General features: G+C 60.9%; 190 protein-coding genes and 10 pseudogenes (2 of these 200 running past the window's edge). 101 read left to right on the forward strand and 99 right to left on the reverse strand.

All coding sequences use genetic code 11. From position 1 onward, the window contains the following. Positions 1-756 carry the 5' portion of a carbon-nitrogen hydrolase family protein gene (locus IB238_RS21020; protein ID WP_192251693.1) on the reverse strand. 24 nt of this gene lie to the left of the window's left edge, so 756 of the gene's 780 nt are visible here — the first part of the coding sequence; its start codon is at positions 754-756; its stop codon lies beyond the left edge, outside the window. A 226-nt stretch (positions 757-982) separates the two neighbouring features. Here IB238_RS21020 and IB238_RS21025 point away from each other — a divergent pair, with 226 nt between their 5' ends. After that, positions 983-2,713: an adenylate/guanylate cyclase domain-containing protein gene (locus IB238_RS21025; RefSeq protein ID WP_192251696.1), complete on the forward strand. Its 1,731-nt coding sequence runs from the start codon at positions 983-985 to the stop codon at positions 2,711-2,713. Positions 2,714-2,768: 55 nt separating this feature from the next. Here IB238_RS21025 and IB238_RS21030 read toward each other — a convergent pair whose 3' ends face one another. The 5 genes from IB238_RS21030 to speB form a co-directional block, all read right to left on the reverse strand. After that, positions 2,769-3,569 carry an ABC transporter permease gene (locus IB238_RS21030; protein WP_192251699.1) on the reverse strand — a complete coding sequence of 267 codons (801 nt, stop codon included), beginning with the start codon at positions 3,567-3,569 and terminating at the stop codon, positions 2,769-2,771. Next, a complete protein-coding gene (locus IB238_RS21035) occupies positions 3,566-4,420 on the reverse strand; it encodes an ABC transporter permease (protein ID WP_192251702.1) in 855 nt (284 codons plus the stop codon). The genes IB238_RS21030 and IB238_RS21035 overlap by 4 nt, the downstream gene beginning before the upstream one ends. Beyond that, positions 4,417-5,454 (reverse strand): ABC transporter ATP-binding protein, encoded by a 1,038-nt coding sequence (locus tag IB238_RS21040; RefSeq protein ID WP_192251705.1) that lies wholly within the window; start codon positions 5,452-5,454, stop codon positions 4,417-4,419. The genes IB238_RS21035 and IB238_RS21040 overlap by 4 nt, the downstream gene beginning before the upstream one ends. A 277-nt stretch (positions 5,455-5,731) precedes the next feature. Beyond that, complete coding sequence (locus IB238_RS21045; protein ID WP_192252456.1) at positions 5,732-6,811, reverse strand: ABC transporter substrate-binding protein; 1,080 nt, start codon at positions 6,809-6,811, stop codon at positions 5,732-5,734. A gap of 77 nt (positions 6,812-6,888) precedes the next feature. Beyond that, entirely contained in the window at positions 6,889-7,947 is a 1,059-nt protein-coding gene (gene speB / locus IB238_RS21050) for an agmatinase (RefSeq protein ID WP_192251709.1), read from the reverse strand. Positions 7,948-8,135: 188 nt separating this feature from the next. On the opposite strand from speB, the gene IB238_RS21055 reads away from it, so the two are divergent. The 7 genes from IB238_RS21055 (at position 8,136) to IB238_RS21085 (ending at position 15,233) form a co-directional block, all read left to right on the forward strand. Then, complete coding sequence (locus IB238_RS21055) at positions 8,136-9,140, forward strand: LysR substrate-binding domain-containing protein (RefSeq protein WP_192251712.1); 1,005 nt, start codon at positions 8,136-8,138, stop codon at positions 9,138-9,140. Positions 9,141-9,184: 44 nt separating this feature from the next. After that, positions 9,185-10,360, forward strand: a complete 1,176-nt coding sequence (locus IB238_RS21060; protein WP_192251714.1) for an aminotransferase — start codon at positions 9,185-9,187, stop codon at positions 10,358-10,360. Between the two features lie 177 nt (positions 10,361-10,537). Continuing rightward, on the forward strand, positions 10,538-11,038 hold the full coding sequence (locus IB238_RS21065) for a MarR family winged helix-turn-helix transcriptional regulator (RefSeq protein ID WP_246723777.1): 501 nt from the start codon (positions 10,538-10,540) through the stop codon (positions 11,036-11,038). Positions 11,039-11,316: 278 nt separating this feature from the next. Further along, positions 11,317-12,558, forward strand: a complete 1,242-nt coding sequence (gene repA, locus IB238_RS21070) for a plasmid partitioning protein RepA (RefSeq protein ID WP_246723778.1) — start codon at positions 11,317-11,319, stop codon at positions 12,556-12,558. 335 nt (positions 12,559-12,893) lie between these two features. After that, entirely contained in the window at positions 12,894-14,093 is a 1,200-nt protein-coding gene (gene repC, locus IB238_RS21075) for a plasmid replication protein RepC (RefSeq protein WP_192251719.1), read from the forward strand. 192 nt (positions 14,094-14,285) lie between these two features. Next, positions 14,286-14,954, forward strand: coding sequence for a TetR/AcrR family transcriptional regulator (locus IB238_RS21080; protein WP_192251722.1), 669 nt, complete (start codon positions 14,286-14,288; stop codon positions 14,952-14,954). Between the two features lie 54 nt (positions 14,955-15,008). Then, positions 15,009-15,233 (forward strand): heavy-metal-associated domain-containing protein, encoded by a 225-nt coding sequence (locus IB238_RS21085; RefSeq protein ID WP_192251725.1) that lies wholly within the window; start codon positions 15,009-15,011, stop codon positions 15,231-15,233. Positions 15,234-15,394: 161 nt separating this feature from the next. Here IB238_RS21085 and IB238_RS21090 read toward each other — a convergent pair whose 3' ends face one another. From IB238_RS21090 to IB238_RS21100, 3 genes are all read right to left on the reverse strand, one after another. Further along, the gene (locus IB238_RS21090; RefSeq protein WP_192251728.1) at positions 15,395-16,144 is read right to left on the reverse strand and encodes an isoprenylcysteine carboxylmethyltransferase family protein; all 750 of its coding nucleotides are present in this window, start codon (positions 16,142-16,144) and stop codon (positions 15,395-15,397) included. An 11-nt stretch (positions 16,145-16,155) separates the two neighbouring features. After that, the gene (cmoA, locus tag IB238_RS21095; RefSeq protein ID WP_246723756.1) at positions 16,156-16,956 is read right to left on the reverse strand and encodes a carboxy-S-adenosyl-L-methionine synthase CmoA; all 801 of its coding nucleotides are present in this window, start codon (positions 16,954-16,956) and stop codon (positions 16,156-16,158) included. 124 nt (positions 16,957-17,080) lie between these two features. Continuing rightward, a complete protein-coding gene (locus IB238_RS21100; protein WP_192251731.1) occupies positions 17,081-17,515 on the reverse strand; it encodes a helix-turn-helix domain-containing protein in 435 nt (144 codons plus the stop codon). 67 nt (positions 17,516-17,582) lie between these two features. On the opposite strand from IB238_RS21100, the gene IB238_RS21105 reads away from it, so the two are divergent. Continuing rightward, on the forward strand, positions 17,583-19,976 hold the full coding sequence (locus IB238_RS21105; protein WP_192251733.1) for a heavy metal translocating P-type ATPase: 2,394 nt from the start codon (positions 17,583-17,585) through the stop codon (positions 19,974-19,976). Between the two features lie 33 nt (positions 19,977-20,009). Here the strand turns inward: IB238_RS21105 and IB238_RS21110 are convergent, their stop codons facing one another. Both IB238_RS21110 and IB238_RS21115 read right to left on the reverse strand, forming a co-directional pair. Then, the gene (locus IB238_RS21110) at positions 20,010-21,968 is read right to left on the reverse strand and encodes an FUSC family protein (RefSeq protein ID WP_192251736.1); all 1,959 of its coding nucleotides are present in this window, start codon (positions 21,966-21,968) and stop codon (positions 20,010-20,012) included. Next, a complete protein-coding gene (locus IB238_RS21115) occupies positions 21,965-22,432 on the reverse strand; it encodes a MarR family transcriptional regulator (protein WP_192251739.1) in 468 nt (155 codons plus the stop codon). Before IB238_RS21115 ends, IB238_RS21110 begins: the two co-directional genes overlap by 4 nt. Before the next feature lie 237 nt (positions 22,433-22,669). Between IB238_RS21115 and IB238_RS21120 the strand changes: the two genes are divergently transcribed. The 3 genes from IB238_RS21120 to IB238_RS21130 all read left to right on the forward strand — a co-directional run bounded on the left by IB238_RS21120 (position 22,670) and on the right by IB238_RS21130 (position 26,638). Further along, entirely contained in the window at positions 22,670-23,194 is a 525-nt protein-coding gene (locus IB238_RS21120) for a DUF992 domain-containing protein (RefSeq protein ID WP_192251742.1), read from the forward strand. A 172-nt stretch (positions 23,195-23,366) separates the two neighbouring features. Then, on the forward strand, positions 23,367-24,557 hold the full coding sequence (locus tag IB238_RS21125; protein WP_192251745.1) for an ABC transporter substrate-binding protein: 1,191 nt from the start codon (positions 23,367-23,369) through the stop codon (positions 24,555-24,557). 278 nt (positions 24,558-24,835) lie between these two features. Continuing rightward, a complete protein-coding gene (locus tag IB238_RS21130; protein ID WP_192251749.1) occupies positions 24,836-26,638 on the forward strand; it encodes an arylsulfatase in 1,803 nt (600 codons plus the stop codon). A gap of 95 nt (positions 26,639-26,733) precedes the next feature. Here the strand turns inward: IB238_RS21130 and IB238_RS21135 are convergent, their stop codons facing one another. Then, the gene (locus tag IB238_RS21135) at positions 26,734-27,561 is read right to left on the reverse strand and encodes a MerR family transcriptional regulator (protein WP_192251751.1); all 828 of its coding nucleotides are present in this window, start codon (positions 27,559-27,561) and stop codon (positions 26,734-26,736) included. Positions 27,562-27,769: 208 nt separating this feature from the next. Here IB238_RS21135 and IB238_RS21140 point away from each other — a divergent pair, with 208 nt between their 5' ends. After that, positions 27,770-29,047: a 4-aminobutyrate--2-oxoglutarate transaminase gene (locus IB238_RS21140; RefSeq protein ID WP_192251754.1), complete on the forward strand. Its 1,278-nt coding sequence runs from the start codon at positions 27,770-27,772 to the stop codon at positions 29,045-29,047. A 107-nt stretch (positions 29,048-29,154) separates the two neighbouring features. Continuing rightward, the gene (locus IB238_RS21145; protein WP_192251756.1) at positions 29,155-30,636 is read left to right on the forward strand and encodes an NAD-dependent succinate-semialdehyde dehydrogenase; all 1,482 of its coding nucleotides are present in this window, start codon (positions 29,155-29,157) and stop codon (positions 30,634-30,636) included. Positions 30,637-30,718: 82 nt separating this feature from the next. On the opposite strand, the gene hpaR (IB238_RS21150) is transcribed toward IB238_RS21145, so the two are convergent. The 6 genes from hpaR (IB238_RS21150) to IB238_RS21175 form a co-directional block, all read right to left on the reverse strand. Beyond that, positions 30,719-31,231 (reverse strand): homoprotocatechuate degradation operon regulator HpaR, encoded by a 513-nt coding sequence (gene hpaR, locus IB238_RS21150; protein WP_192251759.1) that lies wholly within the window; start codon positions 31,229-31,231, stop codon positions 30,719-30,721. Positions 31,232-31,493: 262 nt separating this feature from the next. Further along, positions 31,494-32,138, reverse strand: a complete 645-nt coding sequence (gene maiA / locus IB238_RS21155) for a maleylacetoacetate isomerase (protein WP_192251762.1) — start codon at positions 32,136-32,138, stop codon at positions 31,494-31,496. Then, the gene (locus IB238_RS21160) at positions 32,135-32,338 is read right to left on the reverse strand and encodes a DUF2783 domain-containing protein (RefSeq protein WP_192251765.1); all 204 of its coding nucleotides are present in this window, start codon (positions 32,336-32,338) and stop codon (positions 32,135-32,137) included. Before IB238_RS21160 ends, maiA begins: the two co-directional genes overlap by 4 nt. After that, on the reverse strand, positions 32,335-33,963 hold the full coding sequence (locus IB238_RS21165; RefSeq protein ID WP_192251768.1) for an FAD-dependent oxidoreductase: 1,629 nt from the start codon (positions 33,961-33,963) through the stop codon (positions 32,335-32,337). Before IB238_RS21165 ends, IB238_RS21160 begins: the two co-directional genes overlap by 4 nt. Before the next feature lie 47 nt (positions 33,964-34,010). Beyond that, positions 34,011-34,961 carry an MBL fold metallo-hydrolase gene (locus IB238_RS21170; protein WP_192251770.1) on the reverse strand — a complete coding sequence of 317 codons (951 nt, stop codon included), beginning with the start codon at positions 34,959-34,961 and terminating at the stop codon, positions 34,011-34,013. A 19-nt stretch (positions 34,962-34,980) separates the two neighbouring features. Further along, entirely contained in the window at positions 34,981-35,997 is a 1,017-nt protein-coding gene (locus IB238_RS21175; RefSeq protein WP_192251773.1) for a fumarylacetoacetate hydrolase family protein, read from the reverse strand. Here IB238_RS21175 and IB238_RS21180 point away from each other — a divergent pair. Beyond that, complete coding sequence (locus tag IB238_RS21180) at positions 35,996-36,664, forward strand: DUF2585 domain-containing protein (RefSeq protein WP_192251776.1); 669 nt, start codon at positions 35,996-35,998, stop codon at positions 36,662-36,664. The genes IB238_RS21175 and IB238_RS21180 overlap by 2 nt on opposite strands. A 206-nt stretch (positions 36,665-36,870) precedes the next feature. Here IB238_RS21180 and hmgA read toward each other — a convergent pair whose 3' ends face one another. Next, positions 36,871-38,232, reverse strand: a complete 1,362-nt coding sequence (gene hmgA / locus IB238_RS21185) for a homogentisate 1,2-dioxygenase (RefSeq protein ID WP_192251779.1) — start codon at positions 38,230-38,232, stop codon at positions 36,871-36,873. 86 nt (positions 38,233-38,318) lie between these two features. On the opposite strand from hmgA, the gene IB238_RS21190 reads away from it, so the two are divergent. Beyond that, the gene (locus IB238_RS21190; RefSeq protein WP_192251782.1) at positions 38,319-38,825 is read left to right on the forward strand and encodes a MarR family winged helix-turn-helix transcriptional regulator; all 507 of its coding nucleotides are present in this window, start codon (positions 38,319-38,321) and stop codon (positions 38,823-38,825) included. A gap of 174 nt (positions 38,826-38,999) precedes the next feature. On the opposite strand, the pseudogene IB238_RS21200 reads toward IB238_RS21190, so the two are convergent. Continuing rightward, a pseudogene (locus IB238_RS21200) lies at positions 39,000-39,902 on the reverse strand (EAL domain-containing protein). A gap of 795 nt (positions 39,903-40,697) precedes the next feature. Between IB238_RS21200 and repA (IB238_RS21210) the strand changes: the two are divergent. From repA (IB238_RS21210) to fba, 3 genes are all read left to right on the forward strand, one after another. Beyond that, complete coding sequence (repA, locus tag IB238_RS21210; RefSeq protein WP_246723757.1) at positions 40,698-41,861, forward strand: plasmid partitioning protein RepA; 1,164 nt, start codon at positions 40,698-40,700, stop codon at positions 41,859-41,861. Then, positions 41,858-42,889, forward strand: coding sequence for a plasmid partitioning protein RepB (repB, locus tag IB238_RS21215; protein ID WP_246723758.1), 1,032 nt, complete (start codon positions 41,858-41,860; stop codon positions 42,887-42,889). Before repA (IB238_RS21210) ends, repB begins: the two co-directional genes overlap by 4 nt. A gap of 484 nt (positions 42,890-43,373) precedes the next feature. Next, positions 43,374-44,420, forward strand: coding sequence for a class II fructose-bisphosphate aldolase (fba, locus tag IB238_RS21220; RefSeq protein WP_192251793.1), 1,047 nt, complete (start codon positions 43,374-43,376; stop codon positions 44,418-44,420). 285 nt (positions 44,421-44,705) lie between these two features. Here the strand turns inward: fba and IB238_RS21225 are convergent, their stop codons facing one another. Then, entirely contained in the window at positions 44,706-45,800 is a 1,095-nt protein-coding gene (locus IB238_RS21225) for a tyrosine-type recombinase/integrase (protein WP_192251796.1), read from the reverse strand. A 641-nt stretch (positions 45,801-46,441) separates the two neighbouring features. Between IB238_RS21225 and IB238_RS21230 the strand changes: the two are divergent. Continuing rightward, a pseudogene (locus IB238_RS21230) lies at positions 46,442-46,947 on the forward strand (DDE-type integrase/transposase/recombinase); the annotation flags it as partial. Between the two features lie 117 nt (positions 46,948-47,064). Here IB238_RS21230 and IB238_RS21235 read toward each other — a convergent pair. Genes IB238_RS21235 through IB238_RS21245 form a run of 3 tightly spaced genes read right to left on the reverse strand, consistent with a single transcriptional unit; the run spans position 47,065 to position 50,080 of the window. Beyond that, positions 47,065-47,718, reverse strand: a complete 654-nt coding sequence (locus tag IB238_RS21235; RefSeq protein ID WP_192251799.1) for an HAD family phosphatase — start codon at positions 47,716-47,718, stop codon at positions 47,065-47,067. Next, positions 47,715-49,199 carry an FGGY-family carbohydrate kinase gene (locus IB238_RS21240; RefSeq protein WP_192251802.1) on the reverse strand — a complete coding sequence of 495 codons (1,485 nt, stop codon included), beginning with the start codon at positions 49,197-49,199 and terminating at the stop codon, positions 47,715-47,717. The genes IB238_RS21235 and IB238_RS21240 overlap by 4 nt, the downstream gene beginning before the upstream one ends. Positions 49,200-49,207: 8 nt before the next feature. Then, entirely contained in the window at positions 49,208-50,080 is an 873-nt protein-coding gene (locus IB238_RS21245; RefSeq protein ID WP_192251805.1) for a DeoR/GlpR family DNA-binding transcription regulator, read from the reverse strand. 232 nt (positions 50,081-50,312) lie between these two features. Here IB238_RS21245 and IB238_RS21250 point away from each other — a divergent pair, with 232 nt between their 5' ends. The 6 genes from IB238_RS21250 (at position 50,313) to IB238_RS21275 (ending at position 56,251) form a co-directional block, all read left to right on the forward strand. Further along, the gene (locus tag IB238_RS21250) at positions 50,313-51,113 is read left to right on the forward strand and encodes an SDR family oxidoreductase (RefSeq protein ID WP_192251808.1); all 801 of its coding nucleotides are present in this window, start codon (positions 50,313-50,315) and stop codon (positions 51,111-51,113) included. A 67-nt stretch (positions 51,114-51,180) separates the two neighbouring features. Continuing rightward, the gene (locus IB238_RS21255; RefSeq protein ID WP_192251811.1) at positions 51,181-52,281 is read left to right on the forward strand and encodes an ATP-binding cassette domain-containing protein; all 1,101 of its coding nucleotides are present in this window, start codon (positions 51,181-51,183) and stop codon (positions 52,279-52,281) included. Between the two features lie 3 nt (positions 52,282-52,284). Next, the gene (locus tag IB238_RS21260; RefSeq protein ID WP_246723759.1) at positions 52,285-53,085 is read left to right on the forward strand and encodes a carbohydrate ABC transporter permease; all 801 of its coding nucleotides are present in this window, start codon (positions 52,285-52,287) and stop codon (positions 53,083-53,085) included. A 40-nt stretch (positions 53,086-53,125) separates the two neighbouring features. Beyond that, positions 53,126-54,409 carry an extracellular solute-binding protein gene (locus IB238_RS21265; RefSeq protein WP_192251814.1) on the forward strand — a complete coding sequence of 428 codons (1,284 nt, stop codon included), beginning with the start codon at positions 53,126-53,128 and terminating at the stop codon, positions 54,407-54,409. Between the two features lie 89 nt (positions 54,410-54,498). After that, positions 54,499-55,374, forward strand: coding sequence for a sugar ABC transporter permease (locus tag IB238_RS21270; protein ID WP_192251817.1), 876 nt, complete (start codon positions 54,499-54,501; stop codon positions 55,372-55,374). 70 nt (positions 55,375-55,444) lie between these two features. Continuing rightward, complete coding sequence (locus tag IB238_RS21275; RefSeq protein ID WP_192251820.1) at positions 55,445-56,251, forward strand: BtpA/SgcQ family protein; 807 nt, start codon at positions 55,445-55,447, stop codon at positions 56,249-56,251. A 211-nt stretch (positions 56,252-56,462) separates the two neighbouring features. On the opposite strand, the pseudogene IB238_RS21280 reads toward IB238_RS21275, so the two are convergent. The 3 genes and pseudogenes from IB238_RS21280 to IB238_RS24660 form a co-directional block, all read right to left on the reverse strand. After that, a pseudogene (locus tag IB238_RS21280) lies at positions 56,463-56,815 on the reverse strand (DDE-type integrase/transposase/recombinase); the annotation flags it as partial. Positions 56,816-56,826: 11 nt separating this feature from the next. After that, positions 56,827-56,940 (reverse strand): annotated as a pseudogene (locus IB238_RS24650) (NAD(P)-binding domain-containing protein); the annotation flags it as partial. 372 nt (positions 56,941-57,312) lie between these two features. Next, complete coding sequence (locus tag IB238_RS24660) at positions 57,313-57,474, reverse strand: histidine phosphatase family protein (protein ID WP_246723761.1); 162 nt, start codon at positions 57,472-57,474, stop codon at positions 57,313-57,315. A 211-nt stretch (positions 57,475-57,685) separates the two neighbouring features. Here IB238_RS24660 and IB238_RS21295 point away from each other — a divergent pair, with 211 nt between their 5' ends. The 5 genes from IB238_RS21295 (at position 57,686) to IB238_RS21315 (ending at position 63,738) form a co-directional block, all read left to right on the forward strand. After that, positions 57,686-58,726, forward strand: coding sequence for a LacI family DNA-binding transcriptional regulator (locus tag IB238_RS21295; RefSeq protein WP_192251822.1), 1,041 nt, complete (start codon positions 57,686-57,688; stop codon positions 58,724-58,726). 226 nt (positions 58,727-58,952) lie between these two features. Further along, positions 58,953-60,077, forward strand: coding sequence for a sugar ABC transporter substrate-binding protein (locus tag IB238_RS21300; protein ID WP_192251825.1), 1,125 nt, complete (start codon positions 58,953-58,955; stop codon positions 60,075-60,077). A 159-nt stretch (positions 60,078-60,236) separates the two neighbouring features. Next, positions 60,237-61,772 (forward strand): sugar ABC transporter ATP-binding protein, encoded by a 1,536-nt coding sequence (locus IB238_RS21305; protein WP_246723762.1) that lies wholly within the window; start codon positions 60,237-60,239, stop codon positions 61,770-61,772. Further along, positions 61,769-62,749 (forward strand): ABC transporter permease, encoded by a 981-nt coding sequence (locus IB238_RS21310; protein ID WP_192251828.1) that lies wholly within the window; start codon positions 61,769-61,771, stop codon positions 62,747-62,749. Before IB238_RS21305 ends, IB238_RS21310 begins: the two co-directional genes overlap by 4 nt. Continuing rightward, positions 62,746-63,738 (forward strand): ABC transporter permease, encoded by a 993-nt coding sequence (locus tag IB238_RS21315; RefSeq protein WP_192251830.1) that lies wholly within the window; start codon positions 62,746-62,748, stop codon positions 63,736-63,738. The genes IB238_RS21310 and IB238_RS21315 overlap by 4 nt, the downstream gene beginning before the upstream one ends. 583 nt (positions 63,739-64,321) lie before the next feature. Here the strand turns inward: IB238_RS21315 and IB238_RS21320 are convergent. Both IB238_RS21320 and IB238_RS21325 read right to left on the reverse strand, forming a co-directional pair. Continuing rightward, positions 64,322-65,203: a MurR/RpiR family transcriptional regulator gene (locus tag IB238_RS21320; RefSeq protein WP_192251832.1), complete on the reverse strand. Its 882-nt coding sequence runs from the start codon at positions 65,201-65,203 to the stop codon at positions 64,322-64,324. Positions 65,204-65,244: 41 nt separating this feature from the next. Next, positions 65,245-65,982, reverse strand: coding sequence for an HAD hydrolase-like protein (locus IB238_RS21325; protein ID WP_192251834.1), 738 nt, complete (start codon positions 65,980-65,982; stop codon positions 65,245-65,247). A gap of 137 nt (positions 65,983-66,119) precedes the next feature. Between IB238_RS21325 and IB238_RS24375 the strand changes: the two genes are divergently transcribed. From IB238_RS24375 to IB238_RS21350, 6 genes are all read left to right on the forward strand, one after another. Then, complete coding sequence (locus IB238_RS24375; protein ID WP_210333669.1) at positions 66,120-66,989, forward strand: metallophosphoesterase; 870 nt, start codon at positions 66,120-66,122, stop codon at positions 66,987-66,989. Continuing rightward, positions 66,982-67,905: an ABC transporter permease gene (locus tag IB238_RS21330; RefSeq protein WP_210333670.1), complete on the forward strand. Its 924-nt coding sequence runs from the start codon at positions 66,982-66,984 to the stop codon at positions 67,903-67,905. Before IB238_RS24375 ends, IB238_RS21330 begins: the two co-directional genes overlap by 8 nt. Beyond that, positions 67,902-68,807 carry an ABC transporter permease gene (locus IB238_RS21335; protein WP_192251838.1) on the forward strand — a complete coding sequence of 302 codons (906 nt, stop codon included), beginning with the start codon at positions 67,902-67,904 and terminating at the stop codon, positions 68,805-68,807. The genes IB238_RS21330 and IB238_RS21335 overlap by 4 nt, the downstream gene beginning before the upstream one ends. A gap of 108 nt (positions 68,808-68,915) precedes the next feature. Beyond that, positions 68,916-70,469, forward strand: coding sequence for an ABC transporter substrate-binding protein (locus IB238_RS21340; RefSeq protein ID WP_192251840.1), 1,554 nt, complete (start codon positions 68,916-68,918; stop codon positions 70,467-70,469). Positions 70,470-70,538: 69 nt separating this feature from the next. Continuing rightward, positions 70,539-72,332 carry an ABC transporter ATP-binding protein gene (locus IB238_RS21345; RefSeq protein ID WP_192251843.1) on the forward strand — a complete coding sequence of 598 codons (1,794 nt, stop codon included), beginning with the start codon at positions 70,539-70,541 and terminating at the stop codon, positions 72,330-72,332. Between the two features lie 18 nt (positions 72,333-72,350). Next, complete coding sequence (locus IB238_RS21350) at positions 72,351-73,241, forward strand: CehA/McbA family metallohydrolase (protein WP_192251846.1); 891 nt, start codon at positions 72,351-72,353, stop codon at positions 73,239-73,241. Between the two features lie 588 nt (positions 73,242-73,829). Here IB238_RS21350 and IB238_RS21355 read toward each other — a convergent pair. Both IB238_RS21355 and IB238_RS21360 read right to left on the reverse strand, forming a co-directional pair. Next, on the reverse strand, positions 73,830-75,062 hold the full coding sequence (locus IB238_RS21355; RefSeq protein ID WP_192251849.1) for a biotin/lipoyl-binding protein: 1,233 nt from the start codon (positions 75,060-75,062) through the stop codon (positions 73,830-73,832). Next, positions 75,062-75,529 (reverse strand): hypothetical protein, encoded by a 468-nt coding sequence (locus IB238_RS21360; RefSeq protein WP_192251852.1) that lies wholly within the window; start codon positions 75,527-75,529, stop codon positions 75,062-75,064. Before IB238_RS21360 ends, IB238_RS21355 begins: the two co-directional genes overlap by 1 nt. Before the next feature lie 533 nt (positions 75,530-76,062). Here IB238_RS21360 and IB238_RS21365 point away from each other — a divergent pair. Continuing rightward, positions 76,063-76,533 carry a DUF892 family protein gene (locus IB238_RS21365; protein WP_192251854.1) on the forward strand — a complete coding sequence of 157 codons (471 nt, stop codon included), beginning with the start codon at positions 76,063-76,065 and terminating at the stop codon, positions 76,531-76,533. A 111-nt stretch (positions 76,534-76,644) separates the two neighbouring features. Here IB238_RS21365 and IB238_RS21370 read toward each other — a convergent pair whose 3' ends face one another. Continuing rightward, complete coding sequence (locus tag IB238_RS21370; protein WP_192251858.1) at positions 76,645-76,902, reverse strand: hypothetical protein; 258 nt, start codon at positions 76,900-76,902, stop codon at positions 76,645-76,647. Between the two features lie 189 nt (positions 76,903-77,091). On the opposite strand from IB238_RS21370, the gene IB238_RS21375 reads away from it, so the two are divergent. Further along, entirely contained in the window at positions 77,092-77,277 is a 186-nt protein-coding gene (locus IB238_RS21375; RefSeq protein ID WP_192251861.1) for a hypothetical protein, read from the forward strand. 299 nt (positions 77,278-77,576) lie between these two features. Here the strand turns inward: IB238_RS21375 and IB238_RS21380 are convergent, their stop codons facing one another. Then, positions 77,577-78,053 (reverse strand): low affinity iron permease family protein, encoded by a 477-nt coding sequence (locus IB238_RS21380; RefSeq protein ID WP_348648278.1) that lies wholly within the window; start codon positions 78,051-78,053, stop codon positions 77,577-77,579. Here IB238_RS21380 and IB238_RS24665 point away from each other — a divergent pair. Then, positions 78,052-78,306: a hypothetical protein gene (locus IB238_RS24665; RefSeq protein ID WP_246723763.1), complete on the forward strand. Its 255-nt coding sequence runs from the start codon at positions 78,052-78,054 to the stop codon at positions 78,304-78,306. The genes IB238_RS21380 and IB238_RS24665 overlap by 2 nt on opposite strands. A 419-nt stretch (positions 78,307-78,725) precedes the next feature. Here IB238_RS24665 and IB238_RS21385 read toward each other — a convergent pair whose 3' ends face one another. The 3 genes from IB238_RS21385 to IB238_RS21400 all read right to left on the reverse strand — a co-directional run bounded on the left by IB238_RS21385 (position 78,726) and on the right by IB238_RS21400 (position 81,262). Then, positions 78,726-78,977, reverse strand: coding sequence for a hypothetical protein (locus IB238_RS21385; protein WP_192251864.1), 252 nt, complete (start codon positions 78,975-78,977; stop codon positions 78,726-78,728). A 671-nt stretch (positions 78,978-79,648) separates the two neighbouring features. After that, on the reverse strand, positions 79,649-80,653 hold the full coding sequence (locus tag IB238_RS21390) for an HWE histidine kinase domain-containing protein (protein ID WP_192251867.1): 1,005 nt from the start codon (positions 80,651-80,653) through the stop codon (positions 79,649-79,651). Positions 80,654-81,010: 357 nt separating this feature from the next. Then, positions 81,011-81,262, reverse strand: coding sequence for a hypothetical protein (locus IB238_RS21400; RefSeq protein ID WP_192251873.1), 252 nt, complete (start codon positions 81,260-81,262; stop codon positions 81,011-81,013). Positions 81,263-81,458: 196 nt separating this feature from the next. On the opposite strand from IB238_RS21400, the gene IB238_RS21405 reads away from it, so the two are divergent. The 3 genes from IB238_RS21405 to IB238_RS21415 all read left to right on the forward strand — a co-directional run bounded on the left by IB238_RS21405 (position 81,459) and on the right by IB238_RS21415 (position 83,263). Then, positions 81,459-81,941: an N-acetyltransferase gene (locus IB238_RS21405; protein ID WP_192251876.1), complete on the forward strand. Its 483-nt coding sequence runs from the start codon at positions 81,459-81,461 to the stop codon at positions 81,939-81,941. 7 nt (positions 81,942-81,948) lie between these two features. Continuing rightward, positions 81,949-82,230 carry a uracil-DNA glycosylase family protein gene (locus IB238_RS21410; protein WP_192251879.1) on the forward strand — a complete coding sequence of 94 codons (282 nt, stop codon included), beginning with the start codon at positions 81,949-81,951 and terminating at the stop codon, positions 82,228-82,230. A gap of 79 nt (positions 82,231-82,309) precedes the next feature. Continuing rightward, positions 82,310-83,263, forward strand: coding sequence for an SDR family oxidoreductase (locus IB238_RS21415; RefSeq protein ID WP_192251882.1), 954 nt, complete (start codon positions 82,310-82,312; stop codon positions 83,261-83,263). 618 nt (positions 83,264-83,881) lie between these two features. Here IB238_RS21415 and IB238_RS21420 read toward each other — a convergent pair. From IB238_RS21420 to IB238_RS21430, 3 genes and pseudogenes are all read right to left on the reverse strand, one after another. Beyond that, positions 83,882-84,789, reverse strand: a pseudogene (locus IB238_RS21420) (PhnA-like protein). A 98-nt stretch (positions 84,790-84,887) separates the two neighbouring features. After that, complete coding sequence (locus IB238_RS25060) at positions 84,888-85,049, reverse strand: KGG domain-containing protein (protein WP_192251884.1); 162 nt, start codon at positions 85,047-85,049, stop codon at positions 84,888-84,890. A 783-nt stretch (positions 85,050-85,832) separates the two neighbouring features. Next, positions 85,833-86,228, reverse strand: a complete 396-nt coding sequence (locus IB238_RS21430) for a PRC-barrel domain-containing protein (RefSeq protein ID WP_192251887.1) — start codon at positions 86,226-86,228, stop codon at positions 85,833-85,835. A gap of 201 nt (positions 86,229-86,429) precedes the next feature. Between IB238_RS21430 and IB238_RS21435 the strand changes: the two genes are divergently transcribed. Next, a complete protein-coding gene (locus IB238_RS21435; protein WP_192251890.1) occupies positions 86,430-86,684 on the forward strand; it encodes a YMGG-like glycine zipper-containing protein in 255 nt (84 codons plus the stop codon). A gap of 461 nt (positions 86,685-87,145) precedes the next feature. On the opposite strand, the gene IB238_RS21440 is transcribed toward IB238_RS21435, so the two are convergent. Next, the gene (locus IB238_RS21440) at positions 87,146-87,925 is read right to left on the reverse strand and encodes a DeoR/GlpR family DNA-binding transcription regulator (protein WP_192251893.1); all 780 of its coding nucleotides are present in this window, start codon (positions 87,923-87,925) and stop codon (positions 87,146-87,148) included. 249 nt (positions 87,926-88,174) lie between these two features. Between IB238_RS21440 and IB238_RS21445 the strand changes: the two genes are divergently transcribed. From IB238_RS21445 to IB238_RS21465, 5 genes are read left to right on the forward strand one after another with little or no spacing between them, the layout of a single operon-like run. Beyond that, complete coding sequence (locus IB238_RS21445) at positions 88,175-89,584, forward strand: NAD(P)/FAD-dependent oxidoreductase (protein WP_348648279.1); 1,410 nt, start codon at positions 88,175-88,177, stop codon at positions 89,582-89,584. Then, a complete protein-coding gene (locus IB238_RS21450) occupies positions 89,581-90,807 on the forward strand; it encodes an FAD-dependent oxidoreductase (RefSeq protein ID WP_192251899.1) in 1,227 nt (408 codons plus the stop codon). The genes IB238_RS21445 and IB238_RS21450 overlap by 4 nt, the downstream gene beginning before the upstream one ends. Next, positions 90,808-92,202 carry an FGGY family carbohydrate kinase gene (locus IB238_RS21455; protein WP_192251902.1) on the forward strand — a complete coding sequence of 465 codons (1,395 nt, stop codon included), beginning with the start codon at positions 90,808-90,810 and terminating at the stop codon, positions 92,200-92,202. A gap of 36 nt (positions 92,203-92,238) precedes the next feature. Beyond that, complete coding sequence (locus IB238_RS21460; RefSeq protein ID WP_192251905.1) at positions 92,239-92,598, forward strand: DUF1937 family protein; 360 nt, start codon at positions 92,239-92,241, stop codon at positions 92,596-92,598. A 29-nt stretch (positions 92,599-92,627) separates the two neighbouring features. Further along, complete coding sequence (locus IB238_RS21465; RefSeq protein ID WP_192251908.1) at positions 92,628-94,127, forward strand: amino acid permease; 1,500 nt, start codon at positions 92,628-92,630, stop codon at positions 94,125-94,127. A gap of 296 nt (positions 94,128-94,423) precedes the next feature. Here IB238_RS21465 and IB238_RS21470 read toward each other — a convergent pair whose 3' ends face one another. The 5 genes from IB238_RS21470 to mtnK are packed head-to-tail and all read right to left on the reverse strand — an operon-like array spanning position 94,424 to position 99,848. Further along, positions 94,424-95,542 carry a RuBisCO large subunit C-terminal-like domain-containing protein gene (locus tag IB238_RS21470; protein WP_192251911.1) on the reverse strand — a complete coding sequence of 373 codons (1,119 nt, stop codon included), beginning with the start codon at positions 95,540-95,542 and terminating at the stop codon, positions 94,424-94,426. Continuing rightward, a complete protein-coding gene (locus tag IB238_RS21475) occupies positions 95,542-96,543 on the reverse strand; it encodes a transketolase C-terminal domain-containing protein (RefSeq protein ID WP_192251913.1) in 1,002 nt (333 codons plus the stop codon). The genes IB238_RS21470 and IB238_RS21475 overlap by 1 nt, the downstream gene beginning before the upstream one ends. Before the next feature lie 2 nt (positions 96,544-96,545). Continuing rightward, entirely contained in the window at positions 96,546-97,481 is a 936-nt protein-coding gene (locus IB238_RS21480) for a 1-deoxy-D-xylulose-5-phosphate synthase N-terminal domain-containing protein (RefSeq protein ID WP_192251916.1), read from the reverse strand. Between the two features lie 4 nt (positions 97,482-97,485). Then, positions 97,486-98,580 (reverse strand): S-methyl-5-thioribose-1-phosphate isomerase, encoded by a 1,095-nt coding sequence (gene mtnA / locus IB238_RS21485; protein ID WP_192251919.1) that lies wholly within the window; start codon positions 98,578-98,580, stop codon positions 97,486-97,488. Then, the gene (mtnK, locus tag IB238_RS21490) at positions 98,577-99,848 is read right to left on the reverse strand and encodes an S-methyl-5-thioribose kinase (RefSeq protein ID WP_192251922.1); all 1,272 of its coding nucleotides are present in this window, start codon (positions 99,846-99,848) and stop codon (positions 98,577-98,579) included. The genes mtnA and mtnK overlap by 4 nt, the downstream gene beginning before the upstream one ends. 146 nt (positions 99,849-99,994) lie before the next feature. On the opposite strand from mtnK, the gene IB238_RS21495 reads away from it, so the two are divergent. The 3 genes from IB238_RS21495 to IB238_RS21505 are packed head-to-tail and all read left to right on the forward strand — an operon-like array spanning position 99,995 to position 103,652. After that, positions 99,995-101,509 carry a sugar ABC transporter ATP-binding protein gene (locus IB238_RS21495; protein ID WP_192251925.1) on the forward strand — a complete coding sequence of 505 codons (1,515 nt, stop codon included), beginning with the start codon at positions 99,995-99,997 and terminating at the stop codon, positions 101,507-101,509. Beyond that, positions 101,509-102,558 carry an ABC transporter permease gene (locus IB238_RS21500; RefSeq protein ID WP_192252481.1) on the forward strand — a complete coding sequence of 350 codons (1,050 nt, stop codon included), beginning with the start codon at positions 101,509-101,511 and terminating at the stop codon, positions 102,556-102,558. The genes IB238_RS21495 and IB238_RS21500 overlap by 1 nt, the downstream gene beginning before the upstream one ends. A 50-nt stretch (positions 102,559-102,608) precedes the next feature. Beyond that, entirely contained in the window at positions 102,609-103,652 is a 1,044-nt protein-coding gene (locus IB238_RS21505; protein WP_192251928.1) for a substrate-binding domain-containing protein, read from the forward strand. A gap of 101 nt (positions 103,653-103,753) precedes the next feature. On the opposite strand, the gene IB238_RS21510 is transcribed toward IB238_RS21505, so the two are convergent. The 3 genes from IB238_RS21510 to IB238_RS21520 form a co-directional block, all read right to left on the reverse strand. Further along, entirely contained in the window at positions 103,754-105,808 is a 2,055-nt protein-coding gene (locus IB238_RS21510; RefSeq protein WP_192251930.1) for a bifunctional aldolase/short-chain dehydrogenase, read from the reverse strand. A 58-nt stretch (positions 105,809-105,866) separates the two neighbouring features. Then, positions 105,867-106,847 carry a sugar-binding transcriptional regulator gene (locus IB238_RS21515; RefSeq protein ID WP_192251933.1) on the reverse strand — a complete coding sequence of 327 codons (981 nt, stop codon included), beginning with the start codon at positions 106,845-106,847 and terminating at the stop codon, positions 105,867-105,869. Between the two features lie 292 nt (positions 106,848-107,139). Then, positions 107,140-108,633: a PLP-dependent aminotransferase family protein gene (locus IB238_RS21520; RefSeq protein ID WP_192251936.1), complete on the reverse strand. Its 1,494-nt coding sequence runs from the start codon at positions 108,631-108,633 to the stop codon at positions 107,140-107,142. A gap of 110 nt (positions 108,634-108,743) precedes the next feature. Here IB238_RS21520 and IB238_RS21525 point away from each other — a divergent pair, with 110 nt between their 5' ends. The 3 genes from IB238_RS21525 to IB238_RS21535 all read left to right on the forward strand — a co-directional run bounded on the left by IB238_RS21525 (position 108,744) and on the right by IB238_RS21535 (position 112,489). Beyond that, on the forward strand, positions 108,744-109,976 hold the full coding sequence (locus tag IB238_RS21525; RefSeq protein ID WP_192251939.1) for a benzoate/H(+) symporter BenE family transporter: 1,233 nt from the start codon (positions 108,744-108,746) through the stop codon (positions 109,974-109,976). Between the two features lie 317 nt (positions 109,977-110,293). After that, positions 110,294-111,685, forward strand: a complete 1,392-nt coding sequence (locus tag IB238_RS21530) for a nodulation protein NfeD (RefSeq protein ID WP_192251942.1) — start codon at positions 110,294-110,296, stop codon at positions 111,683-111,685. A gap of 30 nt (positions 111,686-111,715) precedes the next feature. After that, positions 111,716-112,489: a slipin family protein gene (locus IB238_RS21535; protein ID WP_192251945.1), complete on the forward strand. Its 774-nt coding sequence runs from the start codon at positions 111,716-111,718 to the stop codon at positions 112,487-112,489. 303 nt (positions 112,490-112,792) lie between these two features. On the opposite strand, the pseudogene IB238_RS21540 reads toward IB238_RS21535, so the two are convergent. From IB238_RS21540 to IB238_RS21550, 3 genes and pseudogenes are all read right to left on the reverse strand, one after another. Next, a pseudogene (locus tag IB238_RS21540) lies at positions 112,793-115,146 on the reverse strand (adenylate/guanylate cyclase domain-containing protein). Between the two features lie 79 nt (positions 115,147-115,225). After that, positions 115,226-116,320: a branched-chain amino acid ABC transporter substrate-binding protein gene (locus IB238_RS21545; protein ID WP_192251948.1), complete on the reverse strand. Its 1,095-nt coding sequence runs from the start codon at positions 116,318-116,320 to the stop codon at positions 115,226-115,228. A gap of 44 nt (positions 116,321-116,364) precedes the next feature. After that, on the reverse strand, positions 116,365-117,687 hold the full coding sequence (locus IB238_RS21550; RefSeq protein ID WP_192251951.1) for a mechanosensitive ion channel domain-containing protein: 1,323 nt from the start codon (positions 117,685-117,687) through the stop codon (positions 116,365-116,367). Between the two features lie 343 nt (positions 117,688-118,030). On the opposite strand from IB238_RS21550, the gene IB238_RS21555 reads away from it, so the two are divergent. Both IB238_RS21555 and IB238_RS21560 read left to right on the forward strand, forming a co-directional pair. Continuing rightward, positions 118,031-118,555, forward strand: a complete 525-nt coding sequence (locus IB238_RS21555) for a hypothetical protein (RefSeq protein WP_192251954.1) — start codon at positions 118,031-118,033, stop codon at positions 118,553-118,555. A gap of 16 nt (positions 118,556-118,571) precedes the next feature. Then, positions 118,572-118,800 (forward strand): annotated as a pseudogene (locus IB238_RS21560) (HU family DNA-binding protein). A 166-nt stretch (positions 118,801-118,966) separates the two neighbouring features. Here IB238_RS21560 and ocd read toward each other — a convergent pair. Both ocd and rocF read right to left on the reverse strand, forming a co-directional pair. Beyond that, on the reverse strand, positions 118,967-120,028 hold the full coding sequence (gene ocd / locus IB238_RS21565) for an ornithine cyclodeaminase (protein WP_192251957.1): 1,062 nt from the start codon (positions 120,026-120,028) through the stop codon (positions 118,967-118,969). Between the two features lie 29 nt (positions 120,029-120,057). Further along, positions 120,058-120,978 carry an arginase gene (gene rocF / locus IB238_RS21570; RefSeq protein ID WP_192251960.1) on the reverse strand — a complete coding sequence of 307 codons (921 nt, stop codon included), beginning with the start codon at positions 120,976-120,978 and terminating at the stop codon, positions 120,058-120,060. Between the two features lie 119 nt (positions 120,979-121,097). On the opposite strand from rocF, the gene IB238_RS21575 reads away from it, so the two are divergent. The 5 genes from IB238_RS21575 to IB238_RS21595 all read left to right on the forward strand — a co-directional run bounded on the left by IB238_RS21575 (position 121,098) and on the right by IB238_RS21595 (position 126,396). After that, positions 121,098-121,535: an Lrp/AsnC family transcriptional regulator gene (locus IB238_RS21575; RefSeq protein ID WP_192251962.1), complete on the forward strand. Its 438-nt coding sequence runs from the start codon at positions 121,098-121,100 to the stop codon at positions 121,533-121,535. Between the two features lie 544 nt (positions 121,536-122,079). Then, on the forward strand, positions 122,080-123,222 hold the full coding sequence (locus IB238_RS21580) for a TRAP transporter substrate-binding protein (RefSeq protein ID WP_192251965.1): 1,143 nt from the start codon (positions 122,080-122,082) through the stop codon (positions 123,220-123,222). 76 nt (positions 123,223-123,298) lie between these two features. Next, on the forward strand, positions 123,299-123,967 hold the full coding sequence (locus tag IB238_RS21585; RefSeq protein WP_192251968.1) for a TRAP transporter small permease subunit: 669 nt from the start codon (positions 123,299-123,301) through the stop codon (positions 123,965-123,967). After that, positions 123,964-125,706, forward strand: a complete 1,743-nt coding sequence (locus IB238_RS21590) for a TRAP transporter large permease subunit (RefSeq protein WP_192251970.1) — start codon at positions 123,964-123,966, stop codon at positions 125,704-125,706. Before IB238_RS21585 ends, IB238_RS21590 begins: the two co-directional genes overlap by 4 nt. 258 nt (positions 125,707-125,964) lie before the next feature. Beyond that, complete coding sequence (locus tag IB238_RS21595; protein ID WP_210333672.1) at positions 125,965-126,396, forward strand: calcium-binding protein; 432 nt, start codon at positions 125,965-125,967, stop codon at positions 126,394-126,396. Positions 126,397-126,581: 185 nt separating this feature from the next. On the opposite strand, the gene IB238_RS21600 is transcribed toward IB238_RS21595, so the two are convergent. The 3 genes from IB238_RS21600 to IB238_RS21610 are packed head-to-tail and all read right to left on the reverse strand — an operon-like array spanning position 126,582 to position 129,012. Beyond that, positions 126,582-127,349, reverse strand: coding sequence for an HpcH/HpaI aldolase/citrate lyase family protein (locus IB238_RS21600; RefSeq protein ID WP_192251976.1), 768 nt, complete (start codon positions 127,347-127,349; stop codon positions 126,582-126,584). An 8-nt stretch (positions 127,350-127,357) separates the two neighbouring features. Further along, entirely contained in the window at positions 127,358-128,155 is a 798-nt protein-coding gene (gene hpaH / locus IB238_RS21605) for a 2-oxo-hept-4-ene-1,7-dioate hydratase (protein ID WP_192251979.1), read from the reverse strand. Continuing rightward, positions 128,152-129,012, reverse strand: coding sequence for a fumarylacetoacetate hydrolase family protein (locus IB238_RS21610; RefSeq protein WP_192251994.1), 861 nt, complete (start codon positions 129,010-129,012; stop codon positions 128,152-128,154). Before IB238_RS21610 ends, hpaH begins: the two co-directional genes overlap by 4 nt. A 227-nt stretch (positions 129,013-129,239) precedes the next feature. On the opposite strand from IB238_RS21610, the gene IB238_RS21615 reads away from it, so the two are divergent. From IB238_RS21615 to IB238_RS21640, 6 genes are all read left to right on the forward strand, one after another. Next, positions 129,240-130,274, forward strand: coding sequence for an amino acid ABC transporter substrate-binding protein (locus tag IB238_RS21615; protein ID WP_192251997.1), 1,035 nt, complete (start codon positions 129,240-129,242; stop codon positions 130,272-130,274). 96 nt (positions 130,275-130,370) lie between these two features. Then, a complete protein-coding gene (locus tag IB238_RS21620; protein WP_192251999.1) occupies positions 130,371-131,555 on the forward strand; it encodes an ABC transporter permease subunit in 1,185 nt (394 codons plus the stop codon). Further along, a complete protein-coding gene (locus IB238_RS21625; protein ID WP_192252002.1) occupies positions 131,552-132,649 on the forward strand; it encodes an amino acid ABC transporter permease in 1,098 nt (365 codons plus the stop codon). Before IB238_RS21620 ends, IB238_RS21625 begins: the two co-directional genes overlap by 4 nt. After that, positions 132,646-133,401: an amino acid ABC transporter ATP-binding protein gene (locus IB238_RS21630; protein ID WP_192252005.1), complete on the forward strand. Its 756-nt coding sequence runs from the start codon at positions 132,646-132,648 to the stop codon at positions 133,399-133,401. The genes IB238_RS21625 and IB238_RS21630 overlap by 4 nt, the downstream gene beginning before the upstream one ends. A 31-nt stretch (positions 133,402-133,432) precedes the next feature. After that, positions 133,433-134,590 (forward strand): alanine--glyoxylate aminotransferase family protein, encoded by a 1,158-nt coding sequence (locus IB238_RS21635; protein ID WP_192252008.1) that lies wholly within the window; start codon positions 133,433-133,435, stop codon positions 134,588-134,590. Positions 134,591-134,609: 19 nt separating this feature from the next. Next, complete coding sequence (locus tag IB238_RS21640; protein WP_192252011.1) at positions 134,610-135,008, forward strand: 5-carboxymethyl-2-hydroxymuconate Delta-isomerase; 399 nt, start codon at positions 134,610-134,612, stop codon at positions 135,006-135,008. A gap of 119 nt (positions 135,009-135,127) precedes the next feature. Here the strand turns inward: IB238_RS21640 and hpaR (IB238_RS21645) are convergent, their stop codons facing one another. The 4 genes from hpaR (IB238_RS21645) to IB238_RS21660 form a co-directional block, all read right to left on the reverse strand. Further along, positions 135,128-135,727: a homoprotocatechuate degradation operon regulator HpaR gene (gene hpaR, locus IB238_RS21645; protein ID WP_348648280.1), complete on the reverse strand. Its 600-nt coding sequence runs from the start codon at positions 135,725-135,727 to the stop codon at positions 135,128-135,130. A gap of 365 nt (positions 135,728-136,092) precedes the next feature. After that, positions 136,093-137,019 carry a hypothetical protein gene (locus IB238_RS21650; RefSeq protein ID WP_192252014.1) on the reverse strand — a complete coding sequence of 309 codons (927 nt, stop codon included), beginning with the start codon at positions 137,017-137,019 and terminating at the stop codon, positions 136,093-136,095. A gap of 85 nt (positions 137,020-137,104) precedes the next feature. After that, positions 137,105-138,115 carry a GNAT family N-acetyltransferase gene (locus IB238_RS21655; RefSeq protein WP_192252017.1) on the reverse strand — a complete coding sequence of 337 codons (1,011 nt, stop codon included), beginning with the start codon at positions 138,113-138,115 and terminating at the stop codon, positions 137,105-137,107. Between the two features lie 59 nt (positions 138,116-138,174). Further along, on the reverse strand, positions 138,175-138,828 hold the full coding sequence (locus IB238_RS21660) for a helix-turn-helix transcriptional regulator (RefSeq protein WP_192252020.1): 654 nt from the start codon (positions 138,826-138,828) through the stop codon (positions 138,175-138,177). 1,101 nt (positions 138,829-139,929) lie between these two features. Between IB238_RS21660 and IB238_RS21665 the strand changes: the two genes are divergently transcribed. The 3 genes from IB238_RS21665 (at position 139,930) to IB238_RS21675 (ending at position 144,191) form a co-directional block, all read left to right on the forward strand. Continuing rightward, positions 139,930-141,087 carry a CapA family protein gene (locus IB238_RS21665; RefSeq protein WP_192252036.1) on the forward strand — a complete coding sequence of 386 codons (1,158 nt, stop codon included), beginning with the start codon at positions 139,930-139,932 and terminating at the stop codon, positions 141,085-141,087. A gap of 169 nt (positions 141,088-141,256) precedes the next feature. After that, the gene (locus IB238_RS21670; protein ID WP_192252039.1) at positions 141,257-142,813 is read left to right on the forward strand and encodes a lipopolysaccharide biosynthesis protein; all 1,557 of its coding nucleotides are present in this window, start codon (positions 141,257-141,259) and stop codon (positions 142,811-142,813) included. Continuing rightward, positions 142,806-144,191: a phenylacetate--CoA ligase family protein gene (locus tag IB238_RS21675; RefSeq protein ID WP_192252041.1), complete on the forward strand. Its 1,386-nt coding sequence runs from the start codon at positions 142,806-142,808 to the stop codon at positions 144,189-144,191. Before IB238_RS21670 ends, IB238_RS21675 begins: the two co-directional genes overlap by 8 nt. A gap of 623 nt (positions 144,192-144,814) precedes the next feature. Here IB238_RS21675 and IB238_RS21680 read toward each other — a convergent pair. The 6 genes from IB238_RS21680 to IB238_RS21705 form a co-directional block, all read right to left on the reverse strand. Continuing rightward, a complete protein-coding gene (locus tag IB238_RS21680; protein WP_192252043.1) occupies positions 144,815-145,636 on the reverse strand; it encodes a metallophosphoesterase family protein in 822 nt (273 codons plus the stop codon). Further along, a complete protein-coding gene (locus tag IB238_RS25065) occupies positions 145,633-146,829 on the reverse strand; it encodes an ATP-grasp domain-containing protein (RefSeq protein WP_210333673.1) in 1,197 nt (398 codons plus the stop codon). The genes IB238_RS21680 and IB238_RS25065 overlap by 4 nt, the downstream gene beginning before the upstream one ends. Before the next feature lie 217 nt (positions 146,830-147,046). Next, the gene (locus IB238_RS21690; RefSeq protein ID WP_192252045.1) at positions 147,047-148,054 is read right to left on the reverse strand and encodes an SDR family NAD(P)-dependent oxidoreductase; all 1,008 of its coding nucleotides are present in this window, start codon (positions 148,052-148,054) and stop codon (positions 147,047-147,049) included. A gap of 53 nt (positions 148,055-148,107) precedes the next feature. Beyond that, a complete protein-coding gene (locus IB238_RS21695; RefSeq protein WP_192252047.1) occupies positions 148,108-148,797 on the reverse strand; it encodes a sugar transferase in 690 nt (229 codons plus the stop codon). Further along, complete coding sequence (locus tag IB238_RS21700) at positions 148,794-149,930, reverse strand: DegT/DnrJ/EryC1/StrS aminotransferase family protein (RefSeq protein WP_192252049.1); 1,137 nt, start codon at positions 149,928-149,930, stop codon at positions 148,794-148,796. Before IB238_RS21700 ends, IB238_RS21695 begins: the two co-directional genes overlap by 4 nt. Before the next feature lie 68 nt (positions 149,931-149,998). Then, entirely contained in the window at positions 149,999-150,718 is a 720-nt protein-coding gene (locus IB238_RS21705) for a sugar phosphate nucleotidyltransferase (protein ID WP_192252051.1), read from the reverse strand. A 377-nt stretch (positions 150,719-151,095) separates the two neighbouring features. On the opposite strand from IB238_RS21705, the gene IB238_RS21710 reads away from it, so the two are divergent. After that, positions 151,096-153,231, forward strand: coding sequence for a polysaccharide biosynthesis tyrosine autokinase (locus tag IB238_RS21710; protein WP_281414487.1), 2,136 nt, complete (start codon positions 151,096-151,098; stop codon positions 153,229-153,231). A 2-nt stretch (positions 153,232-153,233) separates the two neighbouring features. Here IB238_RS21710 and IB238_RS24680 read toward each other — a convergent pair whose 3' ends face one another. After that, positions 153,234-153,416 carry a hypothetical protein gene (locus IB238_RS24680; RefSeq protein ID WP_246723794.1) on the reverse strand — a complete coding sequence of 61 codons (183 nt, stop codon included), beginning with the start codon at positions 153,414-153,416 and terminating at the stop codon, positions 153,234-153,236. Here IB238_RS24680 and IB238_RS25070 point away from each other — a divergent pair. Together IB238_RS25070 and IB238_RS21720 are read left to right on the forward strand one after the other, a co-directional pair. Beyond that, the gene (locus IB238_RS25070) at positions 153,378-154,433 is read left to right on the forward strand and encodes a glycosyltransferase family 4 protein (RefSeq protein WP_348648289.1); all 1,056 of its coding nucleotides are present in this window, start codon (positions 153,378-153,380) and stop codon (positions 154,431-154,433) included. The two genes, IB238_RS24680 and IB238_RS25070, sit on opposite strands and share 39 nt — an antisense overlap. Before the next feature lie 29 nt (positions 154,434-154,462). Continuing rightward, a complete protein-coding gene (locus tag IB238_RS21720) occupies positions 154,463-155,830 on the forward strand; it encodes an O-antigen ligase family protein (protein ID WP_192252059.1) in 1,368 nt (455 codons plus the stop codon). Between the two features lie 364 nt (positions 155,831-156,194). On the opposite strand, the gene IB238_RS21725 is transcribed toward IB238_RS21720, so the two are convergent. Together IB238_RS21725 and IB238_RS21730 are read right to left on the reverse strand one after the other, a co-directional pair. Further along, the gene (locus tag IB238_RS21725; RefSeq protein WP_192252062.1) at positions 156,195-157,172 is read right to left on the reverse strand and encodes a hypothetical protein; all 978 of its coding nucleotides are present in this window, start codon (positions 157,170-157,172) and stop codon (positions 156,195-156,197) included. A 13-nt stretch (positions 157,173-157,185) separates the two neighbouring features. Continuing rightward, positions 157,186-158,622 (reverse strand): MBOAT family protein, encoded by a 1,437-nt coding sequence (locus IB238_RS21730; protein WP_192252065.1) that lies wholly within the window; start codon positions 158,620-158,622, stop codon positions 157,186-157,188. A 215-nt stretch (positions 158,623-158,837) separates the two neighbouring features. Here IB238_RS21730 and IB238_RS24695 point away from each other — a divergent pair. Together IB238_RS24695 and IB238_RS21735 are read left to right on the forward strand one after the other, a co-directional pair. Continuing rightward, positions 158,838-159,000 (forward strand): annotated as a pseudogene (locus tag IB238_RS24695) (IS6 family transposase); the annotation flags it as partial. 1,272 nt (positions 159,001-160,272) lie between these two features. After that, positions 160,273-161,916: a right-handed parallel beta-helix repeat-containing protein gene (locus IB238_RS21735; RefSeq protein WP_192252068.1), complete on the forward strand. Its 1,644-nt coding sequence runs from the start codon at positions 160,273-160,275 to the stop codon at positions 161,914-161,916. A 130-nt stretch (positions 161,917-162,046) separates the two neighbouring features. Here the strand turns inward: IB238_RS21735 and IB238_RS21740 are convergent, their stop codons facing one another. The 5 genes from IB238_RS21740 to IB238_RS21760 all read right to left on the reverse strand — a co-directional run bounded on the left by IB238_RS21740 (position 162,047) and on the right by IB238_RS21760 (position 169,433). After that, positions 162,047-162,751: a class I SAM-dependent methyltransferase gene (locus tag IB238_RS21740; RefSeq protein WP_192252070.1), complete on the reverse strand. Its 705-nt coding sequence runs from the start codon at positions 162,749-162,751 to the stop codon at positions 162,047-162,049. After that, a complete protein-coding gene (locus tag IB238_RS21745) occupies positions 162,748-165,528 on the reverse strand; it encodes a glycosyltransferase (RefSeq protein WP_192252072.1) in 2,781 nt (926 codons plus the stop codon). Before IB238_RS21745 ends, IB238_RS21740 begins: the two co-directional genes overlap by 4 nt. Further along, on the reverse strand, positions 165,500-166,675 hold the full coding sequence (locus IB238_RS21750; protein WP_192252074.1) for a glycosyltransferase: 1,176 nt from the start codon (positions 166,673-166,675) through the stop codon (positions 165,500-165,502). Before IB238_RS21750 ends, IB238_RS21745 begins: the two co-directional genes overlap by 29 nt. Then, positions 166,653-167,774: a glycosyltransferase gene (locus IB238_RS25075; protein WP_192252077.1), complete on the reverse strand. Its 1,122-nt coding sequence runs from the start codon at positions 167,772-167,774 to the stop codon at positions 166,653-166,655. Before IB238_RS25075 ends, IB238_RS21750 begins: the two co-directional genes overlap by 23 nt. Positions 167,775-167,948: 174 nt before the next feature. Beyond that, a complete protein-coding gene (locus IB238_RS21760; RefSeq protein WP_348648281.1) occupies positions 167,949-169,433 on the reverse strand; it encodes a polysaccharide biosynthesis/export family protein in 1,485 nt (494 codons plus the stop codon). Between the two features lie 69 nt (positions 169,434-169,502). Between IB238_RS21760 and IB238_RS24705 the strand changes: the two are divergent. From IB238_RS24705 to IB238_RS21770, 3 genes and pseudogenes are all read left to right on the forward strand, one after another. Continuing rightward, a pseudogene (locus IB238_RS24705) lies at positions 169,503-169,604 on the forward strand (IS3 family transposase); the annotation flags it as partial. Positions 169,605-169,636: 32 nt separating this feature from the next. Next, positions 169,637-169,798: pseudogene (locus IB238_RS24710) on the forward strand (alpha-hydroxy-acid oxidizing protein); the annotation flags it as partial. 181 nt (positions 169,799-169,979) lie between these two features. Continuing rightward, positions 169,980-170,474, forward strand: a complete 495-nt coding sequence (locus IB238_RS21770) for a nuclear transport factor 2 family protein (RefSeq protein WP_192252081.1) — start codon at positions 169,980-169,982, stop codon at positions 170,472-170,474. Between the two features lie 78 nt (positions 170,475-170,552). Here IB238_RS21770 and IB238_RS21775 read toward each other — a convergent pair whose 3' ends face one another. Continuing rightward, a complete protein-coding gene (locus IB238_RS21775; RefSeq protein WP_192252084.1) occupies positions 170,553-171,941 on the reverse strand; it encodes a glutamine synthetase family protein in 1,389 nt (462 codons plus the stop codon). A 13-nt stretch (positions 171,942-171,954) separates the two neighbouring features. Next, the gene (locus IB238_RS21780; protein ID WP_192252087.1) at positions 171,955-173,352 is read right to left on the reverse strand and encodes an aspartate aminotransferase family protein; all 1,398 of its coding nucleotides are present in this window, start codon (positions 173,350-173,352) and stop codon (positions 171,955-171,957) included. Between the two features lie 225 nt (positions 173,353-173,577). Here IB238_RS21780 and IB238_RS21785 point away from each other — a divergent pair, with 225 nt between their 5' ends. Next, a complete protein-coding gene (locus tag IB238_RS21785) occupies positions 173,578-173,973 on the forward strand; it encodes a VOC family protein (protein ID WP_192252090.1) in 396 nt (131 codons plus the stop codon). 250 nt (positions 173,974-174,223) lie between these two features. Beyond that, on the forward strand, positions 174,224-174,643 hold the full coding sequence (locus IB238_RS21790) for a CBS domain-containing protein (protein ID WP_192252093.1): 420 nt from the start codon (positions 174,224-174,226) through the stop codon (positions 174,641-174,643). A gap of 103 nt (positions 174,644-174,746) precedes the next feature. Here IB238_RS21790 and IB238_RS21795 read toward each other — a convergent pair whose 3' ends face one another. After that, the gene (locus tag IB238_RS21795) at positions 174,747-175,661 is read right to left on the reverse strand and encodes a DMT family transporter (protein WP_192252096.1); all 915 of its coding nucleotides are present in this window, start codon (positions 175,659-175,661) and stop codon (positions 174,747-174,749) included. A gap of 248 nt (positions 175,662-175,909) precedes the next feature. On the opposite strand from IB238_RS21795, the gene IB238_RS21800 reads away from it, so the two are divergent. Then, on the forward strand, positions 175,910-177,697 hold the full coding sequence (locus IB238_RS21800) for an IlvD/Edd family dehydratase (RefSeq protein WP_192252099.1): 1,788 nt from the start codon (positions 175,910-175,912) through the stop codon (positions 177,695-177,697). A gap of 16 nt (positions 177,698-177,713) precedes the next feature. On the opposite strand, the gene IB238_RS21805 is transcribed toward IB238_RS21800, so the two are convergent. The 6 genes from IB238_RS21805 to IB238_RS21830 form a co-directional block, all read right to left on the reverse strand. Next, positions 177,714-179,552, reverse strand: coding sequence for a heavy metal translocating P-type ATPase (locus IB238_RS21805; protein ID WP_246723764.1), 1,839 nt, complete (start codon positions 179,550-179,552; stop codon positions 177,714-177,716). A gap of 193 nt (positions 179,553-179,745) precedes the next feature. Continuing rightward, the gene (locus IB238_RS21810) at positions 179,746-180,642 is read right to left on the reverse strand and encodes a DMT family transporter (RefSeq protein ID WP_192252102.1); all 897 of its coding nucleotides are present in this window, start codon (positions 180,640-180,642) and stop codon (positions 179,746-179,748) included. Between the two features lie 302 nt (positions 180,643-180,944). Beyond that, positions 180,945-182,186 (reverse strand): AGE family epimerase/isomerase, encoded by a 1,242-nt coding sequence (locus tag IB238_RS21815; RefSeq protein ID WP_192252105.1) that lies wholly within the window; start codon positions 182,184-182,186, stop codon positions 180,945-180,947. A 225-nt stretch (positions 182,187-182,411) separates the two neighbouring features. Continuing rightward, on the reverse strand, positions 182,412-183,890 hold the full coding sequence (locus IB238_RS21820) for an aldehyde dehydrogenase family protein (RefSeq protein ID WP_192252108.1): 1,479 nt from the start codon (positions 183,888-183,890) through the stop codon (positions 182,412-182,414). 83 nt (positions 183,891-183,973) lie between these two features. Further along, positions 183,974-185,272, reverse strand: coding sequence for a glycosyltransferase (locus tag IB238_RS21825; protein ID WP_192252110.1), 1,299 nt, complete (start codon positions 185,270-185,272; stop codon positions 183,974-183,976). A 5-nt stretch (positions 185,273-185,277) separates the two neighbouring features. Further along, positions 185,278-186,210, reverse strand: a complete 933-nt coding sequence (locus IB238_RS21830) for a GntR family transcriptional regulator (RefSeq protein WP_192252112.1) — start codon at positions 186,208-186,210, stop codon at positions 185,278-185,280. Between the two features lie 219 nt (positions 186,211-186,429). Between IB238_RS21830 and IB238_RS21835 the strand changes: the two genes are divergently transcribed. The 10 genes from IB238_RS21835 to IB238_RS21880 all read left to right on the forward strand — a co-directional run bounded on the left by IB238_RS21835 (position 186,430) and on the right by IB238_RS21880 (position 195,865). Continuing rightward, on the forward strand, positions 186,430-187,488 hold the full coding sequence (locus tag IB238_RS21835) for a spermidine/putrescine ABC transporter substrate-binding protein (RefSeq protein WP_348648282.1): 1,059 nt from the start codon (positions 186,430-186,432) through the stop codon (positions 187,486-187,488). Between the two features lie 289 nt (positions 187,489-187,777). Continuing rightward, a complete protein-coding gene (locus tag IB238_RS21840) occupies positions 187,778-188,575 on the forward strand; it encodes an ABC transporter permease (protein ID WP_192252496.1) in 798 nt (265 codons plus the stop codon). Then, a complete protein-coding gene (locus IB238_RS21845) occupies positions 188,572-189,420 on the forward strand; it encodes an ABC transporter permease (protein ID WP_246723765.1) in 849 nt (282 codons plus the stop codon). Before IB238_RS21840 ends, IB238_RS21845 begins: the two co-directional genes overlap by 4 nt. Further along, entirely contained in the window at positions 189,417-190,481 is a 1,065-nt protein-coding gene (locus IB238_RS21850; RefSeq protein WP_192252114.1) for an ABC transporter ATP-binding protein, read from the forward strand. The genes IB238_RS21845 and IB238_RS21850 overlap by 4 nt, the downstream gene beginning before the upstream one ends. 50 nt (positions 190,482-190,531) lie before the next feature. Next, positions 190,532-191,824, forward strand: a complete 1,293-nt coding sequence (locus IB238_RS21855) for a glycosyltransferase (protein ID WP_192252116.1) — start codon at positions 190,532-190,534, stop codon at positions 191,822-191,824. Next, complete coding sequence (locus IB238_RS21860; protein ID WP_192252118.1) at positions 191,817-192,179, forward strand: cupin domain-containing protein; 363 nt, start codon at positions 191,817-191,819, stop codon at positions 192,177-192,179. Before IB238_RS21855 ends, IB238_RS21860 begins: the two co-directional genes overlap by 8 nt. 9 nt (positions 192,180-192,188) lie before the next feature. Further along, complete coding sequence (locus IB238_RS21865) at positions 192,189-192,536, forward strand: cupin domain-containing protein (protein ID WP_192252119.1); 348 nt, start codon at positions 192,189-192,191, stop codon at positions 192,534-192,536. A 15-nt stretch (positions 192,537-192,551) separates the two neighbouring features. Beyond that, a complete protein-coding gene (locus IB238_RS21870; protein WP_246723766.1) occupies positions 192,552-192,899 on the forward strand; it encodes a cupin domain-containing protein in 348 nt (115 codons plus the stop codon). A gap of 245 nt (positions 192,900-193,144) precedes the next feature. Continuing rightward, a complete protein-coding gene (locus tag IB238_RS21875; protein ID WP_192252122.1) occupies positions 193,145-194,650 on the forward strand; it encodes an aldehyde dehydrogenase family protein in 1,506 nt (501 codons plus the stop codon). Positions 194,651-194,677: 27 nt separating this feature from the next. Continuing rightward, positions 194,678-195,865 (forward strand): saccharopine dehydrogenase NADP-binding domain-containing protein, encoded by a 1,188-nt coding sequence (locus IB238_RS21880; RefSeq protein WP_192252125.1) that lies wholly within the window; start codon positions 194,678-194,680, stop codon positions 195,863-195,865. Between the two features lie 99 nt (positions 195,866-195,964). Here IB238_RS21880 and IB238_RS21885 read toward each other — a convergent pair whose 3' ends face one another. The 3 genes from IB238_RS21885 to rnk all read right to left on the reverse strand — a co-directional run bounded on the left by IB238_RS21885 (position 195,965) and on the right by rnk (position 199,110). Next, positions 195,965-197,203, reverse strand: a complete 1,239-nt coding sequence (locus IB238_RS21885) for a saccharopine dehydrogenase family protein (protein ID WP_192252128.1) — start codon at positions 197,201-197,203, stop codon at positions 195,965-195,967. A gap of 37 nt (positions 197,204-197,240) precedes the next feature. Next, on the reverse strand, positions 197,241-198,338 hold the full coding sequence (locus IB238_RS21890; RefSeq protein WP_192252131.1) for a carboxynorspermidine decarboxylase: 1,098 nt from the start codon (positions 198,336-198,338) through the stop codon (positions 197,241-197,243). A gap of 376 nt (positions 198,339-198,714) precedes the next feature. Further along, positions 198,715-199,110 carry a nucleoside diphosphate kinase regulator gene (gene rnk, locus IB238_RS21895; RefSeq protein ID WP_192252134.1) on the reverse strand — a complete coding sequence of 132 codons (396 nt, stop codon included), beginning with the start codon at positions 199,108-199,110 and terminating at the stop codon, positions 198,715-198,717. Positions 199,111-199,500: 390 nt separating this feature from the next. Between rnk and gdhA the strand changes: the two genes are divergently transcribed. Further along, entirely contained in the window at positions 199,501-200,853 is a 1,353-nt protein-coding gene (gdhA, locus tag IB238_RS21900) for an NADP-specific glutamate dehydrogenase (RefSeq protein ID WP_192252137.1), read from the forward strand. Between the two features lie 155 nt (positions 200,854-201,008). Here the strand turns inward: gdhA and IB238_RS21905 are convergent, their stop codons facing one another. The 4 genes from IB238_RS21905 to IB238_RS21920 all read right to left on the reverse strand — a co-directional run bounded on the left by IB238_RS21905 (position 201,009) and on the right by IB238_RS21920 (position 209,083). After that, positions 201,009-202,349 carry an HlyD family type I secretion periplasmic adaptor subunit gene (locus tag IB238_RS21905; RefSeq protein ID WP_192252140.1) on the reverse strand — a complete coding sequence of 447 codons (1,341 nt, stop codon included), beginning with the start codon at positions 202,347-202,349 and terminating at the stop codon, positions 201,009-201,011. Between the two features lie 12 nt (positions 202,350-202,361). Then, positions 202,362-204,203 (reverse strand): type I secretion system permease/ATPase, encoded by a 1,842-nt coding sequence (locus IB238_RS21910; RefSeq protein WP_348648290.1) that lies wholly within the window; start codon positions 204,201-204,203, stop codon positions 202,362-202,364. A gap of 940 nt (positions 204,204-205,143) precedes the next feature. Further along, positions 205,144-207,162, reverse strand: a complete 2,019-nt coding sequence (locus IB238_RS21915; RefSeq protein WP_192252143.1) for a hypothetical protein — start codon at positions 207,160-207,162, stop codon at positions 205,144-205,146. A gap of 100 nt (positions 207,163-207,262) precedes the next feature. After that, positions 207,263-209,083, reverse strand: coding sequence for a hypothetical protein (locus tag IB238_RS21920; protein ID WP_192252146.1), 1,821 nt, complete (start codon positions 209,081-209,083; stop codon positions 207,263-207,265). Between the two features lie 642 nt (positions 209,084-209,725). Here IB238_RS21920 and IB238_RS21925 point away from each other — a divergent pair. The 8 genes from IB238_RS21925 (at position 209,726) to IB238_RS21960 (ending at position 219,538) form a co-directional block, all read left to right on the forward strand. Beyond that, positions 209,726-210,208, forward strand: coding sequence for a hypothetical protein (locus tag IB238_RS21925; RefSeq protein WP_192252149.1), 483 nt, complete (start codon positions 209,726-209,728; stop codon positions 210,206-210,208). 503 nt (positions 210,209-210,711) lie between these two features. Beyond that, positions 210,712-212,934 carry a NosR/NirI family protein gene (locus tag IB238_RS21930; RefSeq protein ID WP_246723789.1) on the forward strand — a complete coding sequence of 741 codons (2,223 nt, stop codon included), beginning with the start codon at positions 210,712-210,714 and terminating at the stop codon, positions 212,932-212,934. 23 nt (positions 212,935-212,957) lie between these two features. After that, positions 212,958-214,874, forward strand: coding sequence for a TAT-dependent nitrous-oxide reductase (gene nosZ / locus IB238_RS21935; protein WP_192252155.1), 1,917 nt, complete (start codon positions 212,958-212,960; stop codon positions 214,872-214,874). Continuing rightward, positions 214,871-216,244: a nitrous oxide reductase family maturation protein NosD gene (locus tag IB238_RS21940; RefSeq protein WP_192252158.1), complete on the forward strand. Its 1,374-nt coding sequence runs from the start codon at positions 214,871-214,873 to the stop codon at positions 216,242-216,244. The genes nosZ and IB238_RS21940 overlap by 4 nt, the downstream gene beginning before the upstream one ends. Beyond that, a complete protein-coding gene (locus tag IB238_RS21945; RefSeq protein WP_192252161.1) occupies positions 216,241-217,161 on the forward strand; it encodes an ABC transporter ATP-binding protein in 921 nt (306 codons plus the stop codon). Before IB238_RS21940 ends, IB238_RS21945 begins: the two co-directional genes overlap by 4 nt. Next, positions 217,158-217,985: an ABC transporter permease gene (locus IB238_RS21950; RefSeq protein WP_192252164.1), complete on the forward strand. Its 828-nt coding sequence runs from the start codon at positions 217,158-217,160 to the stop codon at positions 217,983-217,985. The genes IB238_RS21945 and IB238_RS21950 overlap by 4 nt, the downstream gene beginning before the upstream one ends. Further along, on the forward strand, positions 217,982-218,509 hold the full coding sequence (locus IB238_RS21955; RefSeq protein WP_192252167.1) for a nitrous oxide reductase accessory protein NosL: 528 nt from the start codon (positions 217,982-217,984) through the stop codon (positions 218,507-218,509). Before IB238_RS21950 ends, IB238_RS21955 begins: the two co-directional genes overlap by 4 nt. A gap of 69 nt (positions 218,510-218,578) precedes the next feature. Beyond that, positions 218,579-219,538 (forward strand): FAD:protein FMN transferase, encoded by a 960-nt coding sequence (locus IB238_RS21960; RefSeq protein WP_246723767.1) that lies wholly within the window; start codon positions 218,579-218,581, stop codon positions 219,536-219,538. Between the two features lie 124 nt (positions 219,539-219,662). On the opposite strand, the gene IB238_RS21965 is transcribed toward IB238_RS21960, so the two are convergent. The 9 genes from IB238_RS21965 to IB238_RS22005 all read right to left on the reverse strand — a co-directional run. Next, positions 219,663-221,987, reverse strand: coding sequence for a Wzz/FepE/Etk N-terminal domain-containing protein (locus tag IB238_RS21965; protein WP_192252173.1), 2,325 nt, complete (start codon positions 221,985-221,987; stop codon positions 219,663-219,665). A 91-nt stretch (positions 221,988-222,078) separates the two neighbouring features. After that, a complete protein-coding gene (locus IB238_RS21970) occupies positions 222,079-222,984 on the reverse strand; it encodes a UTP--glucose-1-phosphate uridylyltransferase (protein WP_192252175.1) in 906 nt (301 codons plus the stop codon). Between the two features lie 4 nt (positions 222,985-222,988). Then, positions 222,989-224,005: a glycosyltransferase family 2 protein gene (locus tag IB238_RS21975; protein ID WP_192252178.1), complete on the reverse strand. Its 1,017-nt coding sequence runs from the start codon at positions 224,003-224,005 to the stop codon at positions 222,989-222,991. Beyond that, entirely contained in the window at positions 224,002-224,943 is a 942-nt protein-coding gene (locus tag IB238_RS21980) for a glycosyltransferase family 2 protein (protein WP_192252181.1), read from the reverse strand. The genes IB238_RS21975 and IB238_RS21980 overlap by 4 nt, the downstream gene beginning before the upstream one ends. After that, complete coding sequence (locus IB238_RS21985; protein WP_192252184.1) at positions 224,940-225,965, reverse strand: glycosyltransferase family 2 protein; 1,026 nt, start codon at positions 225,963-225,965, stop codon at positions 224,940-224,942. Before IB238_RS21985 ends, IB238_RS21980 begins: the two co-directional genes overlap by 4 nt. After that, a complete protein-coding gene (locus tag IB238_RS21990; RefSeq protein WP_192252187.1) occupies positions 225,962-227,167 on the reverse strand; it encodes a glycosyl transferase family 1 in 1,206 nt (401 codons plus the stop codon). Before IB238_RS21990 ends, IB238_RS21985 begins: the two co-directional genes overlap by 4 nt. Positions 227,168-227,269: 102 nt before the next feature. Then, the gene (locus IB238_RS21995; RefSeq protein WP_192252189.1) at positions 227,270-228,049 is read right to left on the reverse strand and encodes a glycoside hydrolase family 16 protein; all 780 of its coding nucleotides are present in this window, start codon (positions 228,047-228,049) and stop codon (positions 227,270-227,272) included. A gap of 14 nt (positions 228,050-228,063) precedes the next feature. Further along, positions 228,064-229,200 (reverse strand): acyltransferase, encoded by a 1,137-nt coding sequence (locus IB238_RS22000; RefSeq protein ID WP_348648283.1) that lies wholly within the window; start codon positions 229,198-229,200, stop codon positions 228,064-228,066. A 380-nt stretch (positions 229,201-229,580) separates the two neighbouring features. Next, positions 229,581-230,686, reverse strand: the 3' portion of a protein-coding gene (locus tag IB238_RS22005; RefSeq protein WP_192252193.1) for a lipopolysaccharide biosynthesis protein. The gene runs 376 nt beyond the window's last position; 1,106 of the gene's 1,482 nt are visible here — the last part of the coding sequence; its start codon lies beyond the right edge, outside the window — the gene reads right to left on this strand; it ends in the stop codon at positions 229,581-229,583.

Here is a 230,686-nt window from a genome sequence, read left to right on the forward strand (position 1 = left end):
GAGATAGGTATTTTCCGTCCGAGAAGAGGCGAAATCACTCGGGTCGATCTCGGCTATTAGGAGCGCCTCCCCTTCAGCGGGAGCATCCGCCAGCAAACGGCCATCCGGGGCGGCGATGCGAGAGAGGCCGGCATAGGTGAAGCGGCCGTCCTCGCCGCAATGGTTGACGTAGGCGACAAAGACCTGGTTCTCGAAGGCGCGTACCTGGATCATCTTGTCGGCGATGAAGGAGCCGGATGCGCCCTTCGGCAGAGCGGTCGGTACCACCACGAGGTCGGCGCCGGCCTGCGCCAGCCGGCGGACATTTTCCGGAAACTCCACGTCGTAGCAGATCAGCATGCCGAGCTTCAGGCCGCCGAGGTTGACGAGTACCGACGACGGCGTCTCGGAGCGGAACCACTGGCGCTCATAGTCGCCGTAGAGATGGGATTTGCGGTAGACCGCGTCGGTGCCGATGCCATCGGAGAAGAGCGCGCTGTTGTAGGTAAGGTCGCCGTCCTTCTCCACGAAGCCGGCGACAATGGCAAGGCCGTTGTCGCGGGCGATGGCTGCGAGCCGCTTGGCGACTTCGCCCTCGGCCGGCGAAGCGAGGACCGGGAACTCCTCCCCTGCTCCGTACCCCGTGACAGCAAGCTCGGGTGCGATCAGAAGCTTGGCGCCGTGGTCGGCAGCTTCCCTTGCCGCCCCTGCAATGCGAGCGAGATTGGCCTCGACTTCACCTCTGGCCGCGTGCATCTGCAAGGCTGCGATCTTCATTTGATATCCTTCGGGGCAGCGGGCTGCCATCATTGTTGTCTGGTCTATTCTGTGAATGTGCGGCGGAAATGTGCAAGGTCGATCTTCGTATGCGCTGAGTTATATGCATCAAAGGATCATCAATGCGACTGCCACGCGGTTTGGGATCGTCGACGCGTCACAGCGGGCGTATTATTCTGCATCACCGTCAATGACGCATTCCAGGGTGCATCGCTGGAGATCGTTGATGCCGTCTGAGGTCGAACGACGACTGACAGCCATCATGGCCGCCGACGTGGTCGGCTACGCGCGCCTCATCGAGGCGGATGAAGCTGCAACCCTCGCAGCATTGAGAGCCCTGCGGCAGGGCATACTGGAGCCGCTGCTTTCGGAGCACCATGGCCGAATTGTCAAGCTGATGGGAGACGGCGTGCTGGTCGAATTCGCCAGTGCGGTGAACGCCGTGACCTGCGCCGTTGACGTCCAGAAGGGCATGGCGGGCGCCAATCAGGATCTTGCCGAGGACCGCCGTGTCGTCCTGCGGATCGGGATCAGCCTGGGAGATGTCGTCGTCGAAGGCGATGACATATTCGGTGACGGCGTCATCCTCGCGGTGCGGCTTCAGGCCATGGCGAACCCGGGTGACATCTGTGTCTCCGGTAGCGTCTACGAGCAGATCAAGCGCAAGCTTCCTCTCCCATTCGACGAACTCGGCCCGCGGACGGTCAAGAATGTCTCCGAGCCGGTGCTTGTCTACCGCCTTGGATCATTGACACATCGGGAGGCGCGCGGGTCGGAAAAGGCGTTCCTGCCCCTGCCCGCCCGGCCGGCTATTGCGGTCCTGCCTTTCGCGAACTTGAGCAATGACGCCGAGCAGGAGCCGTTTGTCGATGGCCTGACGCAGGACCTGATTACCGACCTTTCAAGAAGCGGCGGGCTGTTCGTCATCGCCAGTCACTCGGCCTTTGCCTACAAGGGCAGGCATGAGGACGTGCGCCGCATCGCTCGTGAACTCGGCGTGCGCTACCTGCTGGAAGGCAACGTTCGTCGGGCGGGCGGGCGGGTTCGCATAAACGCCCAACTGATCGATGCGATCCAGGGCGATCATCTCTGGGCCGAGCGGTTCGACCGGGGCCTTGAGGATATCTTTGCCGTGCAGGACGAGGTGTGCAGCAAGATCGTCGAGGCGCTGGCGGGGCGCTTGTTGCTCCCGCCGACCCGTAACCGGCCGGCAAATCTGGCAGCGTATGAACTCTGTGTTCGGGCGCGGTCCTTGACCATGCAGACTGCAATTGCCGCGAAAGAAGCGGTTTTCCTGCTGGAGCGGGCGATCGTGCTCGATCCAGACTATGCGGAGGCGCACCGATGGTTGGCGCTGAACCTGTGGTTGGGTTGGGAATTCTGGGGTGAGCCGATGGCACCCAATCGAGCACGATCCCTGGCCGAAGCGCGGCGGGCGGTAACGCTCGATCCCAACGATGCCGGGAATCGGTGGGTGTTGGGCTTCATCCTCGGTCACGAGCATCTGTGGGACGAGGCGGACATGGAATTCGATGCAGCCCTCGAATTGGATCCGAATCATGCGGACGCTTGGGCGATGCGTTCGGATCTGGCGACACTCGGCGGGCAGCCCGCTGTGGGCATCGAATTTGTCCGGAAGGCTCTCCGGCTCAATCCGCATCCGCCCGGCTGGTACTTCTGGCAACTGGGGCAAGCGCAGTATGCAAACGGTGACTACGAAGCGGCAGTTCAGACGTTGCGCCGGCCCGAAACCTACCGCACGCCCTCGCGCCGCCTGCTGGCGGCGAGCCTTGCGCAACTTGGCCGCCTGGACGAGGCGTGCTGGGAGGCGGATCTGTTCATGATGGGCAATCCCAAGTTTACGATCCGCCAGTGGGCCGACAGCCAGCCCTTCCGGGACGACGACCTGCGGCGGCATTTTCTCGAAGGGTATCGCCTGGCCGGGCTTCCGGAATGACGCGGTGCTGCAAACCCCGGCAGACAGGATCGCCAGAGCGCTCTCCGCACTGCTGCTACTTCTCGTTGTTCGACATCGCGCCGAGCAGCTTCGGCAGGTCGCCGAAGCGAGCGACGAGGCCGAAGATCAGGGCGGCGATCGAAACGAAGAGAATCGTCACCGACGCCATGGTTGGCGTGTAGCCGTAGCGCAGCGCGTTGAAGATCTTGATCGGCAGCGTTTCCATGGTGAAGCCGATCGTCATGTAGGCGACGATGTATTCGTTCAGAGAGAGTACGAAAGCGAACGCATACCCGGAGACGAGATAAGGCAGGATCAGCGGCAGGACCACGGTGCGGAATACGGTGCGATCGTCGGCCCCCATTGTCGCGGCCGCCTCGACCAGTGAACGGTCGATCGAGGAGAAGCCAAGCGACAGCGTCACCAGCGGCAGGGTAACGAAGAAGATCGCGTGGCTGATCACTGCCGTCCACGGCTGGCCGTAGAAGCCGGTTGTCGCCCAGAAAGTGAGCATGCCGAGCGCGGTAATGACCGGCGGTAGCGTGAATGGCGCGATGCCCAGCAGCTGAAAGATGTTCGCCCAGGGGGCATGGCGGCGCCATAGGAACCAGGAGAGTGGGAGCGCGATCGCTAGCGCCAGTGCTGCCGAGAGCGCTGCCAGCGTTACCGAGGCAAACAGCGCGCTACGCCATTCGGGGTTCGTGAAAACCTCGCCGTACCAGGAGAGCGAGAAGCCCTGCGGGGGAAAGGCGAGCGTCTGCTTCTGGTTAACCGAGACGCCGGCGACGACAATCAACGGCAGGGAGAGGAACAGCCCGACGAGGCCGAGGTAGAGGCGCGGGAGAAACGAGGTCATACGGCTTCTCCCTTGCGTCCGGCAAAGAGCGTCAGGCCGACGAGGCCGAGCGTGACGAGCACGAGGAACACCGCCATGGCCGCCGCGAACGGCATGTTCGACTGGTAGATCGCCTGGTCGGTGATTAGTACTGAAAGGGTCCAGTGCTGCGGCCGACCGAGGATCTGGGGCAGCAGATAGGAGCCGAGCGCGAAGATGAAGACCATGATCAGCGTGGCGACGATCGTGTTGCGCAGGGCCGGCACGACGACGGTGAAGAAGGACCTGATCGGCGAGGCACCGAGCGTGCGTGCGGCCTCGGTCAGTGTTGGATCGAGGCGAACGATGGCGGGATAGAGGACGAGAACAGTGTAGGGCAATGCCTGGTAGACCATCGCCGTCAGCACCGCGCCAAAGCTTGGGTTCAGCGCTACCGGTTCGCTCATCAACCCGATCGCGACGAAGAGGTTGGTGATGCCGGCGGTGCGCGAAAACAGCGTCGACCAGGCAAAGCCGATGATGACTTCGGAAAGGGAGAGCACGGATAGCAGTGCGACGAGCCACAGGACCTGCGTTCGACGCTTCGCGCGCGAGAGCAGATAGGTGAACGGCACTGCGATCAGCACGCAGCAGATCGCGACGGCAATCGCGAGGAAGAGCGAGAAGCCGAGCACCTTGCCGAAGAACAGGCTGAGGAAGCGGGCGTAGTTGTCGAAGACGAAGGCCGTGGAATAGAAACCGGCCGGATCGCGCTTGAAGAACGAGACGGCGATCATTGTCGCAAACGGAACCACGAAAAAGACCGTCAGCATCGCGGCGGGGAAGAAGAGCGGGCCGTAATCGGCGAGTTTTTGCGGCGCTTCGCGTCTCATGACTTCAACACCACGCAGGCGTCGGGCGAGAGCTTGATGCCGACATCCTGGCCGACATGCACGTCTGGTCGAGCGTGTGGCATGGAAACGGCGACGATCTGCTTGCCGCCGGCTTCCACGAAAGTCTCGATCGTGCCGCCGAGGTCACGCACAAAGGTGACCTTGCCGCTGATCGCGCCATGGCCTGGTGCCGTGAGGTGAACGTCCTCCGGGCGCACCGATAGTATGCCCTTCGAGAGGCCGCCGGGAACGGAGAGGCCCTCGATCAGTGTACCGAGCACATGGGCGCGGCCGGACTTGTCGGCGGAGAAGTCGATCAGATTGGTCATGCCGATAAAGTCGGCGACGAAGGTATCGGCCGGGCGGCGGTAGATTTCCACCGGCGGCGCTGCCTGGCGGATCTCGCCGCTGTTCATCACCACGACGGTGTCGGCCATGGTCATCGCCTCGCGCTGGTCGTGGGTGACGACGATGGTGGTGATGCCAAGGCGCTGCTGCAACTGGCGCAGTTCCACCTGCATGGCCTCGCGCAATTTCGCATCAAGCGCTGAGAGCGGCTCGTCGAGCAGAAAGAGCTTCGGCGAGATGGCAAGGGCACGGGCGATCGCGACACGCTGGCGCTGCCCCCCGGAAAGCTTCGATACCGGCCGGTCCGCGTAGCCGGACAGATGGATCATCGCCAGCAGTTCATTGACGCGCTTGACCTGGCCTTCCTTGGGTACGCCGCGAATGCGCAACGAATAGGCGATGTTCTCGCCGACCGTCAGGTGCGGAAAGAGCGCCAGCGACTGGAACACCATGCCGAGATCGCGTTTGTGTGTCGGAACGCGCGTAATGTCTGCGTCGTCGAGCCGGATCGCGCCATCGGTCGGCAGGTCGAGGCCGGCTATCATGCGCATGAGTGTGGTCTTGCCGCAGCCGGAGGGACCGAGCAGGCAAACAAAAGTCCCGTGCGGAACGGTCAGGTTGACATTCTTCACCGCGGTGAAGCTGCCGAATTCCTTGGTGACATTCTGAAGTGCCAGTCCGGACATTGTGTCTCCGAGCTATTGATGTGGTCGGGGTTGCCGTCCCCTCTATCTGCCCAGTCGCATTCGCTCAAGGGGCAGATCGGATTGCCGCATTGCTGCGGAAGTCGGTGTGCAATTTAAGCAGGGCCGGCGGGCAGTTTCCGCCAATCGCCTGTTGCAACACCTCCTGTCTGCCTCGCCCCCTGAAGGGGGGATGAACCGGGAGCAGGTGGGGCGTTCGTCCGGGCACCGGATGCGCCCCACCTGCAAAGCATGCCAGCCTAAAACGAGCAGCGATCCGTCAACCGACGATCAGCTCCGTCCACTTCTGGTTCAGCCAGTCGGACTTGGTCTGGTACATGTCGTAGCGCGGGATGATCGGCTCGATGTCCGAGGATACTGCGGCGAATTCCTTCTCGTTCAGGTCGAGCAGTTCGCGTTTGACCGTTGGTGCCGTGCCCACCTTGCGTGACAGCGTGGCCTGGATGGCCGGCTGGCACATGTAGTCGATGAAGATGTGTGCTTCCTCGACCTTCTGCGAGGCGCGGGACAGCGCCCAGCAACCCGAATCCTGGATGCCGCCTTCCTTCGGGAAGGTGGAGCGGACCGGATGACCGTCGGCGGCGGCAAGGCCGGTGACGTCATGGTAGTACTGACCCATCGGGATTTCGCCCGATTTCAGCGCCTGTTCGAACTGCGCCTCGTCGCGGTACCAGAGCGCCACGTTCGGCTTCACCTCGGCAAGCTTCTCGAATGCCTTGAGGATCCCCTCTTCGGTGTCGAGCGCGTTGGTGCCGCCCATGAAGGTCTTGGCCGTTACTTCAAGCAAGAACGAGTTGGAGACGAGCGCGAGCAGGCCGAGCTTGTCGGCATTCGCCGGATCCCACAGCGCTTGCCAGGAGGTCGGCGCTTCCTTGTAAACGTTGGTGTTGGTGACGAGCGTGATGTACCAGGCCACCGCCCCGATGCCGGCGATGCGGCCATCCGGATACTTGTTGACGAAGCGGTCGATCAGGTTGCCGGCGTTCTTGATCTTGGCCGTATCGAGCGGCGCCCAGAGCTCGGTCGCCTGGCCCTTCAGCATCGCCACCTGCGACATCATTGAAACGTCGGCCGGGGCCTGGCCTGCTCTTGCCGCCTGCTCGAGCTGGACGAGCCAGGCTTCGCCGGTCGGTTCAGCGATCGATTCGACCGCGATGCCGGTCGCCTTGGTGAATTCAGGGAAGATGTTCTTGTCGAACGAATCCTTGAAGTAGCCGCCATAAACGCCGACTTTCAGCGACTTTTCCTGCGCACGCAGGATCGAGGGCATCGCCAGCAGTGATGCGCCGGCCACGCCGGCGCCGAGCACGCCGCGGCGGCTCACGTTTGCGTTGAGAATGTCTTTCATTGTCTTTCTCCAGTTTCTGCCGGGCGGAAGTTTTCCCGCACCGGCGTGTTCCCACTTTTTATTGTATGTCAAGCCTTTGCCGAGACGGAAGGGCTGAATACCATCAGGCTGAGGATTTCAAACAGCACCTGTGCGCCGGCATGAGCGGTGTTCGTCGTGGCATCGTATTGCGGGGCCACTTCGACGACATCGCCGCCGACGAGATTGACGCCCTTCAGGCCGCGGAGCAGCTCCAGCACTTCGCGCGTGGTCAGGCCGCCGATCTCCGGCGTGCCGGTGCCCGGTGCAAAACTCGGGTCGAGGCTGTCGATGTCGAAGGAGAGGTAGGTCGGGCCGTCGCCGACGATCTTTCTGGCCTTCTCGATGATCGCCGGGATGCCCATGCCGGTGACTTCCTCGGCATGGATCACGGTCATGCCGGATTCATACGAGAACTCCCACAGATATTCGGAGGAGCCGCGAATACCGATCTGGATCGTGCGGGTCGGGTCAAGCACGCCATCGAGGACCGCATTGCGGAACGGGCCGCCGTGATGGAATTTGGTGCCATCGAAGGAGCCGCCGGTGTCGCAATGGGCGTCGATATGGATCATGCCGACCGGCCTGTTCTTGCCGACGGCCTTCATGATCGGGTGCGTGATCGAATGGTCGCCGCCGACGGCGAGCGGGATCACGCCCGCATCGACGATCTGGTTGAAGCGCTTCTCGATGTCCTCGTGGCTCATCTCCAGCCGGTAGCGGCTGCGGAACGGAACGTCGCCGATGTCGGCGACGCGCAGGTCCTGCACCGGTGCGCAGTCGAGTACGTGGTTGTACGGACCGATGCGTTCGATGGTGCGCATTGCACGCGGTCCGAAGCGCGAGCCGTTGCGGTTCGTCACGCCGAGATCCATCGGCACGCCCGTGATTGCCACCTGGAGGTTGCCGAAGTCCGGGTTCTCGGCATCAACCGGCATGTGCGGCGCGGAAAGGAAGGTCGGCACACCGGCGAAAGGTGCAAGGCGGGTACCGGTCTTGGAGAAAATCTTGTCGGCGACTTTCCGGAAGGCGGGATCGAAGATATCGCCGCCGTGTCCCTCTCCGAATTTCTCGCGGAGCGCCTGAAGCTTAGTGTCGTCGAATGCCATTTTCCACCTCATGTTACGTCGGAATCGGGCGCACGGGGGCTGGGCAATATCGATGTGTCAGAGATTTCTGCTCCCCCGGGCTTCGCCCTTGTTTTTATCATTACGTAACAAAACGGTTGGAAAATCAATTGACATTGTTATAGCGTTTCCTGTGAGAAAAATTCACATCAGGTTGTTCAAGATCACACATGTCGAACCGCTTGCCGCCCCTCAACCCGCTGCGTGCCTTCGAAGCGGCGGCACGTCGAGGCTCGGTTTCGGCGGCGGCGCGTGAACTCAATGTCACCCATGGTGCCATCAGCCACCAGATTCGGGCGCTGGAAGAGTCGCTGAACACGGTCCTGTTCGAACGCGGCGGCAAGCGCCTGAAGCTAACCTCGCAGGGCGCATTGCTGTTGCCGGCTGTCACCGAAGCTTTCGGCGGGATCGCGGCGGCGACTGCGTTGATGAAGCGCCCTGCGACCACCGGTGCGCTGACGATTACCTGCGTGCCGGCCCTGCTGTCGTTCTGGATCATCCCGCGGTTGAACCGCTTCACCGATCAGTATCCCGGCATCAAATTGAGCCTGGTCGCCTCGAATGATCCGGCCCAGGTGTTTTCGCGCGATGTGGATGTGTCCATCCTTTACGGCGATGGGAACCTACCGGATTGCTGGACCCGGCTTTGGCGCCATCTGCGTCTCTTTCCGATCGCCAGCCCAACCCTGCTCAACAATCGTCCTCTGCGCTCGATTCGAGACCTTACCGAACACACCCTTTTGCACGGCGACCAGGACGGGCGGGAGTGGAACACCTGGTTTGCCGCCGCTGATGCCGTTCACCTGCCGCGCGGCCCGCAGCATTTCATGAGCGATGCGCGCCTTTCGACGGAGGCGGCCCTTCATGGCCAGGGGATTGCGCTAGGCGATACGATTACGGCGGCGAGCCTGATCGCCCGTGGCGAACTCGTCGTGCCCTTCGATCTGTCGGTTCCCGCGAATGACGCGTTCTATGTCGCCTGCCGGCAAGACGTGCGCGCGGCTCCCATCGTCAAGGTTTTCATTGACTGGCTGTTCGCTTCGCTGGAAGAGGACAGCCTGCCGGAGCCGCAGATCTCGGCGCGCATGCTGCTGCGCGGTCGGGGGGCGCGGACCACCGAAAATATCCAGCCCGCGTCCGCCCGTGCAGGGCGGCGAAAGACCGCAATCGAATAACGAAATCCCGCGCGTGACGCGACCTTATTCAGAAAAGAAAGACAATGCCGAAATTCAACGCTGCCGTGGAAATTCTCGCCGCCCCGCCGATCCCCACCGTTTTCTCGTGGGGCAAAAGTTATGACGGCCGCAACGGCCCAATGATTGACCTGTCGCAGGCGGTGCCTGGTTATCCCGCCCATCCAGAGATGCTGCGACTGCTTGGCGATTGTGCCGCCTCGAGTGCCTATACCGGCTATGGCCCGATCGAGGGAGATGCCCGCCTGCGGGAGGTCTACGGTGCGCACCTGGCAGATGTCTACGGTGCCGCTCTCGGCGCAGAGAACGTGCATATCACGGCCGGATGCAATCAGGCCTTTACTTGTGCAGCGATCACTGTGGCAGGCGCGGGCGACACCGTACTGATGAGCGATCCCTACTATTTCAATCAGGAAACGACGCTTGCCATGCTAGGCGTCAAGGTGCGACTGGCGCCGTGCAACCCCGACAACGGTTTCCTGCCCGATCTTGCTACGCTTGAGGCAGCGATCAAGCCGGATGTGCGGGCGCTGGCGCTCGTCTCGCCGAACAATCCGACCGGCGCAGTCTATCCGCCGGAGCTCCTGTCCGCCATCTTCGACCTCTGCCGTGCGCGCGGCATCTGGCTGATCCTGGACGAAACCTATCGGGACTTTCTGCCGGAAGCCGGTCAGCGCCCGCATGATCTGTTCAACAAGCCGGACTGGCAGGAGACGCTGATCGGGCTCTACAGCTTTTCCAAGTCCTTCTGCATCCCCGGTCATCGTCTTGGCGCTATCACGGCGGGGGCAGCAGTGGTGGATCAGATCGCAAAAGTCATGGATAACGTGCAGATCTGCCCGCCCCGTTCGGCGCAGGCAGCCGTCGCTGATGCGCTGCCTATACTGGCCGAGTGGCGCGAACAGAACAGAATGGAGATCGCCCTCCGTGCCACGGCCCTGAAAGAGACGATGGAAGGGTTGAACGGTTGGTCGATCGGGGCACTCGGTGCCTATTTCGCCTTCATTCGCCATCCATTCGCCGAGAGGACGTCGGCCGAGGTCGCCGAGCGGCTGGCGAAAGAGACGGGCATTCTGTGCCTGCCGGGCAGCTATTTCGGTCCGGGACAGGAGCGATACCTTCGCTTTGCCTTCGCCAATGCCGACAGTGATACAATTCGGCTGCTGAGAGATCGGCTGCAGCGGATTTCAAGCACGTCCTGAAGGGGCGTTTATCCGGCCGAAGCGCCTCCCCCCGGCGCCCCCGCGCAAAGGGGTGAGGCGCTTCAACCTAACGACATATGGAATTCATACTATTTATCCCCAGGCGCGTGCCCGTCGCCCGGCATTTGCATATTGCCAAGTGCCATATTTCAGAGGAGCCTCATTTCAGTGACGGCGATGTGGGACGCCATGGTAGACGCTGCGGGAAAAGAGGAACTTGGCGAGGCAGGAGCGCTCGATGTTTCATCGATCGAACACAGCGTCATTTTCCAGATCAAACGCACGCAGGCACTCCTGACACGTCGGTTCCAGTCGCGTTTTGCGGGGTTCGATCTGAGGCCCGGGGAATACGGAATCCTACTCCTTATCGCGACGAACCCCGGCCGCAAGCAGACTGAGATTGCAGACGCGCTTGGCATTCAGCGGGCCAATTTTGTGCCACTGATCAACTCGCTGGAGCGGCGACATTTGACTGAGCGCCGCCCCTCGCTCCACGACCGTCGCTCCAATGCACTCTATCTGACGCCTTATGGAGAAGACTTCGTCCAGGGGATTTATCAGGCGGAAGCAACATTCGAAGCCGAGTGTACGGTGCGTCTCGGGGGAGCGAAGTCACGCGAGGCATTCCTTGCGTTGTTGTCCCGCCTGGTTGCCGGCGCGGCCCCCACGAGTCCGTAATTCGCTTCCGTCGGTTAAGTGGCGGAAATGATTCTGTTCCCTTCCCTCTCGTTTAGTACCCGTTAACCAAATACGCCTTGACGCGGAACGGGAATCATCACACGTTCCCTAACGGAAATAGATGATTGATCCGTTATTTGCCGTTACTAAGCGACTTCCCTGTTAGATCGATCGCTTAACGTAGCTGTACGGCACGACAGATAGTGCGCATTGATCCCGCTGTCCGCGGCGGATGGAGTGCCGTGGTTCCCGGCGACGATGGAAGGATGCGGATGGCAATGGTGCCGGACAGAAGAGACGATGTGACACTCGCCGCCGATGAAGCGATCGCGGCGGATGCGCGCGTCCTATCGGCGCAGCTCAAGGCAATGCGCGAGCGGTTCTTTCCTCCGACGGCGAAGAAGGTGCTGCGCAGCTTCACCTCAGGCGAGGCCGCGCGGCTGATCGGGGTTTCGGACGGTTACCTGCGGCAGCTCTCGCTTGCGGGCGAAGGGCCTCAGCCGGAAACGGGCCCCGGCGGGCGGCGCTTCTACTCATTGACCGATATCAACGCGTTGCGGGCACATCTGGCTGATCAGGCGCTGGCCAAGGGAAATCTGGCCAAGGCGCGCAGCTATCGCAAGTGGCGCGACGGCGCTAGTGGCGAGCACCTGCAGGTCATAGCCGTGACGAACTTCAAGGGCGGCTCGGGCAAGACGACATCGGCCGCCCATCTGGCGCAATATTTGGCGCTCGCCGGTTATCGCGTGCTTGCCGTCGATCTCGACCCGCAAGCCTCACTCTCGGCCTTGTTCGGCTATCAGCCCGAGCTTGATCTGGACGGAAACGATACCCTCTATGGGACGATCCGCTACGACGAGGAAGCGCGACCGCTGAAGGATGTCATACGGAAAACCTATTTCGATGGGCTCGATCTCGTGCCCGGGAACCTCGAACTGCAGGAGTTCGAGCACGTGACGCCTCGGGCGCTGGCACAGCGCCAGGCCGGCTTGCCGGGCCAGCCGCTGTTCTTTGCGCGGGTGCATGCAGCGTTGCGAACAGTCGAAGATGATTATGACGTGGTCGTGCTCGATTGCCCGCCACAGCTTGGCTACCTCACCCTCTCGGCGCTCTGCGCCTCGACCTCGGTGATCGTCACGGTGCACCCGCAGATGCTCGACGTTGCCTCAATGAACCAGTTCTTGTTCATGACCTCGGACCTGCTCGCGGTCGTACGCGAGGCAGGTGGCCGGTTGAATTTCGACTTTCTGCGCTATCTCGTCACACGGTTCGAGCCGAATGACGGGCCGCAGGCGCAAATCGTCGGGCTGATGCGGTCGCTTTTTGGAGACCGGGTGCTAACCGCGCCGATGGTCAAATCGACTGCGGTGTCGGACGCGGGCCTGACGAAGGAAACCTTGTACGAAGTCGGCCGGGAAAACTTTACCCGCGCCACTTACGACCGGGCGATGGAAAGCATGAATGCCGTCAACGCCGAGATCGAGGGATTGATACTATCGGCCTGGGGTCGCACCGGCTGATGCGAAATTCCGGCCGGGCGAGCGCCTTGCCGGGGACGATGGAAACGAAACGGGAAAGGATCGAAGCAAGAAAAAAGGCCTCCAAAACGTCGCCATTCCGGAAGCCCTCTTCAATGTAGCAATTCGAGAGAATCACTTCCGACAGTCAAAGTCAAGAGTCCGCCACCGTTTTTGCCGGTCGCGGAACGGGGTTTTTGTGCCTGCAGCCATCTGTATCGCAACAATAAGTGCTCTGATTTCTAAGATTTAGAGCCTCACCCGTGCGTTCATGCGAACGCGCGACGATGGTTTTGTGACTTTTTGGGCCAGCTCTTGCCTCCTTGAGAGGGACGACCATGACGGACAGACTGGCAACGACGCCTTTCGGCGGCGGCAGGATGACTGCGCGCCTCTTTGCGATGCAAAGGCGCGTTTCGGAGACACAGGCCAAGCTTGCCGAAGCGGGTGGCAATGAGACCGGTACCGCGGAGAAATGGCAGCTTCTCCGGGCGCTGACCGAGGCTCGCACGCACTACGGTCTGTCGGATCGGACGATCGCGGTGCTGGAAGCGCTTTTGAGCTTCTACCCGGAAAAGGTCCTCGACGGTCGTACGCCGATCGTGGTGTTTCCATCGAACGCTGAACTGTCGGTACGCTCGCGCGGTATGTCGCCAGCAACGTTGAGGCGCCATCTGGCGCAACTGCTTGCTACAGGAATGCTGATTCGGCGTGATAGCCCGAACGGTAAGCGCTATTGCCGCCGCGACGACCGCGGCGTGGTGGAGGATGCATTTGGTTTCGATCTGGCACCTCTGGCGTTGATGGCGCACGAGATCCACGAACAGGCCGAGCTCGCCCGCACAGAGGCCAGACGGTATCAAGCGCTGCGCGCAGAGGTGACGCTGCATCTGCGCGACGTCGCAAAGGTCATCGAGGCAGCCCTCTCTGAAGGGCGCGCAGGCCCATGGCTGGATCACCAGTTCGCCCTGGCGGAACTATCGGGAAGGCTTGGGAGGTCGGCATCTACGGAGGCGCTCACCGAACGGAAATTGGCACTGATTTCGTTGCGGTGTCGAGTGGAGGAAGATTACCTAAATTCTCTTTCAAACGAAGAAATGAGCGGCAATGACCTTCAAGATGAGCGGCATATTCAGAATTCAAATTCAGACCCCTCTATTGAATTAAACGGCAATGAGTCCAAGCAAGCAGAGCCGTCGGCTGAAGGAACCGCACCGGAGCGCAAGGGGTTGGCTATTAGCTTGAAGCGGGTTTTGGCAGTATGCCCGGAAATCAGGTCCTACGCGAAGGATGGCGTTGCCACCTGGGCGGAGTTCATCAAGGCCGCCGCACTGGTCCGCTCGATGCTCGGGATTTCGCCGGACGCCTATGAGAAGGCCCGCGCGGCGATGGGTGACGGGGCGGCTGCGGTGGTGATCGCCGCAATGCTTGAACGGTCCGACCAGATCCGCTCACCGGGCGGCTACCTGCGCGAGTTGACCCGCAAGGCTGAGGCCGGGCAGTTCTCGGTCCTGCCGATGATCAAGGCGCTAGAGTGATCGCCATCGCGGACATGACGGCCCACTGAATGAGATCGAGCCAGCGAACCGCGCAACTTTGCGTCTTCGCCCGCTTTCCGCCACAGCTGAAAAAGGGTGAGGGTGAGGGAGAATAATTCCTTAAGCTGATGCTGATTTAGTGAGAAAATAGTGCGGCGATCGACGGTGCAGCAGCCAGGAGGAAGAGCGGGCATGATTGTGGATGCCGGTGATCTGGAGCAGCGCCTCAGGCGCAGGCCCAAGCAGGAACGCAGCCGCGAGCGCGTCGAGGAGATTCTGCGGGTCGCAAAGGAGTTGATCGGCGAAAAGGGCATCGATGGCATGACGATGCGGGAAGTGGCGCTCCTGACCGGCGGCCCGATCGCCTCCGTCTACCAGTATTTCCCCAACAAGTCGGCGATCATCGCGATGCTCTATGAGCAGTATAGCGCCGAGACCCGCGCCGGCATCGAGGCAAGTCTTTCGGACGTTCGGGAACTGGCCGATATTCGCGATGCAGCCGACGCGATCCTGGACGGCTACTATCTCCGCGTCGCCGGCGATCCGGCGATTCAGGACCTCCTCAACGCCATCCAGGCCGACAAGGAACTGCAGAACATGGACATCGTGGAGACGCGACACCAGGCCGAACTTTTTTGTGCGTTGTCGTCTCACCGGCTGGCGCAGGCCGAGCGCGAGCGCTTTGGTCGTCTGGTTTTCCTGCTTTTCCAACTGGCCGGCAGTATGGTGAGACTTGCGATCACGCTTCCGGCCGATGAAGCGGAAATGATGCTGGTGGATTTCAAGCAGATCATGCACGGCCAGCTCGCGAGTTTCCGCTCGGCCGAAGCGCCGGAACTCAAGGCCCAAGAAAGCGCTTGACCTTCCCACGTGGTAAAGGTTCAGGATCCCTTCGTTCAACAGGGAACCAATGAAATGCCGAACGAAACGACCCTTGCCTTCGCAGTCGAGGACATGACCTGCGGCCACTGCGTGCGAACCATCACCACGGCTGTGGAAGCGGCTTTCCCGGGCGCAAAAGTATCCGCCGATACCGCAACACATCGTGTCACCGTCTCCGGTATCTCTGACGTCCGCGCAGTCTCGGACGTCATTGCCGCAGAAGGCTATACGCCGGTGGCGGTTGACGCGGCGGCCTGAGAGTCCCCCGCACCTTGTGCGGATCTATACCGATCAGAGTATCATTCAATCCGGGCATCGGGGACGCGAAGCTGCATCCCTGAGGCTCGAATCCTGTGTCTGAAGGCTTTCGGCGCGGAACGGTCCGTCCAAAACCATGCCAACAGCGCGAGGTCGAGCCCTCAATGGATCGGCTTCGGCTCGCTGAGGACGCCACGCTTTTTCAAGCGACTTACTGCACCGGTAGCAACTCCGACCAACGCCAGCAGGCCGGCCAGGATGGCGAGGTAAGGGAGCCCCTGTGACAGCCCATCGTGGATTGCGGCGCGATAGAACTCGATGAGGAGTAGGGTGATCAAGGTTGCCGACATCGTCGAGTAGTCCTTTGCGATCACGCGCCGCAGGTTGAAGGACATGCCCTCCGTGGCGCTGCGAAAGCGTCCCAGCCGCGGCACCCACCGCGGTACATCCCGACAATATGACCGGTAGGCGTCGTCGAACTTCTCCTGAAGGAAGTCCTCCTCGGCCAGAACGATGCACTGATAGATGAAGGCGAAGAGGCCGATTCCGAGCATCACTGCCAGCGGATTTCCATTGAACAGGAACACGCCGGAATAGATGAGCATGTTGCCGACATAGAGCGGATTGCGGCATACGCCGAACATGCCTTCTGTAACAAGATCCTTGGCATAGACACGTTTGTTCAGGCCTCCGCGCTGGATGTAGGCGTAACCGATGACGGTCGCCCTCAGGCCGAGGCCAGCGATGACCAGCAAGAGCGCGACAATGGCCTTAACCTGAACCGCCGTCGCACTGCCGGCCAACTGCGCCGGCGGTGGCGCCAGTAGAAACAGCGCCACAATAATGGCGGGGAAGAGCTGGTTGCGGTATTTGAAGAAGAAGTTTCCGATGCTGATCATGGCCGCGGTCATGGGGCAATCTCCTACTTCACCGCGACGATGCCGCAGAAGTTGTACCACCGGAAGAACACCTCGACGGTACGAAACCCGGCCTCCTTCAGGAGTTGGACGTTCTCGTCCAATCGATAGGGAATCAGCACGTTTTCCAGCGCTTCGCGCTTCTTTGATATCTCGATTTCCGAATAGCCGTTTCGCCTCTTGAAGTCGTAGTAGTGCTCGATGAACAGCCGGTTGAACGTGGTATCCTCGCTCGTGAGCTTCTCCACGAGCAGAAGGCAGCCACGGTCGTTGAGGCCGGCGTGAATCGCCTTCATCACGCGCTCGCGATGGAGCGGGCGGACGAATTGCAGCGTCAGGAGCATGGTCGCGACGCTGGCGTTCTCCATCTGGAAGCCGCAATTCAGGTCAACCACCTTAAGCTCGATCGGCCGGTTCGTGTTCGCAGCCCGGATCTTTTGCGCAGCCTTTTCCAGCATGTCAGGCGCGTTGTCGATGCCGATGAAGTGAACGTCCGGGTTGATCGCGTCGTCGAGCGCCAGCAGCGTCGTCGCGGTCGAGCAACCGATGTCATAGAGATTGGTCTGCGGCTGGGCAAAGTCAGCCGCCAGCTCGCAGACCATTCGCTGCATCTCTTCGTAGTAGGGGACGGAGCGGCTGACCATGTCGTCGAAGACATTGGCGACGGTCGCGTTGAAGGCGAAGTCGCCGACGGGAAGGTCATCGCGGGCGAAGACTTCGTCCTTGCGGTCGGTGCGTAACGGCAGGCGCGTCGCAATTTCGGCCATCTGCATTTCTCCCAGGCTGGCGGGCAGGGCAAGACGCATTTAAGACCGTCCCCATCGCAAACTCGGCCGTCAGATCAACACTGCAAGCTGACAACCACCTGAATAGCCACCGCGGTGGGGAAGGGAGCAACATAACGCAATCCAGGGTTATATGCGCCGAATATTAGCGCGGCGGCCGGTGATGGCGCTCACAGGCGCCGCACTGGGCCAGCGCCTCGATCACCTTGCATTCGGCGATCGTTCCGTGGCTGCAGCTGGAAAGCGTGCGCTCCAGCTCAGCTTCCAGCAGCTTCAGCCGCGCAATCCTTTGACGCACGTCCTCGAGCTGGCGCCGGGCGATCTCGTCGGCCTCCACGCAGGGCATGTCGGGATGCTGCGACAAGTCGATCAGCTGCCGTACGGCTTCGATCGAAAGGCCGAGGTCGCGGGCGTGCAGGATGAAGACCAGTCTGTCATAGTGGCGCGCGGTGTAGCGGCGCTGGTTCCCGGCGTTGCGCTCCGGTTCCGGCAGGAGGCCGATCGACTCGTAGTAGCGGATCGTCTCGACCTTCGAGCCGCTGGCCTCGGCGAGCTTGCCGATCGAAAATGCGCGTTCCATGGATATTTCCGCTTGAAGCTATAGTTACTACAGGAATTATAGGTGGTGCAAATCAAGGAGATTTGCAATGGACGAGCAACTTCGCCGCAATGGGGCAGCCGGCACGGAAAGCACCAAGGCCGCAGTCACAGAGCACGATGCTGTACTAGGCGCCGGCCAGGATCGCGGCTGCGGTTGCTGTCACGACCACCATGATCATGGCCACACGCACGAAGCGGATCACCACGGCGGGCGATCGGTAGAAGAAGAGACCGGGCACGATCACACGCAGGCCGATGGGGTAGCCTGCGAGGTCGGGCACGATGCGGTTGCAGACGCGGCAATTCCCGAACCCGGAGACGGTTATCGCCGCTTCCGTGTTTCAGGGATGGATTGTGCCAGTTGTGCCAACACCATCCGGACCGCCGTTGGTGGCATGCCGGGCGTTTCAGATGTCCGTGTCTCCATCCCGCGCGAAATGATGTTTCTTGCCGTCGACGAAGGCAGGACGCCGCTATCTGCCGTGTGCGAGCGGGTGCAGAGCCTCGGCTATGGCGTCGATGTCATCGCGGATGACACCCCTGCCCCACGGCCGACGCGTGTCGCCTGGTGGCGGACGACGAAGGGGCTGCATGCGATTGTTGGTGGCGCCATCACCGCTCTTGCCTTTGCGGTCAGCCAGCTGTCACCGGAAACCGGCCACATCATGTTTATCGCCTCGGCGATCCTTCTGGCACTACCCATCGCGCGTCGGGCCGTGGCCGCCGCTGTTGCCGGTGCCCCCTTCACCATCGAAATGCTGATGACGGTCGCCGTGATCGGCGCCGTCATCATCGGCGAGCCGGCAGAGGCGACGGTGGTCGTCTTCCTGTTCGCAACCGGCGAGGTGCTGGAAGGTTACGCGGCTGGCCGGGCCCGAGCCGGGATCGAGGCGCTCGCTTCGCTCGTGCCCGACCGTGCCTTCATCGAGGAGAACGGTATTGTGCGCGAGGTCCCTGCCTCCGAGATCCGCCCGGGCCATATTGTGCTGGCCCGACCCGGCGACCACGTAGCGGCCGACGGTACGGTCGTCGACGGACGCGCCCATCTCGACGAGGCGGCGATCACCGGGGAAAGCGTTCCGGTCTCGCGTGGGCCCGGCGAGAAGGTCTTTGCCGGTTCTGTCGCGATCGATGCGGCGCTGAAGATCCGCGCCGAGAAGACGGCGGCCGACAACACGATCGCCCGGATCGTCGCTTTGGTCGAGGAGGCGCAGGATGCCAAGGCGCCCGCCGAACGCTTCATCGACGGCTTTTCGCGGATCTATACGCCGCTGGTCGCCGCACTCGGCCTGCTCGTCGCGATTGTCCCGCCGCTCTTCTTTGATGGCGACTGGGAGACCTGGATCTATCGCGGGCTGGCATTGCTTCTGATCGGCTGCCCCTGCGCGCTCGTTATTTCTGTACCCGCGGCGATCGCGTCCGCGCTGTCGTCGTCGGCGCGCGCCGGCATCCTCGTCAAGGGAGGCGTGATCCTTGAGACGCTGGCAAAGGCCGATGTCGTCGCCTTCGACAAGACGGGCACGCTGACCAAGGGCCGACCTGCGGTGACCGGAGGGTATGCGGCCAAGGGCACGGAAGACGGGTTGCTCGCGCTCGCCGCGGCGATCGAGGCCGGCTCGAGCCATCCTCTCGCAGAAGCGATTGTCGCCGAAGCAGCGAAACGCAAACTGGTGCCGGCGTCCGCATCCGGCGTTAAGGCGCTGGCTGGCCGCGGTGTGACCGGAACGGCTGAGGGGCGGACGATCTTCATCGGGGCACCGCGCTTTGCCGCGGAAGAGGGTGAGATCGGCCCGGCGCTTGCCGCGCAGATCGAGACTTTCGAACAGGCGGGCAACACGATCGCGGTCGTCGTCGCCGACGGGTTAGGCATTGGGGCGATTGCGCTCCGTGACGAGCCCCGTGACGACGCGCGGGAGGGCATAGCGGCGCTGAAGACGCTCGGTGTGCAAACGATGATGCTCTCCGGTGACAACCCGGTCACGGCCTCGGCGATCGGGCGCTCGCTTTCGATCGATGACGCACGTGGCGGCCTTCTGCCGGCCGAGAAGGTCGAGGCGTTGCGGGCGATTTCGCAAAAACGTGGCACGGTGATGGTCGGCGACGGCATCAACGATGCGGCCGCCTTTGCCGCGGCCAGCGTCGGCATGGCGATGGGATCGGGCACCGGGCTTGCGCGTGAAACCGCAGGCGTTGCGCTGATGGGCAACCGCGTGCTGGACGTGGCCCGCGCCATCGCACTCGGCCGGGCGGCGATGGCGAATATTCGCCAGAACGTCACGATCGCCCTTGGGCTGAAGGCCGTCTTCCTTGTCACCACTGTCTTCGGTGTGACCGGGCTCTGGATTGCCGTCTTTGCCGATACGGGGGCCACGGTGCTCGTCACGCTGAACGCGATGCGTCTGCTCCTGCCGTCGGCGGGTACGGTCGCGGCGCGCGGGTAGCGGCTGCCCCTTTGATCGTTGGCCGAGCGGTGCTCAGGCTCGCGGGTGCTTGCCGGCACGTTCGAAGAAGGCGAGGTTCTGCGTCATGGCGCGGCCGGAGGAGCGCAGGAGTTCCCCCTCCCCGCCCCCCTCGGCATCAAGCCGGCCCGCGGCACGGGCCAGTGCCGCGGGCACGGGGCCCGGCCGATCGGCGATATGCACAATCCGACCGAGAGCGAGGCGCAACGCGCGCCTTGCTCCGGACGGCAGGGCGGCATCCTGCATCTGCTCATGCATGGAAAGAACAGCCACTCCCAAAGCATAGACAGCCAGCCCTCCGTCGGCGGGTGAAAGCCGGCGTTCGCCGGACGCCTGCGCAAGCCGCACCAGCCGCAACAGGCGATGATAGAGGCGGGCACGCCAGACCAGGCGGTGGGCCGCGGCGTCAGGCGCCGCCGCCATCTGTTGAAGCTCTCGCACCATCATCGTGATCAGGGTGTCGAGGCGTCGACGCGCATCGGTCGGGAAGACGAGATGATAGGCGAGCAGCGCAATCGCCGGTGCTGCGACGACGGCGGCCGCAGTCGCAAGCGAAGCATCAAAGTTGCCGGACAATGGATAGGCGGGCTGCGACAGGAGGAGCAGGACCATCACGTAGTCGGTCCCGCCAAGCATGGTGCGGCGGTGCGAAAGCGGCAGCACACTGCTGAGGATGAAAGGCATGATCAGGAAGACGAGCTCGATCTCGGAGGTCCCGAGTGGCCAGACCAGCCAGCGGCAGACAAGGGCCGCGATTGCGCCGAAGAACTGGCCAACCAGCACGTTGCGCATCATGAAAGCCGGGTTCTCGAACGTGGAGAACAGGGAGATCATCACCGATGTGCCGAGCAACACATAGGGGCCTGCATGCCAGCCGGTTGCGATCCAAAGGAGGCCGACCAGAAGCATGACGAAGCCGGCCCGGAGCGCTGCGTGCCGCGCGCCGATCCAGTCGCGATGGAGCACGACCGGGTGAAGGAGACGATTGCGATCTTCGTGCTCGGCCGAGACGGACCCTGAAGGTGGACTTCCAGTGCCAATCCAGTTGTTCAAGGCCGCGGCCTGTCGCTGCAGGACGTCGCGCAGCGACGGATTCTGACGTGTGCGGCGGGTTGCCTCGTTGAGCAAGGCAATCGCCTGTGCGGTTGCACCTGGATCTTCCAGCATCCGCGCCGCGCGGTCGAGCGCGTCTGCAATGGCTGGATCTAAGGGGGCGGAGCCTTCGGTCTTCAGCCACAGAAGCGAGGATACCTGGGCCGCGATAACGGCGCGCAGGTTGCGAGCCGCACGGCGGGACGCAAGGGAGCCTGCGCCGTGCGGATCGAGCCCGTCATCGATCGCGGCCATTTCGGCAAGCAGCGCCTGTTGGTCGTTTCCCGTGATGGATGGGCCGCCACGGGCGACGGCGGCCATCTCGGCGAGCATGCGCGCGGCAAGCCGCCGCGTCCGGCCGGAAATTTCGGTTTCGGAGGCGCTAGGGGTGAAGAACAGCCCGACGACAAGGCCGACAACAACGCCCGTCAGCACTGTCAGTGCCCGGTCGGCGCCGAGGGCCAGCAGATGGCCGGGATGGGCCGTTTCCAGCAGCGCCACCATCGCTGCGGAGTAGCCGGCAAGGATGGTGCCGTACCCGACGAAGCCGCGCAGCACGTTGCCGAAACCGGCGCAGACGCCGATCCACGCTGCGAGCCCGACGACCAGAAATGCCGGATGGCCCTCGGCGGCGAGGATCAGCAGCATGCCGACAAGCGTGCCGACGATCGTGCCGATCGCGCGGAAGAAGCTTTTCTCCACCAGCATGTTGCGGACGGGTTGAGCGGCCGCGAACACAGTCATCGCAGACCATTGCGGATGCTCCAGCCCGATCAGCCAGGCAATGAACAGTGCCGCACAGGCGCCCAGCGCCGTCCGAAGCGCAAAGGGAAAGCGCGCCGGGACAAAACCCCAGCCGGCGGCACGCGCGCTCAATTTCATTTCTCACGCTCCCGTTCTTCTTGAAGTACTTCCAGGCGGGAAGCGATCCGGGTCAGCACATCCATAACCGTCGCGATTTCCTCATCGCCGATCTCTTTCAGGAGCTCGGCCTCGGCGGCATTCAACTGTGAGAGGATCTCCGATACTGCGGCACGACCCGCCTCGGTCAGGAAAAGCTGCTTGGCGCGGCGGTCCGTTGTGTCAATACGCCGCTCGATAAGGCCCTTGTCGGACAGAATGTCGAGTAGACGCACCAGCGTCGAGCCATCGATGCCGACGAGCGATGCCAGGTCTTTCTGGGTGATGCCGTCGCCGGCGGCGGAAAGGTGGACCAACGGCGACCAGGTGGCATCCGTCAGCCCAGCCTCTTCGAGCCGCTTTTCGATCGCGCGCCGCCACTGGCGCGCAAGAAGGGAGAATTGGAGACCGAAACGAAAGCGGGGGAGTTGTTCTTGTTTTTTCATGATCGTATGTAATTCAAAATAATCTGCATATCAAATCATTTTGAATTCAAGCGAAATGCTGTGGGATCCATCGGCTGCCTGCCGCTATCCACTATCCTAGCTCCCACCGCCCCTTTTTCGCCAATCTCCGGGCGAAGACCGTCGGGCAACACAACGAATTGATTCGCCCGAAACCTGCCCCTTCCGGGAACGAAAACGGTGCAATCGCAATTTGCTAGCAGCAGCAAGGAGACCAACATGAAAGCGAAAATGTCAGCAATCGCAGCCCTGAGTGTCGCCCAGATTATCGCTTCGAGCGTGTCGGCGGCGGACCTTGTGCCCGCGCCGCAGGCCCCTGCCTACGTCGAACCTGACGCTGCCGACGGGGTGAAAATCGGCATGCTCAGCTGCGATGTTGGCGGCGGCCTGGGCTACGTGCTTGGATCGGCGAAGTCCGTCGATTGCGTGTTTAGTTCGACCCGCGGCACACAGGACCGCTACAGCGGCGTGATCCGCAAGATGGGCGTCGACATCGGCTTTACCACGCGCGGGCGGCTGGCCTGGGCCGTGTTCGCGCCCACCGCCGGCTATCATCGCGGCTCGCTCGGCGGCGTTTACCAGGGCGCCACGGCCGAGGCGACCGTCGGCGCCGGCATCGGCGCCAACATTCTGGTTGGCGGCACATCCGGTTCGATCCAGTTGCAGACGGTCAGCGTGACGGGCCAACTCGGCCTGAACGTCGCCGCGACCGGAACCTCCGTCACGCTCACGCCGCAGGGTTAGAAGCATCGGACATGGCGAAGGGAGCGGTGACAAGGTCGCACGCTCCCTTCGCGGTAGAAGGCCGATCGGTCCCGCAAAATTGCCCTGTTGCCACTCGTCGTCAGTGTTCGTCCCTCTGGGGTGGTGTTAGACTGAAAGTTCGCGTTGTCCATGACGGACTGGAGGGACGGCGATGGAACGAGGGTCGACCTTTCTCGTCGCACCGGCAGTGACGATTGCCCTGCTGACATCAATCTCGATCAGTAGCGCCGCACCGTCGGACGAGATTCTGGCCGCTGCCAAAAAAGAGGGCCGGCTCACCGTGATGGCCCTGCCCCGCGACTGGTGCCAGTATGGGCGCATCATCGACGCCTTCAAGGCGAAGTACGGGTTGGCCGTTGACGAATTGAAGCCTGACGCCGCCTCCTCCGAAGAGCTCGATGCGATCAGGGCGGCGCGTGATAATGGCGACCCCGAAGCACCTGATGTGATCGACATCGGCCTGTCGTTTGCGCCCTCTGCAAAGGCCGAAGGCCTCATGCAGCCCTACAAGGTCTCGGCCTGGGCGACGATCCCGGGTGAGGCCAAGGATGCGGAAGGCTACTGGTACGGCGACTACTACGGATTGCTCGCCTTCGAGGTCAACGCCGACCGTGTATCCAGACTGCCAACCGATTGGGCCGACTTGACCGCGCCGGAGTACAAAGGGTCCGTCGGCATCTCCGGCGCCCTGGGATCAAACCACGCCGTCCAGAGCGTTATCGGCGCCGGTCTCTCGCTCACGAACGGGAAGATCGATGAGGCAGCTGAGCGCGGCCTGGACTTCTTTGCCGATCTGAACAGGCGCGGCAATTTCGTGCCGATTGTCGGCAGCACCCGAAGCGTTCTCGACGGTCGCACGCCCATTCTCATTCGTTGGGACTATCTCGCGCTTGCCGATCGCGAGGCGCACAAGGACAAGGCGCGCATCGAGGTCGTCTGGCCGCGGACCGGCCTCGTCGCCGGCATCTATGTGCAAGCCATCAGCGCGTATGCCCGGCACCCGAACGCAGCCCGGCTCTGGATGGAGCATCTCTATTCGGACGATGGACAACTGGCCCTTTTGGGCGGTCATTGCAATCCTATCCGGTTTGACAGCCTTCTTCGCGAGGGGAAGGTCCCGGCAAGCCTGCAGGAGCGGCTGCCGAAATTGAAGGATGAAAAGAGCCGGGTCCGGCCGGTCTTCCCAACGGCGAAAGAACAGGATCGGGCAAGAGAGATTATCCTCAAGGGCTGGGACGGCATCGTCGGCGTTACCATCGAATGCATGCCGCCCGAAGAGGCCGATCCGTTGCCGATGTCGCTCAACGAGCAGCCGACGCTGCTCTGTGCTGCCGTTCAATAGCCGGATTGGTCCGCGCACCGTGGCGGGCTCCGACCGCCAGCGGTGCACGCCGCCGTCGTTGCGGCTGTGTCAGGAATGCTGGCTGCGGCTATCGCGATCGGGAAGCACGCGGTCCTGGAACTCGTCACTCTGACACGCCTGACTTGACCTTCCGCAAATTTTGTCACCCGGCCCTCTGGAAAAGACGAGTACTGCGCTATCTGTTTCAATCGTAAGTACAAAACAGCAGTTCTGATCGCAGCTTTCCCATTACGACACTGTTGAGCCGGAGTCATGACATGAAGCAGCATGCCGGAATTGATCAGTCCAACCAATCCGAACAAAAGAGTGGTCTCAACCGTCGCCAGCTTCTTTTGGCGGGCAGTGCACTCGCGGCGGCGGTTGTAACCGCGCCGGTGGCAGCACAAGAACAGGCCGCGCAGCCATCTGCGTCCGCGGCAAGTGGCAAGCCGAACATCCTCGTCATCTTCGGCGATGATATCGGTATTGCTAACATCAGCGCCTATACCCATGGTCTGATGGGTTATCACACGCCGAACATCGACCGGATCGCCGGCGAAGGGATCATGTTTCTCCACTATTACGGAGAACAGTCCTGCACGGCCGGACGTTCCGCCTTCCTGACCGGTCAGCATATCATCAGGACCGGCCTCAGCAAGGTCGGCTTCCCCGGCGCGCCAATGGGCATGAGCCAGCTCGATCCTTCAATAGGCGGGCTGTTGAAGGATCTCGGCTATGCCACCGGCCAGTTCGGCAAGAACCATGTCGGCGATCGCAACCCGTCGCTGCCGACGGTGAACGGCTTCGATGAGTTCTTCGGCAACCTCTATCACCTGAATGCCGAGGAAGAACCGGAGCTCCCGGACTATCCGAAGGATCCTGCGTACCTGGCGAAGTTCGGCCCGCGTGGGGTGTTGCGCTGCAAAGCGACGGAGGTGGACGACCCGATGGTCGATCCTCGGTTCGGCAAGGTCGGCAAGCAGACGATCGAGGACACCGGTGCATTGACGAAGAAGCGCATGGAGACGATCGACGACGAAACCTCGGCCGCGGCAATCGACTTCATGCAGCGGCAGAACGCGGCCGGCAAACCGTTCTTCTGCTGGTTCAACTCGACGCGCATGCATCTTCGCACGCACGTGCGCGACAGCCATCGCGGCCGTTACCAGCACGGCGACAGCGAATATATCGACGGCATGATCGAGCATGACGATACGATCGGAACGATTCTGAAGTCACTGGACGACATGGGGATAACCAATGACACGATCGTCGTCTACACGACCGACAACGGCCCCCACATGAACACCTGGCCGGATGGCGCCATGACCTGGTTCCGTTCGGAGAAGAACACCAACTGGGAGGGCGCCTTCCGCGTCCCCTGTTTCGTCCGCTGGCCGGGCGTCATCCAGCCGGGCACGGTCACGAATGAGTTGATGAGCCATAACGACTGGATCCCGACGCTCTGCTCGATCGCCGGCGAGCCGGACATCATCGGCAAGCTGAAGCAGGGCTACACGGCCAACGGCCTCGACTACAAGGTGCATCTGGACGGGTATGACCAATCGCAGTTCCTGCGCACCGTGCGGGGAACGGCGATTGTCAACAACGGCGTGAAGAGCGCCCGCGACAGGTACTACTATTCCGACGATGATGGCCTGCTCGTCGCCTACCGGCAGGGCGACTACAAGTACGTCTTCTCCGAGCAGCGCAAGGAAGGCACAATGGGTGTGTGGGCCGAGCCGTTCACGACGTTGCGCCTGCAGAAGATCTTCAATCTGTATCAGGATCCGTTCGAGCGCGCCGACATCACCTCTAACACTTTCTGGGATTGGCAGCTCAACCACGTCGGCTCGATGTACGGGGTGATGGACGAGATTTTCCAGTTCGTCGAGACGTTCAAGGATTTTCCGCCGCGCTCGTTCCCGCCGAGCTTTAACCCGGCCAATATCATGGAGACGACGATGGACGGCATGAAGCAGCGTCAGGCCCTGAAGCAGAACCTCGACCTCGAGCGCATCCGCGGCGGGCTCAACCAGATGATCGACGACGCGCTGCAACAGCGCGCGACGGGCCAGTGAACCTCGCTGACCGGCTCACCGATCGGGCGGGCCGGTCGGCCTTATCTTGGCGGACGTGGTTGGAGTGATCTTTGCTCGCGGTGGCACGCCGCGGGTCAGAATGTCGGCGGGGTGTTGATCCAGATGAGCACGGTCTCGCCGTCATGGCGGTTGCTCCAGGAGTGATGGCGGCGGCTGTCGAAATAGAGGGAATCGCCGGTGCCGAGGTCATGGAACTCGTCGCCGTCGAGCACGATCTCCACGCGGCCCGAGAGCACGTGGATGAATTCCTCGCCTTCGTGGTGATAGGCTCCGTCGCTGGAGGCGCCGGGCGAGAGCACGAAGCGGTGGCAGTCCATCATATTGCGGCCGTCGGCCAACACCTGAACGACGACGCCCGGCGATGTCTCCGGCCAGAATTTCCAATCCCCTGCCCGCACGACGCTGCGTCGCTCCGCCTCGTCCTCACCGGAGAGCTTGGAGACAGTCGTACCGTAATACTCTGCAAGGTCGTGCATCACACGGAACGTCACCCCTTGCGAGGTGCGCTCGAAGGTGGAGAGGACCGAGGTGGCGATGCCGATATCGCCAGCCACCTGCTCCAGCGTCTTGCCCGCCGTGTGGCGCAGTGACCGGAACTTGCGGCCGACCCCCTGCGGAGCGTCGCCTTCGGCGAGTGAGGTGGATGAACTCTGTTCAGAAGCAGCGTCCTCTGCCTCCAGCGCCTCGCGTATCGCAGCCGGATTCAGCCCGCGCTCGGAGCGGAACCACGCGATCCGCTTCAGCCGGGCGACGTCGTCGCCGCTGTATTGCCGGTGTCCGGTGTCGGAGCGGCCGGGAACAACGAGCCCCTGGCTTTCCCACAGGCGCAGCGTTGACGCGGAGACGCCGGCGAGGCGCGCAGCCTCTGCCACCTTGTAATGCACCGTTTCCGGCCCGTTCATGCCAATGAACCCTGATTCTTGTGTTATCCTGCCTTTATAGCAGCTTGCGGGTTGCAGGGACGGCCAGCCTTTCCGCGATAGGGGAAAAAAGCATTTGCCGTCCGCAAAAATACCCATTGCAATCTTACAGAAAAAATGTAGCTATTCCATCCGCATCTTGCAGAAAAAATGTAAGATATAAACTTCTTCCAGAGTAGGACGCCGTATCATGACCGCCACATCCCTTGCCGACCGTAGGAACGCCGCCATCTCCCGTGGGGTTGGCGTGACCACGCAGATCTACGCCGATCGCGCTGAGAATTCGGAAATCTGGGACAAGGAAGGCAAGCGCTATATCGACTTTGCCGCTGGCATCGCCGTCGTCAACACGGGCCACCGCCATCCGCGGGTCATCGAGGCAGTGAAGCAGCAGCTCGACCGCTTCACCCACACCTGCCACCAGGTCGTCCCTTACGAAAACTATGTTGAGCTCGCAGAACGCCTGAACCAGCTCGTACCGGGCAACTTCACAAAGAAGACGATCTTCGTCACCACCGGTGCCGAGGCTGTCGAGAACGCCGTCAAGATCGCTCGCGCCGCGACCGGTCGCCAGGCGGTCGTCGCCTTCGGCGGCGGCTTCCATGGCCGCACCTTCATGGGCATGGCGCTGACCGGCAAGGTCGTTCCCTACAAGGTCGGTTTCGGCGCAATGCCGGGCGACGTGTTCCACATCCCCTTCCCGGTCGAGCTGCACGGCCAGACGGCCGAGCAATCGATCGGCGCACTGAAGAAGCTGTTTGCCGCCGATGTCGACCCGAACCGCGTTGCCGCGATCATCATCGAGCCGGTGCAGGGTGAAGGCGGCTTCTACCCGGTCACGACCGCGTTCCTGAAGCAGCTTCGCGAGATCTGCGACCAGCACGGCATCCTGCTGATCGCCGACGAGGTCCAGACCGGCTTCGCCCGCACCGGCAAGCTGTTTGCCATGGAGCATCACGGTGTCGCCGCCGACCTGACGACGATGGCCAAGGGGCTTGGCGGCGGCTTCCCGATCGCAGCCGTGACCGGCCGCGCCGAAATCATGGATGCGCCCGGCCCCGGTGGTCTCGGCGGCACCTATGCCGGTAACCCGCTCGGCGTCGCAGCTGCCCATGCCGTTCTCGACGTGATCAAGGACGAGGATCTCTGCAACCGTGCGACCAGCCTCGGCAACCGCCTCAAGCAGCGCCTCGAATCGCTGCGCGAGAAGGCACCGGAAATCGTCGACGTGCGCGGCCCCGGCTTCATGAATGCCGTCGAATTCAACGACGCAACAACGAAGCTGCCGAGCGCGGATTTTGCCAACAAGGTGCGGCTGAAGGCGCTTAAGAAGGGCCTGATCCTGCTGACCTGCGGCGTACACGGCAATGTCATCCGCTTCCTTGCGCCGCTGACGGTTCAGGACAATGTCTTCGCCGAAGCGCTCGACATTCTCGAAGCATCGATCCTGGAAGCGCGCTCCGCCTAAGCAGGCGAAGCGCAACCAACCAAACCTTCAAGGTGGCGGCAACGCCCGGACAATCTGTCCGGGCGACCCCCGTTTTATGCCCCAGCACGGGCCTAGAGGTAAGTGAAATGGCCTTCTACGACGCACTGACCAAACACCTGAAGTCCGCCGACTTCCTGCGCGATTCCGGCTATGTCGACGGCAACTGGATCGGCGCCAATGGCGCTGAGAACTTCGACGTTTTCAATCCGGCGACCGGCGAAAAGCTGGCGACGCTGCCGGAAATGGGCGCAGCTGAAACAGCCGCCGCCATAGACGCCGCCTACAAGGCGCAAGGCGCCTGGGCGGCCCGCCCCGCCAAGGAACGCAGCGCGCTCTTGCGCAAATGGCATGATCTGATGATCACTCATGCCGACGAACTTGCCGCGATCCTGACGGCTGAAATGGGCAAGCCGCTGGCGGATGCCAAGGGCGAGATTCTCTATGCCGCTTCCTATGTCGAGTGGTACGCGGAAGAGGCCAAGCGCATTAATGGCGAGACGATCCCAGCGCCGTCTGTCGACAAGCGCATGCTTGTGATCAAGCAGCCCGTCGGTGTCGTCGGCACGATCACACCGTGGAACTTCCCCTCGGCGATGATCGCCCGCAAGGTCGCGCCGGCGCTGGCCGTCGGCTGCACGGTCGTCTCCAAGCCGGCTGAGCAGACGCCGCTTTCGGCGATTGCGCTTGCTGTGCTCGCCGAGAAAGCCGGAATTCCGGCCGGCGTCTTCAACGTGATAGTCGGAACCGACGGGCCGGCGATCGGCAAGGAACTCTGCTTCAATCCGAAGGTTCGCAAGATCTCGTTCACGGGTTCGACCGAAGTTGGCCGCATCCTGATGCGTCAGTGTTCAGACCAGATCAAGAAGGTGAGCCTCGAACTGGGCGGCAATGCGCCGTTCATCGTCTTCGACGACGCCGATATCGATGCGGCGGTCGAGGGGGCACTTGTCTCCAAGTACCGCAATGCCGGACAGACCTGTGTCTGCGCCAACCGCATCTACGTGCAGTCGAACGTCTATGAAGTCTTCGCCGAGAAGCTGGGCGCCAAGGTGAAGGCGCTTTCGGTTGGCAACGGCTTCGAAACGGGCGTCACCATCGGCCCGCTGATCGAGGAGGCCGCGATCGACAAGGTGGAAGCGCACATCGCCGACGCCGTTGCCAAGGGCGCCAAGGTTGCGGCTGGCGGCAAGCGCTTTGCCGGCGGAGGCACCTTCTTCCAGCCGACCATCCTGACCGGTGTCGATCGGACGATGAAGGTGGCGCGCGAGGAGACGTTTGGGCCGGTCGCCCCCCTCTTCCGCTTCGACACCGTCGAGGACGTTATAGCGCAGGCGAACGACACCGAATTCGGCCTTGCCGCTTACTTCTTCGCTGGCGACCTGAAGAAGGTCTGGAAGGTTGCGGAAGCGCTGGAGTACGGCATGGTCGGCATCAACACCGGCTTGATCTCTTCCGAAGCCGCACCCTTTGGCGGAATCAAGCAATCCGGGCTTGGCCGCGAAGGCTCCACCCACGGCGCCGATGACTATCTGGAAATGAAATATCTCTGCATGGGGAACCTGGCGTAGGGAATAATAGAAACGAGCCTCTCCCTGGGGAGAGGCTCAGTCCTTTCAAGCCGTCTCAATCGCAGCGTGGCGCCAACCCGAGCTAAATCTCTTTAGCTTCGTCCACAACCTGCGACTCGTCGTCCTTCAGCATCGCCAGTTCGTCCAAGAGGTCGAGCAGGTGCTCGACACGCTCCCTGCCGTATCGGGCTTCAAGGTTGTCATAGATGGCACGGGTGTCCGGCGTGACGGTGTTGAGGATCGCCAGTCCCGCCGGCGCGAGTTGCAGGAGCACCCGACGGCCGTCGCCCTTGTCCTTCTGGCGCGTAATGAAGCCGCGCTCCTCAAGCGACTTGATCATGCGGGTGAGGCTGGGCGCGAGGATGAAAGCTTTTTCGGCAACATCCGATGCGTCAAGCGTGCCCGCCTCGGCCAGAACGCGGATCACGCGCCACTGCTGCTCAGTCACGTCATGCCTCGCCAGCATCGGCCGGAAATGGCTCATCACGGCTTCACGGGCGCGAAGCAGTGCGATTGGCAGGGAGCGGCGGGTGTTGCGTGGCAGCAGACGGTCGTCAGCAACGGGAGAGACGTAGAGTTGGTTTGGTTCGCTCATGGGTCGTGTATCCGGTATTTTGTGCCGAAGAGCAATCCGTCGCCTCGCGCGGCAGTTTACTGACACCGGTTTGTTTTAATTGATGTGCTAAATACACGGGGGAGATACGGTAACGCATCCGAGTCGATGCCTTCAAAGAAACTCGGAGGACGCGAAGTTTCGGCGTGCTCTGCCCCACTTAGGGAATACGGTCCTGGCGACCGGTCTATTCGAACGGCGATACGCGATCGTCGCCGATTTCCGTCCTGGCAGTGTGATTGGACTAACCCGCCGGCTTCACCGCATCCGGGTGCGCCGCCTTGAACGCAGGCAGTTCGGCGCAAGCAGCGGTAATACGGCAGATGCGGGAGAAGCCGGAAATGTCGGCGCCCCAACGTTCGGCGTTATAGACCTGCGGAACGAGGCAGATGTCCGCCATGGTAGGGACATCGCCGTGGCAGAAGCTGCCGGTCCGCGGATCGTCCAGCATCCGCTCGACTGCCGACAACCCTTCGCCGATGAATTTTCGCATCCAGCCCGTGCGCACCGCCTCCCCTCCGCCGGTGAGTTCCATCACATGGCCAACCACCCCAAGATTGCAGACCGGGTGGATGTCCATGGCGATCGCGTAGGAAAATGCGCGCACGCGCTGGCATCCTACGGGATCGAGCGGGAGAAAGCCGGAGGCATCGCGCGTTTCGGCTAGATACTCGATGATCGACAGCGATTGCGTCATCATGAGGCCGTCGATCTTGAGCGCCGGCACGAGCCCCTGTGGATTGCGCGAGAGGTGTTCCGCTGTCTTGTGCGCCCTTTCAAGCAGGTTGACGGGAACGGTCTGGTACTTAAGGCCGAGGCTGTTCAGCGCTATGCGCACCCGATAGCTCGCGGATGACCGCCAGTAATCGTAGAGGATGATCTCGCTCATACGCGGCTCTCCCTGTGTCCAGCGGCGGCAAGCGCCTCGGCAAGCACTGCGCGATCGCCGATGTGATTGGCCAGCAAGAGAACGAGGCGCGCATTGAAGGCGTCGCTTTCGGTCTTTGAAAGTCCCTCGTGGGCGGCCAGTAGGTCGGCGTAGAAATCATCGGGGCGAGCAATATTCGCTGTGGTGATCAGTTTCGTCATGTTCCTCGGGCCTCCCGGCCGATGGCCCTGCCCAGTGCGGCGCGTACGGCCTTTTCGTCATAACTTTCCCAGCGCGCGGCGACGTGCTGGTCCGGGCGCAACAATGCGACGACGCTGTCTGCTCGGCCGAGCCAGCGTTCGCGCAGCGGCCCGCTCGTCTCACCTCTTACCGAAAGTGCAATCCGCTCGACGACGATGCCATCTAGCTCTAATCTTTCCGGCGCCTGCGCGTCGATCGTCAACAACTGGAATCTGCCGCCGAGCCGGTCGAGCAGCCAGCTGCCTTCGACCGGCGCATCGGCGGCGGCCGCGCCGGGGCGCGTGCGTTCCGGCAGGGCCGTGCAGTCGGGACCGTTCAACGGCGAGCCGTCATAGATAGTGGGCAGCGACAGACGTCCCGAGTTCACCATGGGGCGCGTGGCCGGGTAATGCTCGGAGAGATCGAGAACGGCATCGCGGAACAGCCGGCTCATCTCCGATTTGGGGGTGATGAAGTCCGTGGAACGGGACGAGTGCAGGATGTTTTCGTCGGCTGCCTGAACACGTTCTTCGTTGTAGCTGTCCAGCAGGTGTTCCGGCGCCCTGCCCTGGATGACAAGCTTCAGTTTCCAGGCAAGATTGTCGGCGTCCTGGATGCCGGAATTTGCGCCGCGCGCGCCGAACGGGGAGACCTGGTGCGCGCTGTCGCCGGCGAAAACCACATGGCCATGGCGGAACTTTTCCATGCGGCGGCACTGGAAGGTGTAGATCGACACCCAGTCGAGCTCGAATCGCGCCTCTTCGCCAAGGAATGCCTTCAGCCGCGGGATGACCTTCTCCGGCTTTGCCTCTTCCTGCTTGTCGATGTCCCAGCCGAGTTGCAGGTCCACGCGCCAGACATTGTCGGGCTGCTTGTGCAAGAGGGCGGACTGTCCGCGGTTGAAGGGCGGGTCAAACCAGAAGCGTCGCTCGACCGGGAAGCTCGGGCTGTCCTCCATGACGATGTCGGCGATCAGGAAATTGTCTTCGAAGACGCGGCCGACGAAATCGAGGCCGAGTTGCTTGCGGGTCGGCGATCCGGCGCCGTCACAGGCGACCAGCCAGTCGGCAAACAGCACATAGGGTCCATCCGGCGTTTCCACCGTCAGGCGCACGCCCTTTCCTGTTTCCGCAACGGTCGTTGCACGGTTCTTGCCGCGAAGCTCGATCGGTGTCCCATTCGCCTGCAGCGCACGGACGCGCTCGATCAGGTGCTGTTCGAGGTAGTATTGCTGCAGGTTGATAAAAGCGGGGCGCTTGTGGCCGTTCTCGGGCAGGAGGTTGAACTCGAAGACCTGCCGTTCGTCGAAATAGACCCTTCCGAGGTTCCACTGCACGCCCTTGTCGACCAAAGCATCGCCGCAGCCGAGCCGGTCCAGAATCTCAAGGGTCCGCTTCGAAAAGCAGATGGCGCGGGAGCCGAAGCTCACCCTGTCGTTGTCGTCGAGCACGATGACCGGCACCCCCTGCCCCGCCAAATCGATCGCCACGGCCAGGCCGACCGGTCCTGCGCCCACGACCACCACCGGATGGCGCACGGCCTCGGCTGCGTCCTGGTCCGGCGACCGACTGTAGGGATAGAGCGGGGTCTCGAATACCTTTGTCATGCTCCTCCCGACGCCACCACGCCCTGACACCATTCCAGCCCCTCGACCTACTCCTGCAACGCGTCCCACATCTGCCGGTCGCGCTCGGCGGTCCAGATGCGCGGCGTGTCGATGCCGAGCGCCTCGTCATAGGCACGGGCGACATTGAACGGCAGGCAGTGCTCGTAGATCGCGTAGGATGAGAACTTCGGGTCGCATTCGGCACGGCAGGCGTCCCACGCCTCCTTCAGCGAGCCGCCGCCTTGCGCCACGCGGGCGACGGGACGGAAGGTTGAGGAAACAAAGTCGGCGGTGTTGTCGAGCGCCTTCGTCACCATGTCCTTGCCGACGAGCGCATCGCCGCGGCCCGGCGCGATCGCATCGACGCCGAAGGCGCGGATCGCGTCGATCGTTTGCGGCCAGTCGGAGAAATGCCCGTCGCCGCAGTAGCACGCGGAATGGTACTCGACGATGTCGCCTGTAAACATCACGTTCTGGTCCGGCACGTAGGCGACAATATCGCCGGCGGTATGTGCACGGCCGAAATGCATCAAGTCGATGCGGCGCTTGCCCATGTAGACCGTCATCCGGTCTTTGAATGTCATGGTCGGCCAGGTAAGCCCCGGAATGCTCTCATGGCCCTGGAACAGGCGGGGAAAGCGCTGAAATTCCGATTCCCAGTCCTCCTTGCCGCGCTCGGTGACCATGGCGCGGGCCTTTTCCGACATGAGGACTTGTTCGGCGCCATAGGCCGAGGCGCCCAGCACACGCACGGCGTGGTAATGCGTCAGGACGACATATTTGATCGGCTTGTCGGTGACGGTGCGGATCTTCTCCACCACCTTGCCCGCGAGCCGCGGCGTGGCCTGCGCATCGACGACCATCACGCCGTCATCGCCGATGATGACGCCGGTATTCGGGTCGCCCTCGGCGGTGAACGCCCAGAGGTCTCTGCCGACCTCGGTGAACGAGATCTTCTTTTCCGCTATGTCGCCCTGCGAGGCGAATGCTTTTGCCATTTTGTCCTCCGCCGAAACCTCACGCCTGTTCGTATTTTTTCACCGTCTGTTCGATCGCGCCGAAGATCGAATGGCCGGCCTTGTCCTTCATCTCGATGCGGACCGTGTCGCCGAACTTCATGAAGGGCGTCTTCGGAGCGTCCGTCTCGATCGTCTCGATGGTGCGAATCTCTGCGATACAGGAATAGCCGGTGCCGCCTTCCGAGACCGGCTTGCCGGGGCCGCCGTCAAGCTTGTTGGAGACGGTGCCGGAGCCGATTATGGTGCCTGCCACCAGCGGCCGCGTCTTGGCCGCGTGTGCGATCAACTGCCCGAAGTCGAAAGTCATGTCGACGCCGGCGTTGGCCCGGCCAAAGAGCTTGCCGTTCAGCGAGACGAGCAGCGGCAGGTGCAGCTTGCCGCCGTCCCAGGCCTCGCCGAGTTCGTCCGGGGTGATCGCAACCGGCGAGAAGGCGGAGGACGGCTTTGACTGGAAGAAGCCGAAGCCCTTGGCCAGTTCGGCCGGGATCAGGCCGCGCAGCGACACGTCGTTGACGAGCATGACGAGGCGGATCGCGCCCCGTGCCTCCTCGGCGGTTGCGCCCATCGGCACGTCGTCGACGATGACGGCGACCTCGCCCTCCATGTCGATACCATAGGCCTCGTCGGCCACTACGATCGGTTCGCGGGGCCCGAGGAAACTGTCGGAGCCGCCCTGGTACATCAGTGGGTCCGTCCAGAAGCTCGAAGGCATCTCGGCGTTGCGGGCCTTGCGCACCAGTTCGACGTGGTTGACATAGGCCGACCCGTCCGCCCACTGATAGGCGCGAGGTAGCGGCGAGGTAGCCTCGTGCTCGTGGAAACGCATGGTCGGCTGCGAACCGGTCTCTATGCCCTCGGCGACGCGGGCGAGCCGCGGCCCGGTATGGGTCCAGTCGTCGAGGGCTGCCTGTAGCGAACGCGCGATGTGGCCCACCTCCGAGCAGCGCGTCAGGTCTCTCGAAACGACCACCAGCTTGCCATCGCGGGTGCTATCCTTGAGTGTGGCGAGTTTCATGCTCTCTCCCCGATCTTGTGTTTTCCCGCGCCAGTATGGCATCTTCGCCGCGACCCGTCCCTCCCCTTCGGTGCGCACGCACCCTGCCAAGGAAGTCATCCGCTTGAAACGCACACTGCCGAAATCGCTTGGCATCGCTGCAGCCGCCATCGCCGTTACAGCTGTAATCCTGCACCTGATGGGGCGCATCTGGATCTGCAAGTGCGGCTACGTGAAGCTCTGGCACGGCGTGGTTGTCTCCTCGGAAAACTCGCAACACCTGACCGACTGGTACACGCCAAGTCATGTCATCCACGGCATCCTGTTCTACGCGCTCTTCACCTGGCTGTTGCCGCGGTCGAGCATCGTCACCCGCCTCGCGCTGGCGCTTTTTGTGGAATGTGCCTGGGAGATCCTTGAGAACACCGATCTCATCATCAACCGCTATCGCGAGGCGACGATCGCGCTCGATTACTTTGGCGACAGCGTCATCAATTCGGCGGCCGATATCGCGGCCATGGTGCTCGGCTTCTTCCTCGCCGCGCGCTTGCCGGTCTGGGCGAGTGTGGCGATCATCATCTTCTTCGAGGCGCTGACGATCTACCTGATCCGCGATGGCCTGGCGCTGAACATCCTGATGCTCGTTTGGCCGCTCGAAGCGGTGAGGACGTGGCAGGCGGGCGGGTGATGGGCTTTCTGGTTCTGGCAATTTTACAGCGGCAGTCTTCGAGAATGCGGTTGCCCTGCCCTCCCCCGTCATGCCGGACTTGATCCGGCATCCTGCGCGCTCAAGTCTTTGAGCGCAAAAGAGTCTGTCGCGCCGCAGACGCGGCGCTGCTGGATCCCGGATCAAGTCCGGGATGACGGGTCCGACGGCAGAGCAAGGAGCCCCCATCACTTGATACTCGGCGTGCCGTCGAACTTGCGCTCCAGCGCATCCCAGCATTCGATGTAGTCGTCCTGCAACGTCTCCAACTCGGCGGCGAACTTCGTCAGTTGCTGGGGGAAGCGGGTTTCGAACATGAAGGCCATGGTGTGGTCGAGCTTGACCGGTTTCAACTCGTTACTCGAGGCCTTCTCGAAGCCCATCGCATCCGGCCCGTGCGGCAGCATCATGTTGTGCAGGCTCATGCCGCCGGGCACAAAGCCTTCCTCCTTGGCGTCGTACTGACCGTGGATCAACCCCATGAACTCGCTCATGATGTTGCGGTGGTACCAGGGCGGGCGGAAGGTGTGCTCGGCCACCAGCCAGCGCGGCGGGAAGATGACGAAGTCGACGTTTGCCGTGCCGGCCTCTTCCGTCGGTGCCGTGAGCACCGTGAAGATCGACGGGTCGGGGTGATCGAACAGGATCGCGCCGACCGGCGAGAAGGTCCTGAGGTCGTACTTGAACGGCGCATAATTGCCGTGCCAGGCGACGACGTCGAGCGGCGAATGGCCGATCTCGGTGACGTAGAACTTGCCGCACCACTTCACGTGCACGCGGCAAGGCGTCTCCTTGTCCTCGAAGGCAGCGACCGGCGTCTTGAAGTCGCGCGGGTTCGCCAGGCAATTGGCGCCGATCGGCCCGCGATCGGGCATCGTGAACTTCGCGCCGTAGTTTTCGCAGATGTAGCCGCGCCAGTTGTCCCCTTCCCCGAGGCGGGAGACTTTGAACATCATGCCGCGTGGGATCAGGCAGATCTCCAGTGGTTCCACGTCCATGATGCCCATTTCCGTGAAGACACGAAGCGCCCCCACCTGTGGCACCACGAGCAGTTCGCCGTCGGCGTTGAAGAAGTAGTCGTCCACCATGTCGGCGTTGAAGGTGTAGGCGTGGGCCGCCATGCCGATCTGCGTCAGCACGTCGCCCGCCGTCGTCATCGTACGGATGCCTTCGAGAAAATTGAGCGTTTCCTTCGGCGCGGGCAGCGGGTTCCAGCGCAACTGCCCGAGCGGGAGCGAATGGTCATCGAGGCAGGGTGCCGTCTTCCAGTGCGGATAGGTGGCATTGGAGAAGCGGCGCGTGTGCCTCACGCTGGGGCGAATGCGGTAAAGCCAGGAGCGCTCATTGGTGCCGCGTGGCGCGGTGAAGGGGGAGCCCGACAACTGCTCGGCATAGAGACCGTAGTTGCATTTTTGCGGGCTGTTCTGGCCCTGCGGCAGGGCGCCGGGAAGCGCCTCGGTCTCAAAATCGTTGCCGAAACCCGGCATGTAGTTGACGCTGTTGGATGTGGTCGTGCCTCCGGCGACCGTCGTGTCGGCCTTGTCCAGCATGGCTTGCACCTCCCCTGCAAAACTGCCATATCGCAAGAATTGGTTACAGTCGTAACGGTCTATTTTGTAACTATCAAGGCGATCGAATGAGCCGGAATTTCAGCACTGGAGACGACAACGAGCGTGGGACTGATTTCGACCTTGGCGCGTTCCTGCCCTATCGGCTGAACCGAGCGGCGGAGATGATCAGCCTGCGCTTTGCCGCGCAATACAAGGCGCGCTACGAAATGACGCGCCCGGAATGGCGGGCGCTCGCCGCCCTCGGCTCCTACGGGCGGATGACGGCGACCGAGGTCGGCGCAAACTCGACGATGCACAAGACGAAGGTTTCGCGGGCGGTGAAATCGCTCGAAGACCGCCGTTGGCTGAAGCGGACGATCGATGAGAGCGACCGTCGCGTCGAGCATCTCGAACTGACCGCGGCGGGTTTTCGCATATACAGGGAAATGGTGGAATTGGCGCGGGCCTATGATCGCGAACTGGCCGCCCTGCTCGGTCCGGCCGGCCTGAGACAGCTGGAGGCTGGTCTTGGCGCGGTGGAGAACGCCATGTCGCCTTCAATGTCTAAGCGTGGACGAGCGAGCTTTAAATAGGGTCAGGAACTATCCCCATCTGCGGCCATGGCCTTGTGCGGCGGGACATGGCCATGCACCGGCTTGCCAGCACACGGACGATACCTGCTGGGAGACGCGGCCAGACGACCCCTTGCCACCGACGGCGCCCACGACAGAAAACCGATGTGGGCACCTTCAATGAAGCAGGCCGTTTCAGTGGTGCAAAGCTGCGCCAGCCACGTTCGTCTCTGTTGCTTGGCGATCTTGTTGAAGCATTCTTCTTAACATTGTTGACTGGTACGCAGCCGGAACGGCTGCGACCGCCAGCGGCTTTGAGATCAGATAGCCCTGGATCCGGTCGCAGCCCATGTCTTTGAGCAACGCCATCTGCTCTTCGCTATCGATTCCTTCGGCGGTAACGATAAGGCCGAGACTGTGGGCGAGATCGATGATGCCCCGCACGATTTTTCAATCGCTTTCGTCAACCACGAGGCCTTGTATGAAGCTGCGGTCGATCTTGATGCGGTCGAGCGGCAGTTCCTTCAAGTGCGTGAGCGAGGCATAGCCTGTGCCGAAATCATCAAAGGCGATTTCAAAACTGGCGCGATGGAGTCGGTCGATTTCTTCCCTCACACGAACGGCCTGCTTGCCGAGGAACATGCCCTCGGTCACCTCGATTGCAATCTTGTCCGCGCCAAGCCCGTCGACACGCAAATCTCCCAGGAGGCGTTCCGTGTATCCCGGTCTCGCAAAATCTGCAGCCGTGGTGTTGATGGCGATCTTGCCGAACGGGATTCCAAGCCTTTGCCATTCGGCGGCTTGCGCGACGACGGCCTGGCGAACAAAGCTGCCAATCGAAGCGGTGATGCGGTGGTCGTCGAAGACTTCCATGAAGCGGCCGGGTGCAATAAGGCCATGCTCGGGATGCTGCCACCGCCACAGCGCCTCCATGCTTTCCGGGCCCCCGGTCAATAAGGAAACTATCGGTTGATAGTGGAGCAGGAACTCGCCCTTCGCCAAGCCATTGCGCGCCTGTTCCTGCAGCGTTAGCCGCCGGGTCGTGGCGATTTCGAGTCCTTCCTGGAAGAACTCGTAGCGATTGCGACCAAGCTCTATTGGGTCGCAACGACGATTATTCCGCGGCTAGCGAGCCGTTCTTGGCTTTGTTGCAGGTCTCTCCTCGTCAGGTCTGCCCGCTCCGGATGGTGCGGAACATCTCTCCAAAGAACTGCCTGTCATGGGTTCCGGAATTGAGCAGGCGGTGGTTCGCCCCGATCAACTCCTGCTGAGTGTATCCGCTAATGTCGCAGAACTTATGATTGGCATAGAGGATCGTGCCATGGGGTCGGTGACGGCGACGATCAGGACGGCATCGACTGCATCGATCCAGAACTCATCATCATGCCCGGCCGGGCCGCCATCAAGGGAATAAGCGAGGCTGTGTCCGGTTTGAGGCTTTGTTGGTGGGGTCCATCTACGGACTCGAGAGGTGGTGCAGATTGGCGCACGGTATTTTCGATTCCTTTGTTATTGCATTCCATTGCGAGGTCGCAGCCTCGTCAGCCCGCCACGATGGAATTTCCCGCTGACGGTCCGTTGAGGCTGGAACGGGGGGGCTTCGGCCGTTTCCATTCACAAATGGTAAATTTCGAGCCACGTATGTTGCTGCGGGCGGGCCGCGTCCCCACCCTCCCCCGCGGCAAGAGATCGATTCTGTTGGGTCAAGCAGCGTAAGAGTACGTGGCTGTGGGCGTTAACCTCTTGTTAACGATAAAGGGTTTGACCAGGCGCGCAAATCAGTTGAAAAACAGTCGCGACGGAATTTTTCCGACTTTTCTCAATTAACCGTCGGATATCATGGAAAACACGCTCAGACGCCCCCAGTACCTCCCTTCCTCTGCTGACCGGATCATGCGACATTCGCAGCTTCTGTCGGCTCAATTGCAGAACCTTCGACAGCAAATGTACCCGCCGGAAGCGATGAAATCGCTGAAGACCTTCTCTTCGAAGGACGCGGCAGCACTCCTTGGCGTGGCCGAGTCGACGTTGCGCCAGATGTCGCTCGACGGCGAAGGGGTGATCCCCGACCGGCAGGATAACGGCCGGCGCGTCTACACGCTGGCGCAGATCAACGAAATCCGCACCTACCTCGCCAATCGCCGCCCCGCGGAGGCGCTCGATTTTCTGCCGCGCCGGCGCCCGGGCGACAAGCTGCAGGTCCTTGCGATCGCCAACTTCAAGGGCGGTTCGGCCAAGACGACGACGACGGTGCACCTGGCGCACTACCTCGCCTTGCAGGGACTGCGCGTGCTTGCGATCGACCTCGATCCGCAGGCCTCGCTCTCCACCATGTTCGGCTATCAGCCCGAGTTCGACGTTGACGCCAACCAGACGCTCTATGCGGCGATCCGCTACGATGAGAACGAGCGGCTTCCCCTCTCCGACGTCATTCGCCAGACCTACTTCGATGGCGTCCACATCGTGCCCGGCAACCTCGAGTTGATGGAGTACGAACATGAGACGCCGCAGGCGATCGCCAACGGCCTGTCGCGTGGCGACGGCATGTTCTTCCGTCGGCTGAAGACGGTTCTCGCCGAGGTGGAGGACGATTATGACGTCGTGCTGATCGATGCCCCGCCTCAACTTGGATACCTGACGCTCGGCGCACTCTATGCAGCGACCGGCCTCCTGATCACCGTGCATCCGGCGATGCTCGACGTCGCCTCGATGAACCAGTTCCTCGCCATGACAAGCGACCTGCTTGGCGTCATCGAGGATGCCGGTGGCGCGTTGGAGCATGACTTCATTCGCTACGTTCTGACCCGTCACAATCCGCACGACGTCCCGCAGGTGAACGTCGTGGCGCTGCTTCGCTCGTTGTTCGGCGAGGACGTGCTGGCCGCGTCCGTGGTCGATACGACCGCCATCGCCAGTGCCGGCTTGGAAAAGAAGAGCCTTTACGAGATGACCCGGGGCAGTGTTGGCCGCGATACGCTCAACCGCGCACTCGAATCCGTCGACGCGGTCAACGCCGAGATCTTTCGCCACATCAAGAACGTCTGGGGACGCAAATGAACAACGCCAGTGACCGCTCGAAAAGAATGAAGGCCATGTTTGGCGGCATCAATCCGCAGGAACTGGCTGCTGCCGTCGCCCCTTCGCCGATGTCGCAGACGAGCCGCCGCGTTTCCGCCGGTGCTGTGCGCTCGATGCAGGATTCTTTTTCTGCCATCGAGGATGAGAACGTCAGGCTGCGTGAACAAATTGCGGGTTCAGAAGCCGTCATCGAAATCGCACCGGACCAGCTTGCCCCCTCCTTCGTGCGCGACCGCATGGACGAACAGACCGATCCTGGCCTCGACGAACTCGTTCGCAGTCTGCGCGAACACGGGCAGCAGGTGCCGGTCCTCGTTCGTCCGCACCCCGACGGGTCCGGCCGCTACCAGATCGCCTATGGCCATCGCCGCTGGCAGGCCGCGAGCAAGTTGAACCGTCCGGTCAAGGCGGTCGTGCGCGAACTCTCCGACGACGCGCTGGTGATCGCACAAGGCAAGGAGAACAGCGAGCGCAAGGATCTTTCCTTCATCGAGCAGGCGCTGTTTGCTTATGAACTGAAGGATCGCGGCTTCGACCGACAGACGATTGCTGCAGCGCTCGGTCGTAGCGAGGACAAGGGGCTCGCCTACATCTCGATCCTCACCTCGCTGGCCGGAACTCTTGCCACTGAGGTCGTTCGCAAGATCGGCCCGGCGCCGAAGACCGGGCGTCCGAAATGGGAGAAGCTCGCGGCTCATTTTGCCGATCGCAAGCTGCCGGCTGCGCGCTCCTCTGCCGCAAATGGATTGATGTCGTCGGACAAGTGGCTGGGCGCTGACAGCGACGCTCGCTTTGCCATGCTGCTTTCGCTTCTGGAGGCGAAAGAGAAGCCTGCCACGGCGAAGAGCACGATCAAGGGCGAGGCGGGGCAGGATGCCGTCACGATCGAGCGGGCTGGAGCCGTGACGCGCTTTGCCGTCGATGAGCGCCTGTCGCCTGGGTTCGCTGAATGGCTGGCCTGCGAAATGCCGGCGCTTGTGGCGCGCTTCGAGAAGGTGCGCGCGTAGCCCGGGTCCGGGCGAGGGCGGTGCATGCCGCCGCCCTTGCTCAAGCCCCGCCGGGGGCACAGCGATCGACTGCCGCAGAGATCGCAGATGAGGACTTCTCCCAGTCCTTGCAAAAGCTGGCTGGCAGGCGGGAAGAGCGCGGACGAGCCGCTGGCAGACAAATTCAGCTCTATCCGTCTGAAATTATTTCATAAAATTCTAGATAGTTCCAGCTGTAACTCCTGTCTGCCCAATGGGCCTCGCGATGCGGCCAAATGGAGTTGCGACTTCCAATCGCGTCACCTAGGCGCCGATAGACTCCCTGATCTCTGCTGTCGCGCCACCCGCCATGTGGATACCAAGGCCTTGAAATATATTGCTAATCGATTTGAATTTGTTTCAATCGATTTGGTGTATGGTGTTCGGTGGTCGGCCTGTTGCCAGGCTCCGCGCATATGTGATTAGTGCGGTCCACGAAGGGATTTACTCGAAAAGGAGAAACGGAATGGCGTTGATTACCATGCGGCAGTTGCTCGATCATGCTGCTGAGAATGATTACGCGCTGCCCGCGTTCAACGTGAACAATCTGGAATACATTCAGGCTGTCATGCGCGCAGCCGACGCAACGGATTCGCCGGTGATCCTCCAGGCAAGCCGCGGTGCGCGCGCCTATGCCGGCGATGCCTTCCTGCGGCACCTGATCCTCGGCGCTGCGGAAGAGTATCCGCATATCCCGGTCTGCCTGCATCTCGACCATGGCGACCAGCCCTCTACCTGCATTTCGGCCATCACCAACGGCTTCACCTCGGTGATGATGGACGGCTCGCTGCTTGCCGACGGCAAGACGGTTTCGAGCTACGAGTACAATGTTGATGTCACGGCGGAAGTCGTGAAGATCGCACATGCGGCCGGGGTCTCGGTCGAAGGCGAACTCGGCTGTCTCGGCAATCTTGAGACCGGCGCCGGCGACAAGGAAGACGGTCACGGCTTCGAGGGCAAGCTGTCGCGCGAGGAACTGCTCACCGATCCCGATCAGGCGCTCGACTTCGTCAGCAAGACGGGCGTGGATGCGCTCGCCGTCGCCATCGGTACCAGCCATGGCGCCTACAAGTTCACCCGTGAGCCGGACGGCGAGATCCTGTCGATCGAAACGATCGCCAAGATCAACAAGAAGCTGCCGAACACGCATCTCGTCATGCACGGCTCCTCTTCCGTGCCGAAGGACCTGCAGGATCTGTTCAACAGCTATGGCGGCAAGATGAAGCCGACCTGGGGCGTGCCGGTCGCTGAGATCCAGAAGGCGATCCCGCTTGGCGTGCGCAAGGTCAATATCGACACCGACTTGCGCCTGGCCATGACAGGAACGATCCGCAAGAACTTCACCGAAAGCCCGGAAAACTTCGATCCGCGCAACTACCTCAAGCCCGCCACGGCGCTGATGACGGAAGTCTGCAAGGAGCGCTTCGAAGCCTTCCGCACCGCCGGCAAGGCCTCCAAGATCCGCGCCAAGCGGCTGGCGGAGATGGCGAAGTTCTACGCTTCGGCCAAGTAGATGAAAGCGGGGCGGGGAGGCGACTTCCCGCCCCGCTGATTTTCGCCGGACAGGCTGCCTTTGGCCATCGAACAGTGGCCATGGATAGTTGCAGAGCGGCAGATCACCCTATGTGACGCCGCTACCGTGAAACAGCGACCGCCAAGGGCCGGTGCTGAGAATTCCAGCGGCGAGGCCGTGACTCACCAGCGCGGCAGGGTTCAGACATCGCCATCTGGGGCGCTCCGATAAGCGTGCACGAAGAACCACATCACGGCGTCGCTTGGCGGACTGTTGCTGCCCGTCTCAAAGTCCCGCAGCTTTTGTCAGATTTATGCGGAAGCGGTCGCGTCGCCGTTGGTAGCGACGGGTCATTTCGGCAGAGGTGTGCCCGAGCTGTTTTTGCACATGGCGCTCGTCCACTTCCGCGGAGGAGGCGAGCCCGGCTCGCAGGGAGTGGCCGGCGAATCTCTGCTTGCGCTCGTTTTCGGTGAGATCGCCGCGGACGCCGGCGGCAACTGCGGTGCGCTTGACGAGCCTCGCCACTTCCTGATCGTGAAGCCGCTCCGAACCGACAGTCGTGCCTCGGCCTGCCACACGCCGGAAGAGGGGGCCGTTCGCCAGTCTGGCATACTTGATCCACGTCATGACCGCCGTGAGCGGGCAGGTATTCTCGGTAGAGCCGGCCCCGATCTCCACTTCGCGCCAACCGGTCTTGCCGCGCAGTGTCACAAGAACTCCTTTGGCGAGGATCTCGATCCAGCCACGGCCGTCCTCAGTCTGGTCACGGCCGAGGTCGAGGCCTGTGATTTCGGAGCGACGAAAACCCCCGGCGTAGCCCAGGAGAAGTATGGCACGGTCGCGCAAGCCCCGGAGGCTGCCACGATCAAGCGTTTCCAGCATGGCGATCAGATCCTCAGGGAGGATCGCTTCCTTCTGGCGGGGCGGGGCGGCGTGCTTGTTGCGAATGCCGGCCATTACGGTGGCGATGGCGCGGTCCCCTCGGTCAAGGGTCAAGCCGCGCTGCGCATAGTTCCAGGCGATCGAGGACAGGCGGCGTTCGATTGTCGAGACGGCTTTCGGTTTGCCGCCACTCTCGGACGAACCGGAGGCGCAGGCGGTGATGTACAGGCCAACCACTTCGGGATCCGCGGGGAGGGGAGGGAGGTTCAGGCGCCGGCACCATGCTGAGAAATGCTTCCAGTCGGACGCGTAGGCACGGCGGGTGTTGATGGCGCTTGCCGCATCGATATAGGCGTGGGCGCGATCGACCAGATCTTCGAGATGGCGGGACGTCTTCAAGCTCGTTCCGCGGCCTGTTGCGCGGGTCACGACAGGCGGTTCCCCGTTGTCATCAACCAATTTCGCCAAGGGCGCATGCTTTGGGTCGTGGTCGGTCATTCGTCCTCGTTAATCTGCTCCATAGTTTGGATTATGGTCACCGGAAAAGGCGACGTGCAACGGCCTCCTGCGGTTGGCGGCATTGGCGGTCCGTCAGAATCACCCCATATCACATTATGCGTAATATGAACGATAATGCAAAATTATCGTTCATAAATGAGATAAGACGGGTTGTGCGGTTTGATCGGTATTCATGCCGTTAACTGCACGTGAGTGTGTATGTCTATCGTGTGGGTTTGCGTTTGCGGGTGTTGCAACGGAACCTTCGACCTCACACTCCAAGGTAACCGGTCACGATTTTCCAATGCGCCATGGCGCGAACACGATGAATGTGGGCGGAAAGAGCAGAGCGGCTGTGATGCGGGGCGACGAAGAGATTTCGGATGGCGGAACCATTGCCTGATCTCCCATGGTGGCGCGAGTCGTTCGACCACCGTTCGATAAAGTGACAACACCCGTAGAAGTGAGCTAAATCGCTTGATGTAGCCGTCGGCTTGCAGCGTCTTGCAAAGGGAATGGGCCGAACTCATCGCGATGTCCATACGGAACATCATCCAATTCACGGTATGTAGGTTCTAGGCTTGCGCTCGCTCGAGTGCAGCCCGGTGAGCCGCTTCCAGCGCTCGATCTCGGCATCTCATCGAAGACGATCCGCCGGTCGGCTCGGTGACCAATGGCACCTCGATGAGGTCTTCATCTCCATGGGCGGCAAGAAGCATTGGCGGGCTGTCGATCAGGGTGGTTTCGTTCTCGACGTGCTGGTGCAGAGCCGCGCAATACCAAGGCCGCCAAACGTCTGATTCGAAAGCTTCTGAAAGGACAGAGGCACTCACCGCGCGTCATGACTACTGACCAACAGCGATCCTATGGCGCAGCAATGCGCGACATCATGCCCGGCGTCGAACATCGTTCGCACAAAGGCCTGAATAACCGGGCGGAGAATTCCCATTAACCGACCCGGTGGCGAGAGCGGATCATGAAGGGCTTCACGTCAGCCCGACATCTCCAGCGTTTCGCTTCCATGCATGCCCCCGTCGCCACCCTTTTTCACATTCCACACCATGAGATCGCATCCGACCATGACCGCGAAATGAGAACCACAGCCGTGCAAATGTGGAACGAAATCGCACGCCTGCAGGCCGCATAAAGCGGAGGCCGAGACTTTTGATCGGAGCTCGTTAACTTTACGGTTCCCGGGGGGTGCCAAAAATCTCTGCGAAAACCATATGCCGCGAGACCCCGGCGACATGCCGGGGCCACGGAATTAACGGCTGAGCCGCAAGATCTCGCCCAGGGCGGCGATCCGGAAATGCGGCTCGGTATCCGCTTCGGCATGCGGCGCGCCTGCGCCTTGGCTCAGCAAGGCCACCTGCATTCCGGCGGCACAGGCGGCGCGCACGCCGGTCTGGCTGTCTTCGATCACCAGAATGTCGGTAGGATCTATGTCGATGAGCCGCGCCGCTCTGAGATAAGACTCCGGTGCGGGTTTTCCTTCAACCACATCGTCAAGCGAGATCGAGCCGCGCATCAGCGCCGTCACACCGATGGCGGCGAGATTGGCATCCACCACGTTGCGGGCGGAATTCGAAGCGCAGACCTGCGCCACGCCCATGGCGTCGAGTGCCCGGATTGTTTCGGCCGCCCCGGCAATCGCGCCGAGCCTGTCCGCGCCCGCTATGTAATGATGGTTGACCCGGCTATGGAATTCCGCCTCAGCCAGCGTTTCCGGCAGTTTTCGGCGAAGCTGCTCCCAGACATCGCGCAGATGTATGCCGATGAAGGTCATCTCCGGCAGGTCGCGCAGATCGAGCCCGTGCTCGCCGCAGGCGGCGACCAGCGCCCGATGGTGCAGCGGCTCGCTGTCGACCAGCGTGCCATCTATATCCCAGGCGACAGCCTTCCACGGGAAGGCGCTCATGACTGCACGCCTTGCAGGCGGCGGTAGAGGTCGCGGAAGGTGGAATAGCCCCGCTCATAGGTGTCGCGATTGCCGGGATTTGGGGTGAACAGCGTGTCGCGGGTGGTAAAGGCCACGATGCCGTCCCACTCGGCCGCGCCAAGGCCGACGGCGGCCGTCCAGGCCGCGCCGAGGCAGGAGCCCGGATGCCCGGCGAGGCGTTGCAACGGCTGGCCGAGGACATCGGCGACGATGCCCATCCAGACGGAGGATTTCGCCCCTCCGTCCGAAACCAGGAAGCGCGTGGTCCGGTGGCCCGCCTCGTTGAAGGTTTCGATATGGTGGCGGATCGCATAGGCATAGGATTCCAGCACCGCCCGCCAGACATGGCCGAGATCATGCGACAATGTCAGCCCGTTCAGCGCGCCCCGCGCCGCGGGATCGTGCAGCGGCGTCTTTTCGCCGAGCAGATAGGGCAGGAAGGTCAGGCCCATCGCCCCCGCCGGGCGTTCGGCGGCCATGGCATCCAGCGCCGCATGGCGTGAGCCTTCGAGGGGGGCGATCCCTCCCGCGAAGGTGTCGACAAACCAGTTCAGCACCGAGCCGCCGGTCGACATGCAGCCGTTCGGCAGCCACAGGCCGGGGATCAGGTGGTAATCGAGAAACAGCCGGGAATCGGGGTTCAACACGTCGGTCGCGGTCAGGATATCCACCGCACCGCCGAATTTCAGCAACACGTCGCCGCTGTGCACCACACCGGCCCCAAGGCAGGAGGCGATCATATCCGCCGCGCCGCCGACAACGGGTATCCCTTCCGCAAGACCCGTCTCGCGTGCGCCTTCGGCGGTGACATGGCCGAGAATGGCCGAGGAGCCGATCAGCGGCGGCAGCAGATGCGGCGGAATCCCGGTCTTTTCCGCCTGTTCGAGGTCGATCGCGCCGCTGGCGACATTGACGATCCCCGCCTCCAGCGCCCAGTTCTGCTCGACGGCGGCTTTGCCGGTCAGACGGTAATTGATGTAATCGTAGGAACCGAGCAGGGTTTTGGCTTTTACCAGCACCTCCGGCTCATGCCGGGCCAGCCACCGGATTTTCGCGCCGACGAGCTGCTGGTTGATGCCGCAGCCCGCCGCGTCGAGAAAGACGGGTTCGTCGATCTCGCGGCGGATATCCTCCACCTCCGCCCCGGCGCGGCCGTCGCTTTGCTGGATCGAGCGGCGCAGAGGCCGCCCCGCCTCATCGAGGAGAACCGTCGCGGGCAGCATTCCAGCCACGCCGATCCCCGCAATATCCGTGGCCTCGATGCCGGATTGCGCCAGGAGATCGGGAATGATGGCGCAGCAGTTCCGCCACCATTCTTCCGGATCCTCCTCAGCCCAGCCGGGCTTTTCCGCATAAAGCGTTACCGGCCGCGAGGCGAGCGCCAGAACATTGCCGGCGGTATCGGCCAGAATGCCGATGGTGGAGGTGGTGCCGATATCGAGGCCAAGAAAGGCGGTCATTCGAGGGTTCATCCCGGAGAGTTTGGGGGTTGCAAGGGATCGGCGACGATGACCCGCACCCCCGCCGCATCCAGCACGGCGGCAAGCTCCGGCGGGGGCGGCGCATCGGTGATCAGTGTCGAGATTTCGGGGAGCGTGGCGATCAGGACGGTCGAGATCCGACGGAACTTGGTGCTGTCCATCAGCAAGACACGCTCGGCCGAGCGTTGCAGGAAAACGGTCTTCACCGCCACTTCCTCGGGCGAATAATCGAAGACGCCTTCGGTCGTCATGCCCGAGGCGGCGAGCAACGCCACATCGAAGTAATAACGGGAAAAGCCGTCCACGGCCTCCTTGCCGGTCAGCGACATTTCCTCGGCGCGGATCAGCCCGCCGCTCATGTAGGTCGCGATCCCGGCCCGCGCCATCGTCATGCCGATGCGCAGGCTGTTGGAGAAAGCGCGGAGCTGCGGATCCGGCCCCGCCTGAACGATGGCGTTGGCAGCGGCCAGAACCGTGGTGCCGAGATCGAAGGCAATGGTCATGCGCCCGGCGACATGGCGGGCGGCAGCTTGCGCGATGCGCGCCTTGCGCTCGGCATTCTGGCGCGACCGGGCCTCGAAAATCGGCTCGGCGTCGTCGATGACGGTCAGCGGCCCGCGCGTGAGCCCGACCGCACCGCCATGGACCCGTTCCAGCAAGCCGTCCCGCTCCAGCTCGGCGAGGTCGCGGCGCACGGTCATGTCCGAAATGCCGAATTCCTGCGCGATATCCGTGACCGAAATAGAGCCGCCGAGGTTCAGGCGTTCGAGAATGCGCGCTTTGCGCGCCTGTGCGGGCGCTCGTGAGCGTTCGCGCAAGGGCGGGGGAAGATTGGTGTTCGTCTTTTCCGGCTGCGTCATGTCTGTGGCCCGTTCCAAATATGAGTGAAAACGATGCTTCCCCAGCTGGTAGCACAGACTGGCAAGAATCTCCCCGTGTTTTCCGGGGCTCTCCGTTGTGCTCTTGCAGTGGATGCGGGCGTGGCTTCGATCATAATGAAACATATAATGCAAATATATCGCACATAATCAAACATTTTTGTTGCGCGACGCAAAGAAATTTGTTTGATTTCGTTTAGCAGGAGGAATGCAGATGGATCCAAGACAACTGGCCGAGCAAAAGCATCCGGGACTGGCGGGCAGGCGCGCCTTCGTGACGGGGGCTGCGACCGGCATCGGCTTTGCAATCGCGAAGGCGTTGGCTGCGCAGGAGATTTCTGTCGTCGTCGCCGACCTCAATATCGAGGCGGCCCACGCTGCCGCCGCCGCGCTCGGCGCAGGTCACCATGCCGTGCAGATCGATGTGCGTGAGCGTCCGTCCGTGCAGGCGGCCTTCGATGAGGCCCTGTCGCTTGCTGGTGGCATCGATATCTGCATCGCCAATGCAGGGGTTTCGACCATGCGCCAAGCGATCAATCTGACCGATGACGACTGGGATTTCAACATGGATGTCAACGCCCGCGGCGTCTTCCTGACGAACCAGGTCGTAGCACGCCATTTTCTCAGCGAAAACAAGGGTGTTATCGTCAATACCGCGTCGCTGGCCGCCAAGATCGGTGCGCCGCTGCTGGCGCATTACTCAGCGTCGAAGTTCGCCGTCGTCGGCTGGACGCAGGGCCTTGCGCGCGAACTGGCCCCGAAAGGGATTCGCGTCAACGCCGTCTGCCCCGGTTTCGTACGCACATCGATGCAGGAGCGCGAGATCCTCTGGGAAGCCGAATTGCGCGGCATGACCCCCGCCGAAGTGCAGGAGGACTATATCCGCCAGACGCCGCTCGGCCGCATCGAAACGCCCGAGGATGTCGCCGGAGTTGTCGTCTTCCTCTGCTCCGATGCGGCGCGCTTCATGACCGGACAAGCCCTGAACGTCACCGGTGGGGTCTATACGACCTGATCCACCTGTTGTTCGATTTTGTTCGAATTGCGCCGCATCCCAACTCCAGCCCACCCATGAGGCTCCTTTGACCGCGATTACACTCGACACCATCAGCCGCGAATATGGCAGCGGGATATTCGGGGTGAGGGATGTTTCCCTCACCATCGAAGAAGGCGAATTCATGGTGCTTCTCGGGCCGTCGGGCTGCGGCAAATCCACGACGCTGCGGATGATCGCCGGCCTGGAGGAAGTCACCGCGGGCCGAATCCGTATCGGCGCGCGCGACGTGACCGAGCTGCCGCCGCGCGCGCGAAATGTCGCGGTCGTGTTCCAGAGCTATGCGCTCTATCCGCACATGTCGGTGCGCGAGAACATGCGTTTCGGCATGAAGATGCGCGGCACGCCACTGGCCGAGCAGGATGCGAGGATCAAGTTGGCTTCCGAGATTCTCGGCCTTGTGCCCTATCTCGACCGCAAACCGGGTGCGCTTTCCGGCGGCCAGCGCCAGCGCGTGGCGCTCGGCCGGGCCATGGTGCGCGAACCGGACGTGTTCCTGATGGACGAGCCGCTGTCCAACCTCGACGCCAAGTTGCGCGGCGAGATGCGGCAGGAATTGGTGAAGCTGCACCGGCGCCTCGGCAAGACCATGGTGTTCGTCACCCATGACCATGTGGAAGCCATGACCATGGGCGACCGCATCTGCATCATGCGCGACGGCTATATCGAACAGGTGGGTGCGCCGCTCGACGTCTATGCCAATCCGGTCAATACTTTCGTGGCGCAATTTCTAGCCTCGCCCGCGATGAACCTCATTCCAGCGCGGCTGACGGCGGCCGGAGGTGCGTTGTCGATCGATGCGGGACCGGTCTCGGGCGTCCTGCCTGGGGCCCAGTCCGCGCTCTACGCCCGTGCGGCGGCGGAACCGGTGATGCTCGGGCTGCGCGCCGAGGATCTCTTGACCGAGCCCACGCCGGATACTCTGCCTGTTACGGGCAAGGTGGTGATGCGCGAGGCGCTGGGCGCGGAAAACCTGATCGGCATCGAGGCTGGCGGCGTCACGGTGTCGGCGCGCACCGGACGGCATTTCCTGCCCGCCTTCGGCGATCAGGTGACGCTGCATGCTGATATGGATGCGATGCATCTGTTCAACGCCGCCTCGGGCGCGGCCTATCCGCGAAAGGCGTGAGCCATGCTGCGGCGCGTCCTTTCCCATATCGGCCTGATCGTCGCCTGCATGATCGTGCTTTTGCCGATTCTGTGGGTGTTGCGCACCTCGCTGGTGCCCGAGCGCCTGTCCTATTCGACGGCGATTTTCCCCGAACTCACCCTCGACAACTATCGAGCGCTGTTCGGTCAAAAGAATTTCGGCACGAACTACCTCAATTCGCTGATCGTGGCGGCGATGTCGGTGGTGCTGTCGATGCCGCTGGCGGCGATGACCGGCTATGCCTTCGCCCGCTTTCGCACCGGCGGCAAATTCGCCCGCTTTGCGACGCTCGCCAGCCAGATGCTGCCGCCGGTCGCCCTGGCCCTGCCGGTTTTCATGCTGTACCGGCTGGCGGGGCTGACCAATTCGCTGACCGGGCTGACGCTGGCCTATGCCGCGATCAACCTGCCTTTTCTCACCTGGATCCTGATGGGTTTCTTCGAGTCCATTCCCGAGGAACTGGAAGGGGCCGCCATGACCGACGGCGCCACCCGCTGGGGCGCATTCTGGCGCATCGTGCTGCCGGTGGCGACCCCCGGCATCATGGCCGCCGCCGTGCTGGGCTTCATCCTGTCGTGGAACGAATTTCTCTTCGCACTGATCCTTGGCGGCTCGAAAACCGCCACCGTGCCGGTGGCGCTCGCCGCGCTGCAAACATCGAACGGCGTTCAGATCGCGCAAGTCTCCGCCGGGGTCTCGCTCGCCATTCTACCGCTGCTGATCGCGGTGCGCTTCATCCAGAAATATCTGGTGCAGGGCCTGTCCTTTGGCTCAGTCAGATAAGTGCCTTCATGCCGACAGAAATGAAACCAGAGAGGAACACATGAAAACCGGATTGAAAAACAAAGCCTTCCTTGTCGCAGGCAGCCTGGCTGCCACTCTTTGGGCGGAGACCGCCCTTGCCGAAGGCGTGGTTTTGCGCGCGCTGATGGAGGATGTGCCCGAGACGAAAATCATCGAGGCGCTGCTGCCGGAATTCGAAACCGAAACCGGCATCAAGGTCGAATTCGAAAAAGTCGGCTATGGCGACATGCATGACAAGTTGGTGGCCCAGCTCGTCGGCGGCGAGAGCCAGTATAACCTCCTGTCGGTCGATTTCCTCTGGGCGGGCGAATTCCCTGCCGGCGGCTGGCTCGAGGATCTGAAGCCCTATGTGGAAAAGACCGGCTTCGACCTGGCCCCGGTCATCCCGTCGATGTTGGACCTTCTCGGCCGTACCGACGAGGCAATGCCGATCCTGCCGATGTACAACTATTCGATGGGGCTGATCTATCGTCCCGATCTTCTGGAGAATGCCGATCTTGCCGCCAAATTCGAAAAGGCGACCGGCAAGAAGCTCGCTGCTCCCGCCACGCTGGATGACTACGTCGCCATTGCGAAATTCATGAAGGCCGAGGGTGGCGTCAACGGCGCTGCCATGCAGGGCCAGCGCGGCGATCCCAACTCGATGGAGTTCTCCAACTACCTCTTCGCCGCGGGCGGCGATTATTTCGGCAAGGACCGCACCGTGGTGCTGAACTCCGAAGCGGGCAAACACGCGCTGAAGCTCTACACCGACATGATCGGCAACGCAGCCCAGACCGGCGCGCTTTCGGCCACGCTCGACGACACGTTGCGGCTGATGTGCGCGGGCGAGTCCTTCTCGATGGTGACCTACTGGTGGATGTTGCCGCAGATCGACAACGCCGAAGCCTGCCCGAAAGTCGCGGGCAAGGTGGCGATCTCGGTGATGCCGGGCGGCCATGGCGAAAGCGGCGGCTGGGGCTGGGGCATTCCCAAGAACATCCCTGACGACCAGAAGGAAGCCGCCTGGAAGTTCATCTCGTGGGTGCAGTCCAAGGATGTCTCGGTGAAGCGCGCTCTACAGGGGCATGCCCCGGTGCGCTCGGATGTGTTCACGGATCCGGCGGTGCTGGCGAAGTATCCGTTCTACGCGCTGGCCGGCGAGATCGTGGCCGCGGGCAAGAGCTTCCCGATCTTCACCTACTCGCCGCAGTACGAGGACCTGCTCGGCACCCAGATCTCGCTTGCCGCCAGCGGTGACGCAACGGTGGATGCCGCGCTGGAAGCTTCGGCCAAGGGGCTGCAAGAACTTTTGGCCAAGTAAATTCCGTGCTTGCGGGCCCCGTTGGTGGCCCGCAAGCCGCTATCCGATTTCGCCGTGTAACGGCGTGAGAATATCAAAGGGATCGTCGCATGAACGCGATCGCACGAAACAGGATCCGTGCCGGATGGAGCTTCGCAGCTCCGGGCCTGACCATGCTGACCGTGGTGATGGGGTTTCCGCTGCTCTACGCGCTGGCGATCTCGCTCTCCACGATGACCATGATCAAGCCCGCATTGAATGTCGCCGGCATGGCGAATTTCCTGAAGATCGCCAGCGAGCCGCTGTTCTGGCATTCGCTGTGGCTGACGCTGCGCTATTCGGCGGCCGCCGTGATCGGCGAGTTCGTCATCGGCCTGGCGATCGCGCTGATGCTGCGGCAGATTTTTACCGCACGCGGGCTCTATTTCGCCATCCTCACCGTGCCGATGGCCATGTCGCCGGTCGCCGTGGCGCTGATCTGGCGCATGCTGCTGCAGCCCAATCTGGGCATCGTCAACCAGACGCTTGCGGCAATGGGCCTGCCCATGGTCGACTGGCTGGGCGACAGTTCCCTCGCGCTTTCCACACTGATCTCAATCGACATCTGGCAACAGACGTCCTTCGTCGTCCTTCTGCTGTCGGCCGGGCTCGCCTCCTTGCCGAAGGAGCCCTACGAGGCCGCCGAAGTGGATGGCGCGGGCCCGCTCCAGCGGTTCTGGTACATCACCCTGCCGCTGCTTCGCCCGGTTTCGGTCATTGCGATCGTGATCCAGCTCATCAACGAATTCCGCACCTACGACCTGATCTATGTGCTGACCAAGGGCGGCCCCGGCGTCTCGACCGAGCTTCTGTCCTTCTTCGCCTACAAACGAGCCTTTCAGGGTCTGCAGGTGAACGAGGGCTCCGCCGCCGCTTTCATTCTCCTCCTGATCATCCTGCTGATCACCATCGTCTTCTTCTGGCTGATCGAACGCCGGAAAAGCTGATCGCCCTTCCCAACCCTCTCAACCCAAGACTCGCCTTACGCCTTCCGGCTGGCGGAAAACGGAGAACAACATGACGAAATTTGCCGATCTTTTCCGCGGAATCAAACCGGTCATCGCGATGGTTCACCTGAACCCGATGCCCGGCACTCCGCTTTACGACGCCGATGCCGGGGTCGAGGGCATCTACCAGAGCGCCCTGAGGGATCTCGATGCCCTGCAGGCCGCCGGGGTCGACGCCGTGATGTTCGGCAACGAAAACGACCGTCCCTATGAGCTCAAGGTCGATATCGCCACCACCTCGGCCATGGCCTTCGTCATCGGCCGCCTTGCCGAGCGGATCGAAAAGCCCTTCGGCGTCAATGTGCTGTGGGATCCCGACAGCACCGTCGCGCTGGCGGCGGCCACCGGCGCGTCTTTCGTGCGTGAGATCTTCACGGGCACCTATGCCTCGGACATGGGCCCCTGGACCCCGAATGCGGGCCGCGCCATGCGCCGCGCGCGCCAGCTCGACCGTAAGGATCTGGTGATCCTCAACAATGTTTCGGCCGAATTCGCCGCTTCGCTCGACAGCCGCCCGCTCGCGGACCGGGCGCGTTCGGCGGTGTTCTCCTCGATTCCCGATGCCGTGCTGGTCTCGGGCGCTATCACGGGGGAGTCGGCGAAGATGGTCGATCTGGAATCGGTGAAGAAAGCGCTGTCCGATACGCCTGTTCTCGCCAATACCGGGGTCAAGCATGCGACGGTCACCGATGTGCTGAAGGTCGCCGATGGATGCGTCGTGGGCTCCTCGCTCAAGATCGATGGTCATACCTGGAACGCCGTCGATCCGCAGCGGGCGAAAGAATTCATGGCCATCGTGCGCAAGACGCGCGGCTGACCGAAAGGCCGGGTGCGCGCTTGCGCGCTCCCGGTCCGCTAACGAGGCTATTGGTTTCTGCCGGACGCCGGCGCAGAGGATGAGAGACAGCAGCATCACCTGCGGTTTCTACTTCTCCGAAGGCGCGGAGGGAATGGTCGTTTTCTTCGGGTGAGCTGATGCTGACGAGAAGGAAGGTCTCGAAGCTCGGCTGGCTCCATGGTTTGACGATAATGCGGTGAGTGTGTGTGGCCAGCGCGGATCCGTGTGACGTGGGGTGACGAAGAGATATCGAAGCGCGGAGAAGATCGAAATGAAGCGCTGTAGACTTCCTGTTGATCGGAAACCTTGCATCGTCCTTTCCCGCTTTCGCAGCGGCAGATGAGAATTTTCCGCTCGATTGTTGAGACCCTTGTGGGATCGGTGCTCGACAGCCGGCATAACGTCACGCTTGGCTGCGCCATATGGGCGGAGCTTGTCCGTGATGATCCGCTTGGGCGGCATGCCTGCTTTCTTCAGTAGCCTGATGAGCAATCGCTTGGCGGCTTTCGTATCGCGTCGGCTCTGAACAATCTCGTCGAGAACCGACACCGTCCGCCTTTTCCTGCTGCCTGAACAGCCTGCGGCGACTGGTCGAACACAACGCAGTGATGGCCATTCCTGAGCAGCCGGCGCGCCGTATTGGCACCCATGCGGCCGAGTCCGATCATACCGAGCTGCTTGACACTTTCCTTGCAATGTTGAATCGAGGCTGGCCAACGGACTGCATTTTCGAGCACCCCATGCCCCTACTGGCTTCTCGATCCCTGTCGCACTGGGCACGCGCAAAACGGTCATTTGCGCACCGACGCGGTCTCGTTCCACAGCGGATCACCGGATCGGACCCATCCTGTTCGAAACCGAGGATACTGACCGATGCCGTGCTCAACTGAAAATATCTGCCCGCCGCAGGGGCGAGCCCGAGCCCGCGGGCGGTGAGGGTGCGCAGGAATTGGCCGCTGGAAAAAAGCAGCACGTCTCCATCGATGGCGCTAACGCGCGCGAGCACACGATCCGCCCTCGCGCCAACATCCGCCGGCGTCTCACCGCCGGGGCAACCATCGCGAAAAAGTTGCGGGCCTCTCCTTGTGAATGTCGACGATGCGGCGGCCTTCATAGGCGCCGTAGATCCATTCCAGAAGGTCGCGAGCGACTTCCACTGACCCGAAACCGGCGATGTCGCAGGTCTGAACGGCTCGCTGCATTGTTTTGCTTCTTGCCGGATGCGGACGGGCCCGGCTGTCATTAGTGCAAGCTATACCATCGCTAAAACTGATGGTACTCCTACCGCGACGCGTCGTAGATGAGAAAGATAGTCTCGACCGAGCGCCGCTGTCGCCTTCACTCGCAAGACGTCGCGGTTCGACTATGCTTGATTGCCGACGATTTGAAGGCAAAGGTTAAGCTGGGGAGCCTGTGTTGCGCCGATCCAAGCGAGGTAGCGGCCGACCGACGCTTGCAGATGTCGCAAGCCATGCCGGCGTGGGCACGATCACGGTATCCCGCGCGCTGCGCGAGCCCGAGCGCGTCTCGAACGCGCTGCGCGCGCGGATCGACGCCGCGATCGACGCCCTGGGCTATGTTCTCAATCCGAATGCACGGGCACTTGCCTCCGCGCGCGCAGACGTCATCGGTGTCCTCATTCCCTCGCTGACCAACAACGTGTTTGCCGAGGTTCTGCGTGGCATTCATGACGGGCTGGACGACAGCACCCTGCAGATACAGTTCGGCAACACACACTATTCGGCGGACGAGGAGGAACGGCTGCTGAAAGTCTTTATCGCGCAACACCCCTCCGCCCTCATTGTTTCCGGCATCGACCAGTTGCCCGCAACCCGCCGCCTTCTCGAAGCCGCAGGTTGCCCCATCGTTCAGATCATGGAGATTGGCCCAGACCCAATCGATATGATGGTCGGCTTTTCGCATTTCGAAGGCGGCCGCGCAGTGACCGACCACCTGCTTGGGGCGGGATGCCGACGCATCGGCTTTCTGGGCGCACGCATGGATCCGCGTACGCAACGGCGCCTCGCAGGCTACCGGGCGCTGTTGCAGGCCAGTGGTATGTTCGACGAGGCGCTGGTGACGATCACGCCCTTGCCTTCAAGCGCATCGATGGGTGTTGATCTGTTTCGTCGGGCCTTGAGCAAGGCACCGGACCTGGACGCGATCGTTTGCAACAACGATGACCTGGCGCTCGGCGTGCTGTTCGAGTGCCATCGGACAGGAATCCCAGTTCCGGAACGCATGTGTATCGCCGGGTTCAATGATCTCGAGATGATGGCCGTTGCTTATCCACCGATCACCAGCGTACGTACACCACGATACGAAATCGGGCGACGGGCGATTGCCATGGCCCGCGCAGCGCTTGACGGCGAACGCCCCGAGCCTTCCGTTGTCGACCTTGGTTTCGAACTGAAAATCCGCGAAAGCACGACCCGGGCACGAGCGAAGAAGTGACCGGAGGCGATGCATCACGCCCGCTTTACAACTCAAATTGGTAGCGCTACCATCGTTTGGTGGCGTCAAGGGAGGAGCTCGCGAGACGTCACCGGAATAGCGCATCGAGATGAACTGTCGGAATGGTTCTGGAATGCAGGCCATTGCCTGCTGCACGTGCTCGATCTTTCCGGTTTTGTTTATTTCGATTCCGCGTCCCGCACCACAACGACCGGGAGGGAATTCGATGCAAAGGCCTTTCCTCAGTGGCCTTCTCGCCACTGCTGCGATTATCCTCGCCTCCACGACCGCACGCGCCGAGCCTGAAGTTGTCAGCGGCCCCGCTGCCGAACCGGAGTGCTTCGCGCCATGGACTGCGGAAGCAAAATTCTTCAAGTTCCCGAAAAAGGAAGGTCCCTATCGGATAGCCCTTGCAAACGGCTTCATTGCCAACACCTGGCGCATTCAGATGGTCCAGACGGCGAAGGCCTATTCGGCACAACCAGACGTCGCCGCCAAGCTCAAGGAGTTCAAGGTCGTCTCGACTGGGGAAGATGTCCCCGCACAGATATCCGCCATCAACAATTTCATAGATTCCGGCTTTGACGCAATCGTTGTCAACGCACAGAACCCGACAGCCTTCGGCCCGGTGATCAAGCGCGCCAAGGAGGCCGGCGTCGTGCTCGTCGCCTTCGACAACATTCTCGACACCGAGGATGCGATCAACGTCAACGTCGACCAGAAGGGTCTCGGCATCCTCTGGGCCAACTGGCTGGCAAAGCACCTGCCCGAAGGCGGCAAGATCCTCGAGGTCCGCGGCGTCGCCGGCACCTCGGTCGACACCGATCGGCATAACGGGATCCATGAGACGCTCGGCGCTACGGGCAAGACATGGGATGTGGTGGAAGTCGTCGGCAAGTGGGACGATCCGACCGCGCAGAAAGCCACGGCGGATGCGATCGCCGTGCACAAGAAATTCGACGGCATTACCGCCCAGGGCGGCGACACCGGTGTGGTGCAGGCGATGATCGACGCGGGGCACCCCTTCGTGCCCTTCGGCGGTGAGACGGAGAACGGGTTCCGCAAGTTCTGTGCCAAACACGCAGGCGAAGGCCTGAAATGCTCATCTGCCGGCACCGGTCCCGCCCAGGTGGCGGTCGCGATCAAGACGGCGATCGCAGCCCTTGAGGGCCAGGTGGTGCCGCAATCGATCAAGCTGCCGCTCGCCATCGTCGAGGATCCGAACTTCAAGGCAGGCCAGGACTTCTATCCCGACCAGTCCGATAACTTCTTCGTCGGCAATTCCTTCCCGACCTGCGGAATCAACTTCAGCGCGCAGGAAATCATGGGGCAGACGAAGGAAAACCAGTAAGGCGGTCCAATTTTGCCCCGTCCAGGCGATGTTGCGGTCAGAGCCGCGGCATCCCACGAGAACGGCGCCGGGAGCGCGATGGAACGGTCCGATCAAAACATCCCCGCGTAACGCTGCCGGTTTGGCGGCGGGAGCACAGAACGAGGGGCCACGACGGCAATGCAGTCACAGGGCGCGACTCCGCTTTTTCGGATGGAGGGCATCTGCAAGCGCTATGGCGGAGTCCGCGCCCTGGAGAACGCATCGCTCGTGGTCGAGGCCGGCCGCATCCACGCGATCCTCGGCGAAAACGGGGCGGGAAAGTCAACCCTGATCAAGATCATGGCCGGCGTCGTTTCCCCGGACGAGGGCCGTATGCTCCTTGATGACCGCGAGGCGGCGTTCCGGTCGCCGGCGCAGGCGGCCCACGCCGGAATCGCCTGCGTGTTTCAGGAACTATCGCTGGTTCCTGACTTGAGCGTCGCCGACAATATCTCAATCTCCAACCCGCCGTGTCGATTCGGACTGATCGACCGCGCCGCGCAAAGGCGGCTAGCGGAAGAGGCGCTTGCCCGAGCCGGCGCCGAAGATATCCACCCTCGCACGCTCGTTCGCCACCTGCCCCTGTCGCGCCGCCAGATGGTGGAGATCGCCAAGGCGCTCGCTTGGAAGCCGCGCATCCTGATCCTCGACGAAGCCACGTCGGCGCTGACGGCCGGCGACGTGGCGAAGGTGTTCGCCGTGCTCAGGCGGCTGCGTTCCGAGGGCCTGGCGCTGCTCTACATCTCCCATCGCATGCAGGAGATCAGAGAGATTGCTGACGAATGCACCGTTTTCCGCAACGGCCGCAACGTGGCAAGTTATGCTGCCGGAACCCGCTCCGGTAGCGAGGTGGTCGAAATGATGATCGGTCGCGAGGTCAGCAGCGTCTTTCCGCCCAAGCCGCAGCGGCAGCGCGAGGCCCATCCCCTGCTGGCCTGCGATATGTTCAGCTGGTCCGACCGGCTGCGCGATATCACACTGAGAGTCCGCCCCGGCGAGGTCGTCGGGCTCGGCGGGCTGGACGGCCAGGGTCAGCGCGACTTGCTCCTCGGGCTTTTCGGCGTCCTCAGGGGAACGACCGGCACAGTGAGCATCGATGGCGTGGTGACATCGATCGCAAGTCCCAGGGCCGCGCGCGGGGGCCGGATCGGAATGGCGCTGATCCCGGAGGATCGCAAGTCCGAGGGGCTGATGCAGCCGATGACCGTGCGCGAGAACCTCTCCTTCGCCGCGCTCGACCAGCTGTCGGTGCGCGGCGTCATCAACCGCGACAAGGAAGCACGTGAGATCGACGAGCTGATCCGCCTGCTGGCCATCAAGTCCGCCGGTCTCGACGCTCCTGTCGGTTCGCTGTCCGGCGGCAACCAGCAGAAAGTCGTCATCGCCAAGTGGCTGATGCGCCGACCCCGGATCATCCTGCTCAACGACCCGACGCGCGGTATCGATGTCGGCACCAAGCAGGAAATGTACCAGCTGTTACGCCGGCTTGCGGACGCGGAAGCGGCCATCCTCTTCTATTCGACCGACTATGACGAACTGATCGGCTGCTGCGATCGGGTTCTGGTTCTCTACGACGGACGCATCGTGCGCGAACTCGAAGGCGAAGGCATTACCGAGCGCGCACTTGTCGCAAGTGCGCTCCACGTCGACGCGCAAGCGGAGTCCGTGGCATGAGCGAATGGCGCTACTGGCTGAATGAACAGCGCGGGACCTTGATGGGGCTTGCCATCTTTCTCCTGATGTTCGGCGTCTACATTGCCAACCACCCGGCGGGCCTGACCGTCAACGTCGCACAGACGGCAGCCAACAAGGGCGTCCTGCTCGCCTTCATCGCCATGGCCCAGGCAATGGTGGTGATCACAGCGGGCATCGACCTGTCTGTGGGTATGATCTTCGTGCTGACGAACTGCATCGCCTCATGGATCGTCGTCGGCACGCCGATGCAGACGGCGCTCGGCCTTGCTGGCGTGTTGCTCGCCGGGACGATCTGCGGCGCGATCAATGGCTTGCTCGTCATCTATGGCCGGTTACAGCCGATCGTGGCGACGATCGCGACTGGCGCCATCTATTTCGGCCTGGCGTTGCTGCTGCGACCCTTTCCCGGCGGCTCGGTGAACGAGGACCTGGCCGACGCCCTGACCGGGCGGCTGTTCGGCACGATCCCCTCCAGCCTCGTCGGGCTTCTGGGCATCGTCCTTCTCGTCTGGCTGCCCTTCAGGAGTTCGGAGATTGGACGCGCCGCCTATGCGGCAGGCTCCTCCGAGGCGGCCGCGTTCATGTCAGGCGTTCCCATCCGGCGAGCGAAGCTTGCCGCCTACACGCTCGCCGGCCTGCTTGCCGGCATGGGCGGGCTGTTCCTGACTTTCTTCACGTATACGGGCGAAGCGGCTTATGCGAGCGGTAGCGGCTACACGCTCTGGTCGATTGCTGCCGTCGTGCTGGGTGGCGTCTCGCTCTACGGCGGGCGCGGTAGCGCGGTGGGCGCGATCTTCGGCGCGTTTGCCGCACGCACCACCGGTGATATGCTGTTTGTCTTCGACGTCGATCCGCTCTGGCAACCGCTGTTGCAGGGGATCGTGCTGCTCATCGCGATCAGCATCGGTGCCATTGGGCTTTTGCGCGTGCGCAACCGGCTGGACTGGTTCCAATGACAGAGGCAACGGAAAACAAAATGTCCTTCCGCGCCCGGCTGCCCGCTCCGTTCCGCCATGTCGACCCGGCTGTGCTTATCGCCTTCGGTTGCATCCTGCTCCTGCTCCTGCTCGGCAGCCTTTATTCAAGCAATTTCCTCTCTCCTGAATATTTGCTGCAGCAACTGAAGGTCGCCTCGTTCCTCGGCGTGATTGCAGCCGGCATGATGCTGGTGATCCTGCTCGGCCAGATCGACCTTTCCGTACCCTGGGTGATGACGATGGGTGCGATGATGGCCTGCGCGGCCGCAGGGTCCGGCTCCATCGGCACGATCCTCGCCATTCCCTTCGGCATTTTCTGCGGGATGGTCTTCGGCCTGCTGAATGGCTTCGGCGTCGCCTATATGCGCATACCCTCGATGATCGTCACGCTCGCGACGAACGTCGTCGTCCAGGGGCTGATGGTCCTCTACACCGGCGGCTTCTCGCCACAGGACTCGGCGCCCAAAGCAATGCGCTGGCTCGCGACCGGCTTCATCATTCCGGGGGTGCCGAACGCCATCCTCGTCTGGGCGGCGGTCAGTGCTGCGATGGTGTTTCTGCTGATGCGCACGACTTTCGGACGCGCGGTGTATGGCATCGGCAACAGCGAGCGGGCCGCCTACCTCTCCGGGATCGACACCCGCCGCGTCATCATGATCGCCTTTGCCGTTTCCGGCACGCTGAGCGCTTTTGGCGGTGTGCTCCTGGCGGGTTACGCCTCCAAGGCCGCCCAGGCGATGGGCGACGCCTACCTGCTGCCCTCGATCGCCGCCGTGGTGCTCGGTGGCACCTCGATCCTCGGCGGCCGGGGCTCCTACCTTGGTACGGTAGCTGGCGTCATCCTGATCACGTTGCTGCAATCGATTCTGTCCGTCATGCAAATGCCGGAAGCCGGGCGCCAGATCGTCTACGGTTTTGTCATCATCGCCATGCTTCTGCTCTATGGACGGGCTCCTGCGAACCAGTGATTGCGTGGGACTTGATCGCCGTGTCGATCACGCCGCGCTCCTTCCCCCCCTGCACCTCTCCGCGATGTCGGCTGGCGCTGACCACGCGTCAGCTTCGCCGGCTGCCGGATGTATTCGAGTGGCCGGCGTTGGAGGACGCCGCCTTCGCAGACGAGCTGAACGAAATGCGCCGGCAGCCGCGCGTCTGAACGCGATGGGTGCAATAGCGGCCTGATTCGCGGCCCCATATATGAGCAGCGCAGCACTCGCATAGCTGCGTTGCACAATAAATGTTTTCCAATTGGGCAAAATTCCGACATAACGCCTACAGCTGATGCACATGGCGGTTTTCCTCCCAGTGCCGTCGCACCAGCTGTTCCCTCTGGAGGTACAAATTACCTTCACACTTTATGGGCCGCGATTTTCGCAGGCCCATTTTTTTGCCTTGCGTTCAGGACCTCAGGACCTTCCGGACAATGCGAAGAAGCTCGCGTGATCCTTGCGCTGAACGGACTTTTGCCCGGATACAGGCGGTTCCGCATGATCACACTGACACTCACCGCGAGACTGACGCGCCCGCTGACCGCTGAGGAAACTGCAGGGACTATACGCGTTTTGCGGAGAGCACCTCGAAGGTTTTGCCGATGGTGGCGACCGAGCGCTCGTAGTCGGCCAGCGCGAGGCAGGCGATCAGCGCGTCGACGATGGCGAGCTGGGCTATACGGCTCGTCATCGCCTCGGTGCGGAACTGGGTTTCGCGCGCCAACGTGTTGAGCACGATGTCGACATGGGCGAGAAGCGGCGATTTGCCGAAGTTGGTAATGGCGATGGTGGTGGCGCCCGCCGCCTTGGCCAGCCGCGTGGCCGTCAGCGTCTCGACCGTGCTGCCGGAATGGGAGATGGTGATCACCGCCACCGACGGGTCGGCCAGCGAGGCGGTAATCGCCTGAACGTGGCTGTCGACACTGGCCCGTGATTCGATGCCGATGCGCAGCAGGCGATAGTTGGTGTCCTCGGCGATGGTGGCGGCGCTGCCGATGCCGAACACTTCGACGCGTCGCGCCTTGCGGATCGCTTTCACCGCCTGCGCCATCGCCTCGACGTCCAGCGCCTTTTGCGTATCCTGCAGCGCGTGCATGTCGGAGCGGAAGACCTTCTCGATCACCGTCGCAACGGCGTCGTCCGGTGCCAGGTCCTCGTGGATGAACTGGACCGGTTGCACCAGATCCCGGGCCAGCGAGATCTTGATCTGCTGGAAACCCCGCGCCCCGAGCAGCTGGCACAGCCCAATGACACTGCCTTCGCTCGCCTCCGCCCGCTCAGCGACTTCCGTCACCGACATGTGGACGACCTCGGCGGCGTGATCGGTGATGAAATCGGCGATGCGCCCCGCCGTCGGCGGCAGATCGCGACGGATCGCCCGGATCCTGTCGAGCACTCCGGCAACGCCTTGCCCTGCGTCGAGCTTCTCGCGATCCGTAACCATGCCTGTCCTCCCCCAACTCTGCTGTGTTGCGCCACCCGGCTTCAAATTGCAACGTGCTGGAGCTGCGGTTTCGTGGCGCGGATCAATCCGCGCTCCACCCGCAGGAACCGCATGCCGATCCGCTTCGATCCCAGTCCGTCGGTCTCCGGGTTGTCGCCGATCATCAGGGCGTTCTGGGCGGCAATCCCCAGCCGGGCGCAGCCCATCTCGAATAGCGCCGGCTCCGGCTTGCCGATCACCCGGTGCGGGACCGGCCCCACACAGGCGAGGATCGCCGCCGCCAGCGCTCCGGTTTCCGGCACCGGCTTGCCGTTGGCGCCCGGGTGGTTGCGATCGGGCGCGGCCACGACGAGCTCGGCACCGTCGCTGAGCGCTTCGGCGGCGGCAGCCAGCCGCGAATAGGAAAAATGGCGATCCCGGGCCACGAGCACGATGTCCGGACGCGGCGAATCGAGGCGAAGCCCACTGCGGCGGGCATAGGTTCGCAGCGATGCGCTCCCCAGGAGCAGAACGGAAGCCCCGGGGCACTCCTCGGCGATCGTATCGATGGCCGCGGTGCCAGCGAGCAGCAACTGCTCCCTGTCGATACCCAGTCCCATGCCGCGTAGGGCGCGGGCCAACTGATCGGGCGTGTGCTCGGCGTTGTTCGACACAATGACAAATCGGCCGCGCACCTGCTCCAGAAGCCACGTTGCGTCCGGAAGCACGCTCCGGCCCGCGATCAGCGTTCCATCCAGATCAATGAGATAGCCGTCGGCATCGAGGTCAGGTTCAGACAAATCGGTATTCCTTTTTGGGCGCGAATCTAGAATTGAGACAAGCTCAATGTCAACGAATTTAATACTGAGAACATTTCATCATAGTGTCACAGACCGGCGCTACCTCTCCGGCGACCAACGCTTCCATGAGGGCCGCCATGAAAATCGCCATCGTCACCGACATCCATCACGGACCGCAGTCGCACACCAAGAAGCCGGGCTGGGACGGCCTGCCGGTGTTGGAGCGGTTCCTCGAACGGGCCAAGGCTGAGAAGGTCGATCTGGTGCTCGATCTGGGTGACCACATCTCCGACACCAGTCACGAGAACGACTATCGCGTTGCCTCGGAAGTGGCGGCGGTCTTCGCCAACTATGACGGCCCGCGCATTCATGTGATGGGAAATCACGACGTCGCCAATCTCTCGGTGGCCGACAACGAGGCCATTTTCGGCCAGCCCATGCAGAGCCGGGTCGTCGACCTGGGTGAGACACGACTGCTGGTGTGGCAGCCCGGTGTGCAGCTCAGCCGGCAGACCGGCTTTCCGGCGGCCGCCGCAGGCCTCGGCTGGCTGGTCGATACGCTGATGGAAGACAAGCGTCCCGCCATCATTGCCACCCATGTGCCGCTGTCCGGGCATTCCCAGATCGGCAATTATTATTTTCAGCGCAGCCCCCTTCATTCCACCTACCCTGATCACGCGCTGGTGCGTGAGGCGGTCGAGGCCACCGGGCGCGCGGCGCTGTGGCTTTCAGGCCATGTGCACTGGAACACAGTGACCAATGTCCGCGGCGTCCAGCACGTCACCGTGCAGTCGATGAGCGAGCGCTTCACCACCATGCCCGAACCGGCCAGCGCCTTCGCCGATCTCGAAATCGGCAACGGCCAGTTCTCGGTCACCGTTCATGGCCAGGACCCGTTCCACGCCAGGCTGCCGTTCCGCGCCTCGGGCGTGCGTCCCTGGATGCGGCCGCTGGACACTCTCGAAACCCCGTCCTCCGCTCCGGAGTTGGAGGTGGCCGGTGCTTGATTTCCTCGCCAGGCGCATCTTCGGTGCCGCGGCGACCTTGCTGGTGGTCGTGACGGCCGTGTTCTTCGCCACCCGCCTGTCTGGCAATGCGATGGACTACCTGCTGCCGCCGGGCATCGACCTCGAAACCAAGGCGGCGATGGTCGCCCGTTTCGGGCTGGACCAGCCGCTGTTGGTGCAGTTCGGCAATTTCATCGCCGGGCTCTTCCAGGGCGACATGGGGCTGAGCCTCTATGAGCGCCGCCCGGTGACCGCGATCTATGCCGAGCGCCTGCCCAATACCCTGGAGCTGTTCGCCTACGCGCTGGTGCTGTCCGTCGTCGTCGGGCTGCCGCTTGGCGTTGTCGCGGCCCTGCAGCGCAAAAACGCCATCGGCACGGCGATAATGGGCGTGGCCTTCATCGGCTATGCGACGCCCAATTTCGTGCTCGCCATCGTGATGATCCTGGTGTTCTCGTTCAACCTGCACTGGCTGCCCAGTTCGGGCTCGGCGACCCCGCTGCATCTGCTGATGCCTGCGATCGTGCTGGCGGCGCCGATGCTGGCCGAGATCATCCGCTTTTCCCGCAATGCCCTGCTGGATGTGATGAGCCAGGACTATCTGCGCACGGCACGTGCCAAGGGGCTGCCGGAACATCTGGTGATCGGCAAGCACGCGCTGCGCAACGCGGCCATCCCCGTCGTCACAGTAGTCGGCCTGCAGGTCGCAGGCATGGTGGCGCGCTGCGTGCTGGTGGAGGCCGTGTTCGCCACGAAGGGCATTGGAGACCTCGTCGTGTTCGCCGCCATCGGCCGCGACTATCCGGTTCTGCAGTTCGGCGTGATCCTGATTGCCGCGCTGGTGGTGACCGTCTCGCTGATCGTCGACCTGCTCTACGTCCTGATCGATCCCCGCGTGAAAGTGACAGTATCATGACCGATCTCGTCTCTCCCGTGATGCGCGCCGAGGGGCGCTCCCGGCCGCAACGTTCCACCGCAATCGCCCGGCTCTGGCGGAAAGCGGACAACCCGGCTCGCCTTTACCTGTTGCTCTTCGCCGTGGTGTTGCTGGTGACACTGTTCGGGCCGTTGCTGGCGCCGTTCCACCCGGACGAGCAGTCGCTGCTGGCGCGGCTGCGGCCGCCGGTCGGGTTCGACCGGGCAATGCCGGCGCATCCGCTGGGCACCGACCAACTGGGACGCGACCTGCTCTCGCGCACGCTCCATGGGCTGCAGCTGACCATGCTGATCGCACTGATCGGCAGCCTCATCAGCCTGGTGATCGGCGTCACGCTCGGCGCTATCGCCGGATACGCCCGCGGCCGGCTCGGCAGTGCCATCATGGCACTGGTCGATATCCAGATCGCTGTGCCGTTCACGCTGATCGCGCTCCTCGTCATCGCCGTCTTCGGCAATTCGCTGCCGGTGCTGATCGCGGTGATCGGCGTGTCCGGGTGGGAAGTCTACGCTCGGATCGTTCGGGCGCAGGTGCTCTCCGTGTCGCGCCAGCCCTTCGTGGAAGCGGCGATCGCGGCGGGGGCGGCGCACAGCCGCATCCTCCTCAAGCATGTGCTGCCCAACGTCGCCTCGCCGATCATCGTGGTGTGGACGATGACGTTCTCGGCGGTGATCCTGCTCGAATCCTCGCTGTCCTTCCTCGGCCTCGGGGTACAACCGCCCACCGCGACGCTTGGTTCGATGGTCGGGCTGGGGCGCGACTATCTCGCTTCGAGCCCCTGGATCGCGGTCGTGCCGTCGCTGACCATCATGTTCGTCTCGCTCCTTGTGCTGCTGATCGGCGACTGGCTGCGCGACGCGCTCGACGTCAAGCTCAAGTAATGCCCGGCGGTCCCGGCCGCCGGCTCCCCGAACTTCATCTATCCAGCGCTCGGCCGGTTCCTCCCTTCCGGCCGGACGGGATGACTCTGGAAGAAAAGGACCTCTGACATGAAATCCAAACTTCTCTTGACGCTCGCGGCAACACTCCTGGCCTCGACCTCGGCCATGGCCGCCAACTTGGTCGTCGCGACGCAGAACCTGCCTGCCTATATCGATCCGGGCAAGGATCATTCCAATTCCGGCTCGCAGGTGCAGGTCAACGCCTTCGACCCGCTGATCCAGAAGGATTACACGCAGCCAACCCCGACCTTCTCGCCGGGCCTGGCCACCAAGTGGGAGCAGACCTCTCCCACCGAGCTGGTCGTAACGCTGCGCGAGGGCGTCAAGTTCCACGACGGCGCCACCATGACCGCGGACGACGTTGTGTTCTCCTTCCTGCGCATCATCGACGAAGTCACGCCCGAGTTCGGTTCGATCAAGAAGCAGTTCTTCTCGAACTTCGAAAAGGTCGAGGCCATCGACTCCAAGACGGTCCGCTTCACCACCCTAAAGCCCGAGCCGCTGTTTGAGACCCTGCTCAACGCCCAACAAGGTTATGTCATCCCCAAGGCCTATGTGATGGGCCTGACCGGTGACCCGCAGGTGGCCGAAGTATCCGACTTTGAAGCCTTTGGCCTGAAGCCCGTCGGGACCGGGCCGTACCGCATCACCGCCTTCCAACCAGGCGAGACGGTCGTCTACGAGAAGTTCGCCGAGCACTACGGCGAGGCTGCCCCGCTCGACCGCGTCGAACTGCGCCGCATTGCCGAGATGGCGACACGCCTGACCGCGCTGGCCAATGGCGAGGTCGACATCATCACCAATGTGCCGCCCGACCAGCTGGCAACCATCGAGGCCAATCCGGCGCTGAAGGTCGAGGGCAACGTCACCCCGCTCTTCCACCTGGTGTTCTTCAACACCGAGAATCCGCGCTTGGCCGACAAGAAGCTCCGCCAGGCCCTCAGCCACGCCATCGACCGCGACCTGCTCAACGAGGCGCTGTGGCTGGGCAAGGCCGTGGTTCCCTCGACCCATACCTATCCGCAGTATGGCGCACTCTACATGCCCGAGTTGAAGACGTTCGAATACGACCTGGAAAAGGCCAAGGCCCTGCTCGCCGAGTCGAATTATGACGGCAAGCCGATCCGCTTCGACACCGACGCGGTCTACTACACCAACGGCCTGCTCGCCGCCCAGGCGATCAAGGAGATGTGGGGCGCGATCGGCGTCGAGCTGAACCTCAACGTCGATCCGAAGTGGACCGGCAACGACGCCGACATGGAAACCCGCAACTGGTCGAACCCGATGTACTTCGCCGACCCGGCCGGTTCCTACGGCACGATGTGGAGCCCGACCGGCGCCCGCATCACCAGCAGTTCGTGGAAGCCGAGCGCAGAGTACACCGCGATGTGGGAGCGCTTCCGCTATTCGACCGACGTCGCGGAACGCAAGGCGGCCTATGCCGAGATCATGGCCTATGTGAAGGAAGAGGCGCCGTTCGTGCTGCTCTATCAGCCGTACGAATCCTACGGCCTGAGCAAGAACGTCGAGTGGAAGCCGCTGCCCGGCCACATCCCCTACGTGCTCGACTTCCGCGCCGGCGCCATCGCCGTCAACGACTGATCCAGCATCGGCCGCCGGCGAGCGATCTCGCCGGCGGCTACCCTTGTCCGACCTTCCGAGGAAACTGCCATGACCGCTCCCGTGTTGCTCAGCGTCGAGAACCTGCGCATCAGCTTTGCCACCGAGCGCGGCCAGTTCATCGCCGTCGATGACCTGTCCTTCGCCGTGGCGGCGGGCGAATGCGTCGCCATCGTCGGCGAATCCGGCTCCGGCAAGTCGGTGACGGCGATGTCCATACTCGGCCTGACCGCGTTCAATGGCGGGCGCATCGACGCCGGCGCCATCCGCTTCCGACGGCGCGACGGGACCGGCAGCGATCTGACGCAACTGTCGGAAAAAGCCATGCAGCAGGTCCGCGGCGACGAGATCGCGATGATCTTCCAGGAGCCGATGACCAGCCTCAACCCGGTGTTCACGGTTGGCGAACAGATCGCCGAGGTGATCCGCCAGCACCGCCGGGTCGATGCTGCCGAGGCGGCGCGGAAGGCGGTGGATCTGCTGAAACGCGTGCGCATTCCCGAACCGGAACGACGCTTTGCGCAATATCCTCACGAGCTCTCGGGCGGCATGCGCCAGCGCGTGGTCATCGCCATGGCGTTGGCCTGCGAACCGCGCCTGCTGATCGCCGATGAGCCGACCACTGCCCTCGACGTCACCATCCAGGCGCAGATCCTCGACCTGCTGCGCGAGCTGGCCGCCGAGTCGGAAATGGCGGTGTTGTTCATCACCCATGACATGGGGGTGGTTGCCGAGATCGCCGACCGGGTGGTGGTCATGCATCACGGCGGCAAGGTCGAGGAGAACACCACAGCTGCGCTGTTCGCAGCTCCGACCAAACCCTACACCAGGAGGCTGCTGGCTGCGGTGCCGAGGCTCGGCAGCATGAGACCGTTTGCTGGTCCCCGCCGCTTCGGTGACGAGACCCCGGACTCGGAGATTCCCGGAACGCGCAAGCCGCTGCTGACCGTGCGCGACCTGGTGACGCGGTTTCCTGTACATAAGGGGGCGTTCAAGCGGCACGTGGCCAACGTTCATGCCGTCGACGGCGTCTCATTCACCCTCGGCAAGGCTGAGACCCTGTCCCTGGTGGGCGAATCGGGCTGCGGCAAATCCACCACCGGCCGTTCGATCCTCAGATTGGTCGAGCCCAATTCGGGCGCCGTCGAGCTCGACGGCGAAAACGTGCTGGCCCTGGGCAGGGACAGGCTCCGGGCCAGACGCCGCGACATGCAGATCATCTTTCAGGATCCCTATGCGGCGCTCGACCCGCGCCTGACCGCCCTCGAGCAGGTGGCCGAACCGCTGGTCATCCATGGCGTCGAGTCCGGCTCGGCGCTGCGCGATCGGGTGGTGTCGCTGATCCGGCGCGTAGGTCTTTCCGAAGAGCAGTTGGAGCGTTATCCGCACGAGTTCTCCGGCGGCCAGCGCCAGCGGCTCTGTATCGCTCGGGCGTTGACGCTTTCGCCCAAGATCATCATCGCCGACGAGCCGGTTTCGGCACTGGACGTGTCGATCCAGGCGCAGGTCGTGAATCTGATGATCGAACTGCAGGAGGAGTTGGGCCTCTCTTATCTCTTCATCTCGCACGACATGGCCGTGGTCGAGCGCATGAGCCACCGCGTGGCGGTGATGTGCCTGGGACGGATCGTCGAGATCGGTCCGAGGACTGCCGTCTTCGGCGATCCGCGCCACGACTATACCCGGACGCTGCTTTCGGCCGTTCCCAATCCGGACCCGGCCAGGCGCCGCACGGCTGCACTGGCTGAGAGTCAGCTTCCCTCACCCATCCATCCGATCGGCCACGCCTTTGAGGCCCCGGTCTACGACCAGGTCGGCCCGGACCATTTCGTCCTGATGAACTGACGCATGACAGGAGACACCATGCTCACCACCTTCGCCTCCGCGGGGAAATTCTACCGCGGCAATCTGCACACCCATTCAAATCGCTCGGACGGCGCCCTGGAGCCGCAGGAAGTCTGCCGGCGCTACAAGGATGCCGGCTATGATTTCCTCTGCATTTCCGACCATTTCCTCGAAAACTTCGATTTTCCGCTGACCGATACGCGGCTGTTCCGCGACGAGACATTCACCACGATCATCGGCGCCGAGCTGCACGCACCCAATACTCATCTTGGCGAGCTCTGGCACATCCTGGCAGTCGGCCTGCCGCTTAACTTCGCGCCCACGAGCGCCGGCGAGAGCGGCCCGCAGCTGGCCCGCCGGGCAGCCGAGGCGGGCGCCTTCGTCGGCATCGCACACCCGCAGTGGTACGGGCTCAACACCGAGGACGGGCTGTCGATCGATGCCGCCCATGCGGTGGAGATCTACAATCACACCTGCGAACTGCTGTCGGCGCGCCCGGACGGGATGGTGATGCTCGACCATCTCCTGAACGCGGGCCGCAGGCTCACCGGCTTTGCCGCCGACGACGCCCACTTCAAGGCTGACGACGCCTTTGGGGGCTGGGTGCAGGTCAAGGCCGAGGCGCTGACGCCCGAAGCCCTGCTCGCGGCGCTCAAGGCCGGCCATTACTACGCCAGCCAGGGGCCGGAAATCCTGTCGGTCAGGCGCGACGGGGACAAACTCCACGTCGAGACCACGCCCGCTCGTTCGATCTCGCTCGCCGGCCGCGCCTCCGCCTCAGACGTTGTGCACGGAGAGGCCATTACCAGCGCCACACTGGATCTGTCCAATTTCACTGGTTCCTGGTGCCGGTTGGTGGTCACTGCCGGCGACGGCAAACGCGCCTGGAGCCAGCCGGAATATCTGTGATCGACGGATTGCTTTGGAGGACGATGCGTCTGCGCAAAGGCCTGGCGAGCAGCAGGGCTCGCCGGGTCCGGCCGTCGTGACATCCTAGAAGGTCTTTGGAACCAATGCGAGCCGACTAAGCACGAAGCGAGCGGCGGTCAACGAATAACGAGAAGAATGGCTACCCCCCGCGAGGTCGAAAACTGGGGCAGGCCAAGGATTTTCGGCCATTTCCCGGCGTCAGCTGTCAAATCTAAAGCCGAAGACTGCCGCTCACCCGCTCCGATCTGGATTGCAACCCGAACCAGTCGGTCAGATCGGGGCTGGTTCTCGTGCCACATGGATCAAAGAGGGTGTGGATCTGCGAAATCAGGCATGCGCGCCGGTCACGGCCTTCCGCCGCCCCCGAAGCCCGCACCTTGTGTGGGAAGTTTCTATTAGAGACCGCAGTGGCCACCCTCAATGCCGGGGTCGATCTCTTACTTGTCGCAGGTGGGCCGTATTCTTAACGACTTGTGCTGAGCAGGACAACCGGGGCCGGTGCGCCCCGGTTATCCACTGACATGAAATCGTCCGTCGCCCGTGTTCTCGGGCGCGCTGTTGCCAGCCTCAGTGACCGGCCAGAACCAGTGTTTGCACCGGCGCCACGACCGCCTGCATGCGCAGGATCATGGCATGAACGATCGCCGTGGCGTCGACGGCGTGCAGGAACAGCCCCCGCAGGGTGCCGACGTTGCCCGAGGCGAGCTCATCGTGGTTGGACGTATAGACATTGGCAATGCAGTTGCTGCCGGGAAGAATGTTGCCATACTGACCGGGATATAGCGGCTCCAAAATGGCGGTGACCGTTCCCGGAGCGGTAAGTTGCCGCGCATCGATCAACTGGTCGCTAGCGCGCACCTGTCCGCTGGCGATTACCGCCTGGACGTCGGTCACGACCATGGGAATAATGGTGAAAGGCCTGGCGATACAGGTCACCTCGGAGATCATGCCGACCTTCAACACCATGGTTTCGATCTGCCCGAACCCGGCCACCAGACGCTCGCGCCCGGCGTCGTCGGGCACCAGCACGCCGGCCGGCCGCACCAGCGGGTTGACGATTTCGCCGACACGCAGCGTGAACTGCTGCAGTGTGCCGTCGACGCCTGCCTTCACAACGGTCTTGTCGATGGCGTTTTGAGCTTCCGCCTGCTGCGCCTCGGCGCTCGCCTTCTCCGCTGGCAGCAAAGTGGCGATGCGCGTTTCGAGAGTCTGCTTTCTCGCGACGACTGCCGCCAGTTCGCTCTGCTTGCCCTCAACGAGGCTTTCCAGCCGGTCGATCTCCCGCGGGGCGACACCGCCCGGATTGCGCCGCTGCAAATCTCGCTGCGTGTTCAGATCGTCCTTGGCCTGCGCAAAGGCCGTCTCCACCTGTTTGATCTCAGCGTCAGCTGTTACAAGTTCGGACTTCGCAACGACAATCTCGGCGCCGACTTGGGCGACTCGTTTGCGCGCGGTCTCCAGCGCTGCCTGCTGCTTGCTGCTTTCCAGACGGAAGAGCGGTTGGCCGGCCTTCACCTTCTGGAAGGGTTGGACGTAGACTTCGTCAACGCGCCCGATGGTCTCCGGAATGACCGCGACCGTGCGGTAGGCTGCCGTAACGTTCGACGTTGAGGGATGGAAATAAAAGATCATGGTGATCAGCGAGACGGTGAGCAGGATGCAGGCGGTGATGCCCCAGCGCAGCTCGAACCACACCGAATAGAGCGTGATCTCCTTGCCGATCCTCTTGCCTTGACGGTAGCGTCGGAAAAGATAATCGGGGAGGATCGTCACCAACGAACAGAGCAAGGTTTCCAGCATTATTTTGCTCCGTTGCGTGGTGTTGCAGTCGTGTTCGCTTCCGCGGTTTTACCTGGCGGATCGACAAGCTTCTCGGCCTCAACAGCCCCCGCCGGAACCGTTTCCGGGGCATCGACAAGTCGCCCGGCCATCTTGCGCAACGAGACCGCCATAGATCTCAGCGGCGAGATGATGTCGGGGAGGTCGATCATCGCCAGCAGAAGCGCCGCAATCCAGAAAATCCTGCTATGCGTGAACAGGGCGATAAGCGCCAATACGGCGACGATTTCAAACTGGACTTTCTGCGTGCGGTGCGCCAGGTGCTCCGGCAGGGCATGCAGCCTCATATAGAGCACTCCTGTCGTGAAAATGGCCGCTATCATGAACACGACGACGAAGTTGAAAAGCGCGTCTGTCTGCCCCGGAGCCGTGACGAACGGTGGCAGATGCTCGAACGCGAGCGGATGAGGAACAGCAGGCGTTTCCATCTCAAACCCCTAGAATAGATGCTGCGCGAACCAACTGGTAAAACGCGAAAGCAAAGGTGGACACTGTAGATTTGGCGATATCGATGTCAGGAGAGGAATTACGGAGGCGTCGCCTTTAGAATTTCAGGAAGTGCTGGTCAAGGCTCACTCATGTGCCCATTGCCGCCAGCCGATGGAGGCCGAAGGACATACGTTTCGAAGGAGGACGGAGGCTGACGCTTATTGAAAATGCTGTGCATTTTGTGCATGGAGCGCCAGCCCGGCGCAGCCCAAGCGGCAATTGTCCAGCCTCCGACAAAGCCAGCCCGACGGGGTAGGCAATCCGAAAACCAACACGACGACCGGCCACCTTACCCGCGGCGCGGCGTCTGGATCGGCCGCGTGATTCGGCCGATAGCGGATGTCTGCACCCGTACTGCGCGAATTAGGAGTTGAGCACGCGTCAGGTTCCTTCAGGGGTGCAGCCCTGCGGGGAGTGGAACGAAAAGCTGCGGTAACCGTTGGTTAGCGTCACCAACCAGCGGGAGGGTACCATGCAGACGCTATCTGAACTTTTTGAGAACACCCTGAAGGACATCTATTTCGCCGAGAATGCGATATCTGAAGCTCTTCCGAAGGCATCCAGAGCAGTTAAGAGCGCCGATCTCAAGAAAGCGCTTGATCACCACCTCGAGGAAACCAAGGGGCAGATCGAAACGCTGAAGAAGGTTTTCAAGACCATTAACGTCAAGCCGATGGGCGAAAAGTGCGACGCCACAGAAGGCCTGCTCAAAGAAACTGATGGCGTTATCGGAGAGAGCAAGGGTGTTGCGCTCGACGCTGGTGTACTCGCAGCCTGCCAAGCCGTCGAACACTACGAAATTGCTCGCTACGGCTCACTTCGAGAGTGGGCGAAGGTGCTCGGGAACGAAGAGGCCCATGTCCTGCTGAGCGAGATCCTTGATCAGGAGAAGGCTGCCAACAACGTTCTTACAAACTTGGCGGTGTCGAAGATCAATCATTGATAAACCCTGAATTTGGCAATGGGTCGGTGCGGTTCGCCCCGGCCTTTTTTGTTGCCAGACAACCCGCATGCAAGCAGGCGCGCAAGGCGTTTGCGCCGGTCCGCCGAAGCCCTACGAACGCCGTTTAAACGACGGCAGGAGTATCGTCTTGATGAGGATCGGATCGTGTTGCCCCTGAGAGTAGAGACGAATGATAGCACTTCCGAGTGATTCAGCCGTTTTGCTGTCGATGGAGAAGGTGCATTCGCCAAGGCAGTCGTCGAAGATATGTTGGAGGGCGTTCAGGTCGTCGGGACCGAACATCATGTGGTTGCAGCCGCACGGAGAGATCGGATAACCCGCGGCATCGTAGGTGAAGGATTTGGACACGGTACTCCCTCCCTCAGTTGCTATAATCTCCCTGTCGTTCATACAATGCATGTGGAACCGATCTGGAATTATGCGCCCCACATACCACTTCGGCTACTAAATTTGATGCGTCGCCTGGCCGCCAGTAGCGGCGAGGAGGAACATCGGCATCGCGTTGCAGTTATGCCGTTTTGATATGGAGGAATCATTATGGGCATCGAAAACGCACCCACCGAAAAAGGCAAAGAAGGCGCGCGGGGCCTTCATAAGTCCGCGCGTGCAGAGGAGCGGAAGGTCGAAGCTGAGAAGGGTTCGGACCTTGCAAAGGGCGCGGATCGGGTTGAAGAGCGCGCTAAAAGCTCCGACGGCAAAGGTGCAGGTGATAAGCAGCGGTAGGGATCTGCCACCGGGCGATCTTTTGCTCGAGATACCTGGAACAGTTCGCCACGGCGCTCGTTTACCGCGATTGAGGTTGAGCGATGCGCACAGTCGAACTCACTTTATGGATCATTACGATAGCAGCCATGGCGCTGGTTATCGTGGGGTTCATCCTGTTGGAAGGGGCGAGGCCAGCGAGCGAAACTGCCCACCAAGAGGCGCAACAGACCAGCCAAGACTACGGTCCGTGACGGCTGACCCCATTTGGGTTAGATGTCAGCAGATATTCTCTTGCACGGGGCTGTCGCGGCGGGTTCTTACTGTTGATCCGCAGCCTTTTGGACTTCACGGAAGCTTTCAATCTCTTCCGGCTCCTTCTCGTCCATGTGTGTGATCTCGTTGCTCGCCTCGCCCTGCGTGAAAAGCAGTTCGTCTAGTTTAGTGTGAATAGCCTGGGTGTCTCGGTGCTCGGCGCGCTGGATGAACAACGTCATCAACCATGTGGCGAGCATAGCAACGCCATGCCACTCCAACGTCTCAGGGCTGAAGACGAGCCATCCGATCGCATAAAGGGCCACAATCACGAAAGCCGATGGACGGGCAGTCCATGTACCTACGTGTGTCAACAAGGATTGCCATTGCATAGCGTTCTCCATCGGTTGCTGGAGACGCAACCCGCATTGAGCGTCATGGTTCCGCACGATGCCTCCTCCGGCCGGTTTTTCGTGCCAAGGATTGTGCTGGAACTTTTGTAAGCTCCAGCGATTGGCTTCTCCAGGAAGGAGAACAATCATGGGCACCAACACACCTCGAGATGGAGCACCGGGCACAACCGATCAATCCCCTCGTTGGGAAGGACCTGAGGAAACGAGGCCGCGTGGGTATCTTCCGGCGAAGGACGACCCTGATGTCGATCGCGACGCGGTGGGAGAAAACAACCAAGATCCTGAGCGCAGTCGGCCATCGGACGCCTTAAAGCATAGAGGCGCGGAAGACGATGCCAAGGGGCAGTTCGGAAAATCGCAGGCGGATCGCAGTCCACTGTAATTACCGGATCGGAGGATGCGACCCGCCATCGCACCGACCAGGGTGAAGAAGAAGACTGGGACGCATTTCGCGCTAGTGAGCAAGCGTGGTTCCAAGTGCCTGGCGGGGGATCAGGAAAGCACCAAGATGCCGTCGATCTGTCAGGGCGAAAGATGCCAGCTTTCAGTCGTCGGCGCGCCCGTGTTCGTTGCCAGCGATGGCAGCTCTTGCGCTCATCGTCGTCCGAAGTCGAGCGCGTCGACGAATGCCTGTCACACCATCACGGCCGCCAGCAGAAACACGAAAAGCAGAGCGGCAGCCAAGAGCGAAAGCTCGACAAAACCATCATGCATGGCGGCATCCTCCAGCCAGGATCGCCGATAACGCGCAGACCGCGCATTCGTTCCACGAGGACCATGGTGTCTGATCGCGCTTGGCTATCAACGTCGGTCTGGAAGCCTCTCGCCATCCAAAAGTCTCAACCCATCGTCGCTGATCCGAGTGCCAAGTGAGCCAGGCTCCTTAATCTCCGAGACTATGTCTTCTTCCACATCCGGAGCAGCCTGCTGTGCCAGGCCCGCCGATTGCAGGCTCTCTGCGATGACGGTCGGGACAACGTGAACGCGACCATCTGCCAATCGCTTCAGACACGACACCTCATCATCCGTGAGTTCGTTGAGCGTGAAACTCATCGTTATTCTCCCATTGAACATCTAATTCCAATACTCCCAACGGGCAGACCTTTTCTCGGTTCCGAAAAATCAAGGGATAGGAAAGCTTCCCAAAGAGCCTGGCGCAGGGGTTAACGCCGGGCAAGGCAGAGTTGGGTCTGCGGGTGGCGGGGGGCCGCCACAACCGATCATACGCCCTTGCTGCCATCATCGCGATAGCCAGAAATGTCTGCTCCCGCAGATCGAAGGTGAGAACGGGAGAGAGGCTACATCCAGCACTTGCGCACGCTCTGATGCAGGATCAATACGATGCATTGACGGTGCGCGCGGCGAGCCGCTCTTAGAAGCCCGCAACTGGGTCACGGGTGGCGTAAAGGGATGCGCGCTGATCGCCAGCAACGCCTTCAGATGGGGCGTCCACTGCAATGCAGGCGGGTTGCGAATGGCGCCATCGCCACCTGAGAAGGCGGGGGCATTGACAGGGTCCTATCGATGTGGAGCGCATGACCGATGGAAATGTGCAGCTCCCGATAGGGCGTTTGCCCGTCCAGGCATTGCCGCGCAGCTTCCTGCACCGTCGCCGCAGGCGAATATGCCCCAGCCGTGTTGCTCAAGCAGCAGCATCAGATATGGCGATCAGGAACTCGTCCTCCACGATTAGTACGGTGTTGCGCATGAGACCAGTCTCGGGGCTATGAGACCGATCCTAGTGGGGCAACGATCTCAACGATCAAACCCGCTGGCGCATAGTTCAGTTCCACCCGTCCGCCCAGTTCGTGAGTTGCAATAAACTCAATCAGCTTCGTCCCAAATCCTTTGACGGCCGGCGGCGCAACGGGAGGGCCACCGCTCTCTTGCCAGACCAGCCGTAGTTTTGGAGCGCTGGCTTCCTCAATCTCCCAGTGGATGCGAACCTGCCCCGTGGGGTTCGAAAGCGCGCCGTATTTGATCGCATTGGTCGCGAGTTCATGCAGAACCAGGCTCAGCGATACAGCTTGCTGCGGCGGAAGCCGTACGGATGGTCCGGATTCGACAAGGATCCCTACAGAAGCTTCCGAATAAGGTTCAAGTGTCTGCTCAACCATCTCCTTAAGCTCGGTCTCAGTCTCTCTGCTGTTTGAGAAGGCCGCATCGTGCGCCACTATGAGCGCATTGAGCCGGCCGAGGAGGTCCTCCCGGTACTCCTCCCCAGAGCGACCGGCGGCGGTCGTCTGGCGCGTCATCGCTTGGACGACAGCGAGCAGATTCTTCGTTCGATGCCGGAGTTCGTCTAAGAGCACATCTTTCTCGGCTTCGCGCTGGCGTCGCTTTGTGGCATCCACGATTGACAGCAACAGCGTGCGGCTGTTGTTGTCGGGATGGAACAGCCGTTGCGCGCTGACAAGCATCGTCCTCCGACCAATGCTCGGAAAGTCGTGCTCGACCTCATAGTCCACCACCGCCATGCTTTTCGGGATCACGTCTTCAAGCAGGAGGCGCAACTCGGGGATGTCCCACTGCCGATTGCCGAGTTCGTAGAGGTGCTGTCCGATTGTTTCGGCGCGGTCGACTTGGAAGGTGGTAAAAAAAGCCCGGCTGGCCGTCTGGATACACAGGTTCCGGTCGAGGACAAGCAAAGGATCAGGCACCGTGTCAATGATGCTTTGCGCCTGGACATGAGAGTTCCGCATCAGGCGATAGAGATCCTCCAGATTCATCTCCACTCCCCTCCGCTCAACCTTTGGCGCATTTTACTACATACCGTATGGGGTGCAACGAGCAGACATTGTGCGCCCGCTTCGTCTGGTGCTTCCGTCTCCCGGCGGGAATACGCCTTAGTAATGTATGACAGCAATGCCAGCTTCGCGCGCTGCGGACAGAAAACGCGACTCGGCATCCTCTGGGCTCACATCGCCCCGTAAGGCAGCGGATGATTGCGCAAGTGCGTCGCGCGATGAAGTCGAGCTGTCCTGTGCGGCGCTGCTTCGAAAGCAGTGAGCGTGCCCGATAGTTTCAGGAAGGGGCATTCTGGAGGACGTGCAATTGATCGATTTCGCGGTGGCTTCGCGTATCACCTAGCCTTCTGGAACATCACCATCACAGACGGCGACCTGCGGGAACAAGATGGCATTGAACGCAATCGAGAGGCGCGTAGGTGACTTATCGTGAAGGCGCAACTCTGCGATTTTCCTGTCGGCTCTCGCGCGTTCTGCGGCGTAGGCATTTAGCTTTTCCGCTTGCTTACTCGGGGCCCGCAGATAAGGCGGATTGTCCGTACCGTATCCTCCCGCACGAGCATAAATCCGCATCAGCATCTTCGTGTCCATGGTGGTCGCGCTCCTTTATGCGCGATGAAACCGGAACGGCGAGATGGAAGCAAAGTTCCTCGCGATAAGAGCGTTCGTCCATGTCGAAGCGGCTGCTGGGCTTTGTAACCGAGGTTTGAAGCTATCAGGAGATTCACACCCGGTACGATGCCGCCAAATTCGTTGCGTGCGCCCCATGCCGACGGTAGTTTGAGCGATGCTAATCCGGCCCGCAGACAAAGCCGATCGAAGCGCCATCTGGAGGATTATTGGTCCGACCATACGCGCGGGCGAAACCTACACCCTCGATCCCAATCTTAGCGAAAGCGATGGGCTGGCTTACTGGATGGGTCCGGACCGCGAAACGTTTGTCGCCGAAGAGAATGGCCAGATTTTAGGCACATACTATATCAGAGCGAATCAGGGTGGCGGCGGGCAGCATGTTTGTAACTGCGGTTACATGACAGACGCGGCGGCAAGTGGCCGCGGTGTGGCTCGCCAGATGCACGAGCACTCTCTCGCTCATGCCCGCGCCAAGGGCTTCCGGGCCATGCAGTTCAACTTCGTCATCAGCAGCAACGAGCGCGCGTTGCGGTTGTGGCAGTCGCTCGGATTTGAGATCGTCGGTCGCCTGCCGGAAGTGTTCCTTCACCCCTCGCTCGGTTACGTCGACGCCTTCGTGATGTTTCGCAAACTTTAGCGACGTGATGTCGGCGGCTGCCTGGTGGCTTTCGGGTGAACTTCATCTAATCCGGCCACGGATCGTTGTGGCACTCGGAGCCACCGCGCTGTACACGCTGCTAGGGCGCTCCCTCAGTGTCACCAAGGCGCGCGGGCGGGTTATTCAAAGTACAGCAGGATATCCGATCCTCGTTACGATCCATCCGTCGTACCTGTTACGGATCCGCTCGAGAACTGACGCCGAGATCGAACATAGGCGCTTTGTCGCGGATCTACATCAGGTTCTCGAGCTTCTTGAAGCCACCTAGTATTCCAGAAGTTCGCTTGGGAACCGTTCGACGGGCAGGTCGTTATCGTTCTTCTCAGTCTATGGAGGAGGGATGCACCATGTCATCGAAAACCGTTGACAAACAGCGAAACATCCAAAGAGAGGTTGCCGCCGCGGAGAAGCAAGAAACGCAGGAATCGACCGGCCCAATGCAGGCGGGTGCGCGTCGTTATCCCGAGCCGCCGTATCCCAAGGTTCACCAAGACAAGCCAGGGTCCGAGGCCGCACTTCCTCTCGCACCCATGTTCGACGCTCCATTCTACAAGGGCTCTGACAAGCTCAAGGGTAAGGTGGCACTGATAACTGGCGGAGATTCCGGAATTGGTAGGTCGGTCGCGATCCTCTTTGCTCGTGAAGGCGCTAACGTGGCGATCGCTCACCTAGCCGAAGATCGGGACGCTGAGGACACAAAAGAGGCGGTGGAGAGGGAAGGGCGGCGCTGCCTAATCATCCGCGGCGACGTCAAGGATGCTGCCTTTTGCCGCAAGGCCGTGGAGATGACAGTGACTGAGTTCAACTGCCTGGATATCCTGGTCAACAATGCCGCTTTTCAGGTTCACGCCAAGAACATAGAAGACCTGAGCGACAATCACTTCGACGAGACCTTGAAGACAAACCTCTATGGCTATTTCTACATGGCCAAAGCGGCAATTCCTCACCTCAAGAACGGCTCTGCGATTGTGAACACTGGATCGGTTACCGGACTGGATGGGTCCAAAGAACTGCTGGACTACTCGATGACGAAGGGCGGGATACACGCATTCACACGAGCGCTGGCAGCCCAGCTTATACCCAAGGGCATAAGGGTCAATGCCGTTGCCCCTGGCCCGGTATGGACACCGCTCAATCCTTCGGACAAGCAGCCCATAGACGTGGAGGAATTCGGCTCGAAGACACCCATGAAGCGAGCCGCGCAGCCAGAAGAGATTGCCCCAGCTTACGTCTTTCTGGCTTCGCCCCAGATGTCGAGCTACATCACCGGTGAAATCCTGCCAATTGTGGGCGGATACTGAACCGTTATCGCTTGATTGAGACCCCGGCTACCGAACGGACCAGCGCTCAATATCGCAACCGACCTCCTGTGCTCGCTTCCGCGCAGTCAGGCGAAATCCGCTACATCGTCGTCTCAGCTACACCTTGTAGCGTTCTGCCTCTCGAAGAAGCGAAATGAGTTCTGGTTCATCCACGAGCAGCGCGGCCTCCTTTGGATGGAGCCACTGTCTCAGGCGCTGGTGCCGCTCTTTCCAACGCGAATGTGTTTTCTTTGCCTTTAGCGGATAGACGATCACCCGGACCGGGATAAAGAAGCGATCCGTCCTCTTCCAGTAGAAGTAACTGCCAATAGCTTTGCTGGCGATCTTTCCGTTAACGCCCGCCTCTTCCCATGCCTCAACGCGCGTGCCGCCTCACGATCGCTTTTGCCATTGATTCCCCAGCCTTTGGGGAGCGTAAATCGCCGTGTCTGGCGGGTCGTGATAAGCATAACTTCCATGTTGCCCGCTTTGTCGATGCGGTAGGGCAGCGCTCCAACCTGCTTTAGAACTACGCCATTTTCAGCGGCACGCTCCCTCCGCCGGTTCTTGCTCTCGCCCATGTTCATGCTCCTCGGATCCGCATGGCCACAGAAACGCTCAAGGTCGGACGTCTCCATATTCGCCGATAACAACAGCGTCCTTTTTGGTTCCGGCGACACCGCCGATCCAGGCGGCAATCGCTCCTATTGCGAGGGAGATGAATGCGAAGATCGAAGCCGTTGCAAGCGCAGTAGTTGCAATCGCTGCGGTCTCGATAGCCTTCTGTTTGGCCAGGTCTACGGCAGACCGATAGTCTTGCTCGTACCGCTGCACCTGGCTGCGCGCCTGATCGATCGGGATGTTCTGCGCGCGGGCGAGTGCATCTGCGGCGCGGTTGCGTGCGTCTGCAGCGGTCGCTTCGTCGCCAGTCACAGTCGCTCTTACGGCCGCAACGGCTGCAGAACGAAGTGCTTCAGGATCTGTTCCACCGCTTGCTTCCCGTATCTGTCGCTCAATGGCAGAAAATGGATCCGCTGCAGTTGCCAAGGCCGGCGCGGCGGATGTCGCGACGGCAGTGACAGTCTGACCCGCACGCTCACGACGCTGGAAAGGCTACTAAACGCTCCACTGAGCCGGCCGCCGGCCGATGTTGTCAGAAGGTACACGATGAAGAGCGTTGTCACGGCCCAAGTTGTGAGGCCATGGAATCCACCAGTCGATGAACTGGGACGGCCCGACATGCGGCTTGCGACGTAGCCACCGCAGAACGAGGCGAGCAGTCCGGAAACGACGAACCAAACGCCGCCTACGACCGAAAATGTGCTGGCGTCCGGATTATCCGCTCTTGCAGGATCCAAGACCGCCATGCCAATTCCGACCCCCAGCAGATTGAGAAGAAATTGCGTTGAGAGCGCGATTGGGACACCGGCAAAGATCGCACCCCATGAAACTTGATTCAGGCCGGAAGAGGCGAGTGGGTCAACATACACCTCGCGTTCGCTACCCATTGTGAGAGTTTCTGTCATTTGATGAGCCTCCGAAAACTGTAGCACCTGATGCCAAAGCAATGCCGCGCGCCACGAATTTAGCGCGCGCTTTGGTTCGTTGCCCGAGGTTACTTACCTCAGGCCCTACCACCCTTCTTGCCGGCCTCGGCGGCGCGCTCTGGGTCGTTCTTAAAATTGCCCCCAGACTCCTTTCCGCCTTTTGAGGCGACGTCACGCCGCTTGTCTTGAGCCGCGCTTCGAAGCGTCGCCCCGCCCGTCCTTCCGGGTGTTGCGGTCACCTTTGTTCTGTTCCGGCATTTTCATTCTCCATTGAGTGAGGTTGCCTGAGCAGGTTTGCTTCTAACGGCTCGATAGGAACACTGTTCCATGTATCTGTGAGTTATTGGGTCGATGGCTTTTTCAGGTTCTCGGTAACATTCCATGCCGCTGGCAATTTCCGATGCTTGGGACTCGGCAAGGCACGGGCTAGGTGTCCCTACTCCAAGCCGGGCTTGTCGGATCATGGTGCGACAAGCTCGGCCGTGACGGGGAGGGTGGCCCGGTTTTGGAGGTGGAATGATGAAGTCGCAGTCGATTTGGCGCGCCTATCGTTATGGGTGGGGGGACTCTTGCCTTCTTCCTCATTACTTTGGGTGGGCACTGGGGTATTTGGCTGGTTTGCATACGTGTAAGAGCAGCGGGCGCAGACGTTACTGGCTATCTACCTGAGATGTCGCGCGACATACTGGAAAACTGGCAATCAGAGTTCCTGCAACTGCTGTGCAGGTCGGCGGTCTGGCCCTGTTGCTCTACGTCGGCTCGCCGCAATCTAAAGAAGGATCCGATCGGCTGGAAGCAAAGGTCGATCAGCTACTAAGGTTGGCCAGTCCCGAAAACGCAGTTCCAATCATCCGTGAGCTGGATACACGCTATGGCGGTTGGCATGCGGACGATCCGGGTGTTTAAAGGCAGAGATCGCAGCAGCCGGATCAATCGCGATCGTAGGGGGGGACACTATTGCATCGGCGATTATCCAAAAAAATGCGGCGGGAAATTCCGAATTTCCCGCCGCCATTGCTTGTTCAAATCGCTGGCCGTGCCACGCCGTAATAGTGGTCGATACTGCGACTGTACTCGGGACTTGACCAGTCAGGACTGGTCCTCTCGTCAAAGGAGGGCGCGCCCTCTAGTTGCTCCTTGTTGAGATCAACAACATAGCCCTCTTCGCTCTCGTCATATTCCAGCATGTCCCATGGCACCGGATGATAACTTTCGCCCATCCCGAGGAAGCCACCAAACGACATTACGGCATAGGCGACCTCGCCGGACCTTTTGTCGAGCATGACGTCGTAGACCGTTCCAAGGGACTCCCCTTGACGGTTGTAGACATTCGTCCCCTCGACCTTACTGGCGGCTATGAGGTTGCTGGTTTCGTTCGTTGCGACGTCGCCCGTGCGCGAGGCATCATAGTCAGTCATTGAAATTCTCCTTATCGCTCTGCACCCTTTTCAATCAGGGTCTGCTACTAACAGGCACATGCTGGGTTGGTTCCCATCGACCTTCCGTGAAATCGCCAGCGGCGATTGTCGCGTCGAAAACTCTCTCCAGTCATGGCGGGGATCCTTCTGGACGGAACTTCTGGTAATCAGGAGGGTTTCTCCGCAAAGGGAGGAACGGCAATGACGAGAATGATCGCTCTACTCGCGCTGCTCGGGGCAACCGGCTCTGGATGTACCGCAACTGAACAGGGGGCGGGCATTGGCGCTGCGAGTGGTGCCGTAATCGGCGGTGCCATTACCAATGATGTCAGAGGCGCGGCGGTTGGTGCCGCTATTGGTGGCGTATCGGGCGCTGCGATTGGTAGCGTCGCTGGCCAGTCTGGGAGCTGCTACTATCGAGATGCATACGGTCGCCGCTTTGTCGCCGCCTGCTGAACGCGGGAGGCAGAAATGACATTCCCCGATGATATAATATCGATGCGGCCATAGCGGAGTTCGCTGCAGAACGTCAGATCAGCCGAGAAAGGCCTCGTCCTTCGTGATTAGTTTGAAGAAAATGGCTATCTCGCGGTGGAACCAACCGAGGTTAGAGCTGGACACGACTGACCAGGGCGCTGAGGACCGAAGCGCGATCATGGATCAGGGGCGGTGATACGCTGCACAGACCCGCATCTAACCTTCAGAGCTGGCCGCTTTCGTCAGCCTTCCAACGCGTGCATCTCGCCCAAACGGCCTGGGCTCCAGAGCTCACATCGGTAGTCCTCGAGGGCGCAACGATCTATCTCGATCACGTGCACAGACCAGGAATCAGCGGAACAGCCGTGGTCGATGGTCGGCGGCTTCCTGGCATCGGCGCCACGATCGTAGATTCGTGAAGTTTACGATGCCGTCCACCTTCATCGCGTTATGATGATATCGATGTTTCCGGCGGCCGCTTCGATCGCCTGTCCTATATTGGCAGGAGGGGGAGTATTCGATACGAGCCGACTCACACGATCCCAGCCTGAAACCTCAAAGATCCCGCGCTTATTGAATTTGGAGGCGTCGGCAAGAACCGTGACTGTTTCAACCCGCTCAATCATAGCTCGCGCAATCTGCGTTTCAGCTTCGTCAAAATCAAGCAGTCCGGTGTTGTCGATTGCGCCGACAGTCAGGAAAGCGTGCCGAGCGCGAAACCGTGAGATTTGCTCCACGGCCAACGCGCCAATCGTCTCAGATGCATCGGGACTGAAGGCGCCGCCGATGAGAAAAACTTTGTTTTCGCCGCCCGCAGTAATCGTTGCAGCAATGCGGGTGCTGTTGGTGATGACTGTCAACCCTGATAGGCTGGCGATCGCCTCGGAAAACAGCAACGTGGTCGTTCCGGTATCTATGAAAAGGCTGTCGCCCGGCGAAAGCAGGCTTGCCGCTGCATGAGCAATCTGTCGTTTTGCCGCAAGGTTTTCAGCCATTCGTGTAGCGAATGGTCCTTCTCCGGCGGCTTCGGCAGCTGCCGCTGAGCGCAGCTTGGCGCCTCCGTGGAACTTTTGCAGTCGCCCTTGATCGCCGAGCGCGACCAGATCGCGCCTGATCGTTTCCCGGGAGACCTTAAGTTCATCCGCCAATTGTTCGACGCTGACCTCACCGCGCCGCGCGACGAGGTGGATGATTTCTTCGTGACGTTCGTGGGGACGCACTGATGACCCTTTCGGTTCCGGCTCATGGAATGTGTAGGATTCTGACCGATCGGGCAATATTTCACGAGGTGGTTCCACAAAATTTGGGCCCAACGGTCGCCATCTAGACAGGATCCGCATGAAAAATCGCGAAATTACAGCAACCACAGCGCGGCTATTTTTACCGATGTGCAAAAACCGTCTTTACTTTCTGTAAATAAAATTGTTACCGTTCAGTCATAAAACGACCGAATGGTAGGAAAAATTGTTGTGATCACACAGCGATGCCCCCCTCAATCCGAAACTTTTGATGTCGCCGTCATCGGCGCGGGTGTCGTCGGTTGTGCGGTGGCGCGCAGATTCGCTCTCGCTGGTGCGAGGGTGATCGTGATCGAGAAGGGAGCCGACATCCTGTCGGGCGCGTCGAAGGCCAATAGTGCTATTCTGCACACAGGTTTCGATGCCCCTAAAAACAGTCTCGAACTCGAGCTGGTCCAGGCCGGGCGACGGGAATATCTCGAAATTTGCGCGAGCATGAACCTTCCTCTGGTCGAAACCGGAGCGCTCGTATGCGCCTGGACAAAGGACGAAGCGGCAAAGCTCGAGGGTATCGCCGAGCAAGGCCTGGCCAACGGTGTCAGCACGGTTCGATTGCTGACTGCCCTTGAAGCCCGCGCTATCGAACCGGGTTTGTCCGAAAGCATCGTCGCTGCGCTCCATGTGCCCGATGAACATGTCGTCGACCCATGGTCAGCTCCCCTGGGTTATGTCAGCCAGGCCATGGCATTGGGCGCGCTTGTGTTGCGGCAGTGTGAGTTGCTCGGTGGCTCGTTCGACGGCGAATGGCGTCTCGATACCAGCAAGGGCGATGTGCGAGCAAAATTCGTCATCAATGCGGCTGGCCTCTACGGTGACCACGTCGACGCGTGCCTCGGCTTCACGCCGGAATTCCAGATCAAGCCGCGTAAGGGCCAGTTCGTGGTCTTGGATAAGGCCGCTTCCCGGCAACTCAAGACAATCATCCTCCCTGTGCCGAACGAGATCACGAAAGGCGTTGTGGTCTGTCCAACAGCCTTCGGAAACATTCTCGTAGGGCCTACCGCCGAGGAGCAGGAGGATCGTGTCAGGGCGACCGTCGAACATGACACGCTCGCTGGGCTTGTTACGCACGGTGTGAAGCTTGTGCCGGGACTTGCCAATATTCCCGTCACGGCGGTTTACGCAGGGCTTCGTCCTGCTTCTGAGAAGAAGGAATACCGTGTCATCGACCGCCCCGAATCCCGAGCGATTACCTTGGGTGGCATTCGGTCTACGGGTTTGAGTGCAGCGCTCGGTCTCGCGCAGCACGCCCTCAAGCTTCACGGTGGGAGCGCACGCGGCGAGTTCGTCGAGAAAGTGGCTCCAACAATTCACATGCCAAACCTCGCAGAAACGCGAGCCAGGGATTGGCAGGCCGAAGGTCACGGCGAGATCATCTGTCATTGCGAAATGGTGACGCGTCGGGAAATCGAAGCCGCGCTCAATAGCGCACTCCCTCCGGGCGATTTCGGTGGACTGCGCCGACGCACTCGCGCTGGCATGGGCCGCTGCCAGGGTTTTTATTGCAATGCGCGGTTGGCCGAAATGAGTAAGGGATGCCTCGCCACGCCCTTGGCCGTTGATCAGGAAAACGGGCGATGAGCCAGTCCCAGTCCGACATCGTCATCATTGGCGGCGGGCCGTCCGGCGTCGCTGCCGCGATCGCGATGCGAAAGGCGGGCGTCGGCAAGATTACGCTGCTCGAACGTGAACAGTACCTTGGTGGAGCAACGCGTCACTGCAGTCATTCGCCGTTCGGAATGCTGGAATTCGGACGTGTCTACTTCGGCTCGGCGTACGGAAGGCGCCTCGAGAAGGAAGTCGCAAAATACGACATCGATCTGCGTTACGGCCACTCGGTCGTCCGCCTCGGTGAAGACGGTGGGTTGCTTGTGTCCAACCATGCCGGACTGGAAACGTTCATTGCCAAGCGCGTGCTGGTTACCACGGGCGTCCGTGAAACGACACGGGCGGCTCGTTTGGTGACCGGTGATCGGCCGGTTGGCATTCTCACGACCGGTACGCTTCAGGCGTATGTGGCGTTCCACAATTTGATGCCATTCAAGCGCCCTGTCATCGTTGGCTCTGAACTGGTGACATTGTCGGCCATCTGGACCTGCTTCAGCCACGGCGCGCGTCCTGTCGCCGTCCTCGAACCTCGCTCTCATTCTCTGGTCGGTGCACCGCTGGACTGGTTCCCAGCAATGATGGGCATTCCGTTTCACCGTAGTGCGGAAATCGTCGATATCGTCGGGCGAGGGCGCGTGGAAGCCGTGAAAATCAGGCGCGGCAACGTCGTCGAAACGCTCGAATGCGATGGAGTTCTCTTTACGGGACAGTTCACTCCGGAGGCGTCCCTGTTCCAGACCTCTGGTCTCACGGTCAATTGGGGAAGCGCCGGCCCGGCCGTCGATCAAGACGGACGCTGCGAGAACCCGCTCTACTTCGCCGCCGGAAACGTGCTGCGCGCGGTCGAAACAGGCGGGTGGGCTTTCAGGGAAGGCAGGGCGGTCGGGGAGGCTCTGGCAGAGGACATCTTGCGGAACCCATCTGCAGCAACCCCGGTCAAGGTCACGTATGACGAACCGATCAAGTTGGTCGTCCCCAACCTCATCCGCAACGGCGCGACGCTTCCCGGCGGTTTGAAGGACTTCCAATTGCGGTTTGCTCGCCGCACCCAGGGAACACTCACACTGAAAATCGACGGCCGCGAGGTCTGGCATCGTCGTGCGACGTGGCGACCTGAGAACCGGATAACGGTCCGCAGGCCGGACAGTGTGACAAGCGCTCAGAACGTTCATTTCAGCTTTAGAGGGGAAGACTGAATGCGTATCGCATCGATTGACCAGGGCACGACGTCGACCCGATGCCTGGTGGTGGAGGACGGTGGCGAGTGGCGGGTCGTCGCCAGCCGCAAGCATGGGCAACACCATCCGTTCGCCGGCTGGGTCGAGCATGATCCGGACGAACTGCTCAAAAATATCATAACTGTACTCGATGCCGCCGGAGAGGTGGATGCGATCGCCATCGCAAACCAGGGCGAAAGCTGCATCGCGTGGGATTCCGAAACCGGGGCCGCTCTGTCGCCCGTCATTGTCTGGCAGGACGCCCGCACCGCCAAGCAGCTTTCCGAGCTTGGCCCCGAAGCGGAAGAACTCTCCAAGCGCATCAGCGGGCTTCCGCTTGATCCCTACTTTTCCGCAAGCAAGCTCGCCTGGCTGCTTCGTCACATACCCAGTATTTCGGATGCCCACAAAGCTGGCCGCCTTCGTCTCGGTACGACCGATGCATTTTTCCTGGATTCTCTGGCGGGGGTGTTTGCGACGGATCTCGCGACGGCCTCGCGTACGGGCTTGCTGGACCTTGCGACTGGCCAGTGGAGTGACGAGCTCTGCGAACTGCATGGCGTTCCGAAGGAGTGCCTGCCGAGGATCGCGGCGGTCGACGAGGAATTCGGTCAGATCAACGGAATCCCCGTTCGCGCGTCCATCGTGGACCAGCAAGCGGCCCTGTACGGCCACGGTTGCCGTAAACCGGGCGATTGCAAGATCACTTTCGGCACAGGTGCGTTTCTCCTAGCGGTCGCTGGCGCGGAACGTCCGCCGCAGGCAGAACTTCTGCCCACGGTGGCATGGGCGCGGCGCGACCACGGTGTAACCTTTGCCATCGAGGGCGGGGTGTACGATGCGGGCGCCGCGTTGGAATGGGCCCGGAATATCGGTCTGTATTCGGCGCTCGAGGAACTCGGAGTATTCGAGGGACCCTCGGCGCTGAGCCGAGGTATCATTTTCGTGCCCGCGCTCTCGGGTCTTGCGGCACCGTACTGGGATCGAACTGCCGCGCCATTGTTCATCGGTATGGATCATGCCACCGACCGCCGCGACCTCGTTCGAGCGGTTCTCGAAGGTATCGCGATGCTGACCGTCGGTTTGATCGACGCTGCGTCCGAGGTCACGGAACTTGGCCCAAGCATCTCGATCGACGGTGGCCTCTCCCAGAGCGCTTACTTCGCCCAGTTCCTGGCGTCGGCAAGCAATCGGACCATCACTGTCCCATCAATGCACGAGCTTACGGCGCTGGGACTTGCTGAATTCTGTGGTCTCGATGTCACCAACGCACGCGCGAAGCATGCTCGTTTCGAGCCGGACGGCTCGGTCACCGATGAACATCATGCAAGATTCGCCAAGGCCGTCGAGCGCGCTCGCGGTTGGCGTAACTGAGCGACCGAACTAGCCCCATTATTCCTGGAGAAGAACATGCGGAAAATTTTCCTTGCTGGCCCGTACGGCCACGCGGATCGCGAGGTAGTGGAACGACGCTTCCATGAGGCCAACAAGGTCGCGGCAAAGATCGCCAGGAGCGGCTCGGCTGTTTTCAGCCAGATTTCCATGTCCCATCCGATCAACGCGCACATGGCCGACCTGGACAAAGGCGGGATCGGCAAGCTGTGGGCCCCGATCGACCAGGTGTTCATGGATGCAATGGAAGAAATCATCGTGATCGACGGGCCCGGCTGGCAGGAAAGCGCCGGGGTGAAGCGAGAAATGGAATTTTTCCAATCCAAAGGCCTCCGCGTCAGCCTTTGGAGCGAAGTCGAAGGCGAGTTCGCGAACTGACGTTCGACGCACACAAGAGGGGAATATCTATGTCAACAGTTACCAAAGTAGGCTCCACGCCGGGGCATACTGACCATGACCATCTGAAGCGCGATGTCACTCCGTTTCAGTCCTTCGCCGTAGCTTTCGGCTTCGTGTCGATCGCGACGGGCATCTTCACCGCCTATGGCGCGATGTTGTCTTCGTCTGGCCCGATGGGCATTTGGACGTGGCCTGTGGTTGTGATCGGGCAGTTGATGGTCGCTCTTATCATCGGCTCTCTCGCGGCCCGCATCCCTGTTACGGGCTACATCTATCAGTGGGCCTCTCGGCTTACCAACCCGGTGTTCGGCTGGATCATGGGCTGGATTGGATTCACGTTCCTTGCAGTCGTTCTTGTCGCCGTGGACTACACTATTGCGTCAACGGTTCTGCCCGTGATGTTGAGTTATGAGGGGACCGCCGAAAACGCCTGGTGGATCACCAGCCTGGTCATCGTCGTTCAGGCGCTCATGATCGCGTTTTCGACCAAGTTCACGCAGAAGTTCAACGCGGTCGCGGTTACGATCCAGCTCATTGGCATGATCGGCCTTGTCGTGTTGCTGTTCGCTGCAGGCGCGCTCAACAACGAACTCAACTTTTCGAACCTCTTCAGCACGGGCAGTGTTGCTCAGGAGGCGTATTATTCTTTCGGAACACTGACGAGCGCCGGCCCCTGGATCATGGGCACGCTTCTTGGCGCGTTCACCATCGTGGGCTTTGAGTCCGCGGCGAACCTGGCTGAAGAGACACGTGATCCGGCGCGGGTGGTCCCCAAGGCCATGTGGCAAGCGGTGCTCAGCCTTGGAATCATTGGGATGCTGTTCCTGATTGCCGTGACCGCGCTTCTGGGCGATCCCGCTACACTGCAAGGCTCAGCGACCCCGATCGCAGACGTGATCAATCGTGTTCTCGGACCGATCCTAGGCAACCTGCTGCTCGTGCTGGTCGTCATCTCGATCTTCAGCTGTGGCCTCGTGATCCTTCTTAGCGGCACACGTCTCGTCTGGGCGATGTCGCGTGACGAACGCTTCCCCGGCTGGCAGCTGTGGCACCGCATCCATCCGACACTGAAGACCCCGGTCAACTCCACGATCTTCGTGGCAGTGGTCGGCCAGGTGATCTTGGCGCTGTTTTCGCAGCAGACCGACGCGCTATTCGCGCTCTTCTCTGCTGCGACACTGCTGCCCGCGATCATCTATGCGGTAACGGTTGTCATCTATGCGCTGAAGCGTAACAACCTGCCGCCGAGCCAAGGCTTCCGCCTCGGCGCTTGGGAGACACCAGTCCTGCTCGTTGCTATCCTGTGGCTCGCGTTCGAACTGGCCATTTTCCGCGACGCCTCGTTTGCCAAACCGTGGTTCTACGTGGCCGTCATGTTTGCGATCGGTGCCGTCTATCTGGTATTCCTGCTCGCGACGCGCGGCGGGGCCAAGGCGCTCAAGATGCCCGATCTGATCGCGATCGACGCAATCCTGGATGCTGACAAGGGTGACGAAGTCTCCCGCTAAGCAACACACTTCTTGAAAGCCGGCGTGTCGAACGCCGGCTTTTTCGTTCCGTCTTCAAAACCTACGGATTGCCTCAATGACGCTACTCTCGCTGCGCCAAATCCTGGGCCCTGCGGCCGAGCACAGCACGAAAGTCATCCCGAGCGATTACTGATCAGGCTACTCAAGAAGCACGGCGCATCAAAGCACGCACGATGCAGCGCTCCGTTGGTAACATCAAGGTGACTGTCGATAACGCAGCGCTGCGATCTACGTCTTGTCGTACGAGAAGATTCCCCAATACCAAGCCGCGTCAATCAGGTATGGACCGCGGCTACAAGTCGGCGGCAGGCGTCCACCAGGTTGGATTCCTGAAGCAATGCCCCTCCGATGAGGTACATAATGTCGTTGCCGTAGGCCTCGCGCATTTCAGGTACGCGGTCGAAGGTCATGCCGCCGCCGGGGGCCGCGACGATCGCCTTGGGGCCGCCCATGTCCGTTGCGCAGGCGCGCGCGATCGACAGGCACTCCGCGCGGGTGAAGCCGAAGCGCCCACCGAAATTGGGATAGATGACGGCGTCGGCGCCCATCAACCGATGCAGCGTGCCAAAGAAGGCGCGGTGCGAGAAGCCGCAATCAGGCGAGACCACATTGGCGCCGGAAAAGGCCGGGTGCGAGACGATCGGCAGGGTGAAATCGGGGTCGGCGGCAAGCGTGCGCACCACGTCGTAGCCGGCCAGCGCCGGGGCGACCATCACCGCGCCCGCGCCCGCTTCCTGCGCCTGCTTTGCCCGCTCGATGACCGCCGTCGCGGGGCCGGTGACGTTCGGCACGAAGCTCGCCTTGCCGCCACTACGCGCATTCGCCTCGCCCACGGCCTCCACGCAGGCCTTCAGCCGGTCGATAAAGGGTGCAGTCTTCTGGTCGACGAGGCCGTGGTCGTCCTTGACGTAATGCATTCCCCCGAGCGCGAAATCATGCGCAAGGCGCGCAAGAGCTACCGTCGAGAGGCCAACGGGCTTGATCGCGGACATCAGCAGTGGGCGTTCCCCGATGCCGGCGCGGGTGCGCAGCCCCGCAATGCCGTGTCGCGGACCCTTGCAGAGGCCGAGGATTCCAGGCGAAACGCCAATATCCTCTACCCTGAGGCCCGGCTTGATCGAGCTGTTGCCGAAGACGATGTTGAGGAATTGCGGAAAATCGCCGCCTACATCGTCCTCGGAGTAGGAGATCACTGCAAGAAAGCCGGGCCTGCCACCGGGGTCCTTCTCCAGGCTCTCCAGCCGGCCGAGAATTTCATCCTCGACATAGCCTTTCGGCACGGTGCTGCGCGGGACCTCAACGGTCTGCTCAAGCGCAATGTCGAGAGCGCGCGCCTTCGCCTCCGCTTCGTTGGCGGATTGCACGAAGTAGGTGACGGTGAAGCGCGGCGCCATCAGAGGGCCTCGGCCTTCTGCGCCGAATGGACGTGGTCGAGGCGCACTTCCGCCAGTTCCTCCTCGCCGATGGCAAGCGTCTTGCCGATAAGGGTTTCGATGGCCGCGACAAGCGCGCCGGCATCGAGCCCGTATTTCTTCATGAGATAGGGTTTCGAGGCGCCGTGGGCGAAGGTGTCGCTGAGACCGAGCCGCTTGAGGCGGATGCCCAGCCCTTCTTCGGCGAGGATTTCCGCGATCAGCGAGCCGAGACCGCCGACGATGGTGTGGTTCTCCAGCGTGACGATGCCCTTCTTGCCGCGTGCGGCTTTCAGCAAGCCGTCCCGGTCGAAGGGTTTGAGCGTCGAGGCGTGCAGATGGTGGATGCCGATGCCGCGCGCCGCGATCGGCCCGGTGGCGCGTAGGGCTTCTTCCGTGCAGACGCCGGAGGAGACGACGAGGATGTCGTCACCTTCCGAGAGGGTGCGCAGCCTGTTGAATTCGAAGGGCGTCGAGAATAGGCGGGGCACCTCGCCGCGCAGGATGCGCACATAGACCGGGCCGTCGATGCAGTCGGCGACTTCCAGAACGGTCTCGACTTCCGTCGCGTCACCGGTTTCGAGAATCGTCATGTTCGGCACGGCGCGCAGCACTGCGATATCCTCGATGGCCTGATGCGTGATGCCGCCGGGCGTGGTGATGCCGGGCAGAAAACCCATCAGCCGGACCTTGCGGTTGGAATAGGCGATCGAGTTGATCAGCTGGTCGTAGGGCCGGCGATAGAGGAAGACCGAGAAGGTATGGATGAACGGCCGGAACCCCTGCAGGGCAAGGCCACCGGCAAAGGACAGCATGTTCTGCTCGGCCATGCCGAGCGACAGGAACTGTTCGGGATGCCGGTCCCGAAAACCGTCGACCTCGCAGGAAGAGGTGAGGTCGGCGGACAGGCAGAGGACTTCAGGGCGCGCGGTGGCGAAGGCCTCGAAGGCCTTGGCATAGGGACGGTTGACGATTTCGACCATGGTCAGGCCCCTTCCATCGCGTTCAAATCGACGCCGAGTTCGGCGGCGAGCGCGGCCTGCATTTCCAGCCGCTCCTCCACGCTCTTGAAGCGAACATAGTGAAGGCGCGGAAAGCGCTTCTTCAGGAACTTCATGCCTTGATAGGGCGACGTGTTGGCGAGGATGACCAGCGGCTTGCCATTTTCCGCGCTTTCCGCTGCGGCGCGCAACGCGCCAAGATCATGGCCATCCACCGAGCGGCAGGTGACGCCGAAGGCGGAAACACGCGCGGCGAGATCGCCGAGATCGAGCACGGCTGACATGGCGCCATCGCATTGCTGGCGATTCACATCGACAATGACGCGGATATTGGCGATCTTGTGGTAGCTCATGGCCGCAAGGCATTCCCAGGTCTGGCCTTCTTGGAACTCACCGTCGGACATGTAGACCCAGACCTTGCCGGGCTCATTTTTCCGTAATCTCGCCCAGGCGACGCCGGAGGCCATGGAGAGGCCCTGCGCTAGCGAGCCGGTCGTCACTTCCATGCCGGGACTGTGCTCGGCCCCGATCATTTCGACCGAGCCGCCGTCCTCATTGAAATGGTCGAGTGCATGTTCGTCCATGCGGCCGGTTTCGATCAGTGCGGAATAGATGACAAGCGCATAGTGGGCTGGCGAGATGAAGAAGCGATCGAACTCCGGTCCGACCGGGCCGTGATAGCCCGCGCCGGTGAAGGCGTCGGGGTTGTGCGCGGAAGGCACGCCGCGAAAGGGCAGCGGCACCTTCGGCAGCGTCGGTTCGCCGAGGTTCAGGACCTCGTTATAGAGCAGCGCCAGGCTCTCGGCCGCCGAGCAAGCCTGGCTGAGATAGCCGCCATTGTGCTTCATCGTGTGCAAGAACACGCGCCTGCGGATGCCAAACGCGATGTCCTCGGTGGATTTTTCGTTCAAGAGGCTCATCGTCTCAGCTCCGTTCGGGAAAGAGCGCCTTCAGGCCTTCAGGCGAAGGCGTGGCGATGCCGCGCTCCGTAATGAGGCCGGTGATGAGACGCGCGGGCGTGACGTCGAATGCAGGGTTGGCTGCGGGGCTTCCCTCCGGCGCGATACGGACGCTCGCAATCGAGCCATCTGCGGCGCGGCCCTGGACGAAGCTCACTTCGTCGCCGGTCCGCTCCTCGATCGGGATTTCTTTGACGCCGTCATGCACCGTCCAGTCGATGGTGGGTGAGGGGAGCGCAACGTAGAAGGGCACGCCATTGTCACGCGCGGCGAGCGCTTTCAGATAGGTTCCGATCTTGTTGCAGACGTCGCCATTGGCCGTGGTGCGGTCGGTGCCGACGATCACCATGTCGATTTGGCCATGCTGCATGAGATGGCCGCCGGCATTGTCGACGATCAAAGTGTGCGGCACGCCATGGCCGTTCATTTCCCAGGCGGTGAGATAGGCCCCCTGGTTGCGCGGCCGCGTCTCATCGACATAGACATGGACAGGGATGCCTTCCTCCACGGCCATGTAGATCGGGGCCGTCGCGGTGCCGTAATCGACGGTAGCAAGCCAGCCGGCGTTGCAATGGGTGAGGATGCGCACCGGCTCGCCCGGCTTTTTCTTTGAAGCGATCTTGCGGATGACATCGAGGCCGTTTGCGCCGATGGCGCGGTTGAGTTCGACATCCTCCTCGGCGATCTCGGCGGCGCGGTTGTAGGCAGCGCCCGCGCGCTCACCTTCGGACAGCGGGCGCAGATGCTCGCGCATCGCATTCAGCGCCCAGCGCAGGTTGATGGCTGTCGGGCGTGTTTCGTTGAGTTCGTCCCAGACGGCATCGAGATGCGCATCCGACGGATCGTTTGCCATGGCGATCGCGACGCCATAGGCGGCGGTGACGCCGATCAGTGGCGCACCACGTACCCACATGTCTCTGATAGCGACGGCGACGCCAGCGACCGTCTTCAACGTCACGACACGAAACTCATGCGGTAGCCAGCGCTGGTCGATGATGTCGACGGAGCGACCGTCCTCGTTCAACCAGATCGTATGGTAGTGGCGTTCTCCGACTTTCACGCGAGAATCTCCTTTTCAAGCCGCTCCACGGTCTCGCGGATATCCCTGAGGCTGTGGATGCGTTGCCGGTTGACGGCGAGGTGACGCCCGAGCTCCAGCGCCTTCGTTTCGCAGGGCGCGCGGCGGTCGGGGTCGGCGATGGTTTCGAAATCGGCGTTATGGGCGAGGCCCAGGATGCGGCGGTGTATCTCGACGCCGGCAAAGCCGAGCATCTCGTGCCAGATCTCGTCGATGACGATGTTGAGCGCTTGCTCGGCGGCGAGCGGGTCATGACGAGTCTCGAACAGGCTCGCCTGATAAAGAATGCCCTTGCGCTCGGTGCGCCAGAGGCTGGCGAACTCGGCGCGGAAGGTTTCCCACAGCGTCTCGATCGTATCGAGCAGATAGGTGCGCATGCTGTCGCGCGCACCGGGTTTGGCCTCATGGCCGCTCTGCGAAAAATAGCTCATCCAGAAATTGGCGATCAGCATGCCGACGTCGAAGCTGATCGGGCCGTAGAAGGCGAACTCCGGGTCGATGACGCGCGTTTCATCGTCCGTGACCATGATGGAGCCGGTGTGCAGGTCGCCGTGGCAGAGTGTCTCGGCCTTGGCGGAGAACAGGTGCTTCAGCCGCTGCGCTTCCACCTTGAGGTCGCGGTCGGCGCGCAGTTCGCTCACGAGCGGATCGAGCTGCGGCGTGGTGTGGCGGTTGAGCGTCGCCTCGAAATAGGGATCGGAAAAGACGAGGTTTTCCGTGATGTCACAGAGTTCCACATTGTCGGAGAACAGCGCGACATCCGCCTTCTTCTCGCGCGTCACCATGGAGAGGTCGGAGCCACGGAACAGCGTGCGGGCGACGAAGAGGCCGAGGTCGCGGCCGATATTCGGCAGTTCGCGCCCATCGATCAGCGCGCGCCGCAAGATGACATGCGGCGTCAGGAACTCCATGACGATGATGGCCTGCGCCTCATCGAAGAACAGGATGTCAGGCACCATACCGGGATCGCGCGCGCCCTGGCGTTTGAGTGCGTGATACTCGAAGAACGAGCGCTTGAGCGGCAGTGGCCAGCTCTCGCCGACGAGGCGGACATAAGGCAGCGCCTGCTTGACGATCGCGGCCCCCGTTTCGCCCGTCACGATGAAGACCAAATTGAGATTGCCGTCGCCGACTTCTTTGACACTCCAGCGGGACGAATCGTTCCCGATCTTCTCCTTGAGAGCGGCGTTGCCGCCCAATCGAACTGGCAAGGTCTCGGCGCTCAGCGCCTCGAAGACGTGGCTGTCCATGATGTCCTCCTCCTGCGCATGGGGCTGCCTCCACCGCTCGCCGCCATGTCGTGTGTAGCCACAGCTAAGGCATCATTCTGTCAAATGTCAACGATATTGACATTTGATTAGAGCCTATCCTAACCTGCATTCATCGGGAGGAGAGAATGAGCGAACAGGCAGTGTTTCGCATTGAGGGCGTGCGCAAATGCTTTGGGCCGGTACCGGTGCTCCAAGGGGTGGACCTCGACCTCAAGGCCGGCGCCGTGACGGTTTTGATGGGTGCCAATGGTGCCGGCAAATCCACGCTCGTACGTATCCTCTCCGGAGTCTATACGCGAGATGCTGGCACGATCACGCTTGCAGGTGCTGCTTTCGAGCCGGCAACGCCGGCCGAGGCGATCCGCGCCGGCGTCGTCACCGTGCACCAGAACATCAATGACGGCGTCGTCGCCGATCTCGATGTCGCGACCAATCTCACGCTCGACCGGCTGAACGGCCGCGATGCCAGGCTGTTATTCAACCCGCGCCGGGTGCGGCGCGAGGCGGCGGCCGTTGCATCCCGCATGGGCCTTGCTATCGATCTTTCGGCCAGCATCAACGACCTGACGCTCGCCGACCGCCAGATGGTGGCGATTGCGCGCGCCATGGCACATGAGCCGAAGGTGCTGGTCCTCGACGAGCCGACTTCCTCGCTGTCGAGCGCCGAGGCCGATCGCCTCTTCGATCTCGTCGACCGCCTGAAGGCGCGCGGAGTCGCCATTCTCTATATCTCGCACCGCATGTCGGATATCCGTCGCCTTGCCGACAGCATCGTCTCGCTGCGCGACGGCCGCATCACCGGTCGTTTCGAGGGGCCGGAGCTTGACTATGAGGGTGCGGTCAATGCCATGCTCGGCCGCAAGGTTTCTGCCGGTGCGGTCGCCGTGCGCGAGGCGGGCCGTCCGGTCTTCAGCGTGCGCGGCCTCAAGCTTTCCGAACAGTCGCGGCCCTTTGATTTCGATCTCGGCGATGGCGAGATCGTCGCGGTCACCGGTCTCGTCGGTGTGGGCAAGACGGCGCTTGCCGAAACGCTTTTTGGCGCCCGCGTGCCCGCGGCGGGTGAAATGACGCTGGACGGTGCGCGCTATGCGCCCAAGACGACGGGCCAGGCGATTGCCCACGGTGTCTTCCTCGTTGCCAAGGACCGCGCAATCAGCGGTATCGTGCCCGATTTCAATATCTACGAGAATATCAGCCTGCCGTTCCTCCGGCGGCTCTCGGCCTTCGGCATCGCAAGCCGCCGTGCGGAAAAAGTGAAAGCCCGCCAGCAGATCACCTCGCTCGGTGTCGTCTGCCGCAGCGAGCGTGACGAGATGCAGACGCTTTCGGGCGGCAACCAGCAGAAGGTCATGGTCGGCCGCTGGCTTTCCGAGCCCTCGCGCCTTCTCATCCTTGATGAGCCCTTCCAGGGCGTCGACATCGCCGCCCGCCGCGACATCGGCGAGAAGCTGCGCGCGTCTGCCGCCGGACGAACCACCATCCTTTTCCTGACGGAACTCGATGAGGCCTTCGAGGTCGCCGACCGCATCCTCGTGATGTCGGAACAGACCATCGTGGGTGAGCACCGCAATGCCGGCATCGATGTCGAGCGGCTGCTCTCCGAGATCGCCGGGCAATTCTATGAACGGGTCAGTGCATGATGATGAGTGAACAGAGCAAATCCGCGGCCGCCGGTGCCGTCCCGCCGGCCAGTCTCAACATCAGGGAAACCGCGATCAAATACGGCTTTCTCGTGCTGCTCGCCGGCATGGTGCTCTATTTCTCGCTCGTCACCGGCGGCTTTGCCTCGCCGCAAAGCGCGGTCTTCATCCTGCAATCCGTGTCGATTACGGGCATCCTGGCGCTCGGCGTGACGGCCACCCTTGTCGTCGGCGGTTTTGACCTCTCCATCGGTTCCGTCGCCACAACGGCCATGATGGCCTCGTCCTATGTGATGGTGGTGATGGGTGGAGATGCGGCGACGGCGACGCTCGTCTGCCTTGCCGTCGGTGTGCTCGTCGGCCTCATCAACGGGATCATCATAGTCTACATGCGCGTGCCGGATCTTCTGGCGACGCTCGGCATGATGTTCCTGCTGCTCGGCCTACAGCGCATCCCGACGGAGGGGCGTTCTATTGCCACGGGCATGACGCTGCCGGATGGCTCGACGGCAACGGGCGCCTTCAGCCCGGCCTTTCTGGCGCTGGGTCGCCATCGTTTCGATCTGATCCTGCCCAATCTCGTGCCGGTCTCGGTGGTCGTGTTGATCGTGCTTGCCATCATCATCTGGTTCTTCCTCGAATACACCCGCTTCGGCCGCATGATGTATGCAGTCGGCTCCAACGAGCGGGCCGCGAGCCTCGCCGGTGCGCCGGTCAACGCCTACAAGATCTCCGCCTACATCATCTCCGGCGTCTTCGCCTCGATCGGCGGCATCCTGCTCGCTGCCCGCCTCGGGCGCGGCGACATTGCCTCGGGCAACAACCTGCTTCTTGATGCTGTCGCAGCCGCGCTGATCGGCTTTGCCGTGCTCGGTGCCGCCAAGCCGAATGCCTTCGGTACAGCCATCGGTGCGCTTTTCGTCGGTATCCTGCTGCAGGGGCTGACGATGATGAACGCGCCTTACTACACACAGGATTTCGTAAAGGGCGCGGTGCTCGTCATCGCCCTGATCTTCACCTTTGCGCTCTCGAAAAGAGGCAAACGCTGAGTGCGGGGCCCTCGGCGGATAACCAAAGTTCACCAGTGGAGGAGACTGACATGAACCTTACTCGCAGAACCCTGGGCAAGATAACGTTCGGGCTGATGAGCGCGGCGGCATTCGCCGTGCCGTCCTTTGCAGCCGACATGCCGAAGCCGTTCGACAAGCCTGGCGACGTGAAGATCGCGCTCGTGCGCTACCTTTCGACCGGCGATTTCTTCCAGTCCTACCTCGCTGGTGTCGAGGCGCAGGCAAAAGCGCTGGGCGTTCAGCTTCAGGTCTTCGACAGTCGCCAGGATGCCGCACTCCAGGCCGACATGGTCGACCAGGCCATCGCGCTTGGCGTGCAGGGCATTATCATCCAGCACGGCCTGACGGAATCCATGAAGGAAGCGGCCCAGCGCGCGGTCGACGCGGGCATCAAGGTCGTCGCCTTCGACGTGAACGTCGAGAATGAAAAGATCCCGCAGGTCGAGCAGTCGGACCGCGACCTTGCCCGTCTCGCGCTCGAGCAGGCGATCAAGGACAACGGCGAAAGCTTTAAGGCAGGTTATGTTTATGTCGCCGGCATCGCGCCGCTCGATCGTCGCGACGAAACTTGGAAGGAATTCAAGGCGAAGTATTCGGGTATCAACGAAGCCGCCCAGTTCGGCACGATGGACAACCCGATCGCCAACTCGGTCGCCAACCAGGCGCGCTCGGTGATCTCCGCCAATCCTGATATCACCGTGATGTTCGCCCCCTATGACGAATTCGCCAAGGGCGTGAAGATCGCTGTCGACGAAGCCGGCCTGTCCTCCGGCGTGAAGATCTACTCGGCCGACATCTCGACCTCCGATATCGCCGCCATGCGCGAATCCGAATCGGCCTGGGCGGCAACGGCTGCGACGAACCCGGCCGTGGTCGGCCAGGTCTCGGTGCGTTCGCTCGCCATGCTGCTTGCCGGCGAAGACCCGGGCAGGCAGGTCATCGTGCCGCCGACGCTGATCACGCAGAAGGATCTCAACGATCAGGACATCAAGAACATGGAAGAGCTCGGCGTGAAGCTGCCGCAGTTCGCCCATGCCGAGGTCGCGATGCCGGCATGGATGCCGAAGCCCTGATTTCGGGCGAGGGGAATGAAGAAGGGGCGGTCCATCGGGCCGCCCCTTTTGCTTCGCTTGGCTCAGTGAAATGAGGCAGCCGGTCTGCCCCGCCCAAAAGCTCAGCGCATCGCCGCGGCGATGTTGCCACCATCGACGGTGGTCACGTCGGCGGTCGTGCGTTCGGCAAGCGCATGGTGCACGAAGGCGCGGGCGACGTCTTCTGCCGTCACTTCGAGGCCGAGTAGGTTGCCGCCCATGTATTCCTTGACGGAGAGGCCGCGGGCCGCCGCGCGGTTGGCGATCATCTCGTCGTTGAGCAGGCCGGAGCGGATACGGTCCGCATTGACGGCGTTGACGCGGATATGGTCGGCGCCGTGTTCCAGCGCGTACTGGCGCGACAGGAAGAGCGTTGCTGCCTTCGGTAGGCCGTAGGCGCCGAATTTCGCGCCCGGATTGACCGCCTGCTTAGAGGCGTTGAAGAGCAATACTCCGCCGGTCTTCTGCGCCTTCATGATGCGAACGGCGTTCTGTGCGACGGTCTGGTGGGCGAAGAAGTTCAGCTCGAAGCTCTTGCGCAGTAGTGCGTCGTCCATGGTAGCAATCGGGCTTTCCCAGGCCGCGCCGGCATTGGAGACGACGATGTCGATACCACCAAATGTGGCGACCGCCTTGTCGAAGGCGGCGCGCACGGAGACAGGATCGGTGATATCGCAGGCGATGCCGATCGAATTGTTGCCGGCGGCCTTGGCGACCGCTGCCGCCTTTTCGCCGTCGAGGTCGAGCGCCATCACATGCGCGCCCTCCGCAGCGAAGGCCTTGACGACAGCTGCGCCAATTGCACCTGCGCCGCCGGTGACGACCGCGACCTGTCCGGTGAACGGCTTTGGCTTAGCGCCCGCCAGTTTTGCCTGTTCCAGCGACCAGTATTCGAGGTCGAAGAGATCAGGCCGGCTCACCGGCTCGAAACGGCCGACGGACTCCGCATCCCGCGCGGCTTCGATCCACATCTCGCCGACATCGACGGCGATGCTCGCATCCTTGAAGGTCCGCCCGTGACCGAACATGCCAAGGCCCGGCACCAAGGTCAGGCGCGGCATGGGATCGAGCATAACGCGCTTGACGTCGTCGCGCGCATCATTGCTGCGGAAGTACTCGGTATAGTTGGCGGCAAAGGCGGCGACGTGCTCGTCAATGAGGGCGCGATAGCCGGCGAGATCGTCTTTTGCCGGCGACGGAAGCACCATCGGGCCGGTCTTGATGCGAATGGAAAGGTCCGGCGTGGAAACGCCGCGGGCCGCCATGTCGGCGACTTCAGCTGCGTTGACGAAGTCGAGAATTGCAGGCGAGGAGCGGAAGACGCTGACCATGCGGTCATAGCGGCCCTCGCCCTTGTCGACGGCGACGGCGCCGCGCAGCATGGGGGCGATATCGGCGGGGCATGCCAGTGAAGCGGGCAGGGCGGCCGGTGTGAAGGGGTTTCGGCTGTTAGTCTTCACATGGTCTTCGGCGACCGTGACGTAATGGATCATGCGGTCATAGGCTTCCTTCGCCGTCTCGCCGAAGGTGAAGATACCGTGCTTGTCGAGGATCAGGCCCTCGACCGTCGGGTCCTGATCGAACACCTCGGCCGCCGCCTTGGCGAGCGCGAAACCGGGCATGATATAGGGCACGAAGCCCATCTTCCTCCCGAAGAGTTCGATGCTCATTTCCCGGCTCTTGGCCTGGTCGGCGATGGCAAGGATGGCGGTCGAATGGGTGTGGTCGACGAATTTGTGCGGCAGGAAGGCATGCAGCAGCGCTTCCACCGAAGGATTCGGTGCCGCGGGATCGACCAGGTTGGCGCGCAGCAGCGTCACCATATCCTCGTCCGAGAGTTTTTCGAGCTTGCGGCTCTTCAGGAGAGGGCTGACCTTGACGGCGGGCAGGCCCGGCGGCTCGATCGTACACATGTCCCAGCCGCTACCTTTGACGCACAGCACAGCATGGGTATCGCCGACGAGGTCGGTCATTTCGGTCTTTACGGAGGTATTACCGCCACCGTGCAGTACCAGCCGCGGCTCGCCGCCCAGAAGCCGTGTCGTATAGGTGCGCAACGCCAGATCGCGATTGACGCCCTTCGCTGTATAGGAGGCAACAACCTTTTCCGCTTCGTCGTCGCGCCAGAGATTTTCCATTGTGTTCAGCCTCCCGATAAACCGGCCCGGCCGGCATCGGCGGGCCCAAACATCTGACTCAAGCCTTACCCGAGCCGCCCTTGCCAACCCCTTGACGGGTCCAGCGATCCAAGACCCGTCGCGCCATCGAGGTGGTGATGACGAGATGTGAGGCAAAACCGCCCTTCAGCGCCGCCATTAGCGGATCGAACTTGCTTTCCTCCTGCACGACGAGCATCCGCTTGCGGATCGCACGGATGGAATTGAGATCGGCCGAAATGCAACGTCGGTTGTGCGGACAGTCCATCCATTGGCCGTCGTGGTCGATGAGCTGGCCGGCGATGACGCCGGCAGCGCCCTTCTCGCCCATGGCATGCATGTCCGCGGCCGAAAGCGCGCCGCACTTGACGAGATGGCTATCGTCCTCGATGCCTCCGACGGAGTAGAGCGCGAGCTCGCAGTCGGAAATAGTGGCAAGCTGCTCCTTGATAACCGGCTCGCCACGCAGTTCTTCGGCGAGCCGCTCGGAGGATAGAACGAGAGGCGCATAAATATTGATGCCTTCTGCATTGAGCCGGCGCGCGATTTCCGTGGTGCATTGGTCCGGCCGGTAAGAGTAGGGGGCACCAAGATTGCCGCAGAGTTGCACGACGGTGACGCTCCTGAGGTCGGCAAAGGGCATCACGTCAGCGATGTGGTAGACGGTGCGGCCCCAGGCGACGCCGATCCGGTCGCCCTTGTTGATGAGTTCGAGGAAAACGGAAGCCGCGACCACCGGCATCTCGGCGGCCGGGTCCATGGCCTGCCGGTCTTCAGGCACGAGCCAGGCTGTCGTCAGTCCGGTGGCGTCCTCCAACTCGCGCGCGAGAACGTCATCGGAAAAGAGTTCAGAGGATGTCGTTATGGTGACGATCCCCATCTCGCGCGCCTTGCGCAGATACATGGCGATGGAAGCGCGCGAGATTTCTAGCCGTTGGGCGACTTCGTCCTGGCGCAGCCCGTGGTTGTAGTAGAGCCAGGCGGCCTTGTGGATGATCTGATCGTTGGCACGGATGGGCATATGAGTCTTTCTCGGATCGTTTTGACATTATTCATCCATGCTGACAAAAGTCAACAAATCCTTGGTGCAGTCGCGGCGTCGCCGCTCTGCCGCGCTCTGACACCCTGCGGAGGTGGGAAAGGGTTGTCTGAGCGATGTAGTTGGTTTCGACCCGATGATCCGTCGGCGTCAACAGGTCGCCGTCGCTTTAGACAGCGGCAGCCGACGTTACATCCGTAACCAACTGAAGCGATCCTGCTGGAATGATGATGGCTGCAAAGCGCTTGTCGTACGAGAATTCCTCAAAGGTCTGCTATGGCTTCATCACCGCCCGAAGCGCACTCGCCAATTTCTTGACAGCAACCTCGATTTCCAGAGGTGTGTAAGCGGCAAAGCCCATGAGGAAGCCCGCCTTGCCATCGCTGGCAGCGTGCAGCGCTGATAGCCCAAGAAGCTCGATCCCGACACGTTGCGCCGCATCGATGGCGGTGCGCTCCGAGAGGTCGCAGGTCAACACGCAGGGCATTTGCAGCCCACCGATGGGAACGCGCGGCTCGACGAAATTCGACAGATGCGTGCTGACGAGGCCAGCCAGCACGTCGAGCCGTTCGGCATAGACGCCGCGCATGGTGCGTACATGCGCGCCGAAATGTCCGCCCTCCATGAACCGGGCCAGCGTCAGTTGCGCCATGGGGGCGGTATGGCCATCCAGCAGCGTGCGCGCGACCGTCATCGGCTTTACGAGTTGGGGCGGCAACACGACGTAGCCAATCCGCAAGCCCGGAAAGAGCGATTTGGTGAAGGTGCCGATGTAGATGGTCCGATCGTGCGGGTCGAGGCCTTGCACGCAGGCCGTAGGCTTGCCCGCGTAGTGAAACTCGCTGTCATAGTCGTCTTCGATAATCCACGCCTGGTTCCGCGCGGCCCATTCGATCAGTGCCAGGCGGCGGTCCAATGTCAGAGTCGCACCGGTCGGGAACTGGTGGGAAGGCGTCAGGAAGACTGCCTTGGCCCGGCGCGGCTCCGCCGTGATCTGATCCACGACGATACCCTGCCGATCCACTCGAATGGGGACGCATTCCAGCCCAGCCGCGTCGAACGCCTTGCGCGCACCGTAATAGGCAGGATCTTCGATGAAGAGCCGATCACCGGGATCGAGCAGCATATTCGCGCATAGCGACATGGCCTGCTGCGAACTGGTCAGCACCAGCACGCGGTCGGCTGTGGCGCGCGCACCGCGTTCAAGGTTCACATAGTCTGCGATGGCGCAGCGAAGCGGCTCGGTGCCCTGCGGATCGCCGTGAAGCAGACCCTGCGCGCCAACTTCTTTGCGCACCTGCCGCTCCAGGCGCTCCCAGAGCTGAAGCGGAAAGGTGCGCGTTTCCGGCACACCATGCGCGAAGGGCCGCGGCGAAAGCAGTTCGCGCACGCCGCCGCTGCGAAACATGCTAGCACCGCGTTTGCTGAGGTTTGGGGCCGCCCGGTTGCGCAAGAGTGCATCTCGCTGCGAGAGGCGATGACCAGGCGTGAATTCCGTCATCTCCGCGACGAAGCTGCCGCTGCCCACGCGCCGGTCGATGAAACCTTCGGCGTGAAGCTGAGCATAGGACGCCTCGATCGTATCGCGCGAAACGCCGAGCGATTTGGCGAGCGCGCGAGAGGCCGGCAGCGGTTTACCCGGTCCCAGCGCACCGTCGACGATCAGTTGGCGGATTGACCGCTGTATCCGCGCGTGAAGCGGCATCGTCGCATGGGCGGGGTGGGCAACCCACGCTTTTACGGATTCGAGTTGTGAATGCTTGAACAAATGGTCTGGGTCGCTCGAATGAAGTGGATGGGTATATCAGGCCATTGGTGGGCTAAGTGTCAATGCCCTGTCGGCCTTGTGCCCCAAACTTCAGGAGACTCTCCAGGAATATGTCGTCCCGTTCCTCGCCTTCACCCATCCGCCTCAACGATCTTACCCACCCAATCGTCGCGGGCTTGATCTCCGTTATCGTCAATTATGGCGGCACATTCATTCTGGTCTTTCAGGCGGCTAAGGTCGCGGGCTTGAACCCGGCGCTTACGGCCTCCTGGGTCTGGTCGGTGTCCATCGGCGTGGGGTTGACAGGCCTGTTTCTGAGTTGGCGCTATCGCGAACCGATCATCACCGCCTGGTCGACGCCGGCTGCGGCGTTTCTCGTCACTGCGCTTTCGACGACGCCCTATGCGGAGGCGATCGGCGGCTACATGATCTCGGCGGCCGCCTTCGTCGCGCTCGGCATGTCGGGCTATTTCGAGAAGGTTATCCGTCTGATCCCGCCCGGTATAGCCTCGGGCCTGCTGGCCGGCATCCTGCTCCAGTTCGGCGTCGGGGCTTTCGGCGGCGCGAGTGTCGATCCGCTGTTGGTCGGCCTGCTGATCTTTGCCTATGTCGCCTTGAAGCGCTTCTCCGCACGCTACGCCGTGGTCGGCATTCTGGTTCTCGGGCTTGCCTTCCTGCTCGCGCAGGGCCGTGTCGATCTGTCCGGCCTGAAACTGGAATTCGCAGCTCCGGCCTTCACCATGCCGGAGTTCTCGTTGAACGCGCTGCTTTCGGTCGCGCTGCCGCTGTTCCTGATTACGCTGACCGGCCAATACATGCCGGGAATGCTGGTCTTGCGGAACGATGGGTTCAAGACGAGCGCCAATCCCATTGTGACGGTGACGGGTTTTGGCTCGCTCATCATGGCTCCGTTCGGCTCCCATGCCTTCAACATCGCAGCCATCACCGCAGCAATCGCCACGGGCAAGGAAGCGCATGAAGACCCGTCCAAGCGCTGGATCGCCGGCATCGCGGCCGGCTGCTTCTATGTGCTGGTCGGTGTGTTCGGCGTGACACTGGCCGCCGCCTTCATGGCGTTTCCCGCGACCTTCATCACCACGCTCGCTGGTCTCGCGCTCCTTGGCACCATCGGCGGCAGCCTCGCGGGGGCGATGGCCGACCCGGCTTCCCGCGAGGCGGCGCTGATCACCTTCCTCGCGTCTGCCGCCAATATCACGCTACTCGGCATCGGTGGGGCGTTCTGGGGACTGCTGATCGGCCTCGTCGCCTACCTCGTTCTCAACGGTCGTTTGCCGCGCCGTAAACGTGCCGACCTATCCGTGAGCAAGGGAGCCGTGAAGTGACGGCACAAGCGCTGGAGGCCGGCCTTGAGGCCAGAGTATCGGACCAGCCTATCTCCGATAGGCAAGAAGAGCACAGCGGCGATCCGCCCCCGAGCCTCCCGGTGGCGACGTCGGCGTGTGGCAGGGTGGGCGATCGACGGCAATACACTCTGGGACGCGATTTGTAGATTTTGGGGTGGTTAGCGCGCCAGCTTGTGTGCAATGTCCTATAGACAAGATCAGAGCCGCGAGATCCCTACTGTAGGGCATCGGTCTACCGTCAACCAGCAATCGCGGCCCATCTTACCGTTTTGCTGATCCGCCATATAATGCGATTTATGGATATTCGGCGGAAATTGGCGCGGCATTCGAGGCTCTCGTTGAGGTTCGTACGGGAGTTCACCTTGCTGTTTGTGCTGATACTGTCATTCCACCATCCAACCGCTTCGCAGGACCGTATAGCCACAGTTCTGCAGTTGAATGGCGCCATCGGTCCGGCAGCGGCTGAGTACGTGAGAAAGGGCATTCAGCATGCCTCCGGCCGCGAAGCGGCGCTGATCGTTCTGCAGATGGATACACCGGGCGGTCTCGACAAGTCGATGCGCGACATCATTCGCGCAATTCTCGCTTCGCCGGTACCGGTCGCGGGTTTTGTCGCGCCAAGCGGCGCGCGCGCCGCCAGCGCCGGAACTTACATCCTCTATGCAAGCCACGTTGCGGCTATGGCGCCGGGCACCAATCTTGGTGCCGCAACGCCGATTGCACTCGGACGGCCGCCGGAACGCGACACGGGAGGCGACCAGAACAAGCCGGACGGCGACCGGCAGCAAACATCGCGGAGTCCAGAAGAGGCCAAGGCGGTCAACGACGCCGTGGCTTATATCAGCGGCTTAGCCGAGCTGCGCGGCCGCAACGCCGATTGGGCGGAGCGCGCGGTGCGTGAGGCCGCCAGCCTCTCGGCGACCGCCGCACTGCGCGAACACGTGATAGATTTCATCGCCGCCGACCGCGCCGACCTTTTGGCCCAGGCGCAGGGGCGCTTAGTTCGGATCGGCCAAGTGGACGTGCGGCTTGAAACGTCAGGCCTTGCCATGGAGGATTTCGAGCCGGACTGGCGGATCCGCCTGCTCTCAGTGATTACCGATCCAAACATCGCACTCATCCTGATGATGATCGGAATCTACGGACTGATCTTTGAATTTTTGACTCCGGGAACCTTTGTACCCGGGACGATCGGGGCCATCTGCCTGTTGCTGAGCCTCTATGCGCTCGCCCTTCTGCCCGTCGACTATGCCGGCGTGGCCCTGATCGCCCTTGGTGTTGGATTGACCGTCGCAGAAGTGCATTCGCCGTCCTTCGGCGCACTCGGCCTAAGCGGCGGATTGTCGCTGGTGCTTGGTGCGGCCATTCTGTTTGACACTGACCTGTCGGGTTTCAGCGTCTCATGGCCGATGCTCGTCGCAATTGCCACGGTTGTGTTGGCGCTCAGCCTTGCGACAGCGTTCCTGGCCTTCATCTCGCGCGGGCGCCGAGTGACGACAGGAGCCGAGCAGATGATCGGTATTACCGGCAAGGTCGAGAGCTGGGAAGGCAGGGCTGGCTTTGTGATCGCACATGGCGAACGCTGGAGAGCGGTCGCCGGCGAACCGCTGTCCAGCGGCGACGAAATCAGGGTTGTTGGCCGCAAGGGGCTGACGCTCGAAGTCGCCCAACGACTGCAAGACACCTAGATCGGCGATATCCAGAAGCAGGAGGAAATCATGGACGTGTTTGTGGATCTCGCGTTTTACGGCGTTATCATCCTTATTTTGCTGCTCGCTATTGCATCGGCGATCAAGATCCTACGCGAGTACGAGCGCGGCGTCGTTTTTACGTTAGGCCGCTTCACGGGTGTCAAAGGGCCGGGTCTGATTCTGCTTATTCCCTATGTGCAACAGATGATACGGGTCGACCTACGCACCCGTGTGCTCGACGTGCCCAGCCAGGATGTCATTTCCCATGACAACGTTTCGGTGCGTGTCAATGCGGTAATCTATTTCAGGGTCATCGATCCCGAGAAGTCTACCATTCAGGTTGAGGACTTTATGGCTGCAACCAGTCAACTCGCGCAGACGACGCTTCGCTCGGTGCTAGGCAAGCATGATCTCGATGAAATGCTGGCGGAGCGCGACAAACTCAACAGTGACATCCAGGAGATCCTCGATGCGCAGACCGATGCGTGGGGCATCAAGGTTGCAAATGTCGAGATCAAGCATGTCGACATCAACGAATCGATGATCCGCGCCATCGCCCGTCAGGCGGAGGCTGAACGGGAGCGGCGGGCAAAGGTGATCAACGCCGAGGGAGAGCAGCAGGCGGCAGCCAAACTTCTCGAGGCCGCCGAAATCCTGGCTCGCCAACCGCAAGCCATGCAGCTTCGATATTTGAACACCCTCAACGTTCTCGCGAGCGAAAAGAGCTCGACAGTCGTTTTCCCCTTCCCGATGGAACTCGGCAATTTGTTATTGCCTCAGGCGAAAGGCACTAAAGCCTGACACTGATGCTGCTCCGAGCGGCCTTTCGTCCTGCTGACCTTCGTCGTTGTCTCGCACGACATCGCGCGGGTGGCTTTCTTGGGCGAAAGGTTGGTGGTTCTTGAAAAGGCAGTAGGCGAGTCGGCCGTTGGAAAAACAATTTGAGCGCCTCGTTTTTCTCCCACCAATAAGGAAGAAAGATATCTACGTTGCCCTCACAAGGGCATCGCTGTGCATCGATATTTTGCAGTGAACCTCGACTTTGAGCCTTCCGATCCAGACCATTGGCGCGGAACGCTGCTGGACAGCGCAAACTAGTCTGGATTAGTGACAAAGCCGGTCGAGCGCATCGCGAAGGGCAGCGGCGGCTTTCTCGCGCTCGCCCGTCGACATGAGTTCCGGCTCCAGATCGAGCTTCAGATGCGGCATATCCTTGTGAATTGCGGCTTCTGCTGAAAGATCTACTTTAGAAGCTATGACCCGGTAGGTCGCGGTCGGATAAGCTATGCCCTTGACCTGGATGGGCCCGACTTCCTCGCAATAGATCACATCCTTCACCTGCGCGAAGGTCTCGTAGGAGATAAGGACGGATCCGGGGGCCGCCTCCTGCTCTAGCCGTGCGGCCAGATTCACGGCACCACCGATGATCGTGTAGTCCATCCGGTCTTCGCTGCCGAAATTTCCGACGGTGCAATAATCCGTATGAATACCGATCCGGCAGCGGAGCGGCGTTTCTATTCCGACGCTGCGCCAGATCTCGCCGAGCTCACCCACTCGCTTCTGCATCGCAAGCGCCATCGAGACACAGGCGATGGCGTCTTCCTTGATACCGCGCGTCTCGGGATCGCCGAAGAACATCACTATGGCATCGCCGACATATTTGTCGATCGTAGCGCCGAACTCCAGGGCGATCTTAGACATTTCGGACAGGTACTGGTTGAGGATCTGCGTGAGTTCTTCCGACTCCATTTTGTCGGTGGTTTCAGTGAAGCCGGCAATATCGGTAAAGCAAATCGTCAGCTTCTTGCGCTGGCTCACAATTCTCACGTCCTGTCGGCCGCTGAAGATCGAATTGTAAACCTGTGGGGCGAGATACTTGGCCAGCTTGCTCGAGAGCGCTTCGAGCGCGATCGACTTTTCGGACAGATCCTGCTCCCGGCGCTTCAGCTCCGTAATGTCGGAATAAACCGCGACCGTCCCCCCGCCCGAGATCCGGCGCTCACTGATCTGAATCCAGCGATCCGGACTGCGGCGCTGGACATGCGTTTCGGTTGGACTACGGTGCGCCAGCAGCCGCTCGGCGATCCACTCTTCCTCCCGACCGATCGCATCCTCTATGAGGCCGCGCTCCGCTGCCGCCCTGATGATTGCCTCGAACCGGGCGCCGGAAATGACGGTATCATCCATGTCCGGATAGAGAATTTCGCGGTAGCGGTTGTTGCAGAGGATGAGCCGGTCATCCGGATCATAAAGTGCGAAACCCTCGGAAATGCTTTCGATTGCATCGACAAGGTGCTGGCGGGCTTCGGCCACTTCGCGCAGGTTCTTCTCCTCCACTTCGATCGCCGTGTCGCGAAAGAGGCGCAGCGCCTCGGCCATGCGGCCGATCTCGTCGTTGGCTGGCTTGGGCAGTTGCACCCGCAGATTGCCGGCGGCGATGGCCAGCATGCTCTGGCTGACGGCCGCGAGCCGGGCGAGAAGGTTGCGGTCCACGTAGAGCCAGACGACCAGGATCGAGCTGACGAGGGTCAGCAGGGCGGAGCCGAGAACGACCCCAGTTCCGAAACTCTGCACGGCCGCCGTTTCCCGCCCAGCGTCGGCAATCTCGCGGTGAGCGGCCGTTACGAGACGATCGACCGCAGCGGTGAGGTCCCGGGAAAGCCTCTCATTCTCGGCCACGAGCTTCTCGCCCTCTGCCAAAATGGCGAGCTCGCGCCCGCGGACGGCGGGAATTCCGGCCTCGCCTTGGGCCAGTTCCCTGAACTCGCCCACTCGATCCCGAAAGCGAGCCTGCAATTTTGTTTCAATCTGCTGGACGATCGCCTCGAGGCTGTTCAAGGCGCGCTGCAGGGGAAAGATGCTCAGTGCAAGTTCAGGGCGCTCTCCATCGCTGCGGCGCGATTCTCGGGTGATGCGCCGGAACCGTCGACCACTTTTCGCCACGCGGCCATTTTCGAGTTCGCAACCAGCGTACCGGCGGTGACCAGACGCAAGCACGCCGTCGTCGTCGTCCCAAGCCGTCGCAACAGCTCTTGCTTGCGCTCGACGGCCGTCAGCCTCGTCGCAACCAGATCGTCAAGCGTCCGCAGGTTTCGCTCCAGACCGAGGACCGCGCCTTCAATTTCTACAGACTCGGTTCCAAGTGTGCTGCCCTTGAGTGACCCGAGCAGCGTCTCGAGCCGCGCCATCTCGACCGAGATGGCGGCTGAAACATCGGCCCGCTTCATCTTGCTGGTCGCGGCGAGCATGGATGGTGCGGCGGCCGCTACTCGTTCGGCCTGGCGGGACAACTGAAGTGCAGCGAGTGCCGAGGGCACCCGGCTTTGCGTGATGTGCGCGACAACGGAACCGACTTCCCGATGAGCATAGATCGCAGCCGCGCTCGACAGCATGCTGATGGCGCTGAGAGCGAAGAACGCAAGCAACAAGCGGCCACGTATGCCGAGACGGTTATGCATCGTCTCCATTCCGGCTGATGCGGCTCACCTCTGTCGTGCCGGTGTCGACGAAATCGCCGGCCCGCCAGCAGTCCGAAGTTTAGTCTACGGGCACATATTCCCCATTCTTCCAAACGTACCACGCCCAGGTTTGCCGCATCAGATCGCCCTTGTCGTCGAAGGCGATCGGTCCGAGCACCGTCGAAAATTCACCTTTGTGGAGCGCGTCGATCACCCCGCCAACGTCCAGCGAACCAGCCTTGGCTACGGCCTGTGCCCAGACCTGGATGGCGCCATAGGTGAGCAGGGTATAGGCATAAGGCTCGTAGTTCTCTGCGCGATAGCGGGCAACGACCGCAGCGGCCTCAGGGTTTCGGCGCGCGTCCGGAGTAAAGGTGAAAAGAAGGCCTTCGGCGGCGGGTCCCGCGATCAGCGCCAACTCCTCGGTCGCCATGGCATCGCCGGACACGAACTGAACTGAGTAATCGCGATCGCGAGCGGCGCTTGCCATGAGCGCTACCTCGGTGTGGTACCCGCCCACATAGATCACGTCGATGCCTGCTTCCTCGAGCCTGGCAATCTCCGCTGCATAGTCGCTCTTACCAGGTTCATACAGAAGGTAGCTCGCTTCGGTCACGTTGCGACTGTTCAGTCGCTTCTTGGTCTGCTCCGCCAAGCCTCTGCCGTAAGTGGTACCGTCATGAAGTATAGCGATCTTTCTCCTGCCCCATTGATCGGCGAGAAGGTTCCCCGCAGCCGTACCTTGCGCATCGTCCCGTGGAATTACGCGAAAGACATTGGCGCGCCCCTGGTCCGTCAGGAGCGGATTTGTCGAGCCCGGAGATATCTGCAGCACGCCTGCCGCCTCGTAGACCCCAGCTGCCGGGATTGAGGCGCCCGAACAATAGTGCCCGACGACGAAGACGACTTTGTCTGCCACGAGCTTTTTGGCCGCTGCGATGGCTTGTTCCGTGTCGCAGAAATCATCGGCAATGATAAGCCGCACTGGCTGGCCAAGCACGCCGCCTTGCGCATTGACGTCGTGAACGGCAAGCTCCGCGCCGCGCTGCAATTGCTCGCCAATCCAGGTCAGTTTGCCCGTCATCGGTCCAGCAGCCCCGATCAGAATTTCCGCCTGGGCGTGGAAGCTGATCAGGCATGCCAAAGCGACTGCTATTGGAAAAGGTCGGCGCATGATGCACCTCCTCGGCTCAATATACTCTGGATCAAAAAGTGCGGCTACGGCGCTGCCACGTCGACTTCGTGCTGGTGACTGGCGCGGGTAATCTCAATAGGGTTCTTCATAACGATTTCGCGATGCGGGAACGGGATTGAAATGCCGGCTGCCTTGAACGCGTCCCACAGGGCCATGAGTACTTCGCCGCGAACGTTTGTCAGTCCGTTACTCGGGTCGGAAATCCAGAATCTCAGCTTGAAATCGAGCGATGACGCTCCAAAGCCTGCCATCCAGCAGACCGGTTGCGCGTATGTGCTCGCAACCCGAGGAATGGCTTTGGCGGCCTCGATCGCGATGCGAGCAACCTCGTGTGGATCGCTGTCATACGAGGTTCCGAAGCTCACCTCGATGCGGACATAGTCACTGGAAAATGACCAGTTCACGACCTGCTGCGAGATGAAGTCCTCGTTTGGTATGAGGTACTCCTTGCCATCTCTCGTGATGACGGAGACGAAGCGGGAGCGCAAATCGCGGATCGAGCCGAACGTCTCTCCCAGTGTGATCGTGTCGCCCGGTTTTATGGATTTATCGAGAAGGATAATGATTCCGGAAATGAAGTTGGAGACGACCTTTTGCAGGCCAAACCCGACACCGACCCCGACAGCCCCTGAAAAGACAGTTAGTGCCGTCAGGTCGATGCCTGTTGCAGACAAGGCAATTGTACCCGCAAACACCATCAGTCCAATCTTGACCAGTTTGCTGATGAGGACCTTCAAGGATGGGTTGAGATCGGCCGATTTTTGTATCCAGTTCGACGACATGTTGCCGACCAAAACAGCCAGCCAGATCAACGCACCGGAAAGGACGACGGTTTTTAGGACGACCAGCATCGAAAGGCGAGCGGTGCCAAGATTGACGGCAATGCCATCGAGTGCCGTCAGTAGGACTTGGTCCAGCCCCAGCGCATAGAGGGAAAAGTAGAGCCACCCAGCCACGGCAACGATACGGGCCAGCATATGATTTCTGATTATGCGCGTCAGCACGGCGATGACGAACCACGCCGCCACGAGGGTCAAGGCCGTGGCTACCAGCCATCGGTTCGAGGGCCATCCAAATTGCAGCAAGACGGCGTCCACAACCCATAGCCATACGATCAAGAAGAGCCACCGCAGCCGCCGCATGAAAGCGATGACGACACGAAGGAGATCTGGATTTCCCTTGATGGTGCGCGCACGCGATTCCAATGCCGGTTCGATCCGCTTTGCCAGGAATCCGGAGAGCAGATAACCAACAACGATCAGGGCGGACTGATAGAGTGTCCACTCATTCAGGAAGAAAGCCTGCAGCCAATATTCGACAGCGTTGACCGCCTCTGCGAACTCCATCGTCTTTCTCTCGTGGTTCTCCAAGATTAACCGTTAGAGGTCGGGTTTTGTTCAGTCCCGATGACGAGGCAATTTGATGCGCGATAATCAAATCGCACTCGGATTATTGAGGCGGGTCGGTTGTGATAGAACTGGTCGGTGTCACCAAGCACCTGCAGCAAGGGATTGAGCGACCGCTTCCGGGTGAAGACGGATCCGCGGCTTCCAGTCGTTTAACAGCACGCTGGACGTATTTCACCCTCTCATTCAGGGTCAGCAGCGACGCCTTTGATCCAAAAGCTTTCCTCAGTGCCGGATCGGCGGGAATGGGAAGGTCGCGCCTGGAGCGCACTGGCTGTAGCCGGTGGAAGTGCACGTCAATCAGCCGCTCATACGCTGGGCGACCAGCTTCGTTCCGCGTGCTCTTTGCCAGCGTGGCAATAAGCTCGCGCTCCAGTCCGCCAGTCGCAAAAAGCCGCGGGCGGGCGTCGAGCTGTGCCGCGCTGCCTGGTTCAATATAGAGGTTGAGGGCCGTGCGGGCGCTGTGTGCGCTGAGCGCATGGAGCAGCGGGCGCTTGCGGGTGCGTTTCTCCTGCTCGCCGTCTTCCGTGCGCTCGTGCCACGGCTTATTCTCGGGGCGACGCTACTATTCATCTTCGCCGCTTCCATTCATCAGCTCGCTGCGAGCCGCGGCATGGGGACGCTACGGTGGACTTACCTGTCCGGTTTTCTTGCCGCACTCTGCGGTGGCTATTTCGGGGCGGGGCTGGGCCTCGTCCTGATGTCGTTGATCGTGCTGGATAGTGAGAAGAATTTTCGCGCGGCGCTTGTGCTGACAAACTGCGCCTCGGCAAGACCGGAAGCCAAATCCATCTCGGAGATGGAGTGACAAGCGTTAGCCGCATGTGGACGAGTTCGCTGCCGATCACGGACTGACAAAGGCCCAAAGCAAAGCCATCGTAGAGACGGTCTTCTCTCAAATCACCGCTGCTGCACTTGCAGTGAGCGAGACGTCAATTCCCGGCTTTGACAAGTTGAAGGTGAAGGATGACGGGCGCGACGATCAAGGTTGCCGCTGCAAGGAAAGTAACCTTCACGCCGGCAAAGGCGCTCAAGGATGCGCTGAACAAGTAAGCGACCAGCCGGTAAGCCTGGGCAGGGTCTGTCGAGAACGCACAATACATGTTGCGAAAAGCGGGTATCTAAACTGGCTCCGGCAAGTTGCGCTGTGCGTTCTGTATGAAAAAGCCGGCGCTTCCAGGGGACAGCGCCGGCGATCGGGCAAGCACTTGGCAACTGTCTATGCAGCGCTAAGCTTCTTTTCGCAGCGGAGCAGCATGCCGTAGAGATCGCGAGGGTCGTCTGGATCGGCGAGGAGATCCAATTCGGTGAACATTCCAAGTTCGCTAATCTTGTCTCGGACGTAGCGGAGTGCGGAGAAGTCCTCGATGGCAAAGCCCACGCTGTCGAAGAGCGTGATCTGGTCCGCGCTTCGGCGGCCTTCCGTCTCGCCGGTCATGACCTGCCAGAGTTCGATGACGGGATGTTCGGCCGGCAGCTGCTGGATTTCGCCTTCGATGCGCGTCTGCGGCGGATATTCGACGAAGATGTCCGAGCGCAGAAGGATGTCCTTGCTGAGTTCGGTCTTGCCTGGGCAGTCACCGCCGACCGCGTTGATGTGGGCACCAGGGCCGACATGATTGTCGGAAAGGATCGTCGCGTACTGCTTGTCTGCGGTGACGGTGGTGATGATGTCGGCGCCCGTGACGGCTTCCTCGACGGAGGAGCACTCCTCGATGGTGAAGCCGAGGCCAGCGAGGTTGCGGGCACATTTCCGGGTGGCTGCCGTGTCGATATCGTAAAGACGAAGCTTGTCGATGCCGAGCAGCGACTTGAAGGCGCGGGCCTGGAATTCGCTCTGTGCGCCATTGCCGATGATGGCCATGGTGCGGGCGTTCGGGCGGGCCAGGTACTTCGCCGCCACGGCCGAGGTCGCCGCGGTGCGCAGCGCGGTCAGGATCGTCATCTCGGTCAGCAGCATCGGGTAGCCGTTGCCGACATCTGACAGGACACCGAAGGCGGTCACGGTTTGCCGGCCGTCGCGTGTGTTCTTCGGGTGGCCGTTCACATATTTGAAGCCGTAGAGCGTGCCGTCGCTGGTCGGCATCAGTTCGATGACGCCTTCCTCGGAATGGGAGGCGACGCGCGGGGTCTTGTCGAAGACCGGCCAGCGGCGGAAATCTTCCTCGATGACGGCAGCGAGTTCCGTCAGGAACCGGTCGATGCCAACCTTCAGGACGAGCTTCATCATGTGGTCCACGCTGACGAATGGAACCACGTTCAGTTTCGGATCAGTGTTCATTTTCCCTCCAAACCAAAGAACAATCGAAATCAGCCCGAGATAGTCGGGCGATCCATCACCCGCTTGCCCATCAGGCTGGCGACGAGATCGACGAGGAGTCTTGCGGTCTTGCCGCGCTCGTCGAGGAACGGATTGAGCTCGACGATGTCGAGGCTGGTCACAAGGTCGCTGTCATGGAGCATCTCCATGATCAGGTGTGCCTCGCGGAATGTCGCCCCGCCCGGCACCGTGGTGCCCACGGCCGGCGCGATGTCGGGCTCCAGAAAGTCGACGTCGAAGCTCACATGCAGCAGCCCGTTTGCGGCGCTGACCCGTTCCAGAAAACTCCGGACAAGCACGGCCACGCCGTGCTCGTCGATCACGCGCATGTCGTGGACGGTAATGCCGGTCTTCCGGATGGCGGCCCGTTCGGCGGGATCGACGCTGCGGATGCCGATCATGCAGACGTTTTCTGCAGGAACGCGATGGGTGAGCGCGGGGAAATAGCCGGTAAAGCCGGGCTGGCCGATATAATAGGCGACCGGCGTGCCGTGAAGGTTGCCGCTGACGGTCGTCTCAAGACTATGAAAGTCGGTGTGGGCATCCAGCCAGAGGACGAACAGCGGCCGGCCGAGCTCGGCGGCGCGCCGTGCAAGACCTGGAACGGTGCCGGCGGATATCGCGTGATCGCCTCCCAGGAAGATGGGCATGCCTGTCTTGCTGTGCTCGTAGGCCGCGGCTGACAGCGCCTCCACCCATGCGACCGTTTCACCGAGGTGATGTACCGCCGCGTTCGGGTGCGGCATCTCTTCGAAGGCACGAGGTGTGAGATTGCCAATGTCCTTGACCGTATGGCCCAGTTCCTCCAGCGCCGTGCGAAGGCCGGCGATGCGAAGGGCGCTCGGCCCCATCTCACATCCAAGCAGCCCCGCACCAATTTGCAGGGGCGCACCGATCAACGTGCATTCCATGACTTACTCCTATTGACGTTGTCTAACTGTAGGATTCCTCTATGGCAGATTGAATATTGAATTTTGGCATCGCGGAATGCCAAACTGTCCATAACGGCAAACCCGGAGATCAAATTGGAATGGATGAGCTTGATCGGAAGATCGTAACACTTCTTCGGGGGAACGGTCGCAGGAGTGTTTCGGACCTCGCCCTGGAGAGCGGGGCGTCCCGCGCAACCGTGAGGGCGCGCATTGAGCGGATGGAGCAGGACGGGACGATCCTCGGCTATACCGTGATGCTGCGCGCCGACGCCCTTGAAGATGTCGTTCGCGGCGTCATGATGGTCGAGATTGAAGGCCACGTCACTGATCGCGTGATAAAGACCCTTGGCGGCTTTCCGGAGATTTCGCAGATCCATACGACGAACGGTCGGTGGGACCTTCTGGTCGAACTCAGCGCTTCAAATCTCACCGACTTTGACGCTGTCTTACGCAAAGTCCGACTAGTGCCGGGAATCACTGGGAGTGAAACGAGCCTACTATTATCCACGCCCCGTTCCACACGAGCGAAGCTATAGGCGATTCGATCGAATTGGGTGCTTTCGCACGAATAATATTCAGGAGCCAAGGTCGATCCGTGTTGTAACCGGCGGCCATCTTTGTCCAGGATACGGCCTCGCCATCGAAGTTGGCGATTTGGATCCCCGGTTTGCAGGCGGGCCGGCGATGTCTGGAAAATGGTGCGTCCAATCGTGGCTGCAGCGGGAATTATCCGCAAGACATTCGGCTCGATGGGGGCGCCAGGCGATATCCACCCCACTTCACCTCAGCGCCCAATTCGGCCCCTTCGGCGGGCGGACTTCAACAGTGCGAGGTGCGGCTCGATCCCGTCAGGCATCGGGTCAAGCGGAAGGGTTGTACCGGATCGCGCGGCCGGCGGTGCGGTGCGGCGCCTGGCCCAGGATAAGTCGTGCGGATGATGGAGTTGTAGCGCAAGCTAATAAAGGAGTATAATTTGAAGATGAAACAATAGATTGTGAGCGCGATGCCGGCGGGAGACCGCGCCACCTTTTCTTATCCCGCTCGCCAATGGGTGAAAAGCCCATGTTTCGGGAGGAAGAGATGAAGCGAAGGACCCAGATTGAGGGAACAACCTCGCGTCGCAGATTTCTGAGCGGCGCGGTCACCGCGGGTGCGGCGGTAATCGCCGCACCGAGTGTCGTCAAGGCTCAAGGGCCGATCAACATGCGCTGGCAGAGCACATGGCCCTCCAAGGATATCTTTCACGAGTTCGCGCTTGATTTCGCCCAAAAGGTCAACGACATGACCGGCGGTGACCTGAAGATCGAGGTGTTGCCGGCGGGCGCCGTCGTGCCCGCCTTCGGCCTGCTCGACGCGGTCTCGCAAGGAACGCTCGACGGCGGCCACGGCGTGCTCGTCTACCACTACGGCAAGCAGACAGCATTGGCGCTCTGGGGCTCCGGACCGGGCTTCGCAATGGACGCCAACATGCTTCTGGCGTGGCATAAATATGGGGGAGGCAAAGAACTTCTCGCCAAGCTCTATGAGTCCATCGGCGCCAATGTCGTTTCGTTCCCATATGGGCCAATGCCGACACAACCGCTCGGCTGGTTCAAGAAACCGGTCGCCAAGGCCGAGGATCTCCAGGGACTGAAATTCCGCACTGTCGGTATTTCGATCGATGTCTTTACGGGTCTCGGGGCCGCCGTCAACGCGCTGCCGGGCGGTGAAATCGTCGCGGCATTGGATCGTGGCCTGCTCGACGCGGCCGAGTTCAACAACTCCTCGTCCGACCGGGTGCTTGGTTTCCCGGACGTCTCGAAAATCTGCATGCTGCAAAGCTATCACCAGAATGCGGAGCAGTTCGAAATCATGTTCAACAAGACAAAATTCGACTCGTTGCCTGAACAGATGAAGGCAATCATCTCCAACGCCGTCGAGGCCGCTTCGCAGGACATGGCGTGGAAGGCGATCGATCGCTATTCGAAAGATTATGTGGAGATGCAGACGACCGACAAGGTCAAGTTCTACAAGACGCCGGAAGCGATCCTCAAGCGGCAATTGGAAGTCTACGACGAGGTTGTAAAGAAGAAGGCGGCGGAAAACCCGCTGTTCAAGGAGATCCTCGAGTCCCAGCTTGCCTTTGCGGAGCGGGCGACGCGATGGGAACAGGACAACGTCGTCGGCCGGAGATTGGTGTTCGATCACTATTTCGGCAAGGATGGAGTGGCGAAGGAGTTCTGACGCGTGGTTCGGCATCATCGGGCGGAGATCCCGGTGATGCTTCGGACCAAGATATGCGCCATCTGGGGGCACGCGCGTGAACGTTCAGCATTTTCTGCTCAGGGTCGATGCAATCAGCGTGTGGGTCGGAAAGGCCGCGGCCTGGCTGATCATCGGACTGATGACGCTCGTCTGCGTCGAGGTCTTCAAGCGTTACATCATGAACGCGCCGACTGCGTGGATATTCGACGCCAGCAACATGTTCTACGGCACCTTATTTATGCTTGCCGGTGCCTATGCACTGGCGCAGAACGCCCATGTCCGCGGTGACTTTCTCTACAGCTCGTTCAGGCCGCGGCTACAGGCCGGGCTCGATCTGGTCCTCTACATCTTCTTCTTCCTGCCAGGCGTCGCCGCTCTCGTTTACGCGGGCTACGACTATGCCGCGCTTTCGTGGCGGATCGGCGAGCATTCGACCGTGACGGCGGAGGGACCGCCGATCTACTATTTCAAGACCGTCATTCCGATAGCAGGTGTCCTCGTGATGCTTCAGGGACTGGCCGAGATCATGCGCTGCATCGTCTGTCTGAGGACCGGAGAATGGCCGAGCCGCCTCAAGGATGTCGAGGAGATCGACGTCGTCGCCGAGCAGCTTGCGCATAGCGACTACATAGACGCGGAGACGCGCGAAGCCGCGATCGGGCGCGCCCAGGATATCGACAGGGCGGCGCGGCAACGCGGCCTGGGGGGAGACATCGAGACGTGAGCGATCCGTTCCTCGGGCTGACGATGCTGTTCCTCATCGTGATCGTCATCATGATGGGGTTTCCGACCGCCTTCACTCTGATGGGGCTGGGCATGCTGTTCGGCTTTTATGCTTTCTACAATCCGGCCGAGCACTGGATCGACAATCGCGTCTTCGACCTGATGGTTCAGCGCACCTATGGCGCGATGACCAATGACGTTCTGATCTCCATCCCACTCTTCGTGCTGATGGGTTACGTGATGGAGCGTGGCGCGCTGGTCGACAAGATGTTCTACAGCATTCAGCTTTCTTTCCGGCGGGTGCCCGCGTCGCTTGCCGTTGCGACGCTCATCGTCTGCACGTTTTGGGGCATTGCGAGCGGCCTCGTCGGCGCGGTGGTGGTGCTGATGGGGGTTATTGCGATGAACCCGATGATGCGTGCTGGCTATGACGTGAAACTCGCGTCGGGCGTCATCACAGCCGGAGGAACGCTGGGCATTCTGATCCCGCCATCGGTGATGATCATCGTCTACGCGGCAGTGGCGGGGCAGTCGGTCGTCAAGCTCTATGCCGCTGCGATGTTTCCCGGCTTTTTCCTAGCACTCCTTTACCTCGCCTACATTCTCGGGTGGGCGATGATCAATCCGAAGATCGCACCCGCCTTGCCGGAGGAGCAGACAAGAGTTCCGGTACCCGCCTGGATGAGGAGCTTTGAGGCGCTCTATTCGCGCAACATGCCAGCCGGGCTGCTTTCCGCGCTGTTCTCGCCATCGCGGGCGATGGCGATCGAGACCGAAGAGGGCCGCCTCAGCTATTGGAAGCTGACCAAGAATGCCTGCGCCGCCTTGGTACCGTTCTCGCTGACCGCGTTCACGCTGGCGCTCGTATGGTGGTATGTCGTCATCCATCCGCGGGCCTCCGCCGAGGCAGAAGCGCCGGAAGGGCTGGAGGAACTCGGCGCGCCGGCGCTCGATGCGGGACCGGCGGCCGTCGATGGGCCGGCAACGAGTTTCTACGTGACGTTCGGCATCATCGCGGCCATCGCTACGGTCGTGCTCGTCCGCTACTACCGCAACATGACCGCCGATCGCCTGCAGGTCGTGAAGCTTCTGGTCTCCTCGGTCATGCCGCTCGGGATCCTCACTGTCGTCGTGCTCGCCGTGATCCTGTTCGGGATCACGACAGCGACGGAGTCCGCGGCCGTCGGCGCCGCCGGGGCCTTCCTATTGGCGTTCCAGGCCCGGACGCTCAACTGGAAGCGCACCAAGGAAGCGGTGTTCCTGACCGCGAAGACGACGGCGATGGTCTGCTGGCTGTTCGTCGGATCGGCGCTCTTTTCGGCCGTCTTCGCCATCCTCGGCGGCCAGGCACTCGTCGAACAATGGGTGCTGGCGCTCGACCTGACACCGTTGCAGTTCATGATTCTGTCGCAGGCGATCATCTTCCTTCTTGGCTGGCCGCTCGAATGGACGGAGATCATCATCATCTTCGTGCCGATTTTCCTGCCGTTGCTGAGGCACTTCGATATCGATCCGGTTCTCTGGGGCGTCCTCGTCTTCGTCAACCTGCAGGCGGCGTTCCTGTCGCCGCCAGTCGCGATGTCGGCCTATTATCTCAAGGGCGTCTCGCCACCGCAGGTTACCCTCAACCAGATCTTCGCCGGCATGATGCCCTATATGCTGATCGTCATCCTTTGCATGGTCATCATGTATGTCTGGCCGGGCATGACACTCTGGCTTCCGACCTATCTCTACGGCTAGAGACATTGCCGTCCGCGGCGACGAAAACCGGTGCGCGATGTCTCGCAAGCTTCTCGAGCTCTTGGCGAGACATCACTCTTTCCGGATGGTGATGGTTGGTGATGTGACGATAGCGGAACTCGTCCGTATGCGGCATCTTCAGCGCTTGCTGAAGTGTCATGATGCCAAGCGGTATTCGCCCGCCGACGCGTGCCGCGGCGACTTCGATGATCTCATGCATTTTGTGTTTCTCTCCCTTTTGCGGAAGGAAGCATGCCGATGTTTAGGGGCAAATTGATGGCGTCGTGCCAGACCGGACGCTCGGATGCGTCGATTGCCGTTGATCGCGCCATCGGTCAACCCGCACGCATGGCGACGCCAAGGGCGACATCTATTCCCTCCCTTGAGAACCTCACTGGCTCCTCCCGTGCCGATAAACTTGCGGGCGAGGCAAAGGCCAATACGCTCGACGGCGGCGCCGGCAACGACGTGCTGTCGGGTGGGGCGGGAAATGACCGCCTCATCGGCGGGCTCGGTTTCGACGATCTCTACGGCGGAGCTGGCAGCGGCCGCTTTGTCTTCAGATCAGTTAAGGGGCACGGCGCATCGGCCACAGCGACGGACACGATTTTCGCCTTCTCGCAGAAGGACAAGGAGGTGATCGACCTTGCTGCGATTAACGCGAACCTGAAGATGCGGTTTGAGGCGTGAGTGCTCCTCTGTTTCGACAGGGGATGAGCCGCCGTCCATCCAAATGACTCAGTGCCACGCCGGTGAAGGCCCGCCTCGAATTCAAGGTTGTGCGCAGTAGAAGCGCTCCGCGCGGCAGATCACCGACGAGAGGCCACGCACTGTTCCGATGGCGATCCGGACAGTGCGTGGCGAAACGGCTTCAACTATGAACGATACTGTGCCGCAAGGGTCCTCAAGGCCTTGGTGAACAGGCTGACATCGATGCCGACGCCGACGAAGTTGGCGCCGGCGTTCTTGCAATCCTCGATGAGTGCGCTGTCGGCCGACAACACGCCTGCGATGCGGCCGGCGGCCCGTATACGGCGGAGCGCATCCAGCACCGCCTCACGCACCGGTGGCGCCGAAACGTTGCCGAGATAGCCCATGTCGGCGGCCAGATCCGACGGTCCGATGAAGACACCATCGACGCCCTCAATGGCCAGGATGTCGTCGAGGGCATCCAGACCACGCCTGCTTTCGACCTGCAGGAGGACGAGTATCTCGTCATTGGCCGTCGCAAGATAGTCGGGGATGCCACCGAACTTCGAGGCCCGCGCCAGGGCCGATCCGACACCGCGGAAACCTTTTGGCGGATAGTTTGCCGCGCGGATGCAGCGCTCGGCCTGCTCAGCGCTTTCAACCATCGGGATAAGAAGGTTCTGGGCCCCGATATCGAGCGCCTGCTTGATACGGGTCGGATCGTCATCCGGTAAGCGCACGACCGCAGCGCTTTCCTTGCCGTCGAGGATGGCAAGCTGCGCCATGATCGAGCGGACGTCGTTGGGCGCATGCTCGCCGTCGATCAGCAGCCAGTCGAAACCGGCGGTGGCGGCCATCTCGGCCGCATAGGGATCGGCAAAGCCGAGCCAAATGCCGTGCAGGCATTCTCCTGCCTTGAGGCGGTTTTTGAAATGGTTGGAGGGTGCGGGCATGGAGAACCTCAGAATTTCAACGAGACGCTGCCGAAGGGACCGAAATCGGCTTCGAAGATGCTGCCGGGCGGGGCCTCAAGCGGGCGGATGAACGAGCCGGAGAGCAACACCTGTCCGGCTTCTATGCCCTGGCCATATTGGGCCAGTCGGTGAACCAGCCATAGTATGCCGGTCACCGGATCGTTCAGCACGCCGGCTCCCAGCCCGGTTTCCTCGACGATGCCGTCCCGTTTCACGATCGCTCCGATCCAGCGTAGGTCGAAGACGCCGATCGCATGGCGCTGCTTGCCGAGCACGATGCCGGCATTCGCGGCATTGTCGCTGATGGTGTCGGTGATGATCCGCGTCTTTCCGGAAGTGGGGTCTGCCCGCAGGATGCGCGTATCGAGTATTTCGAGGCTGGGTGCCACGGATTCCGTTGCTGCCAGCACGTCCTCTCGGGTGACATGCTCTCCCTTGAGAGGCGCTTTCATGAGAAAGGCGATTTCGGCCTCGATGCGAGGCTGGATGAAACGCCCGGCAGGGATCCGCATACCCTCATCGAACAGCATATCGTCGAGGAGAACGCCGGAATCCGGTGTTTCGATGTTGAGCGCCTGCTGCATGGCGCGCGAGGTCAGGCCGATCTTCCAGCCGATCACCTTGCGCCCGGCCGCGCGCTTGCTGTCGATGAGGGCGGCCTGGATCGCATAGGCGCCTTCAAGGTCGAGATGCGGATATTGCAGCGACAGCAGGCCGATCTGGCGACCGCTGGTCTCGGCCTGAAATAGAGCTTCTGCGGCTTCCTGAATCTGCTGCGGTGTCATTCGTCTGCCACTCCGTTGCGCAGCAGGCCGATGCCCTCCGCCTCGATTTCGACGATGTCGCCGGGGCGCAACCAGATCGGGGGATCGAACCTTGCGCCTGCGCCGGTGGGCGTACCCGTTACGATGATGTCGCCCGGCTCCAGCCGGGTGAAGGTGGAGATGTAGGCGATCTGGCGAGCGACCGGGAACAGCATGCGGCTGGTGCGGTCTTCTTGGCGCACCTCGCCATTGACGCGCGTGACAAGGCCGATGTCGAGTATCTGCGCCGCATCGGTGAAGGGGACCAGCCACGGCCCCATGCTGCCGGAAGATTGCCAGTTCTTGCCCTGCGTGACATTGAATTTGGCGTGGCGCGTCCAGTCGCGGATGGTGCCCTCGTTGCACAGCGTGAGGCCCGCTATGTGGGAGAGCGCCTCATCTTGAGGAATACGGCGGCCGGCCTTGCCGATGACGATCGCGATCTCGCCTTCGTAATCGAGCTGCTCGCTTTCCGCGGGACGGATCAAAGGCGAACCGTGGCCGGTGAAGCTGCTGGCGAAGCGCGGGAACAGCGACATGTTGGTGGGCGCGGCTTGCCCGTCCTTGTACTCAGCGTTTCGGTCGGGGAAGTTCACACCGACGCAGATGATCTTGCCTGGATCGGGAACCGGAATCTGCAGCGTGTAGGCGCCGTCGGCGTGGCTGGGTTGACGGCCGCGCGCAGCGTCGAGAACCTGCGCGACGGCACCGGCACCGGCAGCGATTACGTTGCGCAGGGTCGCCCATTGCGGAAAGTCGCAGGACAGTGCAAGCACCCCGCCGTCGACGGTTGCCCCCCAATAGCTTCGGCCATCTGCCGTGAATGTGACGAGGTTCAATTTCCACTCCTGAAATTGCCGGAAGCCTGGCGCCGCGCTGCCCCGTGGAATTTCGATGCAGCTTCAGCCCAACTTCGAGGGTTAAATTTAACTTGATATATAACATGTTATATGCTTTGTGAATAGCCATCGCTTGCGGCGGTTCGGTGGGGCAGGTTCATCATTCATGAACACACCACCGGTCGCCGCAAGCTCCACGCCTGAAGCCAAAATCTGGGAGGACAGGAATGCTTAAATCAATTCAATGGGTTGCCATCGGCCTGACGGCTGCTTTCGCTATTGCGGGCAGCGCAAATGCGCAGCAGACGGACACTGTGGGCGCCATCAAGGCGCGCGGACAGCTCAACTGCGGCGTTTCCACTGGCGTACAGACCGGCATGAGCACGCTTGACGCCAGCGGTAATTGGGCTGGTTTCGAGGTGGATTTCTGCCGTGGTCTGGCCGCGGCCATTCTTGGCGATGCCAACAAGGTCAAGTATGTCCCCCTCGACATCAAGACCGCGTTCACCACGCTGCAGTCCGGAGGCATCGACCTTCTGGCGCGCACCGCCACAGCGACCTTCCTTCGGGATGTCGAGATGAACCTCTCCTGGGCTGGCGCCTATCTGTACGATTCCCAGGGCTTCCTCGCACGCAAGTCGCTCGGCGTGGGAAGCGCGCTGGAGCTTGATGGGGCTTCAATCTGCGTTTCGGCCGGCTCCAACTACGAGCAGAACCTTTCGGACTACTTCCGCAACAATTCCCTTTCCTTCACGCCGGTCGCCGCCAATTCGCGCGACCAGAACGAGAAGAACCTGATCGAAGGGCGCTGCGACGTCTACGCCAACGTTCTGAGTGCCCTGGCTGCGGCGCGCTCCAAAATGCCGAACCCGGATGAGTGGGTCGTGCTGCCGGAGATGATCTCCATGGAGCCGATCGGCCCGGTCGTGCGTCAGGACGATTACCGCTTCCAAGACGTGGTGGCGTGGGTGCTCAATGCCCAGATCGCTGCCGAAGAATATGGCGTGACCTCGAAGAACGCGATCGAGATGCGTGACACCTCGCCCTCTCCGGAGGTGCAGCGCCTGCTCGGCAAGACCGGCGACTTCGGCGCTAAGCTCGGCCTCGACAATGACTGGGCGCTGAACACGATCCAGACGGTCGGTAACTACGGCGAGATGTTCTCCCGCCATCTGGGCGACGAAAGCCCGGTCAAGCTCGAACGCCGCCTGAATGCGCTGTGGAAGAATGGCGGGCTGCTGCACACCCCGCTGATCCGCTGATAGGTCGATAGCTTCTGTCGCGGGCGGCTACGGCCGCCCGCGCACGGTCCCTCGCTATGCGGGGGCGCCTCAGGGTTCATTCAAAGGGATCAAGACATGTCCGGACAGCCGACATCTCTCGCGACTGGGTATGGTGGCATTCTCGAAAGTACCGCCGTGCGGCGCTGGCTGGTGCAGCTTCTGATCGTCGCTGCGCTGGTTACCGTCGGTTATGTGGCGCTCGGCAATCTGAAGGGCAATCTGGCGCAGCGCGGTTTGTCGCTGGGCTTCGATTTCCTGCGCCAGGAGGCGGGCTTTGAGATTTCCTTCTCGCTGATCCCGTTCTCGGCCAGCGACAACTACATGCGCGTGTTCCTGGTCGGGCTGACCAACACGCTGCTGGTCACGATACTGTCTATAGTGCTATCCACCATCCTCGGTTTCATCGTCGGCATCGCGCGCTTGTCCTCGACCTGGGCCCTTTCGAAGACAGCTGTTCTCTATGTCGAAATCGTGCGCAACCTGCCCCAGCTTCTGCACATCATGCTGTGGTACAATGTTGCGCTTCGCAACATGCCTAGCCCCAAGCAGGCCGCCGGCCTGTTCGACGTGGCGTTCCTGACCAATCGCGGCATCTACATTCCTGCCATCCATTCCGACCGCCCGCTTTTGTGGGTGATCAGTGTAATCTGCGCGATCGCCGCTTCCATTGCGCTCTATGTTTCGATCACACGCCGCTCCGACGAGATCGGGCGTCCGCTCAATGCGTGGTTGCCGTCTCTGGCCGCACTGGTGCTTCTGCCCGTTGCCGTCGTGTTCCTCTCGGGCAGCACCCTTTCCATCGACATGCCGCAACTGAAGGGTTTCAACTTCATCGGCGGATGGGTTTTCGTACCGGAGCTCAGCGCGCTCGTCTTCGCCATGGCGATATACAACGCCGCCTTCATCGCCGAACTTGTCCGGGCTTCCATCGAGGCCGTCAATCGCGGCCAGAGGGAGGCGGCAGCAGCCATCGGCTTCGGCTGGTCGCAGACACTGCGCTACATCATCATCCCGCAGGCCCTTCGAGTCCTTATACCGCCGCTCGGCAACCAGTACCTCAACATTCTCAAGGGCTCCTCCCTTGCCGTGGCCATAGGTTTCCCCGATCTCGTCGGCGTGTTCACCGGCATCACCATGAACCAGACCGGCCGCGCGATCGAGATCGTGATGATGACCATGGGGACCTATCTGCTGATCGGTCTGGCCATCACGGTTCTCCTGAACGTCTTCAATCATATGACCCGGATCGTGGAACGATGAGCGCAGTGCTGTCCCCCATCAGAACCGAAGGCCGGTCCGTCTCAGGCCGGATGCTCGATTTCGCAAGAACGAATCTGTGGCCAACGCATTGGGCCCTGGTCGTCAACCTCGTCGTGCTGACGGCGCTTGTCGCTATTGTCGCGAACATCGTGCCATGGGCGCTGTTCGACGCCACATGGACGGGCACCAGCCGTGCCGACTGCGCCGCAGGCGGAGCTTGCTGGGCCTTCGTGCATGAACGCTGGCCGCAGTTCGTCTACGGCTTTTATCCCGAAGCAGAGCGCTATCGCGTGAACATGGCTTTCGCGACGCTCGCTGCCGGCATCGCGGCGCTGCTCATTCCGGGCACGCCCGGCAAACGCTGGATCGGGGCGTTCATGATCCTGATCTATCCGTTCTTCTGCGCGGGGTTGCTGCTTGGCGGTTTCGCCGGCCTTCCCTTCGTACCCACGGACCGCTGGGGCGGGCTGATGCTGACCCTCGTGCTGGCAGTCTCGGGCATCACGTTGTCGTTGCCGATCGGGGCCGCGCTGGCACTTGGCCGGCGAAGCGAAATGCCCGTCGTGCGCTGGCTGTGCATCGGCTTCATCGAATTCTGCCGGGGCGTGCCTTTCGTCACGGTTCTGTTCATGGCTATCGTGATGCTTCCCTTCTTCCTGCCGACCGGTATGAAACCCAATGCGCTGGCGCTCGCCGTTGTGGGCATCATCTTCTACGAAGCCGCCTATATGGGCGAGGTCATTCGCGGGGGGCTGCAAGCCATTCCGAAGGGACAATACGAGGCCGCCAAGGCCATCGGTCTCGGGTTCTGGCGGACGATGGTCTACATCGTCCTGCCGCAGGCGGTGAGCAAGGTCATCCCCGGTATCATGAACACCACGATCTCGCTCCTGAAGAACACCACGCTGGTCATGGTCGTGGGGCTGTTCGATCTGCTCAACATCGTCACCGCCGGCGCTTCGGACCCGAACTGGGCCGGCTCCCAGACGGAAGGCTATTTCGTCGTCGGGGTGGTGTTCTGGCTCATGAGCTTCTCGCTGTCGCTGTACAGCCGCAGCATCGAAACCAAACTGAAGAAAGCGGATCAACGATGACAGGCAAGCCTTCGCAGCAAGCCCCCCTGCTCAACCTGCGCCACGTCAGCAAATGGTACGGCAGTTTTCAGGTGTTGAACGGTATCAACCTGGAGGTCACAGCCGGCGAGAAGATCGTCATCTGCGGGCCTTCGGGTTCGGGAAAGTCGACCATCATCCGCTGCGTCAACGGGCTGGAAGGGTATGAGCGCGGCGAAATCCGCGTGGGCAGCGATCTGGTGCGCCATGACGGTGCGGGGATCGAGAAGATCCGCCAGCGCGTCGGCATGGTGTTTCAGTCCTTCAACCTCTTTCCTCATATGACCGTTCTGCAGAACCTGACACTCGGACCGATCAAGCTGCGCCACAAGCGCAAGGCGGATGCCGAAGCCGCCGCGCTCGATCTTCTGAAGCGCGTTCATATCGCCGAGCACGCACACAAATATCCCAATCAGCTTTCCGGCGGCCAGCAACAGCGCGTCGCCATCGCGCGGGCTTTGGCGATGGAGCCCGAGGTGATGCTCTTCGACGAGCCAACCTCGGCGCTCGATCCGGAAATGGTGAAGGAAGTGCTCGATGTCATGACGGAACTCGCCCAAACCGGCATGACCATGGTCTGCGTGACCCATGAAATGGGCTTCGCCCGCGCGGTCGCCGACCGGGTGGTCTTCGTCTGTCAGGGCCAGATCACCGAAGTGGCAGACCCCGACGCCTTCTTCACCGCCCCGCAGACCGAGAGGGCGCGGCAGTTCCTCCAGCAGATCATTCACTGAAGGCCGAGAGCCAATCCAAAGAGTGTCCGACATGACAGCGCTTCCCCAGACCGAATTTCCCTATCGCCTGAGACTTCCCGGCCCGACCGCCATTCCCGAAGCGGTGCGGCTGGCTGGGTCGCGACCGATCATCAATCATCGCGGCGCGGAAATGCGTGTCATTCTGGGTGAGGTGCAGGAGATGCTGCGCCCGCTCTTCGGGACCACACAGCCGGTGATCCTGCAATCCAGTTCCGGCACCGGTGCGATGGAGGCGGCGCTCGTCAACGTTCTGGCGCCCGGCGAGAAGGTCCTTGCCTGCGTCAATGGCCAGTTCAGCGAACGTTTCGCCAAGATCGCGGGCGCCCTTGGTGCCGAGGTCGATGTACTCGACATCGAATGGGGTAAGGCGCCGGACCCGGAAGCGGTGCGCCGGCGTCTGGGCGGTGGCGACTATCGCGCTGTCCTCGTCGTTCATAACGAAAGCTCGACCGGCGCGCTGGCGGACCTGCGTGCCCTGGGCGACGTTACCGCCAAAACGTCGGCGCTTCTGGTGGTCGACAGTGTCAGCGGCATCGGCGGCGCGGAGATGCGCCAGGACGACTGGGGCGTTGACGTCATCGCCACCGGCTCGCAGAAGGCCCTGATGTGTCCGCCCGGCCTTGGCCTGCTCAGCCTGAGCGCAAAGGCGCGCGCCGTGGTGGAGCGAGACGATCGCTGCCCGCGTTTCTACTGGGATCTGCGCAAGGCGTTACCGGTCGTCGATCAGAACGAGACGGCCTTCACGGCGGCAGTCTCGCTCGTGCAGAGCCTGCATGCGGCGTTGCGCCTCATGCATGAAGAGGGCATCGAGCGGGTCTATGCGCGTCATCTTCGCCTGTCGAAAGCTATGCGCGCCGGTTTCGTGGCACTTGGCCTGGAAGCCTTCGGCGACCCTGCCTGCTACTCGCCTACGGTGGTGGTGGGTGGACTGCCAGAAGCCATCAAGGGCGGCGATGTCGTCAAGTACATGCTGGAAACCTACAACACCGCCATCGCCGGGGCCCGCAACAAGCTACAGGGCCGGGTCATCCGCATCGGCACCATGGGGGCGTTTTCCATCGGCGATGTGATGACGGATCTGCTCTATCTCGGCCGGTCCCTGCAGGCGCTCGGCCATTCCTGCGATCCGGACGCCGCGGTCGCCGCCGCCCTTTCCGCCAATCGCTGAACATCAGAGGACATTGAACATGCCCCATATCTGGGTCGAATACTCCGCCAACATCGAAAAAGAGATTGATGTGCCGCAACTGCTCGAAAACGTGCAGAAGGCGTTGATCGATGACGGAAGCATCTTTCCTTTTGCCGGTGCACGAACGCGCGGCGTTCGCGTCGACAACTATCTGATCGTCGACGGTCATCCCGACAACGCCTTCGTGCATGTTTTGCTGCGCATCGCATCCGGACGAAGCGAGGCTGACCGAAAAGCTGCGGGCGAAAGAGTTTTCGCGAATGTGAAGGAACACCTAGCGGACCTGATGGCGCGCAGACCATTGGGCCTTTCGGTCCAAATGGAAGAAAGCGACGGCGCCGTCAATCTCAAGACCAGCAACTATCGCGACTATCTGAAGATGCGCGCGGCGGGCTGAAGCCGGTTAGCCACTGCCCATAAACTTTCACGAGAGACAGAGTGCAGACCCTGAACCTGCGCTCTGTCTTTGAGTTGAGGTGCCGGCATCGGAGCATTTCGGTGACGGCAGCTATATGCTCACCGGATGACATCGCCTGCAGCGTATTCCGTGTCCGGCAAGATGTTGAAGCTGTTCATGGATGTTTCCAGCTCCGCCAGCATGGTCTGGAGCAGTTTCAGCCTTTGCTCTCCATAGGCCTCGGCTATCCTTTGATATATTTGCGCTGACTGAGGCGTGTGCTGGCGGATGAGTTCCTGGCCCTTTTCGGTGAGAGACAACACACTTCGGCGTTGATCATCCTCATCGGTACGGCGCTTGATGTGTCCAGATGCATCCAGCGTGCGCAGGATTCGCGACAGGCTTGGGCCGAGCAGGAAAGTCAGGCGAACCAAATCGTTGACATCGGCCTCTCCGGCCGAGCTGATCGCCCGCATTACCCGCCATTGCTGTTCGGTGACATGGTGTTCGCGCAGCGACATTCGGAAATGGCGCATTACCGCTTCCCGGGCGCGCAAGAGGGACATGGGAAGCGACGTCGAAAAGTCGCGCAGATCACTTTCGGGAGTCGAACGATTGTCCTCGGGCGGTTCCTTCCGCGCTTCAGCATGGTCTTGATGCCTTTTCATCGGCCGATGCTCCGTTCGTGCTTTCTTGGTTTTGGAAGCATGATGCTTCATGACGTCTGCCTGTTTGAATCCACTATCATCGAACGACGCACCCGAACCTGGGGCAAGGCCCGCGCAGTAACAGTACCCGTTGAAATCGAATTTATCAATGCTATTCAATAAGTTGAAAGAAAATCTTGTGGGGATTCTGCGCGACAAATTGATCCGTGAATGACCATGCGACCTATGCGCCCGAAGAACGCGAGGGTGGCGTTGCCTTTACCGATTGGGATTGAGCAGAAATGCTATGTGATCGCCAGGCAGAGCTTTCGGCCCGCTTCGCTTTGGTCGACGGCGCGCCACAGCCAATTCTTACGTCCGCCAAGCACACGACCACCTCGTCGGGTGGCATAGTCTGGTCCGCCTCGTCGCACATCCTACGATGTTCCAGTCCAAATCTTGTGCTTGATCCATTCGCGTTCCATCCTGGCACGCTCCGCTGCGTCAATGACGTGCTCGCCACGCTGTTGCCGAACATAGTCGAGGAACGTGGCGACTGGTGCGAACCAGCCATTCTTCGAGGCAAGACGTCTTATAAGTTCCCTGAATCGCTGATTGAGATTTCCGTTCGTATCCTGGAAACCAGCTGCGAAATGCGTGTACATGATGCAGGCGCCGGCCTCAGCCTCCAGGCGATCTTGGTTTGCTTCCGATATGACGCGAAGAAACGAATGGACATTCGGTCCCTCAGACGATGAGAACCATTGCTTCACAAAAGGCCGCTGCGGATCGTAATATGGCATGCAAGGATAGGCCTTCAATGTATTTATATCCCCGGTAGTGAAGTTGCGCACATAATCTATACGATCGCGGCAAAGATCCCCCCAAAAGTAAGGGCTTTTTTCACAATGACCATAGAAACGGAGCCTTTTGAAGTGAAGAAGCCGATATGCTTGCCTCCTGATCCCACTCAGCCGAGCATCTCCCCAATAAATGTTCTCGGCGGATTCCGCATGATTAGCCATGGTTCGAGGGTAGCTGCCGAACAACTCGTGGAAGTATTCAAGGCCGTGCGCGATAGTGGCTCGCTCTGAACTGTGGTAGGTTGCACCGTGGAAGCCTATCTCAAATCCATCGCGGAGAAGTTCACGGATATACTCCAAATAAACTGGGTCCTCACAGGTAGCCCCGCCTAGTCTTGAAGTTTGGGGGCCGCGAATTGGCCAAACAGACTTGGTCGTGCGAAGGCCGTTATCGCGCAGGCAGTCATAAACCTTCTCAAAGTTCCCGGGAGTTGCACGGTCAGTGTCGTCGAACACCGTGAACGCGAAGGACTTTCCGTCTGGCCAGCATAGCTTCTCCATTCAGGTCTCCTTATGCCCTCGAAATCATCGTCCACGACTAAGGTCATTCCTGCCATCGGCAACGCGGTACAAGGAGATCGAACGGTCAACCCGATCTCGATTTGAAGATCCGGCGATTCCAATCACGGGGTGCATAGTACAATGTTCTCCCAACATCTCGAAGCATCGATATAACAACGCTCGACGATGCCCTAAACTGCGGGTAGATTATCGGGTCGCCACCATATTTTTTCTTGTAGGCTCCGTCGCCGCCCCAGTAGTACCAATGCACACCACGGCGCTTCCAGTACTTCATTGCATACCAAAGCATGGGCTCATTCGGTCGCACGATCTGATGTTCACGAAGGCTAGCGTTTCCCCAGAAATAGGAAATATCGTTAAATCCAGGAAATATACCTGTGGCAATGCTCTGCCCATCTGAATTACGCGCGCGCAAGAGAAGGAGGTCTCCGGTCGGGTAGACGTGTCTGATAAGAGCCTCTACGCGATCCATGCCATATGTTGGCCGCATATTCTGCTTGGCGAAGACGTCTTCCAACTGACTGAAGTACTCTGCCGCAAATCCATCCGGTGCAGCTTCCTCGATGACGACTCCGGACCTCGCAGCTTTCCTGATGCAGTTCCTGCATGCTCCTCCGTCCATACTGGCGAAAAGCTCGTCCTCTGTCTTTAGAAGGTTTGATCGAAAGGTTCGGACGAGTTGCGCTTTGACTCTGCCATCTCTGAAGTGCTCGCCGACCAGATAGGGATCCGAGATTTCCAGATGCTGGCAGCCTAGCTCAGAAAAAACGAAGGGGATGAGCGCGTCGACTGCATCGGTTCTGGACGCGTCATGCCGCAGGTTGAATCCCATGTACGGGGTCGTCCAGCCTGGGAATGGGCTTCCCAGTATTCGGAAACCCATCCGCCGGATGAGCACGCCTACAAAAAACCCGACGGTCACGCCGGCGTTGTCAATTCGAGCCACAACCGGTTCCCCGGATTGGGTCTCGCAAACGAAATCAATCCACGCCTTTCGCTGCGAGAAAGTTCGGTCCCGGAAAGAATCAAGGAGCGGCCAATTGACGTCGGCATAGACTTCTCTTTCCAGTTTCATCCGGCTGCCCTCCGGATTTTGCCCTCCGGATTTGTTGTGCCTCATTGATTCAGGATAATTCAGGGTAAGACGGAGATGCGGTCCAGCAACGCGACAAGCTCGGCCTGGCGGTTTGTCTCCGTTTTTGCGAAAAGCGAAGCCAGTTGGGAGCGGATCGTCGTCCGGCTAAGGCGATGGCTTCGAGCGATCTCCAAGGGAGCGCCTCCGCGCGCGATCTCGATAGCAAGGCGGGTCTCGGCGCTCGTCAAACCAAAGATTTCCTGCAATGTCAGCGGATTCGGTTCCGGCCGAACGGTTCGGTCGAGCAGCGCGACTATACTCACGCCGTCCGAGACGCCCTCTGCTCGCTCGCTGAACATCACGGGACGCCCTTCACGGAAGGACATGACTACCCACAAGATCGAGCCGGGCAGAACGTTCTCCCAGCCACCAATCAATCGCCGTAGCCCTGCGGAGATCTGATCCGGTGTGTCGGCGATGCCTAGAACAGCTCGTGTGCTGGCATTCCACTCTACTACTCTCTTGTTTCTATTCAGGGCGACGTAGCCACAACCGATACGATTCATCATCCGCTGAACCGAGTGCGGAATGGTTTCCGCTCTGGCGCCCGACTGTTGAGTTGCTGCGGCGGTATCTAGAGCGCCATCGTGCTGACCGAGAGCCGCGTGCGGTCTTACCGCCCAACTGCCGGCATTACGACTGGAGGATTCCATTTTTCCAACCTCAGGTCTACCATCAGTAGTTGCCAATTCTTTCCACTTCGCGGCAGGCAGCGAAGGATGCGCCGGGGCAGTCCTTTTGCCTGCCCGTTATTTACGCAGAGTCACACTTTCAGCGCCATGATTATCTTCCGGCGGAAATATTTCCTTGCTGATTTTGCAGTAAACTGAAGATGTACTATTTTTTATAAATGCGGTCAAATACCCCTTAAGTATTACGTCGTGGCGAGATGTCGAATAGCTCCCAGTGCAATTTGTGGGATGTCACGACTCTTTAGGCCGTGTGACGGACACGGATTGAACCGTGGTGCTGCCTCGGCCCCAGGATGTGGGGGAAGTTGGCTTTTGTGTGTGTCCTTTGTAACTTCAGATTGAGCTGGTTCAAGTCAGTCCACAATCGTTTGCGTGGTGCTGGTTTCGTCGGTCATGTGCTCTGGGGTGATTTCGGTCCGGTCAACCGATCCTCCGCTGCCTTCGCAAACCGTGGAGAAATATAACCTTCTGAAATCACCCGACATAGTTTTCCGTTGGGCTCTCAGACTTGAAATGACTTGCGGGATCCGGATTTGCGCGTCAAACTCAAGATATAGATTTTTTATTGCGATCTTGGCGTCCCGTACGTACCGCGCGCTGTATCATGGATGCTTGGAGTGCTTGCGTTGGCCTCGGCGGTGGCCCAACGAGGCAGCGGGGTGGGGATCATGTCGAAAGCCGGCATCACCCGTAAGTCTATGACTGACGTCGCGAGAGTTCGCTTCGTCAGCAATGTGGCTTCCAATGCTTGCTACATCGTTCTGAATACAGTGCTCATGCTGTGGTATGTTCCGTTTCTGGTAAGTCACCTCGGCGTCGCCGCGCGCGGATGATTGCGCTAGCAAATACCCTTGTCATGTACGGAACGCTGGTCGGCGCCTGAGCGTTTCGACAACTTAAAAAAGCTGCCGCGTACTTCGCCAAGGGTGCAAAGTGATGTCCGACCAGATCGAGACGCTCTACAACCCAAAACGCAGCCACGTTAGGAATGGAATGCTGTCTCACGATTTCGAGCAGCAGAACATGGGGGCCGAGGGTGTCTACTAAACGCGGGGCTATTCGATGATCAAAATCAATGTACTCGGCGATCTCGTGCTGACGGACCCCATCAACGAGCTTGCAAGACAGCCTGGCTCTTCGGCCATTTTTTCTTGCTCTACGAGAAGGTTTTTGAGTGCGGCAGACCTGAATATCTTCAATCTCGAGTCACCAATAACTTCAAAAAAGAAGAGTGAAAAGAAGGTAGGCCCTGCGCTCAGGGGGAATAAGGATCTCCTGCCCGTTATAGCTCAGAGCGGATTGGGCGTGGCAACGCTCGCTAATAATCACATGATGGATTTCGGCATCTCCGGACTTGAGGACACATTGGGTGCCCTCGGTGAGAACAATATCGAGCATCTGGGTGCGGGAATGAAAGGGGCGGAAGCGCCTCATCGGCTTCGCTACGTCGCACAAGGGACTTCTGCTTCGCTAATAAATGTCGCGGAGCAAGAATTTGGCGTCGTGGAGGCGGGGCGCGCGGGTGTGGTGAAAGAAGATATTTCGTCGCTTTATTACTGGATAATAGAAGAAAAGACCGTATCTGACTTCGTAATTGTTATAATTCACGGGGGTTCGGAATATTTTCCGCTGCCTTCTCCGGAGCGAATTAAAAGGGCCCGCCTATATGCCGATTTTGGCGCAGATGCTGTTATATATCATCATACACACGTGATAAGTGCATATGAGACCTACAAGAACAAACCAATATTCTATGGGCTTGGGAACTTTCTTTTCTATTGGCCCAGCAAGTCTGGTGACTGGAATACGGGAATGGCGGCATCCCTTCTTCTAGATGTCGAGCATAACAGAATTATTGGTGAGCCGATTGTTCACTGCTACTCGCCAAACTCTGGCGTTAGCATGCTTTCTAAGCAAGAATCTCAACGTGAGTTCTCCTGTCTCGACAATCTCAACATGGCTCTCGCAGATGCAGCTCATCTTGGCAGGCTTTGGGAGGAGTTTTGTCTCCAGCAACGACACATGTACCTGCGGAAGAACAACTTGATCTCGGAATTTCAGGAGGGGATGGCCCAGCGCGGCGTTTGGCCGATACCTATGTTTCCCAGCAAATCGTTGCTAGGTGGGTTAAACGCGTTGAGGTGCGTTTCGCATCGTGAAGCTTCGGTGACGGTGCTTGAAGCCGAGGCTAAACGGCGCTTCGATACTTTCATCACTTGACACGTGTCAGACTTGAAATGACTTGCGGGATCCGGTTTTGCGCGTCAAACTCAAGATATGGATTTTGCTCCGATCTTGGCGCCCCATACGCGCCGTGCTGTGTCACGGACGTTTGGATAGCTTCCTTTGGCCCAGGACAGTGGTCCAACGAGGCAGCAGGGTGGGAATCATGTCGAATGCCGGCATCACCCGTAAGTCTATAACTGACGTCGCGAAAGTTCGCTTCGTCAGCAATGTGGCTTTCAATGTTTGCTACATCGTTCTGAACACAGTGCTCATGCTGTGGTATGTTCCGTTTCTGGTAAGTCATCTCGGCGTGGCAGCGTACGGGATGATTGCGCTAGCAAACTCCCTTGTGATGTATGGAGCGTTGGTCGGAACCAGCCTGAACGTCTCGAATACTCGTTTTCTGGCGATAGACCTCAATCAAGGCGACGACGCCAGCGCCAACCGAACTTTCAACACGGCCCTGGCGCTTTCGATAATTGCTTGTAGCGCCCTGTTGGTGTTGGTAGGTATTCTGACCTATTTCCTGCCGGTGCTGTTCAATGTTCCGGCCGGGCTGGAGCCTGCGAGCCAGTTTCTGTTTGCAAGCGTTTGCGCTGCGTTCCTCGTGGCAATTCTGAGCAGCAATTTCGGTGTTTCGAGCGTGATCAGACATCGCTTCGACCTGCGAAACATCGTGAACTCACTGACGATGCTGACCCGCATGGGCATCATAGCGCTTTGTTTCATGGTCTGGCCGGCAACCCTCTGGCAAGTCGCGGCGGCTTTCATCATCGCCGCCATGATCGGGCTTGCGGGCGACATAGTCGTCTGGAGACGCTTGACGCCGGAGTTGCATCTCAATTACCGCGCTATCGACCGTCATCGATTTCGGGCACTTGCGAGTTTGGGCGGCTGGTCAGCTGTCAACCAGAGCGGCGCACTCCTGCTGATGCAGGTGGACCTCCTGATCGTAAACGCCATGTTCGGCGCCGAGATGACCGGCCGATACGGCGCCGTGTTGCTCTTCCCTGCTATGATACATATGCTCACGGAGGCCGTCGTCGCTGTGTTAAGTCCGGCAATAATGGCGCGCTACGCCGTAGACGACATCGAGGGAATGCGGCGGATCGCTTGTCATTCCGTCAAGCTCCTTGGGATAGCACTAGCCCTGCCGGTTGGCCTGCTGTGCGGATTTGCCGGGCCTTTGCTGCATCTGTGGCTTGGTCCCCAGTTTGCTCAACTGGACGTGCTGCTGATCCTTCTCGTTGGCCATTTGGCCGTCAACCTGGCGATCAGGCCGCTTTTGTACGTTGTGACGGCGTACAACAAGGTCAAAGTGCAAGGGTTGCTCACGCTCGCCCTCGGCTTCGCGAACATCGGCTTGGCGATAGTGCTTGCACGCTGGAGCGGATGGGGAGTAGCCGGGATCGCGGCAGCCGCGGCCATCGTGTGGACGGTTAAGAATTGTCTGTTCTTGTCCTGCTACTGCGCGGTTCTGTTGCGTCTTTCCTGGTGGTCGTTCTATGCGCCTTTGACAGCCGGGGCACTCGGCACGTTAGCTATCGGCTGCGCCGGCAGGCTCATTTCACAGCTTTGGTGGCCGGCGAGTTGGCTGACTCTCGGCGCAATGGCGACAGCGATTGCTGTCGTGTATAGTATCGGTGCCTATACTTGGAGCTTGAGCCGTTCGGATCGGGATCTGCTGTGGAGCGTCCTGGATCGGAGATTACATGCTTAACTGGCGTGCACCGATCTTGACAGTATACGACGCACGGATCTCCCACAATCCGATCCCCCGCTATAGTTCATTCCTAAGCGAATTCTATAGCTGGCCGATCGCAAGGCAGCGAGAGGCACAGCGGGAACGGCTTTCGCAGCTGTTGTTGCACGCTGCCCGCAACGTGCCGCATTACCGCGATGTGCTGACAATGACTGGCGTGGTGCACGGCGATCACGTGGATCTCGAACGCTTTCGGCACGTGCCGGAGCTTACCAGGGACATGTTGCGCGCGAAATTCGAACTGCTGAAGAGCGATGATCTCCCCTTGAGGGCGTGGCATAAGAACAGTTCGGGCGGAAGCAGTGGAGAGCCGGTGTCATTGCTGCAGGACCGCTACTACGATGACATGGGGCAGGCAGCGACCGAGATGCACTATTCTTGGGCGGGAAAGGTCCCCGGAGAGCCGTTCGTCAAGCTTTGGGGGTCGGACCGCGACGTACTGTTCGGTACCGTAGGATGGCGCAACAAACTTAGCAACTTCATGCGGAACCGAGCGTTCCTCAACTCCTTCGATCTAAGCAGACAGCGCATGCAAAACTACGCAAGAGTAATTCAGCGCGTGCGCCCTGTCATCATCGAAGCTTATTCCGAGAGCATCTACGAGCTTGCGCGCTACATCAATGCCGAGCGTATCAAACTCCCCCCCGTCAGGAGCGTCGTCACGAGCGCCGGCACACTCTATCCCTTCATTCGCGAAGAAGTCACGCGTGCCTTCAACTGCCCGGTACTAAATCGATATGGTTCACGAGAAGTCGGCAACTTGGCCGGTGAGCGCGAAGCCGGAGCAGGGATGGAGGTTTTCACCTATACCCACTTCGTTGAGGTCGTAGATGACGCAGGTGAGCCGTGTGGCCCGGGTGAGGAAGGTGACCTGTTGGTCACATGCCTGACCAACTATGCCATGCCGATTATTCGCTACCGGATCGGCGACCGCGCGGTGGTCGGAGATGCGGTCACAACCCCGACGCCCTCCCTCGAAAGGCTGGCGACAGTAACTGGACGCATAACGGACGCCTTTGTGCGCGAGGACGGCTCGACCATCCCCGGAAACTTCTTCATACATTTCGTCGGAGTTGTGCATAACTCTGGCTGGCTGAGGAAGACCCAGATCATCCAGCAAGACTATAACATGATCCTGGTTAAGATGGTCCTATCCGCGCCGCCGCCGGAGGGTACTCTGGAGGAGATCCGTAGTTCGCTGCAGCGCGTTACGGGATCCGCATGTCAGGTGACCTTCGAGTTCGTCGACGCCATTCCGAAGCTGGCCTCAGGCAAGTACCGTTATACGGTATCGCTCGTTCCTCGGCCGTCACACGGCACACCTGCTATTCAATAAATCCCTGAAGGTCGCGTTGACGGCGTCGAAGCGGAAGCCGCTCCTTTCCTCCGAACTTCTAGGTAACGTCGCCGCCAAGTCTCCACCGAATGAAATCGCTCTTGTCATGCCGCCTCCGTTGGCACAGTGGGGTTGGTATTCCGCTTGTTCATGCGCCGTGGGTGGCTTTCCGTGCAGAGGCGGCCCCTGTAAGAACGCATCACTGTCCAGATAGGTGCGCGACCACGCATCCAGAAAGAGAGAAACCGCCATAGCAGCGGCGCGAAGTCTCGCCTACCCGGCGAGATGTGGGCCGCGATGATGCGTTCTACGTACGTCACATCCCAGAAGCGGCGCGCCTTCGAACGTTTGCCCACTCGGCCGCTGGAACCAGGCGCGAAGCGGAACGCCGAAGTCACGCTTGCTGCCGCGTTGCACCTGCGTCGGTAACAGCCGCTCCGCCAGCTTTCGCGGGGGCAGTTTGCGCTCACGGGTATTGAGGAGTGCTTCCGTTCTTTTTCCCTGCCAGGAAAGACCTCAGAAAACGCTAATCAAAAGTGGCCCAGTTTGAAGGGGTCAGATCAGTCGGCTGCGTCATAACTACTGATCACCAGCCACCAGCCTCATCGTCAGTTAAACTGACATCACTCACTTACTTCCCACTTTCGCTTTACGGCGTCATAGAGGCCGAGAACAACGAGATATCGCCTCAGCGCTGCCTTGAGCGGCTCGGGAAGGGTGGATAAGGGAGGTAGCAGGCCCGCCCGCCGTTTCTTTGCCATTGAAGCAAACCAGTCATATTCCACGCGCCTCACCTTGATGGCCTGGCGCGCGGTATCCAGAACTAGGTACGTCGCGCGTGGATCGGAGGTCCGCGATTCTCCGACTGAACCCGGGTTGATATGGTAATAGGTATCCTCCTTGACGTTGATCTCGTTGCCAAGAAGTTGTCGCGGCGAGGAACCCTGCCATTCGAAGACGCCAAGGCGGTGCGTGTGTCCGAAGGCGCAGATCCGGATGCCTGAGGGGTGGTTCATGAGTGCCTCGAAGCTTGCCCGGCGCTGTTCGTCATTGTCTAGCCGAACCGTATCGCAGCTTTTCTCCGGGTGCAGTGCGCCGTGAACCGCGATCACCGCGTCGCCAATCTCAGCCTTGAGGGGCAGTCCGGCCAGAAATGATACTGCTTCCTGGCCGAGCCGCCGGCGTGTCCAGAAGATCGCGCGGGCGCCGACAAAGCCGAAATCGTCGGTGACGATCTGTCCACAGACAGCCCTGTCGTGATTTCCGGCTACGCATATGGCTCCGCATTCCTGTAGCAGGGCTATACACTCTGCCGGGTCCGTATTGTAGCCGACGATATCGCCAAGGCATACGATACGGTCTGCTCCCTGTGTCGAGATGTCGTCGAGAGTCGCCCGGAGCGCCTCGAGATTGGAGTGAACATCGGAGATGATCGCCAACCTCATGCTTCCCCCCGGTGTGAGGACTGCATGAGGCGGGAAAGTCTTTCGCTAACGCTAGACATGCCCCGATGCCATACCGCGTGCAGCAGTACCGGATCATCCCAATTCATATGCGACGTCACCTCGCAGCGGATCACCCAGGGCAACCACGACCACAGGGATAACCCGATAGTGCGAGCAGCAATCCAATCGGAAGGGAGAGTGCACCATCGGACGCCCGGACGGGCTTTCGCTGGAAGCGGCCGGGATTGACCGGTCAGATCTGCGTAGACCAGCGCTGGTATGTTGACGCCTGCACGTGCGCCTAGGACATGCCAAAGATTAAAGCGCGGGTTGATCTCCAGGAGGTGAAGTTCACCATCAGGATCTCGTTTGAAATCGAACTTGGCAACGCCCAGCAGGTCCAGCTTCTTAACCAATGCGTGGCCAAGCGATGCCACATCCGCCGCATCCGTAGTCTCCAGCGCAGTGCTGTGACCACATGACGGCGGATAAGTTCGTATTTTTCGGCCAGTAAACTCGCCGGCAATTTCGCCCCGATCATCAACATAAACATGATAACTTTCGATGCAGCTTTCCGGCCCCGGAATCATCTCCTGGACGAGGAGATCCATTTCGTTGCTGGCCAAACGGGGCCACAGTTCTCGGAACGCCTCTTCTGTGGCGACCTCGATTGCCTTGCTACCGCCAGAGATCAGTTCCCAAGGTGACCGGCGCCTGAGTGGCTTGATGACGGCCGGAAAGCGCAGATCAATGGAAGCCGGCGCTGAGTCCGGACTTGGCCGGATCCTTCGTGATGCCGGAACGGGAAGGCTCAGGCGTTCCGCCAGAGATTGAAAACGGGCCTTGTCGACAAGGTCCTCCACCAACGTTGCTTCGGGCAGGATGAAGCGGAAGGCCTGCCCCAGTCTTTCGCGGTATCTTGACGTGAACAGGAGATGGGAATCCTCTTCGAAGAAAAGGACGGGGGGCTCCTGCTGTGCCGCACCGAAGCGCAGCAACATGTCCGCCAACGCGTCGAGATTCTTTGAGAAGCTCTGCCAGGGTAGGACCGCTCGGACGAACCGCGAGTAGGTGGTCGGGTTGCCGGGCGGCGCGACAACTGCGCAGCAAATACCAACCAGTCCGAGGGGCCGAACCACATTCATATCGCCCATGACGCAAGCCATGGGGCTGGCGACCGATTTGCGATTCACGGGAGCTTCCCATGTCTGCTGTGGATGGCGAGTGCGATACATTCGAAATCCTATTCCGCGGAGCGCCGAGGAGGCTCAGTTGACGCGACGTGCCGTCAAGTGCAACGCGAGAGCTTCCCGCAGCGGCACGGCGGCCGCCGCTTGCAGGCCGAGCATCGGCCGGACCGGACATGTGTAGCCGCCGGGAACAGGGCCGTGAGCCTGCCGCGTGGCGCGGTCACGTAATATACCCCTTCTCCGTCCGCACCCGGCCTTGCTCAAAGCGGTGGCGCCACCACGAGATGGTCTGATCGAGACCTTCCCGAAGTGAGGTGACAGGTTGCCATCCAGTCTCGCGCTGGAAACGGGAGGAGTCCGCCAGCAAAGCTCGAACTTCGGAATGTACCGGCCGTAGGCGGCTTTCATCCGTGCGGACAGGCTTGTTGCACTTTGTCATATCGAGGACCAGCTCGATAATGTCGGCGACGTTCGCCGCCCGCTGGCTGCCTGCATTGTAGGGGCTGCCGAACTCGATCCCGACTGCGCTTCCTGCCGCAAGAAACGCAGCAACCGTATCACCTACAAAGGTGAGGTCGCGGATCGGCGTCGTATCGCCCACGAATATGGCCGAGCAGGAAGGGTCGAGCGCCTGCCGAATAATTGTGGGAATGATGGCCCGCTCGCTCTGACGAGGCCCGAACGTGTTGAACGGTCGCAGGATGACAACGGAAAGCCCGAACGAACGGGCGAATGCTTCCGCCATTGCATCCGCACCGATCTTCGACGCCGAATAGGGAGATTGTGCCCTCAGAGGATGTGCTTCACCGATCGGCATCGTGATCGCCGTTCCATAGACCTCGCTGGTGGAGGTAACGACCACGCGCTCCGTCCCTGCCTGCCGGGCGGCCTCAAGAATGTTAAGCGTGCCGAGGATGTTTGTCTCCACATAGGACTGGGCTGCCGCATAGGAATATGGAATTGCGATGAGAGCAGCGAGATGAAATACCAACTGGTGATCCCGCACGATACTGCTAATGAAGTTGGTATCCCGCACATCGCCGCGAACGAGATTGACCTTCTCCTTTATGGTTTCGGGCAGATCGTCGAGCCAACCATAACTGTCAAAGGAGTTGTAAAGGGCAAGGGCCGTGACCTCGCTCCCGTATTGGACGAGTTTTTCGGTCAGATGCGATCCAATGAACCCATCAGCTCCGGTTATGAGCACTCTGCTCTTGTCATACCGCATTTAACAACTCCCCTGCGGCGCTTCGCATGTCAAGTGCGACGATCCCAGTTGGGCTAGCGACGCTCGCGTTCTGCCAGAGCGGCGCCAACCGACGGGACCCAGCCAAGGACGGCCAACGCCCCCCGGATCATCCAAGCAATATCGGAAGCGACGTTGCGGTGTGAGAAATAGGCAAGGTCGAGCTTAGCCTTGGCCGGAAACAGGACGTCGCGATAAAATTGCGTCGGATCCTGATCTCGCGGATAGAACTGCCGTTCGTTACGGAACACTACCTGGCTCGGGCCGATCAACCCCGGCCTGTACTGCAGGACTTCCTCGAACTCTTCGCAAAAGCAATGAACGAAGTCCAAGCTCTCCGGGCGCGGCCCAACGATGGACATCTCGCCGCGTAGCACGTTCCACAATTGCGGCAGTTCGTCGATTTTGGTCGCAGCGAGGATCTGTCCAACTCTCGTGAGGCGACTGTCGCCGTCCAACGTGAGCGGGCAGCCATCCGTACCGCAATCTGGGCGGAACTTGCGGAACTTGTACATCTGGAATGGTTGCCCTCCGACGCCGACTCGTATCTGGGCGAAGAGGATCGGGGGCCCGCCTTCTAGCAGGAGCGCGGCGGCGACCAGAATCATCAGAGGAGCCAGGAGCACCATCGCGGCTCCCGCGATGAGGATGTCGAACGTCCGCTGCGCGAGCAGGCTGGCGGCTCGCGCTTGCGGCCTCTGCAATGCGACTGGCTGCATTGTCATGCCACGGCTCCAGTATTGGCCCTGTTGTGAACCACCTCTGCAAGACGCGCGACGACCATTTCCAGCATGGATGTGCTGATCCGAGGATGTAGCGGGAGAGTCAACTCGCGTTCGGCGAAGGCTTCGGTTCGCGGCAGATGAAGGTTCGGGTAGAGCTGCCGGTAGAGCGACAGGAGGTGCACTGGGGGATAATGGATGGTGGTCTGAATCCCAGCGGCTCGAAGGTAATCGATCACGTCCTGCCGGTTCACGAAGGACGGCAACAGAACCGGCATGATATGACAAGCGGACAGATTGCTTCCGGAGAACGGGACTTGGACCGAAGGACAGTCCAGCGCAATCAGGCGGCGGTAGATCAAGCTCAATGCCAGCCTGATGCCGTTCCAGTTCTGGAGTTGCTTCAGTTGCGCCAGGCCGATGGCTGCGCGTAACTCGTCCATGCGATAGTTGAAGCCCAGCATGGTGACGTCGTAATGCGGCGTACGGCTATTCAGCCTCTGATGCGTGGTGCTAGTCATCCCGTGAGCGCGCGCCTGCCGGATTGCCTCGCGCACGACACCATCCCGTGCCAGGACGGCACCGCCTTCGGCCGTCGTCATGTTCTTGTTGCCATAGAAGCTGAATGCCGCTGCATCGCCGAACGTGCCGGCTTCCCTCAGGCCGGGTGCATGCGCTGCATCCTCAATAAGCAGCAGCCCTCTCCGCCGAGCGAATGCACGCCATGCCTCGCGGTCAGGTAGATATCCGGCAAAATGAACCAGGATGACGGCTTTCGTGCGCGGGGTGCACCGCGCCTCCGCCTCGGCCAAGGACATGAGTGGCACATCCATTGACTCGATGTCGACAAAGACGGGGTCAGCACCGACATAGCGAACGGCATTGGCGGTAGCGACGAAGGTGAGGCTCGGCACGAGCACTTCGTCACCGTGCTCCACCCCAAGCGCCAGCAGGATCAGGTGCAAGGCCGCCGTGCACGAGCTAACGGCGACAGCGTCCTCCGCTCCATGCATCGTGGCAAACGCCTCCTCAAAGGCGCGCACGCGATCTCCCATCGTCAGCCATTCGCTGTCGATGACCTCGGAAAGCATGGCCTTTTCCTCAGCACCTACAATGGGCGCGGAAACCAGCAGCATGGAGACACTTCCTTCGGCTCATGTGAAGACGGTTGGGTACCCGCAGATCCGGTTGGCGCGCCGCCGCGTTAGGCTGCGGAAACCGCTTCTATCGAGGCCGACTGTTCATCCCAGGCGATGTCCTGAGCGTTCTGGAAATCCTCGACGCGCCCGATATCCAGCCAAAGGCCCTTGTGCCGAAAGACACGCACGTCCTGGCCGCTCTCAAGCATCTGCAGGATTAAATCATCGAAGCCGAATGGAACGCCTGTCGGGATAAACTCGAAAACGGTCGGATTCATGCAATAGAGGCCCATGCTGACGAGGTGCGTCAGCGCTGGCTTTTCGCGGAACCTCTTTACGGATCCGTCCTGCTCGTCGATGACGCCGAAATCCATCTTGTGTGAACGAACGGTGGTCGCGATCGTCAGTGGAGCGCAGTGCTTGTGATGAAAGCTAACGAATTGGTTCAGGCTCAAGTCGGTCAATACGTCGCCGTTCAGCACTAGAAATGGCTCGGTGAGATCGTCCCGAAGAAGGGAAAGCGGGCCGATCGTTCCCAACGGCTCAATTTCCTGCGTGTACAAGATCCTCATGTTCCATTGGGCGCCGTCACCGCAGACGCTGCGAATGAGATGTCCGAGGTAGCCGGTGGTGATGTAGACATCCTGCACCCCGTTCCGCCTGAGCCACTTTAAGAGAAGCTCCAGGACCGGTCTCGATCCGATCGGCATTAGAGGCTTTGGAAGGACCGACGTAAAGGGTCGCAATCTTGTACCCTTCCCCCCGCATTGAATGACAACCTTCATCTCATCCTCCCTCTTCCCTAGCCCTTACGGCTTAGCGCTAGGGTGATGCCGGCGCTTTTGAAAGCAACAGAGGCAGCTTTACTTGTGCGACGTTTCGATGAACTACTCCAAAGGATATGGAACTGAGGGAGTGCTGTCTTCGTGTGTTCGAACGATGCGTGCGGTTCTGGTCGCGACGATCGTATGAAGCTAGCACGCGCCGTCGATGCCAGATTTCTGAGCCTTTTCGCCTGCCGACCTCATCCGAACGAATGAAGACGCCCGACACAGGGCTCCTTAGGCTTTAACGCTCGGTTTGCCGCAAATGACGAGGCAGGAGCTGAATTATGCATCCTCGCGGAAGTTGTCTCGTACTGTCGAAATAGAGGTCGCAAATTATGGAACGTGTTAGGCCACCAAACGGGAGATATTCTCGGTTAGACGGTCCGGCGCCTTCGGATTCGCGACGTGATCCTGGATCTCAGTTCTCCAAACTCCTCGACATGATAAGACGGCACATGGTTTTAATAGGCGCGATGGCAGGGCTCGGTACTTTTGTGACTGTCATTGCCGCGTTGGCAGCCCCGCCCTCGTACACGGCGACGGCTCAGATCGTCATCGACCCTGGGCGGGATGCGACACATTCGACCATTTACGAGACCGTCGATCCGACTGTGATTGATACGGCGATCGCTATTCTAACTTCCGAAGATCACTTCCGTTCGGTGCGCGCCAGCCTTTACGATTACCCCGGCTTTCAGTCTGAGACGCGAGAAGAGACGTCGGCACTAAGGAACTCCATCGAAGAGTTACGGGCATGGCTCCATGCGCTCGTTGGTTCGATCAAAAGCATTTTTCCTGTGCCGGATGATCCGAAACCTGAAAGTGGTGACGAACGGCCGGGTATTCCCAGCGTCGGGGAACTCAGAGCAGGCTTAACAGTCAACCAAGAGCGCCGCTCCCGCATCATCTCCGTGAGTTACACGGGCAAGAGTCCCGAAAAAACTGCCGTCATCGCGAACCAGTTCGTAGACCTCCACATCAAAGAACTGCGCGACCGGAACCGACAGGCGGCCGAACGTTTGGCTGCTCGGCTGGACCAGCGCCTCGTGGAGGTCAAAGCCAAGGCTCAGGACGCGGAGGAGAGGGTACAATCTTTCCGCATCATCCATGGAACAAATAGTGTCGAGGCTGATGCGGAACTGATCGCCCAAACGAGGCGGCAGCTTGCACGCGCGAGGTCCGAAATAGCGGTAAGAGAAGCAGCTATCGATACGCCTCCTGGTGCCGAAGCGGGGAGGGCCAAGGTTGGCGATGTGCAGGCCCCAGAACTGGGCGCGACAGGTGATTTGAGCGAGCGTCTGCAGGCGCCGATAAACAACGAGGCTGAGGTTGTTCGCTCACAAGCGTCGATGCTGGAGCAATATCTGAAATCACTGCAGAGCGGCGCCGCCGACCGTCTCGATTCTGAAGCCGAGCTTCGCTTTCTCGAGCGTCAAGCCGCTTCCGCTGCGGAACATTATAACGACCTCCTCCGGCGCAAGCAGGAGATAGCTGAGGAGCAGGATAACTCGACAGTGGCGGCGCATATCCTCGCAACGGCACATGCGCCGACGCGCCCCAGTTCGATCAACCCGATCCTCTTCATACCAGCCGGACTAATCGCTTTCTCTGCGTTGGGAGCGGCAATCGCATTCTTTCTTGAGAGCATGGATCGCACTCTGCGGAGTGAACGCGACATAGTTGACGTCCTCGGCGTCTCCTGCATCGGCCTCGTTCCGAATATTCCCTCTATTTACCGGCGACCCGGAAGAGCCGGTTTTTTATTCGATGGAGTTTCATCAGCATACGGCCAGGCGATCTATTCGATCGCAGCGGCAACGCTCCAGCCTGCTGGTGCGAGTGTTGAGCCGTTGGTTATCCTTGTGACATCCAGTTTGCCCGGCGAAGGCAAGACGACGCTGGCCACGGGCCTTGCTGCCTGCGCGGCGCGCCTTGGACGCTGTGTTCTTCTAGTCGACCGCGACCTCAAAGATCCCCGCGGTTCAGCGGCATTCGAAATCGTAGCGGACGAGAATGCATGCCACTCGCTCCCTCAGAAACAGACGAGCGTTGGGCCGATTGGCCGGATTCCAGATCTGGAATGCGACTATCTTCCGGTGCACCGGACAGGTGCCGACCAGCCTTCGCTTGTTGCGGCTCAGAATGTTGTCGAAATCTGTCAACGGCTGCGCGGGAGCTACGATTGCGTCATCATTGATGGCCCGCCAGCCTTCGCAACGGAAGCCCGCCTCCTTTCCACTGTAGCCGACAAGGTGATCTTTGCGGTGCGCTGGGGAAGCACCAGGCGCGAGGTCGCCTGCAATGCCCTTCAGCAGTTGCAGCGCTCCAGTCGGTTCGAGAGCCTGGCCAATGTTCATGCGGTGTTGACGCGCGTCCATTTGAGAAAGCACGCACGGTATCGGCTCGGGGATATGGGTGAATTCCTCCAGAAGCACCGAAGACATTATACGCGCTCCGGCCTGTGGAGTTGACTTCAGCTCATGGTGATCAGCATCGAAATCGTTACCAGCTGGGAGTAGGAGCCGAAACGTTGCGGTGGTGCTTTGTTTCTCCTGGATACCGATCGACTCAGGTCCTCGCCGGCGATTCCCGCTCGTCGGGTGGCGCAGAAGCACAGATAGCTCATCTTGCCGCGGCTCTTGCGGGTCTTGGGCATGAGGTAGGCCTCCTGTACGGTAGCGGGCAGACACAGTCTATCAACAAGATCTCGGGTGTCACCTGCATCGAGGCTGCGCCGGCGTGGCGATTCCCTAGAAGTCTCCCGGCATTCTGGCGTGCCATGGACATGTTACGCCCGGATGTTCTCTATGCGCGCCTTCCAACTGATTTTCTTTGGTTGATGGGCCTTTTTGCCCGTTGCCGCGGGGATACGCGCTTCGTGTATGCCTTGGCCAATGACCTTCATTGCACGCCCTGGACCGCATACGACCACAAGAAATGGTTTCACGCTCCGCTATTCAGCCTTGGTTTGCGAAGCACCGACCTGATCGCGGTTCAGCACGTTCAGCAATTGGCTATCCTCAATCCGCGGCTGCGAAAGCGTACGGCACACGTGCCGAATTTAGTGCGCTCGGTCTGCGAAAGTCCTCGCGTCTACGACGCGACCACCATTGATGCGATCTGGATCGCGAAGATCCGCAACAGCAAACAGCTCCATCTCTACTTGGATTTGGCGGCAGCGCTACCCAGGCTGCGCTTCGCATTGGTCGGCGGATTCGACCCCACAGTGAGCGGCACGCTACAGGCTGGGCTCGAGCAGCGGATATCCAAACTAGAAAACTTGACCTTCTACGGTCCGCAGCGTGACGACAAAGTGATGGCATTGCTCGCGGAATGCAAAATATTGGTAAATACCTCCTGCGCTGAAGGCTTTCCCAACACTATGCTTGAGGCGTGGAGCGTAGGGGTTCCCGTTGTGTCACTATCGGTGGATCCGGGAGGAGTGATCGAGCAGGAGGGAATGGGCTTCGTCAGCCGAACCATGACTCAGCTGGTTCATGATGTCGATGCACTCGCTCGAACGAAGTCGCTGAATCAGCGGTGCGGAAAAGTTGCGCTTTCCTACGTTCGCCGACGGCATAGCCTCGAGGCGGTGTGCCAGGCCCTGGAAGAGGCTCTTCCCGGGATACGAGTAGGCGTGACGCCGACAATACAGTCTATGGGTCGCGGCTGATCCAGACTCGAAGGTAGGGGTGACCGGCGGTGCTGAATCTTTTTCGTGTTGTACCACCGCCGATGAGGCTGCTGTATGGTGCCTCGGCAGTCCTGCTTGCAATCTTGGCGTCTTCCTGGCTGATCCTGTCGGGCGATCCCGGTGCCCCGATTCTGGCCGTCGGCGGCGCCGCCGGTGCCGCTATCGCCCTCTATTTGGTGCAACGGCCCCGGGGCGCCCTGTATGTCGCCATCTTCCTTGGGCTAGTGCCAATGGGGCTTCGGATCGACCCCGTCTACACGCTCGCGGTCAATTCGGCCATTGCGCTTGCGTTAGGTGCGTGGCTGCTCAACGTCATCGTTCACCGGCAGCATATAGAGTGGAACGCCGTATGTATTGTAATGGCCCTTTATCTTGTCTGGGCGATTGTAACGCTGCTTTGGGCTCCCGATCTCATCCTGGCCCGCAAGGAACTTGTCACCTATGTCATCGGATTCATTGTGCTGCTACTCATTTCCGAGCAGGTCAGATCAATACCAGCTATAGACGGATTGATGCGCGTCCTGAGGTTGATGGGCTGGATCCTCCTCCTGGGTGGACTGCACGCAGTTTTCTCAGGCCAATTTCAGCCTGGCGAGAGACTGCAAGTCTTAGGTATGAACGAGAATCTCTTCGGCGTGGAGCTAATCCTGACACTTCCCGGGTCGATCTGGCCGGTGTTGCGCTCATCCGGCGCAAAACGCACGTTCCATCTGGTGCTCAGCATTTTCTTCATCCTGTGCACCTTGGGTCTTGTGGCCCTAAGCGGCTCCCGTGGAAGTTCTATCTCCCTCATGATCGTGCTGCTCGCGTTCTTCTTCTACAAGCCCATGCGGCCGTTCGGTATCGTCGGGATAGTACTGGTGGCGGTTATGCTTGCCGCTGCACCATTCGCTACGGATGTCCTCGTGCAACGCTTCCAAGATCATGACGGAGGGGATCTGGGGGGGCGCGTTGTGCTGTGGCAAGCGAGCTTGCTGCTTATACAGGACAATCTGTGGACCGGGGTCGGAATCGGTAACGGCCCGACCGAGCTCCATCGATATGTGGCTTCCCTGACGAGCATCTACGCGCATCGTCCCCAATTGCCGAGTCATAGTCCGCTGCTCGAGGTGGCAGTAGAGACGGGCGTGCTCGGCGTCTTCCTCTATGCCAGCACCGTCGTTCTCGCTGTGTGGCAGTTCTTTCGGCATCGCCACAAGCTATATGTTCACGATGCGCTAGTCGCGGGCTATTTTCCGCTGATGCTCGGTGTGTCGATGGGGTACTTCGCCTCCTGGCTGAAGGGCGGAGGAGTGGACGCTCACCCGACTTTCTTTGTACTCCTAGGGCTGCTCGTATTTCCGGCCCGATTGCTGCGACCTGGCGAAGCAGCATAAGCGCCTATCCGACACCCAAGTAGTCCGGAGGCTTTGGTGAAGACGAGAAGCTCTGCGGCTCTGCGGAGCCTGCGGCGGTCACCAGCTCATAGGGAAGCATCCGGCGTAGCCTCACCGTTCCTCTCCGGGGGCTTACGTCTCGGCCACCGCATTGTCGAAAGTTGCCTCTCCCGGACATCGATATATCGAGCGCCGCCATGTTTCTTCCATGCGTCCAATAGCAATATTGGCTGCCGTGGTCAGGACGATGGATCGGGCAGATGATGGCCGTCGGGACGGTAAACGCCTTGCGTAGCGCCTCCAGCACAAGCTCCTGATGCAGACGATCACTCACAACTCGGACGCCGAGCGAAGAAATCGAAGATCACCGTGCCATTATACCAGATCCGACGTTAGATGACCCACTGGGTTCAGTCCTAAAGCCTTGGAGGCGGGTGCCCCAAAGAGCAGCATGGGCGTAGTCATTACCGACCAAAGCGATGCCCAGCGCTTTGGAGAAGCGCTCAGCCGCGGCGGGTGCGAGATGAAGACTATCAAGGAAATCGCCAGGTCCGGTGCGCTCGAAGCCTCGTAGATCGATAATCTCTGCGCCACCGCGGCTGATGGTATTATAGAGCTCATCGGAGAGAGGATAGGGTTTGGGAACAGGTGAGGCGACAAAAACGACCTTGGCGCCATCGCTTGTGACGATATTAAGAAATCTGGCCAACTGATTATAGGTGGGAGGCTTAGCATGAGCTGCAGTCTGCCCATCACTACGAACAAAATCATTGATGATTGGAGCGAATTCCTGGTAGCCAGGGATCAGCGCCAGAACCCGTTTCTGTATGCGCTCCCTGTTTGCCCAGAGCCGAGAAGTGGCGCCAAGCAAGTATCGGACACGATCGCTGAGCGAGAGAACGTCGTGGGAGAAAGCCTCTGCGGCAAGAGATAACCCGGCAAACTCGCCGCCGAGACGCTCAATATTGTGGACTGGGCCATCATCTAGGTGGTTATTAGCAAAGCAGATGATGACCAAGCGAAGTTGAGTGTTGGTCGGCTGAATGAAACGACGGTATATATAGAGCCAATCAGTAAGCACTGTGTCGTCAGGATAAACAAGACCGATTGTTGCATCCGAGAGATTTGCACCCGCCCATGTTCCCTTGACGATATCCGGGCGTATCCCCGCGCGCGTCAATGAGTTCCCCAGGAAGAGGACGCGTGGAGAATTCCCTTGTTTAATGTCATTGATGATGGCTGGTATCTTCTCTATGTGCTGCACATCGTAAGACAGCCGGTTCTCGGTGAAGTAAAGGCTGATTTCTCCGATGAGCAGCACGGCCAGCAAGCTCGCGATCACTTTCCATTCGGATTTAGAATTGGAAGTAGATGAATTCATGGCTTTCAGGTGCTTGGAAGACGATGAGCATTAGTACTGCGTAGGCGTATAAGGATGCACGCGCGATCCAAGGGCTTTGTGTGAGGCCAAGAAGATTCTTCGCGCGAGAGGTGGTCCAGTACTCAAAAATGAACAGCGGAAGTGCATAGAAGGCGATCAACCCTAGCATGGCAGTAGCGGTGGGCGTGACGCGCCAGTCCGTTGCCATAAGATAGAGGAACTCACCTACCTGCTGCATGTTCTCGGCACGGAACAAAAGCCAGCCGAAGCAGATCAGATGAAACATCAGCACGATCCGCCAACTACGATCAATGATAGATAGCGTGCGCACCTTTTCCCAACCCATGAGACGGTAGATTGACAGCAGTGCCCCATGATAGAGGCCCCAGAAAACGAAGGTCCAGTTGGCGCCATGCCAGATGCCGCCAAGGACCATTGTGATCATAAGGTTGCGGAGAACCGTGTACTCCCCGCCACGATTGCCACCGAGTGCGATGTAAAGGTAGTCGCGCAACCAGGTGGAGAGGCTAATGTGCCAGCGGCGCCAGAAATCGCTGGGGGAAATAGCCAGATAGGGAACTTTGAAATTATCCATCAGATCAATGCCCATCCATCTGGCGACGCCTTGGGCTATAGAGCTGTAGCCTGAGAAATCAGCATAAATCTGCCATGCGAAAGCATAGATGCCGACAAGGCATTCGATGCCAGTGAGTTGGGATGTATCGCGACTGAAGATGGTATTGACCAGCACGGCCATGTTGTCGCCGATAACAACTTTTTTAAAGAGGCCCAGTAGGATATAGTAAAGTCCGACTGCGAAGTCGTCGGAACGATGGACTCGCGGCGTTTCAATCTGCTTTAGAAGTCCGCGTCCAAGGGCATCCTGTCCTTTGGCGCCAGAACGCATGATGGGCCCGGCGACCAGATGCGGGAAGAATGAGACATACAGGGCGAAGCTCCAAAAACTCGTAGCGGGCTTTGTTACCCCGCGGGCGATGTCGAAGATGTAGCTCATGCTTTGGAAAGTGTAGAATGAAATTCCCACCGGAAGAATCACTTGGACAACTGGCAGCGATGCTGGGATGCCAATTGAGTTGAGCGCTGTGATGAGCTCATTGGAAAAGAAATTATAGTATTTAAAGATCCCAAGCAGAAGCAGATTTACGACCACAGACAGCCAGACGTATCGCCCTTTGTTCGCTTCGGACGAAGTGGATGCAATCAAGATGCCAAGATAAAAATCCATAACTGTAGAAAAAGTAACGAGGGGAAGAAAGCGCCAGTCCCACCAGCCATAAAATAAATAGCTGGCCGCCAGCAAGAAGAATATTTGAAGGCGAAATGGAAGAAGCCAATAAATTGGAACGACAATGGCAAAGAATATCCAAAACGTCCAGCTGTTGAATAACATGATGCCCTCTTCCAAGGGTGCCAGATCAGTTTACGGCATACGTCATCATTGGCTTACGTGCGCTTGAGACTGTGCTCTTGATTTGAACTGACCACAACTAATTCCTTCGGATAAGGTGCTGGTTCCTTGCGCATGGCGCATCACACGGTTCTGTGGCAAACCGGGCGGTAACGGTGCTTGGGACATGAAGCTCTTTCGTTGGAAGAGGGAATTTCATGTTCAAGGGCCGCCATTTTGACCGCTCGGTGATTTCTGCCCTGTGTTCGCTGTTAACTGGCTTGCAATCTCAGCCTCCGCGACCTGGAGGAGATGATCGCGGAGCGCGGTCTGAGCGTCGATCATTCGACGGTCCATCGCTGGGTCATTCACTTCGCACCACTGTTTGCTAGAACGGTTCAATCAGCGAAAGCGCGCCGTCACCGGGAAGTGGCATGCGGATGAGACTTACATCAATGTCCGCAGTCGCTGTGGATGTACCTCTCGCCATCAACGGCGACGACAACGGTGGAGGTCTTCCCCAGCAAACACCACGAGCCGTTGGCTGCCAAGCAGCTTTATCCGAGAAGCCATCAAACGTCATGGACGGCCGGAACGCATTGTGATCGATGGCAGCCATACCAACCGCGAGGCCATCATTGCCTGCGATGCCGAGTCGACTGCAGGATCAAACACCTTCCTCTATGCCAGCGCCGTCGTCCTCGCTGTGTGGCAGTACCTTCGTGCCGCCACATGCTATATGTTCACGATGCGTTAGTCGCGGGCTATTTTCCACTGATGCTCGGTGTGTCTATGGGCTATTTCGCCTCCTGGCTGAAGGGCGGAGGAATGGACGCTCAACCGACTTTCTTCATACTCATAGGGTTGCTCGTTTTTCCGGCCCGATTGCTGTCACCTGAGGAAGCCGCATAAGCGCAGTGCGCCGACGTCGTCGTGCGTGGCGCACTGAAGTCAACGAGGCGCACTTTGACCCGAGCGGTTCGAGCGGCCTGATTCCTTCCAGGGTGTTCCTGGCTAGCCATCCGGCAGACTTCCGCATTTATGTGGAGTACGGGATTATGCGAAGTCCGCACGACAACAAACACAAGCGGTCAACGCCTTGCGTTCGCATCTGGCTGAATTGGGTATCATCACCGCGGCGACCTTCGAGGCGCTTGCACCGGTCCCAGTGGCTTCAAGTCAGCTCGTCATTCGCAGCTACGCTAACAATTATGTCGCGCCAGCCGCATCAAAACTGGCCTTGGGTTAAGGCGCTTTGTCCGGCCTCCCGACTTGCGGACGATGTGGACGGCGGTGAGGGGCTCCCATACCGGTTATCCACAATGTTAAACTCGGCGACCAAAATCCGCCAAGCAGGACCTTAATTTGTTAAATGACTGTAGCGCGTGACATAAGGCATGCGCTTGAAGCCATTGATCAAATCAAGAGCAGGCCGCCTCGGCGGAGGGTTATCATGAAAAGCCCTTCCTTTCGATAGAGACGCTGTGTCTTCTTTCGATTCAGCGCAGGTCGACAAAGTCTCGTCGCATTTGCATGTGCAATCATCCTCCGCATTCTCAAAGAATCGAACCGGTAACTGGTCATCTTTGAGAAAAACAAAACTTAGATAAACCTCAGTCGTGAGCAGACTGAGTCTTATGAGGATTCTAAAGAATGGCGTCTTACTACGTGTCCACCAATGGATCGGACAACAATTCTGGTCAGTTGGATAAACCGTTCGCATCGCTTCAGCATGCGCATGATATCGCAAAACCCGGCGATACGATTTATATGCGCGGAGGGGTCTACAAGCTCACATCCGAAGTGCGGCTCACGAATGACGGCACGAGTGGCAATCCAATAACGGTGACAAACTACCAGAATGAGGTGCCGATCCTGGACGGGTCCTCGATGAAGGGCGGCTATGTCGTCGACATGTCCAGTGTCTCGTGGAACCACATCAAGGGTCTTGAGATCAAGAATGGTCCCGAAGGTGGCCTCATGATTCAGGGCCAATCGCATAACAACAAAATCGAGCAGTTGGACGTTCACCACAACGGATGGAATTCGGAGTGGGAGGGTAAGGGCATCGTGATGTTCGGCGCCAGCTCGAACAACCTGCTTCTCAATAACGACTCTCACCACAATCAGGATCTGCATCGCGACAACGCGGACGGTTTTCAGGTCAGCACCACTGGCACGGGCAACGTCCTGCGCGGCAATCGCGCTTGGGCCAACTCGGACGATGGCTTTGACTTTTTCAACGTGCATAACAACACGAAGGGTGCGCCCCTTGTCTTGGATGGCAACTGGGCCTTCGACAATGGCTACGCCCTTGACGGCAGCGTGGGTGGAGATGGAAACGGCTTCAAGCTGGGCGGCGCGCGCGCGGGAACGGACAGCACCTCGGGTGGCCATATTGTGACCAACAATGTTGCGTGGGGGAATCGATCGATTGGATTCGACGAGAATTCCGCCTCCAATCCAATAAAGCTTGAGCACAACACCGCGTATAACAACGGCCTATACAACTATGGATTTTGGGAGACGGAGCATACCTTCCGGAACAATTTGTCGGCCGGAACCGGAAAAATAGCGGCGTCCGGATCGACTGAAGGCAATTCGTGGACGATGCCTGTTAAGGTGGACTCGAGCGATTTCCAGTCGTTGAACGATAGCACGGCGCGGGGGGACCGTGGAGCCGACGGTTCGCTCCCGAGCACGCAGTTTCTTCATCTCGCGAAGGGCAGCGATCTGGTCAATCTGGGTGCTTTCGGGACGGGTACGCCGCCTACTGACGTCACGCCTCCTGACGTCACGCCGCCTGACGTCACGCCACCTGACGGTGACGTTCCGGGTTCCGTCGGCCTACCCGACTACGACTCCTACAAGATGATCGACGGCAATGGGCGCGCCAACACTATCAATGGAACCTCTGGCGCCGAGTTGATCGACGGCAAGGGCGGGAACGATAAGCTCTTCGGCCACGGCGGCAATGATCTTCTCGAGGGTGGCAATGGGGCCGACCAGCTGAGCGGTGGGGCCGGCAACGACTTCCTTGACGGCGGCCAGGGTGCCGATGTCTTCGTTTACCGGGAAGCCAACTGGGGCACGGATGTGATACTGGACTGGGAGGACGGTTCCGACAAAATCGACCTTCGCCAAACTGGTCTCAAATTTACGGACCTGGGCGTCGTCGGTGCCGACGTCGATGGCGATGGCCAGAAGGACGACGTGTTCATTACCAGCGACCACGGCAACATCGGCTTGCTCGATACCAATGCAGCGGCGATCAATGCCTCTGACTTCTTGCTCTAACAGGATTTGGCCAGCGCGGACTCCGTTCGCGCTGGTCTTACGTGTCGCTCGCCATGCCAATTTCACCGGGCCGCCCGGCGCTACTCAAGCCTGATAGCTGCGGAGGGGACGCGTATCCGACCGGCGGCGTTTAGGAATCGGACGAGCTTCCGGCCGCGGTCAACAATCCCAGATAATGAGATCGCAGAAGCGGAATACCGGCCAGGAGCGGATAGGTGGTAGCTGCCGTGCGTCCTAGGCCATCGGCCAAAGGAGGAAGTAGTGAAATCGACTTCAGCCGTACGACAGTAGCCGGAAACAGACGGCTGATCCGCCGTCTTGTCATTGCTCGAACCGAGCGATTCGTCGGGCTTGGATAACGGAGATCGTACCACAAGATCGCTCCTGATTTCTTGAGCACCCGGAGCATTTCGGACGCGATGTTTCTCGCCATCTCGCTGTCGATCACTGAGGAGAAAATGGTGAAAGCGACTATTATGTCAAACGAGTCATTTGGGAAGCTCAGGCATTCGGCATTTGATTGCGTCAAGTTGAAGGTCGGGTAGCGTTTGCGTGCATTCTCAATGTGAGCTGACAAGAGATCCACCCCGAAAAGATTCTCGGGCTGCGCTCCGCGCTCATTGAACCACCCGAGTTGGTTGCCGTAGCCACATCCAACGTCCAGAATTCGGCATTCGCAGAGAGGGGGGCCAGGCCAGTCGTCGATCAAAGTTTCGATTGCATCACTCCGTTCCTTGCACATTTGCTGACGACCGGGGCTAAAGTGATTCCACCGCCCGTCCCGCAGGTATCCGGTATAGACTTCTCGAAGTCGCTTAACCTCATCGCCGCTCACTGAAGACTCTCCCTGGAACCCTCTTGGCTCTCTTTGATAAGGTCGTTGGCAGCTGGTAACTGGTCCGACACTTCCGAAGGTGCATGGCAATCATCTCCGGGAACAAGCCCCGACAGAGTAACGCCAAGTCGACGCCTTTGAGATTCCAATAATTCCGGTTTCTGAGTCCAGTCCTTCCAGGAGGCTCCTATGGTTCGGGCGATCTCCCCACCGATCTCGCCGCAACCCTTGCGCTTGAGAATCTCGACGAATTCATAATCTTCGACGCCATCGCGCAGCCATTTGAGCCGCATGGAGGGCACCACGCCCTCCACTCCGATGGGCTGCCCCGGGTAAAGAAGCATGCCCTCTCCCGGATAATCATTGCCTCCCGTCCGGTATGTCTGCACGTCCTTCCAAGGATCGTCGGTCCACAGATCGACGCGCCAGTACAACAACCCTGTCAACCCGAGGCTCTGATTGATGAAGCCGGGCTGGATGCGATAGTTGATCGGCGCAAAGTCGATCTGCCACTTTGGAGAATATTCGTCCTGAACAAGGGCATTGTATGACCAAACCTCATCGCCCTTGGCCATAACCTCGGCGATCCGCTCTAATGCGCTCTCGTACATTTTGGGGAGAAGCACCCAGATATCGACAGCAGAACGCCCGCTTCCAGTGCCATCGTCATAGAGCTCGGGAACAGGCTTCATCGTCACGAGATTGTCGACACCCGCCTCATGAAGTACGCGTGCCCAGGCTTTCATAGTTCCATAGACACCGCTACAGCGGTCGATTTCATCGGCCGTATAGTTGAAGAGACGGAGCGCGGGATCGTGCTCAGCTGCAGCCTGCTGCACCTCTTCGAGTGATGGAGGCGGCGCCATCGTGCATTGAGCCATGCTGGCATCGCTCCACAGCCCGAGATTGACGGATTTCAGTCCGAACCTGTTGATGAACAAAGCCTGATCCTGAACTCGCACGTCACGCGGCATTAGCTTATGCTTCAGCAACTCGGCCTGAGCCTGCGGAGTATTCGCATCCCAGATAAGGAAAGCCGAATTTAACGAGGGGGTGAGTGGGAGAGTGAAATTCCACACATGAAGCACAATCTCGCCGACGGCATTTCCTTGATCGCTTGACACTGTCACGGCGCCGCTATAGCGGCCGGGCAACGTATCGCGCGGAACGGCGACGTCGATCCAGATAGGCTGGTTTTGGCGCGAAGGAACGGAAAAGGCAGTCGCTCGGGAATGGTCGTCTGTCGCTGGAGCGATTGCCTCGGCACCGAGCGGTATCAAGGCATCAGCGTACCAGCCCGGGCCGAGCGGTTGGTTCGATCCACGCAGGTCGGGACTGGATGTCGTCACATGGACGTAATGCTCGCGATAGAGCGTCACATTCGTCGCAGCGATACGGTTTTGGTCGCCATTGGTCAGATCTTCCACCTGAATCGTTACGTTGGTGAGGCCGGTGACCGGCGCACTGATCCCAACCTGAAACGACTCGATTTCACCACGGGCGGCATAAAGTTCGATCGTCAGCTGGTCGCCAGGGACAGCGTTTTGCTCGATGCGTTCCAAACTGGGCACGAGCCATATAGCCGGTTCTGTCCGTGCCGTACCGGAAGGCAGCAAGAAATAGAAGATGACTGGCACGAGCCAGACGGTTAGCCCAGGGCGCGGCCAACGCCGGGTTCGATATGCGCCGAAAGAACGAGTAATCGAATCTGAAAGGCGTGCGACGAGGGAGCGGGACTGCAAAGCGAGTCCGTAAAGTGAACCGCATCCATAGCTCAAGTGCAGTGAAACCAGCACTGCGGGAAAGAGGAGCAGGTATAAGCCGGGCGATGTGCAGGCCGCCAGTAGGGTCGCCGATAGCAAAGCAGTCCCATAAAATAACAGCAGGCCTGAAGTGGCGAGCAGCGCGGGAGGCCAAAATAGAGATGCAGTTACCGAGATTGACAGGCTTGCTACTAAGGCGAGTGGAGCGAGATGACGCAGCCGTAATGCGCGCCAATTCTCGACCATCGCGAGGACACCGCCGAACCCATTGCCAAAATACTGTTTGCAGAGCGCAGGCAGGGATTGCCGGGGCTGATAGAAAGCTCGGATATCCGGCGAAAGATAAAGGCCATAGCCGAGCCGCCGTATTCTTTCGTTAAAGTCATTATCCTCAGCACGCCAAAGATCTTCTCGTAGTGGACCTACTTGGTCGACGATATACTTCCAATAGCAGCCGTTCCATACGGTATCGGTCCATCCTGCGGCTCCTTCTCTGCGGAACCTAGCAACCCCGATGCCGAAAGGGCTTCTATGTGCCGCAACGATCGCACGACCAACGAGTGATTGTGCTGGTAAAGGACGTGCGATTGCTCCCACCCCCCCGGCGCCTGTCGCGAGCAGTGTCGAGACGCTTTGCTGGACGACGTCGGGTTCGTAACGGGCATGGGCATCAAGACGCAGCACGATGTCAGTCCGGATGCGAGAAAGCGCCAAATTGAGTGCAGCAGCGGGGCTACCACGCGAATTCTCGATGACTCGCACCCGTGGGTCGGTCCGCTGCATTTCTTGCAGCATCTCGAACGTTCCATCGGTTGACCCGGCGTCGGCGAACCAGAATTCGGCAATCGAGGGATAATCCTGACTGAAAACGTCGGAAGCGAGTGTCTTAAGATGTGCAATCTCATTGCAAATCGGGATGACAATGCCGACAGTCGGCTGCTTGGGGATCGGAGGTGTCGGGTAATCGGCGAGCGCAGACCGGTATTCAGGCGGCTTTTGAGAAGACTTCAGCATGAAGAACTCCAATCATCCGTGCACGATTGACTTCCAAGGTGTTGTCAGCCATCAGGGCGCGCCCATTCCTACGCAAACGCTCCCGTAGTTCCGGACGGCAAACAACCTGCTGGATCGCACTGGCCAGCGCACAGATGTCGCCTGGCGGAACAAGCATGGCCGTTTCGTTGTCCTTCAGGAGATGAGGGATGCCACCCACGGCAGTCGCGATCGTGGGTAGACCGATGCATAGCGACTCATTGATGACTTGCGGAAAGCCCTCCGTAAAGGATGGCAGCACAAGCGCTCCGGCTTGCCGGTAAAGTTCGAACAAAGGCGGTCCATAAGGCACAAAACCGTGGAACGTGACTGTGTCGTAAATGCCGAGAGCCATGGATCGAGCCTTGAGCTCCGGTTCCAGCGGGCCTGTACCAACAATATCGAGGCGGCACGGAACACCGCGCCGCTTAAGGTGCGCGAGAGCTTCGAGAAGCACGTGATGCCCCTTTTCCAGAGCCAACCGACCAACGCAGATCAAGCGCGTTGGATCGGGTCCGAAAGACATTTCTGCAAAGGCTCTGAGCTGCGCGTCTCTCATGAGACAGGGCGTATGGTCGTGCACCCGGTTGCTGAAGTGGCGGTACTCCCGAGCAAGGTCTTGCCCTACAGTGAACACTGTTCGATCACGCGCAAGCCGCTTGAAGTGCCAATCAAGTGCCCTGGCAGCCGCCACGGCAACATGACGTTTCAGACCCCGATGTGTGCCCAACTGTTGGACTAGGTTCTGGCGAACCACCAGGCCTACCGGCACCCCGAGCGCAATGCACTCCCTCGCGATCATCTGCCCGATCGGATGCGGACCGCCAATCAGGATCGCGTCCCAATTCCGCGCCTGCTCCGAAATTCGGCGACGGATATCCAAGAAAGCACGAGGCCCGACGCGCCAAAGTTGATACAGGCTCGGATAATAGGGGAGAGGGCAAAGCGTGATCGCCGGATGGTCAAGCAAATAGGGTCCGCGTCCGGGTTGCGTTGCCTCGCGCCCGATGAAGACGATCTCGTCGACGAACTCGATCAAACTGGCCGGAAAGAGGATGTATGACTCATCCGTCGAAAGAGTGTCGCCCTCACGCCAAAAAACCTGATCAACGAAGATGGCGAGTCGCATAGCCAATCCACTTCTTTGTATCGGCATCGTTTCCCCTAGCGCATAACGTCCAGAGTTGGCCGGTGACCAATTTCGGCTGGAACTTCTGCTCGATCCAAGCACGTGCGCGGGTGCCGATCTCGCGTCGCATGTCGGCGTCCGTCGCCAGACGAAGAACATCGCGCGACAGCTCATCCTGTTCGGATTCGGCTATGAGCCCGGTCACGCCGTCCTGGATCAGGTCGACGACGCCGTTCACTGGCGTGGCGACGCATGGCACGCCCGCTGCCATGGCCTCCATTACAACATTGGGCATGCCCTCGTAGTCGGAAGACAGTAGGAAAATGTCTGAGGCGCAAATGAGCTCTCGGGCATCAGGCACACTGCCGAGAAAGCGGACCCTGTCGCCCAGCCCGAGGCGCGCGACCTGGCTCTTCAATTCGTCGAGACAGCCGAGCTCTTTTCCGGCGATCGCGGCCTGCACCGTGCAGTGCCGACCTACTGTTGCGATCGTATCGATGAAGCGGTCGAAGCGTTTCTGCGGCACCAGTCGGCCTACCCCAAGCACCAACACCGCGTCATCGCGCAGACCAAGACGCTGACGCCACTCGGCACGCCAGCGTGCCATCTGATCAGACGGGAAGATCTCGACCGCGTTCGGCACATAGACAACGTGCCTTTTTGAGCCGAGGCGGTGCGCGAGTTGCCCCTGTGTCTCCCGCGAATTGCAGACGGCAGTCGAGATGCCGGCCACGCTCATCCACGACCATAAGCTGCGTAGGCCCGTCGGTAGGTCTGCAAATAACGCGTTACGGAACGACCCGATGCTTCGGATGCCGAGCCCCGCCAAGGCGAGTGCGAACACATTGGTATAGGACGACCACGAGAAGAGGCATCGAGTTTTCCGAGCGACGCACGCCGCACGAAACTGCCGCATCTTATCCAGAGGGCGGCCCTTCAGCAGCACGACAGGAATACCAAGTTCGCGGATCGGAGCTTCCCAGAACCCGAGTTCGCCGGACACGTAGACGGTGGGGGCCCAGCGGGCGAAATCACAATGCGCGAGAAAATGATAGAGTTGCCGCTCGGTTCCGCCTTGCCCGAGCTGCCCGATGACCACGGCGATGGATTCCGGTTGCGTCGCTCTTGGCCCGCGCCCCTCTCGCATTAGTCAACTCCCCTCTTGCTGGGTGAGCCATACAGCGTCCTCCACGTTTAGCGTGGGCTCCCGTTTCTGACCCGCCTGGATTGCGGATGACTGTTTCGTAGGCTGGTAGAGCTTCTCGATACCCCTCTATTTCTCCCCGATCGCCGCCATACTCCCTGGCAGCTGATCGGAACGGAGCAAGACTTCGATTACATCGCCCGGTAGTAGCTCGGTATGCCCGTCTGCCGGGAGGCGGCGCCAATCCTGCTCGACTTTGCGCGTGATGGCAATTAGGGCCTGCGCAGCCGTTTCGAGCATTTGAGAGGGTGAGGTGGTTCTGCCGGGCCGCAGCTTCTCGCCGGCGCCCCTCAATCGCAATTCCGATTCGGCCAATCTCTCACTCGTCTCTCTAAAGTCCTTGAGAAGTTCGATCCGACGCAAGTTTATCGTCCTGTCGAGACTCCGCGCCAAGTCCCCCCGTCCTCGCTGGATCTCCATCATGTTCACAGTGGTCTGAAGCTGGCGCGTGGAAGATAGAAGCACTGCGCGGCGTACCTCCGACACACGCGTACTGGGCACACTGCCGGCCTCGAACAGCTTGATAAGCTTATCAAGCTCTTCCGCATCAGCCTGTGCTCCGCTCTCTTCTTTCTTTTCCTGTTGAGCGAGAACTGCGATCTGCTCATCAGCCTGCTTCATTGCAGCTTGAATGGAGGCGATCTCCTGGTCGTGGTTTTCCTGCGCGAATTTCAGCGATTCCTGTTCGGACCGGACGAGATTTGCGAGAGTAGCAGCTGGAACCGGCAGGTCTGCTGGGATTTTCTCTTTGAACGTGTCCGCGTCATCCAGTTCGGCCTGCAGGCGTAGCAGGTGCACGGTTTCTCTCGCGTACTCTAACACGCGAAGATTGTAGTCCTCGCGCATGCCCGCCATTCGATCCCGATCGAACATGGCAGGGCTCGCCCGCATTGTGCTGTAGCCCCCAGCGAGGGCCACGGCCTGACGGACCGTCATGAGGGGCCGGAATGCATATTGGCCTGGCGTCAAGACGTCGCCATCAACGTAGATAGGTCGGTATTCGACCACGGTTGCGGCGACATCGGTCGGGAGAACGAAAACGGTATACTCGCGTCCCTCCGGCGTCTGTTCCCGGAAGAGTCGTGTCGGCAAGATGGAAGCGATCTGATTCCGCATTTCCGCCGCGGTCAAACCTGCGATTTTGATCGTCCCAAACGTCGGCAGAGATATCGTTCCATCGAACTGGATGGCAACCCGGTGTTGCCACTCCGGCAGTCCAGCGATGGTGATCTCCACCACGTCTCCTGGCGCAAGCTTGTACTCTGTTGCTGCAGCATTACACACAAGCGTGAACACGAGCGGGATCCAGCCAACACTTAGCGCTCGGGCCCATGCGCCTATCCTTGCTATCCTCATGTCATCACCGACGTATTTGTTAGTGGACCGGCGGGCCCTCCCCAATTGATCTGCAACCATCTCACATCGAGGCCCAGGCAGAAACGATGTACTGGGCCAAGTGCTGTGCTCCAGCCCGGCAGCTCGAATTCGAACACTTGATCGAAGCGCTCTATCGAACATGGCGAACAGTAGCAGCAGGGTTCGCAGTGTCTTCATTCGATTGCAGGAGAGGTGGCTCGGTTTGTCCGAACAGTTTTGGTGGCTGCTCGCATGGTTTCCAGCCTCTATCGACGCGTGCACATCCTGCTCAGGCGTAACGGATGGCCGGTCAATCCGAAGCGAATCTGTCGCCTTTACAAAGAGATGGACCTGCAACTCCACAACAAACTTCGCGGGGTGACAAGCTGATCTTGAAGGGCATCATCGTCTCCAACCACGGTGGCCGCCAGCTCGACGGCGCCCCCTCGTCGATCAGCATGTGCATTGTCGATGCCGTCGGCGGCCAGACCGGCGTCACCAAGGCGCTGGAGATCATCCGCAAGGAGCTCGACATCACCATGGCGCTGCGCGGCGAGCGCGACGGGTGCGACCTGTCGCCCGAAACCTGCACCAGGGGTGATCCGGCACGGAGGCCTGGACCTGCCAGGCTCTCCCTCCGGCCTATGAACCAGGTGATGCTAACTCGAAAAGATGCGGTGCCCGGAATTGCCAGTGATGGCTATCGGGCGCACACTTCCCCCGTTCAAACAGAGGGAGGCATCCATGATGGATCGCAGCGAACTCGAGAGGACTGTCCGGGCGTTCTACAGGGTCCGCAATGACCATGATCTTGACGCGGTGATGAGCCTTGTCGACCCGGACGCCAGCTTCCGCATCGCCGGCAACTACAGGCTGGGTCCTCTGACGCATATGGTCGAGGGCTCTTCCGAGATCCGGGCCCGCTTTGCCGATCTGATGGCGAACTGGGACCTTTCCGACATGGATTTTGAGAGCATGCATGTGGACGGTGACACGGCGGTGGTGCACCGCAAAGGACCGGTCCGCTTCATCCCGGAAGATAAGTTCTTCGATACCGAGATGATGGACAAACTGACCTTCCGTGACGGGCGAGTGATCGAATTCACCGAGTTCGTCGACACGCTGCTGGCAGCGGAAATCATCGGTTTCGTCAAGCCTTCAGGCATCTGGACCGGCGTGCCGGGGGTGCCGATGGAATCACTGGACGTAGTGGAAGACGTGGACCGGCCGACCGCCTGACAATCAGGCCGCTTCGGGCTTAGACGCTAGCGTCGTGCGCCGATATCGCGGCGCGCGGGTATGTTCGGCGCCCTTGCGTCATACGATCTCGCCGTAGAGCAAGCGTTCAAGGGCCGTGATCTCGGCGGCGAAGCGGCGGTATTCCGCACGCTTGAGCGCGAGAAAGACAAAGTGCATCCGTTCGCCGAGTGCATCCTTCAGGAAGGAGGATGTACTCGCCTTCTCGATGGCACTGCGCCAGCCGGGCGGCAGGATGTCGCCAGCACTTTCGGCATAGGCGGTAGTTTCCGGTCCCGGATCAGCCTTCGCAGCAATGCCGCGCTGCATGCCGGCAAGAACGGTGGCGCCGACCAGATAGGGGTTGGTGTCGATGCCGGCGGCACGCTGCTCCAGGTGCCGGCCAGCGCCGGAACCTGCCGGAACGCGGACGGCGACGGAGCGGTTGTTGCGGGCCCAGGTCGGTGTCGTCGGGGCGTAGCTCTGCGCCGAGAAGCGCCGCCAGGAATTCAGGTGCGGCGCGAAGACCAGCATGGACTCGTCCATGGTCTCCAGCAGTCCCGCCACCGCCTGGCGCAGCAGCGGTGACAGTTCGTCATCCCGGTCGGCAAAGAGGTTGTCGCCCGCCGCATCGGCGAGGCTTGCATGCACATGCATGCCCGAGCCGGCCCGGCCGGCAAAGGGCTTGGCCATGAAGCAGGCCATCATACCGTGGCGAAGGGCAACGGATCGCAAGAGCCGCTTGAGCATGACGAGATCGTCTGCCGCCCGCAGCGCGCTGCCATGACGCAAGGTCAGTTCGAACTGACCCTGCGCATATTCGGAGATCATCGTTTCGACCGGCAGATTTTGCGCCTCCGCGGCGCGATAGACGGCGTCGATGAACGGCTCCAGCCGATCGAGTTCGCTGACGCCGTAAACCTGGATACCCTCCGGCCGCTCGCCGGAGAGCGGCAGGCGCAGCGGCTGGAAGTTGCCAGCGGCATCCTTTTCGCGATCGAGCAGGTAAAACTCCAGTTCATAGGCGAGAACGGGGTGATAGCCGTCGGCTCTCAGCAGTGCATCGCGGCGGGCGAGCGCATGGCGAGGATCGGCAGCCATCGGCGTACCGTCCAGCTCACAAAGCGACAGCCGTACCTCACCGCGTGGCGGATTCGTCCACGGCAGCGGCACGAGCGAGCCTTGGATCGGCCAAGCCCGACGATCGGCGTCGCCGTCCGACCAGACCAGCCCGGTCTCCTCCACGTCCTCGCCGGAGACGTCGAGGCCGAGAATGGAGCCGGGCAGGTGGCGACCGGAGCGGAAGATCGGTAGAAGCTCGTGGCGGCGGATGATCTTGCCGCGCGCGATGCCGTTGGCGTCGATCAGCACGAGATCGAAGGCTGTGATTTGCGGATGTGCAGCGAGAAATTCCACGGCCTCGGCAATGTCGGCCACTCCCGCCGGACGCGCAGCAGTGTCCCTGATCATTCGGCTGCCCTTTTCATGCGTCGTCCCTCTCGGTCAGCCGCGCCAGAACCTTGGCGAAGGCGCCCACCAATCCGTCAGCCTCCTCGGTCGAAAGCGAAGGGCTCACCAGCACCATATTGTGGAAGGGCGTCAGCAGATAGCCGAGATTCAGCATGGAGAGATGCACAGCCTGCTCGATCGTATCGGACGCAGCAGCACGCGCCTCGGCGGCATTGCGAACCGGCCTCGGCGAAAAGACAACTTCCAGCCGGGCGCCGACGCGCGACACCGTCCAGTCCAGGCCGCTTTCAGCAATCACCGCCTTGAAACCGGCCTCGATCCTGTCCGCGCGGGCATTCATGACGCGATAGGCGTCATCCGTCATGACTTCTTCGAGGCAGGCGCGCAGGCAAGCGAGCTGGATGGCACTGCCCGAAAGGGTCGTGCCGATGCCGGAATGGCCGTGGCCGCTCTGCTCGCGGCGAATGACATGCAGCTTATCCGAGATTGCCTCGGTCATGCCCCAGACGCTGACGGGTATGCCGCCGCCGATCGGCTTGCCCATCACCATCAGGTCGGGCTCCAGACCGGGCATCCTTGTGTATCCGCCGGGGCCGGTGGATATCGTGTGCGTCTCGTCAATCAGAAGCAGCGTGCCTGCTTCGCGCGTCAAGCGGCGCAGCGTAGTGTGGAACCCCGGGTCAGGCAGGATCATGCCGCAATTGGTCATGACCGGCTCGGCCAGCACGCAGGCGATGTCGTTGCCGGCAAGCGCTGCGGCAAGCGCCGCCTCGTCGTTGAAGGGAACGGAAACCGTGTGTTCGCCGAGATCGCGCACCTGGCCGAGGAGATTGCGGCGCGAGACCGTCCGGCCATCGACCAGATCCACGAGCGTATCATCAACGGCACCGTGATAGCAGCCGTCGAACACAAGCAGTTTTGCCCGGCCGGTGACCGCGCGCGCGACACGTATCGCAAAGCGATTGGCGTCGCTTGCCGTTGCCGCCAGTTGCCAGCGCGGCAAGCCGAAACGCTCTGCAAGCAGGCGGCCAACGACGTGAGCGTCCGATGAGGGCAGCATGGTGGTCAGGCCGCGCGTGCCGGCATTGGCAAGCGCCTTCAGAACCGGCTCGGGTCCGTGGCCGAACATGGCGCCGGTGTCGCCAAGGCAGAGGTCGGTCAGGCGGTTGCCGTCGATGTCCGTCAGCGTCACGCCGGATGCGGTTTCGATGATCGCCGGAAAGGGTGAAGGCCAGTCGAGCATCCAGTGCTGCGGCACGCCGTCGAAGAGGCCCGATTCAGATTGCTGGTGCTGCGCTTCGGAACGCGGCCGCCGGCTTGCGAAGAGTGCCCGCTCCGTCTCAAGGATCCCTGCGGCGCTCTGCTCGAGCTGCGCGCGCACACCGGACAATTCGTATTGCGGCCTGGACATGTGCACTCCCCCTCGAAGCTCATCCTGCACTTGCTTGCCCGGCGCACACCCGCTGCGAGCAACAATGTGATCACTTATAGGAACTTGTGATCTCATGAGTCAACGAGGGTGGAAGGCGCGCCGGTTTTTTCCCGCTGAGGGTAAAGTGTGGTAACGGGCTGCTACCAATCGCGGCGGCTTCCAATGCAAGGCCGCCCTCACCTGCAAGAACGTAAGGAGCACCACTTGGCAAAGTCCATCCACTCCATGATCCGCGTGCTCGACGAGGCGCGCTCCGTCGAATTCTACCGTCAGGCATTTGGCCTTGAGTTGGCCGACCGGCTTGATTTCGAGACCTTCACGCTCGTCTATCTCAGCAATGCCGAGAGCGAGTTCGAGCTCGAACTGACGATCAACAAGGGTCGGACGGAACCCTATGCGCTGGGCGATGGCTACGGTCACTTCGCCGTTTCGGTGAAAGATCTCGATGCCGAGCACGCGCGGGTCACCGCGTCGGGGCTGAACCCAGGCAAGATCGTCGAGTTCAATCGAGACGGCACGCTACTGGCCCGCTTCTTCTTCATCACTGATCCGGACGGCTACAAGATAGAAGTGCTGCAGAGACACGGCCGGTTCAAGTAACGAAGTAGACCCTTGGGATCGACCGGTCGGTCGAAGCGAGATCTTCCTGGCCTCACTCGCGGATCAATCCGCGGGAGGGGCGCCCGGGAAAATCTGGTGCCGATTATGGAGATCGATTAGGCGAAAGTCCCGTCGCGCGGTAAAATCGACGATGCCGGAAGCCGCCACGCCGGCGCCAGTGCTGAACCTCAAGCGCATCGACGTCCGGGCGATGCGGGCGGCATCTTCCCCGTTGCAAGAGGAGGGAGCGATGAGAGTCTCAGAAGTCATGCACAAGAGTGCCTCCTGGGTTCCGCCAACGATGCTTATCTCGCAAGTCGCGAAAATCATGAAAGAGCAGGACATCGGCGCCGTTCCGGTTGGCGAGAACGATCGCCTGATCGGTATGGTGACAGATCGCGACATCGCAATCCGCGCCTGGCCGAACGGACATGACATATCGTCTCTGACGGCGCGTGACGTGATGTCAACCGGCATCTCCTACTGCCGCACGGACGACGCCCTTGAAGACGCTGTCCTCATGATGGAGAGCAAGAAAATTCGCCGTTTGCCCGTCATCGATGCCAACAAGCGCATGGTTGGCATGCTCAGTATCGGCGACGTGTCGCATGCCGCCGGCAAGAAGCTGACCGAGGGGCTGATGAAGGCCGTGAGCGAGCACCACGCCTGATGCATGTCCCAAATGCGCAGCGGCATAAGGCACGCCGTGCAAACTTGATCTGACACGGCATGCTTTAGCACTCGATGCCGCCGGGAAGCAGCGGTAGGAGCGCTTAGCGCCTGCCTTCACGTTTCAGCTTTTGCTCACGGAAGAAGATGAAGAGGCCGGATGCGACGATGAAGCCGGCACCGACGATCATCGCAGTGCGGGGCAGGTCGCCGAAAAAGAGCCAGCCGAACAGGACTGCCCAGATCAGCATCGTGTACTGGAGCGGCACGACCGTCGATGCGTCCGCCAGCTTCAGCGAGCGGTTCACCAGCATGTGCGCCCCCATGGCGACGATGCCAAGCAGGCCCAGCAGGCCGAAATCGACGGGGCGGACGGGTGTCCAGCCGGCCGGATCGAATGCGATGACCACCAGCGAAAAGATGGCGGCACCAACCACCTGCCAGAAAACTAGAGTGGTATCCGGCGTTGCACGCAAGGTGCGCCCGAAGATCATGGCGAAGGCGAAGGCGGCACTGCCGGCGAGTGCGATCAGGGCGGGCAGCGTGAGGCTTTCGGAGGACGGTTCCAGCGCGATGACGACGCCGGCAAAGCCGATCAGGATCGCCGTCCAGCGCCGCCAGCCGACCTTCTCGCCGAGCATCAGCGGCGAGAGCGCGGCCACATAGATCGGAGCCGCAAGCCAATAGGTCATCGCATCCGCGAGCGGCATGTGACCGACGGCAACGTAGAAGGCCGTCGCTTCGAAGGCGAACAGCAGCGAACGCAGCGCCTGCAGGCGCGGCCGCTCCACCCGGACTAGGCTCTTCCAGCCCGAGCGCCAGAAGAATGGCAGAAGCACGGCGGTCGCGGCGATGCTGCGGACCAGCATGAGTTGCGGCGCCGAATAGCTGGTGACGAGCCATTTGCCGAGCACATCGTTCAGTGCAAACATCAACATGCCGAGCATCATCGCAAGCACGCCGGCGTGCGTAGCACTGAAGCGGGCTTCGGATCGGGAGGAGGTGGTAACGTCTGTCATCGCTGGCTTCCACGTGCCTGGCCGTGCCCGCGCAACGCGTTGGCAGCCACGAATAGGATTGCCGCCTGTCGCACATCTGGCGACAGCGATCCAGTCAACAATATTGATCGCTGCATGAAGTCCGGCGAAGCTTAGTGCGCAGTTGCGGAAATCCAGTCGAAATCGCGAGTCCGCGATTGAACCTTCCGGAGAGCGGTGAAATGGTTGCCTGAGGTGAGGCACGTACATCGTGTCGGGAGGAAATCAACATGGCAGACAAGGAAGAGATCGGGATGCGCCGGCTGCGCTCGCAGGATTGGTTCGACAATCCCGATCACGTCGACATGACGGCGCTCTATCTGGAGCGCTTCATGAACTACGGCATCACCCCGGAGGAACTGCGATCCGGCAAGCCGGTCATCGGTATCGCCCAGAGCGGCAGCGATCTGACCCCGTGCAACCGCCATCACATCGAGCTTGCGGCGCGCGTACGCGACGGCATTCGCGATGCCGGCGGAATTCCGATCGAGTTTCCCACCCATCCGATCTTTGAGAACTGCAAGCGGCCGACGGCGGCACTCGACCGCAACCTCGCCTATCTCGGCCTCGTCGAGGTGCTTTACGGTTATCCGCTCGATGGTGTCGTGCTGACGACCGGATGCGACAAGACCACGCCCTCGGCCATCATGGCAGCCTCCACCGTCGACATACCTGCGATCGTGCTTTCCGGCGGGCCGATGCTCGACGGCTGGCACGAGGGCGACCTCGTTGGCTCCGGCACCGTTCTGTGGCGGTCGCGGCGCAAATATGCGGCCGGCGAGATTGACGCTGCCGAATTCGTCGACGCCGTGATGGATTCGGCGCCTTCGATCGGCCACTGCAACACGATGGGTACGGCCTCGACCATGAATGCGCTGGCCGAAGCGCTCGGCATGTCGCTGACCGGTTGTGCGGCGATCCCTGCCGCCTATCGCGAGCGCGGCCAGATGGCCTATCGGACGGGACGGCGCGCGGTCGAACTGGTGCTGGAAGACTTCAAGCCCTCGGACATCCTGACGCGCGCGGCCTTTCTCAATGCAATCCGTGTCAATTCGGCGATCGGCGGGTCGACCAACGCCCAGCCGCACCTGACGGGGATGGCAAAGCACGCCGGCGTCGAACTGCGTCCGGAGGACTGGCAGGAGCATGGTTATGACATCCCGTTGCTGGCCGACGTTCAGCCGGCCGGCCGTTTCCTTGGCGAGCGCTTCCATCGCGCAGGCGGGGTGCCGGCGATCATGCGCGAACTGCTCGATGCCGGGAAGCTTGACGGCCGCTGTCGCACCGTGACGGGGCGAACGGTCGCCGAGAACCTTGAAGGGCGGTACGCCAGCGACCGCAAAGTGATCCGCCCCTTTTCCCAGCCGCTCAAGGAGCGCGCCGGCTTTCTGGTGCTGACGGGCAATCTTTTCGATTTCGCCATCATGAAGACGAGCGTGATCTCTGACGAATTCCGTGGCCGCTATCTGAGTGAGCCGGGACGTGAAGGCGTCTTCGAGGGCAGGGCGGTCGTCTTTGACGGCGCGGAAGACTATCACCGGCGCATCAACGATCCTGCGCTCGATATCGATGAGCGATCCATCCTCGTGATCCGTGGCGCGGGACCGCTCGGCTGGCCGGGTTCGGCCGAAGTGGTGAACATGCAGCCGCCGGATCATCTGCTGAAGCGCGGCATCACCAGCCTGCCGACAATCGGCGACGGCCGGCAGTCGGGCACCGCCGACAGTCCTTCGATCTTGAACGCCTCGCCGGAAAGCGCGGCAGGTGGTGGACTTGCCTGGCTGCGTACCGGTGACGTGATCCGCATCGATCTTGTCAGTGGGCGGTGCGACATGCTGGTGAAAGAAGCCGAGATCGAACGGCGCAAGAAGGATGGCATCCCGCCCGTGCCCGCGGATGCTACCCCCTGGCAACGCATCTACCGCCAGACCGTCACGCAGCTCTCGGACGGCGCTGTGATCGAAGGTGCTGCAGAATTCCGGCAAGTGGCCAAGGTTCCGCCCCGGCACAATCATTGATAGGCAACAGGTGTTGCTAGCGCAAAGCCCGCAAAGCGTTCAGGATCACGGCGATGTCGATCAGTTCCTGGGTGAAGGCGCCGGCGACTGGCGGGAGATAGCCCGCCGCCGCGACGAGCATCGCCACGACCGACAGCCCGAGGCCGACCAGAACGCTCTGCATCGCGATCCTCTTCGTGCGGTGCGCTGCGTGGATCGCCTTGATGAGGTTGTCGAGCCTGTCGACGAGTAGCACGACGTCGGCGCTCTCGGAGGATGCGGCCGCGCCGCGTGCCCCCATTGCGATACCGACCGTTGCGGTCGCCAGTGCCGGCGCGTCGTTCACCCCGTCGCCGACCATCATCGTCGGCGCTTTGGCTGCTTCCTGGCGCACGATCTCGACCTTCTGCGCGGGCGTCAGTTCGCCGTGTGCCTCGTCGATCCCGAGCTTTTTTGCGACCGCCGCGACAACGTCCGACCGGTCGCCCGAAGCGAGTACGACGCGACGAATGCCGACGCCATGGAAAGCTTCCAGCATTGCTGCCGCATCCGGCCGGACCCGATCGGCCAGCACGATGATGCCGGCAAGTTCTCCGTCTACCGCGACGGCTACGACCGCCGCGTCTTCGGGCACGCCGTCGCGCAACGCATAGGGATCGCCGTTGCTCAGATCGCGCACGTAGCGGCTGCCGCCAATCGTCACGCGGCGCCCGTCTACGACACCCGAGACGCCTGTGCCGGCCGCTTCAGTGACATCGGTCGGTGTGGCGAGTGATAGGCCACGCCGACGGGCATCTTCGACCAGCGCTTCGGCAATGACATGGCCCGACGCCTGGTCGAGCGAGGCAGCCAGACGCAGCATCTCGCGTGCCTCCCAGCCGTCCGTCGTTCGCATGTCGATGACGCGGGCCTGTCCGTAGGTGAGCGTGCCGGTCTTGTCGAGAACGGCCGTCCTCACCTTGGCAAGGACCTCCATGGCCCCGCCGTTCTTGATCAGCACGCCGAGTTTCGCCGAGCGGGACATGCCGGAGATGATCGCGACCGGCAGCGCGAGGATCAGCGGACAGGGGGTCGCGACGACAAGCACCGCGAGCGCCCTAATACGGTCGCCGGAGATCCACCAGGCGATGCCCGCGATCAGAAGCGTCAGGACGAGGAACCAGACCGCGTAGCGATCGGCGATGCGCACGCTCGGAGCCTTGCTTTCCTGCGCCTGCTGCACCAGCCGCACGATATTGGCGTAGGTGCTTTCGGCCGCCGGGCGTGTGGCAAGGAGGTCGAAGGTGTTGCCAAGGTTGGTGGAACCGCTGAGGATCTCGTCCCCGGTCACACTTTCGACCGTGGCGCTCTCGCCGGTGAGGCTCGATTGGTCAAGCGCCGCCGCCTCCGACGCTAGTGTGCCGTCGACCGGGACGACTTCTCCATGACGGACGAGAATTCTCTCACCCACCCGGATCCCCGACACGGGCACTTCCTCCAGCGCATCGCCGGTATAGCGCATCGCCGTGTGCGCGACTCGCCCCAACAGAGCCGTCATTTCCCGCCGTGCCCGCCCTTCCGCGTAGCTCTCCAGAAGTTGGCCGCCGGAATACATCAGCGCCACAACGTTTGCGGCAAGCGGCTCGCCAAAGGCCAGCGCCGCCGTCATGGAGAGGGCGGCGACGAGATCGAGGCCGACTTCACCCTTTCGCAACGACGTGACGATTTCGACGACGAGCGCCGCGAGCACCGGAACCGTGGCGACAAACCATATGCGGTTGGCCCACGTATCGCTGCCGTAGAGCCAGGCGATCGTACCGCCAGTCAGGCCAGCAGCAGCGATGGCGACGAGCATCGATCGGAATATGTAAAGGGCCCGAGCAATGGAAGTCGACAAGGCGGTTCCTTCGTGATTGCAAAATAGAATAGGCCCCTACGCTGATGTCGTCAGGAGCAGATGCAAGCTGCAAGGGGAGACTTAAGGCGCCCTGCCGGACGAGTCGATACTCACGGAACGGAACAGTGCGGCACTAACTATCTTTTCGGCAGGGAGGCTACCTCAAGCGGTCCCTGTTGTCGCCGCTTGCCGTTTATCCGCGGCGCGCGATCAAGATTCCTGCCAGGACGATCAGGCCGCCGATCGCCTGCATGACGCCGAGCGATTCATCAAGAAGTCCCCAGGCGAGCAAAGCTGCCACAACGGGCTGCAACAGCAGCGTGAGCGAGGAGAAAGCCGCCGGCAGGTAGGCCAGCGCGTAGGTGATCAGAGCCTGTCCGCCCGCATGCGTTAGAAAGGCCAGGCCGAAGACGTTGGCCCAGCCATCGACAGAGGAGGGTAGCAGGACCGGTTCGAGGAACAGTGAGGCCGGCAGCAGGCAGAAGGCGGCCGAGGCTGATCCCCATTGCATGATGCGCAGCGTGTCGTAGCGGGTGCGCAATCTGCCGATGGCGAGGATATAGCCGGCATAGAATATCGCGGCGAAGACAGCGACAGCGTCGCCGAGAAGATCGCCGCCCCCCATCGCCGCCGGACCGCCTTTGAGGACCACGACGCCGATCGCCGCGATGGCAAGCCCGGCAGTGAATATGCGCGTGATCGCAAAACCGAAAAGCAGGCGCCCGAAGATGGTCACGAAAACTGGCGCTAGATTGGCAAGAAGCGTGGCATTGGCGACAGAGGTGATGTGGACCGACAGATGCCAGGCGGCGAGGTCAATCGCGAGAAACACACCGGGCAGAGAAAGAAGCAAACAGTCGCCAAGCGTTCGCGGGGGCGCGTCACTGCTCTTGCTCCGGTTGAGCAGCGAGAAGACGGTCAACGGAATCAGAGCCAGTGCAACCCTCCAGAAGGCCGTAGCCAGCGGGCCAACTTCAGAAAGGCGCACGAAAATCGGTGAGCTGCCAATGGCGATGCCGCCGACGACGAGCGCAAGCAGGGCAAGCTGGTTCGTCGCCGCCGATGTTGGCAAAGTCTGGGACTGGGTCAATGGGTGCCTGCTTGAAGGTGAAACAGCGGCCCGATCGCCTCGAATCAGGCATGGGGCGCGAGGGCTGGTGATATATCAGCCGCGTAGCTACCAGATCGCCGCCGCTGATAACAGAGGCAGCTTCGCGCGAGGGGAGCAATATTTGTGCTTCTCCGAGGCGCCGAAGCGGTTCAGGTGCCGCCCCGAATGGTAACCTGACAGAAATCAGCCGAGGTCCTGACGCCAGCGCCTTGGCGGCGTCTTCATCGAACGCCGCTTCCACTCTTAAAAAGAAGCAATAGGCCGCGTGGACTGACGCGCAACTACCTGCCTTCCGACTCGACAATGCCCTTGGTCAGGGTGCCGGTTGCTGGATATAGCGGAATCAGGCAGGCCTGAAGGGCGTGGTAGATGTCGCCCTTGCCGGAAAAAAGCGTGTAGCTCGGCGTTAGGTCCTCGGTCAGTTCCTCGTGCCAGCCGCCGCGCGCGCGGTCGATGAAATGACGGGAAATTCCGTCCCAGATCTTCCGGTACCAGGTTTCGTGGAACGCACTCGGCAGGTGCTCGCAGAGGAAGGCTGCTGCGCCCACACCCTCGGCCATCGGCCACCAAAGCTTGTGGCGCTTGGCGGGCTCGTCGCTCCAGTCGAGCGTGTAGAAGAAGCCGCTCTTTTCCTTGTCCCACCCGAGCTCGATCGACTGCGAAAACAGCGCCTTGGCCGCCTCCGGCATCCAGTCGTGTTTCCGGCCGCCGAGCACCCACAACTGCAAGATCAGCCGCGCCCATTCCAGCCAATGTCCGGGGGTCGTGCCGGACGGGCGGAACATCTCGTTGCCCTTGTAGTTCTTGTCGAGCACCCAGTTCTCGTCGAAGTGCTCCGGCACGCGAAAACCGCTCTCGGCAGCGCGGCGGCGGATGATCAGGTCGGCGATCCGTTCGGCGTTGCGCAGATAGTCCGCCTCGCCCGTAGCCTCAAAGGCTGCCATCAGCGCCTCGGTGAGGTGCATGTTGGAGTTCTGGCCGCGATAGCCCGGAACGGGGGACCAATCGGCGGCAAACTCCTCCGCGATGGCACCGTGCTTGTCCTCCCAGAACCGGGAGTTCAACACGTCAGTGACGTCCGCCAGCATGCGATCGGCGTCAGGGTGGCCTGCGAGTTTGGCGCTGGAAGCCGCCAGCAGGACGAATGCATGCCCGTATCCCTGTTTGGTCGAGTCGAGAGGGCCGGAGTTGTCGAGCGACCAGTAGTAGCCGCCGCGCCGGTGGTCGCGATGCTTCTCCCATAGATATCTCATCCCATGGTCGACGATGTCGTCGGAACCCGGGCGACCGAGCAGGCTGCCGATCGAGAAGCAATGCACCATGCGTGCCGTGGTGTGGATGCCACGGGTAGGGTTGCCGGGGTTCAACGGACGGCCGTCGACATCGAGTTCAAAAAAACCGCCGCCGGGATTGAATGTACTGTTCTGGAAGAAATCGAAGAGGCCGTTCGCCTGGTCCCAGAGCCACTGACGGTGGTAGGCCCGATTGCGCCAGGCGAGATCCAGTTGTCCGTTCGTGCCCATCATGACCTCCTCGTGCTCTTCCATTTCACGGTGGGCGAACCCGCGGTGCGAGCCCTCGCTCGATCCCGCGGTGCCGACGGAATGGGAGGCACGTTATGGCTCAGAAAGGGTGGGTGAGCAAGTTTAAAACGTTTTAAAACGTGCGGCACTTGCCGCCCGATCAGTCATTAAATCTGGTTGCAAACCGATCTCCGCCGGATACCGCCTTGCGATTGGCAGTGCCGCCTAATCCGTCAGATACCAGCCCCAGGGCTCGTCGCTTTCGAAAGCAGTTATCTGCTTTGTCTCCAGATAATTTGACAGTCCCCAGCGACCCAGTTCACGGCCGATGCCGGACTGCTTGTAGCCGCCCCAGGGGGCTTCGGGGAAGGTGGGCTGTGAGCAGTTGATCCAGACGATACCGGCGCGGAACGCCTTTGCGACGCGCTCGCAGCGGGCGCGGTCCTTCGACATGATGGCTGCGGCCAGGCCAAAGCGGCTGTCGTTGGCCAGCCGGATGGCATCCTCTTCGTTACGGAAGGGCTTTACGCAGACGACGGGCCCGAAGATCTCTTCCTTCCAAACGAAGCTGTCCTCGGCCATGTCGGTGAGGATCGTCGGCTCCAGGAAGTAGCCGGTGTTGAGCCCCGCCGGGCGCTTTCCGCCGCCAGCGATCGTTGCGCCTTCCTTCTCGCCGCGCTCGATCGCGGCCAACACCTTCTCATATTGTCCCTTGGATACGAGCGGCCCAAGCAGCGTACCCTCTGCGAGTCCGTTGCCGATCCGGATCTTCGCGGCCTCTTCGACCAGTCGCTCCAAAAGCTTCGGATAGAGGCTCTCCTCGACCAGCACGCGCGAGGTTGCGGAGCAGACCTGGCCCTGGTTCCAGAAGATACCGAACATGATCCATTCGACGGCCTTGTCGAGGTCGCTGTCGGCGAAGACGACGAAGGGCGACTTGCCGCCGAGTTCCAGGCTGACGTTCTTGATGTCGCGCGCCGCCGTTGCCATGATCTTCGCGCCGGTCGGCACCGAGCCGGTGAAGGCGAGCTTGTCGATGCCGGGATGCTCGGCAAGCGGTTGGCCGGCATCGGCGCCGAGCCCCGTGACGATGTTGAGCACGCCGGGCGGCAGGCCCGCTTCCTCGACGATCGCGCCGAGTTCCAGCGCCGTAAGCGGCGTCAGTTCCGAGGGTTTCAGTACCATCGTGCAGCCCGCGGCAAGGGCGGGCGCCACCTTCCAGGAGGCCATGAGAAGAGGATAGTTCCAGGGAATGATCGCGCCGGCAACGCCGATCGGATCCCGCACGACCTTGGCGGAAAAGCGTGGTTCGGCGAGCGCGATCTTTTCCTCCGGATTTTCGTCCAGTTCCTCGGCGAGCCCGGCATAGAAATTGAAGCAGCCGGCGGTGTCCTCCATGTCCCAGATCGCTTCCGGCAGCGGCTTGCCGTTGTCGCGCACCTCGATGCGGGCAAGCTCGTCCTTGCGGGAAAGGATGATCTCGGCAATGCGGCGAAGGAATCCGGCACGCTCCTTACCCGTCAACTTCCGCCACGGCCCCTGGTCGAAGGCGCGGCGGGCGGCGCGCACTGCGTGATCGATGTCGCGGGCCGTTCCGGCGGGGGCGTTGAAGATCGTCTCCTCGGTGGCCGGGTCAATCACCGGGAAGGTACCACCCTCGGCCGGCACCACCCATTGTCCGTCGATGAAAAGTCTGTCGCGCATGTTCGTTCCCACCCTTGTTCTATTATTTGTGCCCGTATTTGTGCCCGGTGCGTCGACCATCGAGGGCCGGAGCACCAAAAGATCTAACCGGATGCTCGCAGGATCCCGCCCACGTTGCCCGCTACCTTCAGGATTTCCTCCGCCGCATGGGTAGCGCCCCCTGCGGCCTGCATGATTATCGCGTTTGCCTTCAGGCGGGCTTTCATCGCCTCATCGCAAACAAGATTGCGGATTGCATCGGCAAGTTCGGCATCCGTCCAGCCGTAGCGATCGAGCTTGCGTCCAACGCCTGCCTCGGCGGCGCGGGTGGCATTGTCGTGCCCGTCCCAGCAATAGGGCATCACCAGCGAGGGGACGCCGTAAAAGAGCGCCTCGCAGAAGGAATTATTGCCGCCGTGATGGATGAAGAGACTCGCCTGCTCGACGACCGAGGGCTGCGGAAACCAGCTGTCGATGAAGACATTGTCCGGCACCTCGCGATACTCGTCCCGCCAGTGGCCGGCATTGACGAGGAAGCGGTAGGGGAGGGTGGCGAACACCTCGATCATCCGCTTCATCATTGCAACGTCCATCGCCCCCAGCGAGCCGAAGCTCGTGAGCACCAGCGGCGCATCGTTGTGGCTGGCAAAGCGCGGGGCCAAATAGGGCGTCTCATGGCGCACGCAGCCGTCGAGGAAGATGAATTTTTTCGGATCCAGTGGCACCTGTCGCTCATGGCGAATGATCGTAGGCGCCAGCAGCAGGTTCAGCCAGGGCGAGGCCGAAAGGAAGTTCGAGCTCTCCAACGGCTTCAGGCCGCAGTCAGTCAAGAACGCGGAGAAGCGCCGGTGGGCAGGTGCCGTTACACGTTCGTAATCCTTCGCAAAGGCCTGCCAGTCCGGGCCGGGCGTCTCACCGCAGCCCGAGAGATAGGGCGGTATGCATGGATCCGGCACCTCCGTTTCGGCGCACGACACGACACGGATCCAGGGGACGCCGGCATTCGCGATCGCCGGAAACATTACGACGTTGTCGAGCACGATCGCATCCGGCTTCAGCCGCGACAGTAATTGGCGCAACGGTGCCTCGACGCGGATTGCAGTGTCGACGATCGCGTCCCAGGTCGGGCCGACATAGCTTTCGAGTTGTTCGAACGGAGATTGCCGGAAGGCGCCTTGATGGCGTTCGATGAAGTCGTTCCAGTCGGTCGGTGGACCGGACGCATCGTCGGTCAGCTGATACTCGGGAAATCCGTACTCGGCAAAAACGCCTGAGAAGCCCGGATGACAGATGAAGACCGGACGCGCGCCGAGCCGGCGCAGTTCCTGCGCGATGCCGACGCAATTGAGCGCCGCGCCGAAGCTCGCTTCGGGAAAGAGGGCGATGGTCTTCTGGTGGGGCATGGGCATCAACGCGAAACGAGTTTGAAGGCGGGGGGCACGCCACGGCCGGCAAGGCGCGGTCGCTGTTGGCGGGAAAGTTGCAGATGCACGCGCATCAGGTCCGCCGCAAGCTCCATCTGGCCGCGTTCGATCTGTTCAAGGATTTGCAGGTGCTCGAGGTTCGACTGCAACAGCCGGAAGGCCGCGACATGCCCGACCGACGGGATGGCGCGGCGTCGGCGGTGATGATTGACAAGCGTCTCAGCCATGAAGGGGTTGCCGCAACTCCTGGCGACCAGCGTGTGAAAGTCGAAATCGGTGCGCTCGAAGAGTTTGCGATCGAACGTCGCTTCACTCATTCCCTTTAGGAGCAGCATGGATTGGCGCAGTGACGTCAGCGCCGGCAGGTCGCGGCGGAAGTCTGGCAGCGTCAGCGCCAAGGGTTCGGTCGCGAGCCGGAACTCGTAGCTCTTGGCTGTCGCGTCGCCGCTGATGGCAAACTGCTTCAACAACCACTGCTGGCCGGCTCCGCGTTCGGCGAGGTTCTCCTCGGCCAGTTTCATCAGCGCATTTTGTACCGTCTGGCGCGAGACCTCGTAGCGTCGCTGCAGGGAGGCGACCGTCTGCATCTCGGCGATGCGTCCGGCGGCGAGGTCGCGCAAGATTGCGCCGTACATTTCGCTTTCACTGTCGCCCTCCGGCGTGTCGTCCAACCGCGCGGTGACGATGGGATCGACGGCAAGCACATAGCCGCCTTCTTGCTCTGTTGTCACCAGTCCCCGTTCTGCAAGTACTTGAAGTGCCTTGCGGATCGGGGTTCGCGAGACGTTGCAGAGTGACGCGATAGCCTGTTCGGCCAGCCGTTCGCCCCGCGAAATTCCGCGCTCACCGGCGATGTCCAGTATTTTTTGCGCCAATTCGACATGGCGATAATTGGGCCGTTTCGTCTCGGAGTTCATGCGCTCAATCGGGCCTCCATCGCCGCGCATGCTGCCCGTTGTGCCGGCATTTCGCAAGCCTTCCAGCGCGCATTTTATGCAGTTACCACTTTTGCAAGAATCCCTATTGACGTATTTTTTTTATAATTAATACTGCGAAGTCGATGCAGCGAAGAGTTCGGACTAACCGGCGAGCGCATCGCAGAGGCCAGGAACAAAATCAAACAAGGGAGTTTTTTCGTGAGAGCGAAAAAAGGAACGGGCGCATTGTGCGCAGCCGCGGCCTTCGTTGCCGCAAGCCTGACCGCGGGGACGGCGTCGGCCGTCGATCTCGTGATTTCCAATTGGGACGGCTACATGGCGAAGGACATCGCCGAGAGCTTCAAGGCCGCGACCGGCCTGGAGATCGAGGTGGTCAACCACGCCACCAACGAAGAGATCATGGGCAAGATCATGGCCGGCCAGGGCAAGGGCTATGACGTGGTCTTCGTATCCTCGCCTTTTGCCGAAGTGTTGAACCACCAGGGGCTGGTCGAGCCGCTGGACAAGGCGGCGATCCCGAACCTTGCCAATCTCTATCCGGAAGCGGCAAGCCTCGCCTATGACCCGGGCAACGCTTTCTCGGTCCCCTATACGTGGGGCACGACCGGCCTCTGCTACCGTTCCGACAAGGTCAGCACCGCACCCGACAGCTGGATGAACCTGCTGCAGCCATCGGACGACCTGAAGGGCAAGACGACGATGCTTGCCACCGATCGCTGGTTGATGGGCGCAGGCCTGCTTGCCAAGGGCTATTCGGTCAACGAGACCGACCCCGCAAAGATCAACGAAGCGCGTGATCTGCTGATCGAGGCGAAGAAGACGCTGCTCGCCTATGACGACACGACCTTCTATTCCAAGCTCGTCTCCGGCGAAGCTTCGCTCGTGCATGCCTGGGACGGCTGGTGCAACTACGGCATCGCCGAGAACAAGGACATCAAGTTCGTCGTGCCGAAGGAAGGCTCCGATCTCTGGATCGACACCATCGTTGTAATGAAAAACTCCGAGAACAAGGAAAACGCGATGAAGTTCATCAACTTCATCCTGGACGCCAAGAACCACGCCTGGGCGGCGGAGAACATCCTCTACAAGGTGCCGAACAAGGCAGCGATGGAAAGCCTGCCGGCCGCACTCGGCGAGCAATATCCGAACATGAGGATGCCGCCGGATGAGCTCGTCAAGTACGAGCTTCTGCGTGACCTCGGCCCGACGCAGAAGGACTATTCGCGCGCCGTGAGCGAGATCAAGGCGGCGAACTGATAGGCCCGCTCCTTCTCTCCGCTTGCGGGGAGAAGGAGCCACCAGACAGGCAAAGCCAGTCCCATAGGCCGGCGATCCCGTTGAGTTTGACCCTGGACCCTCTCTCCACAAGCCGGAGAGAGGACGCTGGCGGCATGCCCGGTGCGACTACGTCTTCCCGATCAAAGAACTGGCGCATCGTGGCGCCGCTTCCTCACGCAATGACAGCAAGGCGACTATCGACGTGTCCTTCAATACCACCAGACCGAACCTGCTCGCCGCGCCCGGCGTCGCCTGGCTCGTCACCTTCATGGTGGTGCCATGCCTGCTGGTGCTCTCCTACGCCTTCTTCATGCGCGGCGTCTGGGGTGGGATCGACTACACCTTCACGCTGGAAAACTTCGCCCGGGTCGCCGATCCGCTCTATGCGAAGATTTTCCTGAACTCGGCGCGCATTGCCTTGACTACCACGCTCATTGCAATCCTGATTGCCTATCCTGCTGCCTACGCGATCTCACGTGCGCCCCGCTTGCGCCAGCCGATCCTGCTGTTCTTCGCTGTGTTGCCCTTCTGGAGCAACTATCTGATCCGCACCTATGCCTGGATCGTGCTCCTCAACCGCGAAGGGCTGATCAACAACCTGTTGCGGGCCATGGGCTATACCGGCGAGCCACTGTCGCTTCTTTATACCGAAGCCGCCGTCATTACCGGTCTGGTCTACAACTACCTGCCTTTCGTGATCCTGGCGATCTACTCGACGCTGTCGCGGCTCAACCCGGAATTGATGGAGGCCTCGCGCGACCTCGGTGCCGGCCCGATCCGTACCTTCTGGCGCGTTACACTGCCGCTGACGATGCCCGGCGTTGCTGCCGGCGGAGTCTTTGTGTTTGTCCTCTCGATCGGCAACTTCGTCACGCCTGCGCTGCTCGGTGGCGGCCGCTTCCAGATGGTCGGCAATCTTGTCTACGACCAGTTCCTGACTGCCAATGACTGGCCGTTTGGCGCAGCCCTCGGGATGGCGCTGATTGCCACGATGATCGTTCTCCTCTTCGCGCAGGCCCGGGCGACCGCGCATGCGAGCGGCGAGCGCAAGGGAGCGACGGCATGAGCGAACACGCCGCAGCCAACAGCATGACGTCGGTCCAGGAGACAGTCACCAAGGCGCTCCCGAGTGCGTTTCGCCGTAAGCTGCCGGGACGTATCGTGCTACTCCTTGTCTTCGGCTTCCTCTACTTGCCGATCGCAGTGCTGGTGATGCTGTCCTTCAACGACAGCGGACTGCCGACATCCTGGTCTGGCTTCTCAACCCGCTGGTATGCCGCTCTGCTCGGCAACTCCGAGATCCTCCATGCGGCCTGGAACACGCTGGTCGTCGCCGTCTTCGCCACCCTCATTTCCACGATCCTCGGCACGCTGCTGGCGCTCGGCATGGAGACCCGGCGTCGCAAGAGCAACGGGCTGGAAGCCTTGGCCTTCGCGCCAATGGTCATACCGGACATCGTGCTGGCCGTGGCACTCCTGACGTTCTTTTCGCGGTTGAACCTGACGATGGGGCTGCACACAATCATTGTCAGCCACGTCGTCTTCGATCTCGCCTTCGTCTGCTCGGTGGTGCGCGCAAGGCTGAAGAATTTCGACTTCTCGATCGTCGAGGCCTCGCGCGATCTCGGCGCGTCCGGCTGGACGACCTTCTGGCGCATCACCTTCCCGGTGCTGCTGCCGGCGATCGTCGCTGGCAGCCTGCTCGCCTTCACGCTGTCGGTCGACGAATTCATCATCGCGTTTTTCACCGCGGGCGCCGGCCGCTCCTCGATCACCCTTCCCATGCAGATCTACTCGATGATCCGGTTCGGCATCACGCCCGAGGTCAATGCGCTCGCCACGATCGTCATGGGCGTCAGCGCGACCGCGCTGATGATCTCGCAATGGCTCAACAAAGAACAGGTCCAATGAACGCAGTTGCTTCCACCATCCTTCGCATCGACAGCGTGGCAAAGACGTTCGGACCGGTGACCGCGGTTGACGGCGTCACGCTTGATGTGCGCGAAAACGAGTTCTTTGCTCTGCTCGGTCCGTCGGGTTGCGGCAAGACCACGCTCCTGCGCATGCTTGCCGGTTTCGAGACGCCGAGCTCGGGCAAGATCCTGCTGGACGGTCGGGATATTTCGCCATTGCCGCCGGAGAAGCGGCCGCTGAACCTGATGTTCCAGTCCTACGCGTTGTTTCCGCACATGACCGTGCGCCAGAACCTTTCATACGGACTGGAGATGGAGCGGCTCGACAAGGCCGAGATCCGCCGCCGCGTCGACGAGACGCTTGCGACGACCGATCTCACCTCGTTCGCTGATCGAAAGCCGGAGCAGCTCTCCGGCGGCCAGAAGCAGCGGGTGGCGCTCGCTCGCGCCCTCGTCAAGCGTCCCAAGGTGCTGCTTCTCGATGAGCCGCTTGGGGCGCTCGACAAAAAGCTGCGCGAGAAGATGCAGCTCGAGTTGAAGCGCATGCAGAACGAGGCGGGCATCACCTTCATCGTCGTCACGCACGACCAGGAGGAGGCGCTGGTGATGGCGGACCGGATGGCAATCCTGAAGGACGGGCGACTCCTGCAATGCGGCACGCCGGAAGAGATCTACGAAGCCCCCAGCGACCGCTTCGTCGCCAACTTCATCGGGGTGATGAACTTCATCGAGGGCAGGGTAAACGAGAGCGGTGTCTTCGAAGCGGAGGGACTTCGGCTCGCCGTCGTCGATGCCAAGTCGGGTGAAGCGACGCTCGCCGTCCGTCCGGAGAACATTGCAATCGACCCACCCGGCGAACGGCTGGGTGGGACGATTGCAGACATCGCCTATCACGGCCTTGACCGCGTGCTGCACGTCAAGACGGCGGCGTCGCCGGTGCCGCTGCAGGTCCGGGTGCCCGCAAACGGCGCGGCCGATCACCGGATCGGCGACGCGCTCAGCCTCAAGATCGACCCGGCCAAATGCCGGCTCTTTGCCGGAGGGGCGGTAGCCGGGTGAAGGGCCACGCCGGGGGCAGGATTTCAAGAACACCATAAAAGAGGGAACACATGTCCAAGACTATTGCATTTTTTCCGGAAGCGGCCTTCGGGCCGGCGCTGAACTCGGTGGGCATCGCTCAGGCGGTGCAGGCGCTCGGCCACAAGGCCGTGTTCCTCTCCGATCCGGGTTTCGTCTCGGTCTATGAGGGCTACGGTTTCGAGGCCCATCCGGTGAACCTGTCGGAGCCGATGCCGCCGGAGCAGATGGCGAAGTTCTGGGAGGACTTCATCAACGGCCACATCCCGAACTTCCGCAAGTCCCCGATCGATCAGGTCGGCAACTATGTGAAGGATTGCTGGACGGCGATCGTCGACAGCGCCAAGTGGGCGCAGAAGGATTTGCCCCGGGTGCTCGACAGGATCCAGCCGGACCTGATCTGCGTCGACAACGTCATCCTTTTCCCGGCGATCAAGCAATACGGCAAGCCCTGGGTGCGCATCATTTCCTGCTCGGAAAACGAGATCGAGGACCCGAAGATCCCACCGCATCTCTCCGGTTGCGGCGAGAAAGACTACGAGGGCCACGCGGCCTATCGCGACCGGTTCAACGCCGTGATCAAGCCGATCCACGACGATTTCAATGCCTTCCTTTCCGAAAACGGCGAGAGCGCCTATCCGATCGGCCAGTTCTTCGAGGCCTCGCCCTACATGAACCTCCTGCTCTATCCGGAGTCGGTGAAATTCCATCGTGAACATCCGCTCGATCCGAAGCAGTTCCAGTATCTCGAAGGTTGCGTGCGCAAGGAACAGCCCTACGAGGTGCCTACCTTCGCCTCAAATAATGACAAGCCGCTGATCTACATCTCCTTCGGTTCGCTCGGCGCCGGCGATACGGACCTGCTGAAGCGGCTGATTTCGACGATCGGCAAGCTGCCCTATCGCGCGCTGGTCAATGTCGGCGACTACAAGGGCGAGTACGGGAACCTGCCGGGTAACGTTATCGTCGACAGCTGGTTCCCTCAGCCCTCCGTCATTCCGCAGGTGGACGCGGTCATCCACCATGGCGGCAACAACTCGTTCACCGAATGCCTCTACTTCGGCAAGCCGGCCATCATCATGCCCTATGTCTGGGATGGCCACGACAATGCCACCCGCGTCGACGAGACCGGCCACGGCTTCAAGATGCCGCGCTACGACTGGACCGATGCCGACCTTGCCGCAAAGCTTGACGCCTGCATAAACAATCCGGCGATGAAGACCAGGCTCGCTGCCACCAGCGCCCACATGCAGGCCCGCAACGGTCCGAAGAAGGCCGCGGGTGTTCTCGATGAATTGGTCAAAACGGGCAGGTTCAATGGCTGAAACGACGAAATCCACGGCGCCGCACATCTATGGCGCCACCACCTATTCCGATCTCGTGGACTGGGGCAGCCAGCCCGACAGTATCGAGGGCCAGTCGCATTCGTCAGGGCGCCTCGTTTTCAAGGGGCCGAACAATCAGCCCGAAAGCGGCATCTGGGTCTGCACGCCCGGCCGCTGGCGGCTGTCGATCCCGCGCGACGAATTCTGTCATTTCGTCGCGGGTAGGGCGGTCTACCGCTCTGACGACGGCGAACTGATCGAGGTCGAAGCCGGCACCGTCGTGATGTTTCCAGGCGGCTGGACCGGCGAGTGCACCGTCATCGAGACGATGCGCAACATCTACATGCTTGTTTGAGGTAGCCTGATGACCACACCCTATTGGCCCGATACCACAACCGTCGCGCTTGACGATTGGGGTCCAAGTGCCACATCCACAGATGGCAATCCGCACATGAGCGGGAAGGTGCTTTCGGCCAACAGTGACGGTTCCAGCGAATGCGGCATCTGGTCCTGTACGCCGGGCACCCGCAAGATCACCATCGCCAGCGACGAGTTCTGCTACTTCCTCGGCGGCAAGGGAACCTATGTCCACGAGAGCGGCGAGGAAATCCCGGTGCGTGCGGGTTCCGCCGTCTTCTTTCCCGGTGGCTGGACGGGGACGTCCATCATCACCGAAACCCTGACCAAGGCCTTCATGAGCCGCGGCGACTGACAAAAGGAAATATTCATGCCCATCACACCCTTCATGAAGAAGCCGCTCGAGCAAACCGATCTTGTCGACTGGGGCGTCATCCCGACGATGATCGAAGGCGAAAGCCGCACCTCCGGCAAGGTGATCCACAAGGGATCGAACGGCGAATCCGAGTGCGGCCTGTGGGTCTGCACACCGGGCAAATGGTTCTGCCACGTCACCCGCGACGAGTTCTGCCACTTCCTCGAAGGCCGCTGCACCTATGTGCACGAGAGCGGCGAGGTGATCGAGATCACTCCCGACACGGCCGCCTTCTTCCCACAGGACTGGAAGGGCGAGTGCACCGTCCATGAGACGATCAAGAAGGTCTACATGATCCGCTGAGCGGGTGAGGCGAGCGGGCGACGTTCCAACCTTGCCGCATCAGGTGGCTTTCCGCTTTGCCAGTCGCCCCTCAGCCGCCTGCCTTCTCCCCGTGAATGGGAAGAAGGACGAGAGCCGCCAACGCGTCGCCATTCCCTCTCCCCGCTTGCGGGGAGAGGGGCAGGGTGAGGGGCGAACGCCCGGAACTCATCCGCTCCGATAAAGCGAAGGCGGGTCAACCCGTCCCCGACCAGAGAGGAACGACCATGTTCAACCCCGCCGAGCCCGTCTTCTACCGGCACCCGGACTATGTGCCGTCCACGGGCAAACACCATCAGGTAATTGACCCGGCACGGCTCACCAAGGTCGGCGAGTTTGCCAACACGACACCCGACCAGATGGACGCCGTGCTTGATGCCGCCACTGTCGCCCAACGCGACTGGAAAAGGCTCGACGCCAAGTCGCGCGCAACAATCCTGCACCGGATCGCCAACAGAATCGAGGCGACCGACATGCGTCGCTGTGCCGAGCTGATGTCGCGCGAGATGGGCAAGCCCTATCCCGAAGCGATCGGCGAGGTGGCCAATTGCGCCGGCGCCTTCCGCTACTTCGCCGAGATGGCGCGCGACGAGGCCGGCAAGGTTGCGGGTACGACGCAGGCCGGCTCCTTCCAGCACGCGCGCTACGAGCCGCTGGGGCTCAGCGTCCACATCATGCCGTTTAATTTCCCGATCCTTTTGATGTGCTGGACGGTCGCCGCCTCGCTTGCGTCAGGCAACGGCTGCATCATCAAGCCGGCTCCGGCAACCACGCTGTCGACGCTGGAGTTCATGCATGTTTTCGAGGCCCTGCCGGCCGGACTGATCGCCTGCCTGCCGGGCGGGGTCGAACTCGGTGAGGCGCTGGTCGCCTCGCCGAAGACGCACGCCGTCGCCTTCACCGGCTCTGTTGCGGCGGGCAAGGCCGTGGCGATGGCAGCGGCCGGCCAGATGAAGCCGGCCGTGATCGAGGCAGGCGGCTCCGATCCGATGATCATCACGGCGCATGCGCCAATCGCCGTGGCCGCTGCCGGCGCCGTCACGGCCGCCTTCCATATGTCCGGCCAGGTCTGCACCTCGGCCGAGCGCTTCTTCGTCGTCGAGAGCGTACACGATGCCTTTGTGGAGAATTTTGCCGCTGAAACGAAGCGGCTTCGCATCGGTAACGGGCTCTCCAAGGCGGAGATCGGACCGGTCGTCTCGGAAACGGCGCGGAGCAAGGTGATCCGGCTGGTCGAGGACGCGAAGGCCAAGGGTGCAACGGTGGTCTGCGGTGGAAAAATTCCGGAGAGCGAGCCGGTCGGCTGGTTCTATGAGCCAACCATTCTGACCGGCTGCACGCCGGACATGGCGATCATGCGGGAAGAATGCTTCGGCCCCGTGGCCGCGATCATGAAGGTGAAGGATTTCGACGAAGCGATCGAGCGGGCCAACGACAGCGAGTTCGGCCTCGGCGCCTCTGTCTTCACCACCTCGCTGGAGGAGGCGATGGAGGCAGCGGATCGGCTGGAGGCCGGCATGGTCTGGGTCAACAACCCGCTGATCGACAACGACGCGCTGCCATTCGGCGGCTGGAAAAAATCCGGTCTTGGCCGCGAACTGTCGAAGCTTGGCCTCGACGCCTTCCGCCGCTCGAAAATGGTCATCATCGACCACAAACCGGTTGTTCAGGGCTGGTGGTATCCCTATCCGGACGAGTGGTTCTATGAGGCCGAAGGCCGCAAGCACGTCTGACAAAAATGCTTTGAAAAGGAACAGACAATGATCATCACCCTTCTCGGCGGCGCTGGCTTTATGGGTGCGGGCATCGTGCGCGACCTCGTTTCCGACCGTGCCATCATCGACATCACCAAGATCCGCCTCTGCGACGCCTCACGTGAGAAAATGGAAGCGTTGGCCAAGGAACTCGGCGACCCGCGCATCGAACTCGTCGACCTCAACGTCACCGATCCGGCCGCGCTTTCTGCCGCCATCTCAGGCGCCGACATCTGCATCAACTGCGTGCCGACCCTGCTCGGTTTCCAGATGAAGATCTTCGAGGCGGCGCTAGCGGCCAAGGTACCCTACGTCGATCTCGGTGGTCTCGGCACCTACACGGTCAAGCAGCTTGCCGAGCACGAGCGCTTCAAGGCCGCGGGCGTGACCGCCGTCATCGGCGTCGGTGCCGACCCCGGCATGTCAAACGTCATCTGCCGCGCGGTTGCCGATGAACTCGACGAGATCGACAGGATCAATCTCTACTGGGCGGCGGAACTGACGGGCGACGAGAACCCGGTCCTCGTCCCGCCCTACAGCGTTTCGACGGTATTGGCGGAGTATGCTCATCCGAGCACTCAGTTCTATGGTGGCAAACATGTCGAATGCCCGCCAATGAGCGGCGGAGAGTTTCTTGATCTGCCCGAGCCATGGGGGCGCTGCGAATTCATGCATTCGCCGCACTCGGAACAGCTCACCGTCCCGTTGGCCGATGGCATAAAGGAAAAGGGGATCAAGGAATTTTCCTGGAAACTCCATCTGCCGCATCGCGAGCACGAGGCCTGGGTCGGGTTGGTGAAGGCCGGCTTCGGCGATTTCAACGAGCCGGTCGAGATCGGCGGTGTCAGCGTCAAGCCGCTTGACGTTCTCAACAAGGTGATCGAGCGCAACATCAAAAACAACACGGACAAGATCCCGGCGCAGGACAGCCACGAGATCCACTTTGCCATCGGCAGGGGCCGCAAGGCCGGCAAGCCCGCGACCGTGCGTGTCGAGGTGACCGTATCGCCGGATCCGATGTATGCCCCCTATGTCGACGCCTGCACCTCGATGAATGCCTCGATCGCGGCGCAGTTGATCCTGAAGCACCCGAAAAAGCCGGGCGTGTATGCGCCGGAAAGCTATTTCGACGTTGCGACCTACTTCCCTGAACTGGAGAAGCGCAAATTCCGGATCTCGAAGACGATTTCCTGAGCGAGGTCTTCGGCGTTCCTTCCGCATCGGACCGCATCAACAAAAAAGACCCGCGGGATAACCGCGGGTCCTTTGCCTCAAACAGCGATCAACGAATGATCAGCCGAACAGCAACTGTTCCTGGCCGTTTTCCTGGATCCAGGTGGGAAGGCCGATCTTGCCGAGGACCGCAAGGAACGGCTTCGGCGGCAGTTCTTCGACGTTTGCCATCCGCTTGACGTCCCATTCGCCGTTGGCGACCATCATGGCAGCTGCGACCGCTGGCACGCCTGCGGTGTAGGAGATGCCCTGTGAGCCAACCTCGTTATAGGCTTCCTTGTGGTCGGCGACGTTGTAGATGAACACTGTCCGTTCCTTGCCGTCCTTGGTGCCCTTCACGTAGTCGCCGATGCAGGTCTTGCCTTCGTATTCCGGAGCGAGCGATGCCGGATCGGGCAGGCAGGCCTTGACCAGCTTGAGCGGCACGACTTCCTGGCCTTCGGCCGTCTTGACCGGCTGCTCGGAGAGCAGGCCGATGTTCTTCAGGACGGTGAAGACGTTGATGTAGTGGTCGCCAAAACCCATCCAGAAGCGCACGTCGGCGCCGTCCATGTTCTTGGCGAGTGAGTGAACCTCGTCATGGCCGCAGAGATAGGCCTTACGCTTGCCGACCACCGGCAGGTCGTATTCCTTGCCGATCTCGAACATCTTGTTCGTCTGCCACTCGCCCTTCTGCCAGGAATAGACGACGCCAGTGAATTCGCGGAAATTGATCTCCGGGTCGAAGTTCGTGGCGAAATACTTGCCATGGCTGCCGGCATTGATGTCGACGATGTCGACGTCGGTCACCTTGTCGAGATACTCGTCCTTGGCCAGCTTGGCGTAGGCGTTGACGACACCCGGGTCGAACCCGGCGCCGAGAATGGCGGTGATGCCCTTCTCCTTGCACTCTTCCGCGCGCTTCCACTCGTAGTTTCCATACCACGGCGGGGTCTCGCAGATCTTGCCCGGCTCTTCGTGGATCGCCGTGTCGATATAGGCGACGCCGGTATCCATGCAGGCGCGCAGCACCGACATGTTGAGGAAGGCGGTGCCGACGTTGATGACGATCTGGACGCCGGACTTCTTGATCAGCGCCTTCGTCGCCTCGATGTCGAGGGCGTCCAGCGCGTGGGCTTCGAGGACACCCGGCTGCTTCATCGCCTTCTTCTCATTCACCGATGCGATAATCGCCTCGCACTTCGCTTTGGTGCGCGAAGCGATATGAATGTCTCCCAATACATCGTTGTTCTGGGCGCATTTATGCGCCACGACCTGTGCCACGCCACCGGCGCCGATGATGAGAACGTTCTTTTTCATTTCGGGGGATATCTCCTTCTACCCGTGAGCTGAAACCTCAGGAGAGGCTCTGTTCGTAGTCCGCGTAGGTGAATTCACGGACAGTTCTGATGCTGCCATCCAGTTCCTTGATGGCGATCGCCGGCATCTTCACGCCATTGAACCAGTTCTTTTTGACCATCGTATAACCGGCAGTGTCCTGGATCGAAATCCGGTCGCCGACCTTGATGTCGTTCTCGAAATCGAACTCGCCGAAGATGTCCCCGGCCAGGCACGACTTGCCGCAGACCATCCAGCGGTGCGGCCCCTTGTTGGGCGCGATCTTTGCGCTTTCGCGGTAGATCAGAAGGTCCAGCATGTGCGCCTCGATTGACGAGTCGACGATCGCGAGGTTCTTGCCGTTGAACAGCGTGTCGAGCACGGTCACTTCGAGCGTGGTCGACTTGGTGATCGAGGCCTCGCCGGGTTCCAGATAGACCTGGACACCATACTCGCCGGAAAAGCGCTTCAGCCGCTCGGCGAAAAGTTCCAGCGGATAGTTGTCGCCGGTGAAGTGGATGCCGCCGCCGAGGCTCACCCACTCGGCCCTCTGCAGGAGCGGCGCGAACTTCTCCTCGATCGAGCCGAGCATCCGGTCGAACAGATCGAAGTCGGAATTCTCGCAGTTGTTGTGGATCATGAAGCCGGAGATCCGGTCCATGACCTTTTCGACCTTGCTCACGTCCCATTCGCCAAGGCGCGAGAAGGGGCGGGCCGGGTCGGCGAGGTCGAAGCTGGACGAGCTGATCTGCGGATTGAGGCGCAGGCCGCGAACGATGCCAGACGCCTTTTCGGCAAAGCGCTCCAACTGTCCGATAGAGTTGAAGATGATCTTGTCGGCATGGCTGACCACTTCGTCGATCTCATAATCAGCGTAGGCGACGGAGTAGGCGTGCGTTTCCTTGCCGAACCGTTCGTGCCCGAGCCGCACCTCATTGAGCGAAGACGAGGTGGTGCCATCCATGTAGTCGCGCATCAGATCGAAGACCGACCAGGTCGCGAAGCATTTTAACGCCAGCAGTGCCTTAGCGCCGGATATCTCCCGCACCTTCGCGATCTTCTCCATGTTCTGGAGAAGCTTCGATTTGTCGATCAGATAATAAGGCGTCTGGATCATGGAGCTTCGTGTCTTTCGTCAGATGGAAAACATCCCGGCTTTCTCCCGCAAGGGAGGTGCCGATACGGATTTCAACTTTAATTCGGAAAGCGCCGCCGGCGTCCTGCACCTCGGTGCGGCGACGAAATCAGTCTACTCTCAGCGGATGGGAGCAATTTGCGCGCTTCTTCGTCCCGGCCGCGGACAACGGTTGCAACGGCCGGGCTAAAATCGCGTTTTCAATCGCAACAGCCTCTGCCCGCGATGAGAGAAGAACGTCAGCATGGCGCCATCTAAGTCCGCAAGCCCGCGGAGTCAAGGCACAGGTGAACCATCGCATAGCGGCCATCCTGCCTTCTGAGAAGGCTTGCGGGCAGGCGCGGCGGAGCGCGGCGTGTCAGGCTCCTGTCGCGGCGTGATCCTTCACTTCCACGATCTTCAACTGGTGGTTCTGGCCATCCCGCGCTCGCCAATCGATGGCCTGTCCCGGAGCCAGGCCGAGAAGGGCTACGCCGATGGGGGTGAGAACCGATACCTTCGCCTGCTCGATATCCGCTTCGCCGGGATAGACGAGCGTTACCGTTCTGGTCTGACCGCTTTCCGTCTCATAGGTGACGGTCGAGCCAATCTGGACGGTGTCGGTGGAAACCTGATCGCTAGGCAGGACCGACGCGCGTTCCAATTCTCCTAGCAGTTCGTCCGCCACTTCGAAGTTGCGGTCGAGTGCTGCCTGAGCCAGATCGTTGAGGCGCGCATAGTCGGCCTCCCGGACATAGATCGACGGCTTGCTCATGAAAACTCCTGTTCAATTCTGCAAGGTTTCGCTCGCGCGCACGGCACGGGCGCTGCAGCGAGTGCATGTTTTAGGTGGATTGGTGTCGCGCGTTGCAGAAGATGACTAGTATGCTCCCCGATACCCAGGGCGCGACAGCGACCGGATTCGGGCTAATGTCCTGCGATTGGACAATTTTTGTATCGGTGACCGATACGGATGATCTGGCTCATAGTCATTCGTTAATGATCGCCGCTCGGCGATCGGGTGTCAAGGAGGCTGTGCGCGCGCCCGTCACAAACTTCCTTTCTGACCTTCCGTCAATTTCCGGTTCAAATTGCCGTGAGATTCCGATAGGTCCCCTTCGGCGCCAACAATTGCCTTGTTAAACATCGGCGCCTGGAGAGCGTGATGACCAATGTCGATGAGAAGTTGGAACCAATCCTAACGGAGGTTCTGCGGCGTAATGAAGGTGAAGTTGAGTTCCATCAAGCCGTCCGCGAGGTTCTTGAAAGCCTCGGACGTGTGGTAGCCAAACATCCGCGTTACGCCGAAAACGCACTCATCGAACGCATTTGCGAACCGGAACGCCAGATCATATTCCGGGTGCCGTGGATTGACGATGCCGGCCAAGTCCAGATCAATCGCGGATTTCGCGTCCAGTTCAACTCGGCACTCGGTCCTTACAAGGGCGGCATCCGCTTCCATCCGTCTGTGAACGTCGGGATCATCAAGTTCCTCGGCTTCGAACAGACGTTCAAGAACGCGCTGACGGGCATGCCGATCGGTGGCGGAAAGGGCGGATCGGACTTCAATCCGAGAGGCAGGTCGGATCGCGAGATCATGCGTTTCTGCCAATCCTTCATGACGGAATTGCACCGCCACCTGGGCGAATACACAGACGTCCCCGCGGGCGACATTGGCGTCGGTGGCCGCGAGATCGGTTATATGTTCGGCCAGTACAAGCGGCTGACCAACCGCTACGAAGCGGGTGTACTTACCGGCAAGGCGCTCTTCTACGGCGGATCGCGCGCCCGCAAGGAAGCGACCGGCTACGGGGCGACCTATTTCGTGCAGCGGATGCTCGGCACCAAGGGTGAGGACTTTGAAGGAAAGCGGGTATCGGTTTCCGGCTCTGGCAACGTTGCTATCTACACGATGGAGAAAGTGCTCGAGTTTGGTGGCAAGATCGTCGCCTGCTCCGATTCGAACGGCTACATCGTCGATGAAGCCGGCATCGACCTCAAACTGGTCAAGGAGATCAAGGAGGTTCGCCGGGCCCGTATCGCCGAGTATGCACGCCTGAAGGGTGGCGCTGGTGTGCACTATGTCGAGGGTGGTTCCGTCTGGGACGTGCCCTGTGACGTGGCTATGCCGTCCGCTACGCAAAACGAACTCACGGGGCGGGATGCACGAACCCTCGTCAAGAACGGCGTCATTGCCGTCGGCGAAGGCGCGAACATGCCGTGCACGCCCGAGGCCGTGCGTGTCTTCCAGGAGGCCGGCGTGCAGTTTGCGCCCGGCAAGGCGGCAAACGCCGGCGGTGTTGCGACCTCGGCACTGGAGATGCAGCAGAACGCCTCGCGTGACAGCTGGACGTTCGAGCAGACGGAAACACGCCTTGCGACCATCATGCGCGATATCCATGATCGTTGTGCCGAGACCGCGGAGGAATATGGCGCACCCGGCGATTACGTCCTCGGCGCCAACATCGCTGGCTTCGTCCGCGTGGCCGAGGCGATGGACGCGCTCGGCGTGATCTGACGCGAGCCGGTAAAGCCATCGAGATCCCTGGCATTGCCCGAAGGGCAGACCTGATCGGTTCGATGCTGGGGCACGGCAAAGAAGGCGGGATCACAGCCCCCGCTTTCTCGGAACGTTCCTCCGTTCGACCAGATATCCGGTCACACTCGAAAAAGTCAGCGCTCGGTGAAGGCTCTGGACATGCTGTCGGTGATCGGCTTCACCAGATAGCTGAAGAAGGTCCTTTGCGCGGTCTGGATCATTACCTCCGCCGGCATCCCTGGGGTTGGATGAAACCCCTTAACCTTTGCCAATTCACTTGCTGGAATGTCTATACGTGCCAGATAGACGTCATGAGCCGGCATGCCGGGCTTGCTGTCTTCGAGCGCATCGGCCGAAATGTAGAACAATTCACCATGCAGGACCGGAGTCGTCCTCTGGTTGAGGGCGACGAGGCGGACGGTTGCCGTCTGTCCGACTGCGACGCTGTCGATACTGTTGCGTGGGATCTGGGCTTCGATAATTAGCGGCACGCCTTTCGGCAATATTTCCAGGATCCCTTTGCCGCTTTCAATGACGCCACCCGGCGTGTGATAGAACGTGCGGATCACCGTGCCGGTGACCGGGGCAATGATTGTAACGCGCCGGAGAATGTTTTCGGCCTGTCGGGCCTGCTCTCGCACGGTGTCGAGCTCGCCCTGGATAGCCTGCAGTTTGTCGAGCGCATCTTCCCGATAGGTGACCTCGGCCCGGCTGATTTCCTGCTGCCCCTTCACGATTTGTGCCTGTGTCTCGGCAACCTCCGCTTCCAGCCTGCCGATCTGCCCTTGGGCATCGGCCATCGCCCTTTCGATGGCTTTCATTTCGGTCAGCCGCAGCAATCCCATGTTCACCAGCTTCTTCTTGTTCTGGTGCTCTTCCCTCAGCAGCGACAATTGCTCGGTGATTGCGTTGCGCTGCTTGGTGTAGCCGATGCTTCGGAATTCCAGAGCCTTGATGTTCTGGCGAAGCAGCGACAGTTCGTTGGATTGCTTCATACGCTGGGCTTTGAAATTGAGCTGCTGGTTCACGACGATCGACCAGACTTCCGAATCGCTGCGATACTTGTCGAGCAGATCGGAAACTTCCATCTGTTCGTCATTTTCGAACTGTGACGTCAATCGTGCGACGGAAGCCTCCAGTCTGATGCGACGCAGGAACAACTCCCGCTCCTTGGCAAGGGCCGCCGTCTCGTCGAGCTTGATCAGCGGCTGGCCTTCCACCACCTCGTCACCCTCGTTGACCAGCAGTTCCTTGATGATGCCGCCTTCGTAGTGCTGCACGACCTTGTTGCGCCCTGTCGCGACAAAACTGCCTTGTGCGATGACGGCAGCGGCTAGCGGGGCGGTGAAGGCCCAGACTCCGAAGCCGCCGAAGGTCACGCACAACAGGATCATTCCGAATATCAACTGCTTGCGGATTGAGCGCGGGACTTCGGAATACCACTCGATGTCGTGGACCTTGGCTATGTCGGACATGCTCGGATGCTCCTACTGCAAGAGATGGCCGAACGAGCTGGTGTCGACGTTTATACCGCGTGCTTCCAGCGCTTTCAGCACATCCTGACGCATGCCGAACAGCGCGACGGTACCGTTGACCAGCAGCAGCACCTTGTCGACGCTGTTCAGAAGAGATGGACGCTGCGTGATCGTGATCATCGTGATCTTGTGTTCCTTCGCATGCTGCAGCGCACGCATGAGGGCGGCATCGCCGGCACTGTCGAGGTTCGAGTTGGGCTCGTCGAGAACGATCATGTGGGGGTCGCCGAAGAACGCACGGGCCAGCGCGATGCGCTGCTTTTGACCTCCGGAAAGTGGCGCACCATCTGCTGCGACCATCGTCTCGTAGCCGTGTGGCAGCGTTGCGATCATCTCGTGCACGTCGGCCAGCATCGCAGCCTTATAGATCTGCTCGTCGGTGGCGTCCTCGCGCATCCGGGCGATATTTGCCTTGATCGTTCCCGGAAACAGCTGCACGTCCTGTGGCAGATAGCCGATATTCTCGCCGAACTGCCGCTGATCCCAGTTTCTCAGATCCATGAGATCGAGGCGAACGTTTCCAGACGTAGGAAGGATCGAGCCAACCAGCATCTTGCCGAGTGTGGTCTTTCCCGCCCCGGAATTGCCGATGACCGCCAATGAATCGCCCGGTTGCAGCGCAAACGAGATACCGTTGAGCACGACGCGCTTGGTTCCGCCGGGTACATAGAGCAACCGCTCGACATCGAGCCGGCCCTCCGGCCGCGGCAGGTTCAAACGTTCGAAATTCAGCGGCGAGGCTTTGAGCAGGGCGGATATGCGGCCATAGGCTGCACGGGACTGGCTGTATTGGTGCCAGCCTTCGATGGCCCCTTCGATCGGCGCCAGTCCTCGCCCCGCGATGATCGAGGCAGCAATCACCATACCGCCCGTCATTTCACCCTGGATGGCTAAGTGCGCGCCCCAACCCAGCATCGCGACCTGAGCCAATAGCCGAACGCCCTTTGATGCCGCCGCGATCGCAATATTACGGTCTTGCGCAAGGACCTGAGCCTTCAGCGAGGCAGCCGTGTCGCGGCCCCAGATCTGTACCGCCTCCGGTATCATCGCCAAAGCATTGATGATCTGCGAATTGCGGGACATGGATTCGAGATGAAGGTTGGCCTTCACCTGCGCTGTGTTCGCTTCCGCGAATTGAGCCGCAGTCAACTTTTGATTGATGAGCGTGAAGGCCAGGAGCAGCAGGGCCGTTGCGATCACGATCGCGCCGAGATGCGGATGAATCAGGAAGACAGCGAGGACGAAGAGGGGGGCGAGCGGTGCATCCAGAAACGACAGCAGGGTCCTGGAGACGAGGAACGAGCGAACCTGCTGCAAGTCGCCCAGCGTCTGGTACTCCCGACCATTCGAGTTAAGCGAGGCACGTGCCGCTGCACTGAGAATGGGTGCACCCAGTTGGGCAGCAACCTCGACAGCCGTGCGCATCAGGATGAAGCGGCGAATGGCGTCAAATATCGACTGCAGGACAATCGCGCCGACGATGACCAGCGTCAGCATGATCAGGGTATCCATCGAGCGACTGGTTAGTACGCGATCCGAAATCTGGAAGAGGTAGATCGGAATTGCCAACACCAGCACGTTGCTGGCGAGCGTGAAGATCATGACGACGATCAGGTTGCGCCGCACCGCATCGAGACCGGCCTTGAGGCTCGCGGAAAAATCGACAGGGCCGAGGCGCTTGTGAAACGTCCCTCCACCCGTCCCCGATCCTTTCCCGCCGCCGCTGGAGAACGGTTTGTTGCTGGACCGCTCGTCGGCCTTGACCGGGCCTGTGTCGCCCTCGATCGTGATCATGCCTTCCGAGCTCTTGGCCACTGTCGGTTCTGGTTGCGCCGGCTCCGGGCTGACCTTTCCGGACGGCTGTGCCCGATCGTTGGCGGGGGAGGGCTGTTCTGTGAGAACCTGGCGAGACACGTCCGACGGAACGGACGATGTACCTTGAGTACCAAGGTCCGATTTGCTTGTTGCGTGAGTCTTGATCGCAAATGTCGTGCCCTTGAATGGTATGACGCGCTCCGCTGGCTTGACTGGATTGGCGTCGCTTCTCGCCTGTTCCTGCCCATTGCTGACGGAGGGCCGGTGCGAACTCTTCTCCGTCTCCTTGGAGCGCACTGCGGGGGCCTCCGCGGGAGATTGCTTGGTCGACTGTGGGGTCGGAGCACTGTTCCCGGAGGGCGAGTTCGCCGGTGTCAGTGGGATCACCGATTCGGATGCGGTCGGGTGCGGCAAGGGAACTACGGGCAACGAAACCTGTTCGGCGGGACGGCCCACTTGGGTCAGAGGCTGGGAACGCGTGTCCGCGGATGGTTTGCCGTCGCCTTGGCGCAAACCGGATGGGGTGGGCTCGAAGCTTCGGTGGGCGCTGCTCCAGAAGGGGATATACGCAGAGCATATTTCGGTCTCGTCCAAAAGGCCGCCGCCCTTATGACTTCCACGCTCTTTGTCGCTGACAGGCGGTGCAACGTCGCTTCCTTGGCCGGATATCGCGCGTATGCCACCAACGCGCTGCCCAATCGGCTTGGTGGCGTCAACGGCAGTGTGCGATGGCTCCTGTTCGCCGACCGGTAGCGGTGTCGGACTGGGAGATGTATCGCGAGTTGGCTGTGCGGGCTCTACCCTCTCCACATCGACCTCAGCCGCGGCATTCCGGCATTGCTGTACAGCCTCCTCGAACCGGACATAGGCGTCGGTCGACTCGGCAACCCCCTTTCGGTTGTTTGACATCGTATCCCCCTCAATGTCCGAGTAGGTGTTGCAGCCCGTCGTCCGTCTGCCCTTCGTGGGCGGAAGGAAGGTAAACGCCCGGTGCCGCTTCGTGGGTGGACTCCAGCATCGAATCGTCGAGAAAAAGCACCGCCTCGCTCACGAGCGCATTGGGATCCGGGCTGCCAAAGTCGGGCTTGTTCGAGATCAGTTCCGCCTGGATGAGTGTCTCCTGGGAGTATTTTTCGCCACCCACATAGGTCTTGCCAAGAGAATCCAGGTCAAGGATTGCGGCGTGGTTCACCAGTGTGTTTCCGCCGGTCGAGACGGACCAGTCGGCGTCGAGATGTGGCTTTAGTTGATCCATCGCCAACGCTATCTGGTCGCTGTCGCCAAGAACACTCGTCTGCTTGATGTACTGCAGATTGAGCAGGTCGCCCTTGATATAAAGAACGCGCAATCCCTCAAGCCCGGTGAACGCGTCGTCCGTCAAAACGCCTTTGGAGATGCTGTTTCCGCCGTTTTCCAACCCTTTCGCAGTGGCCAGATAGTTTGCCGGCAAGGCTTCGAAGCCGTCCGAGTCGCCGATGTTGCCGATATAGGCCTCGTTCCACAGCAGGTTCCCACCGCTTGAAGCCGTGCCCGTGCCGGTCGTCTGAAAACCCGGAAGAGCGCCCACGACATCGTTGTCGCACAGCACGTTGATCTGTTGGATGAGGTTGGCGTCGTAAACGGAGCCGCCGACAATGATCAGATCGTAGGAAAAGCCAAGTTCGAGAATGTTTGTCTGGTTGACGCCCAGATTTCCGCCGCTAATCACGCTTGTCGTGACGCCGGACGACGACAGAATGCCGATATCGTTGTCACTCTTGAAGATGAACTGTTCGAGCCAGTTCACCATCAACAGGTCGCCGTCGATCTTTGTAACCGACCAGTACTTCGGGAAGCCGCCGACATCGGCATCGGAACTGTCGTCATCGGTCGAACTGTCGATGCGCTCGAACTCGGCAATGTTGAATACCTGGTCGACCGTGCCGTTGGTGGACCAGCTTCCGATGTCGGCGGTGATCTTGTCGACATTCCACAGAGCATTGACCTGGACAATGGCGTTGACTTCGACGTAGTCGCCAACCACGGCAGTCACCGTTGCCCCGGCCCAGAGGTTTTTCAGGATGGCCTCGTTGACCAGTGTATTGTCGCCGGCCGTAAGGGTGACCGAAGCCTTGACCTCGTACGTGCCGTCTTTGCCGATGGTCACATTGGCCGTCCAGGTGTCGCCGTCCTCGTCCTCGTCTTTGTCTTTGTCGTCCTCGAATTCGTAGTAGTCCTTCAGTTTGGGCGCCTCGTCGACGAGCTCGCCATTGACATAGATGCCTTCGATTGTGTCCGCCTGTTTTGCGAAGATTTCGAACGGGCCATCCTGATCGGCGACGAAGTCCTTCAGTTGTGTCCCCGCCTGCTTGATCGTCTCAATGATTTCCGCGCTCGATCCTGGCCGCTCCAGATCTCCGATCGGTGACTGGGAATAGGCATAACCTGCGGCATCAAGCAGTTCTTCGATGCTCACTGGATTGGGCGAAAAGACAAGGCCATGTCCGCCGACGCTGAAATAGTCGTTGTCGGACAGCAGGATCGTCTGGTTGATGTAGGTAACCACCGAACCGGGGGGGATGGGTTCAGGCGGTAGGACCGTGCGGGCAGGTGCGACGGCAGAGAACCCGTCCGGCGTGTGCCAAGGGGGCTGCGGGAAGCCGGATGGTTCGAGATCGAAAGGGGTAAAAGGCAACTGCGGCAGCGGCAATTTCCACGGAGGCACGTAGATGAGATCGGGTCCGGGCGACATGTACTTGACGCCGGGGTCGTAGCCGAGAAAGTCATAAGGCGCGGCAAACGGCAACTTGTCCAAATCGGGCGCCGGCAAATCCGGATTGACTGGCTTCCGAGCTAGGAAGTCGTCGTAGGCATCCCTTTGAATTGCTCGTTCGGCATTGAGCTGAAACATGCCGATGAAATGGGCGATCTCTTCGGTGATCTTGTCCATTGCCGTCATGACACGCAACCCTCTTTCGACGCTGGCCACTGGGTGAGCGCTGCACTGCAACGTTCAAACAAAAGTGGCTTCGCCAGGACGGCGAAGCCACTGCATTGCGTCATGCGTTGTCGTCGTCACCGACAATGGTGTGGTTGAGGTCTCCGCCAACGACGGTCATGTCGACAGCGTTCTGCTGCAGGTTCGCGCCGAGAACGAGTTCCTGGTTGAAGGCACTGATGTGGTTTGCGGCATCGGCCGAAGCCGAGCTCGTGCCGGTGACATAACCGTCATCGCCATTGTTCGAGCCCCACTGGCCGCCGTCGCCGCCAGCACCACCGTCACCATTCGTCGCCGTCCCGCCAGCGCCGCCGGCACCGCCAGCACCGCCATAAGCCCAGCCGCCATAGCCGTCGCCGCCGATGCCATCGGCCCAAGCGCCGCTGAGTGCATGGCCGCCCGTGCCGCCATTGGCCGAAGCGTCGCCTCCGCTGGCGTCACCGCTGTCCGCATAGCCGCTGGTGGCACTGCCACCGGTTCCGGCACCACCGGCACCGCCGGCACCACCGGTGCCAGAGCCGTTACCTGTACCAGTTCCGGTTCCGCTGCCCGATCCAGTGGCGGCACCGCCGTAACCGCCATCGCCGGCATCCGTAGCACTTCCGCCAGCACCGCCAGCACCACCGGCACCACCAGTGCCGCCAGCACCACCAGCACCACCGCCGCCGCCAGCACCGCCAGCGCCGCCATTGGACGAGTCATCGACGCCAGAGACGGCCGCGGCGAGAGCCGGGCTGAGGAAGCCGAGGAGGTTGCCGGCAGCCGCACCTGCATCGCCGGTCGTGGTATCGCCGCCATCGCCGCCGCCGCCGCCGCCGCCGCCACCGCCGCCGCCGCCGCCGTCAGCGTTTCCGCCGTCACCGCCGTATGCGCCATCGCCAGCGGTGTTGTCTCCACCTTCGGCACCGCTACCGGCGAGTGCCAGCCCAGCGCCAAGTCCGAGGCCGAGGCCGAGACCGAGGCCGAGACCAGCGCCACCTGCGCCGCCCGCGCCACCTGCGCCGGCGCCACCATTGGCATCGCCGCTGTTGGCGTTGCCGCTCGAGCCTGCGCCGCCGGTTGCCGCGCCGCCGTTGGCCGTGCCGCCGGTGGCCGAGCTCGTTGCCGTTCCGCCGGTTCCGTCGCCGCCATGGCCGTCGCCGCCGTCGGCGTAGCCGCCGTAGCCGCCATTGCCGCCATTGGCGTAGGCGTCGTCACCACCCGAACCGCCCTTGCCGCCAGCGCTAATGCCTTCGTCCGCATAGGCCGTGCCGCCAGTTGCGTTGGCATTGAAGGTGGCCGTGTCTTCATTCGTAACGTTGGCGTTCTCGATCTTGTCGTTGTCCTGGAGGTTGGCGACCTGACTGAAGACGTTCGCGACGTTGGTGCCACTGCCGGTGAGAGAGTTGTTCAGGATATTGTCGAACTGGATGTTGAACATCCCTTCGATCGAGTTGTGGTCCCCCGTCTGATCGACGTCGGCAAAGTCGTTATCGGTCGGCTGGAAGCCATCCAGGTTCAGGCCGACGTCGACGGTAACGCCGACCGTCGTCGCGCTGGTGTTGGTGTTCGAGTTGGTATTGGCGTTGGAATTCTCGCTTGAATTCCAGTTGGCATTGCCGTTGAGATTGGCATTGCCGTTTCCGTTAAGGTTGAGGTTGCCGTTCCCATTCCCGTTGAGGTTCAGGTTACCGTTTCCATTCCCATTCAGGTTCCCGTTCCAATTGTCAGACTCGCTCGTCTGGGTCTGGTCCTGGGTAGATGTCTGGTCCTGATTAGATGTTTGATCCTGTTGCTGCTGTTCCTGCTGGCGCTGCTGCTCTTGTTGCTGCTGGCGCTGCTGTTCTTGTTGCTGCTGTTCCTGACTTGGATCGTAGTTGAGAAGATCCCGATTTCTAGACATAGCGCTTTCCTCTGTCATGGAGCCACAACAGCTTGGCCGCCATTCATCTTCTTGGGGCCATCACCGTGCGGCAGTTGAACATGAGTCATGCTGCTGGTCGTGCCCGGGCGCCGTATCGCGGCCGCGCACCACCTTGCGGAGGTTTATGATGTCAAATCCTCCCTACTGGACCGGGTCGGAACGGAGTGGGCTTGGCGGGTTCATTTGGTCGTAACCGGGCTCATCCGCCTCGCTTCACATTCCGTGTCTTGACCCGAGCCAGGGCGATAGTCTGTCGCGAGGTTCAGTGCGTTATTAGCTGACTATTCGAATTAGAACGTACGACTAGTATGCGCGTAGAGGGTACTCGGTTGAGCCTCTGTACTGCTGTTGACCGAGCACGGGTTATCAGAAATTCTCGTAGTGTTGAGGATGCAGGTAGGGATGGCATGGCCCCTCCTACCCCCATGAGTTGAGCCGTCTCAACCTAAGGCTACAGGTTGCGACGAAAAATTCGAAGCGCTGGTAGGCTGCTTGGGCCAGCACTCTCCCTTTGACGCTCTTGATGGATGGAGCTCTATGGAGGTGGCGGGTGTGAATATTAAGAATAGCCGTACGAAGTAGCTTAGGAATATGCTTTCTGAAGGTTCTGGAGGTGAAGGAATGCAGAAATTTCAGGAAATACTTCTCCTGGTGGGGCAGCTTAACTATACATGGACCAATACGGAAAGCCTGCTAATCCACATGATTGCCGGCCTTGCCAGGACAGACAAGGAAGCAGCCATTGTCATTTTCCTGACCTTGAATACCACGCGGGCGCGCATCGATCTCGTCGAGCGGCTGGCGAAAATGCAGAAGACGCCAGCCGATTGCCGCAACGATGTGCTGGATGCGACGCGCCGGTTCTCGGAATTGGCGAAGCTGAGAAACAAGTACAATCACTGCATCTACTCCTTCGATCCGGACAGTGGCCAAGGATTGACGCAGTTGATGCGCATATTCGACAGCAAGGATGACGTTAAGTACGGTAAGGTTGAAGCGCTCGACAACCTGGAGATGGCGCGCATCAAGGAGAGCATCCGTTCGCTCATCGACTTAAATCACAGGCTGTGGGATATAACCGAGAAGTATAGCTTCCCTAGGTAGAATGCGCAGGGTGGATGATTGATTGACCGCTCGTCTAGCCTGCAAGGCTTAGGACGGATATCACAGTGTCGATATGGGCCCACATCCGATAGTTTTGCATCGGGGGTGGTTGAGAAAGTCGACATTGCAGGGTTCGGATAGAGCCCCTTGAGCGGCTGCGGCTCGCTTTTTCGACGGGCACCTGCGAGTGACGTCCCCATCTGCTGCGCGCCAGGTGCCCCCGATCTTCCACCGTATGATGACCCACGACATAAACGGAACTTCCGTCCCCCTCCGCTGCTCGCAGGTCGCGATCGAGTGCATTTGCGGATCTCTATCGGCCGAGACTTGATCTAGCTCAAGGACGCTCTGCGTGCTGTGGCTATGTTGCCTGCAACTCCCATGCTGAATGATTGCGGCGCGGCACGGGAACAATAGCATCCGGGCCGCATCGCATTGGAATGCACATGCGGAAAGACGCTCATCGCCGGAAACACCGTCTGGCCGTTTTCCTTTCCATCCTCATGACTTTGATATCCGTCGCAGGGCATGCCTTCGCCGCGGGAGGTCTGACGGACTATCTGTCGAAAGTATCGCCAGGCGATATGTTCGAAGGGGCGGACCGGTTCGGCGAGCCTGTCGGCCAGCCGGCAATCGTCCCTGTATACAAAGGCAAGGATGTTGCCGGCTACGCTTATCTGAATACCGATTTCACCAATGCCGTCGGCTACTCGGGCAAGCCGATCCACATGATTGTCGGCATCGACAGCGCTGGCGTCGTGCGGGGCCTGAAGCTGGTCGATCACAAGGAGCCGATCGTGCTGATCGGTATTCCGGAAGCGCGCGTCGTCGAGGCGCTCAATTCGGTGATTGGCCGCGATCTTTCCCGTGTTGCATCCGGCGCGGAGCGACCGCCACAGGTCGATATCGTCAGCGGTGCCACTGTGACTGTGCTCGTGATGGGCGACAGCGTTGTGCGCTCGGCGGTGAAGCTGATCCGCAGTGGCAGGCTTGGTGGCGATGCGCTGACGCAAGTGGCTGCCGCCAAGGCGCCCGTCAAGAAACTCAATGCTTCGGTGAACGAAACTGCTGACTGGCAGACCTTGGTGGGAGACGGCTCGATCCGCAGCCTCAGGCTGACGGTCGGCGAGGTCTCGGAGGCATTCCGTGGGGCGAAGCTGGAGGAGGCTGCCGGCCATCCCGAGACGCCATCGCCCGAAGACCGGTTCATCGAGCTTTATGTTGCCCCGGTCAGCGTTCCTTCGATCGGCAGGAGCCTGTTGGGCGACGAGGGATACGGCCGGCTCCAGAAGCGCCTGAAGCCGGGCCAATCGGCCATTCTGGTAGCTGGTGACGGCGCCTACTCCTTCAAAGGGTCGGGCTATGTCCGGGGTGGCATATTCGATCGCATCGAACTGCTCCAGGATGGGCAAGGGCTGCGCTTTCGCGACCGCGACCATACCCGGCTGACGCAAATCGCCGCGGATGGCGCACCGAGACTGCGGGAAATCGCCCTCTACGTCGTTCCGGATAGCTACACCTTCAATGTGACCGAGCCGTGGGAGCTGCAGCTGCTCGTTCAACGGACCACCGGTTCGCGCGACAAGGCAACGCTGCCCTATGATCTCGGTTACACTCTGCCTGATCGCTACATCACGGTGGAAGCGCCGCCCGTGGCTGCAGCGCAACCGCCTGCTGCCGCGCCCGCCCCGACTGCAGTCGAGGACAATGCAGCGTTCGCCGATGAGGACACGCCTCTCTGGGTCAGCATCTGGCAGATGAACCGCGTCGAGGTCGGCATAACGATCGCTGGCATCCTGGTGCTGACCGGCATCTTCTTCTTCCAGGACTGGCTGGTGCGGCGCCCAAAAATGTTTGCCTGGATTCGGCGCGGATACCTGCTCTTCGCGCTCGTCTGGCTCGGCTGGTATGCGAACGCCCAGCTTTCGGTGGTCAACGTCCTGACGTTCTTCAATTCGCTGGTCACGGGCTTCAATTGGGAATTCTTCCTGGCTGCGCCATTGATCTTCATTCTCTGGGCGTCAGTGGCGGCGGCCCTGCTGTTCTGGGGGCGTGGCCCGTTCTGCGGCTGGCTCTGCCCGTTTGGCGCCCTGCAGGAACTAACCAACGGCATCGCCAAATGGCTGAAGGTGCCGCAGCTGACGTTGCCCTGGGGACTTCATGAGCGTTTGTGGCCGATCAAGTACATCATCTTTCTTGGTCTGTTCGGTCTGTCGCTCTACTCGCTCGCATTGGCGGAGATGTTCGCCGAGGTTGAGCCCTTCAAAACGGCAATCATTCTGAAATTCGCCCGCGATTGGCCGTTCGTGATCTTTGCGCTGACGATGCTCGCCGCCGGCCTGTTCATCGAGCGTTTCTATTGCCGCTATCTTTGCCCGTTGGGTGCGGCGCTTGCCATCCCGGGGCGCCTGCGCATGTTCGAATGGCTGAAGCGGTGGCCCGAATGCGGCTCGCCCTGCCATATCTGCTCCAAGGAATGTCCGGTGCAGTCGATCCATCCGGAAGGGCAGATCAACGTCAATGAATGCATCTACTGCATGCATTGCCAGGAACTCTACCAGGACGACCAACGCTGCCCACACCAGATTCAGGTGCGGCGCAAGCGAGAGAAATTCGTCGCGCTTTCCAGCCCTGCGGAAAAGGGCGAGGCGCGTGCGAAGACCGTGGTGACCCATAAAGGGAAGCCGATCGGCGGAACGGAAGAGGCAGCAGGCGAACACGCCTGACGCCAGCATCAAAGGAGAGACCAATGTCTGATCGCAATACGGAAACAAGCCTCAGTAGACGCCAGCTTCTTGGTTCCACAGCCGCAGCGGCTGTGGCCGGGGCGGCCACGGTTGGTGGTGGCGTACTAACGGCATCGACCATCACCGCAGCGCCCGCGCTGGCTGCCGGCGGCCAATCGCCCGAGGTCAAGCCCGGCGAACTCGATGAATATTACGTGTTCTTCTCCAGCGGTCAGTGCGGCGAACTGCGGATACTCGGCCTGCCCTCGATGCGTGAACTGATGCGCGTTCCGGTTTTCAACCGCTGCAGCGCCACCGGCTGGGGCCAGACGAACGAAAGCCGGAAGATCCTGACCGAGGGTCTGCTGCCCGAAACGAAGGAATATCTCGCCGACAAGGGCGGCATCTACCTCAACGGTGACCTCCACCATCCGCATCCGTCCTTCACGGACGGAACCTATGATGGTCGCTATCTGTTCGCAAACGACAAGGCCAACACCCGCGTCTGCCGCATCCGGCTCGACGTAATGAAGTGCGACAAGATCATCCAGTTGCCTAACCAGCATACCGTTCACGGGCTGCGCGTGCAGAAATACCCGCGTACCGGGTATGTGTTCGCCAACGGCGAGGACCGCGTGCCGATCCCGAACGATGGTTCGGTGCTGGACGACCACAGCCAGTATCACGCCATCTTCTCGGCAATCGACGGCGACACGATGAAGGTGGCCTGGCAGGTGATGGTCGACGGCAACCTCGACAACGTCGATGCCGACTATCAGGGCAAGTATGCGTTTGCCACCTGCTACAATTCCGAGGGGGGCGTGAACCTCGAAGAGATGATGGCGAAGGATCAGGACTGGATCGTCGTCTTCAATCTCAAGCGCATCGAAGAAGCCGTTGCCAAGGGCGAGTTCAAGGAAATGGGTGGCGTGCCGGTCGTCGATGGCCGCAAGGGCTCGCCGTACACTCGGTACATTCCGATCTCGAATGGCCCGCACGGCATGAACACCGCGCCGGACGGCATTCACATCGTCGCCAACGGCAAGCTTTCACCGACCGTCACCGTTATGGACGTGCGCAAGTTCGACGACTTGTTCGACGACAAGATCAAGCCGCGTGACACCGTGGTTGCCGAGCCGGAACTGGGTCTTGGACCGTTGCACACAGCCTATGACGGGCGCGGCAACGCCTACACGACGCTGTTCATCGATAGCCAGATCTGCAAGTGGAACATCGAGGACGCCAAGCGCGCCTATCAGGGCGAGAAGGTCAATCCCGTCCGCCAGAAGCTCGATGTTCACTACCAGCCGGGGCACAACCACAGCTCGATGGGACAGACGAAGGACGCCGACGGCAAGTGGCTGATCTCGCTGAACAAGTTCTCCAAGGACCGGTATCTGAACGTTGGTCCGCTGAAGCCGGAAAACGATCAGCTCATCGACATCTCCGGCGACGAGATGGTGTTGGTTCACGACAATCCCACTTTCGCAGAGCCGCATGACGCCACCATCGTGCACAACTCGAAGATCAATCCGGTGAACGTCTGGAACCGCGAGGATCCCTTCTTCGCCGACGCCGTTGCCCAGGCGAAAGCTGACGGCATCGATCTGATGATCGATTCCGAAGTGATCCGCGACGGAAACAAGGTGCGCGTCTACATGACCTCTGCCGCTCCGGCCTTCGGGCTTGAGAGCTTCACTGTGAAGCAGGGTGACGAGGTGACCGTCTACGTGACCAACATCGACGAGGTGGAAGACCTGACGCACGGCTTCGCCATCATCAACTACGGCATCAACATGGAAGTGGCCCCGCAGGCGACCGCGTCCGTGACCTTCAAGGCCGATAAGCCCGGCGTGTGGTGGTACTATTGCTCGTGGTTCTGCCATGCCATGCACATGGAGATGAAGGGCCGGATGCTCGTGGAGCCGAACAAGGCATGACGCATCTTCACGATGCGGCGATGTGGGGGATGGCGGCGGTTCTTGCCGCCATCCCCGCAACGGCGGGGGCGGAGACAATCCGCCTCTCGCCTGCCGCCACGCCCTCACTCCAGCAGGCGATTGATGCCGCCCAACCCGGCGACGAGTTGGTGTTGGAAGGCGGCCGCTTTCAAGGCCCGGTTACCATTGGCAAATCGTTGACGCTTCGCGGAGAAAAGGGAGCTGCAATCGCAGGCAATGGTGCGGGCACCGTTGTGACCATAACCGCTGAAGACGTAGTGTTCAGCGGTATCACCGTCAGCGGTTCGGGCAGCGATCTCGAGGCGCTGGACTCCGGCGTTTTCGTTGCGCGGACTGCCAAGCGAACGATTGTCGAGAACAGCCGGATTGAGGGCAACCTCTTTGGAATCTATCTGCATGGTGCGGGAGACTCGATCGCTCGCAACAATGTCATCGTCGGTACAGGCGATGGCCGGCTGAGCGAAACCGGCAATGGGGTGACAGTTTGGAATGCGCCCGGCGCCCGCGTGACCGACAACGACATCAGCTACGGCCGCGACGGCATCTCTACCAATGCCAGCAAGCGCAATGTCTTCAGCGGCAACCGCTTTACGAACGTGCGGTTCGCCATGCATTACATGTACACCAATGACAGCGTGATCAGCGACAACATCTCGACCGGCAACTCGGTCGGATATGCCATCATGTTCTCGAGTCGGTTGAAAATTACCGGCAACATCTCCGATGGCGACCGGGATCACGGACTGCTGCTGAACTATGCAAACGGCTCCACGGTCGTTGGCAATACGGTCCGCGGCCATTTGCAGCCCGCCTCCCGCTGGACGGACGGCGGCACCCGGCAAGAGCATGGCGTTCCTGCTTCGGAAGGTGAAGCCCAACAGGACGAAACCGGCATGCGGCTCGGCCCGGAAAAATGCGTCTTCATCTACAATGCGAACAAGAACCGCCTGCGTGACAACCTCTTCGAGAATTGCGCCATCGGCATTCATTTCACGGCCGGTTCCGAGGGCAACACCTTGAGCGGCAACGCCTTCATCGGCAGCCGCAACCAAGTGAAGTATGTCGGAACCCGGTATGTCGACTGGTCGGAGAACGGGCGCGGAAATTACTGGAGCGACAATCCCGCTTTCGATCTCGATGGCGACGGCATTGGCGACAATCCCTACCGCCCCAATGATCTGATTGACCGCGTTCTGTGGACCGCGCCGCAAGCGAGGGTGTTGACGAGCAGTCCCGCTGTTCAAGTAGTGCGCTGGGCGCAGGCGCGTTTCCCCGCACTATTGCCTGGCGGCGTGACCGACAGCCATCCGCTGATGTCGCCCCCGGCACATAAGGAGCAACAACCATGAACCCCACCGTGAGCGTCAGCGACGTCACGAAAACCTATGGCGGCAAGGTGCATGCTCTGCGTGAGCTCTCCTTTACCCTTAATGAGGGTGAAACTGTCGCGCTTGTCGGCCACAATGGCGCAGGCAAGACCACGCTCATGAAGCTTTTACTTGGGCTGATTCGCCCGACTTCGGGCGGCGTGCGAGTTCTGGGCGAGGATCCCGCTGAAGGCGATTTCGGCGTACGCCGCGCGCTCGGCTATCTGCCTGAAAGCGTGTCGTTCCACATGGCGCTGACGGGGCGTGAAACCCTGTCCTTCTACGCCCGCCTGAAGCGGGTGAGCGCCAAATGCGCCGACGAGCTGTTCGAGCGCGTCGGCTTGGAGGCCGCCGCTGTCGACCGGCCGATCCGAACCTATTCCAAGGGCATGCGCCAGCGGCTCGGTCTGGCCCAGGCGTTGCTGGGTGCGCCCCGCGTCCTGCTGCTCGACGAGCCGACAAGCGGGCTGGATCCCGCCTTGAGGCGCAGGTTCTACGGCCTGATTGATGAATTGCGGGCAAGCGGCACGACAATTCTGTTGTCTTCGCATGCGTTGGGCGAGCTGGAGGATCGCACCGGACGCGTCATCATCATCAACCGGGGCTTGAGAATTGCCGACGGTACGCTTGACGATTTGCGGAATATCGCCAGTCTGCCCTCGCGCATCCGCGTTAGACCGACCCGTGAGGGCACATCGGAAGCAATGGAAATGGCCGGCATTCATTGGCTGCCGACAGGCGATGGCAGCACGGAAGCAGACGTGATGCCCGCGCAACGGATGGCGCTTCTGCACCGCCTGACCGCGCCGACCGCGGGCATTGAAAATCTTTCAATGATCGAGCCCACGCTCGATGATCTCTATGCCCACTTCCTCAATAGCCAGGAGGCGGCGCAATGAGCAATATTCTGATCGTTGCGGGCAAGGAAATGCGGGAGGGCATGCGCAATCGCTGGGTGCTCGCGACAACGCTGCTCCTTGCCACATTGGCACTGACACTGACCTTCCTCGGCAGCGCACCCACCGGCAACGTCGGGGCCAGCCGTATCGATGTGGTAATCGTCAGCCTTTCCAGTCTGACCATCTTCCTGGTTCCGCTGATCGCGCTTCTGATCTCGCACGACGCCATCGTCGGCGAGATAGAGCGTGGAACGATGCTGCTGCTGCTCGGCTACCCGGTCGGGCGTGGCCAGATCGTGTTGGGCAAGTTTCTTGGTCACCTCGCAATTCTGTGCATCGCCACCGTCTGCGGCTATGGCACTGCGGCCATTGCGCTTGCGGCCATGGGCGGGGCGACGGACGCACAGAGCTGGCTGGCTTTCCTCTCGATGACGGGCTCCTCGGTTTTGCTGGGCGCGGTCTTCATTTCAATCGGCTATCTGGTCAGCGCGCGTGCCGCCGAACGTAGTACCGCAGGCGGCATCGCGATCGCCATCTGGCTGTTCTTCGTTCTGATCTACGACATGGCGCTGCTCGGCGGGCTGGTTGCGGCGCAAGGACGCTCGCTGCCGGATGGACTGCTGGACTTTCTGCTGCTGGCCAACCCGACAGATGCATACCGGCTCCTTAATCTCGGCGGCGGGGGTGCCGCAGCCCTGTCCGGCATGGGCGGACTGGCGAAGACATCGATCCTCACGGGTGAAATCTTGCTTCTGGCGCTCTGCCTCTGGGTGGCGGCACCGCTTGCGCTCGCCTCGATGACCTTCTCAAGGAGAGAGATATGAAAGCCATCCACATCGCCGCGATCGTGGCTACGGTCCTTCTTTCCGGCTGCAACAAGCAGGAACAGGCGGAGGCGCCCGCTCCGTATGCGCTGACACAGGAGGCTATGGGCCGCTACTGTGGCATGAACCTCCTCGAGCACGCCGGCCCGAAGGGGCAGGTCATTCTGCAGCAGATCCCCGAACCGATCTGGTTCTCTTCGGCGCGTGACACGGTTGCCTTCACGATGCTGCCGGACGAACCGAAGGAGATCGCCGCCATCTATGTCTCCGATATGGGTAAGGCGCCGAGCTGGGAAGCGCCGGGCATGGAAAACTGGATCGACGCGCGCACGGCATTCTATGTTATTGGCAGTACGCTTCGCGGCGGCATGGATGTCGAGGAAGCCGTGCCCTTCTCAAAGCAGGATGCGGCGCAGGCCTTCGCGGCGAAAAACGGCGGACGAGTCGTGACGTTCGGTGAATTGCCTGAGGACTACATTCTCGGCGGCGATCAGGGCGTCGAAAACGCCGAACAAGGAACGTAAGACATGAATAAGCCAGTAAACCGTCGCCGCTTCATCACGGTCATGGCAGCTTTCGCGGGTTTGCCGCTGTTGCCTGCCGCCGGCCGTGCGATGCCGTCCACCGAGCCTGTGATCTGGCGGGGGCAGGCGCTGGGCGCGCCGGCCACGCTTGTCCTCAATCATGAGGATCGGACGGAGGCACAGGCTCTCATCAAGAAAGTGGTGGCGGAAGTGGCCCGCCTTGAGGGCATATTCAGCCTTTATCGAGAGAACTCCGCGCTCAGCGAACTGAACCGGGTGGGCGCACTGGCCGCGCCGCCTGCCGAGTTGGTTGAGCTGCTCGAAACCTGCAGGCATTTTCATCAGCTCAGCGATGGCAGGTTCGACCCGGCCATTCAGCCGCTGTGGGCGCTCTATGCCCGGCACTTTGTAAGCGCGGATGCCGATCCGGCCGGACCGACGCCGGAAGAGATCCGCAGCGCGGTGGCGCTTGCGGGTTTTGACAAGGTGCATTTCGACCGCAATCGCGTTGCCTTTTCTCGTCCTGGCATGGCGGTTACGCTCAATGGGATCGCTCAGGGGTATGTGACCGACCGAATCGTGATGCTGCTTCGGGATGCGGGCGTTACCAGCAGTCTGGTGGACATGGGCGAAAACAGCGCGATTGGTTCCAAGGCCGATGGTTCGCCGTGGCGGATTGGGCTGGCGTCATTCGAAAACGAGGCGGAGCCGGATCTGGTTCTCGATGTCACTGATCGGTCGGTGGCGACGTCTTCCGGCGCGGGTTTCCTTTTCGACCCGGCGGGGCGCTTCAGCCATATCCTCGATCCGCGCACCGGCACGACCGCTCGGCAATACGAACGCGTTTCCGTTGTCGCACCACTTGCTGCGACTGCCGATGCGCTCTCCACCGCATTTGCGCTGATGACACCCGTTGAAATCAGTTCGCTGGCGAAGACCGTTGGCGAGATCGATGTGCATTTGCGCACACAGGACGGGCAGACCTGCTCAAACAAAAATCCAGCTGCGACAGGAGACTGCACAATCTGAGCGGTCAGGGCCGCTTCGTCGGGCGGGGGTCGAAGGCCTTGCTCGCGGTACCGGATTGCAGACGGAGTGAATACCGTTCTGCATTTCCGGTAACGGCAATAGTCTCTGCGGCTGGGCTCAGGCCCTAGTCCACGTAGTACTTGGCGTAGTGCTTGCGGAATTTTTCCGAGCCGCCTTGATCGCTGTAGGACGGCAACTCGTCCATGTCGGTCTTATTCAGGACGACGCCGAGGATCTTCGAATTGATGTCGATCTCCGCGTCAAGAATCTCCCGCACCAGCCGCGCGGGCGTCTTGCCCCATTCCAACACCAGTATGAAGCCGTCCGCATGCTGGGCGAAGGCCTTTGCATCGACCACCGGGCCCAGCGGTGCCAGATCGACGACGGTGTAGTCGAAAGTCTTCCGGGCGTTTTCCATCAACGTTGCCATGCCGGGAGCTGCAAAGATCTCGTTGGTATAGTGGAACTGCTCGTCGATGGATCCCGGTGCGATCGGCAGGATCGCGAGCTTCGTTTGCTGGTCGACCTTGACCGTCGATGCCCAGGGAACCTCTCCAAGGGCTGCTTCGACGAGACCCGACTTCGGCACGGGCTTCAGCATTCGGCTGAGGCATGGATTGCGCAGGTCGGCATCGACCAGCAACGTGCGCTTGCCTGTCGAGGCGAGCAGGAGCGCGAAATTGGCCGCAAAAGTAGTATTTCCCTCGCCTGGCGCCATCGAAATGATGCCGATAACCCGGTTGGGCCGCCGCTGCAGAAGTACGTCGCAGGCGAGCTTCGCATGCCGCAGCGTTTCGGCGAAGGTCGATTGTGGTGCGTCCCGGACGATGCGCGTCATTCGTTCGAGAGGCAGCGGTTCTTCGGGCGCATCCCGGTCGGCATCGCCTGGATTTAGCAGATCACGCAGATTGAACTTCTTCTTCGGCCGCTTGCCGATCAACGGCAAATAACCGATCGACCTGTGCCGGAGGAGCGAGCGAACGTCGCTTTCGAGCCGCAGGCCGCGTTCCTGCATTTCCAGAAGAAACGCGAACGCGCCGCCCGCCATGAGGCCAAGGACCGCCGAAAGCGCCAGCACCATGGTTTTCTTCGGATTGGACGGTGAAACCGGCACCCCCGCCTCCGAGATTACCCGCGCCTTGGCGATTGGGAAGGATCGCTGCTGCGACGCCTGCTCGTAGCGGTTCAGGTAGCTGTCGTAGAGGGCCTTCAGCGCCGTCGACTTCTGTTCCAGTTCCCGCAACTTGACCAGCGCCTGGTTGGCGTCCGAGTTTGTGCCGGCAACTTTGTCGATGCTGTCACGAAGCGACTGTTCGCGTGATCGGGCGACCTCGTATTCGTTGCGGTAGGTCGCGGTCATCTGCTGCAGTTCACGGAAGATCTGTCGTGACAGGTCCTCCTTCTCCGCCCGCAGCGCGACGGCCTGTGGATGGTCCGCGCCGAAGTTCTGCGTCACGTCCTGTTCGCGCTTGCTGACGGCGGAATGTCGAGTCCGTAGATCCTGAATGACGGAGCTGTCGATATCCTTCGAAGCGATCGTGGAATTCTGGACTGCGCTTTCCGGTCCCTTCTCGACGATCGCCTTGAACTGTTCGTAGCGTGCCAAGGCGCTCGCGGCATCGGCCTGGGCAACGATTAGCTGGCTGTTAAGGTCGGTCAGTTGCTGCTCCGACATGAGTTCGCCGCGCGTCGATGTCAGATTGTTCGCACGTCTGTAGGTCTCGACCTCCATTGCAGCTGCTTGCGAGCGCTTGCCGAGGTCATCGAGACGTTCCTGCAACCACACGGAGGCGCGCTCGGACGCTTCGAGATTTGCGCTCAGTTGGTCGGAGAGGTAGGCGTCCGCATACGTCCGCGCGATCAGTGCCGCCAGCTGTGGTTCCGGGGAGGTGAAGGCAACAGAGAGGACGGAACTCCGACCGACGCGCTCCACTTTCAGCGCCTGCTGAAGCATCGCTGCCGCCTTATGTCGCCTGGCGTTCGCGGCCGCTTCCTCGGATATAGGGTCGCCTCCAGAAAAGACGCCGGCGATAGCCTTGAGCCACGATTTGACCGTAGCGATCGGAGAGCGCGCCGGATCGATCAAGGTCTGTTCGCCGGAAAGGTCTGCCTGATCGACGACGCGCAGTGCCAGCTTGCCGGACCTCAGGAGCTCGACCGTGCTGGCTATGCGGGTATCCAGTTGCTGGCCGCTTTGAGGTGAAGCCTCCTGGTCTTCCGCGTAGCGTGACATACTGTCATCGATAAGGATCTGCGTCATCGACGTGTAGAGCGGGGTTGCGAAGCCGAGATAGGCAATGCCGCCGACGATGAAGACACAGGTGAAGATCGCGATCGTCTTCGCCCGCCGCTGCACGGCGGAAAGCAGACGGTCCAGATCGATGAAGGAATCCGAGCTCTCCGCGTTTCGCGGCAACGGTCTGGTCAACGGTAGACTTCTCTGGTTCATTGAAATCTCGCTCTCCCGGGTAGGGAAACCTGCCCCGATGGGCCGGGTCAGGTCTGTGATCGGTTTGGTCATGGTGCCGGCCGGGGCACGCTTATGCCGCGTGGATGCGGCGTTGATGAGACAGAACCATGTCCCTGACGGACTCAAACACCATTCCGCCGATATCGGGTCGCGCAAAGGCAAAGGCGACGTTGGCCTCGATGAAACCTTGTTTGGACCCACAATCGAAGGTGCGCCCGGCATAGGGATGGGCGTGGAACGGCTGCGTTTGCGACAACTTCAGCATGCTGTCGGTGAGCTGGATCTCATTGCCGGCGCCGCGCTGCTGGCGGGCGAGGAAGCCGAAGATCTCCGGCTGGAGGATGTAGCGGCCGTTCAGGAAATAGTTCGAAGGCGCCTCTCCCTGCTTCGGCTTTTCCACCATTTCCGTGACGGTGAAGCCATGCGGTACGGCATCACCCTTGCCGACGATGCCATATTTCGACGCTTCTTCAGGGGCGCATTGCTCAACGCCGACGACGTTTCCGCCGGTGGACCCGTACAGGTCCATCAGGCCCGCCATGCAGCCGCTCGGGCCATGGCAGATCATGTCCGGCAGCAAGAGCGCGAACGGCTCGTCGCCTATCAGGTCGCGGGCACACCAGACGGCATGGCCGAGGCCCAGCGGTGCCTGCTGCCGCGTGAAGCTGACGGTGCCCGCCGCCGGAAGCATGGCCTCCAGTTCCGAAACCTGCGCGTCCTTGCCGGATCTCGAAAGCGAGGAGATCAGCTCCGGCGCATCGTCGAAATGATCCTGGATCGCCTGCTTGTTGCGGCCCGTGACGAAAACGATGTGCTCAATTCCGGCTTGGCGCGCTTCGTCCAGCGCGTACTGCACTACAGGTCGATCGACGATGGTCAGCATTTCCTTCGGCATGGCCTTGGTGGCGGGAAGGAATCGGGTTCCATTGCCTGCAACCGGAATGATGGCTTTGCGCACGGGGCTGATTGTGTCCATGGCGTTATCCTTTGCTGATGTGTGGGCCCTTGCCCGGGATCGATCTTACGCCGGCCGGCTTGGCGGCGGCGCGTATGGTGGGGGCCGCGGAGCGGCCCAGAAGGCGGCGCAGGCGGACGGCAATCGGCATGCGAAGAAGTCGAATTGCGGCGGGATTGCCGATCGCCTCGCGGAGCGCGCGCAAGAGAGCACCGTGTTTCAGGTGTTCGACCAGCGCGAGGAAAGAGCGCGCCTCGCGAAGACTTTTGCTTCGGCGCTGTTGCGCCGCCTTCGCAGATGGGTCGAGGCGATGATCAATGACGAAGCGCTGATCAGAGAGGATCATGGCCTCGACATGATGCGGCTTCAGGACACGGGAAATGGAGCCCTCGCGCACGTGGTAGACGTATCCGGCGGTTGGCTCGACCACACATCGGCCGCCGCGCGCCAGCGCCGAGGCAAGCAGGATATAGTCCTCGCCAATCTTTAGCGTCTCATCGAAGCGCAAGCCGTGTTCTGCGAGGAAGCTTCGTGCGAACACAGGCTTCATGTAGCCGAAATTGTGCTCGGTTCGGAACAGGACGTTGGAGGCGATGAAGGCTGGCAAAGTGAGTTGATTCTGCCGCGCCAGCACTGCTTCCGAAAACATGCGCTGGCGGGAACCGTCGCCTGCGACGACATCGAGATTGTCGACGGCAATTTGGGCCTTGGCCTTCTCGGCACGCGAGATCAGTCGTGCCAGCCGACCCGGCTCCACAGTGTCGTCGGAATCGAGGATCGCGATCCATCGTCCGGTTGCCGCCTCCATGCCGGCATTGCGCGCGCCTCCCGGGCCACGGTTCTGCGAAAGCGCAATCAGGCGCACACGTGGATCGGCGATCCGGCCGACGATGTCCCGGGTCTCGTCCGATGAGGCATCGTCGATGACGACGACTTCTGTGACGACATCGCGTTGAACGAGCGCGCTCTCGATCGCACGGCCGATCGTATCGGCGGAATTATAGGCGGCGATGACGAAAGTGACGTCAGGAGACTCGATCATGACGTGCGTGTCTCCGGCAGCCCGTATTGCTCGATCTCCCGCACGCCCATCAGGCCGCTCACCGCGCCGGCATGCATGATGGCGCGCAGCGCGTAGCGGTAGCGTTGGGCCGGGAAAAAGGCCGTCGCAATGCAGGCACCCGCGCAAAACAGTGATTTCGCTGCAGCAAGCCCGACCTGCGCAACTCTGCCACCATTGTGGGGCCGATCGGCGAGTAGTCTGCCGTGGGTTTGCCCCATGCGATAACGACGCCGGGCGAGCCACGCGAATGTGGCCCGGCTTTCGGTCACCGGCTCGTGCACCCAGGCTGTTGGAGCAAAAGCGATGCGAGCCCCGGCATGCTTTGCGAGCGAGAAGAACTCGGTGTCCTCGCCGCCCGTGCGGCCGAGCGAAAGGCTGAAGCGGCGTCCCGCAAGAGGCCGGGCCGTGAGACGAAGCAGGACGTTGCACGTGTAGCCGGTACGGATTTCCCCGCCGACCCAGACAGGGCGGGTCGAATGGAGATCTGCACGGCGCATCCATTTCGGTGCCGTCCCGTATTGCGCCTTCACGGGACCCAGTACGACATCGGCTCCGTTTTCGCTCATCGTCTCCACGAGACGGACCAACCATTCTGGCGAGGCGGTTTCGTCGTCGTCGATGAAAGCGAGAAACTCGCCGCGGCTCTGATCGAGGCAGGCGTTACGGGCAATCGAGATGTTCGACGCGGGGCAGTGGATGTAGTCGATCCCAAAGGGGATCTCAGCACGCAGGTTTTCGACGAGACCCGCGGCGCTCGGTACCACATCGTTGTCAGCGACGATGATGCGCACCGAGCTGTCGGCGGGCACGTCGATATTGGCCAAGGATCGCAGGGTCCGCTCCAGTTCCGGACGCCTGAAGGTGCAAACTGCGATATCAATGCAGGAGAAAGGCAAAGTCGGCCGCGTCGCGCTCATGGCGTCACCCCTGCGTTGGCACCATAGGCCGCCATTCGTCTGCCACGGAAATCGAAAAGCTCGCGCCAGAAGCCGGCAGACCAGGCAAAATGCATCACCATGGCCGAAATGGCGGCAAGCGGGCCGTAGGCGTTGCGTTGGCCGATGGCCATCCAGAAGCCGTAGCCAAGGCAGGCGAGGGCCCAGAACCCGACCGGAATGACAGCTGCCCAGTTGATAATGGCAAGCAATGCGCCCGCGGTCACGGGCATGACGGAGAGCGGGATCACCTGGCGCAGGCTCGGCCATGCACGATGCTTGAGGACGTTCCGCGCCCGACCACGACCGTAGGCGAAATACTGGCGGAAGAGCGGCCCGGCGCTGGCGCGCGGATAGTAGATCATGCTCGTCTTCGCGGTCATCCAGATGCGGTATTGCGCCCGGTTCAGCCGGTAGTCGAGTTCGGCATCCTCGTTGTGGCTGAAGGCCTCGTCGTAACCGCCGACGGCCTGGAAGGCAGCGATGCGCATGAGAGCGTGGTGGCCGTGATCGGCCCAATGGCTGGTTGCGCCGACGCGATGCCTGGCGCCGCCATTGCCGAGCTTTGAGTTCTGCGCAAAAGCGGTCGCCTTCTGGAACGCGCCGAAGCCGATGGTCTGCATGGCGACCACAACGGAATCAGCACCGGTCGCGGTGGCCTCGTCCACCAGCACCTGGCAATAGTCGTCCGGGTATTGGCCATGGGCATCGATCCGGATCAGGTAGTCGTATTGCGCGCCGAAGGTGGCAACGGCGAGGTTGACGGCCGCGCTCTGGATGCGTCGGGGATTGTCGAGCAGATGGACCTTCGGATTTTCCGACGCGATCTCGCGAACGATCTCCCGCGTGCCGTCCGTGCTGCCACCGTCGACGACGACGAGCATCGAATCGAGCGCTTCAAGCGCGCCGCCAAGCTTGTCGATCAGCGGTCCGATGTGCTCGGCCTCATTGAGGCAGGGAATGACGATCAGGCAGCGCACGGATGCAAGCGTTTCACCTGTCATGTAGGTCGATCTCCATTTGTTGCGGCTTGTGCCAGGGCGCGGGCGCGACCGGCCGGTTGCGGCGATCCGGCCACCTTTGCGAGACGATGCACCAGGGCCTGGCAGTCACTCCGGCCGAAGGTCCAATGCCCGGCGCCCTGCCGGGCGATACGGGCGAAGTGGTCGGAATAGCTTTGACGTTCGACGGTCGAGAACAGATCGACCAGACTTGCGACGGTGTCATTGTCGAGAGTGAGGCCGATCTGTTTGCCGGCGAGGTAGCGGGCAGTCTCGGTGCCCTTGATCGCGATTGGAACGGTGCCGTACCGGCAGCCTTCATAGACCCGGTTCGGCAGCAGCCAGGCCGAGTTCAGGCCCTCCTCGAAGAAATCGATGGCCCAGCAGAACTGGACCTCGCTGTAGATTTCGCCGAGGTCTTCCGGATTGCGGTAGGCCCCGCGAAAGCTCATGAAAGGTTCGCCACGCATGAAGGTGTCGAAATCCTTCAGCTCGGCATAGGTCGGACGGCCGCGGACGACGATCTCGACCTTCCCCTCCATAGCGCGCGAGAAGCGCGAAAGCAGATCCAGCGACTTGCGGCAGCGCAACGCACCGAACCAGCCGATCCTCCAGGGGGCATCCTCACCGGGGCAGCGCGGCCCGGGCACGGAAGGCGCATCTTCATCAAGCTCGAGAACCTTGTTTTCAAGGAGGAAAACCGGTGCCTCGATACCGGACAACGGGCGAAAATAATTCTCGACGAATGCGGGCGAACTCGTCACGAGCAGGCTGACGCCCTGCCCAAGCCTCGCTTCAACGGCCCGGATGGCTCGACCAGCCCAATCCTTGCGCAGCAACAGGCGGTGGATATCCAGGCATTCATAGACGATCGGCACATCCCCGCCGAGGAGCGACACGGCCTTTTGTGCGATCGCGAGCATTTCGAGATTGCGCGCGATGATCAGGTCCGGCCTCGTGATGCCTTGCAACGCGCGCTCCAGCCGTAGCCGTGCAACAGCAATCGCGCCGATACGCTGGACGAAGCGGGCATCCTCGGTCACGCCGAGCTCGATCGGCGTGACGCCGCTGATGGCGGCTCCCGTCTTCTCTCCTCGGCGAAAGCCGGCGAGCGTTACCACGGCGTCGCCTGCCTGCAGGGCAAGCACCCTGCGCCGCACTGCCGGGTCGGCAAGGTCGTGCGCGAAATAAAGGATTCGCAGCATCAGAACTCCGGTTCTCCTGCCCGGACAGCACCGGGCGCGTTCAAGTAGTGTTGTCGGCCGCGTTGCCGTGGCCGACGATTGTGCGACAGCGCCTCTGCGCCGTCAGTTCAGCGTGCAGGCCACGGATTCGGCGAACTGGCACCCGTCCCCTTCGGCGGTAAAGGCGATGCGGTCGATGAGAAGCTGCGTCGGCGCGCTGTAGCTGAACGTCCCCATCCAGTCGGTCAGGCTGTCGGTGCCCCAGAGGCTGACGAAGATCTTCTGGGCATTGACAGGGAGCTTCGTTGCATCCGTCACCTCATGCACGAGTGTGCCGTTGACGTAGTAGCGCAGCCGCTGCTTCTCCCAGACGAAGGCGTAGTCGTTGAAGCCGCTGTTTGCACCGCCGGGCACATCCGCCAGCGCCTCGTTTCCGCCCTTGCCGGAAACGTATTGGTTGAGCTGCACCTTGGCCGGGTTCTTGCCGAGCACCTCGAAATCGATCTCATCGTGCGGCTTCTTGTCGGCCGGGCCGATAAAGGTGAAGAAGGCCGAGTTGAGACCGGAACCGTCGGCGGCCTTCATCCGCACTTCATAGGTGCCGTAGCCGAAGCGGCTGCGCGTCTGGATCTCGCCGCAGGCATAGTCCCGTTCACCAAGCTGACGTCGCTCGAAGGTCAGGGAAAGTACGCCGCTTTCCGCACGGACCTGGTCATTCGACCACGTGCAGTTCTGGTGTGCGCCGTTGTTCCAGCCATCTGAGACGTACCAGATGGATGTGTCCAGCTTGTCAAAATTCTCGACGAAGGATGCGCCGCTCGCGCCCTTCTGGGCAGCCGCCGGGGAAGAAAGGACTGCTGCAAAGATAGCTGCGAGCGTGAGGGAGTGCATTCGTTTTGTCATGATTGATCTCCGTTTCAGCGTTGGCGGGTCGCATAGCCGACGCTCGCGGCATTGGCCGGAGCGAGAGGTTTTTGCGGACCGTTGCGCGAGGTGCGGCTGCCGGTCAGAAGCGCATGCAGGACCGGAAGCTTTCGCTGCACGATAGCGTGGGAGGGAACGAGGATGGCGAGCGCCAGCAATGGGGCCGCGAAATAGAAGAGCACGTAGTGGTCAATCTCCAGCCGGTTCCACACCATCCAAAACGCCACCAGCAGCGGATAATGCCCACAGAAGATCCAGAAGCTGAGGCCGCCGCCCGTTGCGAGCTGTGCGCCGAGACGCGTGCGGACGAGAAGTTCCGAAAGGGCCCATGACCCGACGATACCGGCGAGCGCCGTAGTCGCTCGGAGGATGTCCAGCCAAAGCGGAAACACCGGCCCGGTCAGGTAGAGACCAACGGAAAGGAGCACCGTGGCGAACAGCATGGCGAGAACGATCGCACCGGTATGCCGATCCAAAACCTTCACATCGACCCGGTGCAGGGCGATAGCGATGCCGACGCTGAAGCCGAAGAGGATCGATTCTTTTAGGAAGATGCCGTTCGGCAGCGGGAGCACCGCATAGGCAAACAGCGCGATTAGGGTGGCGCGCGGATAGCGAACCACCAGCACGGCAAGCACCGGCGACAGGAGCAGGCAAAGAAGAAGATCGCGCAGGAAATAGAGCGGCAGGTTGATCGGCCAGCCTTCGAGGGCAAACGCCAGGCTTGCCATTTCCCGGGGGGGCGCGTTCACGACATCGGGCAGGTAGCCGAAGCCGATCCCATTCTTCTGCACGAGAAAGACGAGCGCGAGAAATGCACCGTTCCAGAGCAGAAACGGCACCAGAACGGTCAGCACCTTGGTCCGCATCATCTTTCCATAGCTGAAATGTTCCAGCCCGCGCCGGAAGAGAAGATAGCCGGAGATGGCGCTAAGGCAGGGCACGCCAACGCGAAAAAGACTGTCGCCAAGGAAGACTCGCAACCAGTCAATCAAACCATTCGTGCCCGTAAACGGGCTGCTCGCCGGATCATAGGGCACGTGCACGAAGACGATCCCCGAGATGAGCACGATGCGCATCAGATTGATCCGCGAAGAGATATTCGCGTTCAGTTCCACGATGTCAGTCACCTCTATTGGGGCGCATCCCCGGCGGCCGTTTTCAAACAGAGCAGACTTGAGCCCGCGACAAAAAGGGTAGGGTGGTTCGGGCAGAAAAATATGGCGGTGCAGCAAAAAACAGCCGCTGGTTTGGTTGCAGTCCGTCACCGCAGGGGCGGCATCCGCGACAGGCATCACCGGTTGATTGATCGCTTCAAGGGGGAAAACGCCCGCCCAGCTAGGGTATTGAAGCATATGCTCATAAAAACGAGGGTACACAGCTTGCGGCTGTGCTCCAGGTCGCGTTTTTATTGGGAAATTATATTCGAGCGCCGATCACGGCGTTCAATTTCACGGCGAGGGTGGCAGAATATGGCGAGGCGATGGCAACCTCTTTCCGCTTTGCCACGTTATTCGGCCGGGCTTGTCTCGGGGATGGGCGGGCGCTTGCGTGCAAGCTGCATCAGTTTCCTGAGCAGGGGGCGTTCGGTGAGCAGGATGAGCCCTCCGTAGATTGCACTGCCGACCACCGCCCCAAGGGCAACCTCCGCCGCTGCGTTCGGTACCAGATGACCGAAATGGTCAAACAGCGAGCGAACGATGAGCGCCATAACGATGGCAGAGAACATCGGCCGGCAGGACAGCAGGAAGCCGCGCAGGAACGGGGTTCCGTCAGCGCGAAAGACGACGACGGAATAGCCGACAAGCACGAACCCATTGACCACGCATAGCCAGACCATAGCCTCGACGAGCGAGCCATTGTGGGCGCCGTAGGCGACGGCACCCGTAGTGATCACTGCACGCAGGATGGCCCACCAGAATAGCGTGCCCCCATGGCCGACCCCCTTCAGGTAGGGGATGTAGGTGCTGCAGGGCGTGAGAAGCCCCTTTGACAACGCCAAGAGGCCTAACACCGGCCAGGCATAGGCCCACTGGTGGCCGAAAAGCGTGAGCATGGCCGGTTCGGCCAATGCCCAGAGACCGAACATCATTGGTGCGAGCAGCACGGTCGTCACTTGGGTGCTGAGCATCAGCGCGTTCGACCGGCGGGCGCTGTCCTGCATCATGCTGCTGAATGCCGGAAACAGCACCCCCATGACCGCGGACAGGACCACCTGATTCGGGATGCTGGAGAAACGGTTCGCCGCCGAGTAGGCACCCGCATCTGCAAGGCCGAGGAAGCGCGAGATGATCACCATCGGCGATTGGAAACTGACGAAGTTGGCGATTTCCGACCCCATCATGCCAAGGCTGAAGCGCGTCAGCCCGAGCACGCGGCGCGGCGAGAACACCGCTCGTGGTACATAGCGCGAAACCGCGAACAGCCCCGCCAGGCGAATCAATGCCGAAAGGAAGATCTGCGCGACCAGCGCCCAGACACCGAAACCAACCAGCGCCAGCACGACAGCGGCAAGCGCGCCGGCCGATTCGGAGATCATGTTCCACAGCGCGTCCCTGCTGAACTGCATGCGCCGCGCCAGAAGCGCATAGGCCACGTCGCCGCCAAGCTGCAAGG

The organism is Rhizobium sp. ARZ01 (assembly GCF_014851675.1).
GTDB lineage: Bacteria > Pseudomonadota > Alphaproteobacteria > Rhizobiales > Rhizobiaceae > Mycoplana.

Bases quoted from the DNA above. Each gene is read 5' to 3' on its own strand.
- IB238_RS21315 (WP_192251830.1), top strand. From the start codon at position 62,746: ATGACAGAGGCAACGGAAAACAAAATGTCCTTCCGCGCCCGGCTGCCC.
- hpaR (WP_192251759.1), bottom strand. From the start codon at position 31,231: ATGAGCGAACCAAACCAACTCTACGTCTCTCCCGTTGCTGACGACCGT.
- IB238_RS21175 (WP_192251773.1), bottom strand. From the start codon at position 35,997: ATGAAACTCGCCACACTCAAGGATAGCACCCGCGATGGCAAGCTGGTG.
- IB238_RS21130 (WP_192251749.1), top strand. From the start codon at position 24,836: ATGAAGCAGCATGCCGGAATTGATCAGTCCAACCAATCCGAACAAAAG.
- IB238_RS21535 (WP_192251945.1), top strand. From the start codon at position 111,716: ATGGACGTGTTTGTGGATCTCGCGTTTTACGGCGTTATCATCCTTATT.
- IB238_RS21400 (WP_192251873.1), bottom strand. From the start codon at position 81,262: ATGGACACGAAGATGCTGATGCGGATTTATGCTCGTGCGGGAGGATAC.
- IB238_RS21110 (WP_192251736.1), bottom strand. From the start codon at position 21,968: ATGAAATTGAGCGCGCGTGCCGCCGGCTGGGGTTTTGTCCCGGCGCGC.
- IB238_RS21690 (WP_192252045.1), bottom strand. From the start codon at position 148,054: ATGCGGTATGACAAGAGCAGAGTGCTCATAACCGGAGCTGATGGGTTC.
- IB238_RS21240 (WP_192251802.1), bottom strand. From the start codon at position 49,199: ATGACCGCCTTTCTTGGCCTCGATATCGGCACCACCTCCACCATCGGC.
- IB238_RS21595 (WP_210333672.1), top strand. From the start codon at position 125,965: ATGTTTAGGGGCAAATTGATGGCGTCGTGCCAGACCGGACGCTCGGAT.
- IB238_RS21390 (WP_192251867.1), bottom strand. From the start codon at position 80,653: ATGAATCTGGAGGATCTCTATCGCCTGATGCGGAACTCTCATGTCCAG.
- IB238_RS21065 (WP_246723777.1), top strand. From the start codon at position 10,538: ATGTGGGACGCCATGGTAGACGCTGCGGGAAAAGAGGAACTTGGCGAG.
- IB238_RS21930 (WP_246723789.1), top strand. From the start codon at position 210,712: ATGACTTTGATATCCGTCGCAGGGCATGCCTTCGCCGCGGGAGGTCTG.
- IB238_RS21820 (WP_192252108.1), bottom strand. From the start codon at position 183,890: ATGCGCGACAGACTTTTCATCGACGGACAATGGGTGGTGCCGGCCGAG.
- IB238_RS21515 (WP_192251933.1), bottom strand. From the start codon at position 106,847: ATGCCCATCCGTGCCAACGATCAGATCATCCACAAGGCCGCCTGGCTC.
- IB238_RS21460 (WP_192251905.1), top strand. From the start codon at position 92,239: ATGCGGAAAATTTTCCTTGCTGGCCCGTACGGCCACGCGGATCGCGAG.
- IB238_RS21865 (WP_192252119.1), top strand. From the start codon at position 192,189: ATGACCACACCCTATTGGCCCGATACCACAACCGTCGCGCTTGACGAT.
- ocd (WP_192251957.1), bottom strand. From the start codon at position 120,028: ATGAACACTGATCCGAAACTGAACGTGGTTCCATTCGTCAGCGTGGAC.
- IB238_RS21980 (WP_192252181.1), bottom strand. From the start codon at position 224,943: ATGAGCGCGACGCGGCCGACTTTGCCTTTCTCCTGCATTGATATCGCA.
- IB238_RS21335 (WP_192251838.1), top strand. From the start codon at position 67,902: ATGACCGATCTCGTCTCTCCCGTGATGCGCGCCGAGGGGCGCTCCCGG.
- maiA (WP_192251762.1), bottom strand. From the start codon at position 32,138: ATGAGCGAGATCATCCTCTACGATTACTGGCGGTCATCCGCGAGCTAT.
- IB238_RS21375 (WP_192251861.1), top strand. From the start codon at position 77,092: ATGGGCATCGAAAACGCACCCACCGAAAAAGGCAAAGAAGGCGCGCGG.
- IB238_RS21170 (WP_192251770.1), bottom strand. From the start codon at position 34,961: ATGGCAAAAGCATTCGCCTCGCAGGGCGACATAGCGGAAAAGAAGATC.
- IB238_RS21115 (WP_192251739.1), bottom strand. From the start codon at position 22,432: ATGAAAAAACAAGAACAACTCCCCCGCTTTCGTTTCGGTCTCCAATTC.
- IB238_RS21085 (WP_192251725.1), top strand. From the start codon at position 15,009: ATGCCGAACGAAACGACCCTTGCCTTCGCAGTCGAGGACATGACCTGC.
- IB238_RS21080 (WP_192251722.1), top strand. From the start codon at position 14,286: ATGATTGTGGATGCCGGTGATCTGGAGCAGCGCCTCAGGCGCAGGCCC.
- IB238_RS21705 (WP_192252051.1), bottom strand. From the start codon at position 150,718: ATGAAGGTTGTCATTCAATGCGGGGGGAAGGGTACAAGATTGCGACCC.
- IB238_RS21135 (WP_192251751.1), bottom strand. From the start codon at position 27,561: ATGAACGGGCCGGAAACGGTGCATTACAAGGTGGCAGAGGCTGCGCGC.
- IB238_RS21650 (WP_192252014.1), bottom strand. From the start codon at position 137,019: ATGGAGAAGCTATGCTGGCCAGACGGAAAGTCCTTCGCGTTCACGGTG.
- IB238_RS21160 (WP_192251765.1), bottom strand. From the start codon at position 32,338: ATGACGAAACTGATCACCACAGCGAATATTGCTCGCCCCGATGATTTC.
- cmoA (WP_246723756.1), bottom strand. From the start codon at position 16,956: ATGCGTCTTGCCCTGCCCGCCAGCCTGGGAGAAATGCAGATGGCCGAA.
- IB238_RS21985 (WP_192252184.1), bottom strand. From the start codon at position 225,965: ATGACAGGTGAAACGCTTGCATCCGTGCGCTGCCTGATCGTCATTCCC.
- IB238_RS21165 (WP_192251768.1), bottom strand. From the start codon at position 33,963: ATGACAAAGGTATTCGAGACCCCGCTCTATCCCTACAGTCGGTCGCCG.
- IB238_RS21405 (WP_192251876.1), top strand. From the start codon at position 81,459: ATGCTAATCCGGCCCGCAGACAAAGCCGATCGAAGCGCCATCTGGAGG.
- IB238_RS21235 (WP_192251799.1), bottom strand. From the start codon at position 47,718: ATGAGCGCCTTCCCGTGGAAGGCTGTCGCCTGGGATATAGATGGCACG.
- IB238_RS21510 (WP_192251930.1), bottom strand. From the start codon at position 105,808: ATGGAAAATCTCTGGCGCGACGACGAAGCGGAAAAGGTTGTTGCCTCC.
- IB238_RS21655 (WP_192252017.1), bottom strand. From the start codon at position 138,115: ATGAAACTGGAAAGAGAAGTCTATGCCGACGTCAATTGGCCGCTCCTT.
- IB238_RS24375 (WP_210333669.1), top strand. From the start codon at position 66,120: ATGAAAATCGCCATCGTCACCGACATCCATCACGGACCGCAGTCGCAC.
- IB238_RS21975 (WP_192252178.1), bottom strand. From the start codon at position 224,005: ATGATCGAGTCTCCTGACGTCACTTTCGTCATCGCCGCCTATAATTCC.
- IB238_RS21455 (WP_192251902.1), top strand. From the start codon at position 90,808: ATGCGTATCGCATCGATTGACCAGGGCACGACGTCGACCCGATGCCTG.
- IB238_RS21260 (WP_246723759.1), top strand. From the start codon at position 52,285: ATGCTGCGGCGCGTCCTTTCCCATATCGGCCTGATCGTCGCCTGCATG.
- IB238_RS21940 (WP_192252158.1), top strand. From the start codon at position 214,871: ATGACGCATCTTCACGATGCGGCGATGTGGGGGATGGCGGCGGTTCTT.
- IB238_RS21905 (WP_192252140.1), bottom strand. From the start codon at position 202,349: ATGTCCGACATAGCCAAGGTCCACGACATCGAGTGGTATTCCGAAGTC.
- IB238_RS21735 (WP_192252068.1), top strand. From the start codon at position 160,273: ATGGCGTCTTACTACGTGTCCACCAATGGATCGGACAACAATTCTGGT.
- IB238_RS21360 (WP_192251852.1), bottom strand. From the start codon at position 75,529: ATGGAAACGCCTGCTGTTCCTCATCCGCTCGCGTTCGAGCATCTGCCA.
- IB238_RS21770 (WP_192252081.1), top strand. From the start codon at position 169,980: ATGATGGATCGCAGCGAACTCGAGAGGACTGTCCGGGCGTTCTACAGG.
- IB238_RS21700 (WP_192252049.1), bottom strand. From the start codon at position 149,930: ATGCTGCTGGTTTCCGCGCCCATTGTAGGTGCTGAGGAAAAGGCCATG.
- IB238_RS21245 (WP_192251805.1), bottom strand. From the start codon at position 50,080: ATGACGCAGCCGGAAAAGACGAACACCAATCTTCCCCCGCCCTTGCGC.
- IB238_RS21090 (WP_192251728.1), bottom strand. From the start codon at position 16,144: ATGACCGCGGCCATGATCAGCATCGGAAACTTCTTCTTCAAATACCGC.
- IB238_RS21970 (WP_192252175.1), bottom strand. From the start codon at position 222,984: ATGGACACAATCAGCCCCGTGCGCAAAGCCATCATTCCGGTTGCAGGC.
- IB238_RS21470 (WP_192251911.1), bottom strand. From the start codon at position 95,542: ATGGCGCCGCGCTTCACCGTCACCTACTTCGTGCAATCCGCCAACGAA.
- IB238_RS21265 (WP_192251814.1), top strand. From the start codon at position 53,126: ATGAAAACCGGATTGAAAAACAAAGCCTTCCTTGTCGCAGGCAGCCTG.
- IB238_RS21475 (WP_192251913.1), bottom strand. From the start codon at position 96,543: ATGGTCGAAATCGTCAACCGTCCCTATGCCAAGGCCTTCGAGGCCTTC.
- IB238_RS21825 (WP_192252110.1), bottom strand. From the start codon at position 185,272: ATGCCCCACCAGAAGACCATCGCCCTCTTTCCCGAAGCGAGCTTCGGC.
- IB238_RS21630 (WP_192252005.1), top strand. From the start codon at position 132,646: ATGACAGGCAAGCCTTCGCAGCAAGCCCCCCTGCTCAACCTGCGCCAC.
- hmgA (WP_192251779.1), bottom strand. From the start codon at position 38,232: ATGCTGGACAAGGCCGACACGACGGTCGCCGGAGGCACGACCACATCC.
- IB238_RS21850 (WP_192252114.1), top strand. From the start codon at position 189,417: ATGAACGCAGTTGCTTCCACCATCCTTCGCATCGACAGCGTGGCAAAG.
- IB238_RS21915 (WP_192252143.1), bottom strand. From the start codon at position 207,162: ATGACGGCAATGGACAAGATCACCGAAGAGATCGCCCATTTCATCGGC.
- IB238_RS21890 (WP_192252131.1), bottom strand. From the start codon at position 198,338: ATGATCCAGACGCCTTATTATCTGATCGACAAATCGAAGCTTCTCCAG.
- IB238_RS21730 (WP_192252065.1), bottom strand. From the start codon at position 158,622: ATGTTATTCAACAGCTGGACGTTTTGGATATTCTTTGCCATTGTCGTT.
- IB238_RS21140 (WP_192251754.1), top strand. From the start codon at position 27,770: ATGACCGCCACATCCCTTGCCGACCGTAGGAACGCCGCCATCTCCCGT.
- IB238_RS21365 (WP_192251854.1), top strand. From the start codon at position 76,063: ATGCAGACGCTATCTGAACTTTTTGAGAACACCCTGAAGGACATCTAT.
- IB238_RS21250 (WP_192251808.1), top strand. From the start codon at position 50,313: ATGGATCCAAGACAACTGGCCGAGCAAAAGCATCCGGGACTGGCGGGC.
- IB238_RS21800 (WP_192252099.1), top strand. From the start codon at position 175,910: ATGGCAGACAAGGAAGAGATCGGGATGCGCCGGCTGCGCTCGCAGGAT.
- mtnK (WP_192251922.1), bottom strand. From the start codon at position 99,848: ATGGACAGCCACGTCTTCGAGGCGCTGAGCGCCGAGACCTTGCCAGTT.
- repA (WP_246723757.1), top strand. From the start codon at position 40,698: ATGCGACATTCGCAGCTTCTGTCGGCTCAATTGCAGAACCTTCGACAG.
- repB (WP_246723758.1), top strand. From the start codon at position 41,858: ATGAACAACGCCAGTGACCGCTCGAAAAGAATGAAGGCCATGTTTGGC.
- IB238_RS21225 (WP_192251796.1), bottom strand. From the start codon at position 45,800: ATGACCGACCACGACCCAAAGCATGCGCCCTTGGCGAAATTGGTTGAT.
- IB238_RS21760 (WP_348648281.1), bottom strand. From the start codon at position 169,433: ATGAAGACACTGCGAACCCTGCTGCTACTGTTCGCCATGTTCGATAGA.
- IB238_RS21275 (WP_192251820.1), top strand. From the start codon at position 55,445: ATGACGAAATTTGCCGATCTTTTCCGCGGAATCAAACCGGTCATCGCG.
- IB238_RS21410 (WP_192251879.1), top strand. From the start codon at position 81,949: ATGTCGGCGGCTGCCTGGTGGCTTTCGGGTGAACTTCATCTAATCCGG.
- IB238_RS21505 (WP_192251928.1), top strand. From the start codon at position 102,609: ATGAACCTTACTCGCAGAACCCTGGGCAAGATAACGTTCGGGCTGATG.
- IB238_RS21775 (WP_192252084.1), bottom strand. From the start codon at position 171,941: ATGATCAGGGACACTGCTGCGCGTCCGGCGGGAGTGGCCGACATTGCC.
- IB238_RS21120 (WP_192251742.1), top strand. From the start codon at position 22,670: ATGAAAGCGAAAATGTCAGCAATCGCAGCCCTGAGTGTCGCCCAGATT.
- IB238_RS21300 (WP_192251825.1), top strand. From the start codon at position 58,953: ATGCAAAGGCCTTTCCTCAGTGGCCTTCTCGCCACTGCTGCGATTATC.
- IB238_RS21495 (WP_192251925.1), top strand. From the start codon at position 99,995: ATGAGCGAACAGGCAGTGTTTCGCATTGAGGGCGTGCGCAAATGCTTT.
- IB238_RS21480 (WP_192251916.1), bottom strand. From the start codon at position 97,481: ATGAGCCTCTTGAACGAAAAATCCACCGAGGACATCGCGTTTGGCATC.
- IB238_RS21415 (WP_192251882.1), top strand. From the start codon at position 82,310: ATGTCATCGAAAACCGTTGACAAACAGCGAAACATCCAAAGAGAGGTT.
- IB238_RS21790 (WP_192252093.1), top strand. From the start codon at position 174,224: ATGAGAGTCTCAGAAGTCATGCACAAGAGTGCCTCCTGGGTTCCGCCA.
- IB238_RS21345 (WP_192251843.1), top strand. From the start codon at position 70,539: ATGACCGCTCCCGTGTTGCTCAGCGTCGAGAACCTGCGCATCAGCTTT.
- IB238_RS21950 (WP_192252164.1), top strand. From the start codon at position 217,158: ATGAGCAATATTCTGATCGTTGCGGGCAAGGAAATGCGGGAGGGCATG.
- IB238_RS21580 (WP_192251965.1), top strand. From the start codon at position 122,080: ATGAAGCGAAGGACCCAGATTGAGGGAACAACCTCGCGTCGCAGATTT.
- IB238_RS21860 (WP_192252118.1), top strand. From the start codon at position 191,817: ATGGCTGAAACGACGAAATCCACGGCGCCGCACATCTATGGCGCCACC.
- speB (WP_192251709.1), bottom strand. From the start codon at position 7,947: ATGGCATTCGACGACACTAAGCTTCAGGCGCTCCGCGAGAAATTCGGA.
- IB238_RS21995 (WP_192252189.1), bottom strand. From the start codon at position 228,049: ATGACAAAACGAATGCACTCCCTCACGCTCGCAGCTATCTTTGCAGCA.
- IB238_RS21885 (WP_192252128.1), bottom strand. From the start codon at position 197,203: ATGAAAAAGAACGTTCTCATCATCGGCGCCGGTGGCGTGGCACAGGTC.
- IB238_RS21780 (WP_192252087.1), bottom strand. From the start codon at position 173,352: ATGTCCAGGCCGCAATACGAATTGTCCGGTGTGCGCGCGCAGCTCGAG.
- IB238_RS21910 (WP_348648290.1), bottom strand. From the start codon at position 204,203: ATGATCACGATCGAGGGCGACACAGGCCCGGTCAAGGCCGACGAGCGG.
- IB238_RS21125 (WP_192251745.1), top strand. From the start codon at position 23,367: ATGGAACGAGGGTCGACCTTTCTCGTCGCACCGGCAGTGACGATTGCC.
- IB238_RS21310 (WP_192251828.1), top strand. From the start codon at position 61,769: ATGAGCGAATGGCGCTACTGGCTGAATGAACAGCGCGGGACCTTGATG.
- IB238_RS21600 (WP_192251976.1), bottom strand. From the start codon at position 127,349: ATGCCCGCACCCTCCAACCATTTCAAAAACCGCCTCAAGGCAGGAGAA.
- IB238_RS21675 (WP_192252041.1), top strand. From the start codon at position 142,806: ATGCTTAACTGGCGTGCACCGATCTTGACAGTATACGACGCACGGATC.
- IB238_RS21350 (WP_192251846.1), top strand. From the start codon at position 72,351: ATGCTCACCACCTTCGCCTCCGCGGGGAAATTCTACCGCGGCAATCTG.
- IB238_RS21030 (WP_192251699.1), bottom strand. From the start codon at position 3,569: ATGACCTCGTTTCTCCCGCGCCTCTACCTCGGCCTCGTCGGGCTGTTC.
- IB238_RS21925 (WP_192252149.1), top strand. From the start codon at position 209,726: ATGCAGAAATTTCAGGAAATACTTCTCCTGGTGGGGCAGCTTAACTAT.
- IB238_RS21745 (WP_192252072.1), bottom strand. From the start codon at position 165,528: ATGCTGAAGTCTTCTCAAAAGCCGCCTGAATACCGGTCTGCGCTCGCC.
- IB238_RS21035 (WP_192251702.1), bottom strand. From the start codon at position 4,420: ATGAGACGCGAAGCGCCGCAAAAACTCGCCGATTACGGCCCGCTCTTC.
- IB238_RS21305 (WP_246723762.1), top strand. From the start codon at position 60,237: ATGCAGTCACAGGGCGCGACTCCGCTTTTTCGGATGGAGGGCATCTGC.
- rnk (WP_192252134.1), bottom strand. From the start codon at position 199,110: ATGAGCAAGCCGTCGATCTATGTCCGGGAGGCCGACTATGCGCGCCTC.
- IB238_RS21465 (WP_192251908.1), top strand. From the start codon at position 92,628: ATGTCAACAGTTACCAAAGTAGGCTCCACGCCGGGGCATACTGACCAT.
- repC (WP_192251719.1), top strand. From the start codon at position 12,894: ATGACGGACAGACTGGCAACGACGCCTTTCGGCGGCGGCAGGATGACT.
- IB238_RS21190 (WP_192251782.1), top strand. From the start codon at position 38,319: ATGAGCCGGAATTTCAGCACTGGAGACGACAACGAGCGTGGGACTGAT.
- IB238_RS21875 (WP_192252122.1), top strand. From the start codon at position 193,145: ATGTTCAACCCCGCCGAGCCCGTCTTCTACCGGCACCCGGACTATGTG.
- IB238_RS21500 (WP_192252481.1), top strand. From the start codon at position 101,509: ATGATGAGTGAACAGAGCAAATCCGCGGCCGCCGGTGCCGTCCCGCCG.
- IB238_RS24660 (WP_246723761.1), bottom strand. From the start codon at position 57,474: ATGCAGCGAGCCGTTCAGACCTGCGACATCGCCGGTTTCGGGTCAGTG.
- IB238_RS21550 (WP_192251951.1), bottom strand. From the start codon at position 117,687: ATGGAGTTCGCAGAGGCGGTCAACGCTGTCGAATATTGGCTGCAGGCT.
- IB238_RS21340 (WP_192251840.1), top strand. From the start codon at position 68,916: ATGAAATCCAAACTTCTCTTGACGCTCGCGGCAACACTCCTGGCCTCG.
- IB238_RS21270 (WP_192251817.1), top strand. From the start codon at position 54,499: ATGAACGCGATCGCACGAAACAGGATCCGTGCCGGATGGAGCTTCGCA.
- IB238_RS21670 (WP_192252039.1), top strand. From the start codon at position 141,257: ATGTCGAATGCCGGCATCACCCGTAAGTCTATAACTGACGTCGCGAAA.
- IB238_RS21880 (WP_192252125.1), top strand. From the start codon at position 194,678: ATGATCATCACCCTTCTCGGCGGCGCTGGCTTTATGGGTGCGGGCATC.
- IB238_RS21945 (WP_192252161.1), top strand. From the start codon at position 216,241: ATGAACCCCACCGTGAGCGTCAGCGACGTCACGAAAACCTATGGCGGC.
- IB238_RS21105 (WP_192251733.1), top strand. From the start codon at position 17,583: ATGGACGAGCAACTTCGCCGCAATGGGGCAGCCGGCACGGAAAGCACC.
- IB238_RS21840 (WP_192252496.1), top strand. From the start codon at position 187,778: ATGGTGGTGCCATGCCTGCTGGTGCTCTCCTACGCCTTCTTCATGCGC.
- IB238_RS21620 (WP_192251999.1), top strand. From the start codon at position 130,371: ATGTCCGGACAGCCGACATCTCTCGCGACTGGGTATGGTGGCATTCTC.
- IB238_RS21575 (WP_192251962.1), top strand. From the start codon at position 121,098: ATGGATGAGCTTGATCGGAAGATCGTAACACTTCTTCGGGGGAACGGT.
- rocF (WP_192251960.1), bottom strand. From the start codon at position 120,978: ATGGAATGCACGTTGATCGGTGCGCCCCTGCAAATTGGTGCGGGGCTG.
- IB238_RS21815 (WP_192252105.1), bottom strand. From the start codon at position 182,186: ATGGGCACGAACGGACAACTGGATCTCGCCTGGCGCAATCGGGCCTAC.
- IB238_RS21640 (WP_192252011.1), top strand. From the start codon at position 134,610: ATGCCCCATATCTGGGTCGAATACTCCGCCAACATCGAAAAAGAGATT.
- IB238_RS21100 (WP_192251731.1), bottom strand. From the start codon at position 17,515: ATGGAACGCGCATTTTCGATCGGCAAGCTCGCCGAGGCCAGCGGCTCG.
- IB238_RS21665 (WP_192252036.1), top strand. From the start codon at position 139,930: ATGATCAAAATCAATGTACTCGGCGATCTCGTGCTGACGGACCCCATC.
- IB238_RS21855 (WP_192252116.1), top strand. From the start codon at position 190,532: ATGTCCAAGACTATTGCATTTTTTCCGGAAGCGGCCTTCGGGCCGGCG.
- IB238_RS21385 (WP_192251864.1), bottom strand. From the start codon at position 78,977: ATGAGTTTCACGCTCAACGAACTCACGGATGATGAGGTGTCGTGTCTG.
- IB238_RS21920 (WP_192252146.1), bottom strand. From the start codon at position 209,083: ATGTCTAGAAATCGGGATCTTCTCAACTACGATCCAAGTCAGGAACAG.
- IB238_RS21795 (WP_192252096.1), bottom strand. From the start codon at position 175,661: ATGACAGACGTTACCACCTCCTCCCGATCCGAAGCCCGCTTCAGTGCT.
- IB238_RS21060 (WP_192251714.1), top strand. From the start codon at position 9,185: ATGCCGAAATTCAACGCTGCCGTGGAAATTCTCGCCGCCCCGCCGATC.
- gdhA (WP_192252137.1), top strand. From the start codon at position 199,501: ATGACCAATGTCGATGAGAAGTTGGAACCAATCCTAACGGAGGTTCTG.
- IB238_RS21870 (WP_246723766.1), top strand. From the start codon at position 192,552: ATGCCCATCACACCCTTCATGAAGAAGCCGCTCGAGCAAACCGATCTT.
- repA (WP_246723778.1), top strand. From the start codon at position 11,317: ATGGTGCCGGACAGAAGAGACGATGTGACACTCGCCGCCGATGAAGCG.
- IB238_RS21660 (WP_192252020.1), bottom strand. From the start codon at position 138,828: ATGGAATCCTCCAGTCGTAATGCCGGCAGTTGGGCGGTAAGACCGCAC.
- IB238_RS21635 (WP_192252008.1), top strand. From the start codon at position 133,433: ATGACAGCGCTTCCCCAGACCGAATTTCCCTATCGCCTGAGACTTCCC.
- IB238_RS21040 (WP_192251705.1), bottom strand. From the start codon at position 5,454: ATGTCCGGACTGGCACTTCAGAATGTCACCAAGGAATTCGGCAGCTTC.
- IB238_RS24665 (WP_246723763.1), top strand. From the start codon at position 78,052: ATGGGCACCAACACACCTCGAGATGGAGCACCGGGCACAACCGATCAA.
- IB238_RS21430 (WP_192251887.1), bottom strand. From the start codon at position 86,228: ATGACTGACTATGATGCCTCGCGCACGGGCGACGTCGCAACGAACGAA.
- IB238_RS21625 (WP_192252002.1), top strand. From the start codon at position 131,552: ATGAGCGCAGTGCTGTCCCCCATCAGAACCGAAGGCCGGTCCGTCTCA.
- IB238_RS21145 (WP_192251756.1), top strand. From the start codon at position 29,155: ATGGCCTTCTACGACGCACTGACCAAACACCTGAAGTCCGCCGACTTC.
- IB238_RS21545 (WP_192251948.1), bottom strand. From the start codon at position 116,320: ATGCGCCGACCTTTTCCAATAGCAGTCGCTTTGGCATGCCTGATCAGC.
- IB238_RS21380 (WP_348648278.1), bottom strand. From the start codon at position 78,053: ATGATTGTTCTCCTTCCTGGAGAAGCCAATCGCTGGAGCTTACAAAAG.
- IB238_RS21695 (WP_192252047.1), bottom strand. From the start codon at position 148,797: ATGACAATGCAGCCAGTCGCATTGCAGAGGCCGCAAGCGCGAGCCGCC.
- IB238_RS21525 (WP_192251939.1), top strand. From the start codon at position 108,744: ATGTCGTCCCGTTCCTCGCCTTCACCCATCCGCCTCAACGATCTTACC.
- IB238_RS21680 (WP_192252043.1), bottom strand. From the start codon at position 145,636: ATGAGGTTGGCGATCATCTCCGATGTTCACTCCAATCTCGAGGCGCTC.
- nosZ (WP_192252155.1), top strand. From the start codon at position 212,958: ATGTCTGATCGCAATACGGAAACAAGCCTCAGTAGACGCCAGCTTCTT.
- IB238_RS24680 (WP_246723794.1), bottom strand. From the start codon at position 153,416: ATGCCCAAGACCCGCAAGAGCCGCGGCAAGATGAGCTATCTGTGCTTC.
- IB238_RS21025 (WP_192251696.1), top strand. From the start codon at position 983: ATGCCGTCTGAGGTCGAACGACGACTGACAGCCATCATGGCCGCCGAC.
- IB238_RS21435 (WP_192251890.1), top strand. From the start codon at position 86,430: ATGACGAGAATGATCGCTCTACTCGCGCTGCTCGGGGCAACCGGCTCT.
- IB238_RS21450 (WP_192251899.1), top strand. From the start codon at position 89,581: ATGAGCCAGTCCCAGTCCGACATCGTCATCATTGGCGGCGGGCCGTCC.
- IB238_RS21710 (WP_281414487.1), top strand. From the start codon at position 151,096: ATGGAACGTGTTAGGCCACCAAACGGGAGATATTCTCGGTTAGACGGT.
- IB238_RS21615 (WP_192251997.1), top strand. From the start codon at position 129,240: ATGCTTAAATCAATTCAATGGGTTGCCATCGGCCTGACGGCTGCTTTC.
- IB238_RS21965 (WP_192252173.1), bottom strand. From the start codon at position 221,987: ATGAACCAGAGAAGTCTACCGTTGACCAGACCGTTGCCGCGAAACGCG.
- IB238_RS21750 (WP_192252074.1), bottom strand. From the start codon at position 166,675: ATGCGACTCGCCATCTTCGTTGATCAGGTTTTTTGGCGTGAGGGCGAC.
- hpaH (WP_192251979.1), bottom strand. From the start codon at position 128,155: ATGACACCGCAGCAGATTCAGGAAGCCGCAGAAGCTCTATTTCAGGCC.
- IB238_RS21180 (WP_192251776.1), top strand. From the start codon at position 35,996: ATGCTCTCTCCCCGATCTTGTGTTTTCCCGCGCCAGTATGGCATCTTC.
- IB238_RS21830 (WP_192252112.1), bottom strand. From the start codon at position 186,210: ATGAACTCCGAGACGAAACGGCCCAATTATCGCCATGTCGAATTGGCG.
- IB238_RS21530 (WP_192251942.1), top strand. From the start codon at position 110,294: ATGGATATTCGGCGGAAATTGGCGCGGCATTCGAGGCTCTCGTTGAGG.
- IB238_RS21355 (WP_192251849.1), bottom strand. From the start codon at position 75,062: ATGCTGGAAACCTTGCTCTGTTCGTTGGTGACGATCCTCCCCGATTAT.
- IB238_RS21320 (WP_192251832.1), bottom strand. From the start codon at position 65,203: ATGGTTACGGATCGCGAGAAGCTCGACGCAGGGCAAGGCGTTGCCGGA.
- fba (WP_192251793.1), top strand. From the start codon at position 43,374: ATGGCGTTGATTACCATGCGGCAGTTGCTCGATCATGCTGCTGAGAAT.
- IB238_RS21990 (WP_192252187.1), bottom strand. From the start codon at position 227,167: ATGCTGCGAATCCTTTATTTCGCGCACGACCTTGCCGACCCGGCAGTG.
- IB238_RS21955 (WP_192252167.1), top strand. From the start codon at position 217,982: ATGAAAGCCATCCACATCGCCGCGATCGTGGCTACGGTCCTTCTTTCC.
- hpaR (WP_348648280.1), bottom strand. From the start codon at position 135,727: ATGAAGCATCATGCTTCCAAAACCAAGAAAGCACGAACGGAGCATCGG.
- IB238_RS21845 (WP_246723765.1), top strand. From the start codon at position 188,572: ATGAGCGAACACGCCGCAGCCAACAGCATGACGTCGGTCCAGGAGACA.
- IB238_RS21055 (WP_192251712.1), top strand. From the start codon at position 8,136: ATGTCGAACCGCTTGCCGCCCCTCAACCCGCTGCGTGCCTTCGAAGCG.